Raw genomic sequence first — 230,686 nt, forward strand, 5'->3', positions numbered from 1 at the left:
CTCAGTACATTAGCGCTCAGTCAGAGCAACCATTCTATTCGTCATTTAAATGTCAGTTATAACCGCATCCCACAAGCGGAATTGGATTTGAATGAGCATAATATACCAAAAGTGATTGCTGATTACTTTAAATCAGCAGAGAGCGGCGATATCAGCGGAAATGAAGCGGCTCCTTCAACAGCTGAGGAAGGGGAACAGGCGGCAGCTTCTCAAAAGACAGCAAATGAGCCTGAAATCCCAGAAAGTACTGAAGCCGCAGAAACAATTCAGGCAGAATCAACTGAGACCGTCTCTCAGGCTGAAGCAGCTAATCAGGCGCCTTATGAAGAAAAAAACAGGGAAGAAACTGCGGTAGCAGATGCCAATGCAGAAAAAAATCCGGAAGCATCCCAGTCAAAACAAGAAACAGATCCGGTCTCTTCTGATGAAGAGCAGGACAAAGACAGCAAGAAGCTTTCAGAAAAAACAGCCAATAATGAAGCTGATGAAAACGAACAGGCTTCTTAATAAAATTTCAAACACTGACAACCTTTGTTTGAGAATTGAACACGGCCCTGAGCTCTTTGCAAAAAAGATATGTTAAGTTTAGACTTGATTTCAAATTGGCCAGCCGTAAACGACAAAAGGACGATTTTAAAAATAGGCCTTAATGTTTGTTATAGTCTTATGTGCAAGACGCAGTAGCCTACTGGCACTTTATTCGCTTTTTCAAAGCTTTAAATTGCCTACTAGGCCTTGCGGGGGTGGGACAACGAACTTTGTGCTTTGGGGTTCTGTCCCACTCCCTAGTCGTTCTGGCAGGGGTGCGCCTACGAAATCAAAGATTTCTGGCTTACCGCCATTTTCCTTTTGCATTTTTAACGGGCTTTGTATCTTAATGCAAACAGCCACCTGTGTCGCACAGGTGGCTGTTTACTATTTTCGCTATACCATATTTAACCTGCTGCATCCATCATGCCGGCCTGCAGCCGATACATCTTCTGATAGGTTCCTCCTTGAGCTAACAGCTCTTCGTGAGTTCCTGATTCGATAATCTGTCCTTTATCAAGGACATAAATACAGTCCGCATCCTGAATAGTGGATAAACGATGGGCAATAGCAATGGTCGTTCGTCCTCGGCGCAGCTTTTCGAGTGAATGCTGAACGATCTGCTCAGTTTCCGAATCAATATTAGCTGTTGCTTCATCCATGATTAAAACTTTAGGCTGACTGGCTACTGTTCTGGCAAAAGCCAAAAGCTGACGCTGTCCGGTTGAAAAACTGGATCCGCGTTCACTGACCGGTGTGTCGTACTGCTGCGGAAGTTTTTGGATAAACGGCGCTGCATCTACAAATTCCGCTGCAGCTTCTACATCGGCATCGGAAATGTCCTGATACATTTTGATGTTAGATTTAATGGTGCCATGATAAAGAAAGGGATCTTGCAGTACCAGACCAATTTTGCTGCGCAGTTCTTTTTGACTATATGCCCGGATGTCTCTGCCATCCAGCAGAACCTGTCCGGACTGAAACTCATAAAAGCGCATGAAGACATTGATAATAGAGGACTTCCCTGAACCTGTCGGTCCGACAAAGGCAATGGTCTGACCCTTTTGAACCTTGAAGGAAATATGATTTAAGGTCCGGTTATTTCCGTCATAAGAAAAACTGACATCTTTAAATTCAATATTGCCTTCTTCAATTTCTGCCTGACTGTCTGCCTGAAGCGGCTCATATCCGGCTTCATCAATAAGGTCAAAAACACGGCCAGCAGAAACCATGGAAGTCTGCAAAGTCGAAAAGTTCTGCGTCACTTCAATCAGAGGATCAAACAAGCGGTTGATATACTGAATAAAAGCATACATCAGTCCAGCTGTGATGCCTGCCCCAATCCCTTGAAAGCCAAAATAAGCCATTAAAACTGCATAGGCCAAAAGTTTTAAAAGCGACATAGCCGGACGTAAAAAGAGACTGTCTAAAGCCATAGAGCGATTGGCATAGAGAACATGCTCTTCATTTATGGCTTCAAATTCATCTTTAAGTCGGTCTTCTTGGCTAAAAGCTTGAATAATCTGAATTCCTTCAATACTTTCAGATAGTTTTGTATTAATATCACTTAGCAGGCTCCGTGTCTTTTCAATCACCTTAACAGATTTTTTACGGTAGAGGTTAACCAAAATAAAAATCAAAGGCAGAAAAACAGCAACTAGACCTGTCAGTCTGGCATCCAGCATCAGCATTGTATAAAGAGTAACTGTAAAAATAAAAATAGCAGATATAAAACTGGATAAAATACCGGAAAACATTTCACTGATACTTTCGGTATCATTGGTCAGACGTGACACGATCGACCCGGCCGGTGTCCGGTCAAAATAAGACATCCCTAATTTTTCCATATTAGCAAAAGCGTCATAACGAATATCACGAACGATACTGTAAGACACACGCGCAAAAAAGAAATTACCCAAATACTGGATGATAGTCTGCAGGATATACATGAGATAATAACCGATTAAAATCATAACTGCTGTCTGGTTAAAATCAGTCAAAAAGTGGTCAATAAAATAGGAGGCTAGCAGAGGAATCAAACTGCGAACCACCGTTGTCAGCAAAAGCAAAGTCAGTGCAGCTGCTGTCAGCAGTTTATAAGGCTTGAGATAAGCCATCAAGCGTTTAAAAACACGCCATTGATTACTGTTATTCATAGCTATCAGACCTCCTCTCCTTCCAATTGCTGAGCTGCATAAGTAGCTGCATACCAGCCGCCGGCCTGAATCAGCTCATCATGGCTGCCGCGCTCAATAATGCGCCCGTCCTGCATCACTAGAATCAAATCAGCATGAACAACCGCTGACAAGCGATGCGCTGTGATAATCGTTGATTTGTTCTGGCGTGTTTGTTTAAGATTTTCAATAATAGCATGCTCAGTCTTGGCATCAACAGCTGAAAGAGAATCGTCTAAAATCAGAATCTCCGGATTTAAAATCATCGCCCGGCTCATAGCAATCCGCTGCTTCTGCCCGCCTGACAGTGAAACACCTTTCTCACCGATAACTGTCTCAAAGCCTTCAGGCATAGCCATTATATCATCGTAGACCTGAGAAAGCTGTGTCGCCTCTTCGACTTCCTGAAAACTTAAGTCTGCATTGCCGAAACGGACGTTTTCCAGTATGGAGTCAGCAAATAAAAACTGGTCTTGGGGAACATAGCCAATCAGGCTGCGTAAATCAGCCAGACGGTACTGGCGAATGTCGTGTCCGTTGAGACTGATACTGCCCTGAGTGACATCATACTCTCGCAGGAGCAGTTTAATCAGGGTTGTCTTTCCGGATCCTGTTTGCCCAACCAAGCCCAAGGTCTGCCCTTTTTCTAAAATGAAATGAATATCAGATAAGGTTGGCTCATTTTCATATTGGAAATGGTCAATGTGGTAAGTTAAAGAACCGTTTTCAATCCCAGACAAAGGCTCAATTGGATCTTTAATATCAGACTCCTGTTCCAGCAAAGCATTGATCCGCTCATAAGAAACAGAACCGCGCTGAACCATGTTAAAGAGAAAGCCGATAGCCATTAAAGGCCAGACCAGCATATCCAGATAGGTTATAAAAGTGACCAGATTACCAACAGTAATTTGATTGTCCGATACCAAGACAGAACCCATAAGTAAAGTTAAAACGTAAGAACTGCCGATAAACAGTAAGACCAAGGGATCAAACATGACATCATATTTCATGGTGACCATATTTTTCTTAAAGGTCATTTCATTGGTCTGCTGAAAAGCTGCCAATTCTTGCTCTTGATAGCCAAAAGATTTGGTGACCTTTATTCCAGAGACACTTTCCTGTACTTGATTATTGAGTTCAGAAAAGGCAGCCTGCGACTGTTTAAAACTTTCGTGTGTCTTACGTCCCAAACGGCTGGTAGCCAGAGCCATTAAAGGCAGCGGAAGCACAGCAATCAAAGTCATCTGCCAAGAGATGGTAAAAAACATAGTAATCAAGGTAACTAAGGCAGTGATAGAAGCATCTACAGCTGACATAACGCCGCCTCCGGCCAGCCGTGTCAGCGAATTAATATCGTTGGTAGCATGAGCCATAAGGTCTCCGGTGCGATATTTTTGATAAAAGGACGGAGACATTTTGGTAAAATGCTCAAACAGCTGATAACGAATAATCTGGCCGAGACGGTAAGAGGTCCCTATAATGTACATGCGCCAAATATAACGCAGCCAATACATAGCCAGAGCTACCAAAATCAGCCACAAGAGGTTCCAAATGAGTTCTGCCCGTGTTAAGTCTCTTTGCGTAATAGCGTCAATAACATCCCCCAATATTCGCGGAGGAATAAGATTAAGCACCGCAACTAAACTCAGGGCAGAAATCCCCAGTAAATAGCGTCGCTTTTCTAATTTAAAAAACCACCATAAATTTTTAATAATGGACATATAATACCCTTCCAACAAAACACACAGCTCTTAGACCGTGTTCAGTTCATCAAGATACAAAGGCCGTGAAAAGAGCAAAGCAAAAATAGGAGACTGGACGAAGAGCTACAAGGCTCTAGGACAGGCTATACTCACAGAGCAGCCACATTCCTACGTCAGCTTGCGCTTCCTACGACTGCGTCTCTTTTTTGCACAGCTCTTAGGCCGTGTTCAGTTACATCAAGATACAAAGGCCGTTTGAAAATCCGTATGAAATCACGTGAAAATCTCTTTCAGGGCAAAAACTGTCATGAAAGAGATTTTTTATTTTTATTTAAAGAATACTTTATTATAAATCGATAAGCCAACCAAGCCAGCAGACCGCCCAATGTATTTGTCCATAAATCATCCAATTCAAAAACACGATTGGCATCATAGAGCAAATCTGCAAGGAGCTGCAGGCATTCAATTGCTAGACTGACTGCAAAACTCAGCAGTAAGATAAGCTTGCGTCTTCTCAAACGAGGAAACAGAAATAAACCGGCAAGCATTAAGGGAAAAAGCAAAAAGATATTGACAATGTTCTGCCCCAGAACCCAAATAACAGCCTGCCAATCAGCCAGCTGATGAAAATGAATTAAAGAATTAAAAGGATGCAGTAAAAAGACTAAGCGGCCAAAATGCTGAATCCCCGGCGTCTCTACCCTTGTTATACCATGCTGCGGAGCAAAGCAGATAGCCATCAGAAAAATCAGGTATAACAGAGAAAAACACCAGCACACCTTCTTGCCCAAGGAAGTAAGTTCTGCTTTTTGGGTAAAAAAGATTTCATAACTCATGCTTTTCTTGTCAGCTGTGCTTGATCACGCTTCATGGTATTGGAGCGCAGCTGACCGCAGGCCGCATCGATATCTGCACCATGCTCCTGCCGTACAACACAGTTAACCCCGTTTTTCTTGAGCACATCGTAAAAAGCATCTACACGTTCCTTGGGACTTCTGCTGTACTGATCGTGTTCAGATACAGCATTATAAGGAATCAGATTGACATAAGACAGTTTTCGAATTTTCTTCGTCAGATCCGCCAATTCCTGAGCATTTTCCGGCCAATCATTAACACGGTTGAGCATAATGTATTCAAAAGTCACTCGCCGGTTAGTGGTATCGATATAGTAGGCAATAGCTTCGAATAATTTTTCCAGAGGAAAGGAACGGTTAATTCGCATAATGCTGGAGCGCAGTTCATTATTAGGAGCGTGAAGAGAAACAGCTAAATTAACCTGAACACCTTCATTGGCAAAATCACGAATCTTATGAGCCAGACCTGAAGTGGATACAGTAATATGGCGGGCTCCTATTGCCAAACCGCGGTCATCATTGATAATCCGCAAAAAATTAAGAACATTATCATAATTGTCAAAAGGCTCACCTATCCCCATTACAACAACATGACTGACTCTTTCATTCTGACCTTTCTCATCAAAATATTTTTGAACCAGCATGACTTGCGCTGCAATCTCTCCGCTGGTAAGATCACGCTGTTTTTTAATAAGACCGCTGGCGCAAAACGTACAGCCAATATTGCAGCCAACCTGTGTCGTGACACAGACAGATAAACCATAATGCTGGCGCATCATAACCGTTTCAATCAGCATACCGTCAGGCAGTTCAAAAAGATATTTGACCGTGCCGTCAGCAGACTCTTGGACTATTCGCTGCTGCAAAGGATTAATACAAAACTGTTCTGCCAGAAGATCGGTAAAATGCTGCGGCAGATTGGTCATAGCATCAAAAGATTGGACACGTTTTCGATAAAGCCAGTCCCAAATTTGTTCGGCACGGAAGGGTTTCTCCCCTTGCTTACTAACCCATTCTGACAGTTGAGCTCGTGTTAAGCCGTAAATTGATGGTTTCATAGTCTAACCTTCCTTTTTCCTGATAACAAAATGCTGGTTAACCGTCTCTTTCCGCATTTTCCGATCCTTTTTTAACTGTTTGGACGTTCTGCGGCCGCGTCTGTGCTTTTGATCAAAGGTCCCCTTTGCAGCCGACTTTCTTTTAGACTTAGGGGAAGGCGCATATGTTTCAGAATCTGCACTATAACCATAGCCTACGGCTGCTCTTTGCTCCCGCTTCTCTGACCGCTCTCCTGCTATTGTTTTTGGCTCGGGATTTTCAAGAATAAAGTAAGCACAGCCAAAATTACAGTACTCTTTAATATATTCAGGCAAGCGGGAAATGGCACTGCTTTTTTTCAGCTGTCTGCTGTCATTATAAAATCCTTTCAAACGCAGCTGTTCATTGCCCCAGTCTCCAACAATATAGTCATACTTAAGCAGAATTTCTGAAAATCGCTGGCTGAATACTTTAGGGTCAAAAGCTTCTTTTTCATTTTCCAAGAGCAGAAATTCGATAGAGCCGCTTTTAACACGATCAGCAGCCACTACAAACTGCGGTCCCGGAAACTTATTATAATTGTACATTTCAGGAGAAAATTCTCTTCTCATACACTACCTTCCAAAAGATACAAAGCCCCTATAAAACGCAAAGTAAAAATGGCGGTAAGCCAGAAATCTTTGATTTCGTCTGCGCACCCCTGCCAGGACGGCTAGAAGGGTGCGGGCGGCTGCTAAGACGACAAAGCCTTCAGACGGCTACGGCTGGCGGTAAGCCAGAAATCTTTGATTTCGTCTGCGCACCCCTGCCAGGACGGCTAGAAGGGTGCGGTCGACTGTTAAGATGACAAAGCCTTCAGACGTTTACGGCTGGCGGTAAGCCAGAAATCTTTGATTTCGTCTGCGCACCCCTGCCAAGACGGCTAGAAGGGTGCGGTCGGCTGCTAAGACGACAAAGCCTTCAGACGGCTACGGCTGGCTAGAATGAGGACAGCTCTTGACAGCTTTTTCTGTGGAGCCTCTTAGGGCATTTACGCTATCAGGATCAACGCAAAGATTGTCAAAACAGTTTTTTCGTTTACAGTCCAGCTTCTTTTTTAGTCCTGCTGCTGTTATTACTGACGAGGTAACGTGCAAGCACTTCACGCAATAAATCAGGAAAAAGAAATTCTGCACTTTGTTCTTTTAATTTTTCAAAATAAGTGGCGAAATAATACTGGTCTACTAAAACTAATGTCAGCCGGCCATCTTTTTTTTCAGCCTCTTTATTATACACTATTTTTCCATTTTTGTAAGCAAAGCCTTTTGTCATAAAATGGCCGAACCTCTTGCCGCGAAAACCCATCCCGCGAATTTCCTGACCGGCCAGCAGGTCCTCTTTGGCAAACATTTCTCGGCAAATAACGGTCAGCTCCTGTACAGTCAGATAAAATTTAAGCAGGCGCATCTGATGGGGAAGCGAGTGGTGCAGAGAATCCTTAGTAAAATTACGGGGAAAAGGGTCAACTATTAAACCTGTATTGACAATGGCTAGATCACTTTTGGCATAAGCTCTCATTGCCTCCATCAACAAATCAGCAGATTCAGACAGACTCAAATCATGCTCAAAAACAGCCAGTTTCTGCTGTCGCAGATAAGCCCGCCCTGTTTCAGTATAGTCCTCCAGCCATTTTTTATCTGCCACTAAACTTGGCAGGTGGCGGGTTTCATGCGCTAGAATATTGACATCAGAAAGCCTGTGATTGGCAAAAGTCAGATCAATTTCCCCGACATATTCGCCATATCTGCCGGCAGCAGCCAGATAAGTCCCATTTAAACTGACACCTTCTTCAAAAACATGGTGTGTATGTGCCCCGATAATCAAATCAATCTTCGCTGACGATCGGGCAATCTTTTCATCCAAACGAATCCCTAAATGACTCAGTAAAATGCGAAAATCAGCAGATTCCACTTCAGGCTGTGCTAAGTCCCTCTGAAGACAGGCGAGCGGATCGGCCACCTCCCAGCCATTAGGCGCATAAGTCCAATAATAAGGAAAAGTATAGGCTAAAAAAGCAATCTTAGTCCCTGCTTCAGTTTTGACAATCTCATAAGGACCGGCCCAAGCAGGCCGTCTGCCTTCTGCATCTGTCAAGTTGCCCAAAACAACTTTAAAAGCCGCCTTGTCATACAATTCGTCCAGCTCAGCCTTAGCCAGACCGATGCCTTCATTGTTGCCGATTGTTGCAAAATCAATGCCCAGTTCATTCATCAAGTCAACATTGCTTTGGCCGGAACTGACCTCTGTCATTGGATGGCTCCTGTCAACATTATCACCAATATCAAGCTTAATCACTTGGCTGTCAGTGTCAGATTTCTCGGCAAAAAAGCGCTTAATCTTGGGAAAGGCTTCAAAATGCGAATGCAAATCATTGATATGCAAAATTTTAAGCTTTTCTATCATAATTTTATTATAACACTTCCGCTGACAGAAGCGAATGTTAAGAAATCAGTTTTACAGACAGAAAAAGGTGCTGTTTAGCAGGCCAGCAGTCTGCCCCTAGGGTCAGTTGATTTCTTTGCCATTTTTTAACTTCTTAAAATATAGAAATCCCAGATAAATCAGCCCCTGACAGATCCAAATAAAAGCATAGCACAAAAGCCACATGAAGAAAGTCAGCCATTTTCGTTCACTGGTCTGAAAGACCCCCTGACTGTCCACTGTTCTTAGAAAAATCAGCATGCTGATATCTAAAAAAACAGCCAGCAGAGCAAAGTTAAATCCTATAATAAACCGTTTTTGCAATTTTGACATCTTGCCTCCTAAAGAGCAATTTGGATTTTACTCTTTATTTATTTTTAACATTAATCTAACCAGTGAGGCTTAATAAAAACTTAAGAATCAGATAAAAAAGGCTGTCAGATAGGTCTTTGACAGCCTTTTTAGTTTAATCCTGCTTTCTTAAATAATCGATAGCTTCCTGAACATTGGTCACAGGAACAATCTTCATCTTGCTGCCCAGCTCTTTAGCTGCTGCTGCAGCTTCTTCATAATTCGTTTTAGCAGCTGGGTCAGCTTTTAAAACAGCTTCATCTACAGGGTTATTAGGAACAAAGAAGATCTCTGCTCCAGCCTTATCCGCTGCAACAACCTTCAAAGCAGCGCCGCCGATATCACCGACTGAGCCATCCTTTTCAATTGTTCCAGTTCCGGCAATCACACGTCCCTGCCGCAGATCCTCCTCAGTCAGCTGGTCATAAATATCTAAGGTAAACATTAAGCCAGCACTGGGACCTCCGACACCATCCGTTGAAAAAACAATATCCTTATCCGAATTAACTTCTGTATGATCGACCAGACCAATGCCAATACCATTTTTCCCATTTTCCAGCCTGATGATTTTTCCTTCTGCCTCTTTAGCCTTGCCATCAGATGTATACTGAACGGTTACCGGTTCCCCCAATTCCAGGCCGCTAACATAGTCAATAAGGTCGGCAGAGCTGCTAAAAGTCCGGCTGTTAACGCCTGTGACTGTATCAGCCAGCTGAAGGATTCCTTTAAAACTGGAGTTTTCATTGACATTAAGGACATAGACCCCCATATAGTCAAGACTGACTTCTTCACCGGCCAAACTGAGAGCCTGATAAACAGCATTATTCTGTGAGGTTTCCATGTAAAACTGATTCATTCTGATATAATCATCATTACTGTAGCCCCCGGTTGTCTCCTGCATACTGGTAATTTCAGTGAAGGGGGTCAGCCAGCCGTAAATCAGCTGGGCCAGAGTGGCCTGACTCATACTGACAGCCACAAAATTATAGGAACCCTCCTGATCATCTTTCCGGTCATCAACTGTCAAAACCGAACGAATGTCATAAGCACCGCCCGGCATCTCTAAATAATAGGGAAGCGGTACAAAAAGGCTAAAAAGCAGCAAAAACGCTGCCAGAGCACCGATTAGCCACCACTTAAACTGCTTGATCCACTGTCTCAGTGCTTTTAGATTTGAACTAAAGACTTGTAAAATCTTCACCTAGTTTCTCCACTTCTTTTACAACACTTTCCGGAACAAAATCCGATACATCCGAATGAAAATGAATCAATTCACGAATACGGCTGGAACTGATATGGGACAGGTCAGCAGGCGGCAGAAAAAAAACAGTGTCGATAGTCTCTGCCAAGTGGCTGTTAAAAAAGGCCAGTTCGCTTTCATATTCCAAATCTCTGCCGTTTCTTAAGCCCCGCACCAAATGCGTAACGCCAATCTGTCCGGCAATATCAACTGCCAGAGAATCATGAGCTGCAAGCACTTTGACATTGCTGAGACCGGCTACAGCCTCTTCTAACATGGCTCTGCGCTTAGCTGCTGTAAAAAAACCTTCCTTATTTTTATTGTAGAACAGACCGACATAAAGCTGATCGAAAAGCCGACCCGCGCTTTTAATAATCGCCATATGCCCGTTTGTTACAGGGTCAAAGGAGCCGGTAAAAAGTCCTATTTTATTTGACATATACTGTTACCTTACTGATTCCGTATTTTTTTTGTTTCCACATTCTAATTGTTCCGATAGTTTCAGGCAATACCACTGTCTTTTCAGTCTCACAGACAAGCACAGCACCCTCTGCCAAAAGTCCCTCTGCCTCCATAACAGTGATATTTTGCACAATCTCTTCTTTGGCATAAGGCGGATCAAGAAAAACCAGATCAAAACAGCCAGTCAGTTCTTTAACAGCCTGTGCGGCTGTCTTTTTTATTAACCGAAACTGTTTGGCTTTCTGAGTCATCTTAATATTGGCATTTATAACTGCCTGCGCCTTGCGGTCTTTCTCTACCAAAACAGCTTCTGCTATCCCGCGGGACACTGCTTCAATAGCGAGGCCGCCGGATCCGGCGAAAAGATCCAAAGCACGGCCGCCTGTAAAATAAGGGCCAATCATATTAAAAATGGCCCCACGTACCTTATCAGAAGTGGGACGTGTTGTTTTCCCTTCAAGCGTTTTTAAGGGACGCCCGCCAAACTCACCAGCAACAATTCTCATAACGCTATTATTATACCAAAAAACAATTGTTTTTGGTAAATATAAGAAAAAGAGAGTGGGATAGTTGATTAGGGAGGTCTTATCCTTTGCTTAACAAAAGATAAAAACTTCCAGCCAAAACTCATATGTCTTATAAAATTAATCTGAGGCAGGGACAAAAGTCCTGCCTCAGATTAATTTTATAAGACTGCCAAATTCAGCTAAAACAACTATAAAATATTGTCATAGGTATCCTGGACTTCCTGCGGCCAAACAGAAGTCTGCACTTCGCCAATATGCTTTTTGCGCAGTAAAAACATAGCCATCCGTGATTGTCCGATACCACCGCCTATCGTCAAAGGGAAGAAACCGCGTAAAAGTGTTTTATGCCAATCCAGTTCAAGACGATCTTCATCACCTGTAATAACAACCTGACGTTTAAGGGCGTCTTCGTCAACACGAATTCCCATTGACGAGAGCTCAAAAGCCGATCCCAGCGCTTCATTCCAAACTAAAATATCACCATTTAGCCCCTTATACCCATGTTCCGTCTCACTGGTCCAGTCATCGTAATCCGGTGCACGGCCGTCATGGGGCTGTCCATCGGCCAAGATTCCGCCGATACCGATCAAAAAGACAGCGCCATATTCTTTGGTAATTTCATTTTCACGCTCTTTGGGTGTCAAATCAGGATAGCGCTCAACCAATTCTTCAGAGTGAATAAAAGTTATTTTTTTAGGCAGCACGGAATCAATGTCATAACGCGCCTCAACAGCTAATTCCGTCAGGCGAATGACCTTATAAATCGTTTCAACTGTTTCTTTCAAATAAGTTAAGTTTCTGCGGCCGTCAGGAATCACTTTTTCCCAATCCCACTGATCCACATAAACAGAGTGAATAGGGTCCAGCGATTCCTCATCAGGGCGGAGTGCCTTCATATTAACAACAAGTCCTTCCCCCTCATTAAAACCAAAACGCGCCAAAGTATGGCGCTTCCATTTAGCCAGTGAATGAACCACCTCAAAAGTCGCATCGGGAATCTTCAAAACATGGACAGATACAGGATTTTCAACACCAGACAAATTGTCCTGCATCCCATCGCCGACCCGGCTCAAAATAGGGCCCTGTACTTCAACAACTTCAAGCTTATCAATCAAATACTGCGTAAATGTATTTTTTACAAAAGAAATTTCTTCCTGCTGATGAATAAAACTCTTCTTCATACACTCCTCCACTAAGATACAAAGGCCGTGAAGAAATCCGTATGAAAATAGGGGATGGCAAGTGATGCTGGCATCACGCTGACAGCCATCTTTTTCACTAGGATTTTAGCCCGTATTCAGTTTCACCAAGATACAAAAGGCGTTTAAAGCTCACAGCAAAAATAGGAAAACTGACGAAGAAACCTCAGTTTCTAGGAAGTTTTGTCTTTTTTGCAAAGAGCTTAGCCCGTGTTCAATTTCACCAAGATACAAAGGGCGTTTAAAGCTCACAGCAAAAATGACGGTAAGCCAGAAATCTTCGATTTCGTCTGCGTACCTCTGCCAAGGCGACTAGAAAGCTGCGGTCGGCCGCTAGGACGACAAAGCTTTCAGACGGCTACGGCTAGCTGACTTGAAATCAATTCTAAACTTTCTTTGTCTTTTTTGCAAAGAGCTTAGCCCGTGCTCTCTCTTTACTGTAACTAATTGGTATCAGTCAAATTAATAAAAACGACGGTCTGATCGTCTTTTTTTAGAAAAAATAAAGATAGGCTTATTATACACTTCTGACGGGCAAAAGAAAAGTCTTTTTGCCTATTTAGCTGTTTTTTCAAAAAAATATCAGTCTTAACAGACGATTAAGACAGGCTCACACCCTATCTTCTCATTTTAAGCCAGCCTGCAATCCGAATGATAGACCTGCAGTATACTTCTAGTCCTTAAGAGCCTTTTTCACCTCAGCAACTAGTTCTTTGGTCATCCGCCGTGCCCCTCGGATATTAGTAACACCGTATTCTTTTAAAACAGAGCTGGAGAATTGGCTGTCCGGAAACTGGGTCAGCAGCTCAATTCGCATGAGTCTCTTTGTTTTAGAACGGTCAGGATAGGCTTCATTAGGGATATCAGCCTCTAACACTCGGCAGAGATAACGCAGGGAACGCACAGGCGCTGTGATGTAAATACCCACATAGTCATCTGTTTTTATCGACGCTTTTTGTGTCCAATGAATCATTTTTTGAGCTGCAAGCTCAGCATCAACGTCATAATATTTGGGATTAGCCGGAATCAGCCAAAAATCAGGGCCATCGGCACTGCCTAAACTGCCTTTCTCCGTTAGTCTTCTGCTTTTATCAACTAAAGAAAAAAGCAGCTCATCGGAAACATCTTCATCTAAAATGACTGAAACCCAGAACTTTTTATTCATATGGTAAGAAGGATAAATCCCAGGACAGGTAAGCAAATGGGCTAAATCATCGTTTTTTACTTTTAGATTGATCATTTCAACCTCATCATCCGTCTCTTTCTGCTTCCTCTTTTCTTTGCCCGAATCCAGTTTACTGCGGTTGACAGTCATAATCAGACCGTACCATTTTCGGTTTATGGGATTGCGGTAGGCTGCAAAATCAGGGTATTTGGCAAAGGGATGATCGTATTGATCACCGTAGGTCTTTTCAATATAGTGAAGCAAACGGTCAGCTTGTTCAGTTACAAAAGGCCGGTCTTCAAAACAGCAGTCGGCTATTTTTTCTAAAATGGCAGCATAGGCTGCCCGGACCTGCCCAGCAAAAGAGCCTGCCTGCCGCTGAGTACGCAGGGCCAAATAATCATCATTTATCTCAGTATCAACCACACGGCCGCTGACTCGGCCGTCAGCCTCAATAGACAGCTGAGCTTCAAAATTCCCATCCATAAATAATTCTCGGTAATTATAAAGGTCACCTTCTTTTTTAAAGCCAAAAGGCAGAAGTTCATTTATAAGGACCCGTTTTTTCTTGAAAAATTCAGACTCCAAAGACATAACCTATATTTCCTTTTTGACTCTATTATAGCAAAAATAAAATGAGCTTTACGAGCAGGCAGCCTCTGAAAATTAAAGAAACAATAAAAAACGATATTTACTTAATCGTTTTAATTGACTATAATAGGGCTATGACTAATTCACTTATACTTCATATGATTCAGCTGATGCTGGTCAGCTTAATTGTCTGGGTCATTTTTTTAATAGTGAGAAATGCCCGCAGACGGCAGATTGATTTAAGAGATCGATTTTTTACGGGTTTTGGAATCGGTTTAGTGACTGATTTATTAGATACACTGGGAATCGGAACGTTTGCGACAACAACGACACTTTTTAAGGCCACCCAGCTAGTTAAGGATGACCGTCAAATTCCTGCGACTATGACAACGGCCCATGTTATTCCGGTTTTAGTGGAGGCCCTGTGTTTTATTACTATTGTGGAGGTGGATCTGACTACCCTAGTCTGCATGGCGGCAGCAGCCTTCTCTGGCGCTTTTCTTGGAGCACGGCTGACCAAAAATTGGAACACTCAGAAAGTCCAGATGGTTTTAGGGGTTCTGCTGATTATTGCGGCTTTTTTTATGGTCTACCGTATGCTGACAAATCCTGGTGCAGATATTGCTAACGATATTCGCGGTCTGTCGGGAATCAGACTGCTTATCGGTATCGTTTTTGACTTCATCATCGGAATGCTGATGACTATGGGACTGGGCAATTATGCGCCGGAACTTATTTTTTTCTCGCTGATGGGAATCAGCCCGGCTATTGCACTTCCGGTTATGATGTTAAATGCAGCCATGATTATGGTTGCCGGCTCCAAACAGTTTATCGAATCAGACCGAGTACACTGGCCCGGGGTATTAGGTATCATTATCGGCGGAGTCTTCGGTGTTTTAATCGCAGCATTTTTCCTGACCAGCCTGGATATCGATAAGCTTAAAATTCTAGTCGTTTTTATCGCCCTCTATACAGGTTTGATGCTGCTGCGCTCAGCTCTTATCCGATCAAAATAAAGCTTGCTGACAGTGTTTACACATATTTGGAAAAAACATTTTTTCGCTTACAGACCTCTTCTATCCAGCAAAGCCTCAGAATGATTTTACTTCCTTAAAATTTCTTAAGATAAAAAGCTCTGTAAATTCCTCAGCAGAATGGACAGAGCTTTTTGCATAAAGAAAAGAAAGCTAATGTTGTTTTGACAGTATCTCATCAAAACAGCAGGCAGAACTCGTTTTTGCAGCAAAGTACAAATAGCCTGCATGACTAACCATGCAAAAGCTGTTCAACCTTTGCGGACTGACTGTGAAGAAAGTTTAGATTAAGCAGTAAAGCAGCAAAAATCAGCGGTACTAAAATAAACAAAAGAAGCCAGTTAAGAGACTGAGAAAGAATAAAGACAGCAATACTCAGTAAAAGCACAGGCATGGTTAAAACAGACGTGATGCTGCCAGGCACCCAAATACGAAAAGAAAGGGCCTGACCGATATGAACAAACAAATGCAGCGTATGTCCTAATGTAATCGCTAAGACTAATTCCGGCAGACGAAAAATAATGCCTGCAAAAAGAACTAAACCAGCCAGAATAAACTCTTCCATGATTAAAGCAGCCACCGTCTCTGCTGACGGATAGGAGGCTCTTCCTGAAATAAACATTTCTGACGCCAATCTAGGATCACTCCCTTTCTTGTCAATCCAAGGGCGAACTCTCACAATCTCTTCAAATTCGTGAATCATAAAAAGTACAATCGCAAGAAAGGCCAACAAAGCTGAAGTCATAACATCATCTCCCATCAAAATACAAAGGGCGTTTTAAGGCAAAGTCAAAACATTGAAGCCGGCCGCCGAGCCATTAGCAGCTTTAGGGCTGTCCCCATAGTGCAGCCGCACTCGTATCCTAGGATTGCAGATTATTTTTTATAGAACATTAGGCCCCAGGGGAATTGGACAAAAGAGGCTAACAAATAGCACGGCATCACAGCTGCGGTTTTACAAGTTGGATAAATCGCAAATCATAATACAGTCTTCCTTATTTTGCCGAAAAATCTGAAAACCAAGCTGCTGGTAGAGGTAAAAAGCAGGATTGGCCTTTTGCACAGACAAAGAGACCCTTTGACAGCCCTCCATTTTAAGCCAGACAAGAAAAGCAGCCAGTAAAGCTCTGCCAATACCCTGTCCGCGGTAAGAAGGAAGCAGTGAAACAGAAAGCGACGGTATCTCATCATCGATGTGCCCATAATCAGGCATAATCCGCACCCAAACTGCTCCCGCAATCTGACCGTTTACTTCTGCCACCATGGCCTTGTCGTGCAAATCTCGGCCAAAATCTTTGATATATAGCTGCAGTTCCGGCAGCTGAACAATCTGTCTGTCAGGAACTGGGTAACCCTCAGGTACAAAAATTGCCTGATAGAGGAATTCTTCCAAAAGCGGATATTCTTCCGGAGCCATAGGACGTAAAATAAGTGACATGGCAATCACCTCCTTAAGGACAAAGCCACAAAAAAACAAAGGAAATCGGACCTCAGCTTTTAGGATACCTGTCTGTCCCTGTAAACTCACTTTTTCCTAACTTCGTGTATTTCTTAATAAAGTCTGTTTTGGCTTCTGTATAGCCATCACGATTATGCTCAAACTTTTTCCAAAGCGACAGTTTCAAACGCTCATAATCCCTAGCAATCTCTGGGTGTCTGCGCAAATAATCGCAAAAATATAACTCATCACAGTCACCATATAAGCGTAAATGCAAATGAAAAACACGATCAGCAAAACCGGCATCTGTATAGCCCTTGTTAAAAGAAGCCCTCTTTTTGGTTTCATTCATGCAGCGCCAGCCATGATCCAGCAGCAGTCCTTTAACCCGCTCCATAGCACAATAATCTTTCACTTCCAGCAGTATATCCACAATATTTTTAGCCCAAATATTTGGGACAGATGTACTGCCAATATGGTTTATTCTAACAAAAAAATCAGTCGGCATCAAAGATAAAACAGCCTCTTTCTCCTCCTCATACCACCTTTATTATATCAAAAAATACAGCCCTTCAGCCATATTTTCATATATGAAAATTAGACTGCAATATTTTGCCTCTTTATACAAAAACCAAGCCCAGCTGTGAGCTGGGCTTGGTTTAGGAGATTTATGAAAAAGAAAAGTTTTAGGATTCCTATTTCTAGGATGTTTATAGTATACAGAGCTTTCCTTAAGTGAAGCTGAAAGTTTTCTTTCAGAAAGCTTAATCTCATTGCCCTAGTCTAGACTGAAATTCGTAATCGTGATTTTAAGCATAAAGCATTTCAAACCTTAGGGGGTGTGATTAATAAGTTACAAGAAGTGGTTCAAGGATTAGAGAAAGTAACACTCAAATCAATCGTTTGTAGAGAATAAACCAGTAAATACAGATATTGATGTTTGTTGAATATTAGATAGATTTTCTATTTTTGTAAGTTATATTCTTTCTTAGTTTTATCAATACTATTTACTAAAGATGGTTGTCGGAACTCAACCTCTTTAATATTACTCTCATTCAATTTATTGGTTGTCATATAATAATAAATATCATCTTTATAAGGAGATGAAAGTTTGTATTGGGGAAACCTTATTTGAATAGGCTCTTTTTGTCTAGCACTTACTATAGTCTCTCCTTTATCATTACGCAGGGTAATATTGTAAGTTATTAAACTAGCTTTATCAACTAAAATATTAAATTTAAAATAATTTTTTCCTTCCATTAAATTTTGATCAATAGTAAAACTATAATCTTGTTTATATGGTTTTATTAATTCAAGTACAGGTATAATAGGTTCATCGAGTGGCCCCCCAATTCCTCCAAGGTTTCTATTGAATTTTCCTATTGAACTTAAATATGGTATGACTATATTACTTTCTTCATGATTAGAGTGTATACTAATTTCAATGTCTTGTTTATAATCGGGAATTGTATCATCAAAATATTTTTTAATTTTAGAATTTGACAAGTCAATTTTAAACATTGATTCAATATCACCACTCATTAATGATTTACCATCTATTAATCTATTCTCAATGATACTAGTATTATTGTTTATTGAATTATGATATTTAATGTTAACTTCATATTTTTGTGTGTCACTCTTCTGAGTTCCGTTATTAAACCTGTAAAAATTTACAATCTGAGTATCATTATCAAAACCATTCTGAATAACTAAATCAACATACTGGTATGGTTCAACGGTCACATCTCTCAAAATCAACTTATGAATTGTACTTTCAAAGTTATTATTTTCAATAATTAGTTTAGCTTGAACATAATTTTCTAAAACATTTGTATCATCACTTCCCAATTTTTCACCATTAACAGTTTTGGGAACATTTATAAAGCTCTTATTTGTTATTTTAACCTTTCCAAAATACTTTCCTACATTACTAAAAATAATAGGAAGAACAATTAAAATTAATCCAACTATTATAGGAGCGATTATCCAATTAATTAGTTTCTCATGTTGATTAATATATGCCTTCAATCTAGCAATCATATTAGAAATTTCATTCATATTTTCTTCATCTCTTCAATCCGCGCCATTGTCGCATCGTATTTAGCTTGGTAGTCGGCTTGTTTTTGCCGTTCTTTTTCGACGATTTCCGGTTTGGCCTTGGCAACAAATTTTTCATTGCCCAACTTTTTGCCGACCATATCCAATTCTTTCTGCCACTTACTGAGTTCTTTACTGAGGCGGGTCAGCTCCTCATCAACATTAAGGAGATCAGCCAGCGGCAGGAAGATCTCCGCTCCTGTGATCACACTGGACATTGTCAGTTCCGGAGCTTCAATATGCTCAGAAATTTCCAAATGCTCCGGATTGGTAAAACGTGTGATGTAACTGATATTTTCCTTAAAGAAACGCTCCAGTTTGCTGTCGCTGGTCTTGATAAGGATGGTAATGGGTTTGCTTGGGGCAACATTGACTTCTGCTCTGCTGTTGCGTACCGCACGAATCAAGTCCTTGAGGCTTTCCACTCCCTTGTGAGCTTCTGCATTATCAAAGGCAGGGTTCACTAGCGGATAGGCTGCTGTTACGATTGAACCATCAGCATATTGGCCAAAAATTTCCTCAGTTACAAAAGGCATGATAGGGTGAAGCAGGCGCAGGATGTTATCCAAGGTATAAAGCAGAACAGAGCAGGTGATGATTTTTTCATCTTCATTGTTGCTGTAAAGCACTTCTTTAGTCAGCTCCACATACCAATCGGCAAACTCGTCCCAGATAAAGTTATAAAGACTGTGGCCTGCCACTCCGAATTCAAATTTATCAAAGTTTTCAGTTACTTTTTCAATTGTCTTATTTAGGTTGTGGAGAATCCAGCGGTCTGTCACATTGCCGGCCTGGCCAGCTGCTACCTTAGCCACATTCTCACTGGCTGCAGAAAGCTCTAAGCCCTCATTGTTCATGAGAATGTAGCGGGATATATTCCAAATCTTGTTAATAAAATTCCAAGCAGCGTCCATTTTATCGTAAGAAAAGCGGACATCCTGCCCTGGGGCAGAACCGTTGGAGAGGAACCAGCGCAGGGCATCGGCTCCATACTGGTCAATGACATCCATAGGATCGATGCCATTTCCAAGAGACTTGGACATCTTGCGGCCCTGTTCATCGCGGATAAGGCCGTGAAGCAGGACATTTTGGAAGGGTCTGCGGCCGGTGAACTCTAAAGATTGGAAAATCATGCGCGACACCCAGAAAAAGATAATATCATAACCTGTAACTAGGGTTGAAGTTGGGAAATAACGTTTGAAGTCCTCACTTTCAGTGTCTGGCCAGCCCATAGTGGAAAACGGCCAGAGAGCAGAAGAAAACCAGGTGTCAAGGACGTCTTCGTCTTGTGTCCAGCCGTCACCTTGCGGAGCTTCTTCTCCAACATAGATGTCCCCGTCAGCATTGTACCAAGCAGGGATCTGGTGTCCCCACCAGAGCTGGCGGGAAATCACCCAGTCGTGAACATTTTCCATCCATTGCAGGAAGGTGTCGTTGAAGCGTGTCGGATAGAAGTCTACCTTATCATCTGTCGCCTGATTGGCAATAGCATGTTTAGCCAGCTTATCCATTTTGACAAACCATTGGGTGGACAGGCGCGGTTCAACTGGGACACCGGTGCGCTCTGAATGACCGACAGAATGGACATGTTTTTCAATCTTGACAAGGGCACCGATTTCTTCCAGTTTGGCAACTGTTGCCTTGCGGGCTTCGAAACGCTCCATCCCGGAAAACTCACCGGCCAGGTCATTCATTGTTCCGTCATCATTCATGACATTAACCTGAGGCAGGTTATGGCGCTGACCGACCTCAAAGTCATTCGGATCATGAGCAGGGGTGATTTTCACAACCCCCGTTCCAAACTCAGGATCAGCGTGTTCATCAGCCACGATTGGAATAGCTTTATTGACGATTGGTAGAATAACATTTTGGCCAATCAGGTCTCTATAACGCGGATCCTCCGGATTAACAGCGACAGCCACATCTCCAAACATGGTTTCAGGCCGTGTTGTTGCGACCTCTAAAGCGCGCGAACCATCTTCAAGCATGTAGTTCATATGGTAGAAGGCTCCCTCGACATCTTTATGAATAACCTCAATGTCTGACAGAGCTGTTCTGGCAGCCGGATCCCAGTTGATGATGAACTCACCGCGGTAAATCCAGCCTTTTTTATAAAGGTCAACAAAAACCCTGCGGACAGCTTTCGACAAACCGTCATCCAGCGTAAATCGCTCACGCGCATAATCAAGAGAAAGCCCCAGCTTCCCCCACTGCTCCTTGATGGTGGCCGCATACTCGTCCTTCCATTCCCAGACTTTATCCAAGAATTTCTCACGGCCCAGATCGTAGCGGGAAATCCCTTGCTCGCGCAGACGCTCCTCGACTTTTGCCTGAGTGGCAATCCCTGCATGGTCCATCCCCGGCAGCCAGAGGGTATCAAAGCCCCGCATGCGCTTCTGGCGGATAATGATATCCTGCAAGGCCGTGTCCCAAGCATGCCCCAGGTGCAGTTTCCCAGTAACATTGGGCGGCGGAATCACGATGGAATAGGGCTTAGCCTTCTTATCCCCCGACGGCTTAAAAACATCTTGGTCCAACCAAGTTTGATAACGCCCAGCCTCAACCTCGGCCGGATTGTATTTTGGTGAAAGTTGTTTCATTTTTGTATCTCCTTCTGTTTTTCATTAAGATGAACTTTCAATTTATCTCTTTTATTTTTGAGTTTGCTTAATTCATTTTTTGTTACTTGATAATCAAATCTATATAACTGATTTTGCAAGTGATTAATTTCATTGTATAATTCATTCACTTGTTCTGTCATCTTAGGATTTTCAAAATCAATATTTTTTAATTTTGCTACATATTCCTGTTTTTTCCCAAAATGTTTTGAGAAAAAATATATCGCACTTAAAATACTTACTATAAATAATATAAAAACAAAATTTTCATAAAAAGAAAATTTATTTGTATAAAAATGTATAAGTTTTATTATTACATACATATAAGGAATTATATAAAAGAAAACTAACAACATCAACTGTTTTTTTGAAGAGATGAATGAATCTATTTCCCATGATCCCTCCACTAAATCTTGTGCAAATAAACAAATAATTGAATACCAATCAAAAAACATACATATATAAAAGTAATAATGATTCGAATTAATATTTGAAGTATATATAAAAAAGGTAGCGAGCAAAAATAGTAATGCTAGACAACGAATAACATTATATGAATATCTCAGAAATTGAAATTGAGTTTCCTTTTTAGAACGCTCCCAATCATATTTTAAGAGTAATTCTAAGTATTTAACTAGTTTATCTACTTGGTCATTCGAATAATCAAAACTATCCAACAAATCCCATATATGCCCATCTTTCATGTAATATTCTTGAGAGTATTTGAAATTCATTCTAAAACCATATGAATTTATCAGTGTTTTAAGCCTGTTTATTGCCGATAGACGATTCCTCCTATTCGATAAATTAACTGCTATTAATTTTATTTCTCTGCGCCATTTAGAGCGCTCTTTTGTAATATAATCTAGTCGATTTCTCTTGCTGGATTGGATAAAAGTAAAAATAGCACTGACTATCGTCCCAATCCCAAAAGCTGCTAATAACTCAGCCATAGTTGCAATACTCATTAACTCACTCCTTATAATTTATTCAAAGTTTCGTAATACTCAAACCAAGTTCCCCAGATGTTTAAAGTCTTATTTAGATATTTCACTATATAAGATTTGTCAAAACTAAGAAATTTCCTTAGGTAGTAGGGCCGCTTTAATATGCCTTCCCCTCCCACTCACTTTTGAGCAGCCCGTAGCGCAGGCTGGCGCAGCGTCTGTCTTGGGCATCTTTGCGGTCACGGATTCTGGCCTCTAAGGTAAAGCCCAGTTTTTCGGCAATACGGCGGCTCGGTTTGTTATAGTCATAACAGGTCAATTCGATTTTGTGAAGATTAAGCAAAGTGAAGCCTATTTCCAGCAGTGCACGTGCAGCTTCCGGCATATAGCCCTGTCCCCAGTAAGCGGGGTGCAGAGTATAGCCCATCTCCAGCACATCATCTGCATGGCGGTGGCTGAAATCCAGTGAACCTACTACTTTATTTTGGCCTTTGATAGTAATGCCGTAACCTGAAGGGAGGTCTTCTTTTTGCAGATTTTGCGGATAAATTTGCTCAAGGTAGTAAATTTCTTCTTCTACTGTTTGTACTGGCGGAAAGCCCGCCGGCCAGCTAACTTCCGGCAGACTGGCATAGGCAAAAATATCAGCTGCATCTGCGACTGTCCGCTGACGCAAGTAGAGACGGTCGGTTTCTATCGCAGGTAAAATCTTATCTTTGACCTGCCCTAAAATTTTTATCATATTTTTTCCTTGCTTTCTTGATGAAACTGCCTGACTGATCTGAATCTTCTTCGTCCAGATAGCGGTAAGTCCTCTTCTTACTGTCCCCATATAGATAAGGGGGTGAAAATCTGTGCTTCTGAAATAGCCTTTCTCATCAAACAATCTGTCGTCCGCCCATCGTTTAGTGATACGAGCTGTGAAATTGACATAATGTTCCCATTGCTGTACAGTTTCCACCTGACATTCCAAATTAAACGGGCAGGCTGTCAGCAGCGGAGCATCTATCGTTTCAGCCTGACTGTACGATACAGATAATTCTGAGAGCTTATCCTGACCTGTCATAAAGCCAGCGCTTTCCATAATTCAAGCTTCTTTTCTTTCAGGAATATTAAGTGTAAAAGAACCATATTTTTGAATCTGCCGGACAGCGTTGTTCCCTTCAAACAAACCAATGACAACCATATCGCCTAAACTATAGGATGAACTGGCTGTTGTGATATTATAGCTGAATACCTCATCTCTATATCCTAGGATAAAGATGGGAAAGCCATAATACATTTTCAAGTGCTTGTTTCACTTAATTCTCTTTTTTCTGCTTAATGGCCAATAAATTAACATCAGCTCACCAAATTTTTCTGCTGCAATAGAAAAACGTCCCTGTCAATTCTGACAGGGACGAATCTCATTGTGATTTCCGCGGTACCACCCAGATTCGGGCTTCAAGCCCGCTGCTCTATTTATCTTTCTTCTAATCTTCAGCAACTCTTCTGACATCTGTACGGATTTCTCAGCCCCACCGCTTTCTGTAAACAGACAAACTCAAAATACCTCTGAATGCTTTTTATTTTAACAGAATTTCCAGCAAAAAGCAATCTAGCTCGGTCCTGTCCATGTTTCTTCGACATAAGCCAGTTCTTCTGCAAAGGTATCCTGATCCTCTTCTAAGGAAACATCGTAAACTTTATCATTTTTTTCGGTTGTAAAGAACCAGACACAAAAGAGTTTCCCCTTATTTTTTGCAGTGCCGTAAATCTGATAAGCATCATTGCCTGAAATAGCTGCCCTTGAGCCTGTCAGTCCATCAAAAAGGCCTGCTTCTTTTAGATTGGCAAAGCAGGCAGCTGCAGTTCGCTCCAGAACATCGCCCTTGATTGTTTCGGCACCCAAGTCTTCCTTGGTGTAAGCATAAAGAGTTACAGCATTATAGGCTGACAAATCAGAATACTGATAGCTCTTTCCGCCATCTAAATCTGTGAAACTGACCCAGTCGTTAGGAACATAAACATAACCGTAGTCAACGTTACCAATCCGCTGTATACCAGACAGGGGAGATTCTTCTCTGGAAGAAGAATTTCTTGTCGCTATGCAAGACTGAGAGGACGTCTGATCAGTCGATTCAGAAGAAGCCCCTCCCCTAATTACTAGGCTGCAAGCTGGTAAAAACTGGCTGCTATCAATAGATTAAGTAAAAACAATAGTTTCTTTTTCATATATCTGCGCTTTCATAAAATGTCAGTAAGTGCTCTTTTTAAATAAACCATCCGGCGCATCATGAAAACCCTTGCCGGCACGGTAATTATCAAATTTCCCCTGAATAAACTGATAAGCATCTCGCTTGCTCTCATAGCGAATATAGGCATCAGCTGCTTGCTCATCCTTGTCCTCCTCAGCAAGCTTTCGACTGGCTGCCATAGCCATCTCGTTCACCGCAATCTGTGAATCAATCCAAGCCTCAAAATCCCGTAAAAATTCCTGTTCGTAAGTCATTTATAAATAACCCCTTTATTGTTGATGCCTTATTATACCATTTTTCAAAAACAAAATAAGTTTTTATTCTCAGCTGTCAGGGTCAATCTGCTTAATCACTTTGGCGGGAACGCCGCCGACAACTATAAGCTGGGACATCTTTACTGACCACAGCACCAGCAGCCACAACGACCCAGTCGCCTATGGTCACACCGCTGAGAACAGTTGCATTAAAGCCAATCCATACATTCTGACCCAGTTTAATCGGCGCATAATGGTTTTTGCGCTTCATTGAAGGCCTGAGGTCATGGTTAACCGTCGCCAGAACGACATTGTGACCGATAAAGCAGCCATCACCGATTTCAAGGCCGCCTTGATCCTGAAAATGACAGCCCGAGTTAATAAAAATATCTTTACCCAAACTGATATTTTTGCCATAATCCGTATAAAAAGGCGGAAAAAGACGAAAGCTCTCATCACTCTCTTTTTCCGCAGCATTTAGCCCGTGTTCAATTTAATAAGATACAAAGGGCGTAAAGAAATCCGTATGAAAATGGCGGTAAGTCCGAAATCTCTGATTTCGCAGACGCTCCCCTGCCAGAACGACTAGAAAGGTGCGGTCGACTGTTAAGGCGACAAAACCTTCAGACGGCAACGGCTGATGGTAACTAAGTAAGGATACAAATTTCCAGCCCCTTCACTCTCCCTTTTCTGGGTTCGGGCTGAAATCATCCACTGGATGATTTCACTGCACAGCTCTTAGGCCGTGTTCAATTAACAAGATACAAAGGGCGTTCAAGCTCACAGCAAAAATAGGAGCCTGACCGCCGAGTCACTAAAGACTCAAGGGAGGGCTGTCTTTTTTGCACAGAGCTTAGCCCGTGTTCAATTTAATAAGATACAAAGGGCGTTTAAAGAGCAAAATAAGTTCTGCAGATATTTAATTTATGAAAACCTTTTCAGTTATTATATCATCTTCTTCTAAGATTCTCTAGCTAAGCCAGCTAAAAAAATAAACAGTTGCTCCTAAGAGGCTGCAAGCAGGAAATTTCCCATTTTTTTCTGAAAATGTCTTCAAAGAATAACTGAAAAGGTAACATTTTTCTTGCCATAAAAAAAGTTTCATGATACTATAGAGAAGTAGCCGCTATAGTTAAATGGTATAATAGAGCAATGGTAATGCTCCGTTCCGAGTTCGATTCTCGGTGGTGGCATCATTTATCACTTTGAAAGCCTGATTTTTCAGGCTTTTTAGAATGAAGTATCGCTTTATTTATAAAGGCCAAGAGTTGCAACTCTTGGCCTTTATAGGTTAGCAGACACTAATTTACTGAATCAGAGGCTGCTTATTTAACTCAAAAATAACTGTTCTATAGCTGCCTTTTTAAAAGACAGTACCATTACCAGTTGCTGCTAATGCTTAGGAGGCTCTTTTAGAACAGATAAAGAGCAATCCTGTTGCGGAAAGTACAGTAACACCTGTTAAAATAACAACTATATTCTCCTGCTCACCTGTACTGGGCAGTTTTTTCTTACGCTTGCCGCCCTTATCTGCATTTGTACTTGTAACTGGGACAGGCGCTGTGCTAGTGCTCGATTCTTGGCTGCCAGCAGGCGAAGCTGTGGTGGTTGTCGTAGGAGTAGTTGTTGGCCTACTGCTTGATGTTCCCCTAGTAGAACTTGTTGGATTTTCCTCAGCGGTAGTGGTTGGTGAAGTTACCGCTGTTGTTGCTGGACTTTCTGTCGTTGTGGCCTTGCTAGTTGGAGTTATAGTAGTTGTCGCACTTTCTGTTATCGTTGACGCTGCAGTAGTAGGGCTTTCTGTCGTTGTGGCTGTGGGTACTTCTGTTATTGTTATTTCTGTTGATATAACAGTTGTAAGTTTATCACCATCAGCTCCCCCATCAGCTGCTACATTGGCAACTGTATAGTTAAATGATTCACCTCTAACGGCGTCTTTCCCATTTTCCTTATACCAAGCTTTACTGTGATTTTCGAAAACCCTCTGTTCAGGATTATCCACTTTAGTCAAATACATAATACTGATACTGTTCAAAGAAACCCAGCCGCTTGGAACAGCAAGAGTTATTGTACCAGCTGCTGCATCAGCGGAAATAGCGGCACCAGCAAAATCATTAGAAAAATCGTTCAGAGCATCTGGGCCAGAATACACTGCATTCCGCAAGCCAGTTACTGTAATATAAAAACTGTCCATATCAAGGGTCTGACCTGATTGAATCTGATCTTCAATCCGAACATCATCATCAGCATAGACATTGCCGTTATTTATATTAAGAAACCAGCGGACGTGTTCTGTGTCATTTGGCTGCATATCTCCAGTTTTATAATAGAAAACACTGCCGATCCCCGTAGCCCCTTTTTTAACGGTTACACTGGCTGTTTCCCCACCGCTCGAGAGAGTAAAAGAAGCAGAATGTTCATCGCTGGTTTGTGTTAAGTTGCGGCCTTGGATTTCAAATTCACCCCAGCCAGTAATATTTTGCAAAGCACTGACACCCTCATTAAAAGTAACAGTTGCCTGACCATCGCTGATTACCAAATCGCCAACATATGTTTCTTGGATGGTCAGTCTGACTGTCTTGTTGAAGCCAGAGCCATAAACCGTTCCGGAATTTTGCCATGCTACCTCGATAGTATCGCCTGACTTTATTTTTTGAGAATGCTCATCAAAAGTAAATCTGACCTTTGTTTTTCCGCCATCATTGATTTCGGCTGGCGATACTGTTAAAGAAGTGACATTGGAGCTGACATCAGAAGCATGGACTGTCCCTCCTAAAGAAAAGAGCGCTGTGATAAATACAAACGTCATAAAGAAATATATAGAGAATGCTGTCATTTTTTTCATTTTTTCAATAAACCTCCTAGATTAGCAGACTCACTTAGCAAGCTGCTGCTGAAAATTATAAGGGCGATATTGTTAAAAATTCAAATATCATAACCTTATTATAATCTTCTATATACAGTATAGCATATTACTGCATTGATGTAATCTGTTTTTTATACCATTTAAAAATGACAGCCTATTTATAAACTGAAATTAGTTGCTCTTGTCGGTGTGGTATCCTGACAGGGACAGATAGCACAGTGCCGTACAAAAAAGCTTAAAACCAATTGTTTATAAAATTTGGTTTTAAGCTTTTTCTATTTTTCTTAATCTTATGTCAAACTTCTGCTTCTTAATTGATACAGCAGATACCAAGCTCTAGCATGTCTGTTTAGCTGATTTTTTCTTTGAAGATAGGGTATTTCTTTCGCCATGCTGTCAACTAAGCCTGATAAACTTTTTTGCCATCCAGATAAGTCGCTGCTAAGTTCAGCTCCGGATCTAAAACAATAAAGTCGGCTGCAAGGCCTTCCTTAATTTGGCCGCAAACATCATCAATCCCTACTGATACAGCAGGAACAAAGCTGGCCATCTTAACAGCTTCTTCTGCTGTCGCAAGCCCCCAGTTGACGACATTTTTCAAACCATCTTTCAGTTTTAAAATCGAACCGGCCAGACTGCCGCTGTCCTTCAGGCGCGCTGTCCCGTCAGATACGGTTACCGCATATTCACCGAGCCTGTAATCACCGTCTGCACAGCCGCCAGCACTCATGCAGTCTGTAATCAAGGCGATGCGGCTGTGTGTTTTTTGCTGCATTAAAATATCACAGGCTACTGGTGACACATGCTGCCCATCACAAATCAACTCCGCATAAGTATTTGGAATGTTGTAAACTGCACCTACCATACCAGGTTCACGGTGATTAAGTCCGCGCATTCCGTTATAGGCATGCACCCAGACTGAAGCACCGGCCTCCACGGCTGTTTGGGCTTCTTTATAAGTTGCATTGGAATGCCCGAGAGCTACTGTCACACCCTGAGCAGTCAAAGCAGAGACAAACTTCGCAGCACCTTTGCGTTCCGGGGCTATGGCAATTTTCTTAATAAGCCCGCCTGCTGCCTCCTGCCATGCCGTAAATTCTTCAAGGCTGGGATCTTTCATATAAGATGGGTTTTGAGCCCCCTTGTATTTTTCTGTAAAGTATGGGCCCTCAAAATAAATACCGCGGATTTTTGCACCTGTCACTTCCGGAGCTGCCGATGCCACTGTCTTAGACACATCCCTCAGTCGTTCGAAGGAGGAGGTCAAAGTCGTTGGAAGAAAAGAAGTGACACCTGTTGACAGAAGCTCCTGGCTCATGATTTTGATGCCTTCAGCCGAGTTATCCATAACATCGTGTCCGCCATAGCCATGAATGTGGGTGTCCACAAGCCCGGGAGCAATGCGATAACCTGAACAGTCAATCACATCCGCACCCTCAGGGAGAACAGGCTGCCACTGACCAAAAACACCGTCATTGATTTCTAAATAACCGCCGGTTTTTGTTTCTTCTGGGTAATAAAATAAATCTGCTTTGAGAAAAGTTGTCATTATAAAATCCTCCGATTCGTCATTTCTAGTATACACCCCTTAAATTCTATCATAAATGGTACATACCAAAAAAGCAACCATTTTGGTTACTTTTGGAATAAAATTTGAAAAAGATCAATCCTCTTCTTCCTTATCAAGTGAAAGAAGCAAATCATTAACACAGAGGGTATTCTCTCTCGCAAACTCCACAAGATTCACATCTTCACCGACCAGTTGGCCGTTCATAAAACCAATAACCATTGGCATATTCATGCCGGCATAGAGTTCAAATTGACGACCTTCCATCAAGAGACGGGACAGCACATTGCAGGGAGTTCCGCCCATCAAATCAGCAAGAACAATATAATTGTCCAAACTTTCAGCTATTTCTAAAAATTTATCCTTAAATTCTTCTGTCCCCTCCCATTCATATAGTCCGACAGCATGAATTTTTTCCTGCGGTCCCATAATCATTTCAACGCTTTTCTTTAGTTCTTCACAAAAAGCGCCGTGACTGACTAAAATTAAATCTTTTGCCATAAACATTTACCTGCTAAACACCAAGAATACCAAAGTATGCCATCACAAGCGCAAAGGAAATAATGATTAAGATAGCTTTTGTTGATGTCATACCTTTACGTCCAAGCAGCCAGAAGACTGCACCAGTAAAGAGCGCAGGGACAAGACGCGGGAAGATTTGATCAAAAAGGCCCTGAATATCAATCACCTTGTCCCCGATTGAAGGAGCCGCAGTAAATTGGAAATTAATCATTGTGGCAATCAGAGCGCCGACCATAAAAACACCCATAACCGAAGCTGCCTCAACCAGTGATGTTAATTTATCACGCATGGTTGTTACCAGTTTTGTTCCTTCACGGTAAGCAATCTCAAGTTGTTTCCAGCGGAAGATATTGATTAAAAAAGTGACCCCTACCCATAAGAAAATACCTAAAGGATTGCCGTTCATTGCCAGAGAAGCAGCAATAGAACCCATAATCGCCGGAACAAGTGAAGCAAATACAGAATCCCCAATTGGTGCAAAAGGTCCCATCAAACCGGCTTTAACACCATTAACAGCATCTTTGGCCGCTATTCCTTCGTTCTCTTCAAGTGCCAAATCGATCCCTGTGATAATCGTATGAAAAAAGTTTTCTGGCTGCTGCTTAATTTCTCTGGCTGTTGTCTCTGCACCAAGTTTTTCAAGTTTTTCTACTGAAAGATTAAACATTTTTTCTTCCTCCGCTATGTTATTTTTAGTTAGAAAACGCACAACAAGAGAGGTCAAAAATGTTTTGGCTATAAAACTCCACCAAAGACAGTCTGTCCTTGATTTTAAGGGGAAGGATAGTGGGTAATATGGTAATGAAACTGATCTGCACGAGCTATACTGAAGGTGAATTCAATAATCCTATTTTTATCATTGAATGTTTTACGAATCATATGCAAAACGGGATCGCCCTTTTTGATGCCCAAAAGCTTTGCCTCATAATCCAAGGCAACACTGGCATAGAATTCTTCCTCAGCCTGCCGAACAGACTGACCGTAATCTTCTGAAAAAATATCATAAAGGGGCTTCTTCAGCAATGATTTTTTTGTCAACGTTGCAAAGTCGCTGCAGGGAACATAAGTTCGCTCAAACATCAGAGGGCTGCCATCAGCTTTTCTCAGCCGTTCAAATTCAAAAACGTCTGTACCTTCTTCTAAATTTAAATAATTAGACAGGTACGGCGTTACCTGCATTTTTTCAAAAGATAAGATATCTGTCTGAGGTTTTTTCCCCAGCTGTTTCATATGTTCGGTAAAACTGTAGGCTGCCGCCAAATCTGTAGGCGGTGTTTTTATACCCGAAACATAGGTTCCCTTACCTTGCTTCTTATAAATAAGCCCCCTTGTCTCCAATTCCTTAAGGGCCTGCCGCACGGTTATACGGCTAACGCCGTGCGCTACGCTAAGCTCCCGTTCAGAAAGAAGTTTGTCGTTAGGTGACATTGTCCCTCTTATTTCAAGTTCCAAGGCGTCAACCAACTGCAGATAAAGAGGCTGCTCACTTTTCGACGATTTCATCCCATCCCCCTGTTCTGGTTATAACCATTTATAGTTTATTATATTATTTCTGACTTGTCAAATTCATTTCCCAACAAAACAAAAAGTCTTCAAAAAAGGGGCAGTTATGAATGGAACACGGCCTAAAATCTTTGTAAAAAAGAGGGGCCTCTTTAAGTGCTGACTTCACGGTTAGCCAGCCGTAGACGTCTGAAAGCTTTGCAGTCTTATCAGCCTGCCGCACCTTTCTAGTCGTCTTGACAGGGGGCCGCCTACGAAATCATAGATTTCTGGCTTACCGCCAGCCGTAGACGTCTGAAAGCTTTGCAGTCTTATCAGTCTGCCGCACCTTTCTAGTCGTCTTGACAGGGGGGCCGCCTACGAAATCATAGATTTCTGGCTTACCGCCAGCCGTAGACGTCTGAAAGCTTTGCAGTCTTATCAGCCTGCCGCACCTTTCTAGTCGTCTTGACAGGGGGGCGCCTACGAAATCATAGATTTCTGGCTTACCGCCAGCCGTAGACGTCTGAAAGCTTTGCAGTCTTATCAGCCTGCCGCACCTTTCTAGTCGTCTTGACAGGGGGGCCGCCTACGAAATCATAGATTTCTGGCTTACCGCCATTTTCACGCGGATTTTTATACGGCCTTTGTATCTTAATCCTCAGAGTTGTGGAAAAAATAAAGCTGGACAGACCCGCCGCCTGTTCAGCTTTATTTAATATATAAGTGATAACTGCTGTTTTTATTTCTCACAGTTTGTATCAGCAGTGCTCCGCTATTGCAGTTTGACCGGCAATACGGCCAAATGTGAAGATATCGGCCAATGAATTGCCGCCCAGCCTATTGCCAGCATGCAGACCGCCTGCAACTTCCCCAGCAGCATACAAACCGGAAATCACTCCCCCGTCTTCATTGATAACATGCGTTTGAGTATCAATTTTGAGACCGCCCATTGTATGGTGAACAGCCGGTTTACGCGGTGTTGCATAAAACGGCGCTCTTTCAACTTTAAAGTCAAAACCGCCTTTATTAAATTCCGGATCATAACCAGCATCAACATACGAATTATAATTAGTGATAGTCTCAACAAAGACTGCAGGATCAACCCCAATCTGCTCAGCCAACTCTTCTAAGCTATCAGCCCGGTAAAGTGTTCCAGCCGCAACCTGTGCTTCAATCTTTTCATCACTGGTATTATAGGCCGTGCCTTTAATATTTTCGTCAGCAATCAGATAGAAAAGTCCGCCGTTATCAATAGCAGCCTGCGACAGTTTATCCCTGCTGCCGTATTCGTCCACAAAACGTTTGCCTTGGCTGTTAACCATCACGAAATTGGCCGGCGGAACCTGAAGGCCTGAGAAGAGCGCTCCTGTTTCCGGATCAGATACAGGCATCATCTGGGTAAAGCCCATACCGACAAGGTCTGCTCCGACACTTTGCCCCAAAACAATACCATCACCAGTAATAGCAGGTGAATTTGAAGTCTTGATATCATCATCAATCTTAGTCCAGTAGGTATTGTACTTTTGCAGCATTTTAGTATTAGCACCGAAACCGCCGGAGGCAAGGACAACAGCCTTGGCATGAATCGTGATTGTCTGACCGTTGCGTCCGGTCGCAATCACGCCTTTGACCTGGCCGTCTTCAACAATCAATTCCTTAACCGGACTGTCAGTCAAGACAGTTGCTCCTTTTTCCTTGACATACTCTCCTAAAACCGAAATAAAGGCATAACCCATTGGAACCTTTGGTTTATGTCCCCGGCGCCATAGGGCACCGACAGGCATGGTCACTTCATCACGGTCAAATTCGACACCGACTTCTTCCAGCCACTGTACAGACTCTAAAGCCCGTTCGGTTAAAATTTTAATTAAATCATAATTCCCGTGAATTTCTTTCCCATTAAGGTCCTTGCGTTTTCCGCCGATATAGGTTTGAATACGGTAGAGGAGCTTAGAATCAAAGAGGTAAGCAGGATCTTTGAGATAAGCTTCCAATTCTGCTTTCAGCATCCGAAAATCATCTAAAAATTCGGGATCAATCGTTGCTTCATCTAGATCATGCAGTTCCTGCAGATTATGAGCCTCACCGGGATTAGCTGGGAAGGTGTTCTGCCATTCAGGCCAAGGAGCATTGATCGGTCCCCCCGCACGTACGGTGTTACCGCCTAGGGCAGGAAATTTCTCGACCAAAATAACGTCATGTCCCTGCTGTAAAACAGTAGCGGTTGCTGCAAGGCCGGCGCCGCCTCCCCCAACGACAACGATGTCAGTTTGGTACTCTTTATCCTGTGTATCAAGGGCGGACGGTGCTTTAGAGCGTTTACGCAGAACATCTGGATTAGCGCCTGCCAGTTTAATGGCACGCGCAACCCCATCTAAGACACCATTAGAAGTGACCGACGCACCAGATACAGCATCAACATTTAGGGTTTGTCCTTCAAGAATTTCATTAGGAATACGTGTGAAAACGATATCGGCGATTCCCGAAGATTCTCCTGATGAATCAATGTCAATCGCCTCAATCTTTTCTTCAGACAGAGTAACAGACATGGGCAGTTTTCCGTTGTGGCCTTCAGTTGTTACCTGATATGTTCCTGGCTCAAAGCGGACTTCTTCTGGCAGATTAAGCTGATTAGCTACATCAACAAAACGCAGGAAACGGAAAAAACACGAATCAAGAAAGTCAACCGTTCCTTCATCTTTAAGGCTGCCATCTTCCGTAAAGGCATGATGAGCCCGTCCCAGTAAAAATTCACTGCCCGGCATGACTGTTGCATTAACCCCCGGAGCATCAAGGACTTGCCGTAAATGAAGCTGAGCACGTGATGAACCTTGAATATCGTAAGAAGCTCCGACGATCATAACGGGTTTACCGTCAAAAGGATGGATATTAAAAGACAGCCATTCCAATAAACTATTTAAACTGGAAGGAATCGTGTGATTATGCTCAGGTGTAGCAATAATGACCCCGTCAGCCTCACTGATTTTGCTGTTAAACATCTGAATCAGTGGGGAATCGGTCTGATCATCCGTTTCATTAAACAAGGGGACATCTGCAATTTCCAGCACCTCAATCTCTGCCTTATTAGCAAAATGCTTAGCCATAAACTGCAGTAAAAGACGATTATAAGACTGCTCTGCATTTGTCCCAACAATTCCGATTAATTTCATGTCTCTGCTTCCTTTCTACTCTACAGCTTCCCAGGCAAAACGTCTTTTGCGTTCTGTATCCGCTGGTTTCACCAATTGTTTGGTTAAAGCTACAAATTCCTGAAATTCAGAAAAATGTTCTTCTAATTCTGCTACTTTTTCTGAATCGGTCAGATTGCAGTCATCATCCAGCACTTGTTCGGAATGCCCCAGAAGAAATTCCAAACCTGGCATAATACGCGCTTTCAGCTCCGGTGCATCTAAAATTTGACGCAAATGCCCTTGAGCCCGAGACGATCCCAAAGCTCCTAAAGATGCTCCGACAATCATAACAGGCTTGTTAATCAATACTCGGCTGGTATAAGCAATCCATTCTAGAGCACTGGCTAAAGGCGCAGGAATGGTGTGATCGTACTCAGGAGTTGCAATAATGACCCCATCAGCAGCTGCGATTTTTTGACTGAAGGCAGCTACAGCCTCAGGAGCTTTCTTGTCTTTGGGTTCATTAAAGGCCGGAAGCTGCTTAATCTCAAGCACTTCTATCTCTGCCTGGTTGGCAAAATGTTTGGCCATAAAGTGCAGCAGTTTTCGATTGGTTGACCGGGCCGAATTTGTCCCAACAATAGCAACTAATTTCATAAAAGACCTCTTTTCTAAACGCAATAATAGCACTTCCTCGCCCTCACTATAACACAATTCCGCTTTTTTTGTAAGCGAAAACATAAGGAAAAGAAAGATTTTTGTAAGCGTTGACATCATTTCGAAATCTTGTTAAAATAACAGCTGAAAATACGGAATCTTAACGCTTTAAAGAAAGGACGGATTTAGGATTATGGAACAATCGCTTAACCGATGGCAGGTTATTGCGGCTTCCACCGCAATTCTGCTTTGTACAGGAGCTGTATATGCTTTTAGTGTTTTTGCCGGCCCTTTAAGCGCCCAGACAGGCTGGTCCATGTCGCAGATTATGCTGGCTTTCACGATTAATTCTGCTATCGGACCTATTCCCATGATTTTGGGAGGCTATCTGACAGACAAAGGCTATGTCAAATGGACAATTGCACTGGGCGCCTGCTGTTTTGCCTTAGGTTTCTTCCTCACAGGTTTTGTTACAAGTCCGGCTATGCTTTATCTGACTTACGGTCTTCTGGCCGGACTCGGACAGGGATTTGCTTATTCAGGATGCCTCAGCAATACCTTGCGTCTCTTTCCAGACCGACGAGGACTGGCTTCAGGAATTATTACTGGAGGCATGGGTTTTGCTGCTGTTATTGTCTCACCTATTGCCAATAGTCTGATTCAAAGCCATGATGCTAAATTCGCTTTTAGAATCATCGGTTTGGTTTACATTATTGTAGTTGTCTTAGCCAGTTTCTTCATTAAACCGGCACCGGCAGGCTATAAACCAGCTGGCTGGAATCCGCCTGCTCAGTCGCGCACTGCTGCTGTCAATAAAACTTGGCAGCAAATGCTGGCAACACCGCTCTTTTATATCATTATCTCCATGTTCTTTGTCGGCGCATTTTCTGGTTTGATGATTGCTTCTCAAGCATCAAGTATCGGCCAGTCGATGTTTGGTCTGTCTGCAGCAACCGCTGCTCTTTATGTCAGTCTTTATTCAATCTGCAACTCCAGCGGCCGCTTTATTTGGGGAACCGTTTCAGATAAAATCGGCCGTGCAAAAACGCTCCTGATTATCTTTACGGTTGTCGCCCTCTCCCTGCTTGCCTTGACAGTCCTTTCCGGACAAGGAGGATTTGCTGTCGGAATTATTGGATTAGGTATCTGTTTTGGCGGCGTTATGGGTGTTTTTCCGTCTATCGTCATGGAAAATTACGGGCCGGCTAATCAAGGAGTCAACTATGGTATTGTCTTCACTGGCTATTCCTTAGCCGCTTTCTTTGCTCCGCGTGTTGCTGTTCAGATGGCAGCTTCTAATCAAGGAGATTACAGCAATGCCTTCTACGTTGCTATTGCTCTTGCAGTCATAGGTTTAATGCTCAATTTAGTCTACATGTCATTCACTAAAAAATCAAGCAGATAGTAGCAGGTAAAAATAGGAGTTTGGGCTAGTCCAAACTCCTATTTTTTTATAATTAAATTTGCAGTACACCAAAAATCCATGCAGTCGCTATAACCACTATATTTGTCACAAACATAATGGGAGCAGCGTACTTCGTATAGTCATTCGTTTCAAGTTCGCACAATGTTGTCCCGACATAAGTTGACGAATTCATGGGCGTAACACTGGTTGCCAAAGCTAAATTACAGACAAAAGGGGCAATGACCATGATTGGTGTCAGACCAAAAGAAGCCCCCACTGAAATTAACAGTGGATAAAGAGCATTATAAAGCTGATAAGGAATAAAATAAATCAGCGGCACAGCTAAAATTAAAAGAATAAGGTGCATATAACGCATCAAAAATACTGGAAAAATGCTTTCCAGAAGCTCTGCTAAGGAAGCTACCATTGACAGTCTGCTGCCGTCTTCGGGTGCTGCGTTAAAGACAGCTAAATAAAAACAGATGGCCAGCAGCATAATAAATACATTAAAAAAAGTACCGCCAGCCTTGTTCCAAATATCATTGAAATCTTTGGGATAATTGACTAGCGATGTGATAATTGCTGCTGCAATAAAAACCAGATAAGACGGGAATTTAAAATAAGCCAGGCCGACAATGACAGCTATAAAAACTAAAAAATTGAACCAAAACAAATGCGGACGTGCATAAGGCTTATCCTTTAAATCAGAAACTGCTGTTCCAAGTTCATCTTGACTGCCTTCAGGAAGACCTAATGTTTGATGCTCTTTTTGATGCTGATAAGCAAAATAGACCCATTGCAAGATAATAGCAGGAATAAAGCACAGGCCCCAAGGGATGGAGGCTGCTGCTAAACTTTCAGCATTGGTGTTAGCCATTGTCGCTGACATAATCAGCCCGATGCCCCATGGCAGCCAGCACATAGCAGCAACTGCCGTTTGACATAGTATAAAGGCGTAATCCCGTCTCAAGTTAAACTTCTTGTACAGCGGAATAACAATAGGAAAGCAAATGAGATAGGTCGTTGACATGTTAGCCGTTAGGTAAGCAATCCCACCAATAACGCTGGTTAGAATCATAATGCCGACAACATTAAGACGGCCTCCGATACGCCTAATCAGTGCATTAACCATCATATCAAACATGCCAGTCTCGGTCAGCATAACAAAGTAAATCAGGCCAAACAAGAGCATATAACCGGTTTGAGACATCACCGTATTGATTTGGTTTAAGATAAGGTTGCTGGTTTCTGTAAGATTATAACCCAGCAAAAAACAAAAAATAACCGGAACGACAAACATGACAAAATTCAGGGGAACCTTATTGGTAATGATACATACAATAATAATAGCAAGCATCATCAAGGCTAAAATTGCTGGACTCATTCTCAATCCTCCGCTTTTATTTTTTAATCAAATCATCCAAGAGGCCAAATTCACGCTTAAAAGACCAGGCCATCATGTCATGGACAAAATCGGTATAAGGGTGCGGCGCTGCGGTAAAGGTATGCCCAACTCTTGGAGCTACAAACAATTCACACGGAACCCCGGCCCGCAGCAGCCGCTGACCGTATTCCAGAGCAGAATCACGCAGTGTATCATATTCCGCCATAATTATCATAGTCGGGCCTAGTCCGCCCACATCATGGCAAAATTTCGGAAAAGCATAATAAGACGGAACCGTCCCATCGTACCCCCCAAGATAGCTGGCTTCTGCTCCCAGAGCCTTTTGATTCGGGCCCATTTTTAACTGAATAAGCTGCTGAAAGGACATGGATTCTTCGATAGCCGTATCAACAGTCGGACAGTTCATTACTGTAAGAGCCGGCTGCGGTTCATTGCGGTCGCGCAAATACAGGGCCAAGCCTTCAGCCAAGTTGCCCCCCGCACTGGAACCGTGGAGGCCGATTTTTTCAGCATCTCCGCCAAATTCATCAGCATGCTCATATAAATACATATAGGCTGCATAGCAATCATAAAGAGGATCAGGAAAGCTGACCTCATTTTCTCCGCCAGACAAACGGTAATCAACTGATACAAGGATTGCAGGCACACGCACAGCCAGGGCAATACAGCGTGCATTATCAAGGGAAATGCTGCCTGCAACAAAGCCCCCGCCGTGTATATCTAAAATCATAGGAGCCGCTTTCGGTAAATCTGCCGGTTTGAATACCCGAATTTTCAGCTTCTGATTTGCCTGAGGGCCCGGAATGAAACGGTCTTCCACTGTCATTCCTTCAGGCTGCTCATAGGCCAGCATAGCCTGCACTTGAGCTTCTTTATGTCTTTTTACATCATCTGACATTACAGCCATATTGCTGTAGAGATGATTTTCATAACCTGGGAAAGGCCTCAATTCCATACCCTTTCTCCCTTCTTCCAACAAGATACAAAGGCCGTATAAAGCTCACAGCAAAAATAGGAGACTGGACGAAGAGCCTCAAGGCTCTAGAACAGGCTGTCTTTTTTGCATAGCTCTTAGGCCGTGTTCAATTAACAAGATACAAAGGCCGTGAAAAACGCAAAAGGAAAATGACGGTAAGTCCGAAATCTCTGATTTCGCAGACGCACCCCTGCCAGAACGACTAGAAGGGTGCGGGCGGCCGTTAGGACGACAAAGCCTTCAGACGTTTACGGCTGCCTAACTGTGAAATCAATTGTGCACTTGACCATCTTTTTCCCGCAGCGTTTAGCCCGTGTTCAATTAACAAGATACAAAGGCCGTGAAAAACGCAAAAGGAAAATAGGGGACTGACTGACGAATCGCCAGATTCTAAGTCAGGACATCTTTTTCCCGCAGCGTTTAGGCCGTGTTCAATTAACAAGATACAAAGGCTATACCAGCCCTCTATAGGATAACTGTTACCGTTTTCAAAACGATTACTATTATTATACCATTCTTTTGCAAAAAAATTCTTTTTTCATAAAAGGAAGAATTAGTAAAAAGTCAGAAAACCAACCAGCCTTTAAAATCTTACTGAGCTGTTGTATCCTCCAACTTTTTTGCATTATTATTCTGCTAATTTCAAAGTATCCAGAATCTCCCTCAAGCGTCCTACCGGTACCTGACCAGGAGCTGAAGCCTGCTTGGCAGCTCCAAACGTTGCAGCAGAACCAAAGACCTCACCAGAAACACGGCTGACCATTCCAAGAGCCCCCATAGACATGGTAATAAGCGGCTTAGCAATCGTTTTCTTAGCTTCTGCTGTTGCGGCTAACAGTGTTAAAACATCCGCATCGGTTTGCGGCATTACAGCAATTTTACAGATATCTCCTCCCTTACGATCCATGGCCTTTAAACGAGAAACAATTTCTGTCTGACTTGGTGTCGCAAAAAAATCATGGTTGCACATAACGATTTTAACGCCCTTCTCGTGAGCAAATGCTATTGTTTCAGCAACCTTGTCCTCATCAGTAAACAGTTCAAGATCCAGTAAGTCTGCAGCACCATTTTCTAAAAGATCATGGTAAATAGTAAAATAATCAGCTTCCGGCAGTTCTAATTCGCCGCCTTCTTTTTTTGTCCGAAAAGTTACAAGAAGCGGCTTAGCTAATGCCTCTTTCACTTTTTTTGAAAGGGCTGATACAGCTCCGGGCTGAGTAACCTTATCATACCAATCAATCCGCCATTCGACCAGATCACAGTCAAGGTCATGAGCTTCCTTAGCAGCTGTTAAAATAGCTGCCTCTGAAACCTCTACAATAGGTACAATAATCTTTGGTCTTCCTTGGCCAAAAACAACATTTTCAACAGTAACAGTAGACATAATTTGCCTCTCTTTCAGTACAATCCATATGAAAAAAGAATGGGAAAGTTCCCACTCCCTTTCCCTTATTTCGAAGCTTTCGTATCAATGGTTTGATAGTAGCGAATAAAGACGATAAGGGCAATAACAAAACCGATTACAGCAAAAATAGTATCCATCCACATAACATTTTGAATAGAAATCCGTCCGCCGATAAATGGTACGGCAAAGGATGCAATCGATCCAAAGGTATAGAAAATAGAAGTAATCGTTCCTTTACCTGCTGGGAACATTTCACCCATAACAGTTAAGCCCAGCTGCATAACACCGCCAGCTGCAAAGAAACCGACCAACACAGAACCAACTACAAGAACTGTAGTTGATGGGAACATCGTCATTGCACCAATCGCAATCATAGACATAAAGGTATAAGGCAGAACCAAGTTAACAGGGCGAATCTTTAAACCAACCAAAGCGGTAAAGGCCACACAGATAAGAGTACCTGTTGAATAGTAAGAAAGCAAAAGTGACGCTGCATTGTTAGACATACCGGCAACTTCTTTAGCATAAGCAGAGATGAATTGAGAAATCGTGTAGAAGGTAGCCTGTGAAATGAAACCATAAACGACAAAGGCTGCACCTTCGATAAACATGTTCGGTTTAGCTTTAAAGACTGTTGCCGTTTCTTCCGGAACCGCTTCGTCCGTTGCCTTAGCTGCTTTAGCATCTTCATCCGGGAAAGGAACTTTCCAAATCCAGAAAGCATTTAAAATCAAGACAACGGCAGCAATATAGAATGACAGTTGATACATTCTCAATGACGATGCCAAGATGATAATCCAAGGCAAAATCCACTGACCGATTTGTACTGCTGCTTTGATTAAAACAGTCGCTGTACCAGCGTGCTTAGGGAAAGATTCCATAAGTGCAGGATAGGTTCCTGAATCCAAGAAGGAGTTAGCAATACCTGCAATAACCGTCAGTATCATAGCTACAGTAATATTCGGTGCATAAATCAAGCCAAGGAAGTACAGAACATAGCTGGCTATTCCCAAGAAAACAAAAGGTTTACGTCCAAACAAGTCAGACAAATAGCCAGAGAAAACAATCGCAATTAACCGGCCGATTCCCAGCATCGAGACAACTGTCATAACACCGGCAGTATCCGTATGCCACTGCAAAGCTAAAGCATCCGTGTTTTGTGAGATAATGATAACACCAATCCCATGGATAATATAATTAATATATAGAGCCAAAGCGGTTGGAAAATATTTTTTCTCCATATTGTAAAGTTCCTACTTTCTTTTTTATAAAAATGCTAATTCAGTCCTAAAGCCTGTTTAACATGAGCAATCGGCATGTCCTCGCCGGTAATTAAACGAAAGGCTTCTGCTCCCTGATAGAGCATCATACCGAGACCGTTATAAGCCTGCTTCGCCCCATGTTCGCGGGCAAAACGAAGGAGTTTTGTCTCAGCCGGACTGTAAACAACATCAAAGATAACAAGGTCTGGACGGATCAAGTCCGAATCATTAATCAGGCTTTCATCTTGGAGTGGTTTCATACCGACGCTTGTCGCATCAATATAAACTGAGCTTTCAGCCAGAGACTGCTTAAAGGCCGCCTGATCAGTAAGCGGGGTCACCGAAGCTAGCGTGTTCGTTTTTTCGTTGATTTTACGCACATTTTCACGAGCTGTTTCATAGTGCTCATCGTCAATATTGAAAATACGAATTTCTTTAGCACCGTCAAGAGCTGCCTGAATAGCAATCGCTGTCCCCGCGCCGCCGGCACCTGTGAGTGTTACAATCCGGTCCTTAATTTCAACCCCTTCTTCCCGAAGAGCCCGCATACAGCCCGTTCCGTCAGTTACATGACCGACTAAGTGGCCTTTTTGATTCACCACGGTATTGACAGCACCGGCCATTTCTGCAGCCGGCGATAATTCATCCAGCAAAGGAATTATTTTTTGCTTATTAGGCATGGAAACATTTGACCCTTGAATATCAAGAGCACGGATCCCTTTGACAGCATCTTCTAACTGCTCATTGCCGACCTCAAAAGCAAGGTAAGCATAGTCCATTCCTTTTTTTGCAAAAGCTTCATTCCACATTGTAGGAGACAGGCTGTGACGAATCGGAGTCGCAATAAGACTGACAAGGAGCGTATGACCATTTAAGCGTTCTGCCATAATTTTTACCTCTTTATTTTTTATAGTCACCATTCTTTAGGCTGAATGATGAAAGGCCCTTATTCTTTAAAATCTTAGTATAACGGACTTTAACTACCAAAATAGCCAAGAAACCGATAAAAGCTAAGACAATATTATAAGCAAAAGTAAGATAAGTTGATTTTTCTGCCATCAGCCCTGTAACATAAGGCGTCAGCATAACCGAAACTGCTGTCGCAAAAGAATAGAAACTTGTCACTATCCCTTTACTGCCAGGGAAAAACTCCAGCAATACAGACAGTCCCAGCTGCCAAATACCGCCAGCTGCAAAAATGCCAACTGCCAAACTCGTCACAATTAGTGACAGATAGGATGGGAAAAGCAGCATATACAGCATCGCACCGCCTGACAGGAACAGACACAATAGGATTAAATCAGGAATACTGACCTTCTGTTTGACAATAAAAGACGTAACAAAAACAGAAATCAGGGAAGAAATACTGTAGACACTGACAAACAGCAGACTGTTCTCTTCGGAAACACCAAGCGTTTCCTGAGCAAAAGTCGGTATCCATAGAACAAAAATATTAAAGAGCGATACAGAGACAAAAGAAAAAATCAACAAAGCCAAACCTTCCAGCTGAATTTTAGCTTTAGGCACTTCATGAGCCACAATAATTTTGTTTAAAATAGCCTGACTGTCCGGATAAGAAAAGCGAAGCAAGAAACAAAAATTAAGGAGAAGCCCCACAGCACAAAACCAAAAAGGCCAGCCGAAATAAATGTCATTATGAAGACTCCAGCGAACAACAAAGGGAAGAATAAACTGCCCCAGTGAAATGAAGGCTTTGTTCATAACACTGAGTGCACTATTATCCTGTTCCTTCGGGAAAGCTTCATTAACGACTGGATAAGTTGAAGTGTCCAAAAAGGCATTTCCGACTCCGGCAAATAAGGCTGCAAAAAATGCCTGCAGATAATGCTTGGTGCAGACTAAACCGACAAAAAAGAAAACATTGGCCAGCACACCGAGCAGTACCGTATATTTTCTGCCGAAACGATCAGAAAACCAGCCCGAAAAATTTAAAGAAAGAAGCCGCCCCAAACCGATAGCACTGACAACCAAACTGACTTGGCTGATACTGGCAGACCACCTCATCTGGAAAGCATGCAGATTCTGTGAAATAATGATAGAAGCAATTCCCTGAAAAAAATAATTGACATACAAACTGGCAATTAAGGGAATATAACTTTTCGTTTTGAAAACACTTTCCTCCTTACAACCACAGCCTCGTGATTTATTTCACTAATAATTATAGCAGAATCACATTTATAAATCCAATGAATTTTTCAAATGAATATGATAAAATATATTTATTGATTTATATAAACCCTTTTGTCTATAAATTTTAAGAAAGCTGCTGCTATGAACATTCAACAACTCGAATATTTTGCTAATCTGGCTCAAACAGAACATATGACAAAATCTGCCGCCCTCTTAAATACCTCTCAGCCCAGTCTCAGTTACACTATCCACGAGCTGGAAAAAGAGCTGGAAGTCCCGCTGTTTGAAAAGAAAGGCCGCAATATCCAACTGACAAAATATGGCAGGCTTTATTATTCTTACGTTCAGGCTGCACTTAATCAGCTGCATTTAGGAAATGAGTTTCTGAAAAACACCGTTGCCCCCTTTAAGGGGCAAATCGATTTCGGCTTCATTTATACGATGGGATCGCTGATTGCTCCAAAATTAACCAAAGCCTTTTCACAGCACTATCCTCAAATTACATTTCATTTCAGTCAAAACAACAGTCGGGAACTTCTGGAAGAATTGGACAAAGGCAATATTGATATCGCTCTTGTGTCATCTATTGAAGGCTATCCGAACTTAAATTTTGAAGCTTTTACAGAGGAAGAGCTAGTGGTTATTGTTCCTAAAAAACACCCTTTGGTTCAAAGAGAGGCGATTGCGCTTGAAGAACTGGCTCAGGAAAAACTGGTCTACTACAACCAAAATAGTGGGCTCCGCCACTATTTAGATCAGTTATTTGCTCATTTTAAATTAACACTTAATCCGGTTGTTGAAGTTGAAGAAGATCACACGATTTTGGGCTTTGTCGCTCAAAATTACGGTATTGCCGTCATTCCAAATATTCCATCCATCTCCGCCTATCCTGTTAAAAAATTGCCAATCGCTACTCAGTTCCAGCCAAGGCGCATTTTTCTGGCAACACGCAAAAAAGGCTTTATTTCCCCAACTGTCGCAGCTTTTAGAGAATTTTGCCTTAAGGAAGCTAAAGACATGACATCTTAAACTCGAACCCAAAGAAGATCACAGCGGCACAAGCACCAGTTCTCATAAAAACTATCCAGCATCAAAGGATAAAAGAAGAGAGTAATTGATTCTCCCATTCTCCAATTTCCGAGCTGGCAATAAAACCCTACCGAATCATTTCAAGGCCAATCCCGCACAGGCTGCCACATTTGGCAGCCTGTTTTTAATTAGTAATAAGCCATATTTAAAGAGTTTGGGCATGTCCGCCCAAACTCTTTAAATGACTTTCAGTTTTAATCGTTAGTGATTTTATAGACACTTTCAGCTGCTAGTTTACCTGAAGTCAAAGCCCAAGCATTGTTAGCGCCAGATGGTGAATCCGTCCCCATCACGCCTCCGACAACTTCGCCAGCCGCATAAAGACCGTCAATCAGGCTGCCTTTGCTGTTAACAACCTGTAAATTAGTGTTGACAACCAAACCGCCCATAGTCGTTGCAAAACGCGGTTTTTGTTCCACCAAATAGTAAGGCCCCTGCCCAACTGGTTTTTGTAAAAATTGGTGCTGCCGATCAAAGTCTTGATCTTTGCCATCAGCTACAAACTGATTATAACGGTTAACCGTATTGACCAGACTATTCTTATCCATACCAGCCAGCTTAGCCAATTCTTCCAGTGAATCAGCATGGAAGAAATATGGTGTTTGACTGCCGTTGTTTGCCAGCCACTGTTCAATGTCAATCTGTGAAATACCGCCTTCTGCTACTTCTTCTTTAAAGACATCAAAATGTTCCTGATCCATTAAAATATAAAGCATCTTAGGATCCTGTTCCATTAAGACATCCAGAATATCATGGTTGCTGGCACGTTCATTGACGACACGCTGGCCGTTAGTATTAACAAGCAAAGCATTTTCACGTAAGACAGCAATATTACCGCCAATTGTTGATTTAGCAACACCGGCTGATACTTCAATCCCGTTTGGATAAATTTTTCCGTATTCCATCATGCGGGTTGCCGCTTCAATACCATGCGCCTGCGCCATCAGCAAACCTTCTCCCATCGAACTGTTGGTCCCGTAAAAGAGAACATCCTGCAGATCTTCGCTCAAAAGGTTTTTATTATGACCATAGCCGCCTGTTGTTAGGATAACAGCTTTTGCAGTAATATTATGCGTTTTTCCGTTTTCTTCAATTGCAGTCAGACCGCTGACGCCGCCTTTGCCATCTGAAAGCAGTTTAGTCGCTTTAGTATTAAGATAAAGTTTCACCGAACTTTCAGCTATTTTTTGACGGACAGCCGCTGCAAAACCATGCCCGCCATCTTCATAGGCTAATTCGCGGTCACGGCTGTACTCTGCCAGAATATGAAGACCCTCAGCCATATCATAGCGGACCCCTACATAATCATGCACCCAGTCAGTTGTCTGACCAACGTTATCAGCTAGGAGCGCCAGCAATTCAACAACATTTTTGTTATTGCCATTCTTAAGAAAATCAGCTACCATAAGCAAAGCAGAGTCATCATCAACGCCTGCTTGTTTTTGCAGCTTAGATCCCATAACAACCTGATTGCCGCCTGAAACAGAAATAGCACCGCCAATAAAACTGAGCTTTTCAAGCATAACAACCGACAGCCCTTCCTGTTCTGCCCGAAGAGCAGCCGCAATACCTGCAGCCCCGCCTCCGACGACGATGACATCAAAGGTTTCATCAACAACTTCTGTTGAACGTTCTCTCACGGGTTTTGGCCGTGCTTTCAATACATCAACACTCTCTTGGCCTCCAGCAAGTTCTGCAGCTTCAGCGACACCGTCAATAACACCTTGAGAAGTAGCCGAAGCCCCGCTGACAGCGTCAACATTCAAAGTTTGGGCAGCAATTATTTGTTCAGGCAGCGTTTCAATAACAGTATCTGAAAGCCCTTCTGATTCACCTGAGTTGTCAATAGCAATTGCGGTTATTCGCTCATCAGAAAAGGTCACAACCATTGGCAGATCATTATTGTGGCCTCGTGCAATCACTTCATAATCGCCAGCCTTGAAGTGTAGTTTTTTCTTCAGCAGCTCTTGCAGCCTTGCAGCCTTGCGTTTTTCTTCCTCAGCATCTTTAACTAAAGAGAAGGATTTGTCCATAAACTGCCAGAGCGGAATCGGAATGACTAACTCTTGACGCTGGTGGATATCGGCAAAGTCCTGAACCTGTTCATTGCGAGCTACTTTTTCAACCCAGTTAGGTTCCACCAAAAAGGCTTTTCCTACTGCAACTAAATCATAGCCAAGTTCAAGAGCCTGACTGGCATCATCAGGCTGAACGATAGAACCCACTCCCATAACAGGAATAGCAGCTAAGGCTTCTGAACGCTCTTCCAAATACTTTTCAATCAGCAGAGATGGATCTGATGTGTCAACAATTGAGCCGCGGGTATAAGAGGCCATGGAAAAGTGAACATAGTCCAAACCATATGCAGCAATCTTATTCAAAAAATACATGGTATCATCAAATCGAATACCAGGTTCTTCTAATTCTTCCGGAGAGAAGCGGTAGCCCAGAATAAAATCAGAAGCTCCTTCTTCTTTAATGACCGCCTTTACAGCCTTAATGACTTCAACAGCAAAATGAGTCCGTTTACTGCGCGATCCCCCCCAAGCATCTGTCCGCCGGTTCGAATGAGGTGAGAAAAACTGCTGCAAAAGGTAAGTATTTGCCCCATGAAGCTCAATACCGTCAAAACCTGCTTTAATGGCACGCCGGGCGGCATTGGCAAACAATTGGATCATATCCAAAACCTGCTGGTGAGTCATTTCGGTCGGAACCGGTGCATTGGGGCGCAAAGCTGCTATAGGACTGGGCGCTATCGGATTAGCTCCGCCGTTCATATCCGGAAAAGCCATACGGCCGGCATGATAGATTTGGACAACAGCCAGAGAGCCCTTGGCCTTAATTGTTTTAGCCAGATGCGAAAGCCCTTCAATTTTATCATCAGTATCAATCCCTAGCGCACCGGAAAAGCCGCGCCCCTTATCTTCAATAAAACAGCTTTCAACAACAATCATCGCCGCATCTCCGGAACGATGTTCATAATAATCTATCAATTCCTGCGGGACACTGCCGTCAAAATAGGCTGACTCTGTTGTCATAGGTGACATGGCAATACGATTTTTCAGAGTCACTCCTGACACAGGCAGGGTAAGTTCTTTGAATAATTGTGACATAAGTGATCCTTTCCTAAAGATAAGACGAGCTTGATTAAAAATGTAAGCCCTTTTTTGACTTTATTATATATTTTTTTAGAAAGTTTGTGAAGTAGAAAACAAAAAATATTTAATTTTTTTAAAAAAAATCATTTATTTATAAAATAAATAAATGATTTTTATCAATCATTTAAAAGAATAGCATCAAAAATAGCATTTCTTCTTAAAGCCTACAGTAATTCTTTTGGCTGAAAAACCATCTGAGCCTTTATACTGTCTCGGTTGCTCCTAACAGCTTAAAAACTTAGCTCTTAAAATTTTTAGATTTTCTTACTAATTTCACCACAGCCTCAGTCCTCGCTGTATGCGGAAACATATCGACTGACTGAATGTACTTCACTTGATAAACAGCAGCCAGCTTCACTAAATCACGAGCCAAGGTTGAAGCATTGCAGGAAACATAAACCATTTTAGAAGGCGGAAAACGTAAAATAGCCGCCAGTAACTTGGAATCCAAACCTGTTCTGGGAGGATCAACAACTAAAGCTGTCGCTCGGTACCCTTTTTTATACCAGCGAGGAATAAGTTCTTCAGCCTTACCTACTTCATAATGTGCGTTTGTTAAGCCCAGACTTGCAGCGTTGGCCTTCGCATCGGCAATCGCTTCAGGGATAATATCCATTCCCCGTACAGACTTCACTTTACCAGCAAAAGCCAGACCAATAGTCCCCACACCGCAGTAAGCATCCAGTAAATCCTCTTCACCAGTGACTGCCATTGCTTTTACCACTTCACTGTATAAAACCTGTGTTTGCTGCGGATTTAATTGATAAAAAGCGCGCGGTGATAGAGAAAAACCATAATCCAAGACTTCCTCTTCGATAGTGTCCTCCCCCCAGAGAATAACGGTTTTTTCCCCGTAAATTTGGCTTGTTTTATCAGCATTGATATTCAGTGCAACTGTCCTTATTTCCGGATATGTTTCAAGCAAATCATGGATTAAGTCAGTAAAATCCAACGACTTGCTGGTGATAAAAATAAGCTGCAGCTGTTTTGTAGCCTGCGACTTGCGTATCATCACTGTACGGATACCATGAGCGCGGCCTTCTTTGTAAATAGGCAGGCGGTATTTTGCCAACAAATCAGTTATGGTATTCATCACCTGCTGTGTCGTTTTATCCTGAACCAAACAGTCTTCAATAGCAATGAGACGGTGGCTGTTAGCAGCATACAAGCCTGCTTTGATACTGCCGGAAAAAGAACCTACCTGAAACTGAAGTTTTGCCCGGTAATGTGTTGGTTCAGTCATACCAATTGTTGGTCGAATCTTATAATTCTCATAACCTTCCGGCTTAAATTTTTTTAAGGACTGCCTGATAATATCTTCTTTATAGCTTAACTGCTTATCGTAACGAAGATGCATCAGCTGGCAACCTCCGCAAGCCTCATATACAGAACAAGCTGGCTGAACTCTAAATTTTGATTTTTTATTGATTTTCAGAAGCTTAGCTTCAGCAAAATTTCTTTTAACATTAGTGATCTGACAAAAGATGTTCTCTCCCTGCAGTGCTCCCGGTACGAAAACTAACGTTTTTTTATAAAATCCAATCCCCTCACCGTTGATTCCCAAGCGTTTAATCTTTAACGGAATTTTCTGCTTTACTGATAAATTCATAACATAACCTTTTCATCTTCATCCTAGAGAAAACTATACTCATTCTCCTCACTATTTTACCATTTTTGCTATAATAAAAAATATGAAAATAACAAAAATTGAAAAGAAAAAGCATCTCTACTTAGTTGAAATTGACGGTAAAAACCAGTTCTATGTGACTCAGGACACCATTGCCCGTTACCTGCTCAGCAAAGATAAACAGTTAAGCCAGGAGCTCCTAGCAGAAATTAAAGACTTTGCCCGCCTCTCCTCAGCTAAAAATTTAGCGCTTTACTACCTCTCTTTTAAGCAAAGAAGTGAAACAGAAGTCAGAAACTATCTAAAAAAACACGAATACCAAGATAAAGTGATCGCACAAGTCATTGCTGAACTCAAAGAGGCACAGTGGCTTGATGATAGGAAATATGCCGAGGCGCTAATCCGTCAAAATATAAATACAGGCGACAAAGGAGCTTATCTGCTTAAGCAAAAATTACTGCAGAAAGGCATAGAAAGTTCTGTTATTGACCAGGAATTATCTCAGGTTGATTTCGGCCCTCTTGTTGATAAAGTCAGTCAGAAACTCTTAAAAAAATATCAAAACAAACTGCCCCAAGGAGCTTTGCAGAACAAGATAATACATTCCTTAACAGCAAAAGGTTTTGACTATCAAGAAGCTAAAAATGCTTTTGATGCATTAGACATAGATCATGATAATGATGTGCAAGAAACCCTTATTAATAAAGAAATGGATAAAGCCTATCGAAGATACAGTAAAAAATATGAGGGATACGCTTTGAAACAGCATGTCACACAAAACTTGGCGCGCAAGGGATTCTCCTTGGATACTATAAATAAAGCTCTTCGTAACCTTGATTAAATGCTGTTTTTTTAAAATGATTTTTTTATAAAATTATGATATCCTATATAAGATAAGTTTAATTGTAGAAAGTTGGTAGGGCATGAAGTTACCTAAGGAGGGCGACTTTATTACAATTCAAAGTTATAAGCACGATGGCAGTTTGCACCGGAGCTGGCGTGACACAATGGTACTGAAAACAACTGAGCATGCCATTATAGGAGTCAATGACCATACACTTGTGACCGAAAGTGATGGCAGACGATGGGTTACCCGAGAACCCGCAATCGTTTATTTTCACAGAAAATTTTGGTTTAACATCATTGCCATGATAAGAGACAGCGGAGTTTCATATTACTGCAACTTAGCAAGCCCTTATGTTTTAGATGAAGAAGCACTTAAATATATTGATTATGATTTAGATGTCAAAGTTTTTGCTAATGGTGAAAAAAAACTTTTGGATGTTGATGAATACGAATTACATAAACAAAAAATGCATTACCCAGCAGATGTTGACTACATCTTAAAAGAAAATGTGAAAATACTCGTCGCTTGGATCAATAACAGCAAAGGACCTTTCTCACAGTCTTATATTAATATCTGGTACAAACGTTATCTAGAACTGAAGAATCGTTAAATAAGTTGTCTAAACACTCCTTGTACAGGGGTGTTTTATAACATTTTTGAAAGGAAGAAAGATGGCCTTTAATAATACAAAAGAAAGATACGCAAGTTTTGGAGTGGCAACAAGTCTGCCCCACGAAATTATTGATATTTTCTGGGAACTTTTGGATTACTATCTAAAAGATGTCTTTCCGCTGGATAATACTTTAACCTTCCAGTTGGTTAAACATAGTGGAAAACTTTCCTTTGTTTATCAGGATAAAAAAAGACAGCTAGCCATTGTTTTTGACTATGACACCCCTTATGATCCATTTTATCCCGAAACAGTCAATATTGTAGACAACCACGGAATCGAAACTCTTATCCTCCCGCATGAACTCATTTAAATGCTAGAAAGACAGCTCCTGCTTACTCTTTGTTTATTATCACTGCCACTGCTTTTTATAAATCAAAGAAATCTGGAACATGTGCACCAGATTTCTTTTTTATTTAATCTAACACCATGCAGTCATCAATCTTACTGCAAACTTTTAATAAATACTATTTTATCACATCTTTTAAGAAGAAAAAAAGACTGACTTTCCTCAATCTTCCTTAGTTACTATTCGAATTGACAAAAGAAAGCGAACGACGGGATTCGAACCCGCGACCCCCACCTTGGCAAGGTGATGTTCTACCTCTGAACTACGTTCGCTATGCCGGCTACATGACTTGAACACGCGACCCTCTGATTACAAATCAGATGCTCTACCAACTGAGCTAAGCCGGCCTTTCATGCGGGTGAAGGGACTTGAACCCCCACGCTTCCTAAGCGCCAGATCCTAAATCTGGTGCGTCTGCCAATTCCGCCACACCCGCTGTCTCTATGACCCGTACTGGGCTCGAACCAGTGACCCTCTGATTAAAAGTCAGATGCTCTACCAACTGAGCTAACGAGTCCTTCTCTCTCTTTGGACTTTTCCTATTCCAACGGTCCCGACGGGAATTGAACCCGCGATCTTCGCCGTGACAGGGCGACGTGATAACCGCTACACCACGGGACCTCCTATGGGAGTTAACGGGATCGAACCGCTGACCCTCTGCTTGTAAGGCAGATGCTCTCCCAGCTGAGCTAAACTCCCTTGAATGAGAGTTTAGCTCAACCTGGGCCCCTGTCGTGCGCTAATCGCTGCGACAAAGCCGAACACTGTTCGACTTAGCTGAGCTAAACTCCCCCCTAGCTAAGCAACTCCCTTATCTCGCAGGGGGAAACCCCCAACTACTTCCGGCGTACTAGGGCTTAACGACTGTGGTCGGCATGGGTACAGGTGTATCCCCTAGGCTAGCGTCACTTAACTCGGTCTGAACTAAAAAACTAGTCCATTCAAAATTGAATACCTCCTAAAACCGTCCGCTCCTAACCTCTCGGTTAAGTCCTCGAGCTATTAGTACTGGTCCGCTCAATAGCTCACACTAATTACACTCCCAGCCTATCTACCTGTTCGTCTCTCAGGGCTCTTATTAACTAACGTTATGGGAAATCTCATCTTGAGGCAGGCTTCACACTTAGATGCTTTCAGCGTTTATCCTTCCCCTACTTAGCTACCCAGCTGTGCCCTTGGCAGAACAACTGGTACACCAGCGGTAAGTCCACTCCGGTCCTCTCGTACTAGGAGCAGCCCCTCGCAAATTTCCTACGCCCGCGACGGATAGGGACCGAACTGTCTCACGACGTTCTGAACCCAGCTCGCGTGCCGCTTTAATGGGCGAACAGCCCAACCCTTGGGACCGACTTCAGCCCCAGGATGCGACGAGCCGACATCGAGGTGCCAAACCTCCCCGTCGATGTGAACTCTTGGGGGAGATAAGCCTGTTATCCCCAGGGTAGCTTTTATCCGTTGAGCGATGGCCCTTCCATGCGGTGCCACCGGATCACTAAGCCCGACTTTCGTCCCTGCTCGAGTTGTAGCTCTCGCAGTCAAGCTCCCTTCTGCCTTTACACTCTGCGATTGATTTCCATCCAATCTGAGGGAACCTTTGGGCGCCTCCGTTACCTTTTAGGAGGCGACCGCCCCAGTCAAACTGCCCGTCAGACACTGTCTCCGTAGATGATTAACCTACCGGGTTAGAGTAGCCATAACACAAGGGTAGTATCCCAACAACGCCTCCAGAGAAACTAGCGTCCCTCCTTCTTTGGCTCCTACCTATCCTGTACATGTCTTACAGATACGCAATATCAAACTGCAGTAAAGCTCCATGGGGTCTTTCCGTCCTGTCGCGGGTAACCTGCATCTTCACAGGTACTAAAATTTCACCGAGTCTCTCGTTGAGACAGCGCCCAAATCATTACGCCTTTCGTGCGGGTCGGAACTTACCCGACAAGGAATTTCGCTACCTTAGGACCGTTATAGTTACGGCCGCCGTTTACTGGGGCTTCAATTCACACCTTCGGACTACTCCTAAGCGCTCCTCTTAACCTTCCAGCACCGGGCAGGCGTCACCCCCTATACTTCATCTTGCGATTTCGCAGAGAGCTGTGTTTTTGATAAACAGTTGCTTGGGCCTCTTCACTGCGGCTGACCTCTCAGTCAGCACCCCTTCTCCCGAAGTTACGGGGTCATTTTGCCGAGTTCCTTAACGAGAGTTCGCTCGCTCACCTGAGGCTACTCGCCTCGACTACCTGTGTCGGTTTGCGGTACGGGTGGTATCATTCGCCGCTAGAAGCTTTTCTTGGCAGTGGGACATCACTCACTTCGCTACTAATCTTCGCTCCCCTTAACAGCTCAATGTTCCCGATAGAAGCATTTGACTCCTATCTCATCTTACTGCTTGGCCGGACTCTTCCAGTCGTCCGGTTGAGCTAGCCTCCTGCGTCCCTCCTTCACTCCTGATACCAGTACAGGAATATCAACCTGTTGCCCATCGGATACACCTGTCGGTCTCTCCTTAGGTCCCGACTAACCCAGGGCGGACGAACCTTCCCCTGGAAGCCTTAGTCTTACGGTGGACAGGATTCTCACCTGTCTTGCGCTACTCATACCGGCATTCTCACTTCTATACGCTCCAGTGCTCCTCACGGTACACCTTCGCCGCCTATAGAACGCTCTCCTACCATACCTTCTAAAAGGTATCCACAGCTTCGGTAAACTATTTCAGCCCCGGTACATTTTCGGCGCAGGGGCACTCGACTAGTGAGCTATTACGCACTCTTTGAATGAATAGCTGCTTCTAAGCTAACATCCTAGTTGTCTCTGCACCCCCACATCCTTTTCCACTTAATAGTTATTTGGGGACCTTAGCTGGTGGTCTGGGCTGTTTCCCTTTCGACTACGGATCTTAGCACTCGCAGTCTGACTGCCGGGCATAAATCTATGGCATTCGGAGTTTATCTGAGTTTGGTAATCCGAGAAGGACCCCTTACCCAAACAGTGCTCTACCTCCATCATTCTTCGCCCGACGCTAGCCCTAAAGCTATTTCGGAGAGAACCAGCTATCTCCAAGTTCGTTTGGAATTTCTCCGCTACCCACAAGTCATCCAAGCACTTTTCAACGTGCCCTGGTGCGGGCCTCCAGTGCGCTTTACCGCACCTTCACCCTGCTCATGGGTAGGTCACTTGGTTTCGGGTCGACATCCAGATACTTCTCGCCCTTTTCAGACTCGGTTTCCCTACGGCTCCGTCTCTTCAACTTAACCTCGCATCTAAACGTCACTCGCCGGTTCATTCTACAAAAGGCACGCTCTCACCCATTAACGGGCTCGAACTTCTTGTAAGCACACGGTTTCAGGGGCTCTTTCACTCCCCTTCCGGGGTTCTTTTCACCTTTCCCTCACGGTACTGGTTCACTATCGGTCACTAGGGAGTATTTAGGGTTGGGAGATGGGCCTCCCAGATTCCGACGAGATTCCTCGTGTCTCGCCGTACTCAGGATTCTGCTTGGTCTTAATCATCATTTCAAATACGAGGCTCTTACTCTCTCTGGCTGACCTTCCCAGATCATTCTTCTATCATCATTAAAACCACTCTGCAGTCCTTCAACCCCGAAGTGTAAACACTCCGGTTTGCCCTCCTGCCCTTTCGCTCGCCGCTACTCAGGCAATCGCTTTTGCTTTCTCTTCCTGCAGCTACTGAGATGTTTCAGTTCACCGCGTCTTCCTTCCTCTGCCCTTAACAGGCAGGGATGTCAGGCTGTACCTGACGGGTTCCCCCATTCGGACATCTCTGGATCTTCGCTTACTTACAGCTCCCCAAAGCATTTCGTCGTTCGTCACGTCCTTCTTCGGCTCCTAGTGCCTAGGCATCCACCGTGCGCCCTTACTAACTTAACCTTATTCTCGTTTCTCGGTTTTTTTCAGCGTTTCGGTTTCTTTTCTTGCCATCTATCATGGTCTAAACCATCATAAATGGGTTGAGGTATTCAATTTTCAATGGACTAGTCGATAAACCGCACAGCGATTTATCTAGGTGATTCATCTAGGCGCATCTCATGACTAACGGCTTACTCGCGCTAACCCTCATCACTCAATCCCCTAGATTATGGAGCCTAGCGGGATCGAACCGCTGACCTCCTGCGTGCAAAGCAGGCGCTCTCCCAGCTGAGCTAAGGCCCCCTTGACCTCTCAAAACTAAATAAGACCGCAACGTGCATCCATTTCCTTAGAAAGGAGGTGATCCAGCCGCACCTTCCGATACGGCTACCTTGTTACGACTTCACCCCAATCATCTATCCCACCTTCGGCGGCTGGCTCCATTAGGTTACCTCACCGACTTCGGGTGTTACAAACTCTCGTGGTGTGACGGGCGGTGTGTACAAGGCCCGGGAACGTATTCACCGCGGCGTGCTGATCCGCGATTACTAGCGATTCCGACTTCATGGAGGCGAGTTGCAGCCTCCAATCCGAACTGAGATTGGCTTTCAGAGATTAGCTGGCCGTCACCGACTCGCAACTCGTTGTACCAACCATTGTAGCACGTGTGTAGCCCAGGTCATAAGGGGCATGATGATTTGACGTCATCCCCACCTTCCTCCGGTTTATTACCGGCAGTCTGGCTAGAGTCCCCAACTTAATGATGGTAACTAACCATAAGGGTTGCGCTCGTTGCGGGACTTAACCCAACATCTCACGACACGAGCTGACGACAACCATGCACCACCTGTCTCCTCTGTCCCGAAAGAAAAAACTATCTCTAGTCCTGTCAGAGGGATGTCAAGACCTGGTAAGGTTCTTCGCGTTGCTTCGAATTAAACCACATGCTCCACCGCTTGTGCGGGCCCCCGTCAATTCCTTTGAGTTTCAACCTTGCGGTCGTACTCCCCAGGCGGAGTGCTTATTGCGTTAGCTCCGGCACTAAGCCCCGGATAGGGCCTAACACCTAGCACTCAGCGTTTACGGCGTGGACTACCAGGGTATCTAATCCTGTTTGCTCCCCACGCTTTCGAGCCTCAGCGTCAGTAACAGACCAGAGAGCCGCTTTCGCCGCCGGTGTTCCTCCATATATCTACGCATTTCACCGCTACACATGGAATTCCACTCTCCCCTTCTGTACTCAAGTCCCGCAGTTTCAAAAGCATACATTGGTTAAGCCAATGCCTTTGACTTCTGACTTACGAAACCGCCTGCGCTCCCTTTACGCCCAATAAATCCGGACAACGCTCGGGACCTACGTATTACCGCGGCTGCTGGCACGTAGTTAGCCGTCCCTTCCTCGTATGATACCGTCACAGTGTGAACTTTCCACTCTCACACCCGTTCTTCTCATACAACAGAGCTTTACGAAACGAATTCCTTCTTCACTCACGCGGCGTTGCTCGGTCAGGGTTCCCCCCATTGCCGAAGATTCCCTACTGCTGCCTCCCGTAGGAGTCTGGGCCGTGTCTCAGTCCCAGTGTGGCCGTTCACCCTCTCAGGCCGGCTATGTATCATCGCCTTGGTAGGCCTCTACCCTACCAACTAGCTAATACAACGCAGGTCCACCTCTCAGTGATGCTAGTGCTCCTTTTAATCTTCTAACAGGCGTTAAAAAATCTTATGCGGTATTAGCTATCGTTTCCAATAGTTATCCCCCGCTGAGAGAAAGGTTACCTACGCGTTACTCACCCGTTCGCGACTCACTAATCTGTCCATTAACACGTTAATCGACAAACTGTGCGTTCCACTTGCATGTATTAGGCACGCCGCCAGCGTTCGTCCTGAGCCAGGATCAAACTCTCATTCGAATTTGAACGTTACTCGTTCTTTGTCTGTCGCTGACAGTTTTTTATTTTGACAGGTTAATTCCTTAACCCGCACGTCTTGGTCTTATTCAGTTCTCAAAGGTCAACGCTGCCACTTTTCAGACAACTCCTTTATTCTAGCAAATCAGAACAAAGCTGTCAAGGACTTTTTTCCCTTTTTCCTCAACCTTAAACTCTGCCCTGAGCTCTCTCTGACAGCTCAATTAGTATAGCATCTCTTACAAGCTGTTGTCAAGGGGGGAGCTCACTTTTTTCTGTCAATGAACCAAGAGGGGGGAAGAAAGTGGGAAAAGACTATTTACAAAAAATAGCGATGTGCCCTTTAAAAAGCGGGCTAAGGTAACCTCAGATCCCGCTTTTTCTGTCTTCCTTTTCTCTTCTTTATTTTGCTTCAATAAGGCCTAGCCCGCCGTCTTCTCTGCGATAAAGTACATTTGTTTGTCCATCATCGGCATCAGTGTAGATAAAGAAATCATGCCCCAACAAATCCATTTGCAGTAAAGCTTCTTCAATATCCATAGGTTTAAGGCTGACATTCTTAGTCCGCACTATTTTAGCTGCAGCACCGTTTTCTTCAGCCGGTTCTGCTTCAAATTCACTTGTAAATACCTGGCCTGCGGGAACTTTTTCCCGATGTTTTTTAGCAATTTTAGTTTTATTTTTGCGGATTTGTCGCTCAATTTTATCAACTACCAAATCAATCGATCCATACATGTCCTGTGACACGTCTTCTGCTCTGAGAGTGATGGAGCCGATTGGGATAGTTACTTCAACTTTTGACATTTTGCCTCGATAAACTTTAAGATTCACACGCGCGTCTAGTTCTTGATTAACATGGAAGTATTTTTCAATTTTTCCAAGTTTAGATTCCACATAGCTACGGATAGCATCTGTTACTTCGATGTTCTCACCACGAATACTATATTTAATCATAAGATACCTCTTTCTCGCGCTTAAGCGCTTTCTTTAATTTAATTATACCGCTTTCATGAAAATTTGCAAGTTTTTATCGAGCCAGAGAAAAGGTTTTTACATTTTTAATTCCATTTTCATAAAGAAGTTTTTTTAAGCTCTGCAGAGTTGCGCCCGTTGTATAAATGTCATCCACAATCAGGATATTATCGGGATATTTCCTGTATTTTTTTAGTTTAAAACCTAAATTTTTATGAAGCCTTTCTTTTTTTGATCTGCTAGACTGTTGTACTGAATCGGAACGGCTGAGAAGGTTGATGTAATCGATATTAGCTGCTTCCAAAAGCCCCTCAACCTGGTTAAATTTTCGTTTCTCATATCTCTCTTGACCCAAAGGAACCGGCACAATACTGTAATATTTGTACCGACTCAGACATGCCTTTAATTCTGAAGCAAAAACTTTTCTTAAAAGGTAGTCGCCTTGAAATTTATAGCGGCTGAAATATTCCTTCATAGCTTGATTATAAATGAAAAGGGCTTTATGGCAAACTGCGATCCCCTTTTTTTCCCAATACAGACAGTCGCTGCACTTCCCTTTACATTGATTTTTAAAACAGGACGGACAGTGGTCAGGACCGATTCTTTCAAAAGACTGCCAGCAGGAGGGACAAATAAGATGGCCGCTGTTTTTTAAAAAAATGATATCCAAAAATATCTCTTTTGGTTTAATAGAACCTTGACATAACAGACAGTGCATCAGAATCCTCCTTTTTGATTCATTTCCTTAATCTCTGAAATCGCTTTTTGGATAGCTTTAGTTACACCACTATGAAAAAAGATTAGTTCTCCGGAAGATCTGACTTTCGAACGGCCAACACGTCCGGCTAGCTGAACTAAACTGCTTTTAGTGTATAGATGGTGATGAGCCAGCAATACATAAACGTCAATCTTTGGGAACGTAACACCGCGTTCCAGAATAGTTGTTGAGACAAGAATGTGAATCTTTCCGCTGCGAAAATCCTCCACACATTTCAAGCGATCCCCTGATTGGCTGGAAACATGAGCTATCGCTTCATTAGGAAAGTACTGCCGCAAAATAGCTGTTAATTCTTCTCCCTGTTCTATAATTGGAAAAAACAGTAGCAAAGGAAAACCGCTTTGTCTTTGTCGCTTTATTGTTGCGATTAATTTTCGGGGGAGTCTGCCTCTAGACATCTTTTTCAACAGATTCCCCAGCCACTGTGTTTTGGGAACAACCAGCGGACTGCCATGAAAACGACGAGCAAGATACAGCTTTTTTATCTCTCCTTCTCTTACCTTTCTTTCCAGTGCTGCGGTTGGAGTTGCCGTTAGAAAAATTTTCAATCCCTTTTCGCGTATGCATCTGTTCACTGCATAGTAAAGCATAGAATTCCCTATAAAAGGAAAAGCATCGACTTCATCAATAATTAATAAGTCAAATGCCTGATAAAATTTTAGCAGCTGGTGGGTTGTCGCAATGAGCAAGGGAGAACGTCTGTAAGGCTCAGAACTACCATGTAAGAGTGTCACTAAACATGAAAATGCAGAAGTGAGGCGCTTATATAATTCAATGCAGACATCGATCCTAGGACTGGCAACACAGACAGCTCCTCCTTGATCAATTACATAGGCGACTGCTTTATATATCATTTCCGTTTTACCTGCTCCTGTCACCGCGTGGATTAAAACACTTTCTCTTTTTTTCAGACTGGCTAGTAAGGCATCAGATACTTGCTTTTGATAGGAAGTCAGCCTGCCCGACCAAATCAGAGAATGAACAGGAGGGAAGCTTTTCTGGGGGAAAAAATATAGCTGCATGTCGGTCGAAATTCTACCAAAAACCAGACAGTCCCTGCAGTAGTATGAACCGTCTGGCAAAATCGCTTCAAAAGGAATTCGAGCAGAACAGCGCACACAAAACCAATGATTTCCTTTTTTAACGGCTGCAGGATAAGTCTGAGCCTGCTTTTGAATTTCTGCAGGCAGCTGGTCCTCGGTAAATTGACGGCCATAGAAATTATCTAAATCATCCATATACTTTCTTATTCGTAAAATTTTGCTAAATGACAATTTTTTTTGTAAAATTTTCTTATGACTTATAAGACAATCAGAGCAGATGGAAAAAGTGAAGAAGAGATTAAGAAATCGCGTTTTATCTGCCATCTTAAACGGATTACAGATGAACAAGAAGCCAGAGATTTTATCGCACAAATAAAAAAGGAGCATTATAAAGCCAACCATTCTTGTTCAGCAATGATTATTGGCGATCAATCACAAATTAAACGTTCCAGTGATGATGGCGAACCGAGCGGAACAGCAGGACTTCCTATGTTATCAGTTCTGGAAAAACAGGAACTGACTAACCTTGTTGCTGTTGTGACCCGCTATTTTGGCGGCACCAAGTTAGGAACCGGCGGATTGATCCGAGCTTATTCCGGTGCTGTTGCTAAAGCACTTTCGGCTGTTGGTTTAGTAGAAGTAAAGGAGCTGGAAGGACTTGAAATCTCGCTGACCTATTCCCAGTATCAAATCTGGGCTAATTTTTTACAGCAAGAAGGTTTGCAGGAGGCCGAAACAGAATTTCTTGACAGGGTCAAGACACATATTTATCTTGAGTCAGAAAATCTTAACAGGGTTTTATCCCGTCTAACAGATTTTTACAATGGGCAGTTTTCTTATCAAAAAATCGGCAGAAGATTGTTAGAGCTTCCGCTTAATTCCGGCTCAAACGAATGATGCCTTACAGTCCTAGTGAGAAAAGAGATTTTTGTATCAGAGCTTTGTCCGACGTATTGACAGAAGAACAGGCTAAAAGTTATCTATGCCTCTAAACTACCCTGCTGTACTGTTTAGCGATATGGTTTCCCTATCGCAGTGATAAGAAAAATGTATTTTACAAAGTCCTCAAATCCTATTATACTGTTAGCACCATACAATGATTTTGAGGTAAAATAATGACTGAAATTTATAATTCTATTACTGACTTAGTCGGAAAAACGCCTATTGTTAAATTGAACAGGTCTGTTCCTGAGGAAGCAGCAACTGTCTATGTAAAATTAGAAGCTTTTAACCCCGGTTCTTCATTGAAAGACCGTATCGCTCTTGCAATGATTGAAGATGCGGAAGAACGCGGTCTTATTAAGCCGGGAGATACTATTATTGAACCAACAAGCGGCAATACAGGAATCGGTTTGGCTTGGGTGGGCAGCGCTAAAGGATACAAGGTTGTCATTGTCATGCCTGAAACAATGAGTCTTGAGCGCCGAAAACTCATTCAGGCTTACGGTGCTGAATTAGTGCTCACACCAGGCAGTGAAGGGATGAAAGGGGCTATTCAAAAAGCCAAAGAGCTTGTTGAGGAAAGAAATGGCTGGCTGCCGATGCAGTTTAGCAATCCGGCTAATCCCAAAATTCATGAAAAAACAACAGGGCAGGAAATTCTCGAGGCTTTTGGTGATACCGGTCTAGATGCCTTTATCGCCGGAGTTGGAACAGGCGGTACCATAACAGGGGTTTCTCATGTCTTAAAAAAGGCCAACCCAAAGATACAAATTTTTGCTGTTGAAGCAGATGAATCCGCAATTCTTTCGGGTGAGAAACCTGGACCGCATAAAATTCAAGGAATTTCTGCTGGCTTTATTCCTGATACTTTGGATACTGCAGCATATGATGGTATTATTCGTGTCACATCTGACGATGCCATTGCAACAGGGCGGGCTATTGGCGGACAGGAAGGATTCCTGGCAGGAATTTCATCTGGAGCTGCTCTTTATGCGGCAATTGAAAAAGCCAAAGAGCTGGGCAAAGGAAAAAACGTATTGGTACTGCTGCCAGATAACGGTGAACGCTACCTTTCAACTGCTTTGTATGATTTTGATGCTTAAACTGAAATTATTTAAGTAGATTAACTTAAAACAAAAGGCTTCAGTCCTGTATGGGAACTGAAGCCTTTTTGTTTGAATCCCGATAATCAATTCGTCAAAATGGGACTCTGTATCTTTGTGCTTTACTTAATATGCTCATCAAAAACGCCGCTTAGTAACTGTCTTGTTTTAGATAATGAACCGCTTCTTCAATCCAGACCGGCAGAGCTTCTGCTAAAGGTTTAAAACCAATCTTATACCGGCTGTTAGAAAAGCGATGGCGGTGGGAGAACCGATGCCTGTCTTCCTCTAAGGTCCGAAGAGACAGACTGACTTTGTGACTGTATTCATCGTAGTCAACAACTTGAGTCAGCACTTCTTGTCCGACGGTCAGTGTATGGTAAATATTATCAATATAGCCTGTTTTGATTTCAGATATGTGAATGAGTCCGACTGTGCCATTATCAAGTTCCACAAAAGCACCGTAGGGCTTAATGTTTGTAATCTTTCCTCTATGCTTTTCACCAATTTTCATCAGTCTTTGACCTCAATCGTTTTAATGATAACATCTGCAAACGGTTTATCCATGGCATCTGTCTCAACAGCTGCGATAGCATCTAGGACTTGATAGGATTCGTAATCCGCCAGCTGACCAAAAACCGTATGACGTCGGTCAAGATGAGGCGCTCCCCCCTTGTCAGCATAGGTCTTTGCAATAGTCTGCGGCCAGCCTCCCTGTGAAAGTTCCTGTGCACTGTAAGGAAGTTCGCTGTTTTGAACAATGAAGAACTGACTGCCGTTTGTATTCGGACCGGCATTTGCCATGGACAGAGCCCCGCGCAGATTATAGAGTTTTTCTGAAAATTCATCCGCAAAACTTTCTCCGTAGATGGACTGTCCGCCTCTGCCGGTACCGGTCGGATCGCCTCCCTGAATCATAAAATCCGGGATAATGCGGTGAAAAATGACATCATCATAATAACCTTCTTTAGCTAAGGCCAAAAAATTAGCAACAGCCTTTGGGGCCTCATCAGGGAAAAGTTTAACTGTCATATTTCCCATATTCGTTTTAATTGTTGCTTCAGAGCCAGAAAAGGCTGTCAGATCCAACTGAGGAAAGAGAGGTGTTTTATCAACCAAATTTAATTCCTGCAAGGCATGTAAAATCCCATCTTCCTCCACTGTTGCGGTGACGAAGTCTGCTTTTTCTTTGAGTTCCGGGACACTGTTGCCCATAGCCACTTTAAGGCCAGCGTAATCGAACATTTCCATATCGTTTGGACCGTCTCCAAAGTAAAGCAGATTTTCCGGCAGTAAATTTTCTTTTTCAAGGACATGGGCAACTCCGGAAGCTTTAGATACACCATTTTTGATGACATCTGATGAATTAGGATGCCAGCGAACAAAGCGCACATCCTTAGCCAATTCTTTAGGAGGCTGAAGACTGTCCCCTACTTCTTCGAAAGTCCACATATGATAAACATCATGCTTTAAGTGAAAATCCGGTTCGACATCACATTCCCCATAAACTGGCACTAGCGCATCATCCACCAGCTTAGCTCGCTCTGATACAGCCGGCTTATCTTTACCAGCAAAACCATAGGCTATTCCAATCTTTTTAGCCCAGTCTACATATTTTTTAGCAACATCAGGAGCAATAGGGTCATTTACAATTTCCTGTCCGTTCTTGTCACTGACGTAAGTCCCATTGATAGTGACAAAATAATCAGGATTGAGATCGCGAATTTCGGGAACAACCCCATAACTGGCTCTGCCTGAAGCAATCCCAGTCAAAATCCCCTGCTGCTTCAAACTTTTAAAAACAGTTTTGATAGACTCGGGCATATATCCCGTATCTTTGACACGCAGTGTATCATCGATATCAAAAAAGACAATCTTAATTTTTTTAGCCTTATCTTTAGTTCTTATATCCATAATCTACCCCTTCTAAGCAAAATCTTACTCTATTATATCACTTATTCCTCATCTTGGGGAACCAGGTGATGCTTGAAAGCGTAAACAACTGCTTGGGTGCGATCGTCAACCTCTAACTTGGCTAGGATATTAGAAACATGAGTTTTAACTGTCTTCAAAGAAATAAAAAGCTCATTGGCAATCGTTTGATTATCATAGCCTTTAGCAAGTAATTTTAAAATGTCATATTCTCTAGCAGTCAAATCTTCATGCAAATCAGGATTTTGATTATGCGCCTTGATTTTTTTATCAACTTCTGTTTCAATGGCCAGCTGCCCCTGAGCAACTTTTTTAATAGCATTTAAAATTTCAGCTGCACTGGACGTCTTTAGCATATAACCTTTTGCCCCGGCTTCGATGACCGGGTAAATTTTCTCATTATCCAAATAAGAAGTTAGAACCAAAATTTTAGCTTCTTCCCATTCTTTTAGCAAGGCTAAAGTTGCTGTTACACCGTCCATTTCCGGCATAACCAAATCCATAACCACAACATCAGGCTTAAGTTCTAAAGCCATATCAATCCCATCACGGCCATTAGAAGCCTCACCGACGACTTCTACGTCCGCCTGCAAATTTAAAAAACTCTTTAAACCTAAACGCACCATCTCATGATCATCTACCAAAATGACCCGGATTGTTTTCATACACAACTCCTTTAAACAAGCTACAAAGGGCGTTAAGAACGCAAAAGGAAAATAGGGGACTGACTGACGAATTGCCAGATGCTAAGTCAGAACATCTTTTTCCCGCAGCGTTTAGCCCGTGTTCAATTCAATAAGATACAAAGCCCGTTAAAAGAGCAAAGCAAAAATAGAAGACTGGACGAAGAGCCTCAAGGCTCTAGGACAGGCTGTCTTTTTTGCACAGCTCTTAGGGCGCGTTCAATTAACAAGATACAAAGCCCGTTAAGAACGCAAAAGGAAAATAGAGGACTGACTGACAAATCGCCAGATTTTAAGTCAGGACATCTTTTTCCCGCAGCGTTTAGCCCGTGTTCAATTCAATAAGATACAAAGCCCGTTAAAAGAGCAAAGCAAAAATAGAAGACTGGACGAAGAGCCTCAAGGCTCTAGGACAGGCTGTCTTTTTTGCACAGCTCTTAGGGCGTGTTCAATTAATAAGATACAAAGCCCGTTAAAAACGCAAAAGGAAAATAGGGGATGGCAAGTGATGCTTGCATCACGATGACAGCCATCTTTTTCCCGCAGCGTTTAGGGCGTGTTCAATTAACAAGATACAAAGAGCCCGTTAAAAACGCAAAAGGAAAATAGGGGATGGCAAGTGATGCTTGCATCACGATGACAGCCATCTTTTTCCCGCAGCGTTTAGGGCGTGTTCAATTAACAAGATACAAAGAGCCCGTTAAAAGAGCAAAGCAAAAATAGAAGACTGGACGAAGAGCCTCAAAGCTCTAGGACAGGCTGTCTTTTTTGCACAGCTCTTAGGGCGTGTTCAATTCATAAGATACAAAGCCCGTTAAAAGAGCAAAGCAAAAAGGCGGTAAGCCAGAAATCTTCGATTTCGTCTGCGCACCCCTGCCAAGACGACTAGAAGGGTGCGGGCGGCTCCTAAGACGACAAAGCCTTCAGACGGCTACGGCTGGCGGTAAGCCAGAAATCTTCGATTTCGTCTGCGCACCCCTGCCAAGACGACTAGAAAGATGCGGGCGGCTCCTAAGACGACAAAGCCTTCAGACGGCTACGGCTGGCGGTAAGCCAGAAATCTTCGATTTCGTCTGCGCACCCCTGCCAAGACAACTAGAAGGGTGCGGGCGGCTCCTAAGACGACAAAGCCTTCAGACGGCTACAGCCGGGATAGTACCGATAGCAGCCAGCTTGACTGGTTCACTTCCTGCGGTGTTTAGTCATTAACTGCTGCCTAGATCGATGTTAAGGGAGAAACTTCTGATCACCATCTAGCACTGCCCCTTATTTTATTAGGGGTAAGCGGATATCCATTGAGACTCCCTTATTTTTTTCACTAAGCGTTTTAATGGTTCCTGCCAAATCATCAACCCGGTCTTCAATATTCTTTAATCCATAGCTCAAATCTCTAGCTTCATCTGTATCAAACCCAATACCGTCATCAACCATTTTCAGCTGCAGCTCAGCGTCTGTCTGAAAGAGGTAAATTTCCAGACGGTTGGCCTGAGCATGCTTTAGAGTGTTGCTGATAAATTCCTGAACAATTCTAAAAATATGCTCTTCCATTGTCTTAGGAAGCTTTCCAATGTTTTTTTGATAAAACACTTCAATATCACTCTTATCTGTCAGCTCTTTGAGAATCATATCCAATCCTTCAGACAAAGACTTATTTTCTAACTCCGTCGGCCGCAGATGCAGTAATAAAATCCGCAAATCATTTTGAGCATTCTGCAGCATTTCTTCGACAGCTTCCAGCTGGAGGTGCAGCTGATCGGGAGTCAGCTGCTCTGTATTTTGAGATAGGCCGGATAAAATCATAGACGATGCAAACAGTTCCTGACTGACCGTATCATGTAAATCACGGGCAATCCGCTTTCTTTCTTGTTTGATAATTTCCTGACTATTTAAAATACGGGCATTTTCCGTATTTTGCAGACTTGTCGTTAGGTGTTCCATCTTTTTGGACAGGCGCAGCAAGTTGCTGTTGATTTCTGTGTTGCCATCTACCTTGACTGCCTTGTTATTTAATATATGACGTAAATTTTGGTTAATACTTCTTTTGCTGTTTTCATCTAGAACAAGCCAGAGGAATAAAAGGAGAATGGTGACAGATAAAATGAGGAAAACTACTGAGAAGAGAAATTGCTCAATAACCCAGATATCTGTCAGCAGAGAACTTAACTGCAAATTTAAGCTGCGAAGCAGAACAAAAATAATAGAAATAATGATAACACTGGAATACAGCAAAACAAGAAAATAATAATATTTCTTCATTGTCTCACCACCTCAACATCGCCTGCTAAGCTGGAGACAATAATTTTGACTGTTTTTAAGCTTCTCTGCTCCTCAGGCTGCCAGAGTTTAATCGTTTCATTGCGCAGATCATATTCTGCGAAATCAAAGAAACGCACACTGCCATAAATAGAACTGACATCCAGCTTAACTGAAACATCAATCGGAACCAGAATTTTAGTCGGTCCAAATACTTTACGGATAACAATAACATTATCTTTCCCTGTCACAATGACATCTGTCAAATCGATTAAATCACTCCCGCTGACACGGATAATATTCAAATCATCAAAAGCATAAGTATCCGAACTGGTATGTTCGGCCGCCCCTATCCATTGATTTCTGCTGGGCTTTGCGGTCAGCGTTTCTTTTTGAAACTGTATCAAAGCGTAACGATTTTTCTTTTTTACTTGTGAAAAATGGTTAATAATCACATAAACAACCCCAAATACAATAGCTAAAATAATATAGGGGTTCAGCATGAAAATTAAAAACAAGAGCAAAAGGCTGACCGTCAGTAAAAAATTATTGCGGCTGTCCTGATTATAGAAGCGCAGTGCCATTAAAACAATAGCTAAAATTAAAATAAAACTAGACCAATTATCTGCCAGAATAGTCACTAAGCCCATGGCCAGCAAGACCGCTTCGACAAGCAGAAAAAACTGAAACTTTCTCATCCTCTCTCCTTACTTCTGCCATTTTACCAAATTATAGCTAAATTTTCATCTGTTATTATCAAGAAAAAGCTCCGTTTACTTAGAATAAACGGAACTTTTTTTATCTTTTACTAATTTGATGATTCAGATGAAGAATCATCCGGACTTGAAGACGAACCATCTGAACTTTCTTCTGGTTCTTCTTCAGTCGAATCACTGCTTGAAGACGAACCATCTGAAGATGAAGAGGATCTTTCTGAATAATCCCCGCTTTGAGAAGAATATAGATAGAGGATAATGTCATCATTTCCGGAGAGGACAATTTCATAACCGGCCTCCGGACTCTGGCTGCTGATGACAGCTGTAAGTGATGGAGAGGTAATTTCGGTATAATCATTAGTATATGTCTTAATGCGTGAAGTCGAAATACCCAAACCTGTCAGCATATCAAGAGCATCGCCATAGGTATAGTCAGTTAAATCAGGCATCGTTACAGTATTGCTGCTGGCCACTTCAAACCTAATCTTATCATCACCGGCAGTATTGAAGGTCTCACCGGCTGCTGGAGTTTGGCTGACTATCGTATCTTCATCATAATAGTCTCCTGCTGCAACCTCCTTGATTTCAATCTGCGATGACGATACGCCATAGTTCTCTGTCAGACTGGCCATAGCCTCCTTATAATTCTGACCGGTATAATCTTCCATTGTAAAGGCCGAATTGCCGGTCGACACATAAATATCAACACGCGTTCCTTCCTTCTTTGATGAACCGGCGGCCGGATCAGTCCGAACAACCTTGCCTCTGTCCACAGTTGTACTTTCTATCTTATGAACATCGCCTACCTCCAGGCCTGAATTTTCAATTGTCTTCTTGGCAGCAGCTAGTGTCGAACCGGTCACATCAGGAACACTTACTGTAGATGGATTGCGCAGAATGACAAAGGCCAGCCAGGCCAAAGCAACAGCAAAAACAGCAAAGGCAATCTTGGCCACTGTACCAAGAAGTCGTTTCTGCTTTTTCGCTTTCTTCTTTTTATTAGGACTGCTCCCTTTAGTATCTGCTGCTGTACTCGCATTTTGAACAGCACTGCTTTCTTTTTCATCTGCTTCTGCAGTGACAGCAGAAGGTTCCGGAACCACTTTAGGTAAGGTCTTCGTATTTTCGTGGTCGTTAAAAACTAACTTGGGTTCGCGGCTGCGATTATAACTGAGAGCTGTCATTAGGTCCCGGCTCATCTCAAAAGTTGAAGAATAACGATCACTCAGCCGTTTCGCAGTAGCCTTAATAACGACATTTTCAAGAGCCTGGGGGACATTTTTATTCAGTCCAATAATTGACGGAAGCGGTTTTTGGAAATGCTGCAGTGCAATGGTAACAGCGCTGTCCCCATCATAGGGAATATGGCCTGTTAACATTTCAAAGAGCATGATGCCCATAGCATAGATGTCACTTTGAACCGTGGCTTTAGAACCGCGGGCTTGTTCAGGCGACAAATAATGCACACTCCCTAGCATTGAATTGGTCTGTGTCAAACTTGTTTCAGCAAAGGCAACGGCAATTCCAAAATCAGTAACTTTTACAGTTCCGTTTTTGGTCAGTAAAATATTTTGAGGTTTAAGATCCCGGTGAACAATCCCCTGCTGATGGGCCAGTGTCATGGCAGAAAGCACTTCTTCCATAATCCTGACAACTTCATTATTTGATAAAGGAGCGTGCTCTTGGATATATTTTTTTAGGTCGGACCCTTCAACATATTCCATTACTAAAAATTGCTGGCCGTCTTCTTCTCCAATATCGCGAATTGCAACAATATTAGGATGATTCAATTCAGCCATAGCTCGCGCTTCTCTCTGGAAACGCGTTACAGCAACCTGATCCGTCTGATAATTTGTCCTCAGTACTTTTATAGCAACTTCTTCATTATCTAAAATCAAGTCATTGGCTAAATAAACATCTGCCATCCCGCCCCGTCCAATGGATTTCAAAATACGATAACGACCAGCGAACAATTTGCCAATCTGAATCATTATTCTCCCTCACTTTCGACGTGAACTAAAGCAATGGTAATATTATCCAAACCTCCTCTATTATTAGCAAGCTCTACCAACTCCTTATTTTGATCATCAAGGGGAATATCTTTATTTAAAGTCGCAACAATTTCTTCGTTTGTCACCATATTTGTCAGCCCATCACTGTTGATAACCAAATAATCGCCAGTTTCCAGCCATATCTCTCCCAGTTCAGGTTCAACTGGGTTTGCCTGACCAATTGACTGAGTAATAATGTTTTTTTGCGGATGAGAGGCTGCTTCTTCTTCGGTCAGCTGACCAGCTTTAACCAATTCATTAACCAATGAATGGTCACTGGTCAGTAGCTGATAGCTTCCTTGTCGAACGTGTCCGATTCGCGAGTCACCAACATGGGCGTAGATAACATGATTGCCTACTAAAACCAAAGCTTCTACCGTTGTCCCCATTCCTTTATAATCCTCTGTCTGACCAAGGCTGAATATTTTCTGATTTTCAGCCTCAAGTGTAGCAGACAGCCATTGACGTATCTGTTCAGGGTCTGTTAATTCTGTCCCAACCCACTCACGACCAAGGTCTGTAACAGTCATCTCACTGGCAATATTACCTGCACGATGTCCTCCCATGCCATCAGCCAAAACGATAAGAGAAATACCTTTTTTGTTATCAAACTTATTGATAAAATCTTGATTATTTGAGCGTCTCTGCCCAATATCTGTTAAAAGTGAAATTTTCATAATCCTTTTCTGACCTTGTCAGTTTCCTCCTAGATATTACAAGATACGTTTGACTTGGCTGATAAAAAAGCCGTCTGTATGATACTGCTCAGGTGTAATGATAATACAGCCATCTTTAACAATATCTTTTTGTTTATGATTTAATGGTACTTGTTCAAAATCAGAATGCTTTTCCAAAAAGGTTTTAATAACTTGGAAATTTTCTTCTGCAAAAATCGTACAAGTGCTATAGGTTATTATACCACCTTTTCGTATTGTTTGACAAACGCTTTCCAATATTTGCAGCTGAATTTTTTGCAGGGCTGCAAGGTTCTGCAATTCTTTATTGTACTTAATGTCAGGCTTACGACGAATCAAGCCGATTCCTGAACAGGGGGCATCGACTAAAATTTTATCAAAGCTGTCTTTGCCAAAATAGTCGTGAACTTTTCTAGCATCCAATTTTCGTACAGAAATGCGGTCAGACACATGTAAACGCTTGGCGTTGTCAATAATCAGTTTTAACTTATGATCATATAAATCCAGTGCTTCTATATGCCCACTTGTCAAATAGGAAGCCATATGGGCAGCTTTACCACCCGGAGCACTGCAAGCATCCAAAATCGTTTCATCACCTTGAATGTTCATAATAGGTGCGACTAACTGGCTTGATTCATCCTGGATGGTAATATCGCCGTGAGAAAAATAAGCCGTCTCAGCAAAATGACCCGACGACTTGACCAGACCGACTGGAGAGATCTGCGAGCTAAGGGCACCTGTCGCAGCCATAATTTCCGATTTTTTTTGCGGATTGACAAGGCGGATACTGGCTTTGCTGCGAACAAGAAGGCTCGCCATTATATCCAGCCCCCGTTTTTCACCGTATTGTTCTATTAATTTTCTGACCAGCCAGACCGGCAGGGAATATTTCACAGAATAATATTTATTTTTTCGTTTTATACTGCTTATATCAGGCAGATTCCCTTCAGTCACACGGCGTAAAACAGCATTGACCAATTTCTCTGCTCCCCTTTGTCGGCTGCGTTTTTTAGCCAGTGCAACAGCTTCATTGACTACTGCATGATTAGGAATATTATCCAAATACAAAAGCTGATACAGACTCAGCAGTAAAAGATAATAAAGCCATTCTTCCAGTTTTGTCCGGTCTTGAATAAAATGCGATAGATACCATTCTAAAGTAATCTTGCGCGCCACTGTACCGTATACAAGTTCGGTAACCAGACTTTTGTCCTGACTTGTTAAGGAGGATTGTTTAAGATAGCGGTTAAGAACAATATTGGAATAAGCTTGTTCTTTAAAGATTTTTTCCAAAATCAGCAGAGCTGCACCGCGTGCTGATTTTTGCCAGCTGTTTTTAATCAAAAAAGTCACCTGCTTCAACTGTTCGGCCGACACCATTTAAAAAATCGGCGATGGGCATTTTCGGCTTGCCTGCCGGCTGAACAGTTTCAAGCGAAACAGCTCCCTGTCCGGCTGCGACAATCAATTTTTTCTTGCTCTTTTCAATAACTTGTCCCGGTTGTCCTTGACCAGATGCTAGAGAAACTTGGTGCAGCTTAATACGCTGTCCCGCCAGAAAAGTATGTGCTATCGGCCAAGGATACATGCCGCGAACCTGATTAAATACCGATCTGGCCGGCTGCTGCCAATCAATCCGCTCCTCTTCCGGACTGAGATTAGGTGAGAAACTGACCTTATCATTATCTTGAGGCTGAGCTTTAAGTTCTCCGGAAAGATAAGCCGGCAAAGTCTTTAGAAGCAGATCACGTCCCAAAACAGCCAGCTTATCAAAAAGTGTGCCAACATTATCATCATCCGAAATGGGGAGCGAAGCGTTGGCAATGATATCCCCCGCATCCATCTCCTTTACCATTTCCATAATCGTTACTCCTGTCTTCTTCTCGCCATTAATCAAAGCGTAATGAATCGGAGCGCCGCCGCGGTATTTAGGAAGCAGAGAAGCATGAACATTAACAGCAAAATCAACTGCTTCAAGCAGTTTGCTGGGCAGAAACTGACCGAAAGCTGCAGTTACGATTCCATCGGCACCTAATTCCAGCAGTTCAGCTAATTCCTTTGACCCTGAGAGTTTTTCTGGCTGAAAAACCGGTAAATCGTGCTCTAAAGCTAAATGCTTGACCGCAGAGGCCTCGATTTTTTTTCGCCGCCCCACAGCTCGATCAGGCTGAGTGACAACCGCTAAAATATCATAGGATTCAGAGTTTAAAAGTCCCTGCAGAATAGTTGCGGAAAAAGCGGGAGTCCCCATAAAAATAATCTTTGTCATGTTAATGCTTACCTCATCATACTCTTTTTTTCATTATATCACAGCAGCTTGCAATTCTCATCAAATGCAGGTCTCACATAAAATTCTGCGGTTCATGATCAATAGTTATTCGCAGATCTTTATTCTGACGGTCTTGAGTGAGGTCAAGAATCTGATTCAAAACAGCCTCCAGCTGTTCCTCAAACCGGTATTTAACCAAAATTTGGTAGTGATATAGGCGATGGGTTCTGGCAATCGGTTTTGGAGTTGGCCCCAGAATCTTCACCTGCTGACTTAATTGGTTCTTTAACAGCTGTAAAACATTATAAGCTTTTTCAATAACGACTTCTTCCATTTTATGCGAAAGTGTTAAACCCACTGTGTAATAGTAAGGAGGATAACCCAGTTGGCGGCGAATAGCCATTTCATAGCGGTAAAAAGCTTCGTAGTCTTGCTTTTGCGCCATCTCAATAGCATAATGTTTAGGATTATAGGTCTGAATCAAAACTTCTCCTTTTTTTTCTGCCCGGCCGGCCCGGCCAGCTACTTGAGTTAAAAGCTGAAAAGTCCGTTCGGAAGCTCTGAAATCAGGTAAATTAAGCGACGTGTCAGCATTTAGAACACCAACCAAGGTAACATTAGGAAAATCAAGCCCTTTTGCAATCATTTGAGTGCCCAGCAAAATATCAGCTTTATGCTGTCCGAATGCCTGAAGAATTTTTTCATGGGCTCCTTTTTTGCGCGTTGTATCAACATCCATACGCAAAATACGCGCTTCAGGCAAAACCTCTGTCAGTTCATTATAGGCTTTTTGGGTTCCTGTGCCGTAGTAACGAATACTCTGGCTGCCGCAGTTAGGACAGCGATGCGGAATTGCCTTTGTAAAACCGCAGTAATGGCAGTTCATTGTCTTTGTATCCATATGCAGGGTCAAAGAGATGTCACAGTTGGGACATTCGTCAACAAAACCACAGTCACGGCACATAATAAAACTAGAATAACCGCGGCGGTTGAGCATCAAAACAGTTTGCTCTTTTCGGTTTAAACGCTCTTTTATTTTATCCAAAAGAAGAGGAGTAAAATTGCTGACCTCCTGCCGACCGACATAGTCACGGAAATCTATAACCTGTACATTAGGAATTTCAGCCTTAGGATTGGCCCGTTTAGTTAACTGTAAAAAGCGGTAAACCTTCTTGCCGGCTCTAGCTCTGCTTTCAATACTTGGTGTTGCTGATCCCAAAAGAAGAACAGCCTGATGGTTTTGCGCACGCAGCAGGGCCACATCACGGGCGTGATAACGCGGATTGCTTTCTTGTTTATAGCTCGCTTCATGCTCCTCGTCAATAATAATCGCTCCGATATTTTCAAGCGGGGCAAAGACAGCCGAACGCGCTCCAACTACAACTTTGGCTTCACCTGATTTAATCTTGCGCCATTCGTCAAACCTCTCACCATCTGACAGTCCTGAATGCATTATGGCAACCTGTTCCCCGAAACGGGCAATAAAGCGGTTAGTCATCTGAGGTGTCAAAGAAATTTCCGGAACTAAGACAATAGCTGTCTTTCCCAATTTTAAAACATAATCAATAATATGCAGATAAACTTCTGTCTTCCCGGAACCAGTAATTCCTTCAAGCAAAAAAGGCTGGGAATTCTGCCCGATTTGTTCACATACTTTAGTTACCACACGATTTTGTTCGGAATTTAAAGTGAGAAAATCTTGCTGCTGCACATCAGCAAAATAAGCAGCAGATCGGCTCAGTTCACGCTCAAAAATCGTTATTAATTCCTCATTTATAAAAAATTTGCAGACCTCTCTGGAAAAATACTGATATAAGTCAGTCAGCCGGCCGTCCTCGGAATTAGCCAACAAATAGTCTTTTAGCGCCTGCCTCTTCTTAGCCCGGTTTGAAACAGTATAAGAGGCTAATTTAGACCGGTTAACATGGTAATATTTCTCTGTTTTAACGCTTTTCCTGTCTTTAGCCAGATAATCGACTGTAATTTTCCCTGCTTTAACGAGACGGCCAACTTGTTGCTGCCCTTTTTGATCAAGCTGAGAAAACAGCAGCGTATCTTTATCAGCAAAAATCTCCTTCTTTTCCTGAGCAGTCAGAGAAGCAGTCGGATGCAGACGCTTATCATACTGTGAATTCAAGAGTCCAGGCAGCATTGCTTTTAAGATTGAAATCTTATAGGAAAAAACACTTTTACGCATTTGATCAGCAAGCAAGAGCTGCTCACCATTTAAAACCGGCTCAAAATCTAAGATTTCAGCAATGTTTTTTACCTTTAAATCTTCGGCTGTTTCCTCTATCCCCACAACAAAACCTTGTAAAAGCCTGTCGCTGCGCCCAAATGGCACATGGACACGCGTCCCTACAGTAAGATCCTCTTCCAGTTCTTCAGGAATGGCATAGGAAAAGGGCTTATCGGTCTGCATTAAAGGGACATCAACTATAACCTGTGCTATACGAAAAACCATCTTACCTCCATAAACAAGATACAAAGGCCGTTTAAAAATCCGTATGAAAATAGGGGATGGCAAGTGATGCTGACATCACGATGACAGCCATCTTTTTCACTAGGATTTTAGGGCGTGTTCAATTCCAACAAGATACAAAGCCCGTTAAAAGAGCAAAACAAAAAGACGGTAAGTCCGAAATCTCTGATCGGGCAGGCATCCCTTAGGCAATTAAAAGCGTGTTTTTCATACCGTTCACGGCTCAAAGATGGATTAAGAACCTCAGCTCTGATTTGTGAAGAGCTGTAGCTGTCATTCTTAGTCTTAAATAAAAATCTAAGATTGTAACAACCTTAGATCTTTTCTCCTTCTTCTTCCTTTTCTTTAGCGATTTGTTCTTTAATCTTACGTTCTTCTTCTTCCTGAGCAAGCCTATCCGCTTCAGCCTTAGCTAAAACAGCCGCTCGCTTGGCTTCCGGATCCGGGTGGATAGCAACATTACCGGAATTGATCTCCTCTAAGGCCCGAAGAGTGGACTTTACTGCCTTAAACTCTTGTGTTGGTTTAGCACCGAATTCAAGTTCATGTGCGCGTTTAGCCTGCAGAACGCATAAAGAATATTTTGAAGGAATTCTATCCAACAAGGTATCAATGGAAGGTCTTAACATCATAGCTTTATTCTCTTTTCTAAATTATCTGCTTAATCGAGTTTCCTCAATCATCTTCATATAATGTCCGATAACACGTTCAACACGAAAGTGTTCTGTTTCAATAATATGCTTGACACGCTCTGCAGCCAGACTCACTTCGTCATTAACCACAGCATAGTCATATTCCCGCATAAGGGCAATTTCCTCTTTTGCACGTTCGATACGCTTTGCAATATTTTCTTTACTGTCAGTCCCGCGGTTGATGAGGCGTTCTTGAAGCTTGCCTAAATCGGGCGGGGTCAGAAAGATAAATACGCCATCAGGAACTTTTTTCTTAACTTGAAGGGCGCCTTGAACCTCAATTTCCAAAAAAACATCAATCCCCTTGTCTAAAGTTTCATTCACATAAGTTAAGGGAGTACCATAATAGTTACCGACATATTCAGCATATTCCAGCATCTGGCCGTTTTTGATTAATTCTTCAAACTCTTCACGTGTACGGAAAAAATAATCAACACCTTCGACTTCTCCGGAGCGCTGCGGGCGTGTTGTCATAGAAACGGAATACTCAAACTTATGATCCGGTGTTGAAAAAATCTCTTGTCTTACCGTCCCTTTGCCGACACCGGAAGGTCCGGAAAAAACAATTAATAAGCCACGTTCAGCCATCTCATGCTCCTTAGAATTACTTTCATTTAGTGTATCAAAATTAAAAGTTTTTTTCAAGAAAATTTACTGAACAGTTTATCTGTCAAGCATCCGCTGATTTTTCAGACTTTGCTGCTATGTGCTTGACTTTTCCCACCAATTACTGTGCTTATAAAAGATAAGCCCATTCTCTAAAAAAGAATACAGACAGTCTGCTAGCTGCAGACCTAAGTGGCTTTTTCTCTTTTGTCGGAGAGGAGAAGGCAAAAAAAGAGAGCACAGCGGCTCAGTGCTGGAAAATCGGATTTCAAAATCCAACTTACCAAAAACAGCTATCACTCTCTTTTATTTAGCATAGTCAATTGCCCGCATTTCTCGGATAACAGTCACCTTGATATTCCCCGGATAATCTAAATCATTTTCGATTTTTTTGCGAACCTTATGGGATAACAGAACCACTTGATCATCTGATATTTTTTCAGGCTGCACCATAATCCGAATTTCGCGGCCTGCCTGCAGGGCATAACTGTTTTGTACACCTTCAAAGCTTGTCGCAATTTCTTCCAAATCCCGTAAACGTTTAATGTAGTTCTCCATTGACTCATTACGAGCACCGGGCCGGGCAGAACTAAGCGCATCAGCTGCTGCAACTAAAACAGCTATCACACTTTTTGCTTCGACATCCCCATGGTGACTGGCAATAGTATTGATAACAACAGGATGTTCTTTATACTTACGAGCAAACTCTGTCCCAATTTCTACATGGCTTCCTTCGACTTCACGGTCAAGGGCTTTCCCCATATCATGTAAAAAACCAGCTCTGCGGGCAAGATCAATATTCTCCCCTAGTTCGCCAGCTAAAATACCGGCTAATTTCCCAACTTCAATGGAGTGCCGGAGAACATTTTGCCCGTATGAAGTACGGAATTGCAGGCGTCCCATAATCTTAATCAAATCGGGGTGAAGATTGGGAGCTCCGATTTCGTATGCAGCTGCTTCACCGTATTCGCGTATACGATTATCCATCTCCAAACGGTTTTTCTCAACCAATTCTTCAATACGAGCCGGATGAATCCGGCCGTCCTGAATAAGAGCTTCAAGGGTCATGCGTGCAATTTCACGACGAATAGGATCAAATCCTGAAAGAACGACCACTTCAGGGGTATCATCAATAATGACATCAATTCCCGTTAAGCTCTCAAGTGTGCGGATGTTTCGGCCTTCGCGGCCAATAATACGGCCCTTCATATTATCATCAGGCAGATGCACACTGGTGATTGTCTGCTCTGTCACATAGTCGCCTGCCATACGCTGCATAGCCTGAGCTAATATATTCTTGGCAGTTTTATTAGCGCGGTCCTTCACTTCGCGTTCTGCTTCTCTAATACGGCTGGCGATATCATGGGATAAATTCTTTTCCGTTTCAGCCAAAATAATCGCACGCGCTTCTTCTTGATTAAGTTCAGCAACTTTTTCAAGTTCTTCGCTTTTTTTGGCTTCTAGGGTAGCAACTTGTTCTTCGCGCTCATCAATATTTCTAGATTTATCGGTTAGACTTTGTTCTCTGCTATCCAGGAGTCTTTCTTTACTGGACAAATTTTCATCTTTACGGTCAAGAGAAGAGGCACGTTCTGTCAGCCGTGTCTCCATTTGCTTGAGCTCTTGTCTTTCAGACTTAAATTCTTTTTCAATTTCTTCTCGATATTTTCTAGCCTCTTCTTTTGCTTCTAAAAGTAATTCTTTTTTATGAGCTTTACTTTCACGATCCGCTGTTTGACGAATGCGGTCAGCCTCTAATTCAGCCTGTCCCCGCATGTTGACAGCATCCTGTTCGGCATTCAAAAGAGTCAGTTCAGCAGCTTCTTTCGCAGACTTCAGTCTAATCGAAATAAGCGCATAACCAATGATTAAACCAATGAGGGCACAAACAAGTGCTAAAATAAGATTTAACATGTTTATACCTCTATCTATTTTTTAGTTTTCTTAACAGAAAGCTATCTTTTAGTTTATCATAAAATAAGATTTTCGACAATTAAAATTGAAAACCTTCTCTATTTTATGATATGATTTAAAAGAGAGATAGGGAAGGCGGAATTAAAAATCTAACCCTTAAATTACTGCTAGTAATATATACAATATGCAAGCCATCCTGTGGCCTTTAGTCGCTTTTCCAAAATTTTAAATTGTTACTGGACAGCTCCATCCTACAGAATAGATTAGCAGTGATTTAAAGGTTAAAGTTTTTATTGGAGCCTCCTCTTCTAATCGTTCTGGCAGAGGGGCGTCTACGAAATCAAAGATTTCGGACTTACCGTCATTTTCATATGGATTTTATATCTTGGTTTACATGGAGGAGAAAAATGAAAAAAGATGTTATTGTTGAAAGTTTTGAGCTTGATCATACAGCAGTAAAGGCGCCTTATGTCCGTCATATTTCCGAGGAGTCTGGACCTAAAGGTGATATCATCAGTAATTTCGATATCCGTCTGGTTCAGCCTAATGAAAATGCTATTCCTACAGCAGGACTGCACACAATTGAACACCTCTTGGCTAAGCTGATCCGCCAGAGAATTGAGGGAATGATCGACTGTTCACCTTTTGGCTGCAGGACGGGATTTCACCTTATTATGTGGGGAGAGCACTCCAGTACTGATATTGCAAAAGTTATTAAAGCAAGCTTGGAAGAGATAGCTCAAACAACAAGCTGGGAAGATGTGCCGGGAACCACAGCCGAATCCTGCGGTAATTACAAGGATCACAGCCTGTTCTCTGCCAAAGAATGGGCTAAATCGGTCTTAGATGCAGGTATTTCAGACAATCCTTTTGAACGGCATCTCGTTTAACAGCCCTTTTACCGAAAATACAGCAAAAAAAGCTTGGTTGTAAAAATTTACGACCAAGCTTTTTATATATCAAAACAGCAGAAAGAGAGAATTCTCGTAATCTAACAGCTGTTTTTAATAATCCAGTCCATCTGAGTAGCCTGAAGCATTGCCGACAAAATAGCCTGTTTTACAGTTGATGGAAAAAAGATAGGTGCCATCAGGCTTGTACATATTGTAATAACCGTTGCCGTTAATAATATTAATAGGTTCAAGGATGTAGTCATTTCCTGAGATATAGCCGCGCTCCTGAGAAGTCGCCACAATTTTTTCAAGCACTCCGGGATTAAAAGCCCATGCTGAATTAGCACTGTCCGCCACGGCCTCTGCACTATATGGGACACGTGAACGGCTGCGATCCAGCGTTGAACTGTCATAGCCCGAAATACCAGAACCATTTACTGCTGAATTCGACTCAGCAGCTGAACTTTCTCCCGAAGCAGCCTGTTGCGATGAGCTGCTCCCTTTAGCAGCCAGCTGCTCACGGCCGGCAGCAATAACTTTTTGCAGCAAGGTATCCAAGCTGGCATTGCCGGTATTTAAAGTTTCACTGGACAAATCGTCAAAATTAGCATCTGATTTGACAGCGGCAGACTCTACCTGCTTTCCATCAGCAATGGCATCAGAAGTAAACTTGCCATTTACTGCTTGAACCGCTTTTATTTGACGGCTCAGCTTATCGTATTTACTTTTAGCATCCTTATAATAATCTGTATCAGCTAACTGTTTAAGAGCCGTTTCTAATTTAGAAAGATTAGTGAACTCACTGTTTTTAGGCAAAGTTTGCTGGTCATCCGCAAAAAAGGACTGATACAGACTGTCAAATTCATCTGCAGCTTCCTTCGTACTATCTTTCGAACTTGAAGCAGTTGAAGATGTGCTGGCTTTATCGGCAGACGAACCCGATGTTTGCTGCTGTGACCGCTGACGATTCAGATAATTCATTCCAAAACCAGCAGCAAAAACGGCAAGAATCAGAGCAAATAAGGCCCCCAGCAATAGCTTGCGTTTTTTATAGAAAGGAGCGTTCTTGTCCTTTGCGCTTGCAAGAGGCTCCTCAGCCGGTTCTGGATCAGAAGCCATTTCAGTTCCCGACTGACGCACTGTTTCTTCAGCGATAAAAGTGTCCTCTGTCACTGTACCAAACTGTACCGGCTCCTCACTTGAATCAGAGAATTTTTTTTCTGCCTCATCTTGAAGAAGACTGGACTGTTCTAACTCTTCACGCTGCTGTTTGATAAAATCATCAAGCGTAGCTGTATCCAATTTTTCATACCTGGCAGTAATGGTGTCAAATTTTTGCGAAGCAACTTCTTCAGGATGCTGTTTGATATATTTGTCTAAAACACCATCTTCTTCAGTGACTCCAGCTTTGATTTCTGAATCTTTGCGAACGGCTTCGCCGACAGTCATCTCCCGAGCTTTTTCAAAATCCAGTTTTGACTCTTCATTTTCCTGTTCCTGTGGCTTCTTCTTTTCCTCTGTCACCCTTTCCCTGCCTTTCTAAACCTGAGCACGTTTGACACGTTCACCAAAAAACTGGTATAAATCAACTTTCAGTGTTCCATTGTACAGTTTTCGTTTTTTATCGGCTGGCATGCCGTATTTCTTTTCAAATTGTTCATCACTAGTCAAAATAAACTTACTCCAAGTCTTCAGCGGAGCGAAGGCTTGACCCATCTCATTATACAAAATATTAACTGCTTTGTCATCCAGCAGTCGCTCGCCATAGGGAGGATTGGCTATAATAACACCATTGATTTTCTCCGTTTTAAGGTCTTGAAGGCGCATTTGTTTCAGTTTGATGACATCTTCAAGTCCGGCTGCTGCTACATTTTTCTTGGCAGTTTCAATCATTCGGCCGTCAATATCAAAACCGGAAATATCCAGCTCAACTGTTCGGTCAATTTGCCCCTCTGCCTCTGCACGAAGCTTTGCCGTCAGTTCCTGATCAAACCAAGACCAAGATTCAAAGGCAAAGCTGCGCCTGAGGCCCGGGGCCATATTCATGCCAATCATAGCCGCTTCAATACAAAAAGTTGCTGATCCGCAAGTTGGATCGATAAAAGGTTTATCAGGGTACCAATTGCTTAGCTCAATAATAGCCGCAGCCATATTTTCTTTAAGCGGAGCGCCTCCCTTATCCACACGGTAACCGCGTTTAAATAAACTGGATCCGCTTGTATCAATCAGCACGCTGACCTGATTTTTGACAATAGCAAGCTCAATCCGGAACTCTGCACCATGTTCCGGTAGGGGAATGCTCTCCGGCCGATGATAATACTGCTGCAGTTTTTTAACAACAGCTTTTTTTGCAACAGCCTGTACACTGGGTTCATTATGAAGCTGGGATTTGACACATTTGGCCTTGGCAATCGGAAATTGTGCACCGAGAGGCAGGTAGTTTTCCCAATCAAGAGACTTTATCCCTTGAAAAAGTTCTTCAAAAGTAAGAGCTGTAAATTCTCCAACTACAATTTTGACACGATCCGCTGACCGCAGCCACAAATTACTTCTGATAATAGCCGTCTGGTCTCCCTGAAAACGAACTTTGCCGTTTTCAACCTGGCAGTCTATTTTTAAATTTCTGATTTCACGGCCGACAACAGCTTCAAGACCTGCTCCGGCTGTCGCCACTAAATTAAAGCTTTCTTTCATTACAGTCCTTTTATTTTTATTCATCAAAGTTAAATAAAAGCTAGCAGATGCTAGCTCAACCTATTATGCAATTTTCTATAAGCCATGTTTTGTTCCGGAAACAGCTAGGCTCCTGCTTCCTTCGATAATCATCTGTCTACTGTTTCCAGTCAGGACAGTGCGTTCGCTTTCCGCCTGCCCCGTGCCCCTACCAAAGTTTGGGTTGCTAGCTTGAGGGGTTTACCGCGTTCCACCTCCTATGTTTCCATAAAAGCTTCGTCACTGTGGCACTTTCAGGATTAATCCCGCCTATCCTTCAATAAAAGGACTTAGCCGTTTCATCCGCCGTAACGTGTTTTAACACGTCCCTGGGCTTATTTTTTCACCCAGCACAAACACTACCGACATCACAGCCGGTGCTAGCATGGACTTTCCTCATGAAAGACTGACTCTCTCATGCGATTATCCAAAAATTGCATTTAAATTCCTGACTCATTATTCAATAATCTGTTTGCCAAACACTTCTTTTTCCAATCGGCTGATACGTTTTAGAATGTCAAAATTAGTAGCAGACTGTGCAACACGAGTTTGTTCAGGAACAGCAGCTACTTTTGCAGGGGCCGGAGAAGGGGCTTTTTTTTCTGTTTTAGCCCGCGCAGCGGCCTGTTTAAGTTTTTCATTTTCCTCACGCAGTTCTTGAATCTGTTCGATATAGGTTTCATAATCTTTGATGACATCATCTAAAAACTCATCGACTTCTTTTCTGTCATACCCGCGCATACTGGTTCTAAATTCTTGTTCAAAAATATCTTTGGGACTAAAAATAATACTTGCCATTCTATCCTCTCCAAACATAACAATTCTTAAATAGTGAAAATTTAATTTTAACTATCTATCACTTCCATCATAGCTAAAAAAAATTCAAAAATCAAGTATTAAGATCTGTTTCATAATTAAAAAAAGATGACATTCCAATGTCTAAAACTTATCATTTGCAGCTCAGCAAACTAGACTTGCAATGCTCTAAAAAGCTGTTTGGCAGAAAAACTACCAATCATTCAGCAGGTCATTGAGCCTGTCAAAGGTTAAAAACAAGATAGGATAATCCATACGTTTTTGTCCTTCATCTACCAGATAATGGAGATTGGTTTTCTGCTCACTGTCGTAAAAGATATAAGCGCCGTCTGAGTTATCAAGCAGAAACTGATTATACTGCCGAAACTGCCAAGGACCTTGATAAGCGTCATAACAGTATTTAAAAAAATCAACTGTCTTGAACTTTGTCCATTTTTCCTGATTGGCTGTATTCCAATTTTCTCCATGATTGCGGAAAAGGACAATGGTAGCAATGCCAAAATCATATGTTTGCTGCAGTTCCTGAGCGACCTCTAAAGCCCAAAATTCAAAACCAAGACTCCCGGTAAAAATAAGCCACTCAGCTCCCTCCTCCAGATAAGACAGCAAATCCTTTTTAATTGCTTTTTTTATCATTTCGATGCGCTTATCACTGTCTTGAAAGATTCCCAGATCAAAGCTTCTGTAGCCGGTTATAAGAATCGTATGCATAAAATATCATCCTTTTTAAAATTATGGTATAATAGTTTTGCTTTATATTATCCTATTTTGTATGTGAAGTTAGGAGGATTATGGTTAATTATCCGCACCCCCATCATCTCATCCGAAAAAAAACAGCAGGACAGTCAGACAAAAAGGTTAATTTTGCTAACCGAGGCATGTCTTTTGAAGCAGCAATTAATGCAACCAACAATTATTACTTGGCGCATTCTATTGCTGTCATTCATAAAAAGCCGACGCCCATCCAAATAGTGAAAGTGGATTATCCTATGCGCAGCCGCGCCAAGATTGTTGAAGCTTATTTCAGACAGCCGTCAACAACTGACTATTCCGGTGTTTACCGAGGGCACTATATTGATTTTGAAGCAAAGGAAACTCGGCTGAAAACAGCTATGCCTATGAAAAATTTTCATATGCATCAAATTGAGCACATGGCTAAAGTTTTAGAACAGCAGGGAATCTGCTTTGTTTTGCTTCATTTTTCATCATTAAAAGAAACCTATTTTCTGCCGGCTAAAGCTCTGATTGATTTTTATCAGATTGACCGCGGCACAAAATCAATGCCTCTTGATTATATCAAAAAGAAGGGCTATTGGGTAGAGATGAAGGCTCTGCCGCAGGTTCCTTATTTAGACATTATTGAAAATTATTTTTTAGGCGGTGATTACTATCAAAACGATTCAGTTCAGAAGAAGAAATAATCAAAAACGAGCCGGCAGAGAGCTTACAACTAGGGACAAGGTACTTAAAACAATTAAATACGCTGTCTTTGCTGCTCTCAGTCTGGCTCTCATCGGTATTGTTGTCGGCGGTCTCCTTTTTGCATACTATATCAGCAGTACACCAGAGCTTTCTGAAAGCAAACTCGAGTCTACTAACTCAAGTCTGGTTTACGATGTCAACAATAATCTCATTGCTGATTTGGGATCTGAAAAGCGGGAGAGCGTCACAGCTGACAGTATTCCGCTTAACCTTGTTAATGCTGTCACTTCCATAGAAGACAAACGTTTTTTTAAGCACCGCGGGATTGACCTTTACCGGATTATCGGCGCCGCTTGGAATAACCTAATCAGAAGCAGCACTCAGGGCGGCTCAACACTCGATCAGCAAGTCATCAAACTAGGCTACTTTTCGACCAGCGAATCCGATCAAACCTTAAAACGAAAGGCTCAGGAAGCTTGGCTGGCCCTGCAGATGGAGCGAAAATATACAAAAGAAGAAATCCTCACCTTCTATGTCAATAAAGTCTATATGGGCAACGGCAACTATGGAATGCTGACCGCTGCTAAGTCTTATTACAATAAAGACTTAAAAGATCTTTCTATTGCACAAATTGCTCTTTTGGCCGGTATTCCTCAGGCACCTAGTCAGTACGATCCTTACAGTGAACCCGAAGCAGCTCAAAAGCGGCGGGATTTAGTTCTGAAAGAGATGTATGAAGACGGCAATATCACACAGGCAGAATACGACGAAGCTGTAGCAACACCTGTTACAGATGGTCTGCAGGAACTTAAAGAAAATACCAATTATCCGAAATATATGGATAATTACCTCAAGCAGGTGATTGACGAAGTCAAAGAAACGACAGGACAGGATATCTTTTCGGCCGGTATGAAAGTTTATACTAATGTCGATCCTGAAGCACAGCAGTATCTTTATGACATTTATAACACTGATACTTATGTCAACTATCCTGATGCAGATTTTCAGGTGGCTTCAACAGTTATTGATGTGACTAACGGTAGGGTTATCGCTCAATTAGGCGGACGAAATCAAGACAGCAATGTATCTTTTGGAACTAATCAGGCTGTTTTGACCGATCGGGACTGGGGTTCAACAATGAAACCAATCTCTGCCTATGGTCCTGCTATCGAAAGTAAAGCCTACACTTCAACCGGTCAGTCGACAAATGATGCTGTTTACTACTGGCCAGGCACAACAACCCAGCTCTACAACTGGGACCGCCAATACTATGGCTCTATGTCTATTCAAACAGCGATCCAGCAGTCACGTAATGTGCCGGCTGTTAAAGCTCTGGAAGCTGCAGGCTTGGAGACCGCCCAGGAATTCCTGAGCGGCTTAGGCATTAACTATCCGGAAATGGTTTATTCAAATGCTATTTCCAGCAACACCAGCAGCTCTGATCAAAAATACGGAGCCAGCAGTGAAAAAATGGCAGCTGCCTACGCTGCTTTTGCCAACGGCGGAACTTATTACAAACCGCAGTATGTCAATAAAATTGAGTTTAATGACGGAACTTCCCAGAGCTACTCTGCTTCAGCAACACGGGCCATGGAAGAAACGACTGCTTATATGATGACGGACATGCTTAAAACAGTTTTAACCTACGGAACAGGGACTGAAGCCTCCATTTCCGGAATTTATCAGGCTGGTAAAACGGGAACATCTAATTACACTGATGAAGAACTGACTGAGATTGCTCAAGATAAGGGTATCAGCACTTACAGTGTAGGAACTATGGCTCCTGATGAAAATTTCGTCGGTTACACAACGCAGTATGCCATGGCTGTCTGGACCGGCTACAAGGATCGAATGACGCCTGTCTATGGTGATGGGATCAAAATTGCTGCTCAAGTCTACCGGGCAATGATGCTTTATTTAGCACAGTCTGGCAGCGGCAGTACTGATTGGACCATGCCAAGCGGTTTGTATCGAAGCGGATCCTATCTTTATCTGAGCGGCTACACGTCAAAAACTTACGAATCTTCTTCCAGCTCAGTCTACAACAACATCTATGGTTCATCAACCACTGAATCAGAGGCACCATCCAGTGAAGAAGACACTGATGCAAATGCTGATAACAGCAGTGATGATTCAGAACAATCCTCCTCTCAAAGCGAAAGTGAAGACGAAAACGAAGGGGACTAGTCAGCTTTAGATTAAAAATCTTATTTAAACAAAAAGACCAAGCTTTGTGCTAAGTGAACACTAAGCTTGGTCTTTTATTCATTTTTATCACTTTTCCAGCCTAACAAAGAGAGGCCGCCAGCTGACAGTACAATAATTCTCAAAAACTGAGCCAACTAAAAAGTACTTATTGAACTAGGAAGAAAATCTACTGCTGTCATTTAGCAAGAGCCCCCATCGGATCCCACGGATCCAGTACAGTTGGTTCTGCCTCATAGGCAGCACGCTCTTGATCTGTTAAAAAGTCTTTACGGACTACGATTTGATAGGCATACTCTTCTATCCAGTCGTCAGAAGCCACAAAATAGCCTTTGTCTCCGACCTTTTCACCCCAAGAATTCTCAACTTTCCATTTAAGCGGGCGACCGCTGTCATCTAAGTCAACCCCGGTTAACACCATGGCATGCGTCATTAGGCTCTCACCGTAATCCAGACGGCCGGCTTTATCCTGTTCGAAGTCAAGGTCTAAAGCAGCTGAAAAATCATAAGCTGTCGTCGCCAGAATCCCTTTTTTCCGTTCAGAAAACTGTCCGACATCTGAACCAAACCAGACTGTTTCTCCGGCTTTCAATTGTTTAAGAGCCAGCTCCTTGAAGCGATCTATATCTAGATTGAGGTAGCGGACGGCAGGGCCGCCGACAACATTTCCCAGCATCTCAACTGTATAAGACCGGCCATAGGGCTTGTCTGCAGTCGGAGCGTTAATAACAGACACATAGTTATTTAAGTCCATATGGATATATTTTTCATAGAAACGCTGCGGAGTGATCTGCTTATCAGCATGATAATGGCCGTCTTCATCGCGGTAGGAGAAATCAAAATGTCTTGGCGGCAAACCTAAATTGATGGCTAAAAAGTTAAAAATTCCCTGTAACAGTTCTTCTTTTTTAGCTTGAAGAGCCGAATGATCAGCACCTTGATTGAACAGTTCCCGCAGTATTTGTGCATCCTGCCGCAGCAATTTATTGAGATACTGATTCATTTCTCTGCTGGCGCTGGATGAGACGGATTCAGGATAAACTGACTTAGGTACAAGACCGTACTTTTCAAAAAGCGCAAGAGCCATATCCCACTGACCTCCGTCCTGCTGCGGAGTATCCAGTAAAAATTTAACCTTTCGACTGGAGAGTTCCAGATGCGCAGTAGCCAGAATCTGCTCAAGAAACCAGTTGGACTTTTCATACTTATCCCAGAAAAAGGTATGCGCTTGTGAAAATTCAAAATTTTCTACGTTAAAATCCTTAATCACTTGATGCCGAAAAGTATTGAGGGCAGCAAACATCCAACAGCGGCCTGAAGCTTTTTGGTCGGCAGCTTTGTCTTGAGTTAAATCAATAGAAAAAGTGTAATCGTTCTCCACTTCACTTTGCCGTGTTGCCAGCGACTTTAGCAGGCCGTTATGGGTTACAGCATGCTCCACAGCACGATATTTGAGATTGGCCTCATATTGTTCGAAAAGTTTATCTGTAAAACTTGTTTTTAATTCCGACATGTAAAAAGTCTCCTTTATTTGATTAAGCAACTTATGGCCTGATTAGGCAATTTTTGTCAGTTCTATTCTGGACAATCAGCCGGCTTTTTGGTCCTGCTGATTCTACTTCCAAAAATCATCAAAGATGGTGATAGGAAGGTGGCGCTTATGCATCGTTTTTTTCCACCAATCTTCAATCACTTTCTGGGCTTCCGGAGCAATTGTCTTTCCTTCCAAATAGTCATCAATGTCATTGTAGCTCACACCTAAGGCCAGTTCATCAGCAAGTCCCGGCCTGTCCTCTTCCAAATCAGCGGTCGGTACTTTTTCATAAAGGGCTTTATCTGCCCCCAGTTCTGCCAAAAGCCGCCGCCCTTGACGCTTATTTAAGCGGTAGAGCGGCAGAATATCCGCTCCGCCGTCTCCGAATTTGGTAAAAAAGCCCGTTAAATTCTCTGCTGCATGGTCCGTACCAATCACCGCCCCGGCATACTGACCGGCAATCGCATACTGAGTAATCATTCGCTGCCGAGCTTTGATATTACCCTTATTAAAATCCGATACTGTAACACCGGCTGCTTGTAAAGCCTCAACTTGCTGGCTTACAGCCCCTTTAATGTTAACAGTCACAAGCCGGTCAGGCTGAATAAACTGCAGAGCCATCTGAGCATCGTTTTCATCTTGCTGAATCCCATAAGGCAGGCGGACAGCAATAAACTGATAAGCCTTGTCCCTAGTTTCAGCACGCAGCTCTTCAACAGCAATCTGAGCTAAACGTCCGGCCAAAGTTGAATCCTGACCACCAGAAATTCCCAAAACATAAGTTTTTAAAAAGGAATGCTTATACAGGTAGGCCTTCAAGAAATCAACAGATTTACGGATTTCCTTCTGACTGTCAATAGCGGCCTGCACTCCTAATGTTTTGATAATGCTTTCCTGCAAAGTCATAAGCTCTTCCTTTCTTCTTCTGCAGAATCATAGGCTGATTGGCGTACGCGGTCAATCAAGTTCATCTTATTGTCCCAAACATCCTGAGCTAAATCTACAGGATAATCCTGAGGATTCAGCACGCGCTTGTATTCATTCCACAAACCATCCAGTTCTTTTTTAGCGTATTCTTTTATCTCTGCAAGCGTCGGCAAATCATAAACCAGCCGGCCTTGCTGATAAATATCAACTAAAAGCGGAACAGCCTTAAAATTCTTTATGGTCTTACTGATATAAGTGTAAGTAGGATGAAACATCACAATTTCATCCAAGTGATTGACATCTGTCTCAGCAAAAGTGATGTAATCCCCTTCAGATTTTCCTTTTTCACGGCTGGTAATGCGCCAAACCTGTTTTTTACCAGGCGTTGATACTTTTTCAGCATTATTGGACAATTTGATAGTATCCTGCATCACACCGTTTTCGTCCTCAATGGAAACAATTTTGTAGACTGCACCAAGAGCAGGCTGGTCGTAGGCAGTAATCAGTTTTGTTCCGACTCCCCAAACATCGATTTTAGCCTTTTGCATTTTGAGGTTGAGAATAGTATTTTCATCTAAGTCATTAGAAGCATAAATTTTAGCATCCGTAAAACCAGCTGCATCCAGCTGTTTGCGGACTTCTTTTGAAAGGTAGGCCAAGTCGCCGGAATCCAGACGGACACCTTTAAAGGAAATCTTATCCCCCATTTCCTGAGCCACACGGATAGCAGACGGCACACCAATCTTTAAGGTATCATAGGTATCAACTAAAAAAACACAATCCTTATGAGTTTTAGCATAAGCCTTAAATGCTTCATAATCATTGCCGTAAGCCTGAACCAGGGCATGAGCATGTGTGCCGGAAACCGGGATATCAAACAGTTTTCCGGCCCGGACATTACTGGTGGCATCTGCCCCACCAATCACTGCCGCTCTCGTCCCCCAAATGGCGGCATCCAGTTCCTGAGCACGCCGAGTTCCGAACTCCAGCAGAGGTTCATCCTCAATAACAGAACGGATACGAGCCGCCTTTGTCGCAATCAGAGTTTGAAAATTAATAATATTTAAAAGGGCTGTTTCAACCAGCTGACATTGAGCCAATGAGCCTTCAACCTGTACTATCGGTTCATTGGCAAAAACCAAATCCCCTTCCTTTGCTGACCGGATTGATAAATCTAATTTTAAATTTTTCAAGTACGATAGGAAATCCTGAGGGTAGCCCAAACGTTCTAAATAAGCAATATCCGACGCAGTAAAACTCAGGCCTTCCAAATATTGAATCAAACGCTCCAGACCTGCAAAAACGGCATAACCGTTAGCAAAGGGCTCTTTACGGAAATAAGCTTCAAAAACTGCTTTTTTATTATGGATACCTTGTTCAAAATAGACCTGCATCATATTAATCTGATAAAGATCAGTATGCAAAGTTAAACTATCGTCTGTGTACATAACACTCCTCCGTATATAAAGATACAAAGCCCGTTTAAAACGCAAAGAGAAAATAGGGGACTGACTGACGAATCGCCAGATTCTAAGTCAGGACATCTTTTTCCCGCAGCGTTTAGGGCGTATTCAGTTCATTAAGATACAAAGCCCGTTAAAAGAGCAAAGCAAAAATAGGAGGCTGGACGAAGAGCCACAAAGCTCTAGGACAGGCTGTCTTTTTTGCACAGCTCTTAGGGCGTGTTCAGTTCATTAAGATACAAAGCCCGTTAAAAGAGCAAAGCAAAAATAGGAGGCTGGACGAAGAGCCACAAAGCTCTAGGACAGGCTGTCTTTTTTGCACAGCTCTTAGGGCGTGTTCAGTTCATTAAGATACAAAGCCCGTTAAAAGAGCAAAGCAAAAATAGGAGGCTGGACGAAGAGCCACAAAGCTCTAGGACAGGCTGTCTTTTTTGCACAGCTCTTAGGGCGTGTTCAGTTCATTAAGATACAAAGCCCGTTAAGAACGCAAAAGGAAAATGGCGGTAAGCCAGAAATCTTCGATTTCGTCTGCGCACCCCTGCCAAGACGACTAGAAAGATACGGTCGGCTGTTAAGGTGACAAAGCTTTCAGACGTTTACGGCTGGCGGTAAGCCAGAAATCTTCGATTTCGTCTGCGCACCCCTGCCAGAAAGACTAGAAAGGTGCGGTCGGCTGTTAAGGTGACAAAACTTTCAGACGTTTACGGCTGGCGGTAAGCCAGAAATCTTCGATTTCGTCTGCGCACCCCTGCCAGAAAGACTAGAGAGGTGCGGTCGGCTGTTAAGACGACAAAGCTTTCAGTCGTTTACGGCTGGCGGTAAGCCAGAAAGACTAGAAAGCTGCGAGCGGCCACTAAGATAACAAAATTTTCAGATAGCTGCAGCAGGCAGTTTGGAACGCAGAGCCTCAGTTTATAAGATTCTCTCATTCTTCAAGCTCCAAGTTAGCCCTGACATTATCCAACCGAGGATGACACACCTCAGCTCTTAAACATCTCAGTCTCTTAAGATGCAAATAGCTCTCAGGCAAAATCTTCTGATTTGCTTCTTTTTAATCAGCTGTCGGCAATCGAAGCATATACTCTCATATTGTGACTATTATAACATATTTCTACTATTTTGCACTTTACTTTTATACCCTTTATCTCTGTCTGCAAAATTTAGCTGTGATAACAAAAAAAGGGCTTTATTCAGCCCCTTCAATTGCTTTATTTTACATCAACAAATAGAGGATTCACATCGCTATCCAGAATGAGAAGCAATGTATTGATAAGCTTGAATCCCTGCCGTAGCACCATCTCCGACAGCAGTCGTAATCTGGCGCAAATCTTTTTGACGGACATCACCGACTGCGAAAATGCCCGGACGGGCTGTCTGCATTTGCTCATCAGTAATAATCCAGCCCGCTTCATCAGTAATGCCGAGATCGCTAACATAATCAGATACCGGATCAAGCCCAACGTATACAAAAACGCCTCCGAAGTCATGGCTGCTGATCTGACCAGTTTTTACATTTTTAACATCAACAGAAGTTACCTTATTAGTATCACCTTTAATTTCTGTAACAACAGAATCCCAAATAAAGTTAATTTTGTCATCAGCAAAAGCCCGTTCCTGCAAAACTTTTTGGGCACGCAGTTCATCTCTCCGATGAATAATTGTAACGCTCTCTGCAAATCGAGTTAAAAACAGCCCTTCTTCAACCGCTGAATCACCGCCGCCAATAACTAAAAGTTTTTGACCGCGGAAAAAAGCCCCGTCACAAACAGCACAGTAAGAGACGCCTCGGCTGCTGTACTCCTCTTCACCTGCAACACCGACATGGCGGTGTTTAGCGCCGGTTGCAAGGACGACTGTCTTAGTTTGATAGCTCTCATCAGCCGTTTTTACAGTTTTATATTCCCCTTGGTCCTCAATTGCAGTAACGATTCCATAAAGATTATCAACCCCTAATTTCTCAAGGGGTTCAAACATCTTCATGGATAATTCTGGTCCCGAAATCAGATCAAAACCAGGATAGTTTTCAATATCAGATGTATTGTTCATTTGCCCGCCGGGAGCCCCTTGTTCAAGAATCCCAACTTTTAAATTGCTTCGGGCGGCATAAAGTGCGGCAGCCATACCCGCAGGCCCCGAACCAATAATTAACGTATCGTACATAAGTTCTCCTTTACCAAGATACACAAGCCGTTCAAGACCCAACAAAAGACGGCTAAAAGGGGAGGTCGACTGCCAAGACCAAAGCCTTCAGACAACTACGTCTGGCGCTAAAAACCAAGAAAAGCGAGACAGAAAGGTCAAGGTAAACGTATTCTGTTCCACTTTTAGGCTCCGCAATTTCCAGTCTTTAGCCCATTAATTTGATCGTTTCATCTTTTTCATTGTCCTCTTATATGGCTTATTTACGTTTTTCCTTCATTGTCCATTTCTTTATTGTACCAGCTGACAGCAGCTTTTGCAATTATTATGATTTTAAGATCAAAAGCACCGCCATGAAGGCAAAAGAAAGAATTGGAGCTGTCATTACTGACATCATCAGCACTTCATACAAAAAGGCCTGTCTTTCTTTAGCAGTTTGATCTAATTTCCGCCAGGCACGCCAGCTAATCCAACAACAGCTGGCAAGCACGACCAAAATCACGGCCATAAATAGCCCTTGTATATAAAGACTGAAAATTTCTAATAACATATCTTAATTTTAACCTACCTTCTTACCAGACTATATGTAACGATTATTTTACCATATAAAAAAAGGAATAGGCAAATACAGCTCCTCTTATTATAGCAAATCCTGAAATTAAATACAGCCGCAGCGATAGCTGAAAAGGCAAAAGCAAAAGAATCTCAGATTTGGTCTAGGATTCGGTACCGCTGAAAGTTCTAATTAACAGGCTTTAATAAAAAACTGAACAAAGAGCCAAAATTTTCTACTCTTTGTTCAGCAGGGATCAGATATATGTTTTGGTATAGCTGGCAAAAAATTCCTTGGTCCGTTCTTCTTTTGGATGGTTAAATAGCTCATCAGGCGTTCCTTGTTCAAGGATATGCCCCTGTTCAAGAAACAGAACCTTATCAGCTACTTGATAGACAAAATTCATATCATGGCTGACCAAAACCATTGTTTGCCCAGTCTTGGCAGCATCGGCAATTGACTTTTCAACTTCACCTACCAGTTCTGGATCAAGTGCTGAAGTCGGTTCATCAAGCAAGAGAACATCCGGCTTCATCGCCAGAGCTCTGGCAAGTGCAACCCTCTGTTTTTGTCCGCCTGATAAATGTCTGGGATAATGCTGCTGCCGATCTGACAGCCCCACTTTAGCCAACTCTTCCTTAGCCAGCTTAGTGGCTTCTTCGTCAGACATCTTTTTTACAATTTTCAAGCCCTCTTTGACATTGTCAAGAGCCGTCCGCCGCTCAAACAAATTAAACTGTTGAAAAACCATAGCCAGTTTACGACGCAGTATTAAGATTTCTTCCTTGCTGATTGTTGTAAAATCAACCTTAAAATCGTCAATGACAATACTGCCTGAATCAGGCTGCTCCAGATAATTCATGCTGCGCAAAAAGGTTGATTTCCCCGCTCCGGAAGCCCCCACAATTGCAATTACTTCACCTCTTTGGATATCAAGACTGAGGTTGTCCAACACTTTCTGTCCAGAAAATGTTTTTGTCATATTAGTGATTTTTATCATTAACGCACACCCCCTGCCACTTCATTCGTGATATTGTCCGGTGAATGAATTTCCATCCGCTTTTCCAGTAAACGTCCGACTTGTTCAATCAAGATACTGATTGTCCAATAAATCATAGCAACCGAAATATAGCGTTCAAAATAGCGATAGTCTGAACCACCTAAAATCTGGGCCTGCGCAAACATTTCCACAATCCCTGCGTTAAATGCCAGCGAAGTTCCTTTTGTCAAGCCAATCAGCGTATTGATTAGAGTGGGTGTTGCGACCACCGCGGCATTGGGAATGATAACACGGCGATAAACCTGAGATGCTGTCATCCCTAAACTTCTGGCAGCTTCAATCTCGCCTGTATTGACAGACTGAATTGCCGCACGAATTGTCTCACTTGTGTAAGCTGCCTCATTAAAAGCAAAGGCTGTAATAGCGAAAACAGCGGCCGGAATATCATTGATGTTCCAATTGAAACCATATTTTTGATTGAGAAATTTCAAAAAAAGCGGAATACCGTAGTAACTCAGCATGAGCTGTACCAAAATCGGTGTCCCCCGTAAAAAGCTGACAAAAAGTGCTTGAATAGGATACAAGATTTTAATACGATTCAATTTAACTATAGCAAAAATCAAAGCCAAAATTAAGCCAAAAACGGCTCCCGCCACTGTCAAGCCCAATGTCACAGGCAAACGTTCTAAAATATTTGGGATAGCGTCAAAAACAGCCCGCCAACTAAAAAGCCGACCTTGGGGAATATGCTCAACAAGACTGTCATACCAAGCCCAGCCGGATGCTGAAATCAAGTAATTCATCTAAAAATTCCTTTTTATATCTAGTTTATCCCTATTATTTTAGCACGCTCAGCAGCACATGTAAAATAATTAAATTTTATCAAATTGATAAGAAAAATCTATCAACTGCATATGAAAATTTAGAAAACTTGGAGATGATATTTATTTACATCAGTAAACGATTCAAAACAAAATTAAGCAAGGGATTGAGTTTTGTCTTGTATAAAACCCAATCCTTTGCTTGAAATACTGGCAGACTTTTGAAGTGCCTCAAATGCTATTTTCTCTTTTTAGCGGGCAATTAAAAGAAATACTATCTTAGAGGTCTGAGACATAATCTCCGCCAAAGTACTTTTTGCTGAGTTTGGCAAGCGTTCCGTCTTTTTTGAGCTCAGCCAGACGTTTATTGACATACTGCTGCAACTTTTCGCCTTCCTCATCTTTAGGGAAAAGCAGGTACTCTAAGCCGTCCGTTTCACCGCCTATTTCTTCCTCGATTTGACTGACTTTTAAATCCAGCCCCTGATCGTCTACAATATAGGCCGATGAAATCGCATCATAAAGTATGAAATCAATCTTCCCATTTTCGATATGCTGCAGACGGGTGGTAATACCTGTTGTCCCAGATACATAATTGATGTCAATTGCTTTCTTGTCCGGATTAGCACTATTCCAGTTTTCAAGAACTTGAGCATAATTGGAGCCGGATAAAACTTCAGTTGACTTGCCGGACAAGTCTTCCAAACGTTTAAAGCTCTGCCCCTTAGCACTGGTTACAGCATAATTTGACTTAGAAATAGGATTTGAAAACAAATATTTCTCCGCCCGTTCCTCATTGTAATTAAAATCATTGGCTGCCATTTGGTATTTGCCAGCATCAAGCCCAGTCAGGATACTGTCAAAGGGAATTGTCTGAAATTTTAGCTTGTACTGTTTAGAATCTTTAAAAATAGCTTTGACGACATCAATATCATAGCCCTTAAATTTATTATTGCTTTTATACGTAAAAGGAGCCGTATCCGAATCAGTCGCCACCGTAATCGTTGTCTTACCGGCTGCATCAGCCTTATGCGGCAGTAAAACCAAACTAGCTAAAATCACTCCCAGCAGAAGTCGTTCTATCCATTTTTTCATATCAATCTCCTTTTATTAAGATACAAAGCCCGTGAAAAACGCAAAGTAAAAATAAGAGACTGACCGCTGAGTCACTGAAGACTCAAAAGAAGTCCATACTCGCAGAGCAGCTAGATTTGTATGTCAGCTTGCGCCGCCTACGACTGCCTCTTTTTTTACACAACGTTTAAAGAATAATCTTCTATCATTCTCAGTCTACCGCGCTTTTTAACCTTTGTCTAATAGCAATTTTCTATCAAATCATAAAGAAAACTTATCATACCTCCAAGAAAAGGCAGACAAGGACTTTTATAATGGCAATAATTCGGATAATTTTAGCGAATCCAGCCTTTGGAAGACCGGCAAATGCCTCCAGCTCCATATCAGCCCTAGGCAAACTGCTGCTGCAAGCACTCAGCCTGACTGCCGGAAAAAAATTTTAATTTCCGCCCCAAATTTTCAGTGAATAAAAAAAAGCTGTTTGATTTGACCAAACAGCTTACTCACTAGATTTTTGTGCCATTAAAAAAAGCAGATTGACTTGAGTTTTGACTGTGAAAAATCCTGAAATCAAAGCCCAAACACTGCCTCTATCTTTGATACGTTTAAAAATCTCCTTGCCGACAGAAAACACTTTTTCTAACGGCCTATCAATATCAATTTGTTACAATTCTGCAACTTGATAAAGTTCCAGCTCAGCAGCCGTTTCAGAACCAAACATGTTAATCATGATTTTGACCTTGTTGTTTTCAATTTCAACTACACGGCCTTCCTGCCCCATGAAGGCACCGTCGATAATTTGCACGACATCACCCGGCTTAATATTGGTATCAATCACATCTACCGTCTGTCCCATAGAAATCAGGATAGAGCGAATTTCTTCTTCCAAAAGCGGAGTAGGTTTGGAACGGTTCCCATGTGAGCCGACAAAACCGGTCACATTAGGAGTATTCCGAACGACAAACCAAGCTTCATCTGTCATGACCATCTCCACCAGAACATAACCCGGAAAGCGGTTTTCTTCCACTTCCTTTGTTTTGCCGTTTTTCTCAATGTTAACGGTTTGGGTCGGAATCTCTACACGCAGGATATTCTCTAACATATTGTAGGTCTTAGCCCGCTGCAGCAGGTTTTCCTTAACCTTGTTTTCATAGCCTGAATAAGTCTGTAAGACAAACCAGCCTTTATCAAATGAATCTAACATTATTCTTTCCTTTCTGCTATTCTGAAAAAAGCAGCCAAACAGCTGTACTGCCCCTTCCGGAAGCGAACAAGCTTGTATTTAGGCCAGTACTTTTTCATCATAAAAAGCCCTTAAGGGCTTTTTGGGGGAATTATTCGTTTCACCTTATTATAATAAAAGCCAGAACCGATGTCAAATTGTTTTTTCCTAAGCGCCGTTAGCTAATAATAAACGTTTCAGATACTAAATCGTATCACCTATTAAAAGTACTGTCATGTCAATTTCTTGTACTGAATCAATGCCTAATTTTTCAATGTGGCTGTAACATTGATATAAGCAAGCGTTATAATGAACATTGTGTTTTCGCTATTGGAAATAGTATTAATAGCCCCATTTTTAGTAATCGATCCTTCTGTTTCATTTCCCAGTGAAATAGACTGTTCGGTTTGAAAGCGCAATTTCGATGCGTCTTCTGCTGCTCTCTTATCATATTCCCAGAGAAACAAGAAAACCACTAGCTCAGCTGGGGTTGGCGCTGATACCAGCCAAACTTGCAATGTCTGATTTTATTTTTTTAAAGAGTAAGAGTGCTCTAATGATTTTTGAAAAACATGTTAACCTAAAATCCTAGTACGAAAATCGTAAGTTTTAGGCAAGAGGCAATTACGTCAGTACAGTTGGATTGAACGAACAGACGATAGCAGAGTTTATTCGTGGGCAAGAGAAAAATAACTTTGCTTCTGATAAATTGAATGTAAAAGAGTATAAGGACCCTTTTTCGGACAAGAAATTTAGAATACGTTAAAAGCCCCTTGTTACGGTCAATAGTCAAGTATAAATAGTGGCCTAAACCAAACAGCGGCTTTGGTCGATAATAAAGGTGAACGATTTATAGCCAGTGTACAAAGACTTGCAATTAAAATTTTTCTTGGTCCCAAGGGCCATTCTGTTTATTTTGAGTGCAAAAAAGCACTTAAATCTCTCTAAGTGCTTGGGCTATCAGATTATTTCGAGCTTTAGTTTCTTGACATATTCAGACCATTCACGATCTAAGTCATCAACCGATTTATCTTTATTTGCTTCATGGGCAGCATTGAAATCAATGTTGTCATCTTCAGCTTCCGGCCAAGCATTGAGGTCTTGTATTGTCATATCAATCAATCCTTCCAAATTTAAAATCAACGACTTCAAGTTTTATGCTCACCAGCTCGAAAAACTGAAAGAAAAAAATGACCGTGTTGTTAAAGATATTTTTTCAAAAATCTAAAATTGACGGGTGAAAAGCGGGTGAACAGCCTCAAACCGTTGATATATCAATAGGCTAAAAGGAGAGGAGGGGATTCGAACCCCCGAGCCCCGTGAAGGACTACACGCTTTCCAAGCGTGCGCACTCAGCCGCTATGCGACCTCTCCATCAAGAAGTTGGAAGACCAACTTTTTCTATTATAACATATTTCCCAAAAATGGGAAGTCCTAATTTATCTAAACAGCCTGCAGTGCTGTTTGACTAAAGACCAAAAGATGGTTGGCCGATATACCTACTGAAGCAGTGCTGTCAACCACAGACAAAGATCCTTATCTAAACTGAGCCTCGACACGATAAATAACTTGCCCTTTTTCAGCAAATTTTTCTTCATACTCTGTCATAACATTGCCAGTGAAATCACTGGCATGCAAATCCAGCCAAACCTTATTTAAAAGCATGCCATACTGCGAAAAACTGACTAAACTGTATTCGAACAAAGACCGATTGTCAGTCTTAAAATGAATTTCTCCTTTTTCAGGCAGAATATGCTGATATGTTCCCAAGAAAGTTTTGTAGGTCAGCCGACGCTTCTCGTGTTTTGTTTTTGGCCAAGGATCTGAAAAATTAAGATAGAGTAAATCAACTTCTTCTGCTGCAAAAAAATGTCTTAGATCAGACCCGTCAGCCAAAAGCAATCTGACATTCTCAGCCTGACTGGCCAACACTTTATCTAAAGCGTAGCTGAGAACAGATACCTGCATGTCAATACCAATATAATTAATCTCTGGATTTTTAAGAGCCATGCCAGAAATAAAGGCTCCCTTTCCGGTTCCAATTTCAATGTGAATGGGACGATCATTGCCAAAAAGCTCCCGCCAGCGGCCCTTAAACTTTTCAGGCTGAAAAACCACCAACTGAGGATGGTTTTTTAAATGCTCTTCTGCTCCTTTACGTTTTCTTACTCGCATCAGTTTTTCCTAAATAATTCTCTAAATTGACGCAGGCCGTAAATTTCCTGATTCACCTGCTCCATATTCCTCTTATCAAAGGACCGTAAAATCTGAGTCAGATAAGAAAGCTGCCCATACCAAAAGACTTTTTGCATCACTTTTTCATTGTCCTTATAGCCGTAATAAGACAGCCACTCATGCCAGTGTGTCTGAGGAATATAATGGCTCAATAGATAGGCTACATCATACATACGGTCTGTCAAACGCACCGAGTCCCAATCCACCAAATAAATCATACCGCTGGTAGTGATAATCCAATTGCTGCGTTTAATGTCCCCGTGGACAATTGTTGCAACCTCCGAACGAAATTCAGGCAAATTGCGTTTCAGCTCCTTGATAATGGACTGCAGATAAGTATTCTCCTGAATTTGAAGAGGAGCATTATTTTCCCAATCAATGAGCAGGTCATAGGGATTTTCGATCCTATAGCTTAATTGCAAAAGCTGATTAACCAAGGCTCGTGAACGGTGGAGGCGATTCAAGACATGTATAATCTGCTTACTGCCCATATCTTCACGCGTCAGAATACGGCCGTCAAGCCACTCCTGTGCACTCATTGTGTCGCCATTGCCCATTCGCTTAGCCCACAGCAGCTGCGGTGCAATCTGTTCCTTGGAGAGAGCAGGGAGAATTGGGGTTGTATTGATTTTGACAAAAACCCGCTCGCCATCCGGATAGGTCCCAACGTAAGCTTTCCCGCTTTCTCCTCTCAAGGGTGTTAAAGTTAAATCTTTATCTGATGAAGTCACTTCGTCCCCTCCTTTTCATTTTCTACATATAGATAGTCAGTGTTTATTTTACTTGTTTTACAGCACTTAGTCAATCATCTGCCTTATTTTATACGGCAGGTAAATTTCTACAGTGACAACAGTCACTACAGCCAGTAAACCTGCCCCCTGCCAGGACAAGGTGAAAGGCATTTCGATAACCAGCAGCAAATAAGCGATGCAGCTTAAAAAGCGCTTTAAATTTTGACCTTTTAGCTGTCTGTCTATTGGGAAAAGACCAGTAAAATAGTGATAGTCAAAATGGTAATATAAAGCCAGCAGCTGAAAAAGCAGCAAATAGTTAAAAAGCAGAGCCAAGCTTGCGGCTACAAGCGGATGATCAACAAAAATCAAGCCTAAAATGCTCAAAAGCAGCAGACGAAGCGATAAACTGGCATAATCGGAACTGCGCAGAAAAGCACGCCAATAAAGATTTTCCCATAAAAATGCCGGTTCTTTTTTTAGAAATTTCAATAAGCCGTCTAAATAGCGGCGGCGCTTAACACTCCCTGAAAGACCCTTAACTCTTGTAAAGAGCGCAAAAAACTTTAAAAGCGATTGCTGACGTTTCTTCTCATAATCAATTGCTGCGTCCCAGTTTAAACGGCCGGCAGAATTCCAAAACAGATGGGCTTTACGGCCAATTAAAAACCACTTCAAAACAGCCAGCAGCACTGCCAGCAAGGCGACATGCCAAAGAAAGAAGCCCTGTCTTAAAAAAACGGGTGTTACAAGCAGTAAAAAAAGAGTCTGCAGCAAAGTCCCAAAAAGAAAAGAGCGCTTCTGGGCCTGAAGAATCCACATCTTCAGCTCACTTTCCTTAGGCAGCCAAAATTGTCTGTCGGCAGGCTCTAAATAAGTAGCGATTGACCCAGAATTTAAGAGAGCAAACAAAGCAGCTCCCAAAGCAGCAAACAGAAAGACTGGCTGTTGGGGAAAATTTTCCAGCAGGTTTCTGTACTGAACTAAGAGAAAACCGAGCAAAACCAATAAAACTAAGACAAAATGATCGTTAAAAACGTACCTTGAATAGCGCAGGAGCTGTAAAAGAAAACGCCTGCGACGGTCTTTAAAAACCCGAAACATCTCACACCTCTTTTGTCAAAGCCATATAAATAGCATTTAAGCTTGCTGTTTCATCCCCAAACTGTCTGCGGAGCTCAGATAGGCTCCCAGAAGCGCGTACCTCTCCCTTATGTAAAATGACAAAGCGGTCGCACATTTTTTCAGCAGAATCCAGGACATGTGTACTCATTAAAATCGATTTTCCTTTTGCTTTTTCGTCGGCCAGCAGATCACTTAGGTCAGCTATTGCTAAAGGATCCAGCCCCAAAAAAGGTTCATCGAAAATAAATAATTCAGGATCAACCAAAAAAGCACAAATAATCATGACTTTCTGCTTCATTCCCTTGGAAAAATAGGCAGGAAACCAATCCAGCTTATCATCTAACCGAAAAAGTTCCAAATAAGGCTGAACCCGCTTTAAGGCTGCACTCGTTTCAATATCATAAGCCATAGCCATTGTTTCAAAATGCTCTTTCAAAGTTAACTCATCATAGAGAACCGGCGTTTCGGGAATAAAACCAATTTTTTTACGGTAGGCAGACTGGTTTTGCTCCAAAGTCATCCCGTCAATGCTTATTGTTCCTTGAAAAGGGGTCAAAAGCCCGATAATCTCATTAATTGTTGTGGATTTTCCTGCGCCGTTTAAACCGATTAACCCCAGCACTTCACCGGATTTCACCGAAAAAGAAACATCTTTTAAAACAGGAAGACGGCTGTAACCGCCTGTAAGGTTCTCAATTTTTAACATGCTATTTCCCACTAACTTTGATATACTTATACTAAACATTATATCAAATTCATATAGAGAAGGGAAAATAAAATGGAAAACTGTCTTTTTTGTAAAATTGCAGAGGGTCAAATTCCCTCTGCCAAAGTTTATGAAGATGAGCATACATTGGCCTTTTTGGATATTTCCCAAACGACCAAAGGGCACATGCTTTTAATCCCTAAAAAACATGTGCGCAATACTCTTGAAATGGATGAAGGGCTGGCACAGACTGTTTTTGCCAGACTCCCTAAACTGGCACGTGCACTGCAAAAAGCGACCAAAGCCGGCGGAATGAACATCATCAACAATAATGAGGAGATAGCCGGGCAGACCGTCTTTCATGCCCATATCCACCTCATTCCCCGTTACAGCACAGATGATGGTCTGGAAATCCATTTCACTGCTCATGATTCGGACAGCTCAGCACTCAATTCTTTGGCTGATGACATCCGCAGTGAGGTGGGCCAATGAAAATGAAAGGTTATATCACCGTAGGCCTTTTGGCCTACACAAGCTACCGAGTCTACAAAAACCGTAAGGCTATCCGATCTCAGCTCCAGTCCGCCAAAGAATCTTTCCTAGTTGCTCAGGAAAATCTTCTTGATATAGGTGAGAGTTTAGAGAAAATTGCCCAGCAAAAAGACAATCTGCAGGCTGTCAAGCAAGATTTAAGCTATAAAGGACGTGTTTTCAATCAAGAAGTTCAGGCCTATCTGAAACAAATATCTGCTATCCTTGAAAAATACCAAGATAAACGGCCTTAAGCAAAAAATGTAAGCTCTGTAGCAAGATCAGCAGCGGCTTACCCTATATAATAAGAAAGAGAAGGCAAACGCTGTCTTCTCTTTCTTATTATTTAAAATCAGGAAAAGGTGATGCGATAAGATTATTTATGACCTCACGTTTGGTATTGAAAAAAGAAACACAAGATGCGTGAAAATTCCCTGTTCTTTTGAAAATTTTGAATTTGCTTTCTAAAACCCATTATGACTAGTTTTATAGCTTCTGCAGTTAAAAACGAGGCTGGGACAAAGTCCGCCTCGTTTCACTTTTTTAGACCTATGCACAGTGGTGGATTGGAAATTCTTGTCCCTTGTCAAGCAAGGTATAAGGTCCTCTCTAATCAACTGTGCAGAGGTGAGACAACAAAATCAAAATCGTCATTTTATGACAATTTCGATTTTTGTCATACTCTCTCTTCTAAAACTGTCTGCTGATTTAATAACCATAGCCATAATAGCTGGAATCAACAGCACCATTGCTTTGCTCCTGACCATAGCTATAGTCACTCTCAGCTGAATAGCTATCGCTGTAAGCCGTATCATCTGATGAGCTGTAATCTAAGCCGCTGTCATAATCAGAAGCAGAGCCGTAAAGATTTTCGTAAACAGTTGCTGTTGTTTTTACTTCCTTATTTTCGGACAGGCCTAATTCTGATTTGATGCGGTTTTGAATTTCCAGCAGGTGCTCACTTGTAACCACCTGATATGAAGCTCCCTCCAGCATAACATCTTCTCCTTTTAGCTGCTGAGAAGATATATTGCTTAACGCATCTGAATAATTCATCAACTGGGGCAGCGTACTGGTTGAAAGCTCAATGTTAGTCTGCATATTGCTGCTGACAGCTGAAAGAATTTTCTTATAGGAACCGACACTGTTAAGAGCCAGCAGTTTATCCATCACTTTTTGAATGACTTCACGCTGCCGTTTTTGACGGCCGTAATCGCCATCAGGATCATCATAGCGCATCCGAGCGTAGACCAAAGCCTGCTCACCGTTAATCTTATGTGTCCCGGGTTCAACAGTCGCAGTGTAGGCTGGTTCATTTTCTGAAATAGAAATAGGGAAATCAAATTCATTGGTCACCGTAATACCGCCGACAGCATCAACTAAGTCTACAAGGCCCTGCATGTTGATTTGCATATAGTAATCAATATCAATATCTAGCAAATCCTGAACAGTCATAATGGCCATCTGAGCACCGCCTGAAGCGTAAGCTGCGTTTAATTTGGCTTCCGCTCCGGTCATATCATTATCGTCAGGACCGGACAGGGTAATGAGAATATCCCGTTCCAAACTGGTCATTGTTGTTGATTTTGTCTGTGGATTGACAGTAACTAAAATCATCGAGTCACTGTTGCCTTCCCATTGGGAGTCTCTGTCAGCACTGCCGGTATCTACTCCCATCAGCAAAATCGAAAAAGGTTTGGTTTGCTGAATCGCTTCGCTTCCTGACCCAGTATTATAATTTTTAAAAGTTTTTGCCAGCTCACTGTTAGAGAAACTCAGGGCATCGGTGACATAAATCCCCGCAGCAACGAGCGTTGTCAAAATAATAGCTGTCAGCATGAGCAGAATTTTTTTTCCAAGTTTCATAGTTGTCTTTTTAATCTATGAGTCTACCCATCAGGTAAACATCAAGAAATTCTCCGTTTTCTGTTTTTATACCGCGTTTCTTAATACCTTCTACCATAAAGCCAAACTTTTTATAAATATGGACAGCGGCTTTATTTCGCCTCTGTACTGTCAGTTCCAGCCGCCGGATGAAGGGACTGTGTTCAGCCCAGTCAAGAGCCGCCTCCATCAGCAGCTGACCGATACCGTAGCCCCAATAATTTTTTAAAACAGCAACAAACAAATAGCCAATATGAGCTGTCAGAGGATGAGAATCACCGGAGACAATCAGGATTCCGGCTAAGTCATTGCCCAGCCTGGCTGTCAGGCAAATTTCATTTAAGCTCTCTGCCTTTTGAGAAAGAAAGGCCGCTACTTCAGTTTCTGTCAGCACATTCTCTTCAGAAAATTTCGTCAAAAAATCTGTTTCCGACAAAACTTGTTCTATGAGGGCAATAACAGCACCTGCATCATCAGGGCGGGCTTCTTCAACCAGTAATTCTTTTTGAGTCATTTTCAATCTCCTTAAGCAGGCGTTCAGAGGCCTCTCCATGACTGATAAAATTAAGCTGCCGGCCCCTTTCATTTTGGCTGATCAGTATTTCCAAGTAATCCTCCAGTAGCGTATCAGCTAAAAGCTCTCCCCATTCAATAACAGTCACACCGTCACCATAAAGAAAATCATCCAAATCAATTGAATCAGGATCGTCACCGATTCGATAAACATCCAGATGATAAAGAGGAAGGCGCCCCTCATACTCACGAACAATGGTGTAGGTCGGACTTTTAATCATCTGGCCAATACCCAGACCAAGGGCCAGCCCCTTCGTCAAAGTCGTCTTACCCGATCCAAGGTCGCCTGTCAAAACCAGCACTTGCCCTTTTTGCAATTTTCGGCCAATCTGCTCACCGATGGCAATCATTTGTTCTTCACTATGGCTGTAAAACATAGCCTTATTATACCAAAAAAAAGACCTTCTTCCAACTCGAAACAGCAAATCTTTCTTTGCTGGATAGCGGCGCAATAAATGGGATTGCTTCCTATAAGAATCTAAGCAATAAAAAACTCTCCCTGGTGAACTGCATCCATGTTAAAGTCGGAGTGATGTCCAACTCTTGGTCAGTCCACAAAAAAGAGTTTTCTTAATAGCTGGTAAAATTAATCGAACAGTAAAAACAAGTAAATGTCAGCTTTAGAGCAGCTGCTTTTTATCAACATAGAATCCTTGTTTAGGGATCTTACAAAATAGCCAAACTGATAAAATTAAGAATAAAGAGAGCATCTAAAACCCAGATTACAGCAGAAACGCTGCCGGCTTGGCCTTTAAAAATTTTAACAAGTGTATAGAAAATAAAACCAGTGGCAATACCGTGTGTAATGCTGTAAGCAAAGCCCATAAAAATAGAAGTGAAGAAAGCCGGAATGGCTTCACTGATATCGTGCCAGTCAATATTTTTAAGATTTGAGAGCATCATTATCCCCACGATAATGAGAATAGGGGCTGTCGCTGCATTAGGAACAATGGCCAGCAAAGGACTAAAGAGGCTGGAAATAGCGAAAAGAACAGCAACAACCAATGCCGTTAAGCCCGTCCGTCCGCCGGCACCGATACCGGCTGCCGATTCAACATAAGTAGTGACATTTGACGTTCCGGCAACGGCACCGACTGTTGTCCCCACTAAATCTGAAAAGAGGGCCCGATCCAGACCATTAGTGCCTTTTCCGCCTTCTTCTGCCCTGATAATCCCTACCTTTTCACCAGTCCCAATAAGAGTCCCTATAGTATCAAATATATCCGTCAGAGAAAAAGCAAGAATAGCCATTAAAACTTCCGGAATACGGGCAGTATCACCAAATAAAGAGCCTAAACCTTGGCTGCCTAAAGCTACCCCAAAAATAGAACGTAATTCTTTAAATGCAGTCCCGACATTATTGGAAGCCAAATCCACAGTTGAGAGATCAACGACACCAATTAAGATAGCAATGACTGTCGTTAAGGCAATGGAGATAATCACACCTCCTTTGATATTTTTAACCACAAAGAAGGCGGTGATGATTAAACCGATAATGGCAAGTATAACAGCCGGATTAGTAAACTCGACAAGCCCCGGAGTTGCTGATGAATTGGCAGTAATAGAGGCTAATCCTTCTTCTGCACCTTCACCGCTGACACTGTATGTCCCGGGATCAATGGAGAATTTCAGAAGCCCGGCATTTTTGATCCCAACATAGGCCAGAAAAATACCAATCCCAGCTGAAATGGCTGACTTCAGAGCTGCCGGAATGGATTCAATAATCATTTTTCGAACTTTAGTAACAGTAATGACAATAGAAATGAGACCGCATAAGAAAACCATTGCCAAGGCTTCCTGCCAGCTATAGCCCAGCGAAAATACGACGGTGTAAGTAAAGAATGCATTGAGTCCCATACCGGGTGCCTGTGCATAGGGCATATTGGCATAAAAAGCCATCATCAAAGTGCCGGCAACAGCACCAATGATTGTTGCCAGAAAAACACCCTGAGCAGGCATACCAGTCTGTGACAGCATTGACGGATTAACAAAAAGGATATAGGACATGGCAAAAAAGGTTGTTAACCCTGCCGTAATTTCAGTCCGAACATCTGTTCCGTGCTCTTTTAGCTTAAAAACTTTGTCCATTTTTTAGTTATTTCTCCTTTATTTACGAACGATAATAATATTTTACTATACAATCGTTCATTTTTCAACTGAGCAAACGAAAATTCTGTCTGAAGACCTACAGCACACTTTCCAGTATAGGGTTTGTTAATCGTCACCTAACAGGATGAGCAGCATCAGCTGAATAAATGTTAAGCCTAAAAACAAAGGCAGGTTAAGAGCAGCAAACTGACCGAGAAGCTGGTTGAAAGCCTCGGCAGGACTGTTGAAAAAGGTTGACCAGGCAAAGGGATTGTGTCTGCTCGATACGATAAAAAAGCTGGTTATTAAAGTAAAACAGGGCAGCAGAAAATAGTATAAATAGCGGTTAAGCTTTACACTTTTTAAAAACAGGCGGAAACTCAGAACCGCAGCAAGTAAAGTAAAAACAAGAGCCGCTAAATAGGCAGCAAAGGGACCTGATCCTTCTGCAGTCCAGAGCACACTGCTATCCCAGGATAAATCCGCAATCCCCAGTAAGACATTAAAAATATGGGGATAGGCGAAACACCAAATCAGAAAAGCAGGCACACGAAAAAGGGCTTTCTTAGTATGCTGAGCCACAAACCCCATTTCCAAGCTGACCGCAGCAAAGATAAGACTGGCCATCAGCCCTTCTGCTGCAGGCTGGTAAACTGCAAGAGCAATAAAGACAAAAGCGGCAAAGGCATGGGTTAAAATCATTTTAGACATACAAATACTCCAATCTCTACCGTTTATTATACCATAGAAAACAGGCTGTTTTTTCATTATCCTTCTTCTTGATGATATGGTATAATCATCAGTATGGCTAGAAAAATGATTGCAATTGATTTAGATGGGACGCTCCTGCACAGCGACAACACTATATCGGTTTACACTGCGGAAACAATCAGAAAGGTCACAGCCAGAGGACATCTGGTTATCATTGCTACAGGCCGGCCCTTTTCAATGGCCGCAGCCCACTATGACCACCTAGGGCTGACTACTCCTTTGATCAGTTTTAACGGCGCTCTGACACATATTCCCAATCAGAGATGGTCTCAAGAGCTCAGTGTTACTATTGATAAGCGCTATTTATTTGACGTATTAGAGCAAAAACAAGCCTTTGCGGCTGATTTTATCGCCAGTGAGTACCGAAAAAAATTTTATATCACAATGGATAATCCTGGAGCTATCAGACCGGAATTGTTCGGTGTGGAAAAAATTACCGATCAGATGCGGCTGGATCCTCTGAAGATTACACAAAATCCAAAAGGACTGCTCATGCAGACCAGGCATGAAGACAAGTATGCGCTGGCAAATGATATGCGGCGGTATTTTAATAATGAATTGGAAATCGATTCTTGGGGCGGACCGCTGAATATCTTAGAATTTTCTGCTAGAGGTGTCAACAAGGCTTTTGCTCTAAAACACCTTCTTTCCATCTATAAGCTGACTAGAGAAGAATTAATTGCTTTTGGAGACGAACACAATGATACAGAAATGCTGGCCCTTGCCCGAACTGGCTATGCTATGAAAAATGCTAATCCTATTCTTCTGCCCTATGCTGATGAACAGCTAACTCTAACCAATGAAGAAGATGGTGTGGCAAAAGAATTGGAAAAATTATTCCTATAAATAAAGTATTAAAAAGTATCGCAGCAGAATTTCAAGAAGCGGTACTTTTTAATTTTTGAGAACTTTCAAAAACGTTCATATAAAATCAGCTAAAATGCTTGAAAATGAAGGCTTTTTTTGCTTTTTGAAAATTTTTATCAAAATTCTATTGCTTTTTCATTGAAAACGTTTTACAATTAATATGTTCTTAAATTTCCCTAAACTAAAAAAGAATGGCCAGAATAAACTGCTCCCCTTTAAGAACTGGATTATATCCAAGGGAGTTCCTTTATTTTGGAAGGAGATTATTCTTTTTCATTTTAAGGAAAAAAACTATTTAAGGAGGAAGAACAAGAATGGGTATCGGTATTATCATTGCCAGCCACGGTAAATTTGCCGAAGGCATCCATCAGTCCGGTTCAATGATCTTTGGTGATCAGGACAAGGTCCAGACAGTCACTTTCATGCCAAGTGAAGGGCCGGATGACTTGTATGCACATTTCAAGGATGCTGTGGCACAATTTGACGCTGATGATGAAATCCTCGTACTGGCTGATCTTTGGAGCGGTTCACCGTTTAATCAAGCCAGCCGCGTGATGGAGGAAAATCCAGAACGCAAAATGGCTATCATCACCGGCCTCAGTTTGCCAATGCTTATTCAAGCCTACACAGAGCGGATGATGGACGCAAATGCTGGGGTTGAACAAGTTGCTGCCAATATCATAAAAGAGGCTAAGGATGGGGTCAAGGCTCTCCCAGAAGCACTTAATCCGGCAGAGGCCCCTGAAGCAGCTCCTGCTGCGCAGGAAACTGTTCAAGGCGCTATTCCTGAAGGAACCGTTATCGGTGACGGCAAGCTTAAAATCAATCTTGCCCGTGTCGATACACGTCTTCTGCACGGACAAGTTGCGACCAACTGGACACCGGCTTCAAAGGCAAACAGAATCATCGTGGCTTCGGATACTGTAGCACAGGATGAACTGCGCAAAGGCTTGATTAAGCAAGCAGCTCCCGGCGGCGTAAAAGCCAATGTTGTCCCAATTAAGAAATTAATTGAAGCGGCTAAGGATCCGCGCTTTGGCAATACGCATGCGCTTATCTTATTTGAAACACCGCAGGAAGCCCTAGAAGCGATTGAAGGCGGAGTGCCAATAACGGAACTGAATATCGGTTCAATGGCTCATTCAACCGGAAAAACTATGGTGAACAATGTCTTATCCATGGATAAAGATGATGTCGCCACATTTGAAAAATTGCGCGACCTAGGGGTCAGCTTTGATGTTCGTAAAGTGCCAAACGACTCACCAAAAGATTTGTTTGACCTAATCAGCAAAGCAAATGTCCAATAAGAGACTGGTCTTAATAAAAAAAGCTGGTCTTGTCCATTGAAAACTTTTCTATCAAACGAAAGGAACTAGAATAATGTCAGTTATTTCTATGATTTTAGTCGTTGTTGTTGCCTTCTTAGCAGGTCTTGAAGGTATCCTCGACCAATTCCAATTCCATCAACCGCTTGTTGCATGTACCCTCATCGGTCTTGTAACAGGGCACCTTGAAGCAGGTGTTATCCTTGGTGGTACTCTGCAAATGATCGCCCTTGGCTGGGCTAATATCGGGGCTGCTGTTGCTCCCGATGCTGCACTTGCTTCTGTCGCCTCTGCTATTATCATGGTTCAAGGTGGCGACTTCACCAGCAAAGGTATCAGTTTTGCTTATACAACAGCTATTCCTCTTGCCGTTGCAGGTCTTTTCCTTACCATGATTGTTCGTACAATCTCAGTTGGTTTGGTTCACGGTGCTGATGCGGCCGCTAAAGATGGAAACTTTGCTATTGTAGAACGCACTCACTTGATTGCTCTCCTCCTTCAAGGTCTTCGTATCGCTGTTCCTGCTGCACTCCTTCTTGCTGTACCAACATCAGTTGTACAAGGTATCTTGGAAGCTATGCCGGAATGGTTATCAGGCGGTATGGCTGTCGGTGGCGGTATGGTTGTTGCCGTAGGTTACGCTATGGTTATCAACATGATGGCTACTCGCGAAGTATGGCCATTCTTCGCCATTGGTTTTGCCCTTGCTGCACTGACCGATTTGACTCTGATCGCCATGGGTACAATCGGTGTCGCTCTTGCCTTTATCTATATCAACCTTTCTAAACAAGGTGGTAATAGCGGCGGAAATACTGGTGGGTCTGGCGACCCAATCGGTGACATCCTAGAGGATTACTAAGAGAAGGGAGAAAATCATCATGGCAGAAAAATTACAACTTTCAAAATCTGATCGCCAAAAAGTTTGGTGGCGTTCTACCTTCCTTCAAGGTTCTTGGAACTATGAACGGATGCAAAACCTGGGTTGGGCTTACTCACTTATCCCGGCTATCAAGAGACTTTACACTAAAAAAGAAGAACAGGCTGCTGCACTTGAACGTCACTTAGAGTTCTTTAATACTCATCCATACGTTGCAGCGCCGATTCTCGGGGTAACTTTGGCACTGGAAGAAGAACGTGCCAACGGTGCTGAGATTGACGATGCTGCTATCCAAGGGGTTAAAATCGGTATGATGGGACCTTTAGCTGGTATCGGTGATCCGGTTTTCTGGTTTACTGTTCGTCCGATTCTTGGAGCCCTTGGAGCATCACTGGCTATAGCTGGTAACGTTTTCGGACCAATCTTATTCTTTGTTCTTTGGAATCTAATCCGTATGGCCTTCTTGTGGTATGCTCAAGAGTTTGGTTATAAAGCCGGTTCTGAAATTACAAAAGACATGTCAGGCGGTATCCTGCAAGACATCACTAAAGGAGCTTCAATCCTCGGTATGTTCATTATCGCTGTGCTTGTTGAACGATGGGTAAACATCGCCTTTACTATTAATCTTCCTTCAAGAACACTGTCTGAAGGTGCCTATATTGTATTCCCTAAAGGAAATGTCACTGGTCAGCAATTACACGATATCCTTGAACAAGTGAACGAAGGTCTTGGTCTTAATCAAATGCAGGCCCAGTCACTTCAAGGACAATTAGATGCCTTAATCCCAGGATTGATGGGACTTCTCCTTACATTCCTTTGCATGTGGTTACTCAAGAAAAAAGTTTCGCCAATCACTATTATCCTCGCCTTATTCGTTGTTGGTATTGCAGCTCGTTTCTTCGGAATCATGTAATCTTAAAGTTAAAGAGGCTGGGACAAAAGTTCCTGCCTCTTTAATTTTTTTAGATGAATGCGTTTGACGCAGTGGTTGATTGGAAGTTCTTATCCCTTGTCGAGCAAGGGATAAGAACTTCCAATCAACTTGTGCGGAGGTGGGACAAGAAAATCGAAATCGGCATTTTATGACGATTTACCAATTTTTGTCCCACTCTCCTTTTTTTGATATAATAAATAAAACGGTTAAGGAGACAGCATGGCACAATCAATAAATACAAAAGTCGAACTAACTACTACTGGTGTGTCTTATCTCAGTATAGGAGGTAAAGTTGGCAAGTTCTTATTAGGAGACAAGGGGATTGAATTTTACAGTGATAAGAATGTTGAGGATTATATTCAGATTCCTTGGGCCAATATTTTATCCATAGGTGCTAATGTTACAGGCCGAAAAAATACCATTAGCCGCCACTTTGAAATCTTTACCGATAGGGGAAAATTCCTTTTTGCTTCTAAAGATTCAGGGAAAATTCTTAAAATCGCCAGAGAACATATTGGCAATGACAAGGTTGTTAAGCTGCCGACTTTGCTGCAAACTATTGGACAGTCTCTGAAAAACATATTTAAATCAAAAAAAACTGAGTGAAGCCAACCTAAATTTTAGTATAAAAATGAACCTTCAGACATACTGAGGTTCTTTATTTTTTCACAGAGCGGCTGACTTATACAACCTGCCTTCACTGTCCAAAAGGAAAAACCCGGTCTAGGCGATCCGTCAGCTTTTGTATTCTCAGAAATCGAAAGAGTTTTAAGCGAAAAAGTTCTACTAAAGCGGATATGGCAAAAATAAGAACTGCTGTTCCTAAAATCAGCAAGGGAAAGAGCACAATAGGGGCATCAACAAAAGAGATAAACACATCACGCATCCAAAAACGAACCATTAAGGGATTCAAATGAAAAAGGTAAACACCTAAGGTCGTTGGAGCAAATCGTCTGATAAAAGAAAAGAAGCGACTGTTGTCTTTGATCTCCAGATTGGCACAGAGAATAAACAGAGCGACCGAACCAGCCAGTAAGCTCGGAGAAGTGTACCAGTACCAAATATCACCAATTAAAAATTTCATTGTAAAAGTAACTAAAATGGAGAGGGTATAAGCCAATATTAAACGGCGTGTTTTAAACAGTTTTTTGAGATCAAGACGGCTGAGATATGCGCCGATTATATAGAGAACAATCAGCCAATTCATGCTAAAGCCTTTAGCAAAGGAAAATTCATCAACTTTAGTATTAAACAGAGCCGGCATAACTGAAAAGAAAAAAACAGCTACAAAAACAAGATGGCGTAAATCTTTATCGCTCAATTTTAAAAGAGACATATTCAGCAAGGGCATAAAAACAAGGAGCCCAAAATAGGCAGTGATATACCAATACTGACCGGTAATTACCGGAAAAAAAGCGCCTAGCCAGTCAGCAGCACTCAGCTTCTGTCCGGCTGCAGCAAAAATTAAAGTCAGACCAAGGGTATAAAAAAATACCTGAACCCACAAGGACAAACCTTTTGAGTAGCGGTAGGGAGACCTTAAGCCGACATAGCCGCTGATTAAAGCATAGCAGTTTACTGCCCCGTAGGCAGTGACTTGAATCAGCCAGGTCACCCAATAATAAATATCGATATCTCCCTGTACTTCATCTCGTATCCCGCCTTTCCCTAAAATATGGGTGATAATAATCATTAACATGGCAAAAATACGCAAAAAATCAATTCCTGCATTATAAGAGGAAGAGCTCAATTTTTTTAGCTTCATAATACCTCATTTTATCATAATCTGTTCTCTCTCGGTGTATCAATCTGCTTACAAATTTTAAGTTTACTTTTCAGCATTTTTTTTATATAATAGCAGCAACGGATAAGTAAGATTTTTTTCTTTTTCAGAAAGTCTGCGTTTGCTGTGAGCAGGCAGGAAAAAAATATGAAATTCTACCGTGTTAACAATTTAAAAAGAGTAAGTAAGTGCACAAAAGTTGTGAAGCTGGATGGAACCGCGCAGAAGCGCTCCAGCGATTCTCCTTTCTGTGTGCTTTTTTATCATTTTTTTAAAAAACTGGGCTCTGCCAAAGTTTAGGAAAGCAGAACAGACATTTTTCGGATTCTTATGTTATCCTTTTTACAATAAAGTACAGCGTTCGACCGGCTGTTTACTGTCTTTTGTCATTCAAAAAAGCGCAGACAAGTCAACTGTCTGGGGCTGTATTATCTGAATAATGTCAGCCTCAATAGTTTATTTCAGGAGGAAATCTATGTTAGATCTTAAACGTATTCGTACACATTTTGACGTTCTTGCTGCTGATTTAGCCAATCGCGGTGTTGAGGCAGAAATTCTGCAGGACCTCAAAGCCCTTGATGAAGAGCGGCGCAGCCTGCTTGTTCAAACAGAAACGGCCAAAGCTAAGCGTAATACAGCTTCTGCTGCTATTGCTCAAGCTAAGCGCCAAAAAGAAGACCCTGCACAGGCTATTGCAGATATGCAGAAATTAGCAGGAGATATAAAAAAACTGGATCATCAGTTAGCTGAAATTGAAGAAAAACTGCAATCTATCCTTTCAGGACTGCCTAATATCCCTGCCAAAGATGTTCCTGTCGGAACTGACGAAAGCGAAAATGTCGAAATTCGCCGCTGGGGACAGCCAAAAGATTTCACATTTGATATTAAAGCCCACTGGGATATTGGCGAGAAACTGGATATTCTTGACTGGGAAAGAGGCAGTAAAGTTACAGGTTCACGCTTTCTTTTTTACAAAGGGCTGGGTGCTCAGCTGGAGAGAGCAGTTTACAATTTCATGCTTGATGAACACGCCAAGGAAGGCTATACAGAAGTGATTCCGCCTTATATGGTTAACCATGAATCTATGTTTGGCACCGGACAATATCCGAAATTTAAGGAAGATACTTTCGAGCTGGCTGATACTGATTATGTCCTGATTCCTACTGCTGAAGTCCCCCTGACCAATTACTACCGAAACGAGATTCTCGATGGCAAAGAACTGCCCATTTATTTTACAGCCATGAGTCCTTCTTTTCGTTCGGAAGCTGGTTCGGCCGGCCGTGATACCCGCGGACTGATTCGGCTGCATCAATTTCATAAAGTTGAAATGGTCAAATTTTCTAAACCGGAGAATTCCTATGATGAACTGGAAAAAATGACTTCAAATGCAGAAAACATTCTCAAAAAACTAGAACTCCCTTACAGAGTTATCGTACTATGCACTGGAGATATGGGATTTTCGGCTGCCAAAACTTACGATTTGGAAGTTTGGCTGCCAGCACAGAACACTTACCGGGAAATTTCCAGCTGTTCCAATACGGAAGATTTCCAAGCCCGCAGAGCTCAGATTCGTTACCGTGATGAAGCTGACGGTAAAGTGAAACTGCTGCACACCCTCAATGGATCAGGACTTGCCGTTGGCCGGACTGTTGCAGCCATTTTGGAAAATTACCAAAATGAAGATGGTTCGGTAACCATCCCAGAAGTCCTCAGACCCTATATGGGAGGAAGGGAAAAGATTTGTGAAAAGCCCTAATCTGATGGCCGCTTTATCAATAAAAAGGATCTGAGACAGTAAGTCTCAGATTCCTTCAGGCCTGAAAAGGGCTTTTTGTTTTATCTGTAATGAAGATCTACTTTCAGCAAAACAGAGAAAGGGAGAAAAATATGAAAAAGCAGGCATTTAGCAAAACAGAAGACTATTTCCTATTCTCAGGAGCCTTTCTTGCCGGTATTCTGATATATATGATGGTTCGGATTGGCTATTTGTATTTCAGTCTCCAACTGGATTTGACAGATTCCTTGCACCGAACGGTTGAACAACATAGCAGTTTACTGATGGTCATAGACGAATCACTCATGCTATCGACTATTCTTTTGGGAAGCTCTTTTTACAGTGCCCGCAGACTATATTTTCAAAATAAAAAAAATCTGACTGGACTTCTGGTGACAAGCTTTGCACTGATGTTAACAGCATGGCTCCTAATCGTATTAAAAACCGGCAGGATTATTTATCCTGTTAATGGCTTAGCTGTTGCCACAGGCGACAGCCTCCAAATGGTTTTGTCTGAAATTTATGCAAGCTGGCATTTATGCGACATTTTACTAGGGCTCTTTATGATTTCCTGGTCCGGATTATTATCCCGCTCCTTTTGGAAATACAGCGGGCTGGCTATTGGATTGATGCAAATATTCTGTACTTATTTCGACCAAAGCTCAAAACCCCTTCCCTTATTGACGGCGATCATCTTATCAACAATTTGGCTGCTAAAACAATGGCGACATTTAAGCCACAAAATAACATTGAACAGCGTGAAAAAATAATAATCTTAAAAAATCAGGCTAAGCAAAGATTCAGGCATCTAATAAGAGACAAAGAAAAACCATTTTAGCAGAAAACAGATCTATTCTTCAAAAGCAGTCCTAGACACTCTTACTTCTCTCATAATAAGGCAGTAAAACTTTGAATGCCTGATTTAGTTGCTCAGTCAGATCGGCTAAAGTCGTCTCTTTGGTAATCGGAAAATCATATTTAACTAAAGCTTTGCGAATGTTCCCTTCTTTAATTTGTTTTTTCAAATATCTGCGGTTTTCTTCAGTTCCAGCCAAGCGGTAAGTTTTATTTTTCTCTTGGACCAAATAATAAAGCGGGGGTGTGATGGGAAGTTCTAAGACGCGATGCTGTTTAGACAGTGTTTGTTCAGATTTTAGCCGCTCGATAAAACTCACTTCAGCTGACAGCCCAAAGTCATCTTTTTGCCCATACAGACGAATGGCAAAGCCAACATCATCCGGCTTATCCTCCGGAGCTTTGTAATAGCACCAAAAATGAGGACGGGCGATTTGTGCCTGACTGGCCCAATTGCTGACCCGGCCCATTTCCCAAGGAATCAATTTAAGACTCAATGCTTCAGCAATTTCAGAAAAACTTTTTCTGGCAGACTGCCCAGCTTCTTTTAAGGCCAGCATCTCTTCAGCCAATGACCCGGCCTTTTCGGGTTTGATATATTTTGCTCCTTGAAAAGCAAGGTAGCGGTTGATTTCCTGATACATTGTCTTCTCCCTTTCTTAAAAGTTCCTCATAATAAAACCAAGCAGGCAGCAAAAGCAGATATCGTTTTTAGAGCACTATTGACTAAAAAATTAGTATTTAAAAAATAGGGCAGACATGCCCTATTTTCCTATTGTAAAGCAAACTAATACTTTCTGAAACGCTGATAGCGTTTTTCAAGTAAGTCTGCGGTCGGCAGCTGACACAGTTTTTCCAATTCTGTGATAAGGTCGGTTTTAATGCGCTCAATAATTTCGCTGGAAAAATACCCATGTTCGGGGATAATTTGGTCAACCACCCCCATCTTCAGCAACTCCCCTGCTGTAATTTTCATCAATTCAGCTGCCTCAGTAGCTCGGCTTCCGTCTTTCCAAAGGATCGACGCAAAACCTTCCGGACTCAGTACTGCATAAATTGTATGCTCCAGCATCCAGACTTGATCAGCCACCGCAAGGGCCAGAGCTCCACCGGAACCGCCTTCCCCAATAATGATAGCAATAATCGGGACCTGCAAATCACTCATTTCCAGAAGGTTTTTAGCAATCGCTTCACCCTGGCCTCGCTCTTCAGCACCTACACCGGGATAAGCACCGGCTGTATTGATAAAGGTAATGATCGGCCGGCCGAACTTTTCTGCCTGCTTCATCAGCCGCAAAGCCTTTCGGTAGCCTTCTGGATTAGGCTGGCCAAAATTCCGCTTCAAATTATCCTGCAGATTTTTTCCTTTCTGAATGCCTATAACCGTTACTGGACGGCCATCCAAGCGAGCAAGCCCGCCAACAACAGCACCATCATCCGCAAAATGCCGATCCCCATGCAATTCCATGAAATCATCAAAAATGCTTTCCGCATAATCAAGGGCTGTCAGCCGCCCTTGATTGCGCGCCTCTTTTAAAATTCTAGCGACATCGCTCATCTGCTACCTCCATGGAATTCCAGTAATTTTGCAATGGTTTCTGGCAGCTCTGTTCGTTTCACAATAGCATCAACAAAACCATGTTCCAATAAAAACTCTGCTTTTTGAAAATCATCGGGCAGACTTTCCCTGACAGTGGTCTCGATTACGCGCCGTCCGGCAAATCCTACTAACGCTTGAGGCTCAGCCAGAATAATATCACCTTCCATGGCAAAGCTTGCGGTCACACCTCCGGTAGTAGGATCTGTCAGAACAGTCAAATAAAACAAACCAGCATTGGCATGACGCTGAACGGCTGCAGACACTTTAGCCATCTGCATAAGACTCATAATACCTTCCTGCATGCGGGCACCGCCAGAAGCTGTAAAAATCACAACCGGCAGTTTCTCATCGAGCGCCCATTCAAAAAGCCGGGTTATTTTTTCACCTACTACCGTCCCCATGCTAGCCATGATAAAATTTGAATCCATAACAGCAAGTGCGGCTGGCTGGCCTTTAATCACAGCCCGGCCTGTCAAAACGGCTTCATCTAGGCCGGTTTTTTCTCTGGCTTGTGCCAATTTCTCCTCATAATCAGGAAATTTTAAGGGATTTTTTGTCTGGATTCCTGTAAACATTTCCTCAAAAGATCCATCATCTACTGTGATAGCCAGCCGTTCCTGAGCTGAAATCCGAAAATTGTAGGAACAAGACGGACAAATTTTAGCAGGCCCCAAATCTTTTTGGTAGATCATATGCTTACAGGCCGGGCATTTGGCAAAGAGCTCATCAGGAACTTCCGGAGCGTCCCTTGGCGTCTCTCCCTTTACAGAATGATTAGGATTTATCCTAATATATTTATCTTTTTTACTAAATAAAGCCATGAAACCGCCCTCCTATTAATCCTTTTTATGATAATTTGGCAGGAATGTTTCCATCAGGAAAGACGTATCATAATCTCCTGCAATAACATGGCTGTCAGAAATCAAATCCAATTGAAAGTCCGTATTGGTCACAACACCTTCAATCTCTAATTCATACAGGGCACGCTGCATCTTCATAAGCGCATCAAAGCGGTTTTCCCCGTGAACAATGACTTTAGCAATCATACTGTCATAGTAGGGAGGAATAGTGTAGCCGGGGTAAACAGCAGAATCAACGCGCAGGCCGACACCGCCGCCAGGCAGGTAAAGGTCTGTAATTTTGCCGGGACTGGGAGCAAAATTAAAATCAGGATTTTCAGCATTGATTCGGCACTCGATAGCATGCCCCTCAATTGTAATCTCCTCCTGTTTATAGGACAGAGCTTCCCCGGAAGCAATTTTAATTTGCTCTTTAATAATATCAATTCCTGTTACAAACTCAGTCACAGGGTGTTCAACCTGGACACGGGTATTCATCTCCATAAAAAAGAATTGACCGGATTTTTCATCTAAAAGAAATTCGATTGTCCCGGCACTTTCATAGGCAACAGCCTGCGCTGCACGGACGGCAGCCTCTCCCATTTTCTGCCGAAGCGTAGGTCCGATAGCGACTGAGGGACTTTCTTCCAGCACTTTTTGGTTATTCCTCTGCAAAGAGCAGTCTCTCTCCCCCAAATGCACAATATGTCCGAAACTGTCCCCTAAAATCTGTACTTCAATATGACGGGCCGGATAAATTACTTTTTCGATATACATCGCACCGTTTCCGAAAGCAGCCAAAGCTTCCTGAGAGGCTGCTTCAAAGGCAGGAACAAGGTCTTCTTTTTTGTTCACTTTGCGAATACCCTTGCCGCCTCCGCCTGCCGAAGCTTTCAGCATTACCGGATAGCCAACACTGTCAGCAATCTCAAGAGCTTCCTCTGCGGTGACTACTTCACCGGAAGAACCAGGGATAACAGGAACATCAGCCTTAATCATCTCGGCACGCGCATTAATCTTATCTCCCATTTTCTCCATTATGGAGCCTGCAGGACCGATAAATTTAATGTTCATTTCTTCGCACATGGTTGCAAATTTGGCATTCTCACTTAAAAAACCAAATCCCGGATGGATAGCCTCTGCCCCAGAAACAATAGCTGCTGATAAAACAGAGTTCATATTGAGATAAGAGTCTGTTGATTTAGCCGGACCGATGCAAATCGCTTCGTCAGCCAAGTTAGTGTGGAGAGCCTCCCTGTCTGCCTCTGAATAGACGGCAACTGTTGTAATCCCAAGCTCACGCGCCGCACGAATAATACGTACTGCAATTTCGCCACGATTGGCAATTAACATTTTCTTAAACATAGTGGCTGCATTTCTCCTTTTATCCGCAGTTTTGATCAGCTGCCGATTGCAAAAGTCAAAGTCCCGCTGGCGGCTAAGCGACCATCCACTTCTGCCTTTGCTTCAACAACAGCAATCCGTCCGCGGCGTTTGATAAACTTCGCTGTCATAACCAGCTGATCGCCCGGAACGACCTGCTTTTTAAATTTTACCTTATCCATTCCGGCATAAAAAACCAGTTTCCCCTTGTTTTCCTCTTTAGACAGCTCCAAAACACCAGCAGTCTGGGCCAATGCTTCCATAATCAAGACCCCCGGCATAACCGGATATTGAGGAAAATGTCCATCAAAGAACGGTTCATTGATTGTCACATTTTTCAAAGCAACAATCTCATCGTCTTCCGCTTTGATGACTCGGTCAACCAACAGCATAGGATAGCGGTGAGGCAGCGCTTCACGAATAGCATTGATATCAATCATTTTATACGTACCAACCCTTCACCAAACTCAATAACCTTTTCATTCACAGCCAGAATTTCTGTAACCACTCCGTCACGCGGTGCTGGAATTTCATTCATGACTTTCATCGCTTCAATAATCAGCAAGGTCTGTCCCTTTTTAACTCTGTCCCCGACAGATATAAAAGGCGGTTTATCCGGCGCAGGAGCCATATAGGCCACACCGACAAGCGGGCTTTCAATCAGTTCACCTTCAGCATCTGCTGCAGCCTGTGGCTTCAAGTCCGAGTCAGTCTCGCTTGTTTCAGAAGCTGCAGGCAAAACAGCCGCTTCTTCAGCAGTTCCTTCTGCAAGAGGAGCTGCCGAAACCGGGATATTCCCCAAAGGAGCTGCCGCTACAGGCGTGTTTTTACTAAACGTCAATTCATCACCTGCGTTGCGATAAGAAAATTCTTTAAGGCTTGAATGATCAAACTGCGCCATCAAATCTTTAATTTCTTCAATATTCAAAATTAATCCTCCCAGCGCTTGAAGGCTGTTACCGCATTGTGTCCGCCAAAACCAAAAGTATTGGACAGAGCATACTTAATATCAGCAGGCTGACCTTGACCGTAAACAACATTCGCTTCAATGTCGTCTGATAATTCTTTGGTTCCGGCAGTCATAGGTACAAAATGATGGCGAATAGCCTCAATTGTCGCAATTGCTTCTACACCGCCGGCTGCCCCCAAGAGATGGCCGGTAAATGATTTAGTAGAAGAAACAGGGACTTCCTTACCGAGGACAGCAACAATCGCTTGGCTTTCCCCTTTTTCATTAGCCTGAGTTGAAGTTCCGTGAGCATTGACATAATCAATATCTGCCGCTGCAATACCAGCTTCTTTAATAGCCAGTTTCATAGCTTTTGCAGCGCCGGAACCATCAGGAGCCGGACTGGTTTGGTGGTAAGCATCGCAGGTATTGCCATATCCGACAATTTCTGCCAGAATAGTTGCTCCCCGTTTTTGAGCATGTTCAAGACTTTCAAGAACCAAGACACCGGCCCCTTCTCCCATAACAAAACCATTGCGGTCCTTATCAAAAGGAATAGCCGAACGACTGGGATCTTCAGTTGTTGACAAGGCTGTTAAAGCATTGAAACCGCCGATGCCGATTTCATTGATTGTGCATTCTGCACCGCCTGCCAAAACAACATCTTGAAAACCAAATTTAATTTCGCGGAAAGCTTCGCCAATCGCATCATTAGCTGAAGCGCAGGCTGTAGTAATAGACTTGCAGACCCCCTTAGCACCGATACGCAAGGCAATATTGCCGGCTGCCATATTTGAAAGAGCTTTTGGAACAAACATGGGCTGGATCCGTTTAATCCCTTTTTCATGCATACGGATAATTTGCTCCTGCATTTCCTGCAAGCCACCGATACCGCTGGAAACAATGACACCGGTACGATCTCTATCTACAGCCTCCATATCCAAATTAGCATGGGATAATGCTTCCAATGTGGCATAGATGGCGTAAATTGAGTACATATCCATCCGATTCTTATCTTTTCGCACAAAATATTTATCAAAAGGGAAATCCTTGATTTCACCGGCATTATGGACAGGAATGTCTGATGTATCAAATTTTGTGATTGGACCAATCCCAATTTGACCGTTTTCCAAACTATTCCAAAACTCTTCTGGCGTATTGCCGATTGGCGATGTTACACCATAACCTGTAACAACAACTCTGTTAAATGTCATATTTCTAAACCCTTCTTTGTTTATCATAATCGGAGATCATTCTCCCAAAAGCAGATGCGGCCGACAGGTGAAGACCTTCAGTGGCAATGCCCTCTACATCGTCATACCGCCGTCAATAGCAATAACCTGACCTGTAAGATAATCCTGCTGAGCCAAGAAAGCCGCCACTTCAGCTACTTCTTCAGCCTTTCCGATACGCTTCATCGGTATCTGGGTCAGCATACTTTCTTTCATCTTATCAGGAATAGCATCGGTCATATCCGACTCAATGAAGCCTGGCGCAATAGCATTTACACGCACTCCGCGCGCAGCGACTTCACGAGCGACTGATTTAGTAAAACCGAGAAGTCCTGCCTTTGAAGCAGCATAATTTGCCTGCCCGACGTTCCCAGTCAGGCCGACAACACTGGACATATTAATAATAGCACCCTGACGGGCTTTTGTCATCGGCTTTAAGACTGACTGTGTCATATTAAAAGCTCCGGTAAGATTAACTTTTAAAACGGCCTCAAAATCAGCTTCAGTCATTTTTAACATTAATTTATCATTAGTGATACCGGCATTATTAACCAAGATATCAATATTACCCAGCTTTTCCTGAGCTTCCTGAGCCATACGTTTGGCATCAGCATAATCCGAAACATCTCCTGAGACGGCAATGACTTTGACATCATAAGATGCAAATTCAGCCAATAATTCCTCTTTAATAGCAGATCGACCGTTCAAAACAATATTAGCACCCAAGGCAGCAAATTTATGAGCAGTAGCTAGACCAATACCTCGTGTTGAACCAGTGATAAAAGCATTTTTATTTTGAATTTCCATAAGCATCCTCTCTATTTATTTTTACTGACCAATGACTGAAAACTTTCAAGATCCTCAACATGTGCGACCGATAAACTCTTATCAATTTTCCTGACAAAGCCGCTTAAGACTTTACCCGGACCGATTTCAATAAAGTTTTCGACCCCTGAAGCTCTCATAACAGCAATTGATTCATAAAAACGTACCGGTTCCATAACTTGTCGGGCTAAAAGCTTTTTGATGTCCGATGCTTCCATAACAGCAGCTTCAGTATTCCCAACCAAAGGAATCTGGAAAGGTTTAAAGGAAACATGTTCTAATTCTGCCGCCAACTGCTCGCTGGCTGGTTTTAAAAGCGCTGTATGAAAGGGACCAGAAACCTTAAGCGGTATCAGCCGCTTGACACCAGCCTCTTTGAGCAATTCTACAGCATAATCTACAGCTTCAGCCTCTCCGCCGATGACAATCTGACTGGGAGTATTGTAATTAGCTGGACTGACAATACCTTTGACAGCAGCTTTTCGGCATATTGCTTCAATGACTGAAGATTCTGTATTCATAACAGCTACCATCTTGCCCGTTCCTAGCGGTGCAGCAGTTTCCATAAATTGGCCGCGTTTTGCGACTAAGACTAATGCCTCCTCAAAACTTAAACTGCCAGCAGCCACTAAAGCAGAGTATTCTCCTAAGGATAAACCAGCAACCATATCTGCAGAAAAGCCGTTTTCCTGCAGCAGTCTGTAGATAGCAACAGAAGTCGTCAAGATAGCAGGCTGCGTATATCTGGTTTGATTCAGCTTAGTTTCATCATGATCAATTAAGTCCCGGAGATCATAGCCCAAGATGCGGGCAGCCTTTGTAAAAGTTTCCTGAACAAGAGGATAAGCTTCACACAAATCAGCTGCCATACCGCGTTTCTGTGCTCCTTGTCCGGCAAATAAAAATGCTGTTTTCGTCATTTAATTCTCCATATCAGTCCAGCGTGCTGCTTCTGCCTTTATAATCTCCGCAGCACCATAATACAAGTCCTCTAAAATTTCCTTGCAGCTTTCTTCCTTGTTAACAAAACCTGCAATTTGACCGGCCATTACTGAACCATTTTCAACATCACCGTCAACAACAGCATTGCGCAAAGCACCAGCACCGAGCTCTTCGATTTCCTGTTCATCTTTGACGCCGCGCAGATAATCCTTTTCTGCATTAGCATAGGCTGTTGACAGTTTGTTTTTTATAGCTCTTACCGGATGTCCAACTACTTGTGCGGAAATAACAGTATCGATGTCTTTTGCTTTCAGAATTTTATTTTTAAAGTTTTGATGCGCATTGGATTCCTTAGCGACCACAAAACGCGTACCGACTTGAACAGCTTCAGCTCCAAGCATAAATGCTGCAGCCATACCCCGGCCGTCAGCAACTCCGCCGGCACCGATTACTGGAATATCAACGGCTGCAGCAACCTGCCGCACCAAAGTCATTGTGGTCAGTTTTCCGATATGGCCGCCGGCTTCCATACCCTCAGCAACAATAGCATCTGCCCCTAATTTTTCCATCCGTTTTGCCAAGGCTACACTGGGAACAACAGGAATGACTGTGATTCCTGCCTCATGAAAACGTTCGATATATTTCCCTGGATTGCCGGCTCCTGTTGTGACAACTTTAACACCTTCTTCAATAACTAGGTCAACAATATCTTCAGCAAATGGGGATAGCAGCATTATATTTACACCAAAAGGCTTATCAGTAATTGATTTTACTTTATCAATATTAGCTTTTACAACTTCTTTGGGTGCATTCCCGCCGCCAATGATACCGAGACCGCCGGCATTCGACACCGCACCGGCCAAGTCACCATCTGCAACCCAGGCCATACCTCCTTGAAAGATAGGATATTTAATATTTAATAATTCTGTAATTCTTGTTTTCATTTACTCAACCTTCTAAGTGTAGCTTTTAATAATTTGACAATCAAACTATCAAAATAAGAAGAGAGAATATTCGGCCACGAATACTCTCAAATCTTCTTATTATTTTGTTTTTTCTTCAACGTAAGCGACTAAATCACCTACTGTATTGAGACCATCTTCAGTTTCGATTTGGATATCGAATTCATCTTCAATTTCTGAAATAACTTGAAAAACATCAAGTGAGTCAGCATCAAGCTCATCAAAAGTTGTTTCTGCTTTCACTTCTTCGGTTTCTTTACCGAGTTCCTCTACGATAATTTCTTGTACTTTTTCAAATACTGCCATGATTATTTCTCCTTAAAATAAATATTTTTATAATGTGCGGTTGCACAAGATATAACTAGATTTTAACAATTAGTGAGCCCCATGTCAAACCCCCGCCAAAACCAGCGAGTAAAATCGTCTGAGAACCGTCTAATTTAATAATATTGTCCTGAATGCATTCGGACAGTAAGATAGGGATACTGGCCGCGCTGGTGTTACCGTATTCCATCATATTGGCCGGAAATTTCTCCCGCTCAATCCCCATTTTCTTAGCCATCTTATCTAGAATACGGTTATTAGCCTGATGCAAAAGAAAATAATCGATCGATTCAGCCGGTATATCCGACTCTGCAAGCAGACTGACAATACTTTGCGCCACATCTCTGATGGCAAAATCGAAAATGGCCCGTCCGTCCATCTTTAAAAATTTATCATCTTCACCTTTTTCAGAAAAAGGTGACTCGAGCGCCGCAACTCCAGAAGAAAGACTTTTACCGCGTTTCCCGTCAGAATGAAGCGACTCAGCAAGAAAAGACTTTTCTGCACTCCTCTCCAAAAGAACACCGCCTGCGCCGTCGCCAAACAAAACAGCTGTCCTTCTGTCAGACCAATCCAAGGTTTTTGAGAGCGTCTCAGCACCGATAACCAGCCCTTTTTGATAAGAACCGCCCTCCAATAATTTTTGAGCGGCTGAGAGAGCAAATACAAAGCCGCTGCAGGCAGCTGCTACATCAAAAGCAAAGGCATTTTCAGCCCCGATATTAGCCTGAACCCGAGCAGCAGTAGATGGCATCAGAGAATCCGGCGTAATTGTAGCTATAACAATAAAATCAAGCTCTGCAGCCTTTATATCAGCCTGCTGCAGCAATTTTTCAGCAACACGGGTTGCCAATTCACTTGTTGTTTCAGACTTACTGATATGACGCCTGCGAATACCGGTCCGGGAAGCAATCCACTCATCACTTGTATCCATAATCTTTGCTAGATCATCGTTACTGACTACCTGTTCTGGGACAAAATGGGCTGCCTGTGTGATTTTTGCAAATGTCATTACACTAATTCCTCCAGAAATTTATGGAGATTGCTCAAACCTCGGATCAAAGTATCTATTTCATCGCTGTCCAGTCCTTCCACGATATGAGTGACCATCGATCTATGAAATTTACTATGCAGCCGATTCAGGAGCCGTCCCTTTTTAGTCAGGCGTAAATGAACAACACGCCGGTCTGTTGTCGAACGTATTCTTTCAATATAGCCCTTTGTCTCCAATTTATTTAAGCTGGTGGTAACAGTCCCGAGAGTTAACATCAATTCACGAGCAATGTCACTTGGTGTCACATTGTTTTGTTTTCCAATAATTTCAATAGTATGCATCTCTTTTAAAGAAACGTCGTTAAACCGGCTGGTTTTCAAACTGATTTCTTCAATGACCTGAACTCTATTGAAAATATCAACAAGATACTCGTTTATTTTGTCATATTCCAAGACCTTACCCCCTTGCAAATAAAATTTGACATTCAAAGTATAGCAAAACTCAAAACATTTTACAATATTTTTTTCTGAAAATAAAGGACTATTTACTTACTTACCTGTAAATTTAGGCCGTCTTCTTTCACTGTAGGCCCTTACCCCTTCTTTAAAATCCTCTTTAAAGGCCAGTTCTTCCTGCAAGCTTAATTCTGTTTGCGCATAGTCTTCCCAGCCGGAAAATGAAGAGGCCCAGACCATTTCTTTAATCGCGCGGTAGGAGTTAATAGAACCGCGCAGGAGCCGTTTAACTAGCTGCTTCGTTGTGCGCTCCAGTTTTTCACTTTCACATAAGCGGTAAACAATACCATAATCCAGCGCTTTTTCTGCTGACAGGCCCTCTCCAGTCATAGCCAGCTGCGTAGCGCGTGTTATACCGATAGCACGGCTCATCAAAAACAAACCGCCGGCATCAGGGGCTAAACCAACATTGACAAAAGCCTGAATAAATTTTGTTTGAATGGTGGCAACAACAAAATCAGCTGCTACTGCCATATTAGCAGCTGCTCCGGCCACTGCACCGTCAATACTCATGACAACCGGTTTAGGCAAACGTTTTATGGCATAGGAAATCTTATTGACCAGCTCAGCAATCAGCACTAAAGACTGAACATCATCGGCATCCACTGCACGCTGCATTTCAACCAAGTCTCCTCCGACAGAAAAGACCTTGCCAATAGCATTAATAATCAGCAATTTGACCTGCTTATCTTTTTCTGCTTTAGCCAGAGCATCTAAAATTTCCTGACAGACCGGAATATTAAAACCATTTGACACATCCGGCCGATTAAAAGTCAATGTAGCCACTTCATCATCAACATTATAAAGAATTCCATTATAAGGCATGTTTTTCCTCCAAAATATGCTAAAAAGTTTGACAGTCAAATTATTTTTATTTTACACAAAAAAAAAGCTAAACGCAAGGTAAAAAGTTCCGGCTATTTTTAGTCAAGTTAGACGCAACTAAGCGATTAGGTAAATTGTAAAAGACAGATCAGACAGCCAATTCTCATTGACATGCTTTTTTGCTGTTTCCTTATTTGAATGTTCAGATCAAATGAAAACAGCGCATCTTTTCTGACAAAGTACTGACACCTGCCTTAAATTCTGCTATAATTTATTTAAAAAACAGTTAATGGAGATCATATGAAAGTCGTTAAATTCGGTGGCAGCTCTCTGGCTTCTGCAGAACAGCTGAAAAAAGTACTTGATATTATAAAATCAGATGAAGAGCGTCGTTTTGTTATAGTTTCCGCTCCGGGGAAACGGCATTCTGACGACATCAAAGTTACTGATGCCTTAATTAGATATTATCGTGCCTATACATCTGATCAAGATGTCACTGAGCGGCAAAATTGGATTATCCAACGCTATAAAACAATTGTTGATGAGTTGAATTTAGATTATTCAATCTTGGAAAAAATTTCAGAATCCATCACAAAATTGGCAACACTTCCCATAGAAGGCAACCCTTTTCTTTACGACACTTTCCTGGCTGCCGGTGAAGATAATAATGCTAAGCTCATCGCAGCTTTCTTTCGGAAAAACGGTCTGTCAGCGCGTTATCTCCACCCCAGAGAAGCAGGCATCATCGTCTCCAGTGAGCCAGGCAACGCTCGCATTTTACCATCCAGCTATGATAAATTAGAAGAATTGAGAAATGAGGATGATATCCTTGTTATCCCTGGCTTTTTTGGCGTAACAGCCAATAATCAAATCTGTACTTTTTCGCGTGGTGGCTCTGACATCACAGGATCCATTCTAGCTGCCGGTGTTAAAGCAGATCTTTATGAAAATTTCACTGATGTAGACGGCATCTTTGCTGCCCATCCAGGAGTTGTCAGAAAACCGGATTCAATCACAGAACTTACCTACAGAGAAATGCGGGAACTTGCCTATGCCGGGTTTACCGTTCTTCATGATGAAGCTCTAATCCCAGCTTATAGAGGAAAGATTCCCCTCGTTATCAAAAACACAAATAACCCACAGCACCCCGGAACTAAAATTGTCCTAAAACGCCGCAGCAATGGCCTGCCGGTTGTCGGCATTGCCGGCGACGATGACTTCGTCAGCATCAACCTTTCAAAATATTTGATGAACCGAGAAGTAGGTTTTGGTCGCAAGGTTATGCAGATTTTGGAAGAACTCAATATTCGGTGGGAGCACATACCGACCGGAATTGACGACATGTCCATTGTTCTGCGCGAACGTGAACTGACACCGATCAAAGAAGAAGAAATTGTTTCTCAGCTTACACGCAAACTTGAGGTGGATCATGTTGACATTGAACGCGACCTTTCTATCATTATGCTTGTCGGCGAGAATATGAAGAGTCATATCGGTGTCACTGCAACAGCAACCAAAGCCTTATCAGACAGCAATATCAATTTGGAAATGATATCTCAAGGCTCCAGTGAAGTCTCCGTTATGTTTGTTATCAAAACCGAAAACGAGAAAAAGGCTGTCCGCGCACTCTATCGTGCATTTTTCCCTCGGGAAGACAGCTAATCCAGTCTTTTTAGCTCAATCAAAAACAGCCCACTGTTGCTTATTCGAGCAGACAGTGGGCTGTTTTTTTTGCTAAGATAAAAAGAACTCTTTCAGGAGTTCAAGAAAAAAACATCAATCCTTAAAAAGGCATCGGGAAGACAGGATTCGAACCTGCGGCCCCTTGGTCCCAAACCAAGTGCTCTACCAAGCTGAGCTACTTCCCGTATGCACCCTGCAGGATTCGAACCTGCAACCGCCTGATTCGTAGTCAGGTACTCTATCCAGTTGAGCCAAGGGTGCCTTCTCTTTAATATGCCGAGGACCGGAATCGAACCGGTACGATGTCACTACATCCCAGGATTTTAAGTCCTGTGCGTCTGCCAGTTCCGCCACCCCGGCCATCTTAAAGAAAGCGAACGACGGGATTCGAACCCGCGACCCCCACCTTGGCAAGGTGATGTTCTACCTCTGAACTACGTTCGCTATGCCGGCTACATGACTTGAACACGCGACCCTCTGATTACAAATCAGATGCTCTACCAACTGAGCTAAGCCGGCCTTTCATGCGGGTGAAGGGACTTGAACCCCCACGCTTCCTAAGCGCCAGATCCTAAATCTGGTGCGTCTGCCAATTCCGCCACACCCGCTGTCTCTATGACCCGTACTGGGCTCGAACCAGTGACCCTCTGATTAAAAGTCAGATGCTCTACCAACTGAGCTAACGAGTCCTTCTCTCTCTTTGGACTTTTCCTATTCCAACGGTCCCGACGGGAATTGAACCCGCGATCTTCGCCGTGACAGGGCGACGTGATAACCGCTACACCACGGGACCTCCTATGGGAGTTAACGGGATCGAACCGCTGACCCTCTGCTTGTAAGGCAGATGCTCTCCCAGCTGAGCTAAACTCCCTTGAATGAGAGTTTAGCTCAACCTGGGCCCCTGTCGTGCGCTAATCGCTGCGACAAAGCCGAACACTGTTCGACTTAGCTGAGCTAAACTCCCCCCTAGCTAAGCAACTCCCTTATCTCGCAGGGGGAAACCCCCAACTACTTCCGGCGTACTAGGGCTTAACGACTGTGGTCGGCATGGGTACAGGTGTATCCCCTAGGCTAGCGTCACTTAACTCGGTCTGAACTAAAAAACTAGTCCATTCAAAATTGAATACCTCCTAAAACCGTCCGCTCCTAACCTCTCGGTTAAGTCCTCGAGCTATTAGTACTGGTCCGCTCAATAGCTCACACTAATTACACTCCCAGCCTATCTACCTGTTCGTCTCTCAGGGCTCTTATTAACTAACGTTATGGGAAATCTCATCTTGAGGCAGGCTTCACACTTAGATGCTTTCAGCGTTTATCCTTCCCCTACTTAGCTACCCAGCTGTGCCCTTGGCAGAACAACTGGTACACCAGCGGTAAGTCCACTCCGGTCCTCTCGTACTAGGAGCAGCCCCTCGCAAATTTCCTACGCCCGCGACGGATAGGGACCGAACTGTCTCACGACGTTCTGAACCCAGCTCGCGTGCCGCTTTAATGGGCGAACAGCCCAACCCTTGGGACCGACTTCAGCCCCAGGATGCGACGAGCCGACATCGAGGTGCCAAACCTCCCCGTCGATGTGAACTCTTGGGGGAGATAAGCCTGTTATCCCCAGGGTAGCTTTTATCCGTTGAGCGATGGCCCTTCCATGCGGTGCCACCGGATCACTAAGCCCGACTTTCGTCCCTGCTCGAGTTGTAGCTCTCGCAGTCAAGCTCCCTTCTGCCTTTACACTCTGCGATTGATTTCCATCCAATCTGAGGGAACCTTTGGGCGCCTCCGTTACCTTTTAGGAGGCGACCGCCCCAGTCAAACTGCCCGTCAGACACTGTCTCCGTAGATGATTAACCTACCGGGTTAGAGTAGCCATAACACAAGGGTAGTATCCCAACAACGCCTCCAGAGAAACTAGCGTCCCTCCTTCTTTGGCTCCTACCTATCCTGTACATGTCTTACAGATACGCAATATCAAACTGCAGTAAAGCTCCATGGGGTCTTTCCGTCCTGTCGCGGGTAACCTGCATCTTCACAGGTACTAAAATTTCACCGAGTCTCTCGTTGAGACAGCGCCCAAATCATTACGCCTTTCGTGCGGGTCGGAACTTACCCGACAAGGAATTTCGCTACCTTAGGACCGTTATAGTTACGGCCGCCGTTTACTGGGGCTTCAATTCACACCTTCGGACTACTCCTAAGCGCTCCTCTTAACCTTCCAGCACCGGGCAGGCGTCACCCCCTATACTTCATCTTGCGATTTCGCAGAGAGCTGTGTTTTTGATAAACAGTTGCTTGGGCCTCTTCACTGCGGCTGACCTCTCAGTCAGCACCCCTTCTCCCGAAGTTACGGGGTCATTTTGCCGAGTTCCTTAACGAGAGTTCGCTCGCTCACCTGAGGCTACTCGCCTCGACTACCTGTGTCGGTTTGCGGTACGGGTGGTATCATTCGCCGCTAGAAGCTTTTCTTGGCAGTGGGACATCACTCACTTCGCTACTAATCTTCGCTCCCCTTAACAGCTCAATGTTCCCGATAGAAGCATTTGACTCCTATCTCATCTTACTGCTTGGCCGGACTCTTCCAGTCGTCCGGTTGAGCTAGCCTCCTGCGTCCCTCCTTCACTCCTGATACCAGTACAGGAATATCAACCTGTTGCCCATCGGATACACCTGTCGGTCTCTCCTTAGGTCCCGACTAACCCAGGGCGGACGAACCTTCCCCTGGAAGCCTTAGTCTTACGGTGGACAGGATTCTCACCTGTCTTGCGCTACTCATACCGGCATTCTCACTTCTATACGCTCCAGTGCTCCTCACGGTACACCTTCGCCGCCTATAGAACGCTCTCCTACCATACCTTCTAAAAGGTATCCACAGCTTCGGTAAACTATTTCAGCCCCGGTACATTTTCGGCGCAGGGGCACTCGACTAGTGAGCTATTACGCACTCTTTGAATGAATAGCTGCTTCTAAGCTAACATCCTAGTTGTCTCTGCACCCCCACATCCTTTTCCACTTAATAGTTATTTGGGGACCTTAGCTGGTGGTCTGGGCTGTTTCCCTTTCGACTACGGATCTTAGCACTCGCAGTCTGACTGCCGGGCATAAATCTATGGCATTCGGAGTTTATCTGAGTTTGGTAATCCGAGAAGGACCCCTTACCCAAACAGTGCTCTACCTCCATCATTCTTCGCCCGACGCTAGCCCTAAAGCTATTTCGGAGAGAACCAGCTATCTCCAAGTTCGTTTGGAATTTCTCCGCTACCCACAAGTCATCCAAGCACTTTTCAACGTGCCCTGGTGCGGGCCTCCAGTGCGCTTTACCGCACCTTCACCCTGCTCATGGGTAGGTCACTTGGTTTCGGGTCGACATCCAGATACTTCTCGCCCTTTTCAGACTCGGTTTCCCTACGGCTCCGTCTCTTCAACTTAACCTCGCATCTAAACGTCACTCGCCGGTTCATTCTACAAAAGGCACGCTCTCACCCATTAACGGGCTCGAACTTCTTGTAAGCACACGGTTTCAGGGGCTCTTTCACTCCCCTTCCGGGGTTCTTTTCACCTTTCCCTCACGGTACTGGTTCACTATCGGTCACTAGGGAGTATTTAGGGTTGGGAGATGGGCCTCCCAGATTCCGACGAGATTCCTCGTGTCTCGCCGTACTCAGGATTCTGCTTGGTCTTAATCATCATTTCAAATACGAGGCTCTTACTCTCTCTGGCTGACCTTCCCAGATCATTCTTCTATCATCATTAAAACCACTCTGCAGTCCTTCAACCCCGAAGTGTAAACACTCCGGTTTGCCCTCCTGCCCTTTCGCTCGCCGCTACTCAGGCAATCGCTTTTGCTTTCTCTTCCTGCAGCTACTGAGATGTTTCAGTTCACCGCGTCTTCCTTCCTCTGCCCTTAACAGGCAGGGATGTCAGGCTGTACCTGACGGGTTCCCCCATTCGGACATCTCTGGATCTTCGCTTACTTACAGCTCCCCAAAGCATTTCGTCGTTCGTCACGTCCTTCTTCGGCTCCTAGTGCCTAGGCATCCACCGTGCGCCCTTACTAACTTAACCTTATTCTCGTTTCTCGGTTTTTTTCAGCGTTTCGGTTTCTTTTCTTGCCATCTATCATGGTCTAAACCATCATAAATGGGTTGAGGTATTCAATTTTCAATGGACTAGTCGATAAACCGCACAGCGATTTATCTAGGTGATTCATCTAGGCGCATCTCATGACTAACGGCTTACTCGCGCTAACCCTCATCACTCAATCCCCTAGATTATGGAGCCTAGCGGGATCGAACCGCTGACCTCCTGCGTGCAAAGCAGGCGCTCTCCCAGCTGAGCTAAGGCCCCCTTGACCTCTCAAAACTAAATAAGACCGCAACGTGCATCCATTTCCTTAGAAAGGAGGTGATCCAGCCGCACCTTCCGATACGGCTACCTTGTTACGACTTCACCCCAATCATCTATCCCACCTTCGGCGGCTGGCTCCATTAGGTTACCTCACCGACTTCGGGTGTTACAAACTCTCGTGGTGTGACGGGCGGTGTGTACAAGGCCCGGGAACGTATTCACCGCGGCGTGCTGATCCGCGATTACTAGCGATTCCGACTTCATGGAGGCGAGTTGCAGCCTCCAATCCGAACTGAGATTGGCTTTCAGAGATTAGCTGGCCGTCACCGACTCGCAACTCGTTGTACCAACCATTGTAGCACGTGTGTAGCCCAGGTCATAAGGGGCATGATGATTTGACGTCATCCCCACCTTCCTCCGGTTTATTACCGGCAGTCTGGCTAGAGTCCCCAACTTAATGATGGTAACTAACCATAAGGGTTGCGCTCGTTGCGGGACTTAACCCAACATCTCACGACACGAGCTGACGACAACCATGCACCACCTGTCTCCTCTGTCCCGAAAGAAAAAACTATCTCTAGTCCTGTCAGAGGGATGTCAAGACCTGGTAAGGTTCTTCGCGTTGCTTCGAATTAAACCACATGCTCCACCGCTTGTGCGGGCCCCCGTCAATTCCTTTGAGTTTCAACCTTGCGGTCGTACTCCCCAGGCGGAGTGCTTATTGCGTTAGCTCCGGCACTAAGCCCCGGATAGGGCCTAACACCTAGCACTCAGCGTTTACGGCGTGGACTACCAGGGTATCTAATCCTGTTTGCTCCCCACGCTTTCGAGCCTCAGCGTCAGTAACAGACCAGAGAGCCGCTTTCGCCGCCGGTGTTCCTCCATATATCTACGCATTTCACCGCTACACATGGAATTCCACTCTCCCCTTCTGTACTCAAGTCCCGCAGTTTCAAAAGCATACATTGGTTAAGCCAATGCCTTTGACTTCTGACTTACGAAACCGCCTGCGCTCCCTTTACGCCCAATAAATCCGGACAACGCTCGGGACCTACGTATTACCGCGGCTGCTGGCACGTAGTTAGCCGTCCCTTCCTCGTATGATACCGTCACAGTGTGAACTTTCCACTCTCACACCCGTTCTTCTCATACAACAGAGCTTTACGAAACGAATTCCTTCTTCACTCACGCGGCGTTGCTCGGTCAGGGTTCCCCCCATTGCCGAAGATTCCCTACTGCTGCCTCCCGTAGGAGTCTGGGCCGTGTCTCAGTCCCAGTGTGGCCGTTCACCCTCTCAGGCCGGCTATGTATCATCGCCTTGGTAGGCCTCTACCCTACCAACTAGCTAATACAACGCAGGTCCATCTCTCAGTGATGCTAGTGCTCCTTTTAATCCTCTAACAGGCGTTAAAAAATCTTATGCGGTATTAGCTATCGTTTCCAATAGTTATCCCCCGCTGAGAGAAAGGTTACCTACGCGTTACTCACCCGTTCGCGACTCACTAATCTGTCCATTAACACGTTAATCAACAAACTGTGCGTTCCACTTGCATGTATTAGGCACGCCGCCAGCGTTCGTCCTGAGCCAGGATCAAACTCTCATTCGAATTTGAACGTTACTCGTTCTTTGTCTGTCGCTGACAGTTTTTTATTTTGACAGGTTAATTCCTTAACCCGCACGTCTTGGTCTTATTCAGTTCTCAAAGGTCAACGCTGCCACTTTTCAGACAACTCCTTTATTCTAGCAAATCAGAACAAAGCTGTCAAGGACTTTTTTCCCTTTTTCCTCAACCTTAACTCTGCCCTGAGCTCTCTCTGACAGCTCAATTAGTATAGCATCTCTTACAAGTTGTTGTCAAGGGGTTTTTGTATTTTGACAGCTACAATCAAAAAAATCTTCTGCCTCAATACAAGAGACAGAAAGATAGTTTTTTTATCAGCAGCAAGAACTGCAAGCTGGTATTTAATCAATTGCTGTTAAACATCGCTATTTTTTGATCACAGTAATCAATCAGCTGTTTGGCTTTCTCAAATGAAAATTCTTTTTCAGAGACAGGCGCCAATTTCATGTCATCAAAGTAAGCTCCGCTTAGGTCAGATACTTCAGGGGAAAGCGCCAGAAAATAACCTGTCTTAATTCCTTCATCCAATCCTTTTGCCTTAGACAAAAGTTTGCTGGTTTCGGAGTCTTTTGTCGCTTTTGAACCTTTAACTAAATTCGTGGCTATTAAACCTGGATGGTAGGCGTTAACAGTGATTTTTGAACCTTGTAAATGAAACTGATGTGCCTGATACCGTGTCAGCCAAATTGTATACAGTTTAGAGGTATCGTAGGCCAGTTTAGGACTGTATTTCTTTTCAAATCCAAAATCAAGTCCTTGGGGTTCTGCAAAATGATGCATGTAAGAGGAGGTGTTGATAACACGGCCTCCGTTCGAATGTTCAAGAAGCGGCTGGAGTTCTTTTGTCAAGATATAAGGCACCATGACAGATAGCATAAAAGTGATTTCAATGTTTTCTGATGTAGCTAGGCGTTCTGCTCCTGAATATAGCCCTGCATTGTTAATTAGGACATCAATCTGTGTAAAATGGTTTTTAATTTCTCTGACAAAGCGGTAAACATCCGTCATGCTGGAAAAGTCAGCCAAGTAAGCCGAAACACGGCTGTTCGAAGATGAGGCTTTAACATCTCGGAGTGCGGCTGCCAGCTTTTCACTGTTTCGCCCATGAAGGATGATTTCATGTCCTTCACTAGCTAATTTTAAAGCTAGATGTTTGCCGATACCGTCTGTAGAGCCTGTAATTAAAATTGTTTTTGTCATGCTACTCCTCCAAAAAGTCTGACAATGCCTTTGAAAACTCGTCTGCGTATTGAAAAATAGAACCGTGCCCTGCCTTAGGATAAATAATCAATTGGCTATTTGCAATCTTTTGATGCATATCATAAGAATTTTCTGTCGGCACTTGCATATCCTTATCGCCATTAACAATCAGAGTTGGCTGGCCGATGTAGCTCAGATCATCCTGTGCTGCTTTGCCCCAGCGTTTAATTGCTCTCAACTGTGTCAGAAAACCTGTAACGGCCATTTTTTTATCTTGAGCTTCTGTTTTTCTTGTAACCATACGACTTAAGACTCGCTCTGCTTCGACTCCGCCTTCTTCATCATGATTATAGAAAATATAGCGCTTGGGATCGACACCTTGCAGACCTGCTTTTAGCATATAACGAAAAGTCTTTCCTGTCACCTTATCCATTTCCTTCCCCCCACGGGGTCCTGTCCCTGCTAATATCAGACGATTAACCAAACTGTTATTAGTACGGACTATTTCCTGAGCAATCATTCCACCCATAGATAATCCAAGCAGATTAATCCTTTTGTATCCCAGTTCCTGCACGATAGCGATAGTCTGTTCTGCCATTTCAGGAATGCTCGGAGCCACCTTACCTTGACTGGCTCCCACTCCAGGCAAATCTAGAACAATGACGTGCTGCTTCTCAGCTAATAAGTCTAATAATTTAGGATCCCAATTATCCAAGGTTGCTGCAAGATGGACCAGCATAACCAAAGGAAATTCTGACTTTCCTTTCCCTAATTCCCTATAGGCAATCTGATTGCCCGCAACCATTAGATACTGATTTTTACTTGTAATATAAGACATTCTTTCTCCTTAATAAACTTAGAAACTGAGAACCGTTTTCCCACGAGAACGGCCATTAGCTACTTTATCCAGCGCAGCATTGACTTCTTCAAATGGATAGATAGTATCGATAGATGGCTTGATCTGGAGTTCACTGAAAATGTCTGCAACTTCTTGGAGCTGCTGACCATTGCTCTCCACAAAAATGAAATAGTAGTGAACACCGTATTTGGCAGCCATTTGATCAAATTTACGCCCAGCTGAAGCAAATAGGAGCTGTTTATATTTTGGCAGATGCATCCGCTTAGCAAAGGCTCCATTTGGCATAGCACGAAGCGATACTAACCGGCCGCCTTTTTTCATGATGGACATTTGCTTTTCAGTCTCAGCTCCGCCGAGAGTATCTAAAACATAGTCAATTTCTGAAAGAATTTTGGTATAGTCTTCTTTTTTGTAATCAATAAACTGGTTTGCTCCAAGTGCCATGACCCTCTCCGCATTGGACCCATCACCATTGGTAATAACAGTCAGGCCCCTGGCCTTGGCAATCGGAATGGCCATCCCACCTACACCCCCTGTGCCGCCTGAGATGAAGATAGTCTTGCCTGCTTGTGCTTCCATTAAATCAAGAGCCTGCATAATGGTCAGAGCTGTGAGAGGAACAGCTGCAGCCTCTGCATCTGTTAAATAGTCTGGCACCTTAGCAAGCGCTTGGCTATCTACCGCTACAAACTCGGCAAAGGCTCCTATATTATCTAAGGGTAAACGGCCAAAGACACGGTCGCCGACTGCAAATTTCGTCACATTTGAACCAACTTCCTCTATTAGGCCAACGACTTCATTACCGGCAGTCTGCGGCAGTTTATAAGGAACAATCATCTTGACTTCTCCGCGAGAAATCATATTATCTAAAGGGTTGACACCAGCTGCCCTTACCTTAATCAAGACTTGGCTGTTTGAAATTTTTGGTTTGGCAATTTCTGTTATCTTCAGTGCGATTTTGTTTTTATCGTAAGTTGTGTGCTGTGCTGCTTTCATTTTTTTCTTTCCTTTTTTTATTTGTATTTGTATCGATTACAAGTCTATGTTACATTTGAGAAAATCTGACTGTAGCATCTATAGTCAGATTCAACTTTTCTGGGCTGTTAGATAAAGGTTGTTAATCACATGACTCAGTGTTTGCTTCACTAAGACTCCTTCCAGCTGTTTTTCCACACTTGAAAAAATGGGAACCATAGCGCCTTCCATATGCTTGCCAATGGGGCATTCTTTGTTAGTGTTTTGATGAACTTGAAAGAGGCTGATATGATCAATTTCCTGAGTCGCATAATAAATCTCTAGTAAAGAAATTTCCTTAGGCGGTTTGCTCAGCTGGTAACCGGTTCGTCCCTGATGAGAAGTCATCAGGCCAGCATTTTTCAAAAGAGCAATAACTTTCCGAATATAGCTAGCATTGGTCCCGACGCTTTCTGCTAAAGCCTGAGAGCTTAGTGTCTCTTTACTTTCACTAACCATGGTTAAGATGTGCAGAGCGACAGAAAACTTTGTGTCCATAATCTCCCCCTTATTTAGTGTTCTTGTATCTGATACAAAAAACAAGTTTACCACAAGATTTTCCTTCTGGCAAGACTTTTGCTTGATTTTTTCAGGTTAATAACGCTCTTCTAAATCACAATAAAAAGAGATGGATAGATGGCATCCCGCTTTTTCCGTCCGTAGCGAGGATTATACCAAAGTTTATGGCTAATGGCTTTCGGCCTTAACTCATGACTTTCTAGTCAACAGATCGTTATTTTTAACCACACAAGACCGTAAGTCATATAAAATAGGGCAGGTATCCCAAAATGGATAACCTGCCCAGTCTCACTAAAAGGGAACTGTATAGACATAAAGTTTCCTTCACTCAGCTGTATGCGTTTGTTCTCGTCCCGACTGTTCCTAACTTGATACAGTCACAGATAGGACATAGGGCATTTTTTGCATCAGGAGTTTGTCCTCTTGATTCTGCATAGGACGTTTTAATTTTTTGCAGTTTTCCGATAAGCTTTTGCTTCATCAGCTGTTGACAGCACAAAATGTCCGGGGGTGATTTCATGCATTGTCCGCTCCTGACCGTCTAATTCCTGCTTAGGATCGTAAACGTAAGGTACACGTCGGCGTTCGAATTCCGGATCAGGTTCAGGAATAGCCGTCAAAAGACTTTTCGTATAAGGGTGAATAGGGTTGTTATAAACTGCATCAGCAGTCCCTATTTCTAAGATTTTTCCCCAATGCATAACACCGATACGGTCAGAAATATATTTCACCATTGACAAATCATGGGCGATAAAAAGATAGGTCAGGCCTTGTTCATGCTGCAATTGCTGCAGTAAGTTGACAACTTGTGCCTGAATCGAAACATCAAGTGCTGAAATCGGCTCATCGGCGATGATGAATTTTGGCTCAACAGCCAGAGCCCGTGCAATCCCGATCCGCTGACGCTGACCGCCTGAAAACTCATGCGGATAGCGGGTCAGATGATCTTTATTAAGTCCTACAAGCGCCAGTAGTTCCTGAACTCTCTGCTGGCGTTCTTCTTTACTTTTAGACAGTTTATGAATATCCAGCCCTTCAGCCACAATATCACGAATCTTCATTCGGCCGTTAAGACTGGCCTGAGGATCCTGAAAAATCATTTGGGCATCCTTACGAAAATCATGGAGCTGTTTTCCCTTTAAATGCGATATGGTTTGCTGATTAAAGACAATTTCACCTTTGTCGATGTCATAAAGCTTGAGAATAGCCCGTCCGACGGTTGTTTTTCCGGATCCGGATTCTCCGACCAGCCCTAAAACTTCCCCCTCATAAATATCAAAGCTGACATTGTCAATAGCCTTCACTTCGTTTTTTTTGCCTTTATTGAAGGTTAAAGATATATTTTTGACTTCAACAAGCTTTTTACGATTCTCAGTCATTACTCTTTTCTCCCTTCAATTCTTCCCACCTTTGCCACCGTTTTGCAATAGCTGCCGGTACTTTTACTCTGGGAGCCCGTTCATCCAGCAACCAAGTAGCTGCATAATGCGACTCAGAGACCTTAAACATCGGCGGTTCTTCTTCACGGTCGATATCTAGGGCAAATTCATTTCGCGGAGCAAATGCATCTCCCTTAGGAGGATTGAGCAAATCAGGCGGTGTTCCGGGTATAGACCGGAGACTTCCGGCTTCTGTATCGGTTGTCGGCATCGAATTAAGCAAGCCCCAAGTGTAGGGATGCTGCGGATTGTAGAAAACTTCATCGACTGTCCCGTATTCAACGATTTTACCAGCGTACATTACAGCTACACGGTCAGCCATTCCGGCAACTACACCGAGGTCATGGGTAATGAAAATAATTGAAGCTTTGCGTTCTTTCTGAATGTCCTTCATTAAATTAAGAATTTGGGCCTGAATCGTTACGTCTAATGCTGTAGTCGGTTCATCAGCGATAAGGATTTCGGGATTGGCAGCCAGTGCAATAGCAATAACCGCCCGCTGACGCATTCCCCCTGACCATTGGTGCGGATAGTCATTGATATGCTCCTCTGCATTAGGAATGCCGACGCTTTTCATCAGTTCAAGGGCTCTTTGCAGCGCCTCTTGTTTAGAAATATCTTCATGGAGCAGCATAGGTTCAGCAATCTGCTTACCGATTTTCATTGTCGGATCAAGGCTGGTCATCGGGTCTTGGAAAATCATGGCTATCTCATTGCCCCGAATCTTTACCCACTCTTCTTCCTTTAATTCATGCAGCTTAGTTCCTTTATAATCAATCTCACCGCTAATTTCAGCATTAGCAGCTGACAAACCGATAAGTGTGCGGGTTGTTACTGACTTCCCACTCCCTGATTCTCCTACTATGGCAAGCGTTTCGCCTTTTTTCAATTCAAAATTGACATTTCGGATTGCTTGGACCTCTCCGGCATAAGTCTGAAAGTTCACATGGAGGTCTTTAACTTGTAAAATTGTTTCTTGACTCATTTCTTTCCTCCTAACGGTCCCCTGACTTAGGATCAAACGCATCACGAAGCCCGTCACCTAAGAGAATAAAGGCCAGCGAAATAAATACCAAGGCTAAGGCCGGCAGCATCACCTGATAGGGATAGTACTGCAGGTTTTCCTGTGCATCTGTAATCAGCGACCCTAAGGAAGCTGTCGGCGGCTTAACGCCTAAATTAATGGCTGACAGCACAGCCTCATACATGATGGCACTGGGGACAGTCATCATGATCTGAACGATGATAATTCCAGAAATATTTGGAAGAATATGCTTGAAAGAAATTTTAGGTTTGCTTTCCCCTAAAGACTGTGCAGCCAAGACAAATTCACGTTCACGATAGGACAGCGTTAAATTTCTGACTTGGCGGGCCATTGCTGTCCACCCCACAATAGCAATTGAGATGATAATAGAGGTCACACCGCTCCCAAGGAGCAGCCCCAGCATGGTAACAATAACTAAATTAGGAATAGAGGAAATAATTTCAATAATCCGCTGCATCACGGTATCCACTCGGCCGCCGATATAGCCGGAAATCAGGCCGTAAGTGACCCCGATAATAAGGTCAATCAAGGTGGCAGCAATAGCAATAAGCAAGGAAATCCTAATACCAACAATAATACGCTTGGCAACACTTCGTCCAAGATTGTCTGTTCCTAAAATGAACTTAGTGTCCGCAGGGACCCCCTGATCAGCATAAACATCTGTTGCCTCTGTATTGCCGGCATACCTGATTGTCCCATTCCAAAAAGGAAGATGGTCGCTGATTTTAGGAGGGAGATTTCGATAAACAGTCACTTCTTTTGTATTAAATTTATTAGCGTCATTTTGTGGAACAAAAAAAGTCGATGCTAATGAAAAAATAATCAAAAAAAGCAGGAACCACATCGAGATGACTCCCAAGCGGTTTTTCTTTAAACGCCGCCAAGCATCCTGTATAAAGGAGAGAGCTGGTTTTTCAATTTTTTCTTGGGAGCTGGCTGAACCAACTCCGACAAGAGTAAACATTTCATTTTTATTTGCCATCACGTTCTCCTTACTGCAAGCGTACACGGGGATCAACAATGCTTGTGACAATATCAGTAACTAAAATAGCAGCCATCAGCATCACAGCATAAACGATTGTTGTCCCCATAATAACCGGATAGTCCTTTGTTGGAATTGAGGAGACAAACTGCTGACCGATTCCTGGTATAGAAAAAATCTGCTCAATCAAGGCTGACCCTGTCAGTAAGTTAGCAGCTAAAGGGCCAACCAAGGTCAGAACAGGAATCATTGAATTTCGATAAGCATGCTTTCTGGACACTTGGCGTTTAGCCAGGCCTTTAGCTCTGGCCAGCTGAATATAATCAGAATTCAGCGTTTCGATCATCTGACTTCTAAAAAAGCGAGTCACTTGAGCCAAAACCGGAATCGCTAAAGCCACTGAAGGCAGAATTGTCTGCGCAAAAGTTCCCCAGCCAGCCAGAGGCAGGAGGCCCCATTTAAAACCAAAATAATCCAGCAGAATCAAACCAATAATAAAGGAAGGTACCGAAATGCCTAAGGTTGAAATGATACTTAAGCTATTATCCAGCCAATTATTCTTATTCCGCGCTGAAACTGCTCCGACAAAGAGACCAGCCAGCAAGCCGATAATCAGCGCCTGAATACCGAGATGGACAGAAACCCCTAAGCGCTGGGCAATTAAGCGGGAAACCGGCTGATTGATGGATTGATAGCTGGTGCCAAAATCACCATGCAAAACATCATAAAGGTATTTTAGATACTGCTGCCAAACTGGTTTGTCTAAACCATACTGTTTATTCATCAGAGCAACCATTTCATCAGTCAGTTTAGGATTATTGTAAGGTGTCCCCGGCAGTATCTGCATAAGAAAAAATGAGAGGGTTACAACAACCCAAAGTGTCACAAGAAGAATCGCAACACGCTTAAGAATATATTTAGCCATAATCTTTCCTTCTGTTAATTTGCTTTTGTTGGGAGAAAAAAATTTTTCTCCCAACAAAAGCAAGAATTGGAGCCAGCCAATTCTTGCCAATTATTTGCTGTTTTTTTACCAAAATTTATTTGGTATCTTTGTAGGCATAAGTGAAATCAACACTTAAACCAGTCGAATTGCGCACAAGCCCTTTAATATCAGGGTTTTGCAGAGCTTCTGTTCGGCGGAAGTAAATAGGATTGTAGAGCGCATTGTCATAAAGAGCCTTTTCAGCAGCCTTATAATCCGCAGCTGCTGCATCAGGATCCAATGCATCTGTCGTGATAGCCTTATTATAGGCTTCATCATATTCAGCGTTTGAGAATTTACCGTAGTTATAAGGGGCATCTGTCGTAAACAAACCATAGAATGTAGAGCCTTCTGGATAATCTCCGCCCCAGAGGACTAAAGCCACCTCAAAGTTTTGTTTTTTAGTATCTTCCAGGCGCTGTTTGAAGGTGACAAATTTTTCTTCGACAGTCAGTCCCGGAAGGGCTTCTTCCCAAGTCTGTTTGATATAGTCAGCCGCTGCCTTAGCTACAGGATTGTCTGAATCAGCGGTAAGTGTCAGCGTCAAGGAATCTTGGCCGACTTCTGCCATGCCTTCCTCAAAAAGCTTAGCCGCTTCGTCAGCGTCATACTTATAACCAGGTGCTACATATTTTGCTAAATCAGTGCCGTCAGTTAATTTAGCAAGACCAGTCGGCACAAAGGCTGTAGCTGCTGAAGAACCGGTATCAGTTGCGGCTTCAACGATCCCTTCACGGTCGGTCGCCAAATTAAGCGCTTGGCGCACCTTAGTATTAGTCAGCGCCGGAATTGAACCGGTCTGATTATAAACCATATAAGAAGTCACAGCTTCCGGAACATCTACAACATCTTTATTGTTTTTATTAGCATTGTAAATAGCTGATGTGTTCGAAATGTTGGCTAAATCGAGTTCCCCATTCTTATACATTTGGACAGCTGTATCTGGTTTTTTGATGGTCTGAACATTGATTTTTTCTGTTTTAACATTATCTGCATCCCAGTATTCTTCGTTTTTAACAAGAGTGAAGCTGCCGCTTGTACCATTCCAGTCTTCAACTGTATACGGGCCTGAGTAGAGCGAGTCTTTTGATGTTGTCGCGTAATCATCGCCGGCTTTCTCAACAAAATCTTTATTTTGCGGCATAAAGTTAACAAAAGACAGGTAGTAAATAAATTGCGGTGCAGGCTCTGTCAGAGTGAAAATAACTTTATTGCCGTCTGCTTTGACTCCCAGATCGTCAAAATTTGTATTTTTCCCTGAATTAATATCACCGGCATTAAGAAGGTGGGCTTCTACTGCTAAATAAGCATATTCTGAAGCTGTCGCCGGAGCAACGATCCGCTGCCATGAATAAACGAAATCTTCAGCTGTCAAGTCGCTCCCGTCAGACCATTTCAGGTCATCGCGCAATGTCGCTGTATAAGTCAGGCCGTCTTCAGAAACATCAACTTTTTTCGCTAAATCAGGAACTGCTTCTCCGTCTTCATTGATACGCAGCAAGTTTCCCCCAGAATTACCGATAGCAATTGAAGAGTAAGTGTCTGTTACTTTTGAAATGTCCAAAGTGGAGATTTCAGTCGGCGTGTACCAATTAATTTCAGTACTCGACTGGGTGCTGTTGCCGCAGGCTGTTAAGACAGCTGCAGAGACAAGAGTAGCCGCACCAAGACTGATGCGCTTCCATAAGCGATTGTTTAAGGCCATAGCAAGCCCTCCTATAATTTTCTTTTCATTTTTGTAGTACTATTATATCATAAAATTTCCTTAATCAAAGTATTTTATGATGGAAAATATGACCATGATTTTATGGTATAATAAATCAAGAAAACTTCTGAAAGGGCATGAGATGAAAAAAATACTCGGTATTATTTTTATTCTGTTAATTTTTTGGGGAGGGACTGCAAAGGCCGATGATTTCGAAGCTGCGGCTGAGCATGCCTTGGCTGTCGAAGTTTCGACAGGAAAAATCCTTTACGAAAAGGATGCGACTACGCCTGATGGTATCGCCTCAATAACTAAGATTTTAACCGTTTATTTAGTTTATAAAGAAATTGATCAGGGACACCTCAGCTGGGACAGCAAAGTGGCTATTTCCGATTATGCCTATCATTTAACAGCCAACTCCGATGTCAGCAATGTTCCTATGGAAGACAGAGAGTACACAGTCGATCAGTTGGTTAATGCTACTTTAATCGCCAGTGCTAATAGTGCGGCTATAGCTTTGGCTGAGCATATTGCCGGTTCAGAGGCTGCTTTTGTTGATATGATGCAGGCTCAGCTCCAAGACTGGGGAATCAGTGACGCCAGTTTGGTCAATGCCTCCGGACTCAATAATACCTACCTAGGAGAGAATATTTACCCCGAATCAGAGCCAGATGCTGAAAACCAAATGAGTGCTTTGGATGTGGCCATTATTGCCCGTCATCTAATCACAGAATATCCCGATGTCCTCAAAATCACCCAGCAAACAAGTGCAGCATTTGCAGGGACAACCATAAACACTTACAACTACATGCTGGCGGACATGCCTTATGCGCGCGAAGGGGTCGACGGTCTGAAAACAGGGACAACTGAATTAGCCGGAGCCTGTTTTGTGGCAACATCTAACGAAAATGGGATGCGCGTTATTGCTGTTGTTATGAATGCTGAAGGCGGGGAAGAAAACGACTATGCCCGTTTCGAAGTGACAAACTCTATTTTGGATTATGTACAAAACCAATTTGAACTGGTTACTCTTCTTTCTGCGGGAGACAGTTATAACAGCAGTACAGGCTCTGTACTCGATGGTAAGAAAAAGATAGTAGAAGCTGTTGCCAAGTCAGATTTAAAGGTTGTCCAAAAGAAGTCTGATAATCAGTCTGATAAAATTATTGCTAATACCCAAACCGTTACAGCTCCAGTCACTAAAGGCCAGACTGTCGGAACCGCTGTTTATGCCGATAATGATTTAATAGGCAGCGGCTATCTTGAGGCCGTCCCCCGTGTTGAACTGGTTGCTCAGAGTGAAGTTGAGCGCAGTTTCTTCTTAAAAGTCTGGTGGAACCACTTTGTAAACTATGTTAATGACTATTTATAATCCATCACTAAAAAGAGCGGGAGAATTCGTGTGTTAAAAAACACGAATTCTCCCGCTCTTTTTTTCTCAAAGTCTGACCTTACCTGTCCGCTGCTAGTAGATATATGATTAAGCGACAGCAGTGACTGAGGCCAAGAATTTTTGCTTTTCCACGAGACAGGACAAAAGTTCTGCTTCCTTTGTCCGTTCAAATCTGCAGAAACTGCTATGAACAGTGCCTATCATCAAATATTGTCAGTTGACGGTGCATCAAAAACAGAGTCTTTGACCTTATTCCAATCTGAATAAGTTCCGCCAATATCCATGCTCAGACTGCCTTTAGCACCCTTATAATTCAAATCCATGTCAAATTCTTCCAGGTAAAATGTTTTTTTGTCAAATCGGATTTCGAAATCTTTTTCCACTTCCGTTTGCTCTACACCTGTCAAACTCAGATTTAATTCATCACTGAAAAGAGAAATCAAGTCAATATTCTGACTGCGCAGACTCAGAACATAGGCATCATCCTCTTCTTCAATCGTCAAATCGTCTGACATTTTATAGACAATATCTAAGAATGAAAAATAGTCAGGATCCAAATCAATCGTTTCCCATTCGCCATTTCGCCACTGACCGTTCTTATCCGTCCGCTGATAATAGGTAAAGCGGTTATTATCGGTTTGAATGGCAATTACTTCATCATATGAAGTCTGACTGCCAGACGTTTCTTCAATCTGTGAACTTACCTTGGTTAATTCACCATTATCATACTGCGCCTGTGCCAGAAAATCCTGATGGGTGTTCCCGGAGCTCGATTTGATATCCAGCTGCATATCAACTGCTACCGAAGTCACCTTATTACTTGCTCTCTTGGCTTTTTTCAATAGCTGATCGACTGTCAGCTCCTGCTGGGAACTGGATTCTTTAGTTTGTTTTGTCTGTCTATTGCTTGTCCCGCAGGCTGTTAAGCAAATCAGCGCAAGCAAACAGATAAAACCATAGTAAAGTTTTCTTTTCATAAATTGACCTCCTAACAGGCCTTATTATATCATTTTTTTGAAAGCTTTTTCACAAATCCTTAAAACTGTTAAAAAACTGTAATAATCAAAACAAGGTCAGGAAATCCCCATAGTGAGTATTTCCTGACCCTTTTTGCTATTTTAAACAGTCAGCCGACAGAGCCTTCCATCTCATAGCTGATTAAACGGTTCAGTTCCACGGCATATTCCATAGGCAGCTCTTTGGTAAAGGGCTCAACAAAGCCCATAACAATCATTTCGGTCGCTTCACTTTCAGTCAGTCCGCGGCTCATCAGATAGTAAAGCTGCTCTTCAGAAATTTTTGAGACCTTAGCTTCATGCTCAAGAGCAACCTGCGAATTATGGATTTCATTAAAGGGAATCGTATCAGATGCTGAAATATCATCCATAATAATAGTATCGCATTCAATATGGCTGACAGACTTTTTCGAGTTTCGGCCAAAAGTAACCTGCCCGCGGTAATCTACTTTCCCGCCGCCTTTTGCGATAGATTTGGACACAATCGATGAGGAGGTGTGCGGAGCATTGTGAATCATCTTAGCTCCGGTATCCTGATGCTGTCCGCTGTTAGCAAAAGCGATGGAAAGCATGGTTCCGCGCGCGCCTTCCCCGTCTAAAATAACCGCCGGATACTTCATTGTGGTTTTAGCGCCCAAGTTGCCGTCAATCCATTCCACAGTAGCATCTCTAGCTGCCTTTGCCCGTTTTGTTACCAGATTATAGACATTATCAGACCAGTTTTGAATGGTCGTATAGCGCATATAACTGCCTTCAAGGGCAAAAATTTCAACAACAGCTGCATGGAGACTGTTGGTAGAGTAAGTCGGAGCTGTACAGCCTTCCACATAATGGACACTGGCTCCTTCATCAACAATAATTAAGGTGCGCTCAAACTGGCCTGTATTTTGATTATTGATTCGAAAATAGGTCTGCAAAGGAATCTCCAGCTCAACGCCTTTGGGAACATAAATAAAAGTTCCTCCCGACCAAACGGCTGAATTCAGCGCAGCTAATTTATTATCTGTAGGAGGTACTAACTTTGCGAAATACTGTTTAAAAAGGTCAGGATACTCTTTTAGGGCAGAATCGGTATCTGTAAATACAATCCCAAGTTTATCATATTCATCTTTCATATTATGGTAAACCACTTCTGATTCATATTGAGCCGAAGCTCCAGCAAGATAAGCACGTTCTGCTTGAGGGATACCGATCCGCTCAAAGGTTTCTTTGATTTTATCAGGTACCTCTTCCCATGTTCTGGCCGGTTTATCAGAAGGTTTTTGATAATAAATCAAATCATCAAAATCGATAGCCGACAAATCCGGTCCCCAGTCCTGCATCGGCATCTTATTGAAAATTTCTAAGGCCTTGAGGCGAAAATCCAGCATCCATTCCGGCTCTTCTTTTGCAGCAGACAGCTCACGTATAACCTGCTCATTCAGTCCTTTCCCAGTTGAATAGATCGGATCAACATCATCATGAAAACCAAATTTATATTCTCCCAAATCAATTGGCTTAGGCTCAACTTTTTCGTTTATTTCTGCCATTATATCCCTTCCACATTTTATATTTTACGTTTGATTGACAGGATAATCATTTTTACCCATTTGTTTCGTTTGCTTCTATCGCTTTTTTGACAGCATTCCAAGCCAGAGTAGCACATTTGATACGCTGAGGAAATTTAGAGACCCCAGCCAAAAATTCAGCATCGCCCAGTCTTTTCTGAGCACTGTCTTTTTCTCCCTGCATCATTTTTGAAAAAATATCAGCCAGCTCCAAGGCTTCTGAGCTGGTTTTTCCTATCACAGCATCAGTCATCATACTGGCTGACGCTGTTGAAATGGTACAGCCGTCTCCGGCAAATGCAATATCAGAAATACGATCCCCATCAAATTGAACCGATAGTGAAATCACATCACCGCAGGTCGGGTTATTAAGCTGAATATGCTTTGCATCCTCTAAAACACCGCGATGATGAGGAGCTTTAGAGTGATCAGCCACCACGGCCATATAAAGACTGTCTAATCTAGAAAGTGCCATGAAAGAACTCCTTTGTTTTAAGAATAGCAGCAATCAGCCTGTCACAGTCTGCTTTTGTATTATATAAATAAAGGCTGGCACGTACAGCAGAATGAATCCCTAAATATTGGAGAAGAGGCTGTGCACAGTGATGGCCGGCACGAACTGCAACCCCCTCGTAATCCAGCGCTGTCGCAACATCATGCGGATGCAGCCCAGAAAGATTAAATGACAGAACCCCTGTATGTCTTGCAGCATCCTGAGGCCCGTACAGCTCCAGACCCTCAATAGTCTGCAGTTGCGGCAGCAAATAAGCCACTAAAGTTTCCTCATAGGCCTGTACCTTGTCCATACCCAGCCCTTCTAAATAATCTACAGCAGCAGCAAGAGCAATAGCACCGGCAATATTTGGTGTCCCTGCTTCAAATTTCCAAGGCAACTCCTTCCAACTGGCCGTCTGTTCATAAACAAAATCAATCATCTCACCGCCAAATTCCATGGGCGGCATTTCTTTCAGAACAGCCTCTTTCCCATACAGAACACCTATGCCTGTCGGACCAAGCATTTTATGTCCAGAAAAAGCAAAAAAGTCACAGTCCAATTCCTGAACATCAATAGGGATATGCGGAGCAGACTGGGCACCATCAACAGCCAAATAAGCTCCATGCCGGTGAGCCAAACGCGCAATATCTTTAATAGGATTGATACAGCCCAAAACATTTGAAGCGTGAGCAATACTGATAAACTTCGTTCTGGCATTAATCAGCTGACTCAGTTGCTCTAAATCAAGTTCATTATCTTTTAAATAGACATACTTAAGAGCCGCTCCGCTTTTGCGGCAGGCTTCCTGCCAAGGAATAAGATTAGAATGATGTTCCATGACAGAGATAAGAACCTCATCTTCGGGCTGCAAAATTTCCTGTGCGAACCGAGCCACCCAGTTTAAACCAGTTGTTGTCCCTCGGGTAAAAAGAATTTCTTTGACAGATGAGGCATTAATAAAGGTCCGCAGCTTTTCCCGGCTGGCCTCATAACGGGCTGTCGCCCTTTCTGCCAAAGTATGAACTCCGCGGTGAACATTAGCATTATCGCGCTGGTAATATTGCTCTAAAGCTGTTAAAACTGACTGCGGTTTTTGGGTTGTCGCAGCATTGTCAAGATAAACCAAGGGTTCATCATTGACTGTCTGATTCAAAATAGCAAAATCTTCTCGAATAGTCTTAGCATCAAACATCAAACCCCTCCTTATCCAAACAGGGACCTTAATCTGTCATATTTAAAGCGGACAAGCTTTCCTGCTGCCCTTGAGTTTTTTTTATCCTTACCGCTTATCCAATTTAGTATCTAGAACAGCAATCATTTCATCACGGACTTCCTTGACAGGAATTTCTGTAATAACTGCCCCCAAAAAACCGCGAATAACCAGACGTTCAGCTGTCTCTTGGTCGAGCCCGCGGCTCATTAAATAGTACATATCTTCCGGATCAACTTGCCCGATTGAAGCAGCATGGCCGGCTGTTACCTCATTTTCATCAATCAAAAGAATGGGGTTGGCGTCCGAACGCGCTTGGTCAGAAAGCATCAAAACTCGGCTTTCCTGCTGTGCATCAGCTCCCTTTGCCCCTTTTATAATATGGCCGATTCCATTGAAGGTCAAGGTCCCGCGCTCCAGAATAACCCCGTGCTGCAAAATATGGCCGACAGAATTTCGGCCGTAATTGGTCACACGGGTATCGATCCCTTGAACCTGCCGGCCGCTTGAAGCAGCAACAACCTTAAGGTGAGCCTGACTCCCCTCTCCGACAAGGTCTGAGTCGAAATCAGCGACAACATTCCCCTCATTCATGACACCAAGTGCCCAATCAATAACAGCATCGCTGTCATGTCGGCCTCGGCGGCTGATATAGGCTGTCACATGCTCACCCAGGCGGTCAATAGCTGAAAACTTCACCTGACTGCCAGCTAGTGCAATCACTTCAACGCTGATATTAGCTGATATTTCTTCTTTGCCGTCTCCAATTGATTCAAAACGTTCAAGATAATTCAGTTTGCTGTTGCGGCCGGCAATAATCAGAATATGTTTATTAAAAGCCACCGGACTGTTACTGTCCTGATAAAAAACACCTTCAACAGCCTGCTCTATTTCAACATTGTCCGGTACATATAAAAGAGCCGCACTATTAAAATAAGCCGTGTGATAAGCAGCCAGCTTATCTTCATCATATTTCAGAGCTGTTCCGAAATACTTTTCAATCACTTGCGGAATCTCAGCAAGAGCCGAATGAAAATCAGTAAAAACAACTCCTTGTTCAAGCAGATCAGCCGGCAGCTGTTCCAAGACAGTCTGTGTCCCAACCTGAACCAGTTTAGGGTTCTGACCAAGTGCTGTGAAATCCGGAACTGCTCCCGAGTATTCGCTTTCAGCAATTGTGCCGTCTCCTAAATGCCAACGGTGAAATTTAACACGTTCAATCTTTGGCAGTTCCAGTTGATCAATCTTTGCTAAGGCAGCTAAGCGGCGTTCCTGCAGCCAGACTGGCTCAGCCTTAGCTTGTGAGAAGTTTAAAATGGATTCTTTTGTCACTTTTCCCTCCTTATGCTGGCAGCAGAAAAGTCAATGACTTTATGCTTCTTCTTCATACTTAAGTCCCAGCTCTTCAGCAATGTTGGCATAGCCTTCTTTTTCCAGACGAACAGCCAGTTGGGCATCTCCAGAGAGCACAACCCGGCCATCCATCATCACATGAACAACATCCGGCGTAATGTAATTTAGGAGCCGCTGATAGTGCGTGATAATCATAGCCCCAAAATCATCTCCGCGCATGGCATTGACACCCTTAGAAACGACCTTCAGCGCATCGATATCTAAACCTGAATCGATTTCATCCAGAAGAGCAAATTTCGGTTCCAGCATGAGAAGCTGCAAAATCTCATTGCGTTTTTTCTCCCCTCCTGAAAAACCTTCATTGAGATAGCGCTCCGCCATCTCTTCCTTCATTCCTAAAAGCTCCATTTTTTCATCAAGTTTAGCAATGAAATCGCGGACACTGATTTTTTCCTCGTCTGCTTTACCTGCATTCATGCCGGCACGGATAAATTCAGCATTAGTAATCCCAGGAATTTCTGATGGATACTGCATAGCTAAAAAAATACCTCTGCGGGCGCGTTCGTCCACTTCCAGTTCTAAAAGATTTTCGCCATCAAGAAGAATCTCACCTTCGGTTACTTCATAGCTGGGATTGCCCATAATTGCAGCAGAAAGCGTTGATTTCCCAGTTCCGTTAGGCCCCATAATCGCAGCAATTTCTCCTGTTTTAAGCGTCAGGTTAACCCCTTTTAAAATTTTTTTATCCTCAATAGAAACATGAAGATTTTTTATCTCAAGCACAGACATGAGTCGACTCCTTTTAATTATTTAATGTCAAAGTGAGCCCTCTAAACGCCCGATTAAAGCAGGTTTTATCGTTTTGCAACTCACCTTCAGCATAGTTCAGAATCATTATAGCAAAATTTTAAAGAAGCTGCTATCAGTAAGACTTATCCTTCTTTCCTGAGGTCCTACAAAGTCTTAAAGCACCCTTTAGACTAAAGCCCGGCAGGCTGAACAGTCCAAGAGTGCTTTATCATATATCAGTGCTGATTGAGAGTTTTCTCTATTTCCTTCTTTTTTTCACCTTCTGCCATTTTTCCTGCCAGCCTTTGATGGAAGCCTGCCGATAGTCACTGTTGCCGATAAAGGCCAGAATATTGAACAAGGGCGTCCGTCCCGGACCCCAAATTTCCAAGCCTTCAATAAAGATTTCCAAAGCAAAGGCAGCACCGATTAAAAGCAATACCCCGCCCCAGCGGCTGGATACATTTAAAAGCAAGGAAATCAAGGAGAAGAGCAGGGCGATGCCATAAACAACCAAAACTGCCCCTCGGTGGGTAAAACCCATAGCCAGCAGGCGATGATGCAGATGCATCTTATCTGCTTCGGAAATCGGACGGCCGGATAGTTTACGGCGGATAATGGCAACAGCAGTATCCATGATTGGTACTCCTAAAATAATTACTGGTGTTACCACAGCAACAGCTGTAGAATTTTTCAAGCCCTGAAGCGACAAAACACCAATCATAAAACCAATAAAGAGAGCCCCTGTATCCCCTAAATAAATAATAGCCGGGTGGTAATTATAGGGAAAGAAACCGGCGATGGCCATAATAAGCACTAAAATCGTCAGTGTTAAGAAAAAATCTGTCTCAGGCAGAAAAAAATAAGAAACAACAGACATAGTCAGCAGGCTGATAATGGCAACACCGCTGACCAAACCATCTAAACCGTCAATAAGATTTATGGCATTCGTTATAGAAACAATCCACAAAACAGTCAGTATAAATGTCAAAACAGGGCCAAATTCTAACAAAGGCCCGCCAAAGGGGATTTTAAAGCTATTAAATCTAAAATCGGTAAAAGCCCAAATCATAATGGCTGCCAGCACTATGCCTGTCATTTTCGTTTTAGGATTTAATTCATAAATATCATCAAAAAGACCGGTAACAATAATTAAAGAAGCCCCAGCAACCACGGGCAGAATATAATCAAAATAAGAAACACCCCAGATTTCGGTTTTGATGACCAAGGGCATGAGCAGCAGGCTTGCTATCAGGAAAGAAAGAAAGATAGCAAGACCGCCGCTGCTTGGCATTGGAACTTTATTAATACGTCTGGCATTAGGATTATCGACAGCCCCGACCCTAAAAGCCAGAAAGCGGACAAACGGAGTCGCAATCAAGGATATCAAAAAAGCAGCAATTAAAACCAAAACAAATTCAATCGTAAATGGAAACATACTATACCAACTCAATCATTTGCAGCTGCTGAACCGCATCAGCCATTAACAGTTCCACTCCATGCTCCTGCAGATAAGCCCGTGTTTTAGTCCCCTGCCAGGCATGCTCCAGCAGGCGGGCATGCACCAAATTAGCGTAATAGCTGGGTTTATGGACCAGATTAAGAAGAACAGCTAAGTGATAGGTCTCCCCTTCTTTATAAAATTCAGACGCTTCAATATCAAAGTCAACTGTTTTTGAAAAGGCAACAGCAGCTTCCAAACTCGGAAAGTCGAGCACATAGTGAATATAGTCCCCCGGTTCCTGTTCTCCGGCATCCCTTTCGCCTGCTTTGCTTTCGTTTAGAACTGAATCCGCAGTCTGCTCCATCATCTCTTCAATCTTTTCCAACTTTTCATGGGCTTCAGTGTCCCCTTTTTCCCGCATTGACTTCTCTAAAGTTTTGAAAAAATCTTCCGGCGTCATCTGCGATACATCCCCGAATTCTGCCAAATCTTCGAAATTAATATCTTTGTTTAAATCTGATTTAGTAACAAAAACATCAATCTGATCTTTTCGCGGAGTCACGCGAAAGCTCAGCATACCCGTATCCTTAAAGTTATCCGGTAAATCCAGTTCATCCATAATCGTATAGAAAAACTCTTCTGTCTTTTCCTGAGGAATCAAAAAATCTTTTAATTCCATTCCGTGTTCTTCTAAATCGTCCATACTGATGGTGATTTTTAAGGTTGTCTCACTTATCTGTTTCATTTCCATACTTATCTTTGCCTCTATGTCAAGTAGTCCCTTTATTATACAGGAAATCTATCCTTTTTTCAATTTTAAGATAAAAAACATTACAAGACTGTCAGAAATGAAACAGCTCTCAAAGCTTAAAAGCTTACACATATCATAAATCTTACTGCACAGTGAGTGTGAGTAAGGGCGGGATAAACCAGTTCCTCTGTAAAATATGAAACTGGTTTCACAAGAAAAAGTGCTTCCCTAGACAGTATCATTGACTTGACTTTTTATTTAAAACAATCTTATTTATTGACAGAAGCCATTCTAAAATAAGTATAGGGGCGGCCTTTTATAGAAACGCTCAGCTGGTAAATATTTTCAGGCGAAGAGCAGCCGGAAAAACCGCCATCGCCAATGGCATGAATATCTGCACCCGTTTCTTTCATTTTTAATGCAATTAGTCTGACAGTATCTGAATCAGATCCTTCAACAGAACTATTTAAAAAGACCATCGCTAAGGTTCCCGATTTATAAGTATGTATAAACTGTACCAATTCTTGAATATGGTCAACACTTATACCCTGGCGTGAACCCGGAGCAGGCAAATCAATGCAATCTGCACCGGCGTCAATCAGTTTTTTAATAATTTCTTTGTCATCACGTCCTTGAAAATTCGCAAGACTGTCTCCTAAAACCGGTTCAGTGGTACCATCCTCCCATTTACCTGCAAAAACAAATAGCTGATTACCATATTTTTCTTTAATCCACCTTGTACAGTCAACAACATCCTTAATAGACGTTCCAGAGCCGGGGTTGCCTCCTAATACGATAAAATCAACACCCATTTGAACACATTTTTCAACATGATTAGGCGTGCATAACATACCTTCAACACGATATAGCTTATTCTTGTCAGCTGTCGAAAAGCCTTTTTTAGGACACCCCATATATATCCCAATCGGTCTTTTGCAGCGTTGTTTAAGCTCCTGGTAGCTTAAACCTTGCAAACCCAAATTATGACTTTCAACGTCTAAGTCCATCGTGTTAAGCATAACCATATCTGCACCAAATGCAAACATGACTTCTGAATTTGTCACCCCTCTTACCAAACCTTTACTATCAAACAAAAGGTGTTGCCCCATAATAACACGTCCCTCAGATTTTCGAATGGATTCCTTTAAGTCCATCGGGGAGAATTTTTTAAAATCTGACCCTGTTGCGCTAATTAATCTTGTAACACTGTTCATTACACTGCTCCTTTAGTCATTCTGGTTATCATATCCCAAAAAATATGTCAACACTGCTGAACCAACAAAGGCAAAAACCATAGCAAAGCAGAATCCGATAAAACCTTCACCAATAAATAATGGGAAAGAAAGTATTCCTACAGGGCCTCCAGCCAAGGCTGCAGCATTAACATAGCCAGCAATCCCACCTGAGATAGCACTGACTGCCACTGCAATATAGAATGGTCTTTTATATTTTAAGTTAACGCCGTAAATTGATGGTTCTGTAATAGAGAAAAAACCGGTAATAGCAGCTGACAAAGCTGTTTCCCTTATCTTTTTATTCCGAGTTCTCAAAGCTACACCTAAGGCTGAACCAGCTTGTGACCAGTTACTCGGACCTGTTACTGCATTAATGGTATTTCTGCCATACATAGCTAGATTAATTTGTCCAAGCGGAACAATACCCCAGTGCAGCCCAAATACAACAAGAATCTGCCATGCTCCGCCTAAGACGACACCACACAAAGCAGGGTTCAAATTATAAATCCAAGTATAGGCAGTTCCTAATAAATCTTGAAGATAACTTGCAATCGGACCAATAATTAAAAACATCAATGGAATAGTTATAACCAAAGTAATCAGTGGTGTCAGAATATTCTTAACTGTCGCATGGATATATTTCGTACATAAAGCTTCCAATTTTGCCATAAAGTAGATTGTTATAATAATCGGGATGACCGATGAGCCGTAGCCTTGTGTTGGAAACTGCATTTTTATCCCAAACAGTGTAAGTCCTATGTCACTCTGCACACTGGTTTGAATAGTGCTGCTGACCATCGCTAAAGAAACTGCTGCGGCAACATAAGGATTAGCTCTAAATTTTTGAGCAGCAGCAAACCCAAGATAAATTGGTAAAAATGAATATACAGCTATATAAATTTCATTCAGGACAATATAACTGCCGCTCTCTTCTGATAAACCAAAGTAAGTGGTAGCGATCATTAGAAGTGCTCTAACCATACCACCACCGATAAGGACAGGCAAAATCGGAGTAAAAATCCCAGTAACCAGCTCAATGAGCTTATCGGTTATTTTTGTTTTCACCTTTAAGTCCTCTTTTTCTACAACATCTATTTTCTCACCTAACATTCCTGTAACTTTCTGGACAGCGTCAAAAACTTGAGCTACCTCATTTCCGATAATAACTTGAAACTGTCCGCCGCTCTCAATAACGTCAATAACACCATCTAAATCTGAAATAATCGTTTTCGAAGCTTTTGCACGGTCTTTTAAATTAAAGCGCAGTCTTGTTGCACAGTGAGTAAGGGCGGCAATGTTAGCCCTGCCTCCGATGCCTGAAATGATTTGTTCAGCCAGCTCAGTGTATTTGTCCATGACTAGCCCTCCTCATTGGTCTTTTCTTCAATTGCCTTTATCATCTCAACACGTTTGGCGTGCCGGCCACCTTCGAATTCTGCGGCCAGCCATTCCTTAACAATCATTTTGGCCAGCTCCGAACCAACAACCCGGGACCCAAATGCTAAAATATTTGTATTATTATGTTCCCGCGACAGTTTGGCAGAATAGGGTTCACTGCAGACTACCGCACGAATCCCCTTTACTTTATTAGCTGAAATGGAGATTCCGACTCCCGTTCCGCAAATCAGAATTCCTAAATCAAAATCACCTGCTGCAACCGCCTGAGCGACTTTTTGTCCGTAAAGGGGATAATCAGTGCGTTTGTCAGAATCAGGGCCGAAATCAGCAACATCATACCCGAGTTCTGCTAAATACTCGATAATAACTTTTTTTAGTTCAAAACCGACATGGTCACTTCCAATAGCTAACTTCATTTTGATAACCTCCTCAACTCTTTTTCAATTTCCAGGTAAGATTTGTCCTGTCCAAAGAGAGCAGACGTCCCAAGAACGAAACCTGTCACTCCCTTACTGCTTAGTACTCTTATCCTTTCAGGAGAAATAGCCCCGTCAACCATCACTTTATAATGATAGTTATCGGCCAATCTCAGCAAATGATCGATTTTTTCATCCACAAAGTCTAAATACTTTTGTCCGGCAAAACCAGGGTTGACTGTCATGACCATAATATAATCAACTAAGGGCAGCAACACCTTTATCGTCTCAACCGAAGTTCCAGGGTTGACAGCAATTCCTGCCTTTTTCCCTTTCCTGCAAATCTCCTCCAAGGTTCTTGTGATTTGCTGATCGGCCTCAACGTGGACATAAATAATATCCGCCCCCAAGTCCGCAAATTTGTCAACATACTTTCCTGGATTTTGAATCATTAAATGGACATCGACTAATCGATTTGTTGTTTTTCTAATGAGTTCAAAATCCTGAAGTCCCATACCAAAATTTGGGACAAAGTCTCCATCCATAATATCCATATGAAAAATGTCAAAGCCCGCTTCTTCCAATTCGCGTGTTTCCTGCTCCAGATTGGCAAAATCTGCACACATCATTGAGGGGCAAAGCAGCATCGTCATAAAGACCTCCTTTCTATGAGTAAACGTTTACTCATTCTGCAAAAAGAAATAATCCAAGCTTCAGGTAAACGTTTACTCAAGCTTGAAAAAAATAAAATTTAACGCTATAATAGGATTTAAGCGAAGGGTAATCGATTACCTTTCTGGCTACTATGTTAGCACTTCCAAAAAAGGCTGTCAAGGCCTTTTAAAAAATAAAGTATTACATGAGGTATTATGGCTAAGTACTCTATTAAAGATATTGCTGAACTGAGCGGCGTTTCTGTCGCAACGGTTTCACGTGTGATTAATAACAACGGCCGTTTTTCTGACGAAACGCGTCAAAAAGTTTTAAAGGTCATTGAAGAAACCGGTTACCGTATGAACTACAGTGCTAAAAGTTTGCGAATGAACCGTTCTTATACTATCGGCATCATTATCCCTGATATTACCAACTATTTCTTTTCAAAAATAACTGAGTTAATTGAACAGGAACTGTTTGCCTTAGGCTATTCTACCATTATCTGCAATACCGCCCGAAGTGCCGAAAAAGAAGCCTCTTATTTAAAAATGCTGGACAGTAAGGGCGTGGACGGCCTCATTATTATTTCCGGTTCTGAAAAATTTTCCTTTCATTCATCATCAGGCAAACACATTCCTTATGTCTGCATTGACCGCCAGCCAGATAAACTCTCAGAAACTATTTTTATCGCCTCTGATCACTTTGACGGTGCTTATCAAGCGACTGGCTATCTACTGGCACATGGCTGCCAGCACCCTTTACTGCTGACCCATCAAAGAAAATCCTCTTCCAAAACCAACCGCCTGAAAGGGTTTAAAGAGGCTCTGGCAGAGCACCATATAGCCTTTCGAGCCGATCAGCATCAGCTGTTTTTTGATCCCCACAGGAGCGATTCGCAAGAGGCTGTTCTTCGTTTTTTGGATGCACATCCGGATATTGACGGCATTTTTGCCCTCAATGATTTTCTGGCCTTAGAATTTCTCTCACTTCTGTCCAGGCACAAACGCTCTCTTAAAAACATTCAACTAATTGGTTTTGATGACATTCCAGCTGCTGCATATGCTTCCCCCAGTCTCTCTTCGATTCGGCAGAATATTGAACAATTGGCCCATCTCAGCGTTGAAAAACTTCTTTACCTTTTCGACCACTCCAATACCTTGGGCAAAACCTATACCCTGCCAGTTGAGTTGGTTGTCCGTGACTCTGTTGAACTGAACACGCCCTAAGAGTTGTGCAGTGAAATCATCCAGTGGATGATTTCAGCCCGAACCCAGAAAAGGGAGAGTGAGGGGGCTGGAAATCTGTACCGTTACCTAGTTACAGCCGTAGACGTCTGAAGGCTTTGTCGTCTTAACAGCCGACCGTACCCTTCTAGTCGTCTTGGCAGGGGTGCGCCTTCGAAATCAAAGATTTCTGGCTTACCGCCATTTTTGCTTTGCTCTTTTAACGGGCTTTGTATCTTGATAAAAAAAGCCCGGAACAAAAGTTCCGGATTTTTTGGTTACAACTTATTTTATACTGCTAAAGTCAGCAGCCAATAAACCAGCAGGATGAAGCCCAGAACAATCCGGTATTGGCCAAAAATAGTGAAATCATGTTTCTTGACATAATCAGTCAGAAAACGAATAGCGTACAGACTGACAATAAAAGCTGTTACACTGGCTGCCAGCAGGATAATCAGCTGGCTGAAGGCTAATGTATTGCCGTCAATAAAGAATTTAACAGCTTTCAGACCGCTGTAGCCAAACATCGTGGGAATAGCTAAAAAGAAGGTGAAATCAGCTGCAACAGAGCGGCTGGTCCCCAGCAAAATTGCCCCTAAAATCGTTGCTCCGGAACGGCTGGTCCCAGGAACGATACTAAGAACCTGAAAACAGCCGATATAAAAGGCTGTCCGGTAGGGCATACGCGCCAAACTGGTCACCTCTGGCTCTACATTTTGGCGACGTTTCTCAATCCATATAAAAGCGACACCGTAGAGAATAAGCATAAAGGCTACAACAACGAAATTATAGAAGTGAGCTTCCATCCAATCATCCAGCAGCAAGCCAAAAATGGCCGAAGGAATGCAGGCCAAAACAACTTTAGCCCAAAGCTGCCAAGTAATTTGGACTTGGCGCGCTGTTTTTCCGGGCTGGAAAGGGTTGAGACGCTGAAAATAGATGACAATTACCGCCAAAATAGCTCCCAGCTGAATAACAATATTGAACATATCCACAAAGTCTTTGCTTTGGTTGAACCTAACAAATTCCTGTACTAAAATCAGATGTCCAGTGCTTGAAATCGGCAGCCACTCGGTAATCCCTTCGATAATGCCGTAAAAGATAGCCTTCAATAACTCAATAATAAACATAATACTCCTTTATAACTTTTTGATGGCAAAAAAGACGTTTCACGAATAATCGGTTCTTCTGCTGCTTTTGTCCCAAGAAGGCGGCCTAAAAAGCACCTCCACCTCCTCCTCCGCCGCCGCCGGAAAAGCCACCGCCGCTAAAGCTTCCGGAACTGCCGGAAGAAACTGAAAAATTCGATGAACTGACAGCATTGGAGGACGTTTGAACAAGGTGGGCTGTCGAGAGTCCAAGCAAATAGTGAAAATCGGTAGACGGTACTTGCGAAAGTGCACCGAGCGAATGAATCTGGTGAATCTTTAGATAATGTTCTACTCTTTTAGCATAACCAAAAAGGGTCGCATAAACTAAAAGACGATTCCAAACAACGACACTCTCTATGTCTGCCCGATCAAAAGATTCAATATTAGCAATCATATTTCTAAAGCTATGCCAGTAGTAAACTCTTTCTCCGCCTTTCTCTGTCAGGACCCCTAGTCTGTAATACTTTCTTGAGCTGCTGTAAAAATAAAGATACAGGCAGACTGCAATGAGCAGCAAAACAGCATAAATGGCAGAAAAAAGATTTAACTTAAATATCAAATAAACCGCTATCCCTAACGAAAGCACAGCTAACAGCAGGACAGAGCCTAACATTCTGTCGAGCTGCTTTTCTTCTCCTCTCTCTAAAGATCGGTAAGGAGAAACAAGCTGGTCTTCTTTGATATGCTCTAAAACACTATCTGAGATTTCCCTGCTTTTAGTGTTAATCGCACTTAATACTTCCCTAGAAGCTTTACGGACTGCCTTTTCCAGTTTTTCTCCTTTATACTTCTTTTTCAGCTGCTTAAGGGTAGCTTTATGGTCATACTGATAAGCTGAAAACAGTTCATTCAAGGCCAGTTTAGTCTCATTGCCAAAGGCCATATCAAGAAAAACGACCTCTTCATCGCTTAATGTGTTTAAGTCACTGACTGTTAAGTACAATGTCCCATCTTCTTTCGTCAGCACTATATTTTTTCTATCAATCAAGTCCAGCAAGACAGCCTGCACCAGATTTTCAAAACGAATATCTGATTTTTTCTTAATCCGTGTGGGGCTCAGCCGGTAAAAACTGCTTCCAAAAATATTTTGCGTCAGAACCAGTGGTGATAAATCTTCAGGCACCTCGTACAGTCTGACTTTGCGGTCGGAACGCTGGTAGCGGTTCAACTTCTTTCTCAGGCCTCTAAAGTTCCAAAAAACATAGCCTAAATAAAGAAGAAAAACACTTGGCAGCAAATAAGCAAAGAAGATGTTTAAAAAGCGACTCATCCGAGAAATACTTTTTTCTTGAGCGATAATCTGTTCCCTGCCGGCTTCATTTTTTTCTATCGCTGTGCTGATGACTTCCTTATCCCAATAGGCGTGCAGCTCAAGCTTAGAAGTAACACTGCCGGCAGACACAGTATAGCTGCCGTCCTTTGCATTAACCTCAGGCACCGGTTTAAAGTAACCCTGGTGCGCCCACAGCTGACTGTCAGCGGTCTTTTTTGCTGTTTTGATCCTGAACTGGACATTGTGAAGCGTCACATCCCAGTCACTGATTGGGACCCAATTGAGCTCAGCAACATCTTGGTATTTGTATAAGATATTATAGAGCTGCCAATGGATTACCAGTCTAACTTCACTGCCGCTAAAACCGGAATTATAGATTTTCACCTCATAGCCATCACCTAAGTTGCTGACTGATATATTGTCAATATCGGTATAAACTCCGTCATTATAGACCTCTATATCGGGACTGTCCCCAACGGAAAAACCTTCCGGCATGTTGCCGGCCTCACCTAAAGTAACAACTTGACCATTGTAATAGGAATCAAAGTGGTAAACAATAGTTTGAGTAAAATCAGCACTGTTATCTTCATTAACTACTAAGTCGCCGGTATAGCTGGTAATACTGTAATCCACATCTGCGGCTGCAGCAGCCTGTGTAAAGCCAAAACTAAGCAGCAGGAGCACAAACATTAGCCAAAACTTTTTCATCATCTCCCCCTTTCTTATCCTATTATTTTATCATAAAAATGTATCATTATACTATTTATAGGTAAAGAACATTGAAATGCAGGTCTATTTTTTGTAAAATGGTAGTTGTATAAATAAAAATAGGAGCCCTCGATGAAGAAGATATTTTTAAGCCTGTTTGCTGTCCTTCTCATATCCTTTGGAGGTCTGACGAGGATCAAGGCAGATGACTATTTGCGTGTCGGTATGGAAGCCGCTTATGCGCCTTTTAACTGGACACAGGACGATGACAGCGGAGGTGCTGTTCCAATTGAAGGAACCAACCAATATGCCAATGGTTACGATGTGCAGATTGCTAAAAAAATCGCCCAATCTTTAAACAAAGAGCTGCTCGTCGTTAAAACTTCCTGGACAGGCCTTATTCCGGCGCTGACATCTGGAAAAATCGACATGATTGCTGCAGGTATGAGCCCGACAGAAGAGCGTAAAAAAGAGATTACCTTCTCAGACAGCTATTATACCAGTGAACCGGTTATTGTGGTTGCTGCTGACGGAGAGTATGCTGAAGCTAAAAGCTTAGATGACTTCGCAAATGCTAAAATCACTGCCCAGCAGGGGAATTATCTGGTTAACTTAATCAGTCAGATTCCAAATGTTTCCGAGCAAACTGCTATGGGAGACTTCTCCCAAATGCGGCAGGCTCTTTCAGCCGACGTCATAGATGGCTATATCTCAGAACGTCCGGAAGCCCGTACTGCAGAAGCGGCCAGCAGTAAATACAAAATGATTGCCTTCCCCGAAGGACAGGGGTTTGAAACTTCCGAATCTGATACTGCTATCGCTGTTGGTCTGCGTAAGGACGACAGTCAAACACTGGCACAGGTCAATGATATTTTGGCGGGGATATCTGAAGAAGAACGGCTGGATCTGATGGATCAGATGATCGAGCAGCAGCCTGCCGAAACAGCAGAAGAAGGCGAAACACCTTCCTTCTTCCAGCAAGTCTGGACCATTGTCCAAAATAACTGGCAGCAGTTCCTGCGCGGAGCGGGAATTACTCTGTTAATTTCGATTATCGGGACTGTCGCCGGCCTCATTATCGGCCTTTTAATCGGTGTTTACCGTACGGCTCCGCTGGCTGCCAACCGTTTTCTGGCCTTCCTGCAGCAAGCTTTTGGCTGGCTGCTAACCGTCTACATTGAAATTTTCCGCGGAACCCCGATGATTGTTCAGGCTATGGTTATCTATTACGGAACAGCTCAGGCTTTTGGTCTTTCTATCGACCGTACATTGGCAGCCATTTTTATCGTTTCAATCAATACGGGTGCCTACATGAGTGAAATTGTCCGGGGCGGTATTTTTGCCGTTGACCAAGGACAGTTCGAGGCAGCTACCGCTCTTGGTTTTTCTCACGGCCAGACCATGCGGAAAATCGTCCTGCCTCAAGTTATCCGCAACATCCTGCCGGCAACCGGCAATGAGTTTGTCATCAATATTAAAGACACCTCAGTATTAAATGTTATCTCTGTCGTTGAGCTGTATTTCTCCGGAAATACTGTGGCAACTCAGACTTACCAATACTTCCAAACCTTTACCATTATCGCTGCCATTTACTTCGTCCTGACCTTTACTGTGACACGTATTCTGCGCTATATTGAAAACCGTTTGGATCAAGACAATTACACCACTATCGAAGGAGAAAGCCACTAATGACGGATACGATTTTAGAAATCAAACATTTGAAAAAATCCTTCGGGAAAAACGAGGTACTCAAAGACATCTCCTTGGCGGTCAACAAAGGGGAAGTCATCTCCATTATCGGTTCTTCAGGTTCTGGAAAATCAACGCTCCTGCGTTCTATCAACCTTTTGGAAGAACCGACAGCCGGACAAATTCTTTTTCACAATCAAAATGTCTTAGAAAAAGGCTATAACCTAAACCTCTTTCGGGAAAAACTGGGAATGGTTTTTCAGTCCTTTAATCTCTTTGAAAATCTGAATGTCCTTGAAAATGCCACTGTCGCTCAGACCACTGTCTTAAAACGCGACCGCAGTGTGGCCGAAAAGATTGCTAAGAAGAACTTAAATCAAGTGGGAATGACTGAGCAATACTGGAAAGCCAAACCTAAGCAGCTCTCAGGAGGTCAAAAGCAGAGAGTAGCTATCGCCCGTGCTCTTTCAGTTGATCCAGAAGCAATGCTCTTTGATGAACCCACATCGGCACTGGATCCGGAAATGGTCGGTGAAGTCCTAAAAACCATGCAGGATCTTGCTAAATCAGGCCTGACAATGATTATTGTGACTCATGAGATGGAATTTGCCAAGGATGTCTCTGACCGGGTTATTTTCATGGACCAAGGTGTCATTGCCGAAGAGGGTACACCTCAGCAAATCTTTGAAAATCCTAAGGAAGAACGGACCAAAGCTTTTCTTAAACGCTTTTTAAAATAAAAATAGGCTCTCATATATGAGAAAACCAGAAAGCAACAGGCTTTCTGGTTTTTTACTGCAATCACAGCAGGCTTATAAGTCTTTTAATTCAGAACGCTGCAATTCTGACAGCTTTTTCTGACGCAGGTAGCGCTTAAGCCAGTCTTCCAGTTCACAGCCGGCTAAAGCTAGGAACATCATCAGGAGAGGCAGATAAACTAAATGCACACCTAAAAACAGTGATAAAGGTAAAGCAAACAGACAGCTTCCTAATAAAGGCAGCCACTTATTTATCCCTGTATAACGAATAACGAACCATTCTGCAAAAAATAAAACAGCAGCCAGCAGTACAATCAACATTCTCATGGTTCTACCTCCTTCCTTTCTTTACGGTAGGCAGCAATCAATTTCTTGGCGGCCTCAAAGCTTATCTCATCCTCCAAAGCCAAATCCTTGATTAGGCTGATATAGCCCTCCTTCTTAGATTTGACGGAGACTCTCTGAATCAATCGGTCAAGGCGCAGGCGAATAGTCGGATAAGAAACCCCGTACTCCTTTGCCATTTTTTTCAAAGAACCTGAAGTGAGAATAAAGCGATGCATAAACTCATAATCTTCCGGCTCCAACTCAAGCAGCCAAGATGGGATATTTTCGTCTCTCATACCGTCACCTTCTCTCTCATTCCAGTATAACCTTAAATATTATGAAAATCAACTTTAAAATTATTAAAAATAAAAGTTATTTTTTTAAAATTATCGTTAATCATCAGCAGACATACTTTTTTAGTCATATTAGCTCAAGTTCTAAAAGCAACAACAACCTGTTTTCTTTCTAAAAAGCTGGTATCAGCTGCTGTTTTTGCTGAAAGACTGCTACTGCTGGGCAGCAGCAGTGGTCCAAACAAACACATTCTGACCAAGATTGGGATATCTTTTTAAAATCCGTTTTTACATAAATCACTCTTATAACCAGCCATAAAAAATTTAGATTATGCAAAAATCCATTGAGATGTTAAGATAATGGCAATCAATTTTTTTGGAGGTCCCTAAAAGATAAGCAAAAGGGATGGTTCATCTGCACTGATTTCATTGCTAGTCAGCCGTAAACGTCTGAAGGTTTTGTCGCCTTAACAGTCGACCGCACCTTTCTAGTCGTTCTGGCAGAGGGGCGCCTACGAAATCAAAGATTTCTGGCTTACCGCCAGCCGTAAACGTCTGAAGGCTTTGTCGCCTTAACAGTCGACCGCACCCTTCTAGTCGTTCTGGCAGGGGGGCGCCTACGAAATCAAAGATTTCTGGCTTACCGCCATTTTTGCTTTGCTCTTTTAACGGGCTTTGTATCTTGTTGAATTGAACACGCCCTAAACGCTGCGGGAAAAAGATGTCCTGACTTAGAATCTGGTGATTCGTCAGTCAGTCCCCTATTTTCCTTTTGCGTTTTTAACGGGCTTTGTATCTTTATTTAAAAGGAGAGAACTTATGTCTGCTAAATTCCCTATTCATACAATTGAAAGTGCCCCAGAAAATCTCAAAGAAAATCTGACGGCTGTCAAAAAAAATAATGGTGGTTATATTCCGAATCTTATCGGTCTTTTAGCTAATTCACCGACTGCCTTGGAAACCTACCAGACAGTTGGGGCTATTAACCGCCGAACCAGCCTGACTGCAACTGAACGCGAAGCTGTTCAGATTACAGCAGCTGTAGCCAATGGCTGTGCCTTTTGTGTTGCCGGACATACTGCAGTTTCCATTAAGCAGGTCAAAATTCCCCAAGATGTTCTGGAGGCACTCCGTAAAGGAACACCAATTGACAGCGATCCTAAGCTCAATACGCTGGTTAAATTTACCTTGGCTGTTATCCATAACAAAGGTAAGGTCGGCGACCAAGCCTTAGATGATTTCTTTGCGGCAGGCTACAGTCGGGAAAACGCTCTGGATGTCGTGCTCGGCGTCAGCCTCGCTACTTTGTGCAATTATGCCAACAATCTGATCAATACCCCAATCAATCCTGAATTACAGCCTTATGCTTTATAAAGAAATGGTTAAAAAGAGAGAACGAGTATGACAGCATTTTCAAAAGAATTTACGACCTGGCTGGAAAATCATGCAGAAGAACTGGACCAAAACTCTGGAACATTGGCTGACAGCCTGCTGGAGCGCATTGCTAAGGAAGGGGTCTTTAAAATCGGTGTCCCAAAAGAACTGGGAGGTAGCGGAGGAAACCAATCAGCTGTCATTGAAGCCTTAACAGAATTAGGTAAACAGTCACTGACTGCCACCTTTATTTCTTGGGGACACAGAACCTTTATCGAAAATATTTTAGCAAGCAGCAATCCCTACCCACGTACTGTCTGGCTATCTGAACTCATAACAGGACAGCGCGCTGCCGGAACAGGACTGTCCAATGCGGTTAAATTCTTATCCGCCATCGAAGAACTCAATGTCACTGTTATCGAAAAAGGAGATAATTACTATTTGCAAGGTCGGCTGCCCTGGGTGACGAATCTGCGTTCTGATCGTTTTGTGGCAGTCTTTGCGGCTGGTTTTGAAAATAGCAGCCAAAAGCCAATCATTGTGGCAGTTCCTTCAGAGACTGATGGTTTAAAACGTTCAGAAGATTTGGAATTTGTAGCGCTTCAAGGATCTAATACAGCAGCATTGACTTTTGACAGGGTGCTGCTGGATAAACGTTGGATTCTATCTTATGATGCCCAAGACTTTTTGGCTCAGACACGGCCAGCTTTTCTGGGGTTTCAATTCGGTATGGGGTTCGGCTTAACAGAGCGGGCATTGGCTGAAGTGGAACAAAGTCTAGATAAAGGCCGTTCAGTTTTAACTAAAGACTATACCGATGCGCTGGATCGGCTGAGGCGGCTGAAAAGCACCCTCTATTTCGGCTTAAACAAAGAACATTATTTTGTTGAGCACCCTAAAGAGCTTTTTCAGCTGCGGATTGATATCGTAGATTTAGTGTCTACAAGTCTTTTACTAGAATTGCAGTCTGGCGGCGGGCAAAGCTACTTCCGCCATTCTTCTTCCAGCTTTATCCGGCGCTGGAATGAAGGAGCTTTCCTGCCTATTGTCTCCCCGAGCGCTGTGCAGCTGCGGCACATTTTAGCTCATTAATTTTTATAAGCCGGCAGGGACAGTGTTAGTTAAATGCTGCCCCTCTTTTTATCTGAGTTAAAGGAGGGTCTATGGTTCATTTCATCAAAAAAATCCCCTTAGCATTGGCAGGACTGATTTTAGGCATAACAGCTCTGGGCAACCTGCTCGCTGTGATTTATCCGCCTGTCAGATCCTGGATTTTTGGATTTACCTTACCGCTGTTAGTCCTTCTCTTCTTACGCCTAGTGATGACCAGAGAGAATCTGAGAAAAGAATTTTCCTCTCCGGTCACTGCTTCTGTCTTTGCAGCCCTGTTGATGGCTTTATCATTTCTGGTGAACGCCAGTCCCTTTAATATCGCAATTCGCTGGATTTTATGGCTGTTAGTTCTAATGCTTTATCTCCTTTATATTGCCGCTTTTAGCTTTAAATTTGTTCTCTCCCGAAACTTAGCTTTGGTTTATCCCAGTTGGGTAATTGTCTATGTAGGGATTGCAGCAGCTAGTACCGTTCCGCCCCTTTTTCCGGCAATAACGGCAGGCTGGTGGATTTGGGTCGGCGCTGTCATTGGATATCTCCTGCTGATGCCGGTGATTTTTTACCGTCTCTTACGGTTTGGTATCGAAAAGGCATACTATCCGACTTTGATTATTTTAGCAGCCCCCACTTCTCTCTTGCTGACATCTTACTTAAATCTAAGCCTGCATCCTAATCGTTTCTTCGTTATCGGTCTCACCCTCTTAGCACAGTTTCTCTATGCTTTGGTTTTAGTTAGGCTCCCTAAAATTCTAACCCAAAACTTTACCCCGCTATATGCTTCAGTGACATTTCCCCTCGTCAACACGGCTCTGGCCCTGCGGCTGAGTCTGGCTGAACTCGCTGTCAATCACCTTTTTTTCAGAATTTTAGCTGATGGCCAGGCAATTATCGCAGTTCTAAGTGTTGTATATGTAAGCTATGGCTACTTTAGATTTTTTCTAAAAATGACTGAGGCTAAAACAAGCTGACTAGGTAGAAACTCATGCTCACTATAGGGATTAAATTTTCTCTTTCTAAAAACGATTTCTGTCTCGGTGGGGCTTCCCACATTGCCAGTTCGAAACAGAGCCGCAAAATACAAAAAGCCTGACTTCTATTAAAGAAGCAGGCTTTTTATCTTAAGTTTTTGAACTAATATTTCCAGACAAAAAAGTACCGGTTTTAATGGGGCATTCCTTGTCTGGAAAAGACAGTTTTTGCATTTATTTGGCTTTCAAAGCTGATAGAACTTGAGTGCGAATATCCTCTACTCCATCAGGTTTGCTAGGAAGAAAGAGGGTTTGATTGCCGGCTGCCGCAAACTGATTTAGAGTATCAAGATATTGGTTAGTCAACAGAATAGACATAATCTGCTCTTCTGTCATCCCGACATTAGCCAGCTTTAGTTCCTGAATTGATTCTGCCAAACCATCGACAATTGCCTTACGCTGTTGAGCAATACCAACACCATGCAGGCGATCTTTTTCTGCCTCAGCTTCTGCAGCTGTAACAATCTTAATTTTATCGGCATTGGCCAGTTCCTGAGCAGCAACACGTTTCCGCTGTGCAGCATTAATCTCATTCATGGACTGTTTAACTTCTGCGTCAGGTTCAACCTTGGTAATCAGAGTTTTAACAATAAGATAGCCGTATGTTGACATTTCCTCTGCCACTTGATGCTGAACCTCTAAGGCTATTTCATCCTTTTTCTCAAACAGTTCATCCAGTGTCAGCTTTGGCACTGAAGAACGCAGAGCATCTTCAATGTAGGACTTAATCTGAGCTTCCGGCCTCATCAATTTGTAATAAGCATCTGTCACATTCAGCTCATTGACCCGATACTGTGTAGCAATGTTTAAAGTAACAAAAACATTATCCTTTGTTTTGGTCTCAACTACAATTTCAGACTGCAGCAAGCGCAGCTGAATTCGTGCGGCAATCTTATCAATACCAAAGGGCATACGGACATGGATCCCGCTGCTGGCTACCCCCTGATATCTCCCAAAACGCTCAATAATAGCAACAGACTGCTGCCGAACAACATAAAGCGTACTGCCAATCACTATGAGAATAATAAAAAGCAAAAAGAAAATAAAAAATAAAGCAAACACCCTAAAACCTCCTCAAATTAAGATACAAAGGCCGTTAAGAAATCCGTATGAAAATAGGGAAGAACGAGCGATGATCCACATCGCGACGGACTTCATCTTTTTCACTAGGATTTTAGGCCGTGTTCAGTTCAAATAAGATACAAAGGCCGTTAAGAACGCAAAAGGAAAATAGGCGGTAAGTCCGAAATCTCTGATTTCGCAGACGCACCCCTGCCAGAACGACTAGAAGGGTGCGGTCGGCCGTAGGACGACAAAGCCTTCAGACGTTTACGGCTGCCTAACTGTGAAATCAATTCTATATTTGATCATGCTTTTTCCCGCAGCGTTTAGGCCGTGTTCAGTTCCAACAAGATACAAAGGCCGTGAAAAGAGCAAAGCCTTCAGACGGCTGCTATGTATTTTGTTGTCCCATTCAGATAATACAATTATAGTTTTTTTCATGTTTTTGTCAAGGAAAAACATGAAAATACAAGGAAAAGCTTTCGAAAATGTCTGCTTTCTGAAAGGAAAACACAATGAACACTGGATTGAATGCTGCTGCGAAAATGAGTCTACACAAGCATATTATAAAGGCTTTCGTTGCCATGTAAATTAATATAAGAAGGGTCAAAGACTGACAGCCGTTCGATAAGTGCAGCGTAATCAGCCTTATCCCCCAAAGTGATTCCAATCAGCACCGGCCCCGTTCCTTTGTTTGCCCGTTTGATATATTCAAAACGTGTGATATCATCGTTTGGCCCCAGAATATTATTGACAAATTCCCGAAGGGCACCCGGTCTTTGCGGAAAATTGACTACAAAATAATGCTTAACGCCGTCATAAATCAGGGCACGCTCCTCCATCTCCTGCATGCGGTTAATATCATTATTTCCTCCCGAAATAATGCAGGCAACAGTCTTCCCCTTGATATCATCTTTCATAACTTCAAGTGCTGCTATGGCAGCAGCTCCTGCTGGTTCCGCAATAATCCCCTGTTTAGAATACATGTCTATCAAGGTTTCTGAAATCAAGCCCTCATCCACCCCAATCAGTTGATCAACATATCGTCTGGCCGCTTCATAGGTACTTCTGCCGACTTTTTGCACAGCAATACCATCCGCAAATTTGTCAATGTGCTCCAATTTTACCGGGTGCCCCTTTTCAAAAGCTGCCCTCATACTTCTGGCACCGCTTGCTTCCACACCGATAACAGTCATATCAGGAGCCACATCTTTAAAATAAGTCGCTACCCCTGAAATCAAACCGCCGCCGCCAACAGGAACAAATACACTGTCAAAGCTGACACCATCGTCTTGAGCCTGCTCGTAAATTTCATAAGCTACTGTCCCTTGCCCAGCCTGAACATTGGGGTCATCAAAAGGATCAATAAAAGTCATACCTTCAGCTTTGGTATAATCCAATGCAGCCTGAGCAGAAGCATCAAAAGTATCTCCCACTAGCTTTGTCGTCACATAGGGACCGCCAAAAAACTGAACCTGTCCAATTTTTTGCTGCGGTGTTGTGACCGGCATAAAAATCGTAGCCGGAATTTTCATTTCATGACAGGTAAAGGCAACCCCCTGAGCATGGTTGCCGGCACTGGCGCAAACTACTCCTCTGCTTTTTTCTTCTTCTGAAAGCTGAGAGATAGCATAATAGGCCCCGCGAATTTTAAAAGAACGGACTTTCTGCATGTTTTCTCGTTTTAGGTAAACTGTTGCCCCATACTTTTCTGATAAATAACGGTCAAAATCTAATGGTGTTTTTTCGACAACATTTTTCAAAATATCATGGGCTTTTCGAACATCTCGGGCAGTTATCATCTTCTATCCCCTTTTTTCACAATTTTCAGTTAATTTATTATAGCAAAAAAGCACTAAAATGCCTAGTGCTTTTAAAAAGGACAAATAGATTCCTACGGGTAAGGTCGCCTAGCTTTTTGTGATTTCTTTGCCAAAAAGAAGGCGGTCAGAGAATTTTTTTCTTTTTAGCCATTTTGCTGATTTTAATTTCAAAAATACCTTTATAAGACCGCAAATTATCCATAAGTATTTTATCGGTCGTCTGGGGTTTAAAATAAAGCAAATATTCTAATTCGACAGTATTTTTTTGAGGAAGGGATTTTAGGGAAAGACACTCTGTCTCGCGGCAAAATTGGTTTAAAAAATGTTCTAACTTTGTCTCATAATCCTCTTCATCTGCTACCAACAGAGAAAGCTGGCGTCTTGCATGACTGACAGAGCCAAAGCCAAACTTTTCAAAAAGGAATAAAACAGCTGACAGAAAGCCTGTAAAAGCAACTGCTAAAGAGAGGTAGCCCATACCAACAGCAATTCCGCTGGCTGTTGCCATAAAAATAGCCAGCAGTTCTTTAGCTCCTCCGGCAGCAGAGCGAAAACGAATCAGGCTGAATGTTCCCGCAACTGCCACACTGGTCCCTAGATTACCGTTAACCATCAATATAATCATAGCAATAAGACTTGGGAGAAGAGTCAACGTGACAACAAATTCTTTGGTATAAAGAGTCTTGTGTCTGTAAACGGCAGCTAAGAGCAGGCCTAAAAGCAAACTGGTTAATAAGGCCAGCAGTAAAACTGAAGGCGAAAAATGAGCCTGTGTCTGCGAAAATACATTATTAAATAAATCACTGAACAAGAGTACTCACCTCTTTTTGGTCATCAATTTGTCTGCGGTAAGCAGTAGCATATTTTGAAAACGACTGCGGTTCAATTTGGTATTTTTTTAAAATATCAGCCAGCCATTGCGGCATAGCATCTGATACTTTGATTTCCATAATCAGCTTACCTTCTTCAAGCAGCGGCTGACCGTAGTTCCCCGCTGTTAAGGACACATTTTCTGTACGGTAAAGCAAATCCTGATCAATAGTCAGACGTATTTTCCTGCTTTTAATTCCTCTAAGGGAATGGCGCTTGTAAGAAATATACATCATCGGCTGCAGCTGACCATAGCGAAGGCGTAAAAGATGCAGTTTTTTAGTCATTTCAATATCTGCTGTTGTTTTGTCTACCAGACCGTTTGTAACATAATCCATAATGGATAGAGGATTTGAAACCAAACGAAATTTGTAACCGACATCCAGCTTCTTTTCCTTAATTTCTAAAAAGGCCTGACTCTCTTCATTAGGCTGCTCTTCATAGGTGCGCATCCTAACTTTTTCCCGATTATGTAAGTGCGAGATAGAATCTTGGATCATCTGAAAGTCCTTATTGTCAAAATAAACATTGCTGATGGTTGAAGCCGGATAGTCATCGGCGATTAAATAATCCTTCCATTCTTCCTGCAAAAGGGCTAAAACTTCTTTTGTTAGAATATACTTTGTTTCGATACGCTTAAACTGAGTCTGAGTTTGCTTAGTTTTCATATTGAACCTCCTTGTTCTACTTTTGTAGAATATCAATCAAAAAAGAAAAGATGCCGTCATTAATTCTACATCTGTCGTTTATAATTATATTCTACAACTGTCTTACTTAAAAGTCAAGTAAAAAATACAGACTTCACAGATAAAATAAGGAAGACCAACCATTTGAGTTTTCACTCCCAGTCAAAATATAAGTCTGGAAGAGGCACAAAAGCAGGGGCAAGCTAGAAATCAAAGATTTCAGGCTTGCCCCTGCTTGCACTGATGCTGCTTAGACTGTATATCAGCAAGCCAGCTTCTGACTAAAGAAAATTGTCAGTCATCGTCATAATCATCATCATAATCTTCCAAATCATCATCATCGTCATCGTCGTCGCTATCCCCTGCCTCTGCCTGAACAGTCTCAGCAGGCATCTGGAGAGCTGCTTCTTGAGCTGGTGAGTTCGGAAGGGCAGATGCTGCGTCCTGACTGCTTCCCGGAGAGGAAGCAAAAGAATCCGTTTCCGCCTCCGAACTACTATCTGACTGCTTTTCTTCTGTTTTTAAAGATGATGCTGTATCAGAAAAGACCGTTTTTAATGTTTGGCTGCCTGTAGCTGACAGTTGCTGACCGGTCAGCGCAAAAATTGAGCCGGAGCCAAGCAATGCCAGAAACAGGAAAAATGTCAGAACGGGCGATAAAATTTTCAAGGAACGGCCGCTTTCCATAATCGTCAAAATACGCCGGCGTAAGTTAAATTTATTAGAGTAAAAGCAGGTCGTCAAAGGACCTAATTCCCTCTTGCTGCGATCAACCATGGTCAAAATTGTCTCGCTGTAAAAGAAGCGAAAATCATTCTGATGACGATGCAGAACTGCATCGTCACAATAAGCTTCTGCAGCTTCCTGCATTTCTTTACATGCAAAACGCACAATAGGATTGAACCAATGAAGCGTCAAAATCACTGCTGTTAAAAGATTAGTATATAAATCATGATGCTTAAAGTGGGTAAGTTCGTGCTCAAAGATTAAATCCAATTCTTCATCTGTATAGGCTGTTTCAGGCAAGATAATTGTCGGCCTACGAAAGCCAGTTAACATAGGGCTCTTAAGAGTCGGACAGACAAGCAGATCAATGGCAGCTCTAATGCCTAATGATCTCCTGCTGCTTTCCAGACGTTTGTTTATAGGGCCGTCAGTAACCGGCTGCCCCCAATGTTTCAGCATTTGTCTAAAACGATAATAAGCCAGAATCTGCCGGCTGACTGTCCAAAGGCAGCCAACAAGCCAAATAAACAATAGGAGAAAAATCCAAAAAGAAGGCGACAGACGGCTCCAAAAATCCGGCCTAGAGACTGAATCCGAAACAGTTGTGTAGGCAGCTGAACGGCTCCCCGGCAGAGATTGGAAAGGAACTTTCAGCAACCCTTGCCCAAAATGAGGGCGCAATGGAATAATCAAGCCCAGCAGAATAAACAGCCAGAGAAAATATTTTGCCGCCGCCGATACCTTTGTTTTTAAAACAAACAGTATACCGCTTAAAAGCACAATGAGAATAGACGTCAGAAGATTTACCATTATTAGTGAGAATATTCGTTCTTGCATCTTAATCACCTGCTTTTCTTTCCTGTATCAGATGATTGATATCATCAAGGTCCGCATCAGATAACTGATGGGTTGAAAAGAAAGACTTCATTAAATTCCCGAACGACTGCCCTTTATAGCGCTCGAAGAAATGGCTGGCCTCTACCTCCATATACTCATTTTCTGAAACAAGGGCAGTATAGAGACGTTCCCGGCCCTGCCGTTCACTGCTTAGAAAGCCCTTCTCTATCAACCGAGCTAAAATAGTCAGAAGTGTCTGACGCTTCCAATGATTATCATCTCCCAAAGCAGTCATAATCTGTGAAGAGGTCACCGGATTGGGTAAATGCCAGATAGCTTTCAAAACCGTAAATTCCGCATCCGGCAAACGCTTCATTGATTTCATAAATACCCTCCCACACCAAGATACAAAGCCCGTTTAAAGCTCACAGCAAAAATAGGAAAACTGACGAAGAAACTCCGGTTTCTAGGAAGTTTTATCTTTTTTGCAAAGAGCTTAGGCCGTGTTCAATTCATCAAGATACAAAGGCCGTTTAAAAATCCGTATGAAAATAGGGGATGGCAAGTGATGCCTAAGCATCACGATGACAGCCATCTTTTTCACTAGGATTTTAGGCCGTGTTCAATTACCAAGATACAAAGCCCGTTTAAAAATCCGTATGAAAATAGGGGATGGCAAGTGATGCTGGCATCACGATGACAGCCATCTTTTTCACTAGGATTTTAGGGCGTGTTCAGTTTCACCAAGATACAAAGCCCGTTAAAAAATCCGTATGAAAATAGGGGATGGCAAGTGATGCTGGCATCACGCTGGCAGTCATCTTTTTCACCAGGATTTTAGGCCGTGTTCAGTTTCAACAAGATACAAAGCTCATGTTTTACTTTCACCTTTATTCTACAATTGTCATACAAAAAAGTCAAACTATAAAAGCAGATAAGTAGACAAAGTTTTTTTATAAAAACAGCCGCAAAATCTGTATGATTTGCGACTGTTTTTATAAAAGATTGGTTAATAGCTGTTTGAACCTCGTTCGTTTCAGACCGTTTATTTAAAAATCAGTTATAGATAGCAAATGCATCATCATCGTCTTGACCGACAAAAGGCATAGCTTGACGCAGCTCTGCTCCGACTTTTTCAATCTCTAAATCAGCAGCTGCTTTGCGGTAAGCTTCCAGACGAGGACGGCCAGCCTTATAGTCCTCAACAAATTCTTGAGCAAATTTGCCAGACTGAATATCAGCAAGAACAGCCTTCATGTTTTCCTTAACTTGCTCGGTAATGACACGCGGTCCTGACACATAATCACCGAACTCAGCTGTATTGGAAATAGACTGACGCATTTTTTTAAACCCGCCTTCATAAATTAAATCAACAATCAGCTTCATTTCATGCAGAACTTCAAAATAAGCCAATTCCGGAGCATAGCCTGCTTCTGTAAGAACTTCGAAGCCTGTTTCAATAAGAGCAGTTAAACCGCCACAGAGAACAGCCTGTTCGCCAAACAGGTCTTCTTCAGTCTCTTCTTTGAAGGTCGTCTCAAGCAGACCGACACGCGCCGCTCCGACGCCTTTAGCCCAATCCATTGCAATAGCTTTAGCATTGCCGGTAGCATCCTGATATACCGCATAGAGGGCAGGAACCCCGAATCCTTCTGTATAAGTCCGGCGGACCAAATGTCCGGGACCCTTGGGTGCACACATGAACACATCTACATCAGCAGGAGCTTTGATATATTCAAACAAGATATTAAATCCATGGGCAAAGCCGAGTGCATTGCCAGCCTGCAGGTTTGGAGCAATTTCGAAAGCATAAAGGTCAGCTTGAATTTCATCTGGTGCCAAAATCATAATCACATCAGCCAACTCGGTTGCCTGAGCCACCTCATAAACAGCAAAACCATCTTCTTTGGCTTTATCAAATGACTTACCGGACCGAACACCAATAATAACATCATGACCGGAATCGCGTAAATTCTGCGCATGGGCATGACCTTGCGAACCATAACCGATTACTGCGATTTTCTTTCCTGTAAGAGCTGCTGTTTTAACATCTTTTTCATATTCCATTGTTACTGCCATAATATCTCTTCTCTTTCTAAAATTATTTTTTATCTAAAAACTGACTCAAGAAAAATCTCTTGAAAAGCCGGTTGCTCCTGTGCGAGCAAGATTCCGAATACCATAAGGCTTGACAACACGGAGAAGGGCTTCAATCTTTTCAGCATCTCCAGTCATCTGAATCGTAATCGACTTAGGGGCAACATCAACAACACTGGCACGGAAGGGCTGAATGATAGCTAAAATTTCTGCCCGCTTGGCGGCTGGAGCGGAAATTTTAATCAGAACCACTTCTCTTTCCAGATGCGGAATATCTGTGATATCACGAACACGTACAACATCGATTAAGCGATTCAACTGCTTGATGATTTGCTCGACTTCTTCCAAAGTCTCCACATCAATAATAATGGTAATCCTAGAAATATCAGGCTCATCTGTATGGCCAACCGAAATAGACTCAATATTGACCTGACGGCGTGAAAGAACACCTGTAAAGCGATTCAGGACACCTGTTGAATTTTTCAACCTGGCTGTTAACATTCTACGCATTGAACCTCACCCCCAGCATTTCATTATTGGCCTTACCGCTCGGAACCATCGGATAAACATGCTCGCGGTTTGAAATAGTGACCTCAATCAGCATCGGCTTGTTTTCCAGAATGACCTGCAAATCCTCTTCCAGGCTTTGAGGATCAGAAAACTTATAATGAGCTAGCCCATAAGCCTCTGCCAGAAGCTGAAAATTCGGTTCATCATCGAAAGTAGACTCACTGCGGTGCTCATTATAAAAAGACTCCTGCCATTGCCGAACCATACCAAGAGAATGGTTATTAACCAGAACCACTTTAATAGGAACACCGTAACCGTTGAGAATCGCTAACTCCTGATTGGTCATCTGAAAACCGCCGTCTCCGACAAAAAGAATAACCTCCTTATCCGGATTGGCTAATTTTGCACCGATGGCTGCCGGAATCCCAAATCCCATTGTTCCTAGACCGCCAGAAGTGATAATCTGGCGCTCTTTCTTAAAAGGATAATACTGAGCGACCCACATTTGATGCTGACCAACATCAGTTACGACAATAGCCTCCCCTTTTGTCAGCCTGCCGATTGTCTCAATAGCATGCTGCGGCTTAATCACTTTGTCATCAAAATCATAGCCGAAAGGCGCTTTCTTTTTATTGGCCAAAACCTGCTCGGTCCAGTCCTCATGTCTGGTACTGACTGTCTCGAAACTCAAAAGCAGCTCTAATGCTTTTTTGGCATCTCCAACAACCGGGATTTGCGTTTTAACAACTTTGCCAATCTCAGCCGGATCGATGTCAATATGGGCAACAACTGCATTTTTAGCAAAAGTAGCTGGATTCCCTGTCAAACGGTCAGCAAAACGCGAACCGAAATTAATCATGAAATCGCACTGTGTCAAAGCCATGTTTGACGCATATGAACCGTGCATCCCGCCCATACCGAGCGATAGAGGGTGATCAGCAGGCATAACTCCTAAACTCAGAAGAGTTGAAACAACCGGGATATTATAGCGTTCAGCAAAAGCTTGCAGCTCTTTGGCGGCCCCAGCATAATTGGCACCGCCACCGGCAATAATTAAAGGCTTTTTCGCTTTTCTCAGCTGCTGCAGAATTTTTTTTACCTGCAGGCCATTAGGTTCAACAGTCGGCTGATAGCTGGGCAGATTGAGGCTGGGATCGTAGTAAAAATCCGTTTGCTTTGCTGCAATATCTCTGGGCAAATCAATCACAACAGGTCCCGGACGTCCGGTCGTTGCGATATGAACAGCTTCAGTCACAATACGCGGAATATCTGCAACATCGCGTATTTGGTAGTTATACTTAGTGATAGGCATGGTTACACCGATAATGTCAGCTTCTTGGAAAGCATCCTTACCTATACCGGGAGTTGCGACCTGGCCAGTAAAAACAAGCATCGGAACGCTGTCTCCCATACCGTCAGCAATCCCTGTAATAGCATTTGTTGCTCCCGGACCGCTTGTCACCAAGGCTACACCTAACTTCCCTGTCGATTTCGCAAAGCCTTCAGCTTCATGGAGCGCACCCTGTTCATGACGGGCTAAAATATGGCGAATGCCTTTAAAACTGTAAATGGCATCATAAAGCGGCAAAACAGCTCCTCCGGGATAACCGAAAATTGTTTCGATTCCTAAACTGGCTAGGGTTTCCAAAACTAATTCAGAGCCATTTTTTTTCTTTTCCAATTTAATTTCTTTCACACGCTCCTCCTTTGCAGGTACTCCCTGAAATTATCGAAAAATTCAAACACCTTGTGTCTATCATACCACTTTTAGAAAATAAAACAAGCTGGGACTGAAAAATAGCCAGCCTTTACTGCATTTTGCCCATCTCCCCTTATTTCTGCGGTGTTTCCGCCTGAACAAGCAGACTGTCTTTTCAACAAAATCTTATACCCATGTTACCATATTGAAAAATATTGTCAATAGAATTTTCTGAAAATTTTGATTTTCTACTTTCGCTACACGATGCTGCGCTTACAGCCAGTTAAAAACCTTGGTCAGGCTGTTTTTTCACAGCAAAAAAGCATCACAAACAATGCCTGTCCATACAGTTCTTACTTGAAAATCCTACTGCCAGCAGGCGTTATAGTAGCTGAACTCTGCTGACAGCAAAAGCTGCCAGAATTTCTTCCGACAGCTTATTCTATGATAAAGTCAACATTATTCTGCACTCATCAAGTAAGGATAGACAGGCTGGCCTCCTTGATGAATTTCAACTTCAAGATCTGTATAACGGTCTTCAAGATAAGCCGCTATTTCTTCCGCTGTCGCTTCTTTGCCATCTTCACCGACATAAATAGAAACGATTTCGCTATCCTCATCAATCATATGAGCAAAAGTTTTTTGCAGAAGCACAGTCATATCTGCCTCAGCTGCCACAATACGGCCATCCACCATTCCTAAATTGTCGTCTTTATGGATTTCAAGACCGTCAATGCTGGTATCTCGAACTGCAACAGTCACACTGCCGCTGACAACATCGTCTAAGGCAGCCGACATAGCTTGTGTATTCTCATCAAGCGTCTTTTCCGGATTAAAGGCTAAAAGACTGGTGAAGCCTTGAGGAATAGTCTTGCTGGCAATAACAGCAGCAGGGATCCCAGCAACTTCAGCCGCTGACTGAGCAGCCAGAACAATATTTTTGTTGTTTGGCAAAATCAATACCTGCTTAGCCTTCACCGCTTCAATCGCCTTAACAATATCTTCTGTTGACGGGTTCATGGTCTGACCGCCGGAGATAATGTAATCAACCCCTTGAGACTTAAAGATCTCTGCAATTCCGTCACCGGCAGCAACAGCTAAGAGGCCGTATTCCTTAGGTCCTTCTGATACTGAGTCGGATGACAGTATTTCTTCTTTCTCGACCTGAGCCTCGTGCTGACTGCGCATATTATCTACTTTTACTTTGACTAGAGCACCGTATTTCAGTCCTTCCTGCATAACAAGACCGGGATCTTCGGTGTGGACATGCACCTTAACGATATCATCATCATTAACAACCAGCAGAGAATCGCCTAAACCGCTCAGATAACCTTGGAACTCATCGTAATTAAACTCTTTAACATAAGTCGGACCCTGTTTTAGAGCCACCATAATTTCTGTACAGTAGCCAAAAGTGATATCATCTGTGGCCACATGGCCGGCAACAGATTGGTGATGAGCAGCATTAATCATCTCTGACATATTGGCAGGGGTAGCCTGAAAGTCTTCTGAAGCAATATACTCACCGGTAAGCGCAGCCAGAAAGCCTTCATATATAAAGACCAAACCTTGACCGCCCGAATCAACAACACCGACCTCTTTTAAGACCGGCAGCATTTCCGGTGTTTTTGCCAGAGCCCGCTTAGCACCGTCAAGAGCCGCCTGCATCACTGCGATAGCATCATCAGTCTCCTCGGCTTTTTTCAACGCTCCGGCTGCTGCGCCTCGGGAAACCGTCAAAATAGTCCCTTCGACAGGCTTCATCACAGCTTTATAAGCCACTTCTACCCCTGCCTGAAAGGCCAAGGCCAAATCTTTTCCTGTCAGCTCTTCCTTATCACGAATGGATTGACTGAATCCGCGAAAGAGCTGTGATGTAATAACTCCGGAGTTGCCGCGCGCTCCCATCAAAAGGCCTTTGGCCAAAATCTGACCCACTTCACCAACCGTTCCGGCCGGCTTATCAGCAACCTCTTTTGCACCGTTGTCCATAGTCATTCCCATATTCGTCCCGGTATCACCGTCCGGAACAGGAAAAACATTGAGAGAATTAACGTACTCCGCTTGTTTTCCTAGACGAGTGCTTGCAGCCTGAATCATCTCTTGAAATAAACTTGTTGTAATATTTGACACTAATCTTCTCCTACAACTTTGATATTTTGGATATAAACATTTACTGTATCAACTGAGAGCCCTAGCTGCTTCTCAAGGTTAAATTTCACACGTTCCTGAATATTTTTGGAAACTTCACTGATTTTTACACCATAGCTCATCACAGTATAAACATCAACTGTGATACCTGTTTCCGTAGATTTAACAACGACACCTTTTGCATAATTTTCTTTACGCAGGAGTGCTTGAAAGTTATCCTTTATCGCACTCTTGCTAGCCATTCCGACAACACCGAAAATTTCTGTTGCTGAACCTCCGACAACAGTTGCAATAACGTCATCAGATAGTTCAATTTGACCATCTTTTGTATTAATTTTTACAGTCATCCGTGACTACCTCTCAAGTTTTTATCAGTTTATTTTATCATATTATAGTCCGCTTGTAAAAAAATTTCCTGCCTCAGCCGGTAAAATACTCCTGTCCCCAAAAAACAATCAAGCTGCTGCTGGGCTTCAGCGCTGCTTTTTTCAAAAAAATGAAACCATAAGAAAAAGCCGAGTCCCCCCGGCTTTCAATGGTTCAATTTCTAAACCCGTTCTACTTTCCCAGACTTAAGAGCCCGTGCTGATGCCCAAACTTTTTTGGGTTTTCCGTCAATAAGAACAGTCACTTTTTGTAAATTTGGTTTAACCCTACGTTTAGTTTGATTCATAGCGTGTGAACGGTTGTTGCCTGATACCGTTTTGCGCCCTGTAAAATAACATACTTTTGCCATTTTTATCTCTTTCCTCCTCTTTAGATTCAGGTGTCTGACACCACATACTAAAACATTATATCAGAATCTGTTTTCTTTGGCAACTCCCTTTTATGATTCAGTATCATTCGAAAGTGAAAATAGACATGTCTAATAAGAAGCAATTAGTCCATAACCGATGACTTTTGAATATGGGCACTGTCACTTTTTAAGACAGCCTTATGCTGGAATTGGACACGGCCTAAAATCCCAGCGAAAAAACTGTGTTTTCGCTATTTCTATATATGGAAAGCTGTGGACATCTGCGAAATCAAAGATTTCGGACTTACCGCCTATTTTCCTCTTGCATTTTTAACGGCCTTTTTATCTTAAAAAAACCGCCTCTAAACTAAATTTAGAGGCGATAGCTGATGCCGACTGCAGGGGTCGAACCTGCGACCTACGCGTTACGAGTGCGTTGCTCTGCCAGCTGAGCTAAGTCGGCCCGAGCTGTTCAACAGATACTATTTTATCATTTTTTTGAAGATTGTCAAATTTTTTCAGTCGCTGACTTTATTTTTCTGAAAGTGTCTTTTCAAAAATTGCAAATATCAAATGCTGGTGCCACCTTAGAAAGTCTTTATTTTGGCGGTCAGACAAGTGTAGCCGTACACTAAACGAAATGTTTCTGATGAGAAAATAGCGCAATTGACTGCAGAAATTGCCAACAATCTTTCCCTTCTTTTCAGTAAAATTCAGCAGTCCTTTGATTTGCAGCCATAGCCTCCTGACTTTAGTCGTCACAGAATAAAAAATGCAAAAAATCCTGAAATCAATAATTTCAGGATTTTTTGCATTTTACAGTACTTGCCAAAGCCGATTATGCTTTGTTTTCTGAGCCAAAGACATCAATACGTTCTTCAACAGCACCTTGAACAGCTTTGATACCTGGCGCTAAGAATTTACGCGGATCAAAGAGTTTCTTCTTGTCGTATTCAGCTTCATTTGCATCATAATTGCGTGCAAATTCACGTGTTGCGTTTGAGAAGGCGATTTGACTTTCAGTGTTAACGTTAACTTTAGCTACACCAAGTTTGATAGCAGCTTGAATTTGGTCATCAGGGATTCCTGAACCGCCGTGCAGAACGATTGGGAAACCTGGAACTGCGGCTGCCAATTTTTCAAGGTGGTCAAGTGCAAGACCTTCCCAGTTATCAGGATATGGACCGTGGATATTTCCGATACCGGCTGCTAAGAAGTCGATACCTGTTTCAACCATCGCTTTAGCATCTTCAATTGGTGCTAATTCGCCTTTACCGATGATGCCATCTTCTTCACCGCCGATTGTTCCGACTTCAGCTTCCACTGAAACGCCTTTCGCATGCGCCAGTTCAACTACCTCTTTTGTTTTTGCAAGGTTTTCCTCTACTGGCAGGTGCGAACCATCAAACATGATTGACGTATAGCCAACTTCAATACATTCAAGCGCATCTTCATAATGACCATGATCAAGATGAATAGCAACTGGCACAGTAATTCCCATAGATTCAACAAGGTTTTCAATAAGCTGTTTACAAAGTTTGTAACCGCCCATATATTTGGCTGCACCCATGGAAGTTTGGATAAGAACCGGCGCTTGTTTGCTTTCTGCTGCACGCAAGATAGCCTGTGTCCATTCCAAGTTGTTTGTGTTAAATCCGCCAACTGCATAACCGTTGTCACGCGCTGCTTGGACAAATTTCTCTGCTGAAACGATTGCCATTGTAAGGCCTCCTATTTATTTTTTGGGTTAAACCCATTACGTGTTCATTTTATCACTTTTTTAGTAAAATAGCCAGCTAAATTTAAAAGACCCCTATATTTTCTAATCGCAGGCAGCCTAGTCCACACGGATTCTCATTCCCCAGCCTGAGTTACCACAGACAGTTAAACACAGCTTTCTCTGGCGATAAAAGCCAGACGGCCATTTTCCCAAGGTCCTTTGCCAAATGCCATACAGCTAATTTTCGGTAAAGAAAGCGAACCCGTTTTTCCTTATCAGCTGTACCAGCAAAATCAAATGAAAGCCTAAAAAAAACTGTTTGTATCGGGAAATTCAGCGCTTTAGATCTTCTGACTGTCTTTCTTGAAGTTTTCGGTTAATATGGCGGACCCTGTTATAAAAAACAAAATAAACCACAGCCCAGATGATTAAGTAGCTAGCAGCGTATTTTCCCAAAAAACTTAAATCAAAAACGTCCAAGGTGAAATTATTCAGGTAATTAAGAAGACCTACCAGACCGCACACGCCTAAGAAGTGCAGAAACAGCTGCCAAGCAAAGTTAGGACGTTCTAGCTCAAAAATCATACTTATCAAGCCGATCAAACCGCTGATCCAGACGACATTGACAATCTGTGCAACCGTTTGATTCTCTGCCCCATTAAGTACTAAAGCTGCGGAATAGCTCAGACCGCCAAAACCGACTCCGATTAAAAAATACAGGACAGCAGTTTTCCAAGTGTTTTTCATATCTCTCCCTCACAATCCTAAAGCATTTTCCAAATGACGCAGATAGCGCCGGCTGACATCGGCCTTACGCTTACCTGTTAAAATCGCCAGCATATTGCCGGAAAAGCTGGCCTCCAGGGCCTGCAGGTGATTGATGTTTATCAGACCATGTTTAGACACTTGAATAAAATCAGGATTATTAAGCCGCTCCTTAAATTTATAAAGTCTTTCTGTAATAATATAACGGCCCTTTAAAGTCTCCAAAATCAAGCTGTCAGCATCGACATCAACAAACACCAGCTCATCAACTTTCAGCATTTCCAGACGGTCATTCGTTTTCAAGGGCAGAATAACCGGCGGTTTTGAATCGTATCGGCTCAAATAGGCTAATATCCCTTGGACATCTGCTGTCAGCTCTTGGCTGCGAACCAGAACCTCAACTGCACCCGGGCGCAAGCTGTCATCTTTTTCAAAACGATAATCCACAAAGCTCTCCTTTTTAATATGACACCGCTCCTAAGAATTCAAAAACAGTCTGACCAGTCTTGTCCATTCATTTTCAGATTTCAGACAAGGAAAACCGTCCAGCCATCAGCACAGAACCCTTGCAGGTCAGATAAGTTACCCTGCATATCAGGATTTTATTGAACTGTCTGCTTGAAAAACAAGAGGCAGCCTCCTCTTCTTAGGTCTTTAGAATCTGACTTTTTTCTTTTCAGAGGGGTGATTTCTTTTTATCAGTTTATCGTAAAAGCGGTTTTTTCACAAGCTGAAACAGGCTAAACAGAAGAAGGCTTAAAAAAGCGACACTGATAACAACTAAAGTGTTTTGAGAGAGGGTTGTCAGATCAGACCATTTCAGACCAATGCCCAAGTACTCCTTGACTGCAAGAGCTGACTGGCCTTTTCCGGCCAGTGTATCTGCTGTTAAAATCTGGCGGTAAGCAGCTGCTGCATAAGTTCCCGGCGTTAACTTTACCAGATACTGTGCAAAATTTGGCAGATTGCCGATTGGCAGATAAACCCCGACCAAGAAACCTGAGGCTGTCCCGATAATAACGGAAAAGCGCTCTGCTGCTTCAACGGTTTTAAAGAACTGTCCTATAAGAATCCCTGTTCCCGCTCCTAAAAAGGAAGTGACCAGCATAATCCCTACCAGCTGCAGAACCTGTGTCAGGCTGAGGGTCAGACCATCCTGCCAGTAAAAGAAACCAGTCATAATCAGCAGCATAATAATCTGCATGACTGTTCCGATTGCACTGGCACTGATGAAATAGCCGAAATGCAGTTTGAGGCTGGAGGTATCAGTCAGCAGAAAATCAGCGAATTTCTGGCTTTCTTTGTCTTGAATCATACGGACAATCCCTGTCCAAGTTGTCGTAATGCTGGTAACAGCTAATATCCCGCCTATAACCCATTTATCTAGAAGAATAGCCCCATTAGTCAGATTTCCCCAATCGTCCAGCATATTTTTTTGCAGAAAAACAATATACAAAGCAAAGGCAATCCAGGCCCCCATCAGTGAAAAAAATACACTGGCCTTATTGCTGAAGTAAAGTGTTAAACTGCGTTTTACTGTTGCTCCCATCAGTCAATCTCCTTTCCTGTGATCGCGATAAAAGCATCATTAACGGTGCCCGGCTTAAATTCAAACGTAGTTAAAGCCTCTCGGTAACGACTGAGAACAGCAATCGCTTCCTGAGCGGTCAAACCTTCCGCTAAAAAACCAAGTTCTGTCTCGATTAAGGGATAAGAAAAATTCTCTAACAGCTGATTTGCTCTAGGTACTAAGTACAGTTTATTCTTGGCATATTTCTTTTTCAAATCCATGGCTGTCCCCTGAGCAAGAACCTGTCCTTGCTCAATAATGTAGGTTAATTCTGCATTTTCAGCTTCTTCCAAATAATGGGTGGTTAAGAAAATCGTCAGCCCCTGTTCTTTTTTCAAACGATAAAGCAAGTTCCAAATCATCTGCCGCGTCTGAATATCCAGCCCTGTTGTCGGCTCGTCAAGAAAGAGTAGATCCGGTTTATTGAGCAGTGCACGGGCAATGTCAGCCCGTCTGCGCTGCCCTCCGGAAAGCGTCCCGTACTTCTGGCCGAGAAAACCATTCAGTCCTGTCAAATCCAGCAAATCGGTCAGCCATCTCTTATCCATTTGCTTATAAAGCCCGGCCCGATTATAAAGATTGGCTTTGACAGTCAGCTCATCATCCAGAACACTGTCTTGAAAAACCATCCCCATTTTGATTCCGGGTGCCAGCCGCACTTCTCCAGAGCTTGGTTTTAATAGACCTGTCAGCATCTTAATCGTAGTGGATTTTCCGGCACCGTTAGTACCCAGATAGGCAACCAAACTTCCTTTAGGAACAGTTAGATTTAATCGCTTAACAACCGTTTTGTCCCCGTATGTTTTTGTTAAGTTCTTCGTCTCAATAAGCATATCTTTGTCCTCCACAGCTTTATCCTAGCAAAAAAACAGCCCTGATGGCTGCTTTTTTCGCTAAGCGGTTAAAAAACACCGGTAAGCGGCAGAAAGATAAAAAAACCTGTCTGTACCCTAAGCAGCACCTGCTGTTAATAATGCAGCCTTGGGCAGCACAGCTTGAATGTTTTCATAAATTCTGTTTAACTGCGGAAACACAAAAAAGCCAGGCTATAGCCTGGCTGCTTTTGCGGAAAGAGGGACTTGAACCCTCACGACCTAAAGCGGTCACAGGATCCTTAGTCCTGCGCGTCTGCCAATTCCGCCATTCCCGCGTGACAACAAAGATAATTATATCAATTACTATCAGGGTTGTCAACATCTTTTTTCAAAATATCATTCTATCGTGTGAAAGTGACAGTCTCAGTGAGATTGACGGGGAAAGCACAGCTCCTCAGCCAGCCGTTCTTATCACCCTCTACCGGGCTTGTTTATTCTCTACAGCCGCAGTCACAAAGGCAGTGTAAAGTTCCTCAGCGCGGTTAGGCCGGCTTTGCAGCTCAGGATGGTACTGAGCCGCCACAAAGAATTTCTTCTCCGGCAGTTCAACAACTTCCATTAGACGGTTGTCCGGCGATACCCCTGAAAAGACAAAGCCTGCTGCTTCAAACTGTTCACGGAATTTAGTGTTAAATTCATAACGGTGGCGGTGACGCCGCTGTACAACTTCTTGACTATGATATGCAGCTGCTGCTTTGCTGCCGGGCTTGAGCTTACATGGATAAAGGCCCAGACGCAGCGTCCCCCCCATATCTTCAATATCAATCTGGTCACGCATGATATCAATAACAGGGTATTTAGTATCAGGGTCAAGCTCAGTTGAATTGGCTCCTTCAAGATTAAGAACATGCCGGGCATATTCAACACAAGTCAGCTGCATTCCCAAACAAATCCCCAGCATAGGGAGGTCGTTTTCACGGGCATACTGGATGGCAGCAATCTTTCCTTCTGTTCCGCGATGGCCAAAGCCGCCGGGAACAATGACACCGTCAGCATCGCCAAGGGCATCAGCTACATTTTCGGACGTTAGATCATTAGCATTAATCCATTTCAAATCAATTGCCGAATCGTTAACATAACCTGAATGTTTCAAGGCTTCAACAACGGAAAGGTAAGCATCCGGCAGCTCAACATATTTGCCGACCAGAGCAATCTTAGTTGTCTCTTTAAGTGTCAAAACCTTATCAACCATTGCCGACCAAGCAGTCATATCTGCAGGCGGAACATTCAGTTTTAAATGGTCACAGACAATCTGATCCATATTCTGCGCCTGCATATTGAGCGGTATCTGATAGATATGTTCTACGTCAAGTGATTCGATAACAGCTTCAGGCGCTACATCGCAAAACTGTGCCAGCTTATTTTTAATGGACTGTTCAGCCGGTTTTTCTGTCCGAATCACCAGCATGTTCGGCTGGATGCCTAAACCGCGCAGCTCTTTGACTGAGTGCTGAGTCGGTTTGGTTTTCATTTCCCCGGCTGCTTTCAAATAAGGCAGCAAGGTGGTGTGAATATACATGACATTATCTGAGCCGACATCAGCTTTCATTTGGCGCAGGGCTTCCAGAAAAGGCAGGCTTTCAATGTCCCCTACCGTACCGCCAACCTCAGTAATAATCACATCGGAGTCAGTAGTCGCAGCAGCACGTTTTATCTTCTCTTTTAAGGCATTGGTAATATGGGGAATGACCTGAACAGTCGCTCCAAGATATTCTCCGCGCCGTTCTTTTCGTAAGACCTCATCGTAAATTTTCCCTGTTGTGACATTGGAGTACTTATTTAAATTAATATCGATAAAACGCTCATAATGCCCCAAGTCAAGGTCAGTTTCAGCACCGTCATCTGTCACATAAACTTCCCCGTGCTGGTAAGGGCTCATTGTCCCAGGATCTATATTAATATAAGGGTCAAATTTTTGAATTGTGACTTTCAGACCGCGATTCTTTAGTAAACGTCCCAGACTGGCCGCAACAATGCCTTTACCGATTGAAGAAACCACACCGCCGGTTACAAAAATATACTTTGTCATCCAAAAACTCCTTTAAAAGCATACAGTAAAATTCAAATAGCAACAAATCATAATATTAGGGAACAGACAGATGCCTGTTAAGCTTAAAAAACAAAATAGCTCCCTATTGCTAGGGAGCATTTTCCGACCTCATCAAGAGGTGCCCAATAATAAATATAAACTATCTTACAGTATTTGTCAAATCCCTTTTATATCATTTGATTAAACAGCACTGACCAAGGAAAAGAGAACAATTAGTACAGTAAACTAAAGCAACTAAAAAATCACAATATTGATAAACACTAAATAGTTTTCAGTGCAAGCAGCTAACAGTAATTGTCTAAAAAAGGAGAAGACTTGCAGCTCTTCTCCAGATTCTAAAACTTAATTAGGTCACTATAATAAACAAACTTTTATTAACTGTTCTCAGTTTCCTCCCGCTCAAACTCCTCATCCTCTTCGTCATCGTCCTCTTCATTGAGCTCAACATCCTCATCTAAGTCGTCATCAGGAATAATTTCATTGATTTCCGAATCATAAGAGTCCACTTCATCCTTCTCATCATCCGGATTTTCTTCTTCATATTCCACTTCCTGGTCAGCCGGTGTAAAATCTTCATCTTCCGGGTCATCATCTCTGTAGTCAATAGCATCTTCATCACCATCCATGAAGGCATTGACCCGTTTTTTCTTACGCTTAGGCGCACCTTCTTCGTGATCCTCAAGTGTAATGATTTCTTCATCAATCTCGTCAACAGCATACCATGAGCGCAGACCCCACTTATTTTCACCAAGCGGGATGAAACTGCCGTCAGTATTCAAATCAGCATAGAAAAAAGGGAGTGATTCACGAATATCCTGATCTGTTTTTCCCAGATAACTTTGGATGTCATTAACAAGGTCGCTAAAATGCATTTCACTATCACGGCCGCGCTCCTCCAAAATAGCCCGAGCAACCTCAATCATTGAAAGCTCATCTTTTTCCTGTCCAGCTAATACTTCTAATTCCAAAATCCTTCTCCTTTTAACAAGATACAAAGGCCGTTTAAAGCTCACAGCAAAAATAGGAAAACTGACGAAGAGTCGCTAAGACTCTAGGAAGTTTTATCTTTTTTGCAAAGAGCTTAGGCCGTGTTCAATTACACAAGATACAAAGGCCGTTTAAAGCTCACAGCAAAAATAGGAAAATTGACGAAGAGTCGCTAAGACTCTAGGAAATTTTATCTTTTTTGCACAGCTCTTAGGCCGTGTTCAATTACACAAGATACAAGGCCGTTTAAAGAGCAAAGCAAAAGGCGGTAAGCCAGAAATCTGTGATTTCGTCTGCCACCCCTACCAAGACGGCTAAACATAAGCGGAAAAATTTAGCCCTCTAAATCATTTCAAGCGCTTCCCGCAGACATACAGCTATGCACTTTTTAATCTATACAGCCTTAGCTCTGTACTCAGTGTTACAGTGCCTTCTGTCTTCATATATTTTGCATTCTCTATTTTACGCTAAAAATCACTTTTCGTCAAAACATTTACCATTTTTACTCCTGGGAATTTCTCTGCTTAATCAGGTCTAGAACTTCTTTCATATCTCTGGCCTTTGTATCGGCTTGAGACTGGTCAACAGCCATTCTTTTTTCTTCATAAGCAATTGTATAAATCCCAGCGCTTTTAGCCGCTTTAATTCCGGAAGGCGAGTCCTCCACTACCAGCGCTTGAGAAGGAAATAAATCAAAATAGTTTAAGACAAACTGATAAATAGCTGGATCGGGCTTGCTTTTGGGAAAATCTTCACCGCTGACAACTAAATCAAAGGCCTCTTTAATCCCGCAGTTTTTCAAAATATCTAAAAGATATGATTTCTGCGTTGATGAAGCAACCGCAAGCGATATATGCTGTGCTTTGGCGTACTGTAAAATTGCTGTGATGTCTGTTCTAAACAAAGGCAGGTAGGCAGCGGGATGATATTTTTTCTGCTCAATCCTTCTGAGCCCCTGTTCAATATCATCAAAAGTCAGATGCGTCTTGGTAAGTGCCTTGATCCGAGCCAGTAAATCCTGCCCAGAACGTCCGACTAAATGAGAAAAATCGTCATGAGTCAATTGCTCAGGAAATGAGGAAAGAGATTTAATATAAGCGCTCTGAAGCTGAAAATCCAAATATTCCGTATCAACAATGACCCCATCCATGTCAAAAATAATAGCTTTTATCATAGCAACTCCCGGCTTTAGCAATAAATTCAGCCGTCCTGGCTGCAGCAGCTGCAGAGCCAATCAGGCAGAAGCTCTTTTATACCTCCAGTATAGCAAAATAATCAAAGAAGAACCATTTATAATTAAGACTTTAACAGTCACTATAAAAAGGCAGACATAAAAAACCAGATGCAGCCATCTGGTTTTTAGCTTTATTTTACTTTTGCTGTGCTTGTCACTGCTTCGACCGCTTTTTTCATTGCAATATCATGTTTAAGCATATCTGCTGAAAGAAGATTGCGAACCTGTTCGTTAGGCATATTGTATTCAGCAGCAAGTTCTGTAACTTCTTTTTCAATTTCTTCTTCTGTTGCTTCAAAATCTTCAGCCTTAGCAATCGCTTCAATGACGAGATTAGTCTTGGTCCGTTTTTCAGCATCGACTTCATATTGTTTATGAAGGTCTTCCTCAGTCGTTCCTGTCAACTGATAATACATTTCTGGTGAAATACCTTGACGCTGCATATTATTCATAAATTCATTCATTGCACGATGAACTTCTGCGTCAACCATTTCTTCAGGCAGTTCAACAATCTCAGCATTTTCAACAGCCAATTCAAGCGCAGCACCTTCAACAGCATCATCATAAGCTTTTTTCTTATCAGCTGCTAATTCGTCCCGATATTTAGCTTTCAGCTCTTCAAGGGTTTCCACCTCTTCATCGATATCTTTTGCCAGTTCATCATCAAGCTCCGGTACTTCTTTTGCCTTTACTTCATGAACAGTTGTGACAAATTTTGCCGCCTTGCCGGCCAAATCTTCAGATTGGTAATCTTCTGGGAATGTCACATTGACATCAAGGGTTTCCCCTGCCTTGCTGCCGACCAGCTGTTCTTCAAAACCAGGTATGAACTGTCCTGAACCAAGTTCAAGAGAGAAATTATCCCCTTTGCCGCCATCAAATTCAACACCATCAACTGAACCGACAAAGTCAATAACAACAGTATCCCCTTCTTCAGCAGCATCATCTTTAAGAACGAGTTCAGCTAGATTATTGCGCTCAGCTTCAACCTTTTGATCAATTTCAGCATCAGTCACTTCCTGATCGACATCAACTGATACCTCAAGATTTTTATAATCACCAAGCTTAACTTCCGGCTTAGTTACCACTTCGGCTGTCAAAGTCCAGTCTGCCCCTTTTTCCATTGACTTAACATCAATCTTCGGCTGTGCCACAACATCAAGTCCTAATTCAGCAACTGCTGCATCATAGGCTGCAGGCAAAATAGCATTGAGAGTATCCTCATACAGGGCTTCTTCCCCAAACCTCTGATTAAAAATTGCACGCGGTATACGCCCTTTACGGAATCCTGGGACGTTCAAGTCTTTTTTTACTTTATTGAATGTCTGATCCAGCGCCGGCTGAATCTTATCCTGACCGATTGTGAATGTAATGAGACCACGATTTGTAGCTGTATTTTCAAATGATGTTGACATTGCAGTCGTTTCTCCTTAAAATTATTTAGATACAGTTTAGTTTACCATATTTCATGAGCTTTTAAAAGTTTTTTTATACAAATTTCTTTCATCTGAAAAAATTTGAGGAGGGATTAGTCAAAATGACAATGACTTTCTGCTGCTTTTTTGACAGACCGTTATAGCCTGAACGCCGCTCAAAAAACTGTCTTCTCTTTTCGTTTTGCTGTTTTTTTGATAAACTAAGCTTATGGCTATTATAACAAGATATATCGAGCAGCTTCATCTGGACGATTTGGCTGTTGAGGCCCTTTCAAAGCTGGTCTCCTTGCTGCTCTTGCTGCTTTTATTTTTTATTAGCAAACGAATCCTGTCCCATATCCTAAACCAGACGATTGGCAAATCGCTGTCTTTTATACGTCAGAATAAAGCCCGACAGCAGACCATTGTTAAGCTGTCAAACAATATCATGAATTATGGGCTTTATTTTCTTCTCCTTTACTGGACATTAACAATTTTGGGAGTCCCGGTTTCCAGCCTCTTGGCTGGAGCAGGGCTCGCCGGCCTGGCAGTCGGTCTTGGAGCTCAGGGCTTTCTCTCAGATGTGGTTAACGGTTTTTTTATTCTTCTGGAAAACCAGTATGATGTCGGCGATTCTGTTGAAATCGGCTCAATCGCGGGCAATGTTACCAATCTTGGTATCCGTACAACTCAGGTTCGCGGGTTTGACGGGACGCTCCACTTTATCCCCAATCGGGAAATTTTGCTTGTCAGCAATAAATCGCGCGGCAATATGCGGGCACAGATCGATATTCCGATTTATGCTCATGCCAATCTGGAAAAAATCACTGATATCATAGAAACAGTCAACAAAAAACAGCTGCCAAACTACCCAGAAATTGTTGACAATCCAGTAATTCTGGGGCTGCAAACCAATCAAGCTGGACAGTTGGTTTTTCGCATTCATATTTTTGTTCAAAACGGTCAGCAAAATCGAATTTACTCAGTCTTTTATGGCTTTTATCAAGAAGCCTTGACTGCAGACGGTATTCAGCTGCCAACAATCAACACTTTTAAAGATCAGTCTCTTCCAGCCGCTAAAGGCTGACAGGCTTATCAAAAAAAGGACAGGCCCCATGATTGTGAGGTCTGTCCTTTTTTTATCTCAAAATTTCCGAATCGGATCTTGACTGTGCTGAGCTCGCGCTCCGCCTACCAATTTAGGACGGCTGGCAAGCGCCGTCACATGGGCTCCCCCCAACTCACGTTCCAGAGGGATGAGCGGGACTTGTACACGCTTAACATGCATCCCGATTGATGTATCACCGATATCAAGTCCGGCATCGGCAGTCACTTCCTCCACTTCAACAGGATCAGTCATAAATTTAAAAGCTGCAAGCTGTCCGCTTCCGCCAGCATGAACTGTCGGCAGAACATTGACAACCTCCAGGCCCTTGCTTTCTGCTGCTGCACGTTCAACGACCAGAGCGCGGTTAATATGCTCACACCCCTGAACCGCCAAATACACACCGGATTTGGCAACTTCTTCCATAATAGTTTTAACGATGACTTCACCAATTTCAAGATTGGAATTCTTTCCGATTAAGCCGCCGGCAACCTCACTGGAAGACAGGCCTAAAACAAAAATCTGGTCTTTTTTAATCGCACTGCGCTCAATAATATCAGCTGCAATGCGTCTGGTTTCCTTTTCCAGTATTTTCAAATCCATAGATAAACTTCCTCTCTTAATAACTGGCAGCAGCCAAATCTATCGCTTTCCAGAGCGTCTATAGGCCAAGTAAGTAAAACCACCTGCTGCCAGCCCCAGAATATTCTGAGCAATATTGCCCCAGATTCCTGCCCAGGCAGCACCCCAGCCATAGCCAAGCAGCAATGCTGCTGCAAAATAAGATCCTACCATAGCAACACCAGCCAACAAGATTCCCAGCAACCGTTTCTTGCCTTTCCAGCCAGCAAAGAAGCCCTGAAGGCCATGAGCTATTAAACTATAAATCATATAGTGAGGATAACCAAGCAAAAGGTCAATTAAAAAACCTGACAGCCCGCCCACAACTGCTCCTGACTGCGATCCAAGATAGAAGGCTGTGAAGTATATCCCCGTATCCAATAAAGTTAAATAGCCCGTCGGCGTCGGCAGGTGAATATAGGCTAAAACAACACTTAAAGCTGTTAACACAGCCAAAACCGCTAATTCTTTTGTCTTATTTTTCCCCATAATACGGCACCACCCCATATTCATTTGCGTGTGTAATAGCATGATAAACAAAAGCTTTGGCCTTTTTTACAGCTTCAGGCAGATTGCTTCCAAAAGCCAGCTGAGCCGCAATACTGGCCGCGAAAGTACAGCCAGCACCGTTATTATTATGATTAAGCAAAGGTGTGCTGAACTCCTGCATATTTTCACCATCATAAACTATATCTGTAGCTAAGGGAGAGGCTAGCCTTGTCCCTCCCTTTATTACTACACTTTCAATCCCCATCTGGTATAAGAAGTAAGCAGCATTCTGCATGTCAGCTAAATTCCTGATAGACTGACCAGATAAGATTTCAGCTTCATGAAGATTAGGAGTCACTGCAGTAACATAAGGAAAAAAATCACGCAAGATAGCCCGCATATCAGCTACTTCTTTATCACTGTTTTCTTTAAACACAAGGACTGGATCCAAAACTATTTTGGCAGCAGCTTGCTGTTTAATAAAATCCAAAACAGCAGCCGCAATCTCTTCAGTTGGGAGCAGGCCGATCTTAATAACCGAAAAAGGGATACCTGCAAGGCTTTTCAGCTGCTTCTTAAAAACTGTCAAATCTGTCGGAATAACCTCTAGCTGCCCCTCCTCCACACTAGTCATACAGGTCTGAGCGACAAAGGCAAAAAGGCGGTATTGCGAAAAAGTGGCTAAATCGGCCTGCAGGCCTCCGCCACTGAGGATATCACTGCCTGCTATCGTTAAAATATAATCATTCTTCATAAATAATCTCCTTCAGATAAAGACCATTACCCGCAGCAGTCGGTCCAGCCAAGGTGCGATCCTTTGTTTCCAATACAGTCTTAATCTGACTGACAGGCATCCTGCCCGTTCCGATTTTAAGTAAGGTCCCCACCATATTGCGGACCTGTTTATAAAGAAAACCGTCACCGGAAAAGGTAAAAACCAAAAGATTTTTATCTTTGTCAAAGCGAAGCTCAGCCGCTTTTATGGTACGGACCTTATTGATCACACTGCTGCCAGCAGCGGTAAAGCCGGTAAAGTCATGCGTCCCAAGCAAATCTGGGAGAGCCTCTTCCATAAGCGCAAGAGTCAGCGGATAGGGGAAGTGGGTAGCATAGTGACGCAGCAAAGGGTTTTTAGGCCGGCCGATATCTACAAGAAATTCATAGGTTTTATAATGCTTATTATAACGAGCATGAAAAGCCTCTGAAACCTCTTGAACACTAATCACATCAATATCATCCGGTGTCTGTGTATCCAGTCCGAAACGCAGTTTTTCAAGATCACGCGCCTGCGGTAAATCAAAATGAACGACCTGACCGTAAGCATGAACACCAGCATCCGTACGCCCGGCACCATGGACAACAACAGCCTGTCCGCTGTTTAAGCGCTGCAGTGTCTTCTCAAGCTCCTCTTGAACTGTCCGCTGCCGCGGCTGGCGCTGAAAACCAGAAAAATCTGTCCCGTCATATGAAATAATCGCCTTATATCGTATCATGCCATTATTTTATCATTTCTCGGCACAGGACTCTAGGATAGATTACAGAAACTGTCCCCAGACAGATCGATCATCAGCCAGTAAAACCGGACGCTCTCGCAGCAATTTCACTAAAATAAAGATGCCCCAGATATTGGCCTACAGCCTAAGACCTAGTCGTAAAACCTGAGATAAAATACCGCTCTTATGCCGCCTTGTTTAAAATAGCACCATCTGATCATCAATCAAAAAAGAAGAGGTGACCCCGGCTTTAATCCGAGAGTGTTCAGTCCTCTTCTTTTTGAATTTAAATCTCTTCAAAAGCATCTTTCATTTTATCAAAGAAGCCTTTTTTCTTGGGGTGGACCTTATCTCCTCCAGCTGCTGCAAAAGCTCTCAAAGCTTCTTTTTGAGCATCATTTAATTTATTTGGGGTTACAATATTGACCGTCACATGCTGGTCACCTTGTCCGTTCCCTCTGAGTTTAGGAGCACCTTTGCCTTTCAGACGGAAGGTTTTTCCGGTCTGTGTACCTGCCGGAATAGACATCTCAACATTCCCGTGAACGGTAGGCACTTCAACTGTATCGCCAAGAGCTGCCTGAACAAAACTAATGTCCATCTGATAATAAATCGTTGAACCATTTCGCTCAAATTGACTGCTTGGCAGGACATTAATAATGACAAACAAATCTCCGTAAGGACCGCCGTTAAATCCAGCCTCACCTTGACCCTGCAGACGAATTTGCTGTCCGGTTTCGACACCGGCAGGAATTTTCACAGATACTTTATGCGTCTGTGTCTGATGGCCTGTTCCATGACATGTTGCACAAGGCTCTTTAATTTCTTTACCGGTTCCATGGCAGACATCACAAGTCACCTGCCGGCGCATCATTCCAAGAGGAGTTTGCGTATCTACATTGATCACACCTGAACCGTGACACTTCGAACAGGTCACCGGACTTGTCCCCGGCTTGGCCCCTGTACCTGCACATGTCGCACAGGAGGACTCTCTATTGTAGCTGACTTCCTTCTCAATTCCAAAAACAGCTTCCTCAAACTGAAGATTAAGACGGTACTGCAAATCATCTCCCTGACGGGGAGCAGAAGGATTGCGGCTGGTCCCGCCGCCAAAGAAACTTGAAAAGATATCTTCAAAACCGCCAAAGCCGCTGCTGTCAAAGCCGCCAAAGCCACCGGCATCTCCGCCAAAGCCGCCTTGGGCACCAGCAGAACCGTATTGGTCGTAATTAGCACGTTTTTGCGGATCTCCCAGAGTTTCATACGCCTCTTGAATATCTTTGTATTTTTGCTCAGCACCAGCTTCTTTATTTATATCCGGATGATATTTCTTGGACATCTTGCGATAAGCTTTTTTTATCTCATCCTGAGAAGCATCCTTTGATACCCCTAAGCGTTCATAAAATTCAGTATTATTCATCTTTATATCCTTTATTCAAAAACAGAGGTTGCTGCTTTTTCTCAACCTCTGATTTATATGATTGATTTTATGGCGTAAAAAGCAATTCACTGATAGTTTAACATTTTTCAGACTTCTCTCAGTCAAAGCAGACTGTCTTTTCGGCAGCAATACCGATCCAAGGACTGCTGTATTTTGTTAAATCCTCAAACAGGCCGTGAGATCTTTTCACAGCCTGGCAAGGAAAACCACTGAGTAAAAACCTTAAACTAGCTGAGTAAAACCTTATTTTTCAGTGAACTCGCCATCAACAACATCATCGTCGCCGCCCTTGTTATCTGAAGCTCCTTCTGCTTGGTTGCCGTCTGCTTCTGCTTGAGCTTGCTGAGCCGCTGCTGCTTGTTCATAAAGTTTCACTGCTAAAGCTTGTGATTTTTCATTAAGCGCTTCTAGCTTAGTTTTCATGTCATCCAGATTTCCGGATTCTTGAGCCGCTTTTAATTCATCAAGGGCAGACTGGGCAGCATCGCGTTCAGTATCAAAACCTTTGCCTTCAGTTTCCTTAATCGTCTTTTCAGTCGCAAAGATAGCCTGATCCACTTCATTTTTAAGATCGACTTCTTCTTTGCGCTTAGCATCTGCTTCAGCATTTGCTTCAGCATCCTTCATCATGCGGTCAATCTCTTCTTCGCTTAAGCCATCATTAGATTTAATGACAATGTGCTGTTCTTTTTGTGTTCCAAGATCTTTAGCTTTTACCGAAACAATCCCGTTTTTATCAATATCAAACGTCACTTCAATTTGCGGTACACCGCGAGGAGCAGCCGGAATATCAGTCAGCTGGAAGCGGCCAAGTGTTTTATTATCTGCGGCCATAGGGCGTTCCCCTTGAAGCACGTGAATATCCACTGCAGGCTGATTGTCTGCTGCTGTAGAGAAGACTTGTGATTTAGACGTTGGAATAGTTGTGTTGCGGTCAATCAGTTTTGTAAACACACCGCCCATTGTTTCAATACCCAGTGACAGCGGAGTAACATCAAGCAGGACGACATCTTTCACATCACCTGTAATCACACCGCCTTGAATAGCAGCCCCCATAGCAACAACTTCATCAGGGTTAACAGACTTATTAGGCTCTTTGCCTGTTTCTGCCTTAACAGCTTCAACAACAGCAGGAATACGTGTTGATCCGCCGACAAGGATAACTTCATCAATTTCAGACAATGACAGTCCAGCATCAGAGAGTGCTTGACGAACCGGTGTTTTAGTCCGTTCAACCAAGTCACTTGTTAAATCGTCAAATTTAGCGCGCGAAAGATTTGTTTCCAAATGCAGCGGGCCAGCTTCACCAGCCGTGATAAACGGCAGGCTGATTTGCGTTTGTGTTACTCCTGATAAATCCTTTTTAGCTTTTTCTGCAGCATCTTTCAAACGTTGAAGAGCCATTTTGTCTGCTGCCAAATCAATACCGTTTTCTTTCTTGAATTCTTCAACCAAGAAATCAATAACTTTTTGGTCGAAGTCATCTCCGCCCAGTTTATTATCTCCAGCAGTGGCCAATACATCAAAAACACCGTCCCCTAATTCAAGAATTGAGACATCGAAGGTTCCTCCGCCTAGGTCAAAGACCAAAACTTTTTCATCTTTATCTGTCTTATCAAGACCATAGGCAAGGGCAGCTGCAGTAGGTTCATTGATAATGCGTTCTACCTCAAGTCCGGCAATTTTACCGGCATCTTTTGTGGCTTGACGCTGTGCATCGTTAAAGTAAGCAGGAACCGTAATAACAGCTTTGTCTACCTTTTCTCCAAGATAATCTTCAGCATAACCTTTAAGATACTGTAAAATCATAGCTGAAATTTCTTGCGGTGTGTATTCTTTTCCATTAGCCGCAACTTTTTCCGAGGTTCCCATTTTAGATTTAATAGAAAGAACCGTTTCCGGATTTGTAACCGCCTGCCGTTTAGCAGCATCTCCTACAATGATTTCACCGTTTTTAAAAGATACTACTGAAGGGGTCGTACGATTGCCTTCCGGATTTGCAATAATTTTACTTTCAGTTCCTTCCAGAACTGCTACCGCTGAGTTAGTTGTTCCTAAGTCAATACCAATAATTTTAGACATAAATACATTACCAAGAACCAGCCAAATACAGATTTTCACAATCCGGCTTATCAAGAAAACGGCAAAAACCGACTCTCTAGGTTCTCTTTCCTTTCAATTTTCTATTTCTTTTTTCTTATAGTTTTATGACATTGCGGTCGAATAGTCAAAGCCTCAAATCAAAAACAATGGCTCAGCACAGCAAGTTGCTGCCTCTTGCTTTTATAGGAGGCTTCTTATAAACCTCTAGTTATAAACAATAACCATAGCTGGTCTGAGCAAACGTTCATGCAGTTTGTAACCCTTTTGTAAAACCTCTGCGACAGTATCGGCCGGATGCTCATCATCTGCCGGCAAAGTTTGAACGGCCATATGGAAATTGTGGTCAAATTGCTGGACCTCAACTTCCTCTACACCTTCTTCTTTTAAGGCCTGCAGCAGGCTTTCCTGAACCATTTCAAGCCCCTTTTTAACATCATCTGTCAGCCCTTCTACAGCTAAAGCACGCTCAAGATTATCTAAGCTTGGCAGGATAGCCTTTGCTAAATCTTGAGAGCGGTAGCGCTGCAAATTTTGCCGCTCCTCATTTGCCCGACGCTGAACATTTTGCATTTCTGCATGAGCACGCAGGTATTTATTCTCAAAATCCTCTGCCCGTTCATTGGCCAGCTGCAGTTCCGATTTTTCAGGAGTTTCCTCCGCAGTTTCCTGCACTGAATCATCGGTCACTGTATCTGCTGCTTCAGTCTCTTTTTCAACTTCTTCATTTTTTACATCTTCTGCCAAGATTTCAACCTCTCTCTTTCTACTTAATTAACCTCGTAATGATTGCTGTTAAGGTAGCGGTAATAATCGCCCAGTTTCATAACCAGGACACGGCCAATCACATTAACCAAACTGACACTTCTTCGATAATCCATGTCAATCGGACCGATTAAAGCCAACAGACCGAAACCTCTATAAGGAATCAGATATTTGTGTGTTAAAACCGTAACATCAGCCAAAGCAGCTTCTTTACTGTCACCAACCTGAACACTGCCCATCTCATCTTCCTGTATACTGCTGCGCAAAGCAAGCGCAACACGCTGCGGATCATCCAGAAACTGATAGGTTTTTAGCTCTGCATATTCCAGTGAGTTAACTTTTCCGCTCACAAAGACAGACTCTTTGAATAACTCAGCAAAAATATAATCAAACAAATCTAAAACATTATCAGTCACAGTAAAGTACTTTTGCACAATCTGCGGAATCTCTGTTCTTAATTTATAGTGGATATCCATAACCGACTGGTCAAGCAGCCGCTCGTCCACAATTTCCTTTAAGATTAACAGATCGCGTTTAAGAAAATTTTTGGGAATAGCAAACTGTACTGTGGCAGGTTTTGATTCATCGAGCGTTAAAATTGCCAGAGCATCATGGTTGCTTAGCTGGACAATCTCAAAGCCCGTCAGCTTTTGTCTGGCCGGCTCCACATCAAGCACGACAGCAGTATAGCCTGTCATTTCTGACAAAACATGACTGGCACGCTGTAAGAGATCTTCCAGTTTGAAAGCCTCAAAATCAAATGCTTTAACAACCCGGTAAATATCTTGTTCATTAACACTGTCAAAACTGAGTGAGTGTTCGACAAAATACTTAAAACCAGCTGGGCTGGGCATACGACCGCTTGAAGTATGAGCTTTCTCAAGCAAACCTAATTTTTCAAGTTTGGCCATATCATTTCTGATTGTCGCGCTGCTTGAATCAATAAGTGTCTGCAGTTTTTTGGAGCCAATAGGTTCATGCGTTTGAGTAAACATTTCAATAATAAGATTTAAAATATCATTTTGCCGCGGAGTAATCACAAACCAATCCCCCCTTCCAAAGCATTTGGAAATTAGCACTCTTTAAGTAAGACTGCTAACTTATGTCTTTATTATACTCTTTTTAACAGGCCTGTCAAGAAAAAAATGCAAAATTTTAGCACTCTTTTTGAAAGAGTGCTAAAATTTTCAATCGTATTGTGTTAAATCATTTTTTTCAATAACCTGAGTGAGTTTTGAAGCATAATCAGGATCTGTACTAAAGCCAGCCCCTTGCAAAGACTGAGCCGGGCCCTTATACCCCTTTAAAGTAGCCATTTGTGTGTAGAGCCTATCTCCCCAAAGATCGCCGGATTTCAGTAAATCCAGGTAATCATAAACAGCTTCATCCCAGGAATGATAAATTTTAAAACGCACATTTTTTTCTTGCCAAACATTATCTATATATAATTCATCCTTTAACAGCACTGAATTATCACCGGCCTGTGCTCGGATACCAAATAAATTATGATATTTGACTGCCAGCAAATCCCTGCCATAATCCGAAGCTAAAACAGCCTGACCAAGAATAAGCGAAGGACGTAAACCATAAGAGGCAGCTGCCGTCTGAACAGTAGGAGCTATTTCTTTAATAAATTCTTCTTTTGTATAAGCAACAGCCTGTTTTTGCCTGCTGTCAGGAACATTGTCCCGCAGTGACAAAGATAGTGGAACAATCAAGATAAAAAGTAAAACAAAAGCAAGAAAGTATCTGAGAGAAAGCCGTCTTCTCAATTAATCACGCTCCTTTAACAAAGCAATATATTCTTCTAAACAAAGATTATTTTTTGTCATATACCGAGCGGATTCGGTCCCGACATACCGAAAGTGCCAGTCCTCATAGCCCACTCCTGTCAAGCTTGTTTTTTCTTCAGGAAAGCGCAAAACAAAACCGTAATCAGGCGCAAGTTCAGCTATTTGGGCTACTACGTCAGGGTCACTGGCATTTAAATAATCTACCGTACTCATATCAATCGCCAGACCTGTTTGATGCTCACTGGCTCCAGCAGGCTGAGAGTAAGTTTTAACTAGTTCTTCAGCCTGACTTTGAGTTAAACTAGGGTCGTCAGCCCGCTCTTGGCTGACATAGTTATCAAACAGCTCTTCCTGATAGGCTACACTGCGGTAACCCGATATAAGATGTTCACTGCTGTCAATCGCCTGAGCGGCCGCTAAAAATTCCCGAACATTGTCTGCAATACGGGAGTCAACCGCTACACCATCAACTTCAGTCAAACTCGGATTCATTTCAGCAGTAACGTTGTCACGGTTAACAAGAACCAATTCCCAGTCATCTGCCGATACATCAGGTAAAGCCGCAACTGTCTGTTCTTTGCTGGCTGCCACTGATGACGAAGAACTTGAAGCCAGCGGGCCGTCTTTACTCTCCTGCTGATAATTGAAGAGATAAACAGTCATAGCCGCAACTGCCAACATTATCAGAAATAATGTAAAAGTCAGTAAATTTCTTTGTTTCATGCGTTTTCTACGTCTTCTAAAATCTTTCTTCCTATTTGCCGGTAAGACATATCACCAACAGTCTCAAGTATAAACCGGCCGTCCTCATAATTAGCAACAGTAACCGAGCCATTATCCAGAGAAAGCCGCGGCTGATTAGGTTCCACCAGCCAGGCAAAGGTATTGATGGTCATACCATGACTTACAACAATAGCATTGCCGCCGCCTTGCTCCTCCATTTGTACAGCAATCGCTTCAAATCCATCATAAATCCTTTTTCGCAGAACAGGCCAAGGCTCTGCCCAGTTAGCAGTATCTACTTCAACAAGACTTTCAGCCAGCTCAGGATAAGGAACATCCTTCATATCACGGCCATTTTCAAAAGCCTTAGTCCTAGGCAGTACGCCATAGAAAAGCTCCCCGTCATAACCGCCATCCAAACTGCCGAAGCACCATTCCCGAATACGCTTATCACGGGTGTAGGGAATCTTCTCCTGCTGGCATTCTTTTAAAATAATTTCCATGGTTTGCATGGTCCGTCCCGAATCACTTGAAAAGGCCGCATCAAATACTATTCCAGCTTCCTTCAAACCGATACCAAGCTCCCGAATGCCAAGCTCCCCCTGTGCAGTCAGGGGCGTATCACTCCAACCTTGGGCTCGCCCGATAGTGTTAAACATCGTTTTCCCATGACGGGCAATGTAGAGTTTTACTTTCTTCATATCCCTTCCTCCGATAACTCTGCTTTTCATTATAACATGAAATGAAAACACTTGCAAAATCTGCAAGTGAATCTTTTAATTTTTAAAACTATGAATCGGAGCCGGAATCTGACCGCCGCGGGCAATAAAGTCAGAAGCAGAAGCCTTATTGACTCTCATAACAGGAGCAGCTCCCAAAAGACCGCCGAATTCCAGTATATCTCCCTCTTTTCCTTTAGGAATAAGGCGCACAGCTGTCGTTTTTTGATTAATGACTCCGATTGCAGCTTCATCTGCAATCATTGCAGCGATAGTCTCATGAGGCGTATCTGCCGGAACCGCAATCATATCTAAGCCGACCGAACAAATAGCTGTCATCGCCTCCAGCTTCTCCAAATTCAGAGACCCCTTTTCTACTGCAGCAATCATCCCTTCATCTTCAGAAATCGGGATAAATGCTCCTGAAAGACCGCCGACCTGATTGCAGGCCATAACGCCGCCCTTTTTTACCTGATCATTTAACAGGGCAAGTGCCGCTGTTGTGCCATGGGCACCAACAGTTTCAAGTCCCATCTCCTCCAGTACACGTGCAACCGAATCGCCAATCGCAGGGGTAGGAGCCAGCGATAAATCAACAATACCAAACTTCACACCTAAGCGCTCTGCAGCCATTTGACCGACCAGCTGTCCAATACGCGTAATTTTGAAAGCTGTTTTTTTCACTGTCTCAGCTAATACGTCAAAACTTTCCCCCCTCACTTTTTCTAAGGCACGTTTGACCACACCGGGGCCTGATACTCCGACATTAATAACAACATCCGCTTCACCGACACCATGAAAAGCACCAGCCATAAAGGGATTATCTTCAACAGCATTAGCAAAAACAACCAATCTGGCAGCCCCTGAATCAGATAAGCGAGCTGTTTCTTTAATGACACGGCCCATATCGCCGACAGCCGTCATATTGATGCCGGATTTACTCGAAGCAATATTGACAGAAGCACAGACTTTGCTGGTCTCAGCCAAAGCAGGAGCAATGGACTGAATTAAAATCTCATCGCCTTTTTGGTAACCTTTCTGTACCAGAGCAGAAAATCCGCCGATAAAATCAACACCAATCTCATGAGCTGCTTTGTCAAGTGCTTTGGCGATAGGGACATAATCTTTGGCAGATGTTGCTGCCCCAATCAAAGCAATAGGGGTCACAGATACACGCTTGTTAACGATAGGAATTCCTAGTTCAGCAGCAATTTCATCACCGACCGTTACAAGCCTCGCTGCTTTTGCAACAACCTTTTGATAAATCTTTTCAGCCGCACGTTCTATATCTGGATCAATGCAGTCCAGCAGGGAAATCCCCATAGTGATGGTCCGAATATCAAAATTCTGCTCCTCAATCATTTCAATTGTTTCAGTAACCTGTTTAATATTCATTCTTACTTACCTACTCACTTACAAATTATGCATGGCGTCAAAAATCGCTGTGCTTTGAATATTAATTTTGACATTTAAGCCTTCCCCCAGTGTTTCTAATTCCGAACGCAGCACAGTAAAATCTTTTTTCTCTTCTGATGAGACAAGCATCATCATTGTAAAAAATTCATCTAAGACTGTTTGTGTAATATCATCAATATTCAGGTCTAATTCTGCAATTTTGGCTGAAACCCCGGCGACAATTCCAGCTTTATCTTTCCCAACAACTGTAATGATTGCTTTCATGTCTGAACCTCCGTCTATAATGTTTTAATTTTAACATATTTTTATGACTTATTCTATATTTTCTGTATTTTCAGAAAAATAACTGGATTTTAGCCTTACTACTGTTCTGATAAAAAAACTCTCTCTTAAGGCTGACAGTCTAATCTTTATTAAAAAAATCTGCCAGACAGCTATTCGCCTCAGCAGATGGGGATAAGACAAAAACATATTATTTATCACCAGTAAACAGAGAGACAACGGCGATAACAATAACAGCTCCTAAAATAGAAGGAATAAGATGCATACCTGCCAAGGCCGGACCCCAAGCACCAAATAAACTTTGCCCAACAAACGAGCCTAACAGTCCAGCAGCTATATTAGCCAAGCAGCCCATTGAACTGCCTTTATTTGTAATCCCCCGGCAACCATTCCGATAAAAGCTCCGATAAGTAAAGACCAAATCATACCATCCTCCTTTTCTATTTATTATAGCATAAGTCATACTACAATAAAAAACTAAGAATTCATTGTATTTTTTCAAAAAAAATGGTAAACTGATATTAGTCTATAAACTAACGAGGAGGGCTTGCTATGTTCTCAGCCAAAAAATTAAAAGAAAGACGGCAGCAGTTCCAGCTGACTCAAGCCTACTTGGCAAAAGAGCTAAGCATCTCCAGACCGTCTTATTGCAATTGGGAGAAGGGTAAAACTAAGCCTAATCAAAAAAATCTTAAAAAATTATCAGAGCTTCTAGACGTTGCTCCCAGCTATTTTTTATCTGAACATGATATTGTAGCAGTTTATACACAGCTAAATCAAAACAATAAGGATAAAGTAATGGATTATTCACAAAATTTACTTGCAAAACAGAATAAAGTAGCAGACTTGGCACAGCCTAAACGCTACCCTTACAAAGTATTTGAAAAACTATCAGCCGGTTCAGGCTTTGCTTATTTTGGAGATGGCAATTTTGATACTGTTTTTTATGATGAAGAAATTGATCATGATTTTGCTTCTTGGGTTTTTGGAGATTCCATGGAACCTACCTTTTTAAATGGTGAGGTTGCTCTTATAAAGCAAACCGGCTTTGATTATGATGGTGCTATTTATGCGGTAGAATGGGATGGCCAAACCTACATCAAAAAAGTGTACCGCGAAGAAGACGGGCTGCGTTTGGTGTCTATTAATAAACGCTATGCAGACAAATTCGCCCCTTACGATGAAAATCCGCGGATTATCGGCCTAATAGTGGGCAACTTTATGCCCTTGGAGAATTAACAATCTGTCATCTTGCTTGATTAATCTTCTGAGACTGTAAAACGCATTGGAATTAAGCTAACGCTCTCTGATATCTCCTTGAACAGACTTCTGTATCAAGCAAACATTTTTTAAAAGATATATAGCTTGTTCTCCCCACTTACTCAAGTGCCTATACCGAGTAGACAGGCTTTCCAATAGTCATGCAGCTCGCAGCGGGCCGCATGACTATTTTTTATTTTGGATTATTTGCGGGGTGAAATGACCACTTGCATATTAGAGATTTCACTGCTACTAAAAGTAAGGGGCTCACTTAAAATCTTTAAACAAAGGCTGAAGTTTTTTTATCATTTTTCGACGTCCTGCAAAACGCTCCCCTTGCAAAAGTTTTTGAAACATCTCGCGCTCCTGCCCCTCTAAATTCTTTTCGATATCTTGAACAAGCTCTCTATAAGCAACATAGTCATCTAAAGATAAGGCATTATCACTGATACAGTGACTGAGCTGGCTAATGTCTTCATAAGCCATTTTATTAAATTTTCGCTTGTAGCTTTCTTGCTGACGAATAACATCTTTTAAATAATTAGAAAATTTAGTCTTAAAGTAGACGTACAAGCGCAATTCATCCTGACACAAGTCAGGATGCGCATCCAAAAGCCTGAACAAGACAATGCTGCCTTCCTGCAGCCAGTCATTATAGTCCCACAGGTGAATATGATAACTGCGTTTTAACTTTAAAATAATCGGCCTAACTTTTTTATATAGCTCATCAAACTCTTCTTCTCGCATTCCTGACAACTCCTTTAACTAAGATTAATAGCTAGTCTTAGTATAAACAGTCAGAAAGAAAAAGAACATGACAAAAATGTCATGTTCTTTTTCTAAAGCCACTCCGCCAGTAGGACTCGAACCTACGACATCATGATTAACAGTCATGCGCTACTACCAACTGAGCTATGGCGGAATTTAGCTAAGCAACTCCCTTATCTCGCAGGGGGAAACCCCCAACTACTTCCGGCGTACTAGGGCTTAACGACTGTGGTCGGCATGGGTACAGGTGTATCCCCTAGGCTAGCGTCACTTAACTCGGTCTGAACTAAAAAACTAGTCCATTCAAAATTGAATACCTCCTAAAACCGTCCGCTCCTAACCTCTCGGTTAAGTCCTCGAGCTATTAGTACTGGTCCGCTCAATAGCTCACACTAATTACACTCCCAGCCTATCTACCTGTTCGTCTCTCAGGGCTCTTATTAACTAACGTTATGGGAAATCTCATCTTGAGGCAGGCTTCACACTTAGATGCTTTCAGCGTTTATCCTTCCCCTACTTAGCTACCCAGCTGTGCCCTTGGCAGAACAACTGGTACACCAGCGGTAAGTCCACTCCGGTCCTCTCGTACTAGGAGCAGCCCCTCGCAAATTTCCTACGCCCGCGACGGATAGGGACCGAACTGTCTCACGACGTTCTGAACCCAGCTCGCGTGCCGCTTTAATGGGCGAACAGCCCAACCCTTGGGACCGACTTCAGCCCCAGGATGCGACGAGCCGACATCGAGGTGCCAAACCTCCCCGTCGATGTGAACTCTTGGGGGAGATAAGCCTGTTATCCCCAGGGTAGCTTTTATCCGTTGAGCGATGGCCCTTCCATGCGGTGCCACCGGATCACTAAGCCCGACTTTCGTCCCTGCTCGAGTTGTAGCTCTCGCAGTCAAGCTCCCTTCTGCCTTTACACTCTGCGATTGATTTCCATCCAATCTGAGGGAACCTTTGGGCGCCTCCGTTACCTTTTAGGAGGCGACCGCCCCAGTCAAACTGCCCGTCAGACACTGTCTCCGTAGATGATTAACCTACCGGGTTAGAGTAGCCATAACACAAGGGTAGTATCCCAACAACGCCTCCAGAGAAACTAGCGTCCCTCCTTCTTTGGCTCCTACCTATCCTGTACATGTCTTACAGATACGCAATATCAAACTGCAGTAAAGCTCCATGGGGTCTTTCCGTCCTGTCGCGGGTAACCTGCATCTTCACAGGTACTAAAATTTCACCGAGTCTCTCGTTGAGACAGCGCCCAAATCATTACGCCTTTCGTGCGGGTCGGAACTTACCCGACAAGGAATTTCGCTACCTTAGGACCGTTATAGTTACGGCCGCCGTTTACTGGGGCTTCAATTCACACCTTCGGACTACTCCTAAGCGCTCCTCTTAACCTTCCAGCACCGGGCAGGCGTCACCCCCTATACTTCATCTTGCGATTTCGCAGAGAGCTGTGTTTTTGATAAACAGTTGCTTGGGCCTCTTCACTGCGGCTGACCTCTCAGTCAGCACCCCTTCTCCCGAAGTTACGGGGTCATTTTGCCGAGTTCCTTAACGAGAGTTCGCTCGCTCACCTGAGGCTACTCGCCTCGACTACCTGTGTCGGTTTGCGGTACGGGTGGTATCATTCGCCGCTAGAAGCTTTTCTTGGCAGTGGGACATCACTCACTTCGCTACTAATCTTCGCTCCCCTTAACAGCTCAATGTTCCCGATAGAAGCATTTGACTCCTATCTCATCTTACTGCTTGGCCGGACTCTTCCAGTCGTCCGGTTGAGCTAGCCTCCTGCGTCCCTCCTTCACTCCTGATACCAGTACAGGAATATCAACCTGTTGCCCATCGGATACACCTGTCGGTCTCTCCTTAGGTCCCGACTAACCCAGGGCGGACGAACCTTCCCCTGGAAGCCTTAGTCTTACGGTGGACAGGATTCTCACCTGTCTTGCGCTACTCATACCGGCATTCTCACTTCTATACGCTCCAGTGCTCCTCACGGTACACCTTCGCCGCCTATAGAACGCTCTCCTACCATACCTTCTAAAAGGTATCCACAGCTTCGGTAAACTATTTCAGCCCCGGTACATTTTCGGCGCAGGGGCACTCGACTAGTGAGCTATTACGCACTCTTTGAATGAATAGCTGCTTCTAAGCTAACATCCTAGTTGTCTCTGCACCCCCACATCCTTTTCCACTTAATAGTTATTTGGGGACCTTAGCTGGTGGTCTGGGCTGTTTCCCTTTCGACTACGGATCTTAGCACTCGCAGTCTGACTGCCGGGCATAAATCTATGGCATTCGGAGTTTATCTGAGTTTGGTAATCCGAGAAGGACCCCTTACCCAAACAGTGCTCTACCTCCATCATTCTTCGCCCGACGCTAGCCCTAAAGCTATTTCGGAGAGAACCAGCTATCTCCAAGTTCGTTTGGAATTTCTCCGCTACCCACAAGTCATCCAAGCACTTTTCAACGTGCCCTGGTGCGGGCCTCCAGTGCGCTTTACCGCACCTTCACCCTGCTCATGGGTAGGTCACTTGGTTTCGGGTCGACATCCAGATACTTCTCGCCCTTTTCAGACTCGGTTTCCCTACGGCTCCGTCTCTTCAACTTAACCTCGCATCTAAACGTCACTCGCCGGTTCATTCTACAAAAGGCACGCTCTCACCCATTAACGGGCTCGAACTTCTTGTAAGCACACGGTTTCAGGGGCTCTTTCACTCCCCTTCCGGGGTTCTTTTCACCTTTCCCTCACGGTACTGGTTCACTATCGGTCACTAGGGAGTATTTAGGGTTGGGAGATGGGCCTCCCAGATTCCGACGAGATTCCTCGTGTCTCGCCGTACTCAGGATTCTGCTTGGTCTTAATCATCATTTCAAATACGAGGCTCTTACTCTCTCTGGCTGACCTTCCCAGATCATTCTTCTATCATCATTAAAACCACTCTGCAGTCCTTCAACCCCGAAGTGTAAACACTCCGGTTTGCCCTCCTGCCCTTTCGCTCGCCGCTACTCAGGCAATCGCTTTTGCTTTCTCTTCCTGCAGCTACTGAGATGTTTCAGTTCACCGCGTCTTCCTTCCTCTGCCCTTAACAGGCAGGGATGTCAGGCTGTACCTGACGGGTTCCCCCATTCGGACATCTCTGGATCTTCGCTTACTTACAGCTCCCCAAAGCATTTCGTCGTTCGTCACGTCCTTCTTCGGCTCCTAGTGCCTAGGCATCCACCGTGCGCCCTTACTAACTTAACCTTATTCTCGTTTCTCGGTTTTTTTCAGCGTTTCGGTTTCTTTTCTTGCCATCTATCATGGTCTAAACCATCATAAATGGGTTGAGGTATTCAATTTTCAATGGACTAGTCGATAAACCGCACAGCGATTTATCTAGGTGATTCATCTAGGCGCATCTCATGACTAACGGCTTACTCGCGCTAACCCTCATCACTCAATCCCCTAGATTATGGAGCCTAGCGGGATCGAACCGCTGACCTCCTGCGTGCAAAGCAGGCGCTCTCCCAGCTGAGCTAAGGCCCCCTTGACCTCTCAAAACTAAATAAGACCGCAACGTGCATCCATTTCCTTAGAAAGGAGGTGATCCAGCCGCACCTTCCGATACGGCTACCTTGTTACGACTTCACCCCAATCATCTATCCCACCTTCGGCGGCTGGCTCCATTAGGTTACCTCACCGACTTCGGGTGTTACAAACTCTCGTGGTGTGACGGGCGGTGTGTACAAGGCCCGGGAACGTATTCACCGCGGCGTGCTGATCCGCGATTACTAGCGATTCCGACTTCATGGAGGCGAGTTGCAGCCTCCAATCCGAACTGAGATTGGCTTTCAGAGATTAGCTGGCCGTCACCGACTCGCAACTCGTTGTACCAACCATTGTAGCACGTGTGTAGCCCAGGTCATAAGGGGCATGATGATTTGACGTCATCCCCACCTTCCTCCGGTTTATTACCGGCAGTCTGGCTAGAGTCCCCAACTTAATGATGGTAACTAACCATAAGGGTTGCGCTCGTTGCGGGACTTAACCCAACATCTCACGACACGAGCTGACGACAACCATGCACCACCTGTCTCCTCTGTCCCGAAAGAAAAAACTATCTCTAGTCCTGTCAGAGGGATGTCAAGACCTGGTAAGGTTCTTCGCGTTGCTTCGAATTAAACCACATGCTCCACCGCTTGTGCGGGCCCCCGTCAATTCCTTTGAGTTTCAACCTTGCGGTCGTACTCCCCAGGCGGAGTGCTTATTGCGTTAGCTCCGGCACTAAGCCCCGGATAGGGCCTAACACCTAGCACTCAGCGTTTACGGCGTGGACTACCAGGGTATCTAATCCTGTTTGCTCCCCACGCTTTCGAGCCTCAGCGTCAGTAACAGACCAGAGAGCCGCTTTCGCCGCCGGTGTTCCTCCATATATCTACGCATTTCACCGCTACACATGGAATTCCACTCTCCCCTTCTGTACTCAAGTCCCGCAGTTTCAAAAGCATACATTGGTTAAGCCAATGCCTTTGACTTCTGACTTACGAAACCGCCTGCGCTCCCTTTACGCCCAATAAATCCGGACAACGCTCGGGACCTACGTATTACCGCGGCTGCTGGCACGTAGTTAGCCGTCCCTTCCTCGTATGATACCGTCACAGTGTGAACTTTCCACTCTCACACCCGTTCTTCTCATACAACAGAGCTTTACGAAACGAATTCCTTCTTCACTCACGCGGCGTTGCTCGGTCAGGGTTCCCCCCATTGCCGAAGATTCCCTACTGCTGCCTCCCGTAGGAGTCTGGGCCGTGTCTCAGTCCCAGTGTGGCCGTTCACCCTCTCAGGCCGGCTATGTATCATCGCCTTGGTAGGCCTCTACCCTACCAACTAGCTAATACAACGCAGGTCCATCTCTCAGTGATGCTAGTGCTCCTTTTAATCCTCTAACAGGCGTTAAAAAATCTTATGCGGTATTAGCTATCGTTTCCAATAGTTATCCCCCGCTGAGAGAAAGGTTACCTACGCGTTACTCACCCGTTCGCGACTCACTAATCTGTCCATTAACACGTTAATCAACAAACTGTGCGTTCCACTTGCATGTATTAGGCACGCCGCCAGCGTTCGTCCTGAGCCAGGATCAAACTCTCATTCGAATTTGAACGTTACTCGTTCTTTGTCTGTCGCTGACAGTTTTTTATTTTGACAGGTTAATTCCTTAACCCGCACGTCTTGGTCTTATTCAGTTCTCAAAGGTCAACGCTGCCACTTTTCAGACAACTCCTTTATTCTAGCAAATCAGAACAAAGCTGTCAAGGACTTTTTTCCCCTTTTTCCTCAACCTTAAACTCTGCCCTGAGCTCTCTCTGACAGCTCAATTAGTATAGCATCTCTTACAAGCTGTTGTCAAGGGGGGAAGCCACTTTTTTTCGATTGCTGTCACGTTTTTTTCTATACAACACAGGGTATTGGACGCACAGGGCCGTTGAAATCTCCATTTTCGAAAATATGTGTCCCATTTTTCCGGGCGACCATCGACAGTAAACCCTGCTGGTCATAAAAGTGTAAAGCAGATGAGTGGCTCATTTAATTTCAGCAACTTCTTTTATTGTATAAGACATAAACAATTCACAATATTAGCATTTAAAATATAGTTTAAGTCATACTGACTCCTATTTCAACCCGAAACACCTTAGCCTGATGAGGACATGGCCGACAAGAATATTAGATTGTCAATTAACAATCAAAAAACACTCTCTGGTGTGAACCATGGAGTGTTTTGAAATGTCGATATATCGCTGATAATTAACGTTTTGAGAATTGTGATGCTTTACGCGCTTTCTTAAGACCTGGTTTTTTCCGTTCAACCATACGGGCGTCACGGGTAAGGAGGCCTGCGCGTTTAAGTGAATCACGGAAGTCAGGGTCAACTTGAAGAAGCGCACGGGCAATACCGTGGCGAATGGCTCCAGATTGTCCTGCATAACCACCGCCTACAACGTTGACAAAAACGTCATAAGAACCTGCTGTTGACGTTACAGCAAACGGCTGATTAATAATGAGGCGCAAATCAGAACGAGGGATATAATCTTCAACATCCTTTTTATTTACTGTAATTTTACCAGTTCCTGGGACTAAACGAACGCGAGCCACTGCATTTTTACGGCGTCCAGTACCTGTATATTGTGCTTGTGCCATTTATTGATGCTCCTTTCTCTCTTAGATAAGTCCTGTAATATCGAGCACTTCTGGCTGTTGAGCAGCATGGGTGTGCTCTGGGCCGACAAATACTTTCAGCTTCATGCCTTGTGCACGGCCAAGAGTATTGTGCGGAAGCATACCCTTAACTGATTTTTCAATCAAGCGCACAGCATTTTTGGAGCGCAATTCTCCTGCAGATATTTGTTTTAGACCGCCAGGATACATTGAGTGCGTATAATAAATTTTGTCGCTTGCTTTTTTGCCAGTCAATTTTACTTTTTCAGCATTGATAACAATAACAAAATCACCGGTATCAGTGTGAGGGGTATAAGTAGGCTTATTTTTTCCTCGAAGAACACTGGCAACAACAGCTGACAGACGTCCAAGCGGCACATCGGTCGCATCAACAAGGTACCATTTGCGTTCAACTTCACCTGGCTTAGCCATGTATGTTGTTTTATTCATGATTTCTCCTATACAAATCTTTATGTTTACTAGCAGTGGATGTTCCGGTCCACAAGGTATTTGAAGGGTTCCGGGGCCTTTCAAATGGGGTAAACAATACCATTCATAATCATACCAAAAAACTAAGACCAAAGTCAAGACTTTTTTCCTATATTTTCAAAGTGTCTCTACTATAATTAGTGGCGTTTGCTAATTAACAAAATCGTGTCTGCTTCCGAATTTGCAATGGTTCTTAATCATTCAGCTATCTCAAGGACGTTTTTCCTTTCAGACTAAAATATAATGTTTTCTTGGGATGCTGTTCTTTTTTATACTATAAATAACATTGGCGGCGCTCTTAATAATAAAAAAAGATAGCTGTCAAGTGCGACAGCGACAAAAGTGAGTAAGCTAACTCCGGTAAAAGTACTTTTTGACATCACCGCTTAGTACTATGCCAATATGCCAAACAGACACGTTTAAGCTGATTAGCCGCTTTTTAAGCTTTTCAGAACTATACTTGCCCATTCAGCTTTTTTCTTCTCAACTATTTGCCTATAACAAGTTAAGAGCCCGAGACTGTCGTCCCAGACTCTATGTTTTTTCAGCAAGTCTTAATCGATTGAAATACGATTAGGATTATCGAGCTTTTCAGTAGGTTCTTTCTTAGGAATCGTGAGGGTAAGTACCCCATCCTCAAACTTCCCGTGGACATCATCTGCTGTCACATTATCACCTACATAAAAGCTCCTTGACATTGTGCCGTAATAGCGTTCTTGACGGATAATGTTATCTTCCTTATCCTTTTCTTCCCGATCATGACTTTTTGAGGCTGTGATGTTTAGATAGCCATTCTGGAGTTCAATGGTTATATTTTCCTTTTTAACCCCCGGTAAGTCAATTTCCACATCATAATGGTCTTTTTTATCTTTGACATCCATCAACATTTCACGACCGGCATTTTTGCTGATATTACGCCGGATATTCGTAAATTCCTTTGATACATCGTCAAACCAGTTATCTAATAGGCCATCTGAAAATAATTTAGGTGTCAGCATTTTACTTACCTCCTTCACCTATTATTCCTCTCTTTTTTAAGAGATGGTTACCCCTACAAGCTAATTATACTGCTCAGACTTCCTATTTTCAAGCATTTAGCAGGCCTTACTGCTATTTTAATTTACAATCTGCAGGAGCCGATAAGATTATACCGAAAGACCTAACCAACTATGTTTATTATTGTTATAACAGTTTAAGATAAGAAGTGTAAATGCTGGCAATAAAAGCAGCAAAACTCATTTGCTGCTTTTTTGCGTATTTCATTTAGAAAGGGGCATCAGCGATTTCTGCTACAACGTCCTTTCTTTGTCCAACAAAGGGGTTAAACCGCCAGCATTGCTGTTAGAGTGAAAGAAATAGTTGACTCCAGTCTCTTTACTTCCGTCTATCTTTGATAGATAATCAGAAGCTTCAGTCAGCCGGGCTTTTATTCATCTTGCATTTTTAGCAATTGTAAATACGGCTAAGGTATTCGGGCCAACATGTGTTGAAATCACCGGACCCAAGGGCAGAATGATGACTTGCTTGATATCTTCATATTCCAGAAGCTGTTCTTTTAAGCTTTGAGCGGCTTTATCATCATTTGCATAGGCCACTACTGCTGTATCATGACCGAGATCCGCCGTTGCCTGTTTGATCATTTCTCTCATACCTTTTTTGCGGCCGCGCAGTTTTGCCAAAGGCACGAGACGGCCGCTGGCATCCAGCCACAGCAAAGGTTTAATGTTAGCTAAACTTCCGACAAGTGCGGAGGTTTTAGACAGACGGCCTCCGCGCATCAGGTGATAGAGATTGTCCACCAAGAAGAAGGTCCGCAGCCGAGGAGCCACATCAGCAATTAAGGCTTTGATGTCTTGAAGAGACTGCCCCTCTGCTCTGGCTTTGGCCGCCAGCATGACCAAGTAGCCTTCTCCGCCGGCTGCTGCTAAAGTATCAACAATGTCAATAACAGCCTCCGGATATTCTTCCCGAACAATGTCACGCGCTATCAGAGATGATTGATACGTACCAGACAGAACGGATGAAAAAGCGATATAAAGAACATCTTCTCCGTTTTCAGCTGCCTGCCGAAAAACCGTCTCAAACTGTCCGGCATTGACTTGGCTTGTCGTCGGCTTTCCGCCGGCTGCCATTTTTTCTAATAAAAACTCACTTGTCAGCCGATCAGGTCCGACCGTCTCATAAGTAACATTATCCAGCTGGACAGTCAACCCCATTATCTGAACATCATTTTTCAAAGCCCAGCTTTCCAGCAAATCAGCAGTGGAATCCGTTATGATTTTTAATCCCATATTAGTCTCTTTCAACTTACCTTTCTTATCAAATCATTTTTGGCTGTCTATTTATTTAGCAGATATTATGACCATAAAGCATTCTTGTTATTTCAGCTATGTCAAGCGCTGTCTCACAACCTCATACATTAAAATTGCTGCCGCGACACTGGCATTGAGGCTCTGCACATGACCATTCATTGGAATAGTCACCATTTCATCCACCTGTTTTTTAACATTGGGAGAGATGCCTTTTCCTTCACTGCCAATAACCAATGCCAGTTTCCCCGATGTGTTCCACTTATAAAACGGGGTTCCTGTCATATCCGTCCCAAAAATCCAAAACCCCTGTTCTTTGAGCGTAGCAAGAGTTTGGCTGATGTTCGTCACACGGGCAATGGGGACATATTCTGCTGCACCTGTTGCTGTCTTTGCTACTGTTGAGGTGACCCCGACTGCACGGTGTTTAGGGATAATAATCCCAGATACACCAGCTGCATCAGCTGTTCGCAAAATGGAACCAAGATTATGAGGGTCTGTTAAACCGTCTAAAACAAGTATAAGAGGGTTATCATCCCGCATCGCATTCTTAAGTAAGCTCTTTAGTTCTGTGTAAGCAAATTCAGTTACCTGCAGGACAAACCCCTGATGGACAGACTGACCGCTCATTTCAGATAAGGCTGTCTTAGGCAGAAAAGAAACAGGAACATTTTTTTTATCTGCTAAATTTTGGATTTTATCTCGGTTTCTTCCCCGTAAATCATTCTGAATATAGAGCTTTCGGCCACTGTCAGCCTGCAGGCTTTCGATGACCGTATGAACCCCGTAAACAATAGAGGAAGGGCTTTTAGATTGTTTGTTTTTCATATAAGAAATTATAGCAAGTCCCTCTGGTATTTTCAACTGCCGCCTGAGGGATTGCACCGCATCTTTGAAGCTAGTCTGAGTGAATTGTCTTCTGCTGTGAAACTAACGGTTTAGATACTGTTTTTTTCTGTCCTTACAGATAGATGGCATGGCAGCTGCCAAAATCAGGGCTTACTTTCTACAGCAGCTATGCACCAAGCAATCAGCTCTTCCAAACGGCTGTGCTGTTCAGTCATGTGCAGATAGCCCATAACAGCCTCAAATCCTGTAGACATATGATAAGTAATAATGTCTGTATTTTTAGCTTTTGTGTAACTTTTAGCGTTGCGGCCGCGCCGGTAAATAGCCTCTTCTTTATCTGTCAGCCGGCCTTCTTCCAAGAGTTTGCTGACCAGCATCGCCTGTGCTTTGGCTGATACATAGTGAGTGGCCAGACGGTGGAGCTGGCTGGCTTTGGTCAGTCCCTGAAAAATCAAATGACGGCGGATGTACATCGAATAAACCGCATCACCTTCAAAAGCCAGAGCAATCCCATTGATAAGCTCAGCATCAAAATGCTCAGTCACGGCTCCACCTCACTCCATCTTTCGTATCAAGGAGCTTAATGCCTTGTGCTGCCAAGCGGTCACGAATAGCATCTGCTGTCGCAAAATCACGGTTAGCACGGGCCTGCTGGCGTTTTTCAATTAACTGTTCAATCTCACTGTCAAGTACTTCTTCCTCAAAAACAATACCAAAGACAGCCAGCATTTTCGCAAAAGTCTCTTTGACAGTTTGGTCATAATGGCCTGAATTAATCCACTTAGCCAAATCAAAAAGGACAGTTATCCCGTTTGCTGCATTGAAATCATCATCCATAGCAGCTTTAAAATCAGCAGTAAAACGTTCAATTTCTTCCGTATCAACTTCTTTTGTCAAGGGCTGCTGATAGGTGTTTTTAAGATATTTCAGATTGACAGCCGCATCGTGGACCGCTTTTTCTGTAAAGTTAACCGGTCTGCGATAGTGCTGTGTAGCCAAGAAGAAGCGCAAAACCTGACCATCAACAGTCTTTAGCATCTCATGGACGGTTACGAAATTGCCGAGAGACTTAGACATTTTTTCATTGTCAACATTGACAAATCCGTTATGCATCCAGTAATTAGCAAAAGTCTGGCCCGTTTTGGCTTCTGACTGGGCGATTTCATTGGTGTGATGAGGAAACTCTAAGTCAGTACCGCCACCATGGATATCGATGGTGTCCCCTAAAATAGTTGTAGCCATAACGGAGCATTCAATGTGCCAGCCGGGACGTCCTGCTCCCCAAGGACTCTGCCAAAAGACTTCTCCCGGTTTAGCCGCCTTCCAAAGCGCAAAATCAAGCGGATTTTCCTTGTCATCGCCTTCACCTTCTACTCGGCCGCTGGCTCCGACCTCAAGGTCTGCCAGTGTTTTATTGGCTAATTTAGCATAATTTTCAGACCTTGCCACACGAAAGTAAACATCGCCATTTGTCTCATAGGCATAGCCTTTAGCCACTAAAACCTCTACAAAATCAATAATTTGATCCATGTAGTCAATAACACGCGGATGCTTTGTCGCAGGCTTGACCCCGAGACGCTTAACATCATCCATAAAAGCAGCAATAAATTTGTCGGAAAATGCTTTGGTATCCATACCGGCCTCAGCTGCCCCTTTGATAATTTTATCATCCACATCAGTAAAATTAGAGATATAATTAACCGTATAGCCGCGGTATTCAAAATAACGGCGAATGGTGTCAAAGGCAACAACACTGCGGGCATTACCGATATGGATATAATTGTATACAGTCGGTCCGCAGACATACATATTGACGGTTTTATCAGTAATTGGTATAAAATCACGCAGACTGCGGGTCATTGTGTCATAAATCTTAATCATAGGCACCTACCTTCCCTCAAATTTCTTGCAGGCTTTTTAATATATATGTCAGTTTACAAGATCCGGTCACTGTTAAGACAGGACTTTATTTCTTTGTTCGCTGCCATCACTTCCTGTTTCTGTCTGCCCAGTAAAGGTATAAAATCAAAACAGGAATAAAAATCAGAATCGGATACACAGAGCTGTAATGCCCTGATTGGATTTGCCCTATAACATAGCCAAAACTGCCGATTAGATAAATTGATAACCATTTATTATTCTTCCAAAATCGCTTCATTTTCAGCCTCTTTCGCAATAGCTAAAGCCAGATCAAATAAAGGCAGCCAATCAGGCAAGCTTTTGCGCCTTGCCTCCCAAGCACCATCAAGTCGGTTGACGTAATCAGCCGGATAGAAAAACTGACATACTTCCGCCTGACGAAATCTGGCCCAAGCCATGATAGCCGCCGCTTCCATATCTACGACTGCGGCACCAGAGGACATGCGGCGCTTAACCTTTTCCGGCGTTTCACGGTAAAAAGCATCTGTCGTCCAAGTCTTTGTTTTTATATAGCTGATACTATGTCTGTCAAAAACCTTTTCCATAATAGCCAACGACGCCTCATCATATCTGATTTCCTCGCTGGCAGGAGCATAGTGGTAACTTGTCCCTTCATCACGCAGAGCAGAAACCGGCAAAATAATGGTTTGACTTGTTATAGTTTTATCCAGAATACCGCAGGACCCCATAATGATAAACCTGCGGAAGCCCTTAGCTTTTAGTTCTTCTAAAACGCCAACTATCGCCGGTGCACCAACAGGAGCCAGGCAGACCGCGACCTTTTGTCTGCTTCTTTGGTAGATAAACCAGGACTGCTTGCCATTAAGGTTTTGCAAATAACCGCCAAGATGAACTTGTGGAAGCCCAGCCAGTTCTTCCACCATGTCACCGGCAAAAGAAAGAATAATGGTTTCACAGACCTCTCCGCCGCCTCGAACAGCTTTGTCTGTTGGTTCGATAATAGCAGGACTGTCATCAAATTCATTCAACAGCATACTGCCTCCTATAACTTGCTGCCTCCACTATCAAAGCTTAGAAGAGTGTAAGCTTGCATAACGCGCTTCTTCCAGTTTCGATGTGTAGTATTTTGATTCCCGTTCTTCTTCCAACTGACTGATAGCTGCTTCATCTTTCTTACCATGGACACGGACGACCTTAGCCGGAACACCTACTACGGTGACATCAGGCGGAACATCCGCAACAACAACCGCTGCAGCACCAACCTTGGCATTCTCTCCAATTTCAATAGGTCCGATGACCTGAGAATGAGCCGAAACAAGAGCCCCCTTACGGACAGTGGGGTGACGCTTGCCCACATCCTTCCCGGTTCCCCCTAAGGTTACGCCGTGATAGAGCATAGCCCCTTTTTCTACAACAGCCGTCTCTCCAATCACCAAACCAGAACCGTGGTCAATAAAGACTCCTTCAGCAATTTCAGCGCCCGGATGAATTTCAATCTGCGTCCAAAATCGCCAAAACTGGCTATGCATCCTCGCTAGCAAGCGAAAACCACGCACCCATAAAAAATGAGACAGCCGATGCGCAGCCAAAGCCTTTATCCCCGGATAAGTCAACAATACTTCAAGTGACGTGCGGGCAGCCGGATCATTTTCTTTTACAATAGCAATACTTTCTTTCCACCAGCCCATAACAACTCCTCTCAACAAGATACAAAGGGCGTTCAAGCTCACAGCAAAAATAGGAGACTGACCGCCGAGTCACTAAAGACTCTAGGGAAGGCTATCTTTTTTGCAAAGAGCTTAGCCCGTGTTCAGTTCAAACAAGATACAAAGGCCGTTAAAAGAGCAAAGCAAAAATGACGGTAAGCCAGAAATCTTCGATTTCGTCGGCGCACCTCTGCCAGGACGACTAGAAGGCTGCGGGCGGCCGCTAGGACGATAAAGCCTTCAGACGGCTACGGCTGGTTAACTTGAAATCAATTCTAAACTTAGGTATGTCTTTTTTGCACAGCTCTTAGGCCGTGTTCAATTACACAAGATACAAAGGCCGTTAAAAGAGCAAAGCAAAAATAGGAGACTGGACGAAGAGCCATAGGTCTCTAGGACAGGCTGTCTTTTTTGCACAGCTCTTAGGCCGTGTTCAATTACACAAGATACAAAGGGCGTTTAAAGCTCACAGCAAAAACAGGGGACTGACTGACGAATCGCCAGATTCTAAGTCAGAACATCTTTTCTTCGCAGCGTTTAACCTTATTTTAAACATCAATATCCGACCAATTGATTAAAATTTGCTCTTCATCAAATGGGTTAACAGCCAGACCAAAGGTCTCTTCTGTTTCTGCCTGACCCTCCCTTGGTTTATAAATATCTTCAATTTTCCAAGTCAGGATAAGGCCCTGCGCTTGTCGGAAAGCACCGCCAAATTCTTCCTTATTGTACCATTTGGCAAAGCTGGCCAGGTTAGAGAAAATGGGGACATAGCGTTCCCCTTCCGGGGTAGCCATAATTGGAAAAAGACGTTCAAAATGATTATCTTCCTGCGGATGAATATAGACAGGCACCAGATAATATTTATCCATAGTATCGGCCTGTACATTTTTTTCATTCAGTAAGTGATCCAAAATAGAACTATAAGTCGCCAAAAACTGGATCATATCCTTGCTTGAAAAGATAGTTGAATTCTCAAAATCTCCTGTTTTTTTCAAGTTGAAAGCCAAACCGGCAGAGCCTTTGGCAATCCCTTCTTCTAGGACGGTCAAAGCAGATCGCTTGGTCCAGTGCTGATTTCTGGCACTGATTTCCTCTTTTTTAAAATTATCTAAATCAGTAAAATCGGTAAAGACAGGAGTTACTTGCTGGCCGCTGATTTCAAGAATATAGGGCTGATCACTGGCCAAAACAGGATAGCTGTGCAGGGCATTGACCAAGGCAATGCTGTCTAAAAAATGGTCAGGGTCTGCAATAAACTTTCGCAGACTGACATCAAGTTCTTCTATTTTGCTCATGTCCTCTATTTTTCTTTCCTATTATGATGATGTTTATGGTGCGAATGCTCTTTGTGATCTTTTTCTGACCGCTGCGGACGCGGAAGCAGGGCCTTCATTGAAGCATCTACCCGGCCTTTATCGTCAATCTTGATAACTTTAACATCAACTTCATCGCCTAGACTCAGCACATCTTCCACCTTGTTCACCCGTCTCCAGGCCAGCTCGGAAATATGCACTAAAGCATCTGTTTTTTCAAAAAGATTGACAAAAGCACCAAATTTTTCAATGCGCACAACCTTGCCGTGATAAACTTCATCCACCTTAGCTTCGCGGACCAAACCGGCAATAATCTCTTTAGCCCGTTCAATAGCTGACTGATCGCTGGAATAAATAGCAACATGGCCTTCTTCATCAATATCAATCTTAACGCCGGTTTCTTCAATAATTTTATCAATAGTCTCCCCGCCTCTGCCGATGACAATTTTGATTTTATCAACATCGATTGTCATCGTATCGATCTTAGGCGCTGTCGGTGCCAGTTCAGACCGCGGCTGAGGAATTGTAGCTTCGATTAAATCTAAAATTTCAAAGCGAGCTTTCTTGGCCTGAGCCAGAGCCTCTTCTAAAATTTGCGGTGTAATACCGGCAATTTTGATATCCATCTGCAAGGCAGTAATCCCTCGGCGCGTACCCGCTACTTTGAAATCCATGTCGCCAAAGTGGTCTTCCAAACCTTGGATATCTGTCAAAATGGTATACCGTGTCCCATCTGAAATCAGCCCCATTGCAATACCGGCAACAGGCGCTTTGATAGGGACGCCCCCAGCCATTAAAGCTAGAGTTCCGGCACAGATAGAAGCCTGTGAAGAGGATCCATTAGACTCCAGTACCTCTGCCACCAGACGGATAGCATAGGGGAAATCCTCAAAACTAGGCAGCACCTGAGCCAAGGCCCGCTCACCGAGTGCACCGTGTCCGATTTCCCGCCGGCCGGGTGCCCCGTAACGTCCGGTTTCGCCGACAGAATACTGGGGAAAATTATAGTGATGGATAAACCGTTTCTTATATTCTGGGTCTAAACCGTCAACAATTTGAGTTTCTCCCATAGGGGCCAGAGTTAATACGGATAAAGCCTGTGTCTGCCCGCGTGTAAAGAGGCCGGAGCCATGAACCTGCGGCAGAAAATCAATCTCAGCATCCAGCGGACGAATTTCATCAATCCTGCGGCCGTCAGGACGAACCTTATCTTCAGTAATCAGGCGGCGAACCTCTGCATGCTCCATCTGCTCAAGAATTTCAGCCACATCCCGCATGATGGTATCCAAATCTTCGGCATCTGCAAACCGCTCTTCATAGACAGCTGTCACTTCTTCCTTAAGTTTTTCGGTAGCCGCTTCACGAGCCTGTTTTTCCTCTATCTGAACCGCTTTTTGCAGCTCGAGAGAATAGGCTGCAGTAATTTCTTCCTGAAGACTGCTGTCGACTTGCAAGAGTTCAACCTCGGCTTTAGGCTTGCCGACCTGAGCAATGATATTTTCTTGAAAAGCGATCAGCTCCTTTATCGCCTCATGTCCCTTGAGCAAAGCTTCAAGCATAATCTCCTCAGATAGTTCCTTAGCCCCGGATTCTACCATATTAATGGCATCTTTCGTCCCTGCTACAGTTAAATCTAAAAGCGATTGCTCTTTTTGCTGGGCTGTCGGGTTAATGATAAAGTCCTCGTCAATGTAAGCCACCTGAACACCAGCAATTGGACCCTCAAAAGGAATATCCGAAACAGATAAGGCCAGGGATGAACCTAACATTGCGGTCATAGGGGCGCTGGCATCTGCATCGTAAGACAGAACCGTATTTATGACCTGTACCTCATTACGAAACCCTTCTGCAAACAGCGGCCGAATCGGGCGGTCAATCAAACGAGCCGTCAGAGTCGCATCTGTTGAAGGGCGGCCTTCCCGTTTATTAAATCCTCCCGGAAATTTCCCGGCTGCGTACATCTTTTCTTCGTAATTCACTTGTAAAGGGAAAAAATCTCCGGCGGACATTTTCTTTGACATGGTAGCAGCTGTCAGTACAGTGCTTTCCCCATAGCGAATCAAGGCGGCACCGTTGGCCTGCTTAGCCAGCTGGCCGATTTCAATGATGAGGGGCCGGCCGGCAAAAGTTGTCTGAAAAACCTGTTTTGTCATTGTCATCTCCTTAAGTCATCAAAAATATTTAAAATACTATCTATCCGGATGAAACTGCTAAAACCCAGCGGTTATATCAAGGTCAGCAGGCTGATACCCTTAAAAATAGTGACGTTTTTGCTTCTTATAATAATGATAGCATACGTGTTTTCTACAAAAACTAATCTGTAAGGCCTTTACAAACTTGTTTTTGTATAAAACCACGTATTGTTATTATCATACCATAATTTAAGCAAAATAAAAAATCCGGAAAACTGTCTCTTTTTCAAAAAAACTGCTGTCTTTAAAATGAGCAGCAGATGATTTTCTCTTCCCTAATGAAGAAAAGAGGCTGGGACAAAAGTCCTGCCTCGTTTCATTTTTTTAGATATATGCGTTTGACGCAGTGGTTTATTGGAAGTTCTTGTCCCACTTTCCATTTTTATCAGCTCTTAGAACTGGTCAATTAACAATTGTTTCAGCTCTGCAATGTAAGGCTGACGCGGGTTGGCAGGAGTACATTGATCATCGTAAGCCAGACTTGCCAGACGGTCAACAGCTGCATCAAAGGCCTCTTTGGTAACGCCATTAGCAGACAGTTTAGGCTCAACACCGACAGCATGCATAAGTTTATCGATGCGTTGGCAAAGTGCTTCGACTAATTCCGCATCATCTTTGCCCTGCAGACCCAGATAGCGAGCAATATCAGCGTAATCGCGCTGTGCACGGTATTCTTCATAGCGTGGGTAGACAGAGCGTTTCACATTGCCGGCTACTCCATTGTAGCGGATAACATGCTGCATGGCAATGGCAATAGCAAGACCATGCGGCAGACCGAATTCCCCACCGGTTTTGTGAGCAAGAGAGTGGTTAATTCCTAAGAAGGCATTCCCGAAGGCCATACCGGCAATTGTAGAAGCATAATGCATATTTTCTTTAGCCTGTTCGCCGCGCAGAGTCGGATTTTGAGGATCATAGTTATAAGCATCTTCTAAGTTCTCAATAATCAGTTTGATAGCTTCAAGCGACCAAGGTCTTGTGAAGTCAGAAGCCATAACTGAAACATAAGATTCCAGCGCATGTGACAAGGCGTCAAGACCTGACCAGGCAGCAGTCCGTTTTGGCACAGTCATAACAAATTCCGGATCAACAATTGCCACTTGCGGAACCAGCTCATAGTCGGCCAGCGGGTATTTGACATGAGTGAAATCGTCAGTAATAACAGCAAACGGTGTCACTTCAGCCCCTGTCCCTGAAGTTGTCGGGATACAGAAGAGGCGTGTTTCTGTTTGGTGTTTGAATTTGACAATCCGTTTACGGATATCAATGAATTTTTGCTGCAATTCAAGGAAGAACTCGCTTACATTGTCATAACTGTCGAGCCAGCCAGCTTCCTTATCAAGCGATACCTCATAAATCAAGCGGGCAATCTTAGACGCATCAATTGCGGAACCCCCGCCGATAGCAATAACGGTGTCCGGTTTGAAATCACGCATTTGTTTGGCAATTTCGATAGTTTGGCCTAAAGTCGGATCCGGTTTGATGGTGCCGTAAAGAGAGGTCACAACCTTTTCATCGCGTAAAGCGAGCTGCGCATAAACTGTGTCAACAAAACCGAACTGAACCATACCGGGGTCAGCTACGATAAGCGCGCGCTTCATTGGTTCATAGGCATCCTGCAAGTAAGAAATGGCATTCTTTTCGTAGTAAGTTTTTTCCGGCAGACGGACCCATTGCGGACGATTGCGGCGCTTAGCAACAGTTTTCACATTCAAAAGGTCGCCGGTTGATAAATTGTGAGACAATGAATTTTTCCCCCATGATCCTGTTCCAAGAGTTAAGCTGGCTTGCAGCGCATCTGTGTAAACATCTCCGATACCGCCGACTGAGTCTGGCTGGTTAACCAAGATACGAGACGAATTCAGAGCATCACCGAATTCAGTGACAAACGGATCAGACTGTGAGCCGATTTGAATAGCACAGTTGTGGCCTGCCCCTTGATAATCCAGCAGAGCAGCTACGATTTCGATACCGTCCTGACGGTCTTTAGCTTTATAGACAGAAAGGAGAGGAGAAAGTTTTTCTGATGACAGTTTTTCGCCGATATTTTTCTTATCCAGCTCAAACAAGAGAACATCTTTGCCTTCCGGAAGATTGACACCGGCCTGTTCGCAGATCCATTGCGCCGACATACCGGCAACCGGTCCGTTTACCCCGTGGCCATCATTGAAAACAAAATCTTCAAGTTTTTTGTAATCTTTCTTAGGAACCAGATAAGCGCCTTTTTCCTGCATTTTTTCCAGCCACTCTTTGTAAACCGGTGCTTCAACAACTGCTGAATTTTCAGTAGCACAGATCATGCCGTTATCGAAACGTTTTGACAGGAGAAGGTCTTCAACGGCCCGATCGAGATGGGCTGTCGCATCAACAAAGACCGCACCGTTACCGGCACCAACACCCATAGATGGATTCCCTGATTTAAGAGCCGCATTCACCATGCCCGGACCGCCTGTTGCCAAAATGGAAGCAATATTTTTGTTGGAAATCAAAGCGCTGGTATTAGCGATTGATGGAGTGTCAATCCATTGAATAATATTCTCAGGTGCACCGGCTTTAACAGCTGCATCGTATAAGATTTGGGCTGCATGCGCTGAACAGTTTTGAGCTGCCGGGTGGAAAGCAAAGACAATAGCATTTCTGGTTTTCAGAGCGACTAAAATCTTAAACATGGTTGTTGAAGTCGGATTGGTAGTCGGCACGATTCCGGCCAGCACACCCAGAGGAGCTGCGATTTTAACACCGCCTGCAACTTTATCTTCACCGATAATGCCTACAGTTTTTTCATTTTTAATTCTTTCGTAAACATACTCTGTAGCAAAGTGATTTTTCGTATCCTTATCTTCAACAATACCGCGGCCGGTTTCTTCATGAGCTTCTTTTGCCAGCTGAAGAGATGCTTCAGAACCCGCCAAGGCCATGGCTGCAACGATTTTATCCACCTGTTCCTGTGTATAAGTGGCATAAACCGCCTCAGCAGCCAAAGCCTTTTCAACTAAGCCGTTCGTATACTGAGCCGCAGCCTCTTCTTGTGAAAGTTCTGCTTTTTTAACGTCTGTTTTTGCTTCTTTAACCATTAAAAAACTCCTTTGTAAATAGCGATGGCTGAATTTTCAAGCTAAGAAAATTCATTTGTGATTTTTTTCACTTGTTATTATATAATTTTCTTTCCCCGAAATCAAGTCTTTTTTGTGATTTTTTTCATTTATTTTGTCAGTGATAGGTGCAAAGCCTTGCAGGACAGGGATAAGAAGGATTTGATTTCTAAAAAATAAGTCTGATTGAATGAGGCATAATATAAAAGCTGTCAAATAAAATCACAGAAAGAGGAGATTCCAATAGTCTGAAGTGCTTCTCTACTATTTGCCTGCCGCTGCTTTCTAGTCATCCGGCCTTCATTGTCTAAAAAAAGAACCTAAAGCCAAAATCGTTTGTTCGGGCTTTGGGTTCTTTAAATAATTGTTTTTGCTTAGCGGCGCAGTCCTAAGGACTGAATCAGCTCACGGTAGCGGTTGACATCTGTACGGCGCAAGTAAGCCAGCAAGTTCCGGCGGTGGCCGATTTTCTTCATCAGTCCACGGTATGTTGCATGGTCTTTTTTATGCTGCTTGATATGCTCGTTCAAATGGTTGATTTCCCAAGTCAAAACAGCTACCTGTACTTCAACACTGCCCGTATCGCCTTCATGGCGCGCATATTGTGCAATAATTTCATTTTTTTTCTCTTTTGAGATTGCCATAGTTCTTCTCCTTTTATTGCTTCATCCGAGTTCTGGGTTTTGGCAGGTCCCGGAACCAAGAAAAAGTTAGTTTGTCTTTGCGACTGTTCTTATTGTAACAAATTCAAAAAAGCCCGTCAAACATTAATTAAACAGCTGTCGGATCTTTCCTTATATTTCAGCTAAAAAATTCAAAGATAAAAACACTCTGCAAGCAGGACAAGAACAGCTTGTCATTAAAACTCTCTTCTTTATTTACAGGCCATTTTGTGATATAGTAGATTTGTTTGAATTCAAAAATAATTTAATATCGCATTAATAAAGGAGAACAGCATGTCAGTACAGGACAAATTAATACGGCCGAGCCGTGTCATTACAATGGATGATATTATTCGTGAAGGGCAGCCTACTCTGCGGGAACGGGCTAAAGATGTCAGCCTGCCCATACAGGACGAGGACATTATTCTGGGGGAAAAAATGCTGCAGTTTCTTAAGAACTCTCAGGATCCTGCGACAGCTGAAAAAATGGGCCTGCGGGGCGGTGTTGGACTGGCTGCTCCGCAGCTCAATATTTCTAAACGGATTATTGCAGTGCTGATTCCTAACCCAGAGGATGAGGACGGCAACCCACCGGCAGAAAGCTATAGTTTGCAGGAAGTCATGTATAATCCTAAGATTGTTGCTCATTCCGTACAAGAGGCTACACTGGCTGACGGCGAAGGCTGCCTGTCCGTTGACCGGGAAGTTCCCGGGTATGTTATCCGCCATGCTCGTGTAACCGTTGATTACTACAATAAAAATGGGGAAAAACAAAGGATTAAGTTAAAGGGCTATCGGGCTATTGTCGTTCAGCATGAAATTGACCATACAAACGGTATTATGTTCTATGACCGCATCAATGAAGCTGAGCCTTTTGCTGTTAAAGAAGGCTTGCTGATTATTGAATAAATCATCAAGGAGTGCATTGTGAAAAGAATTGTCAACTGGATTGAAAAGCGACAGAAATTCCTCATCAGCCTTGTCTGTGCTCTAGCCTTTTTTTCCTATGTCTTTTTGCTACGCAATGAATTAAAAGTAGCCGATAACAGCGGCAACATCAAGATTGTCGCAGCCAAGCAAAAAGACCCTTTAGCAGCCGGCTATCGCGGAAACACACGGCAAATTGCCTTAGAGGGGCAGCCGCTAAGTGATGAAGAAATTGTCCGCAATGACTGGGGTGTATACAGCGCTGCCGTACCTATTCCTATTAACATAACAGAAGCCACAGATGATCTGGAAAATCCGACTATGGAAATCCAGCATGATGGACCGGTCAGAAATATTTCCTTTGAATACAGCCGTTATTATCTAGGCGGTTACCTGCAAATTTATCTTGATGATGTCCTTTACATGCAGATAAATACCTATCAGGAAGAGGAAAGCTATGAACTGCTGACCATTGATTTCCCTCAGCATTACGGCTTAAGTGCTGCAAATGCCGGCTGGTGGCTGCAAATCATCGTTTTAGCAGCAGTGCTGCCTGTCTTTGTCCGGCTGGAACTCTATAAAAGACTGCGAATCCAGCAGTTCCTTCTGGCCTTTGGACTGCTGGCT

General features: G+C 43.0%; 198 protein-coding genes, 23 tRNA genes, 9 rRNA genes, 1 other RNA gene and 6 pseudogenes (2 of these 237 running past the window's edge). 37 read left to right on the plus strand and 200 right to left on the minus strand.

The annotated features are described in order from the left end of the window. Positions 1-507: the final stretch of a pneumococcal-type histidine triad protein gene (locus A0O21_RS06870; RefSeq protein ID WP_067063421.1), read on the plus strand. The gene continues 2,385 nt to the left of window position 1, outside the view; the window shows 507 of its 2,892 coding nt (coding positions 2,386-2,892); the start codon falls outside the window, past its left edge; its stop codon occupies positions 505-507. 428 nt (positions 508-935) lie between these two features. Here the strand turns inward: A0O21_RS06870 and A0O21_RS06875 are convergent, their stop codons facing one another. From A0O21_RS06875 to A0O21_RS06930, 12 genes are all read right to left on the minus strand, one after another. Further along, complete coding sequence (locus A0O21_RS06875) at positions 936-2,684, minus strand: ABC transporter ATP-binding protein (protein WP_067063424.1); 1,749 nt, start codon at positions 2,682-2,684, stop codon at positions 936-938. Between the two features lie 5 nt (positions 2,685-2,689). Beyond that, positions 2,690-4,423: an ABC transporter ATP-binding protein gene (locus A0O21_RS06880; protein WP_067063428.1), complete on the minus strand. Its 1,734-nt coding sequence runs from the start codon at positions 4,421-4,423 to the stop codon at positions 2,690-2,692. Between the two features lie 287 nt (positions 4,424-4,710). Next, on the minus strand, positions 4,711-5,241 hold the full coding sequence (locus tag A0O21_RS06885) for a VanZ family protein (protein ID WP_067063432.1): 531 nt from the start codon (positions 5,239-5,241) through the stop codon (positions 4,711-4,713). Beyond that, complete coding sequence (rlmN, locus tag A0O21_RS06890; protein WP_067063434.1) at positions 5,238-6,317, minus strand: dual-specificity RNA methyltransferase RlmN; 1,080 nt, start codon at positions 6,315-6,317, stop codon at positions 5,238-5,240. The genes A0O21_RS06885 and rlmN overlap by 4 nt, the downstream gene beginning before the upstream one ends. Positions 6,318-6,320: 3 nt before the next feature. Beyond that, positions 6,321-6,908, minus strand: coding sequence for a YutD family protein (locus A0O21_RS06895; protein WP_067063436.1), 588 nt, complete (start codon positions 6,906-6,908; stop codon positions 6,321-6,323). A gap of 466 nt (positions 6,909-7,374) precedes the next feature. Then, entirely contained in the window at positions 7,375-8,739 is a 1,365-nt protein-coding gene (locus tag A0O21_RS06900) for a bifunctional metallophosphatase/5'-nucleotidase (RefSeq protein ID WP_067063439.1), read from the minus strand. Positions 8,740-8,841: 102 nt separating this feature from the next. Then, entirely contained in the window at positions 8,842-9,090 is a 249-nt protein-coding gene (locus A0O21_RS06905) for a DUF3923 family protein (protein ID WP_067063443.1), read from the minus strand. A 133-nt stretch (positions 9,091-9,223) separates the two neighbouring features. Then, entirely contained in the window at positions 9,224-10,309 is a 1,086-nt protein-coding gene (locus A0O21_RS06910) for a SepM family pheromone-processing serine protease (RefSeq protein WP_067063446.1), read from the minus strand. After that, positions 10,287-10,787 carry a pantetheine-phosphate adenylyltransferase gene (gene coaD / locus A0O21_RS06915; RefSeq protein ID WP_067063450.1) on the minus strand — a complete coding sequence of 167 codons (501 nt, stop codon included), beginning with the start codon at positions 10,785-10,787 and terminating at the stop codon, positions 10,287-10,289. Before coaD ends, A0O21_RS06910 begins: the two co-directional genes overlap by 23 nt. Beyond that, positions 10,777-11,316 (minus strand): 16S rRNA (guanine(966)-N(2))-methyltransferase RsmD, encoded by a 540-nt coding sequence (rsmD, locus tag A0O21_RS06920; protein WP_067063453.1) that lies wholly within the window; start codon positions 11,314-11,316, stop codon positions 10,777-10,779. Before rsmD ends, coaD begins: the two co-directional genes overlap by 11 nt. Positions 11,317-11,525: 209 nt before the next feature. Beyond that, complete coding sequence (asnA, locus tag A0O21_RS06925; protein ID WP_067063455.1) at positions 11,526-12,518, minus strand: aspartate--ammonia ligase; 993 nt, start codon at positions 12,516-12,518, stop codon at positions 11,526-11,528. A 691-nt stretch (positions 12,519-13,209) separates the two neighbouring features. Beyond that, the gene (locus A0O21_RS06930; RefSeq protein ID WP_067063458.1) at positions 13,210-14,295 is read right to left on the minus strand and encodes an MmcQ/YjbR family DNA-binding protein; all 1,086 of its coding nucleotides are present in this window, start codon (positions 14,293-14,295) and stop codon (positions 13,210-13,212) included. A gap of 131 nt (positions 14,296-14,426) precedes the next feature. Here A0O21_RS06930 and A0O21_RS06935 point away from each other — a divergent pair, with 131 nt between their 5' ends. Further along, complete coding sequence (locus A0O21_RS06935) at positions 14,427-15,308, plus strand: sulfite exporter TauE/SafE family protein (protein WP_067065212.1); 882 nt, start codon at positions 14,427-14,429, stop codon at positions 15,306-15,308. A gap of 250 nt (positions 15,309-15,558) precedes the next feature. Here the strand turns inward: A0O21_RS06935 and A0O21_RS06940 are convergent, their stop codons facing one another. The 11 genes and pseudogenes from A0O21_RS06940 to A0O21_RS06990 all read right to left on the minus strand — a co-directional run. After that, a complete protein-coding gene (locus tag A0O21_RS06940) occupies positions 15,559-16,071 on the minus strand; it encodes an HXXEE domain-containing protein (RefSeq protein WP_067063461.1) in 513 nt (170 codons plus the stop codon). 210 nt (positions 16,072-16,281) lie between these two features. After that, a complete protein-coding gene (locus A0O21_RS06945) occupies positions 16,282-16,764 on the minus strand; it encodes a GNAT family N-acetyltransferase (protein WP_067063464.1) in 483 nt (160 codons plus the stop codon). Positions 16,765-16,816: 52 nt separating this feature from the next. Continuing rightward, positions 16,817-17,308: pseudogene (locus tag A0O21_RS06950) on the minus strand (GrpB family protein); the annotation flags it as partial. 419 nt (positions 17,309-17,727) lie between these two features. Beyond that, positions 17,728-18,825, minus strand: coding sequence for a hypothetical protein (locus A0O21_RS06955; protein WP_173644633.1), 1,098 nt, complete (start codon positions 18,823-18,825; stop codon positions 17,728-17,730). Then, entirely contained in the window at positions 18,822-21,464 is a 2,643-nt protein-coding gene (locus tag A0O21_RS06960) for a valine--tRNA ligase (protein WP_067063468.1), read from the minus strand. Before A0O21_RS06960 ends, A0O21_RS06955 begins: the two co-directional genes overlap by 4 nt. After that, positions 21,461-22,450, minus strand: a complete 990-nt coding sequence (locus A0O21_RS06965) for a hypothetical protein (RefSeq protein ID WP_067063470.1) — start codon at positions 22,448-22,450, stop codon at positions 21,461-21,463. Before A0O21_RS06965 ends, A0O21_RS06960 begins: the two co-directional genes overlap by 4 nt. Before the next feature lie 136 nt (positions 22,451-22,586). Continuing rightward, positions 22,587-23,171: a GNAT family N-acetyltransferase gene (locus tag A0O21_RS06970; RefSeq protein WP_067063473.1), complete on the minus strand. Its 585-nt coding sequence runs from the start codon at positions 23,169-23,171 to the stop codon at positions 22,587-22,589. 345 nt (positions 23,172-23,516) lie between these two features. Further along, positions 23,517-23,711, minus strand: coding sequence for a hypothetical protein (locus A0O21_RS11120; protein ID WP_335740066.1), 195 nt, complete (start codon positions 23,709-23,711; stop codon positions 23,517-23,519). Positions 23,712-24,026: 315 nt separating this feature from the next. After that, on the minus strand, positions 24,027-24,368 hold the full coding sequence (locus A0O21_RS10655; protein WP_082854430.1) for a hypothetical protein: 342 nt from the start codon (positions 24,366-24,368) through the stop codon (positions 24,027-24,029). A gap of 297 nt (positions 24,369-24,665) precedes the next feature. Further along, positions 24,666-24,920, minus strand: coding sequence for a DUF1912 family protein (locus tag A0O21_RS06985; protein ID WP_067063475.1), 255 nt, complete (start codon positions 24,918-24,920; stop codon positions 24,666-24,668). Between the two features lie 69 nt (positions 24,921-24,989). After that, positions 24,990-25,386: pseudogene (locus A0O21_RS06990) on the minus strand (acyltransferase); the annotation flags it as partial. Between the two features lie 656 nt (positions 25,387-26,042). Here A0O21_RS06990 and A0O21_RS06995 point away from each other — a divergent pair. Continuing rightward, positions 26,043-26,113, plus strand: a tRNA-Thr gene (locus A0O21_RS06995). 206 nt (positions 26,114-26,319) lie between these two features. Here the strand turns inward: A0O21_RS06995 and A0O21_RS07000 are convergent. The 7 genes and pseudogenes from A0O21_RS07000 to A0O21_RS07030 form a co-directional block, all read right to left on the minus strand. After that, positions 26,320-27,765, minus strand: a complete 1,446-nt coding sequence (locus A0O21_RS07000; RefSeq protein ID WP_067063479.1) for a collagen binding domain-containing protein — start codon at positions 27,763-27,765, stop codon at positions 26,320-26,322. A gap of 421 nt (positions 27,766-28,186) precedes the next feature. Next, entirely contained in the window at positions 28,187-29,335 is a 1,149-nt protein-coding gene (nagA, locus tag A0O21_RS07005; protein WP_067063482.1) for an N-acetylglucosamine-6-phosphate deacetylase, read from the minus strand. Positions 29,336-29,449: 114 nt separating this feature from the next. Continuing rightward, positions 29,450-29,854, minus strand: a complete 405-nt coding sequence (locus A0O21_RS07010) for a PTS sugar transporter subunit IIA (protein WP_067065217.1) — start codon at positions 29,852-29,854, stop codon at positions 29,450-29,452. 13 nt (positions 29,855-29,867) lie between these two features. Beyond that, positions 29,868-30,464: pseudogene (locus A0O21_RS07015) on the minus strand (PTS system mannose/fructose/sorbose family transporter subunit IID); the annotation flags it as partial. A 182-nt stretch (positions 30,465-30,646) separates the two neighbouring features. Continuing rightward, complete coding sequence (locus A0O21_RS07020) at positions 30,647-31,378, minus strand: GntR family transcriptional regulator (RefSeq protein WP_067063484.1); 732 nt, start codon at positions 31,376-31,378, stop codon at positions 30,647-30,649. A gap of 740 nt (positions 31,379-32,118) precedes the next feature. Next, positions 32,119-34,530, minus strand: coding sequence for a flavocytochrome c (locus tag A0O21_RS07025; protein WP_067063488.1), 2,412 nt, complete (start codon positions 34,528-34,530; stop codon positions 32,119-32,121). 15 nt (positions 34,531-34,545) lie between these two features. Further along, entirely contained in the window at positions 34,546-35,148 is a 603-nt protein-coding gene (locus A0O21_RS07030) for an NADPH-dependent FMN reductase (RefSeq protein ID WP_067063491.1), read from the minus strand. Positions 35,149-35,341: 193 nt separating this feature from the next. On the opposite strand from A0O21_RS07030, the gene A0O21_RS07035 reads away from it, so the two are divergent. Further along, positions 35,342-36,553 carry an L-lactate MFS transporter gene (locus A0O21_RS07035; protein ID WP_067063495.1) on the plus strand — a complete coding sequence of 404 codons (1,212 nt, stop codon included), beginning with the start codon at positions 35,342-35,344 and terminating at the stop codon, positions 36,551-36,553. Positions 36,554-36,605: 52 nt separating this feature from the next. On the opposite strand, the gene A0O21_RS07040 is transcribed toward A0O21_RS07035, so the two are convergent. The 6 genes from A0O21_RS07040 to A0O21_RS07065 form a co-directional block, all read right to left on the minus strand. Continuing rightward, positions 36,606-37,937, minus strand: a complete 1,332-nt coding sequence (locus A0O21_RS07040) for an SLC13 family permease (protein WP_067063499.1) — start codon at positions 37,935-37,937, stop codon at positions 36,606-36,608. 16 nt (positions 37,938-37,953) lie between these two features. Beyond that, positions 37,954-38,913, minus strand: coding sequence for an alpha/beta hydrolase (locus A0O21_RS07045; RefSeq protein WP_082854432.1), 960 nt, complete (start codon positions 38,911-38,913; stop codon positions 37,954-37,956). A 649-nt stretch (positions 38,914-39,562) separates the two neighbouring features. Next, positions 39,563-40,318, minus strand: a complete 756-nt coding sequence (aroD, locus tag A0O21_RS07050; RefSeq protein WP_067063502.1) for a type I 3-dehydroquinate dehydratase — start codon at positions 40,316-40,318, stop codon at positions 39,563-39,565. Between the two features lie 65 nt (positions 40,319-40,383). Beyond that, positions 40,384-41,580, minus strand: coding sequence for an MFS transporter (locus tag A0O21_RS07055; protein ID WP_067063505.1), 1,197 nt, complete (start codon positions 41,578-41,580; stop codon positions 40,384-40,386). A 35-nt stretch (positions 41,581-41,615) separates the two neighbouring features. Then, the gene (locus tag A0O21_RS07060; protein WP_067065222.1) at positions 41,616-42,488 is read right to left on the minus strand and encodes a shikimate dehydrogenase; all 873 of its coding nucleotides are present in this window, start codon (positions 42,486-42,488) and stop codon (positions 41,616-41,618) included. 13 nt (positions 42,489-42,501) lie between these two features. Beyond that, positions 42,502-43,695, minus strand: coding sequence for an MFS transporter (locus A0O21_RS07065; RefSeq protein ID WP_227806861.1), 1,194 nt, complete (start codon positions 43,693-43,695; stop codon positions 42,502-42,504). 198 nt (positions 43,696-43,893) lie between these two features. On the opposite strand from A0O21_RS07065, the gene A0O21_RS07070 reads away from it, so the two are divergent. Next, positions 43,894-44,781, plus strand: a complete 888-nt coding sequence (locus A0O21_RS07070; RefSeq protein ID WP_067063512.1) for a LysR family transcriptional regulator — start codon at positions 43,894-43,896, stop codon at positions 44,779-44,781. Between the two features lie 254 nt (positions 44,782-45,035). On the opposite strand, the gene A0O21_RS07075 is transcribed toward A0O21_RS07070, so the two are convergent. Together A0O21_RS07075 and rlmD are read right to left on the minus strand one after the other, a co-directional pair. After that, a complete protein-coding gene (locus A0O21_RS07075) occupies positions 45,036-47,954 on the minus strand; it encodes an NADH-dependent flavin oxidoreductase (RefSeq protein WP_067063517.1) in 2,919 nt (972 codons plus the stop codon). Between the two features lie 283 nt (positions 47,955-48,237). Continuing rightward, on the minus strand, positions 48,238-49,608 hold the full coding sequence (rlmD, locus tag A0O21_RS07080) for a 23S rRNA (uracil(1939)-C(5))-methyltransferase RlmD (protein ID WP_067063521.1): 1,371 nt from the start codon (positions 49,606-49,608) through the stop codon (positions 48,238-48,240). An 82-nt stretch (positions 49,609-49,690) separates the two neighbouring features. Between rlmD and recX the strand changes: the two genes are divergently transcribed. The 3 genes from recX (at position 49,691) to A0O21_RS07095 (ending at position 51,456) form a co-directional block, all read left to right on the plus strand. Continuing rightward, the gene (gene recX / locus A0O21_RS07085; protein ID WP_067063525.1) at positions 49,691-50,467 is read left to right on the plus strand and encodes a recombination regulator RecX; all 777 of its coding nucleotides are present in this window, start codon (positions 49,691-49,693) and stop codon (positions 50,465-50,467) included. Between the two features lie 82 nt (positions 50,468-50,549). Beyond that, positions 50,550-51,083 (plus strand): nucleoside tri-diphosphate phosphatase, encoded by a 534-nt coding sequence (gene ntdP / locus A0O21_RS07090; protein ID WP_067063529.1) that lies wholly within the window; start codon positions 50,550-50,552, stop codon positions 51,081-51,083. A gap of 61 nt (positions 51,084-51,144) precedes the next feature. Then, positions 51,145-51,456, plus strand: a complete 312-nt coding sequence (locus tag A0O21_RS07095) for a DUF960 domain-containing protein (protein ID WP_067063532.1) — start codon at positions 51,145-51,147, stop codon at positions 51,454-51,456. Between the two features lie 236 nt (positions 51,457-51,692). Here A0O21_RS07095 and A0O21_RS07100 read toward each other — a convergent pair. From A0O21_RS07100 to A0O21_RS07160, 13 genes are all read right to left on the minus strand, one after another. Further along, positions 51,693-51,764: transfer RNA gene (locus A0O21_RS07100), tRNA-Gly, on the minus strand. Positions 51,765-51,766: 2 nt separating this feature from the next. Continuing rightward, positions 51,767-51,839: transfer RNA gene (locus tag A0O21_RS07105), tRNA-Thr, on the minus strand. A gap of 6 nt (positions 51,840-51,845) precedes the next feature. Then, a tRNA-Leu gene (locus A0O21_RS07110) sits at positions 51,846-51,928 on the minus strand. A gap of 8 nt (positions 51,929-51,936) precedes the next feature. Beyond that, a tRNA-Lys gene (locus A0O21_RS07115) sits at positions 51,937-52,009 on the minus strand. Positions 52,010-52,040: 31 nt separating this feature from the next. Then, positions 52,041-52,113: transfer RNA gene (locus A0O21_RS07120), tRNA-Asp, on the minus strand. A 5-nt stretch (positions 52,114-52,118) separates the two neighbouring features. Continuing rightward, positions 52,119-52,191: transfer RNA gene (locus A0O21_RS07125), tRNA-Val, on the minus strand. A 98-nt stretch (positions 52,192-52,289) separates the two neighbouring features. After that, positions 52,290-52,405: ribosomal RNA gene (gene rrf, locus A0O21_RS07130) — 5S ribosomal RNA — on the minus strand. A gap of 69 nt (positions 52,406-52,474) precedes the next feature. After that, positions 52,475-55,376, minus strand: a 23S ribosomal RNA gene (locus A0O21_RS07135). A gap of 209 nt (positions 55,377-55,585) precedes the next feature. Continuing rightward, positions 55,586-55,658, minus strand: a tRNA-Ala gene (locus A0O21_RS07140). Positions 55,659-55,708: 50 nt separating this feature from the next. Continuing rightward, positions 55,709-57,265, minus strand: a 16S ribosomal RNA gene (locus A0O21_RS07145). The 16S, 23S and 5S rRNA genes sit together here with 7 tRNA genes alongside, the layout of an rRNA operon. Positions 57,266-57,664: 399 nt before the next feature. Then, positions 57,665-58,216 (minus strand): ribosome hibernation-promoting factor, HPF/YfiA family, encoded by a 552-nt coding sequence (gene hpf / locus A0O21_RS07150; RefSeq protein ID WP_067063536.1) that lies wholly within the window; start codon positions 58,214-58,216, stop codon positions 57,665-57,667. 73 nt (positions 58,217-58,289) lie between these two features. Then, entirely contained in the window at positions 58,290-58,952 is a 663-nt protein-coding gene (locus A0O21_RS07155; protein WP_067063540.1) for a ComF family protein, read from the minus strand. Next, positions 58,952-60,250 carry an ATP-dependent helicase ComFA gene (locus tag A0O21_RS07160; RefSeq protein ID WP_067063544.1) on the minus strand — a complete coding sequence of 433 codons (1,299 nt, stop codon included), beginning with the start codon at positions 60,248-60,250 and terminating at the stop codon, positions 58,952-58,954. Before A0O21_RS07160 ends, A0O21_RS07155 begins: the two co-directional genes overlap by 1 nt. 57 nt (positions 60,251-60,307) lie before the next feature. Between A0O21_RS07160 and A0O21_RS07165 the strand changes: the two genes are divergently transcribed. Both A0O21_RS07165 and cysK read left to right on the plus strand, forming a co-directional pair. Beyond that, on the plus strand, positions 60,308-60,952 hold the full coding sequence (locus A0O21_RS07165; protein ID WP_067063548.1) for a YigZ family protein: 645 nt from the start codon (positions 60,308-60,310) through the stop codon (positions 60,950-60,952). Positions 60,953-61,170: 218 nt separating this feature from the next. Beyond that, the gene (gene cysK, locus A0O21_RS07170; RefSeq protein ID WP_067063551.1) at positions 61,171-62,100 is read left to right on the plus strand and encodes a cysteine synthase A; all 930 of its coding nucleotides are present in this window, start codon (positions 61,171-61,173) and stop codon (positions 62,098-62,100) included. A gap of 151 nt (positions 62,101-62,251) precedes the next feature. Here cysK and A0O21_RS07175 read toward each other — a convergent pair whose 3' ends face one another. The 10 genes from A0O21_RS07175 to A0O21_RS07225 all read right to left on the minus strand — a co-directional run bounded on the left by A0O21_RS07175 (position 62,252) and on the right by A0O21_RS07225 (position 75,163). Continuing rightward, the gene (locus A0O21_RS07175; RefSeq protein WP_067063554.1) at positions 62,252-62,614 is read right to left on the minus strand and encodes a S1 RNA-binding domain-containing protein; all 363 of its coding nucleotides are present in this window, start codon (positions 62,612-62,614) and stop codon (positions 62,252-62,254) included. Further along, positions 62,614-64,014, minus strand: coding sequence for a Cof-type HAD-IIB family hydrolase (locus A0O21_RS07180; protein WP_067063558.1), 1,401 nt, complete (start codon positions 64,012-64,014; stop codon positions 62,614-62,616). The genes A0O21_RS07175 and A0O21_RS07180 overlap by 1 nt, the downstream gene beginning before the upstream one ends. Positions 64,015-64,055: 41 nt before the next feature. After that, a complete protein-coding gene (locus tag A0O21_RS07185) occupies positions 64,056-64,697 on the minus strand; it encodes a response regulator transcription factor (protein WP_067063562.1) in 642 nt (213 codons plus the stop codon). Between the two features lie 1,284 nt (positions 64,698-65,981). Continuing rightward, positions 65,982-66,971 carry an envelope stress sensor histidine kinase LiaS gene (locus A0O21_RS07195; protein WP_067063568.1) on the minus strand — a complete coding sequence of 330 codons (990 nt, stop codon included), beginning with the start codon at positions 66,969-66,971 and terminating at the stop codon, positions 65,982-65,984. Beyond that, the gene (liaF, locus tag A0O21_RS07200) at positions 66,968-67,666 is read right to left on the minus strand and encodes a cell wall-active antibiotics response protein LiaF (RefSeq protein ID WP_067063571.1); all 699 of its coding nucleotides are present in this window, start codon (positions 67,664-67,666) and stop codon (positions 66,968-66,970) included. The genes A0O21_RS07195 and liaF overlap by 4 nt, the downstream gene beginning before the upstream one ends. Positions 67,667-67,776: 110 nt before the next feature. Then, positions 67,777-69,675 carry a Stk1 family PASTA domain-containing Ser/Thr kinase gene (pknB, locus tag A0O21_RS07205; RefSeq protein WP_067063575.1) on the minus strand — a complete coding sequence of 633 codons (1,899 nt, stop codon included), beginning with the start codon at positions 69,673-69,675 and terminating at the stop codon, positions 67,777-67,779. Next, positions 69,675-70,412: a Stp1/IreP family PP2C-type Ser/Thr phosphatase gene (locus A0O21_RS07210; RefSeq protein WP_067063578.1), complete on the minus strand. Its 738-nt coding sequence runs from the start codon at positions 70,410-70,412 to the stop codon at positions 69,675-69,677. Before A0O21_RS07210 ends, pknB begins: the two co-directional genes overlap by 1 nt. Positions 70,413-70,448: 36 nt before the next feature. Then, positions 70,449-71,771, minus strand: coding sequence for a 16S rRNA (cytosine(967)-C(5))-methyltransferase RsmB (rsmB, locus tag A0O21_RS07215; protein WP_067065225.1), 1,323 nt, complete (start codon positions 71,769-71,771; stop codon positions 70,449-70,451). After that, a complete protein-coding gene (fmt, locus tag A0O21_RS07220) occupies positions 71,767-72,699 on the minus strand; it encodes a methionyl-tRNA formyltransferase (protein ID WP_067063581.1) in 933 nt (310 codons plus the stop codon). Before fmt ends, rsmB begins: the two co-directional genes overlap by 5 nt. A 73-nt stretch (positions 72,700-72,772) precedes the next feature. Beyond that, complete coding sequence (locus A0O21_RS07225; RefSeq protein WP_067063585.1) at positions 72,773-75,163, minus strand: primosomal protein N'; 2,391 nt, start codon at positions 75,161-75,163, stop codon at positions 72,773-72,775. Between the two features lie 56 nt (positions 75,164-75,219). Here A0O21_RS07225 and A0O21_RS10895 point away from each other — a divergent pair, with 56 nt between their 5' ends. After that, positions 75,220-75,369, plus strand: coding sequence for a hypothetical protein (locus A0O21_RS10895; protein WP_158511700.1), 150 nt, complete (start codon positions 75,220-75,222; stop codon positions 75,367-75,369). Positions 75,370-75,495: 126 nt separating this feature from the next. Here the strand turns inward: A0O21_RS10895 and rpoZ are convergent, their stop codons facing one another. The 3 genes from rpoZ to A0O21_RS07245 form a co-directional block, all read right to left on the minus strand. Next, the gene (rpoZ, locus tag A0O21_RS07230; protein ID WP_067063589.1) at positions 75,496-75,813 is read right to left on the minus strand and encodes a DNA-directed RNA polymerase subunit omega; all 318 of its coding nucleotides are present in this window, start codon (positions 75,811-75,813) and stop codon (positions 75,496-75,498) included. Positions 75,814-75,834: 21 nt separating this feature from the next. Further along, positions 75,835-76,461, minus strand: a complete 627-nt coding sequence (gene gmk, locus A0O21_RS07235; protein ID WP_067063592.1) for a guanylate kinase — start codon at positions 76,459-76,461, stop codon at positions 75,835-75,837. Positions 76,462-76,785: 324 nt separating this feature from the next. Beyond that, positions 76,786-78,393, minus strand: a complete 1,608-nt coding sequence (locus tag A0O21_RS07245) for a ribonuclease Y (RefSeq protein ID WP_067063600.1) — start codon at positions 78,391-78,393, stop codon at positions 76,786-76,788. A 407-nt stretch (positions 78,394-78,800) separates the two neighbouring features. Here A0O21_RS07245 and A0O21_RS07250 point away from each other — a divergent pair, with 407 nt between their 5' ends. Continuing rightward, positions 78,801-79,283: an S-ribosylhomocysteine lyase gene (locus A0O21_RS07250; protein ID WP_067063603.1), complete on the plus strand. Its 483-nt coding sequence runs from the start codon at positions 78,801-78,803 to the stop codon at positions 79,281-79,283. Between the two features lie 114 nt (positions 79,284-79,397). On the opposite strand, the gene A0O21_RS07255 is transcribed toward A0O21_RS07250, so the two are convergent. From A0O21_RS07255 to A0O21_RS07275, 5 genes are all read right to left on the minus strand, one after another. Continuing rightward, a complete protein-coding gene (locus tag A0O21_RS07255) occupies positions 79,398-80,810 on the minus strand; it encodes a cell division site-positioning protein MapZ family protein (RefSeq protein ID WP_067063607.1) in 1,413 nt (470 codons plus the stop codon). Between the two features lie 15 nt (positions 80,811-80,825). Next, positions 80,826-81,980: a THUMP domain-containing class I SAM-dependent RNA methyltransferase gene (locus tag A0O21_RS07260; RefSeq protein ID WP_067063611.1), complete on the minus strand. Its 1,155-nt coding sequence runs from the start codon at positions 81,978-81,980 to the stop codon at positions 80,826-80,828. Positions 81,981-82,053: 73 nt separating this feature from the next. Further along, positions 82,054-82,433, minus strand: an RNA gene (rnpB, locus tag A0O21_RS07265) — RNase P RNA component class B. 21 nt (positions 82,434-82,454) lie between these two features. Beyond that, entirely contained in the window at positions 82,455-82,796 is a 342-nt protein-coding gene (gene gpsB, locus A0O21_RS07270; RefSeq protein ID WP_067063614.1) for a cell division regulator GpsB, read from the minus strand. 210 nt (positions 82,797-83,006) lie between these two features. Beyond that, positions 83,007-83,525, minus strand: coding sequence for an SLOG family protein (locus A0O21_RS07275; protein ID WP_067063618.1), 519 nt, complete (start codon positions 83,523-83,525; stop codon positions 83,007-83,009). An 80-nt stretch (positions 83,526-83,605) separates the two neighbouring features. Between A0O21_RS07275 and recU the strand changes: the two genes are divergently transcribed. Together recU and pbp1a are read left to right on the plus strand one after the other, a co-directional pair. Continuing rightward, a complete protein-coding gene (recU, locus tag A0O21_RS07280; RefSeq protein ID WP_067063621.1) occupies positions 83,606-84,235 on the plus strand; it encodes a Holliday junction resolvase RecU in 630 nt (209 codons plus the stop codon). Beyond that, positions 84,195-86,423, plus strand: coding sequence for a penicillin-binding protein PBP1A (gene pbp1a / locus A0O21_RS07285; protein WP_067063625.1), 2,229 nt, complete (start codon positions 84,195-84,197; stop codon positions 86,421-86,423). The genes recU and pbp1a overlap by 41 nt, the downstream gene beginning before the upstream one ends. 196 nt (positions 86,424-86,619) lie before the next feature. Here the strand turns inward: pbp1a and pepC are convergent, their stop codons facing one another. The 10 genes from pepC to A0O21_RS10815 form a co-directional block, all read right to left on the minus strand. After that, positions 86,620-87,954, minus strand: coding sequence for an aminopeptidase C (pepC, locus tag A0O21_RS07290; protein WP_067063628.1), 1,335 nt, complete (start codon positions 87,952-87,954; stop codon positions 86,620-86,622). Between the two features lie 102 nt (positions 87,955-88,056). After that, a complete protein-coding gene (gene nadE / locus A0O21_RS07295) occupies positions 88,057-88,881 on the minus strand; it encodes an ammonia-dependent NAD(+) synthetase (protein ID WP_067063632.1) in 825 nt (274 codons plus the stop codon). Beyond that, the gene (locus A0O21_RS07300) at positions 88,878-90,350 is read right to left on the minus strand and encodes a nicotinate phosphoribosyltransferase (protein WP_067063635.1); all 1,473 of its coding nucleotides are present in this window, start codon (positions 90,348-90,350) and stop codon (positions 88,878-88,880) included. The genes nadE and A0O21_RS07300 overlap by 4 nt, the downstream gene beginning before the upstream one ends. A 1,257-nt stretch (positions 90,351-91,607) precedes the next feature. After that, on the minus strand, positions 91,608-92,525 hold the full coding sequence (trxB, locus tag A0O21_RS07305) for a thioredoxin-disulfide reductase (RefSeq protein ID WP_067063638.1): 918 nt from the start codon (positions 92,523-92,525) through the stop codon (positions 91,608-91,610). A 304-nt stretch (positions 92,526-92,829) separates the two neighbouring features. Further along, positions 92,830-93,054, minus strand: coding sequence for a DUF4059 family protein (locus A0O21_RS07310; RefSeq protein ID WP_067063641.1), 225 nt, complete (start codon positions 93,052-93,054; stop codon positions 92,830-92,832). A 259-nt stretch (positions 93,055-93,313) separates the two neighbouring features. Further along, complete coding sequence (locus A0O21_RS07315; RefSeq protein WP_067063645.1) at positions 93,314-94,057, minus strand: amino acid ABC transporter ATP-binding protein; 744 nt, start codon at positions 94,055-94,057, stop codon at positions 93,314-93,316. Beyond that, positions 94,057-94,860 (minus strand): amino acid ABC transporter permease, encoded by an 804-nt coding sequence (locus A0O21_RS07320; RefSeq protein WP_067063648.1) that lies wholly within the window; start codon positions 94,858-94,860, stop codon positions 94,057-94,059. The genes A0O21_RS07315 and A0O21_RS07320 overlap by 1 nt, the downstream gene beginning before the upstream one ends. Before the next feature lie 297 nt (positions 94,861-95,157). Further along, positions 95,158-95,973: an amino acid ABC transporter substrate-binding protein gene (locus tag A0O21_RS07325; protein WP_067063651.1), complete on the minus strand. Its 816-nt coding sequence runs from the start codon at positions 95,971-95,973 to the stop codon at positions 95,158-95,160. 643 nt (positions 95,974-96,616) lie between these two features. Next, positions 96,617-97,156: a transcription termination/antitermination protein NusG gene (nusG, locus tag A0O21_RS07330; protein ID WP_067063655.1), complete on the minus strand. Its 540-nt coding sequence runs from the start codon at positions 97,154-97,156 to the stop codon at positions 96,617-96,619. Positions 97,157-97,437: 281 nt separating this feature from the next. Continuing rightward, on the minus strand, positions 97,438-97,692 hold the full coding sequence (locus tag A0O21_RS10815) for a hypothetical protein (RefSeq protein WP_158511701.1): 255 nt from the start codon (positions 97,690-97,692) through the stop codon (positions 97,438-97,440). Here A0O21_RS10815 and A0O21_RS11020 point away from each other — a divergent pair. Beyond that, a pseudogene (locus tag A0O21_RS11020) lies at positions 97,665-97,940 on the plus strand (transposase); the annotation flags it as partial. The gene A0O21_RS10815 and the pseudogene A0O21_RS11020 sit on opposite strands and share 28 nt — an antisense overlap. 194 nt (positions 97,941-98,134) lie before the next feature. Here the strand turns inward: A0O21_RS11020 and A0O21_RS10935 are convergent. The 6 genes from A0O21_RS10935 to A0O21_RS07355 form a co-directional block, all read right to left on the minus strand. Then, positions 98,135-98,287, minus strand: a complete 153-nt coding sequence (locus A0O21_RS10935; protein WP_173644635.1) for a hypothetical protein — start codon at positions 98,285-98,287, stop codon at positions 98,135-98,137. Positions 98,288-98,461: 174 nt separating this feature from the next. Next, positions 98,462-98,548, minus strand: a tRNA-Ser gene (locus A0O21_RS07335). Between the two features lie 162 nt (positions 98,549-98,710). Then, a complete protein-coding gene (trmB, locus tag A0O21_RS07340) occupies positions 98,711-99,349 on the minus strand; it encodes a tRNA (guanosine(46)-N7)-methyltransferase TrmB (RefSeq protein WP_067063658.1) in 639 nt (212 codons plus the stop codon). After that, entirely contained in the window at positions 99,349-100,140 is a 792-nt protein-coding gene (gene ccrZ, locus A0O21_RS07345) for a cell cycle regulator CcrZ (RefSeq protein WP_067063662.1), read from the minus strand. The genes trmB and ccrZ overlap by 1 nt, the downstream gene beginning before the upstream one ends. Before the next feature lie 66 nt (positions 100,141-100,206). After that, a complete protein-coding gene (locus tag A0O21_RS07350) occupies positions 100,207-101,244 on the minus strand; it encodes an ABC transporter permease (RefSeq protein WP_067063666.1) in 1,038 nt (345 codons plus the stop codon). A 1-nt stretch (position 101,245) separates the two neighbouring features. Beyond that, on the minus strand, positions 101,246-101,971 hold the full coding sequence (locus A0O21_RS07355) for an ABC transporter ATP-binding protein (RefSeq protein WP_067063669.1): 726 nt from the start codon (positions 101,969-101,971) through the stop codon (positions 101,246-101,248). 72 nt (positions 101,972-102,043) lie between these two features. On the opposite strand from A0O21_RS07355, the gene A0O21_RS07360 reads away from it, so the two are divergent. Beyond that, a complete protein-coding gene (locus A0O21_RS07360; RefSeq protein WP_067063672.1) occupies positions 102,044-102,463 on the plus strand; it encodes an HIT family protein in 420 nt (139 codons plus the stop codon). Then, complete coding sequence (locus A0O21_RS07365; protein WP_067063676.1) at positions 102,460-102,756, plus strand: hypothetical protein; 297 nt, start codon at positions 102,460-102,462, stop codon at positions 102,754-102,756. The genes A0O21_RS07360 and A0O21_RS07365 overlap by 4 nt, the downstream gene beginning before the upstream one ends. A gap of 454 nt (positions 102,757-103,210) precedes the next feature. On the opposite strand, the gene lytR is transcribed toward A0O21_RS07365, so the two are convergent. From lytR to A0O21_RS07390, 5 genes are all read right to left on the minus strand, one after another. Beyond that, positions 103,211-104,368, minus strand: coding sequence for a glycopolymer--peptidoglycan transferase LytR (gene lytR / locus A0O21_RS07370; RefSeq protein ID WP_067063680.1), 1,158 nt, complete (start codon positions 104,366-104,368; stop codon positions 103,211-103,213). A gap of 10 nt (positions 104,369-104,378) precedes the next feature. Further along, on the minus strand, positions 104,379-104,900 hold the full coding sequence (locus A0O21_RS07375) for a GNAT family N-acetyltransferase (RefSeq protein WP_067063684.1): 522 nt from the start codon (positions 104,898-104,900) through the stop codon (positions 104,379-104,381). After that, positions 104,875-105,336: a tRNA (adenosine(37)-N6)-threonylcarbamoyltransferase complex ATPase subunit type 1 TsaE gene (gene tsaE, locus A0O21_RS07380; protein ID WP_067063688.1), complete on the minus strand. Its 462-nt coding sequence runs from the start codon at positions 105,334-105,336 to the stop codon at positions 104,875-104,877. The genes A0O21_RS07375 and tsaE overlap by 26 nt, the downstream gene beginning before the upstream one ends. 289 nt (positions 105,337-105,625) lie before the next feature. Next, positions 105,626-107,047 (minus strand): NCS2 family permease, encoded by a 1,422-nt coding sequence (locus A0O21_RS07385; RefSeq protein ID WP_067063692.1) that lies wholly within the window; start codon positions 107,045-107,047, stop codon positions 105,626-105,628. Positions 107,048-107,173: 126 nt separating this feature from the next. Then, positions 107,174-107,758, minus strand: a complete 585-nt coding sequence (locus tag A0O21_RS07390; protein ID WP_067063695.1) for a hypothetical protein — start codon at positions 107,756-107,758, stop codon at positions 107,174-107,176. 93 nt (positions 107,759-107,851) lie between these two features. Between A0O21_RS07390 and A0O21_RS07395 the strand changes: the two genes are divergently transcribed. The 5 genes from A0O21_RS07395 (at position 107,852) to A0O21_RS07415 (ending at position 112,427) form a co-directional block, all read left to right on the plus strand. After that, positions 107,852-108,664, plus strand: coding sequence for a Cof-type HAD-IIB family hydrolase (locus A0O21_RS07395; RefSeq protein WP_067063698.1), 813 nt, complete (start codon positions 107,852-107,854; stop codon positions 108,662-108,664). 335 nt (positions 108,665-108,999) lie between these two features. Beyond that, on the plus strand, positions 109,000-109,992 hold the full coding sequence (locus A0O21_RS07400) for a PTS sugar transporter subunit IIB (RefSeq protein ID WP_067063702.1): 993 nt from the start codon (positions 109,000-109,002) through the stop codon (positions 109,990-109,992). 73 nt (positions 109,993-110,065) lie between these two features. Further along, positions 110,066-110,869 carry a PTS mannose/fructose/sorbose transporter subunit IIC gene (locus tag A0O21_RS07405; RefSeq protein ID WP_067063707.1) on the plus strand — a complete coding sequence of 268 codons (804 nt, stop codon included), beginning with the start codon at positions 110,066-110,068 and terminating at the stop codon, positions 110,867-110,869. A gap of 19 nt (positions 110,870-110,888) precedes the next feature. Further along, positions 110,889-111,800, plus strand: a complete 912-nt coding sequence (locus A0O21_RS07410; protein ID WP_067063711.1) for a PTS system mannose/fructose/sorbose family transporter subunit IID — start codon at positions 110,889-110,891, stop codon at positions 111,798-111,800. Between the two features lie 240 nt (positions 111,801-112,040). Continuing rightward, entirely contained in the window at positions 112,041-112,427 is a 387-nt protein-coding gene (locus A0O21_RS07415) for a DUF956 family protein (RefSeq protein ID WP_067063715.1), read from the plus strand. A 91-nt stretch (positions 112,428-112,518) separates the two neighbouring features. Here A0O21_RS07415 and A0O21_RS07420 read toward each other — a convergent pair whose 3' ends face one another. Then, entirely contained in the window at positions 112,519-113,586 is a 1,068-nt protein-coding gene (locus tag A0O21_RS07420; RefSeq protein ID WP_067063718.1) for an acyltransferase, read from the minus strand. Between the two features lie 493 nt (positions 113,587-114,079). Here A0O21_RS07420 and serS point away from each other — a divergent pair, with 493 nt between their 5' ends. Both serS and A0O21_RS07435 read left to right on the plus strand, forming a co-directional pair. Next, complete coding sequence (gene serS / locus A0O21_RS07430; protein WP_067063725.1) at positions 114,080-115,360, plus strand: serine--tRNA ligase; 1,281 nt, start codon at positions 114,080-114,082, stop codon at positions 115,358-115,360. A gap of 131 nt (positions 115,361-115,491) precedes the next feature. Then, positions 115,492-116,148, plus strand: a complete 657-nt coding sequence (locus A0O21_RS07435; protein WP_067063728.1) for a hypothetical protein — start codon at positions 115,492-115,494, stop codon at positions 116,146-116,148. Positions 116,149-116,247: 99 nt separating this feature from the next. Here A0O21_RS07435 and A0O21_RS07440 read toward each other — a convergent pair whose 3' ends face one another. The 14 genes from A0O21_RS07440 to A0O21_RS07505 all read right to left on the minus strand — a co-directional run bounded on the left by A0O21_RS07440 (position 116,248) and on the right by A0O21_RS07505 (position 127,623). After that, entirely contained in the window at positions 116,248-116,877 is a 630-nt protein-coding gene (locus A0O21_RS07440) for a ribonuclease P (RefSeq protein ID WP_067063732.1), read from the minus strand. Between the two features lie 143 nt (positions 116,878-117,020). Continuing rightward, a complete protein-coding gene (locus tag A0O21_RS07445; RefSeq protein ID WP_067063735.1) occupies positions 117,021-117,791 on the minus strand; it encodes an acetyl-CoA carboxylase carboxyl transferase subunit alpha in 771 nt (256 codons plus the stop codon). Continuing rightward, entirely contained in the window at positions 117,788-118,654 is an 867-nt protein-coding gene (accD, locus tag A0O21_RS07450; protein ID WP_067063739.1) for an acetyl-CoA carboxylase, carboxyltransferase subunit beta, read from the minus strand. The genes A0O21_RS07445 and accD overlap by 4 nt, the downstream gene beginning before the upstream one ends. A gap of 15 nt (positions 118,655-118,669) precedes the next feature. Beyond that, positions 118,670-120,037 (minus strand): acetyl-CoA carboxylase biotin carboxylase subunit, encoded by a 1,368-nt coding sequence (locus A0O21_RS07455; protein ID WP_067063743.1) that lies wholly within the window; start codon positions 120,035-120,037, stop codon positions 118,670-118,672. A gap of 35 nt (positions 120,038-120,072) precedes the next feature. Continuing rightward, positions 120,073-120,495 (minus strand): 3-hydroxyacyl-ACP dehydratase FabZ, encoded by a 423-nt coding sequence (gene fabZ / locus A0O21_RS07460; RefSeq protein ID WP_067063747.1) that lies wholly within the window; start codon positions 120,493-120,495, stop codon positions 120,073-120,075. Further along, positions 120,492-120,983: an acetyl-CoA carboxylase biotin carboxyl carrier protein gene (accB, locus tag A0O21_RS07465; RefSeq protein ID WP_067063751.1), complete on the minus strand. Its 492-nt coding sequence runs from the start codon at positions 120,981-120,983 to the stop codon at positions 120,492-120,494. The genes fabZ and accB overlap by 4 nt, the downstream gene beginning before the upstream one ends. A gap of 2 nt (positions 120,984-120,985) precedes the next feature. Further along, positions 120,986-122,218 carry a beta-ketoacyl-ACP synthase II gene (fabF, locus tag A0O21_RS07470; RefSeq protein ID WP_067063754.1) on the minus strand — a complete coding sequence of 411 codons (1,233 nt, stop codon included), beginning with the start codon at positions 122,216-122,218 and terminating at the stop codon, positions 120,986-120,988. A 93-nt stretch (positions 122,219-122,311) separates the two neighbouring features. Continuing rightward, entirely contained in the window at positions 122,312-123,043 is a 732-nt protein-coding gene (gene fabG, locus A0O21_RS07475; RefSeq protein ID WP_067063759.1) for a 3-oxoacyl-[acyl-carrier-protein] reductase, read from the minus strand. Between the two features lie 11 nt (positions 123,044-123,054). After that, positions 123,055-123,981, minus strand: a complete 927-nt coding sequence (fabD, locus tag A0O21_RS07480) for an ACP S-malonyltransferase (protein WP_067063762.1) — start codon at positions 123,979-123,981, stop codon at positions 123,055-123,057. Beyond that, complete coding sequence (fabK, locus tag A0O21_RS07485; protein WP_067063766.1) at positions 123,982-124,947, minus strand: enoyl-[acyl-carrier-protein] reductase FabK; 966 nt, start codon at positions 124,945-124,947, stop codon at positions 123,982-123,984. A gap of 99 nt (positions 124,948-125,046) precedes the next feature. Beyond that, positions 125,047-125,271: an acyl carrier protein gene (locus tag A0O21_RS07490; protein ID WP_067063769.1), complete on the minus strand. Its 225-nt coding sequence runs from the start codon at positions 125,269-125,271 to the stop codon at positions 125,047-125,049. 55 nt (positions 125,272-125,326) lie between these two features. Then, complete coding sequence (locus tag A0O21_RS07495; RefSeq protein ID WP_067063774.1) at positions 125,327-126,301, minus strand: beta-ketoacyl-ACP synthase III; 975 nt, start codon at positions 126,299-126,301, stop codon at positions 125,327-125,329. After that, positions 126,301-126,735, minus strand: a complete 435-nt coding sequence (fabT, locus tag A0O21_RS07500; protein WP_067063778.1) for a fatty acid biosynthesis transcriptional regulator FabT — start codon at positions 126,733-126,735, stop codon at positions 126,301-126,303. The genes A0O21_RS07495 and fabT overlap by 1 nt, the downstream gene beginning before the upstream one ends. 96 nt (positions 126,736-126,831) lie before the next feature. Beyond that, positions 126,832-127,623, minus strand: coding sequence for an enoyl-CoA hydratase (locus tag A0O21_RS07505; protein WP_067063782.1), 792 nt, complete (start codon positions 127,621-127,623; stop codon positions 126,832-126,834). Between the two features lie 300 nt (positions 127,624-127,923). Between A0O21_RS07505 and A0O21_RS07510 the strand changes: the two genes are divergently transcribed. Continuing rightward, positions 127,924-129,285 carry an aspartate kinase gene (locus tag A0O21_RS07510; protein WP_067063786.1) on the plus strand — a complete coding sequence of 454 codons (1,362 nt, stop codon included), beginning with the start codon at positions 127,924-127,926 and terminating at the stop codon, positions 129,283-129,285. A 132-nt stretch (positions 129,286-129,417) separates the two neighbouring features. Here A0O21_RS07510 and A0O21_RS07515 read toward each other — a convergent pair. From A0O21_RS07515 to A0O21_RS07620, 22 genes are all read right to left on the minus strand, one after another. Further along, positions 129,418-129,491: transfer RNA gene (locus A0O21_RS07515), tRNA-Pro, on the minus strand. Between the two features lie 2 nt (positions 129,492-129,493). Further along, a tRNA-Arg gene (locus tag A0O21_RS07520) sits at positions 129,494-129,567 on the minus strand. 13 nt (positions 129,568-129,580) lie between these two features. Continuing rightward, positions 129,581-129,666: transfer RNA gene (locus A0O21_RS07525), tRNA-Leu, on the minus strand. Between the two features lie 12 nt (positions 129,667-129,678). Continuing rightward, positions 129,679-129,750: transfer RNA gene (locus A0O21_RS07530), tRNA-Gly, on the minus strand. Positions 129,751-129,752: 2 nt separating this feature from the next. Continuing rightward, positions 129,753-129,825, minus strand: a tRNA-Thr gene (locus A0O21_RS07535). A 6-nt stretch (positions 129,826-129,831) separates the two neighbouring features. Beyond that, positions 129,832-129,914, minus strand: a tRNA-Leu gene (locus A0O21_RS07540). Positions 129,915-129,922: 8 nt separating this feature from the next. Beyond that, positions 129,923-129,995: transfer RNA gene (locus tag A0O21_RS07545), tRNA-Lys, on the minus strand. A 31-nt stretch (positions 129,996-130,026) separates the two neighbouring features. Further along, a tRNA-Asp gene (locus A0O21_RS07550) sits at positions 130,027-130,099 on the minus strand. 5 nt (positions 130,100-130,104) lie between these two features. Then, positions 130,105-130,177: transfer RNA gene (locus A0O21_RS07555), tRNA-Val, on the minus strand. A 98-nt stretch (positions 130,178-130,275) separates the two neighbouring features. Continuing rightward, a 5S ribosomal RNA gene (gene rrf / locus A0O21_RS07560) occupies positions 130,276-130,391 on the minus strand. Between the two features lie 69 nt (positions 130,392-130,460). After that, positions 130,461-133,362 (minus strand): 23S ribosomal RNA (locus tag A0O21_RS07565). Between the two features lie 209 nt (positions 133,363-133,571). Further along, positions 133,572-133,644, minus strand: a tRNA-Ala gene (locus A0O21_RS07570). A 50-nt stretch (positions 133,645-133,694) separates the two neighbouring features. Further along, positions 133,695-135,251 (minus strand): 16S ribosomal RNA (locus A0O21_RS07575). 360 nt (positions 135,252-135,611) lie between these two features. Then, positions 135,612-136,466 carry an SDR family NAD(P)-dependent oxidoreductase gene (locus A0O21_RS07580; RefSeq protein WP_067063789.1) on the minus strand — a complete coding sequence of 285 codons (855 nt, stop codon included), beginning with the start codon at positions 136,464-136,466 and terminating at the stop codon, positions 135,612-135,614. A gap of 1 nt (position 136,467) precedes the next feature. Next, positions 136,468-137,304, minus strand: a complete 837-nt coding sequence (locus A0O21_RS07585) for an alpha/beta fold hydrolase (RefSeq protein ID WP_067063792.1) — start codon at positions 137,302-137,304, stop codon at positions 136,468-136,470. An 18-nt stretch (positions 137,305-137,322) separates the two neighbouring features. Then, on the minus strand, positions 137,323-138,321 hold the full coding sequence (locus A0O21_RS07590) for an NADP-dependent oxidoreductase (protein WP_067063797.1): 999 nt from the start codon (positions 138,319-138,321) through the stop codon (positions 137,323-137,325). A gap of 90 nt (positions 138,322-138,411) precedes the next feature. Next, entirely contained in the window at positions 138,412-138,837 is a 426-nt protein-coding gene (locus tag A0O21_RS07595; RefSeq protein ID WP_067063800.1) for an Rrf2 family transcriptional regulator, read from the minus strand. Positions 138,838-139,301: 464 nt separating this feature from the next. Beyond that, entirely contained in the window at positions 139,302-140,237 is a 936-nt protein-coding gene (locus tag A0O21_RS07600; protein WP_067063803.1) for an ABC transporter ATP-binding protein, read from the minus strand. Then, positions 140,230-141,282: an ABC transporter ATP-binding protein gene (locus A0O21_RS07605; protein ID WP_067063807.1), complete on the minus strand. Its 1,053-nt coding sequence runs from the start codon at positions 141,280-141,282 to the stop codon at positions 140,230-140,232. The genes A0O21_RS07600 and A0O21_RS07605 overlap by 8 nt, the downstream gene beginning before the upstream one ends. Positions 141,283-141,292: 10 nt before the next feature. Next, positions 141,293-142,324, minus strand: coding sequence for an ABC transporter permease (locus A0O21_RS07610; RefSeq protein ID WP_067063810.1), 1,032 nt, complete (start codon positions 142,322-142,324; stop codon positions 141,293-141,295). A 10-nt stretch (positions 142,325-142,334) separates the two neighbouring features. After that, on the minus strand, positions 142,335-143,249 hold the full coding sequence (locus A0O21_RS07615; protein ID WP_067065228.1) for an ABC transporter permease: 915 nt from the start codon (positions 143,247-143,249) through the stop codon (positions 142,335-142,337). Positions 143,250-143,364: 115 nt separating this feature from the next. Further along, entirely contained in the window at positions 143,365-145,014 is a 1,650-nt protein-coding gene (locus A0O21_RS07620; RefSeq protein WP_067063815.1) for a peptide ABC transporter substrate-binding protein, read from the minus strand. Between the two features lie 142 nt (positions 145,015-145,156). Between A0O21_RS07620 and pbp3 the strand changes: the two genes are divergently transcribed. Further along, positions 145,157-146,386: a D-alanyl-D-alanine carboxypeptidase PBP3 gene (gene pbp3, locus A0O21_RS07625; protein ID WP_067065231.1), complete on the plus strand. Its 1,230-nt coding sequence runs from the start codon at positions 145,157-145,159 to the stop codon at positions 146,384-146,386. A gap of 224 nt (positions 146,387-146,610) precedes the next feature. Here the strand turns inward: pbp3 and A0O21_RS07630 are convergent, their stop codons facing one another. The 12 genes from A0O21_RS07630 to rpe form a co-directional block, all read right to left on the minus strand. Next, complete coding sequence (locus tag A0O21_RS07630; RefSeq protein ID WP_067063819.1) at positions 146,611-147,384, minus strand: DUF6612 family protein; 774 nt, start codon at positions 147,382-147,384, stop codon at positions 146,611-146,613. 149 nt (positions 147,385-147,533) lie between these two features. Beyond that, complete coding sequence (sufB, locus tag A0O21_RS07635) at positions 147,534-148,952, minus strand: Fe-S cluster assembly protein SufB (protein WP_067063822.1); 1,419 nt, start codon at positions 148,950-148,952, stop codon at positions 147,534-147,536. A 52-nt stretch (positions 148,953-149,004) separates the two neighbouring features. Beyond that, complete coding sequence (gene sufU, locus A0O21_RS07640) at positions 149,005-149,445, minus strand: Fe-S cluster assembly sulfur transfer protein SufU (protein WP_067063826.1); 441 nt, start codon at positions 149,443-149,445, stop codon at positions 149,005-149,007. Then, complete coding sequence (locus A0O21_RS07645; protein ID WP_067063829.1) at positions 149,432-150,658, minus strand: cysteine desulfurase; 1,227 nt, start codon at positions 150,656-150,658, stop codon at positions 149,432-149,434. Before A0O21_RS07645 ends, sufU begins: the two co-directional genes overlap by 14 nt. An 87-nt stretch (positions 150,659-150,745) precedes the next feature. Then, a complete protein-coding gene (gene sufD / locus A0O21_RS07650; protein ID WP_067063833.1) occupies positions 150,746-152,008 on the minus strand; it encodes a Fe-S cluster assembly protein SufD in 1,263 nt (420 codons plus the stop codon). 39 nt (positions 152,009-152,047) lie between these two features. Beyond that, a complete protein-coding gene (gene sufC, locus A0O21_RS07655) occupies positions 152,048-152,818 on the minus strand; it encodes a Fe-S cluster assembly ATPase SufC (protein ID WP_067063837.1) in 771 nt (256 codons plus the stop codon). Positions 152,819-153,077: 259 nt separating this feature from the next. Continuing rightward, complete coding sequence (locus tag A0O21_RS07660) at positions 153,078-154,256, minus strand: glycosyltransferase family 4 protein (RefSeq protein WP_067063840.1); 1,179 nt, start codon at positions 154,254-154,256, stop codon at positions 153,078-153,080. Between the two features lies 1 nt (position 154,257). Continuing rightward, the gene (gene mecA, locus A0O21_RS07665; protein WP_067063844.1) at positions 154,258-155,013 is read right to left on the minus strand and encodes an adaptor protein MecA; all 756 of its coding nucleotides are present in this window, start codon (positions 155,011-155,013) and stop codon (positions 154,258-154,260) included. 269 nt (positions 155,014-155,282) lie between these two features. Continuing rightward, the gene (locus tag A0O21_RS07670) at positions 155,283-156,227 is read right to left on the minus strand and encodes a DUF7916 family protein (protein WP_067063847.1); all 945 of its coding nucleotides are present in this window, start codon (positions 156,225-156,227) and stop codon (positions 155,283-155,285) included. 12 nt (positions 156,228-156,239) lie between these two features. Next, positions 156,240-157,604: a PTS transporter subunit EIIC gene (locus tag A0O21_RS07675; protein ID WP_067063851.1), complete on the minus strand. Its 1,365-nt coding sequence runs from the start codon at positions 157,602-157,604 to the stop codon at positions 156,240-156,242. A gap of 2 nt (positions 157,605-157,606) precedes the next feature. Beyond that, positions 157,607-158,062 (minus strand): ribose 5-phosphate isomerase B, encoded by a 456-nt coding sequence (gene rpiB, locus A0O21_RS07680; RefSeq protein ID WP_067063854.1) that lies wholly within the window; start codon positions 158,060-158,062, stop codon positions 157,607-157,609. Then, positions 158,059-158,715, minus strand: coding sequence for a ribulose-phosphate 3-epimerase (gene rpe / locus A0O21_RS07685; protein WP_067063857.1), 657 nt, complete (start codon positions 158,713-158,715; stop codon positions 158,059-158,061). The genes rpiB and rpe overlap by 4 nt, the downstream gene beginning before the upstream one ends. 216 nt (positions 158,716-158,931) lie before the next feature. Here rpe and A0O21_RS07690 point away from each other — a divergent pair, with 216 nt between their 5' ends. Next, a complete protein-coding gene (locus tag A0O21_RS07690; RefSeq protein WP_067063860.1) occupies positions 158,932-159,942 on the plus strand; it encodes a LacI family DNA-binding transcriptional regulator in 1,011 nt (336 codons plus the stop codon). A gap of 287 nt (positions 159,943-160,229) precedes the next feature. Here the strand turns inward: A0O21_RS07690 and A0O21_RS07695 are convergent, their stop codons facing one another. Together A0O21_RS07695 and A0O21_RS10900 are read right to left on the minus strand one after the other, a co-directional pair. Continuing rightward, the gene (locus A0O21_RS07695; protein ID WP_067063864.1) at positions 160,230-161,069 is read right to left on the minus strand and encodes an undecaprenyl-diphosphate phosphatase; all 840 of its coding nucleotides are present in this window, start codon (positions 161,067-161,069) and stop codon (positions 160,230-160,232) included. Between the two features lie 85 nt (positions 161,070-161,154). After that, positions 161,155-163,074, minus strand: a complete 1,920-nt coding sequence (locus tag A0O21_RS10900) for a DUF2207 domain-containing protein (protein WP_082854433.1) — start codon at positions 163,072-163,074, stop codon at positions 161,155-161,157. Between the two features lie 129 nt (positions 163,075-163,203). Here A0O21_RS10900 and A0O21_RS07705 point away from each other — a divergent pair, with 129 nt between their 5' ends. Next, the gene (locus tag A0O21_RS07705) at positions 163,204-164,760 is read left to right on the plus strand and encodes an ABC transporter substrate-binding protein/permease (RefSeq protein ID WP_067063867.1); all 1,557 of its coding nucleotides are present in this window, start codon (positions 163,204-163,206) and stop codon (positions 164,758-164,760) included. Beyond that, positions 164,760-165,500, plus strand: a complete 741-nt coding sequence (locus A0O21_RS07710; RefSeq protein WP_067063871.1) for an amino acid ABC transporter ATP-binding protein — start codon at positions 164,760-164,762, stop codon at positions 165,498-165,500. Before A0O21_RS07705 ends, A0O21_RS07710 begins: the two co-directional genes overlap by 1 nt. Positions 165,501-165,572: 72 nt before the next feature. On the opposite strand, the gene A0O21_RS07715 is transcribed toward A0O21_RS07710, so the two are convergent. Together A0O21_RS07715 and A0O21_RS07720 are read right to left on the minus strand one after the other, a co-directional pair. After that, positions 165,573-165,845 carry a hypothetical protein gene (locus A0O21_RS07715; protein WP_067063875.1) on the minus strand — a complete coding sequence of 91 codons (273 nt, stop codon included), beginning with the start codon at positions 165,843-165,845 and terminating at the stop codon, positions 165,573-165,575. Next, positions 165,842-166,141, minus strand: a complete 300-nt coding sequence (locus A0O21_RS07720; RefSeq protein ID WP_067063878.1) for a DUF2089 family protein — start codon at positions 166,139-166,141, stop codon at positions 165,842-165,844. Before A0O21_RS07720 ends, A0O21_RS07715 begins: the two co-directional genes overlap by 4 nt. A gap of 816 nt (positions 166,142-166,957) precedes the next feature. Between A0O21_RS07720 and A0O21_RS07725 the strand changes: the two genes are divergently transcribed. From A0O21_RS07725 to A0O21_RS07735, 3 genes are all read left to right on the plus strand, one after another. After that, the gene (locus A0O21_RS07725) at positions 166,958-167,512 is read left to right on the plus strand and encodes a carboxymuconolactone decarboxylase family protein (RefSeq protein WP_067063881.1); all 555 of its coding nucleotides are present in this window, start codon (positions 166,958-166,960) and stop codon (positions 167,510-167,512) included. A 27-nt stretch (positions 167,513-167,539) separates the two neighbouring features. After that, on the plus strand, positions 167,540-168,604 hold the full coding sequence (locus A0O21_RS07730) for an acyl-CoA dehydrogenase family protein (RefSeq protein WP_067063885.1): 1,065 nt from the start codon (positions 167,540-167,542) through the stop codon (positions 168,602-168,604). A gap of 71 nt (positions 168,605-168,675) precedes the next feature. Beyond that, entirely contained in the window at positions 168,676-169,593 is a 918-nt protein-coding gene (locus A0O21_RS07735; protein WP_067063889.1) for an SLAC1 family transporter, read from the plus strand. A 234-nt stretch (positions 169,594-169,827) separates the two neighbouring features. Here A0O21_RS07735 and A0O21_RS07740 read toward each other — a convergent pair whose 3' ends face one another. From A0O21_RS07740 to A0O21_RS07770, 6 genes are all read right to left on the minus strand, one after another. Continuing rightward, the gene (locus A0O21_RS07740; protein WP_067063892.1) at positions 169,828-170,715 is read right to left on the minus strand and encodes an SPFH domain-containing protein; all 888 of its coding nucleotides are present in this window, start codon (positions 170,713-170,715) and stop codon (positions 169,828-169,830) included. A 551-nt stretch (positions 170,716-171,266) separates the two neighbouring features. Beyond that, positions 171,267-172,517 carry a threonine ammonia-lyase IlvA gene (gene ilvA / locus A0O21_RS07750; RefSeq protein ID WP_067063899.1) on the minus strand — a complete coding sequence of 417 codons (1,251 nt, stop codon included), beginning with the start codon at positions 172,515-172,517 and terminating at the stop codon, positions 171,267-171,269. A gap of 145 nt (positions 172,518-172,662) precedes the next feature. After that, entirely contained in the window at positions 172,663-173,349 is a 687-nt protein-coding gene (locus tag A0O21_RS07755) for a DUF4956 domain-containing protein (protein ID WP_067063902.1), read from the minus strand. Next, entirely contained in the window at positions 173,339-174,076 is a 738-nt protein-coding gene (locus A0O21_RS07760) for a polyphosphate polymerase domain-containing protein (RefSeq protein WP_067063906.1), read from the minus strand. The genes A0O21_RS07755 and A0O21_RS07760 overlap by 11 nt, the downstream gene beginning before the upstream one ends. Before the next feature lie 312 nt (positions 174,077-174,388). Next, positions 174,389-175,657 (minus strand): M56 family metallopeptidase, encoded by a 1,269-nt coding sequence (locus A0O21_RS07765; protein WP_082854434.1) that lies wholly within the window; start codon positions 175,655-175,657, stop codon positions 174,389-174,391. A 1-nt stretch (position 175,658) separates the two neighbouring features. Next, a complete protein-coding gene (locus tag A0O21_RS07770) occupies positions 175,659-176,042 on the minus strand; it encodes a BlaI/MecI/CopY family transcriptional regulator (RefSeq protein ID WP_067063910.1) in 384 nt (127 codons plus the stop codon). Between the two features lie 401 nt (positions 176,043-176,443). On the opposite strand from A0O21_RS07770, the gene A0O21_RS10905 reads away from it, so the two are divergent. After that, positions 176,444-176,599 carry a hypothetical protein gene (locus tag A0O21_RS10905; RefSeq protein ID WP_158511702.1) on the plus strand — a complete coding sequence of 52 codons (156 nt, stop codon included), beginning with the start codon at positions 176,444-176,446 and terminating at the stop codon, positions 176,597-176,599. A 114-nt stretch (positions 176,600-176,713) separates the two neighbouring features. Here the strand turns inward: A0O21_RS10905 and ilvC are convergent, their stop codons facing one another. The 17 genes from ilvC to tig all read right to left on the minus strand — a co-directional run bounded on the left by ilvC (position 176,714) and on the right by tig (position 193,466). After that, a complete protein-coding gene (gene ilvC, locus A0O21_RS07775; RefSeq protein WP_067063914.1) occupies positions 176,714-177,736 on the minus strand; it encodes a ketol-acid reductoisomerase in 1,023 nt (340 codons plus the stop codon). Positions 177,737-177,781: 45 nt separating this feature from the next. Beyond that, positions 177,782-178,264 carry an acetolactate synthase small subunit gene (gene ilvN / locus A0O21_RS07780; protein ID WP_067063917.1) on the minus strand — a complete coding sequence of 161 codons (483 nt, stop codon included), beginning with the start codon at positions 178,262-178,264 and terminating at the stop codon, positions 177,782-177,784. Next, positions 178,257-179,960: an acetolactate synthase large subunit gene (locus A0O21_RS07785; protein ID WP_067063920.1), complete on the minus strand. Its 1,704-nt coding sequence runs from the start codon at positions 179,958-179,960 to the stop codon at positions 178,257-178,259. The genes ilvN and A0O21_RS07785 overlap by 8 nt, the downstream gene beginning before the upstream one ends. 462 nt (positions 179,961-180,422) lie before the next feature. Beyond that, positions 180,423-182,096 carry a DAK2 domain-containing protein gene (locus A0O21_RS07790; protein ID WP_067063924.1) on the minus strand — a complete coding sequence of 558 codons (1,674 nt, stop codon included), beginning with the start codon at positions 182,094-182,096 and terminating at the stop codon, positions 180,423-180,425. Further along, a complete protein-coding gene (locus A0O21_RS07795; RefSeq protein ID WP_067063927.1) occupies positions 182,096-182,461 on the minus strand; it encodes an Asp23/Gls24 family envelope stress response protein in 366 nt (121 codons plus the stop codon). Before A0O21_RS07795 ends, A0O21_RS07790 begins: the two co-directional genes overlap by 1 nt. Positions 182,462-182,661: 200 nt before the next feature. After that, positions 182,662-182,850: a 50S ribosomal protein L28 gene (gene rpmB, locus A0O21_RS07800; RefSeq protein WP_067063931.1), complete on the minus strand. Its 189-nt coding sequence runs from the start codon at positions 182,848-182,850 to the stop codon at positions 182,662-182,664. A 390-nt stretch (positions 182,851-183,240) separates the two neighbouring features. After that, positions 183,241-183,313: transfer RNA gene (locus tag A0O21_RS07805), tRNA-Thr, on the minus strand. A 375-nt stretch (positions 183,314-183,688) separates the two neighbouring features. Continuing rightward, positions 183,689-184,570 carry a class II fructose-bisphosphate aldolase gene (locus A0O21_RS07810; RefSeq protein ID WP_067063934.1) on the minus strand — a complete coding sequence of 294 codons (882 nt, stop codon included), beginning with the start codon at positions 184,568-184,570 and terminating at the stop codon, positions 183,689-183,691. A 333-nt stretch (positions 184,571-184,903) separates the two neighbouring features. Continuing rightward, positions 184,904-185,317 carry a DUF3021 domain-containing protein gene (locus A0O21_RS07815; protein WP_067063938.1) on the minus strand — a complete coding sequence of 138 codons (414 nt, stop codon included), beginning with the start codon at positions 185,315-185,317 and terminating at the stop codon, positions 184,904-184,906. Positions 185,318-185,326: 9 nt separating this feature from the next. Further along, positions 185,327-185,782, minus strand: coding sequence for a LytTR family DNA-binding domain-containing protein (locus tag A0O21_RS07820; RefSeq protein WP_067063941.1), 456 nt, complete (start codon positions 185,780-185,782; stop codon positions 185,327-185,329). A 256-nt stretch (positions 185,783-186,038) separates the two neighbouring features. Continuing rightward, positions 186,039-186,884, minus strand: a complete 846-nt coding sequence (locus A0O21_RS07825) for an ABC transporter permease (RefSeq protein WP_067063945.1) — start codon at positions 186,882-186,884, stop codon at positions 186,039-186,041. Further along, the gene (locus A0O21_RS07830; protein WP_067063948.1) at positions 186,884-187,738 is read right to left on the minus strand and encodes an ABC transporter ATP-binding protein; all 855 of its coding nucleotides are present in this window, start codon (positions 187,736-187,738) and stop codon (positions 186,884-186,886) included. Before A0O21_RS07830 ends, A0O21_RS07825 begins: the two co-directional genes overlap by 1 nt. 231 nt (positions 187,739-187,969) lie before the next feature. Then, positions 187,970-188,055, minus strand: a tRNA-Leu gene (locus A0O21_RS07835). Positions 188,056-188,198: 143 nt separating this feature from the next. After that, a complete protein-coding gene (locus tag A0O21_RS07840; protein WP_067063952.1) occupies positions 188,199-189,809 on the minus strand; it encodes a CTP synthase in 1,611 nt (536 codons plus the stop codon). A 395-nt stretch (positions 189,810-190,204) separates the two neighbouring features. Then, a complete protein-coding gene (gene rpoE, locus A0O21_RS07845) occupies positions 190,205-190,798 on the minus strand; it encodes a DNA-directed RNA polymerase subunit delta (RefSeq protein WP_067063955.1) in 594 nt (197 codons plus the stop codon). A gap of 521 nt (positions 190,799-191,319) precedes the next feature. Beyond that, positions 191,320-191,991 carry an HAD family hydrolase gene (locus A0O21_RS07850; protein WP_067065236.1) on the minus strand — a complete coding sequence of 224 codons (672 nt, stop codon included), beginning with the start codon at positions 191,989-191,991 and terminating at the stop codon, positions 191,320-191,322. Between the two features lie 191 nt (positions 191,992-192,182). After that, positions 192,183-193,466, minus strand: coding sequence for a trigger factor (tig, locus tag A0O21_RS07855; protein WP_067063959.1), 1,284 nt, complete (start codon positions 193,464-193,466; stop codon positions 192,183-192,185). Positions 193,467-193,695: 229 nt separating this feature from the next. On the opposite strand from tig, the gene A0O21_RS07860 reads away from it, so the two are divergent. Further along, positions 193,696-194,553: a mechanosensitive ion channel family protein gene (locus A0O21_RS07860; protein WP_067063963.1), complete on the plus strand. Its 858-nt coding sequence runs from the start codon at positions 193,696-193,698 to the stop codon at positions 194,551-194,553. A 57-nt stretch (positions 194,554-194,610) separates the two neighbouring features. Here the strand turns inward: A0O21_RS07860 and A0O21_RS07865 are convergent, their stop codons facing one another. From A0O21_RS07865 to A0O21_RS07930, 14 genes and pseudogenes are all read right to left on the minus strand, one after another. Beyond that, positions 194,611-195,174: a TIGR01440 family protein gene (locus A0O21_RS07865; RefSeq protein WP_067063966.1), complete on the minus strand. Its 564-nt coding sequence runs from the start codon at positions 195,172-195,174 to the stop codon at positions 194,611-194,613. Positions 195,175-195,213: 39 nt separating this feature from the next. Then, on the minus strand, positions 195,214-195,681 hold the full coding sequence (locus A0O21_RS07870; RefSeq protein ID WP_067063970.1) for an ECF transporter S component: 468 nt from the start codon (positions 195,679-195,681) through the stop codon (positions 195,214-195,216). Beyond that, the gene (locus tag A0O21_RS07875; RefSeq protein WP_067063974.1) at positions 195,668-196,435 is read right to left on the minus strand and encodes a bifunctional hydroxymethylpyrimidine kinase/phosphomethylpyrimidine kinase; all 768 of its coding nucleotides are present in this window, start codon (positions 196,433-196,435) and stop codon (positions 195,668-195,670) included. The genes A0O21_RS07870 and A0O21_RS07875 overlap by 14 nt, the downstream gene beginning before the upstream one ends. After that, on the minus strand, positions 196,425-197,174 hold the full coding sequence (truA, locus tag A0O21_RS07880) for a tRNA pseudouridine(38-40) synthase TruA (RefSeq protein WP_067063977.1): 750 nt from the start codon (positions 197,172-197,174) through the stop codon (positions 196,425-196,427). Before truA ends, A0O21_RS07875 begins: the two co-directional genes overlap by 11 nt. A gap of 286 nt (positions 197,175-197,460) precedes the next feature. Continuing rightward, positions 197,461-198,594: a molecular chaperone DnaJ gene (gene dnaJ, locus A0O21_RS07885; protein ID WP_067063981.1), complete on the minus strand. Its 1,134-nt coding sequence runs from the start codon at positions 198,592-198,594 to the stop codon at positions 197,461-197,463. 264 nt (positions 198,595-198,858) lie between these two features. Then, a complete protein-coding gene (dnaK, locus tag A0O21_RS07890; RefSeq protein WP_067065238.1) occupies positions 198,859-200,697 on the minus strand; it encodes a molecular chaperone DnaK in 1,839 nt (612 codons plus the stop codon). 225 nt (positions 200,698-200,922) lie between these two features. Next, positions 200,923-201,462 (minus strand): nucleotide exchange factor GrpE, encoded by a 540-nt coding sequence (grpE, locus tag A0O21_RS07895; protein ID WP_067063984.1) that lies wholly within the window; start codon positions 201,460-201,462, stop codon positions 200,923-200,925. A 23-nt stretch (positions 201,463-201,485) separates the two neighbouring features. After that, entirely contained in the window at positions 201,486-202,520 is a 1,035-nt protein-coding gene (gene hrcA, locus A0O21_RS07900; RefSeq protein WP_067063986.1) for a heat-inducible transcriptional repressor HrcA, read from the minus strand. Between the two features lie 147 nt (positions 202,521-202,667). After that, the gene (locus A0O21_RS07905; protein ID WP_067063989.1) at positions 202,668-203,252 is read right to left on the minus strand and encodes a glycoside hydrolase family 73 protein; all 585 of its coding nucleotides are present in this window, start codon (positions 203,250-203,252) and stop codon (positions 202,668-202,670) included. Beyond that, a pseudogene (locus A0O21_RS07910) lies at positions 203,253-203,837 on the minus strand (M15 family metallopeptidase); the annotation flags it as partial. 155 nt (positions 203,838-203,992) lie between these two features. Further along, positions 203,993-204,697, minus strand: a complete 705-nt coding sequence (locus A0O21_RS07915) for a histidine phosphatase family protein (protein WP_067063994.1) — start codon at positions 204,695-204,697, stop codon at positions 203,993-203,995. Positions 204,698-204,772: 75 nt separating this feature from the next. Further along, a complete protein-coding gene (locus A0O21_RS07920) occupies positions 204,773-206,110 on the minus strand; it encodes a PFL family protein (RefSeq protein ID WP_067063996.1) in 1,338 nt (445 codons plus the stop codon). 18 nt (positions 206,111-206,128) lie between these two features. Beyond that, positions 206,129-206,395 carry an ACT domain-containing protein gene (locus A0O21_RS07925; RefSeq protein WP_067063999.1) on the minus strand — a complete coding sequence of 89 codons (267 nt, stop codon included), beginning with the start codon at positions 206,393-206,395 and terminating at the stop codon, positions 206,129-206,131. 208 nt (positions 206,396-206,603) lie between these two features. Next, positions 206,604-206,839 (minus strand): annotated as a pseudogene (locus A0O21_RS07930) (GlsB/YeaQ/YmgE family stress response membrane protein). Positions 206,840-206,965: 126 nt separating this feature from the next. Between A0O21_RS07930 and A0O21_RS07935 the strand changes: the two are divergent. Further along, positions 206,966-207,652 (plus strand): XRE family transcriptional regulator, encoded by a 687-nt coding sequence (locus A0O21_RS07935; protein ID WP_067064002.1) that lies wholly within the window; start codon positions 206,966-206,968, stop codon positions 207,650-207,652. 288 nt (positions 207,653-207,940) lie between these two features. On the opposite strand, the gene A0O21_RS07940 is transcribed toward A0O21_RS07935, so the two are convergent. The 20 genes from A0O21_RS07940 to rpsO all read right to left on the minus strand — a co-directional run bounded on the left by A0O21_RS07940 (position 207,941) and on the right by rpsO (position 229,114). Further along, positions 207,941-208,420 (minus strand): sigma-70 RNA polymerase sigma factor region 4 domain-containing protein, encoded by a 480-nt coding sequence (locus A0O21_RS07940; RefSeq protein WP_067064004.1) that lies wholly within the window; start codon positions 208,418-208,420, stop codon positions 207,941-207,943. Positions 208,421-208,521: 101 nt separating this feature from the next. Continuing rightward, positions 208,522-208,595: transfer RNA gene (locus tag A0O21_RS07945), tRNA-Asn, on the minus strand. A gap of 5 nt (positions 208,596-208,600) precedes the next feature. Beyond that, a 5S ribosomal RNA gene (gene rrf / locus A0O21_RS07950) occupies positions 208,601-208,716 on the minus strand. Between the two features lie 69 nt (positions 208,717-208,785). Next, positions 208,786-211,687, minus strand: a 23S ribosomal RNA gene (locus A0O21_RS07955). A gap of 209 nt (positions 211,688-211,896) precedes the next feature. Beyond that, a tRNA-Ala gene (locus A0O21_RS07960) sits at positions 211,897-211,969 on the minus strand. A 50-nt stretch (positions 211,970-212,019) separates the two neighbouring features. Further along, positions 212,020-213,576, minus strand: a 16S ribosomal RNA gene (locus A0O21_RS07965). A gap of 649 nt (positions 213,577-214,225) precedes the next feature. Next, complete coding sequence (gene rpsI, locus A0O21_RS07970) at positions 214,226-214,618, minus strand: 30S ribosomal protein S9 (protein ID WP_067064006.1); 393 nt, start codon at positions 214,616-214,618, stop codon at positions 214,226-214,228. A gap of 21 nt (positions 214,619-214,639) precedes the next feature. Then, positions 214,640-215,086, minus strand: a complete 447-nt coding sequence (gene rplM / locus A0O21_RS07975; RefSeq protein WP_067064009.1) for a 50S ribosomal protein L13 — start codon at positions 215,084-215,086, stop codon at positions 214,640-214,642. A 593-nt stretch (positions 215,087-215,679) separates the two neighbouring features. Beyond that, positions 215,680-216,123, minus strand: coding sequence for an Hsp20/alpha crystallin family protein (locus A0O21_RS07980; protein ID WP_067064011.1), 444 nt, complete (start codon positions 216,121-216,123; stop codon positions 215,680-215,682). Positions 216,124-216,414: 291 nt separating this feature from the next. Next, positions 216,415-216,555 carry a DUF6440 family protein gene (locus tag A0O21_RS11155; RefSeq protein WP_418346442.1) on the minus strand — a complete coding sequence of 47 codons (141 nt, stop codon included), beginning with the start codon at positions 216,553-216,555 and terminating at the stop codon, positions 216,415-216,417. Continuing rightward, the gene (locus A0O21_RS07985; protein WP_067064014.1) at positions 216,556-217,416 is read right to left on the minus strand and encodes a DegV family protein; all 861 of its coding nucleotides are present in this window, start codon (positions 217,414-217,416) and stop codon (positions 216,556-216,558) included. Between the two features lie 96 nt (positions 217,417-217,512). Beyond that, entirely contained in the window at positions 217,513-218,262 is a 750-nt protein-coding gene (gene rlmB / locus A0O21_RS07990) for a 23S rRNA (guanosine(2251)-2'-O)-methyltransferase RlmB (protein WP_067064016.1), read from the minus strand. 164 nt (positions 218,263-218,426) lie between these two features. Then, complete coding sequence (locus A0O21_RS07995; RefSeq protein ID WP_067064019.1) at positions 218,427-218,828, minus strand: Mini-ribonuclease 3; 402 nt, start codon at positions 218,826-218,828, stop codon at positions 218,427-218,429. Next, positions 218,821-220,164: a cysteine--tRNA ligase gene (gene cysS, locus A0O21_RS08000; protein WP_067064021.1), complete on the minus strand. Its 1,344-nt coding sequence runs from the start codon at positions 220,162-220,164 to the stop codon at positions 218,821-218,823. The genes A0O21_RS07995 and cysS overlap by 8 nt, the downstream gene beginning before the upstream one ends. Before the next feature lie 254 nt (positions 220,165-220,418). Continuing rightward, positions 220,419-221,198: a nucleoside phosphorylase gene (locus A0O21_RS08005; RefSeq protein WP_067064023.1), complete on the minus strand. Its 780-nt coding sequence runs from the start codon at positions 221,196-221,198 to the stop codon at positions 220,419-220,421. 30 nt (positions 221,199-221,228) lie between these two features. Further along, positions 221,229-221,852, minus strand: coding sequence for a serine O-acetyltransferase (gene cysE, locus A0O21_RS08010; RefSeq protein ID WP_067064026.1), 624 nt, complete (start codon positions 221,850-221,852; stop codon positions 221,229-221,231). Between the two features lie 566 nt (positions 221,853-222,418). Continuing rightward, positions 222,419-223,168, minus strand: a complete 750-nt coding sequence (locus tag A0O21_RS08015) for an SseB family protein (RefSeq protein WP_067064028.1) — start codon at positions 223,166-223,168, stop codon at positions 222,419-222,421. Positions 223,169-223,173: 5 nt separating this feature from the next. After that, entirely contained in the window at positions 223,174-225,339 is a 2,166-nt protein-coding gene (gene pnp, locus A0O21_RS08020) for a polyribonucleotide nucleotidyltransferase (RefSeq protein WP_067064030.1), read from the minus strand. Between the two features lie 431 nt (positions 225,340-225,770). After that, positions 225,771-228,452, minus strand: a complete 2,682-nt coding sequence (gene adhE / locus A0O21_RS08025) for a bifunctional acetaldehyde-CoA/alcohol dehydrogenase (protein WP_067064032.1) — start codon at positions 228,450-228,452, stop codon at positions 225,771-225,773. 392 nt (positions 228,453-228,844) lie between these two features. Continuing rightward, positions 228,845-229,114, minus strand: coding sequence for a 30S ribosomal protein S15 (gene rpsO / locus A0O21_RS08030; protein ID WP_067064034.1), 270 nt, complete (start codon positions 229,112-229,114; stop codon positions 228,845-228,847). A 312-nt stretch (positions 229,115-229,426) separates the two neighbouring features. Between rpsO and def the strand changes: the two genes are divergently transcribed. Both def and A0O21_RS08040 read left to right on the plus strand, forming a co-directional pair. After that, positions 229,427-230,041: a peptide deformylase gene (def, locus tag A0O21_RS08035; RefSeq protein ID WP_067064037.1), complete on the plus strand. Its 615-nt coding sequence runs from the start codon at positions 229,427-229,429 to the stop codon at positions 230,039-230,041. 18 nt (positions 230,042-230,059) lie between these two features. Further along, on the plus strand, positions 230,060-230,686 hold the 5' end (the start) of the coding sequence (locus A0O21_RS08040) for an LTA synthase family protein (RefSeq protein ID WP_082854435.1). The gene runs 2,004 nt beyond the window's last position; the window shows 627 of its 2,631 coding nt (coding positions 1-627); its start codon is at positions 230,060-230,062; its stop codon lies beyond the right edge, outside the window.

This window comes from Streptococcus pantholopis, assembly GCF_001642085.1.
In the GTDB taxonomy this organism is placed as follows: Bacteria; Bacillota; Bacilli; order Lactobacillales; family Streptococcaceae; genus Streptococcus; species Streptococcus pantholopis.

Coding starts and splice junctions, on each gene's coding strand:
- A0O21_RS06875 (WP_067063424.1), bottom strand. CDS start 2,684: ATGAATAACAGTAATCAATGGCGTGTTTTTAAACGCTTGATGGCTTAT.
- A0O21_RS06880 (WP_067063428.1), bottom strand. CDS start 4,423: ATGTCCATTATTAAAAATTTATGGTGGTTTTTTAAATTAGAAAAGCGA.
- A0O21_RS06885 (WP_067063432.1), bottom strand. CDS start 5,241: ATGAGTTATGAAATCTTTTTTACCCAAAAAGCAGAACTTACTTCCTTG.
- rlmN (WP_067063434.1), bottom strand. CDS start 6,317: ATGAAACCATCAATTTACGGCTTAACACGAGCTCAACTGTCAGAATGG.
- A0O21_RS06895 (WP_067063436.1), bottom strand. CDS start 6,908: ATGAGAAGAGAATTTTCTCCTGAAATGTACAATTATAATAAGTTTCCG.
- A0O21_RS06900 (WP_067063439.1), bottom strand. CDS start 8,739: ATGATAGAAAAGCTTAAAATTTTGCATATCAATGATTTGCATTCGCAT.
- A0O21_RS06905 (WP_067063443.1), bottom strand. CDS start 9,090: ATGTCAAAATTGCAAAAACGGTTTATTATAGGATTTAACTTTGCTCTG.
- coaD (WP_067063450.1), bottom strand. CDS start 10,787: ATGTCAAATAAAATAGGACTTTTTACCGGCTCCTTTGACCCTGTAACA.
- rsmD (WP_067063453.1), bottom strand. CDS start 11,316: ATGAGAATTGTTGCTGGTGAGTTTGGCGGGCGTCCCTTAAAAACGCTT.
- asnA (WP_067063455.1), bottom strand. CDS start 12,518: ATGAAGAAGAGTTTTATTCATCAGCAGGAAGAAATTTCTTTTGTAAAA.
- A0O21_RS06930 (WP_067063458.1), bottom strand. CDS start 14,295: ATGTCTTTGGAGTCTGAATTTTTCAAGAAAAAACGGGTCCTTATAAAT.
- A0O21_RS06935 (WP_067065212.1), top strand. CDS start 14,427: ATGACTAATTCACTTATACTTCATATGATTCAGCTGATGCTGGTCAGC.
- A0O21_RS06940 (WP_067063461.1), bottom strand. CDS start 16,071: ATGACTTCAGCTTTGTTGGCCTTTCTTGCGATTGTACTTTTTATGATT.
- A0O21_RS06945 (WP_067063464.1), bottom strand. CDS start 16,764: ATGTCACTTATTTTACGTCCTATGGCTCCGGAAGAATATCCGCTTTTG.
- A0O21_RS06955 (WP_173644633.1), bottom strand. CDS start 18,825: ATGAATGAAATTTCTAATATGATTGCTAGATTGAAGGCATATATTAAT.
- A0O21_RS06960 (WP_067063468.1), bottom strand. CDS start 21,464: ATGAAACAACTTTCACCAAAATACAATCCGGCCGAGGTTGAGGCTGGG.
- A0O21_RS06965 (WP_067063470.1), bottom strand. CDS start 22,450: ATGAGTATTGCAACTATGGCTGAGTTATTAGCAGCTTTTGGGATTGGG.
- A0O21_RS06970 (WP_067063473.1), bottom strand. CDS start 23,171: ATGATAAAAATTTTAGGGCAGGTCAAAGATAAGATTTTACCTGCGATA.
- A0O21_RS11120 (WP_335740066.1), bottom strand. CDS start 23,711: ATGTATTATGGCTTTCCCATCTTTATCCTAGGATATAGAGATGAGGTA.
- A0O21_RS06985 (WP_067063475.1), bottom strand. CDS start 24,920: ATGACTTACGAACAGGAATTTTTACGGGATTTTGAGGCTTGGATTGAT.
- A0O21_RS07000 (WP_067063479.1), bottom strand. CDS start 27,765: ATGAAAAAAATGACAGCATTCTCTATATATTTCTTTATGACGTTTGTA.
- nagA (WP_067063482.1), bottom strand. CDS start 29,335: ATGACAACTTTTCTCAAAGCAGATTTATTTTATTACCCAGAAGAAACA.
- A0O21_RS07010 (WP_067065217.1), bottom strand. CDS start 29,854: ATGGCAAAAGATTTAATTTTAGTCAGTCACGGCGCTTTTTGTGAAGAA.
- A0O21_RS07020 (WP_067063484.1), bottom strand. CDS start 31,378: ATGAAATCGTCGAAAAGTGAGCAGCCTCTTTATCTGCAGTTGGTTGAC.
- A0O21_RS07025 (WP_067063488.1), bottom strand. CDS start 34,530: ATGAAATTAATCGGAATTGTTGGGACAAATGCAGAGCAGTCTTATAAT.
- A0O21_RS07030 (WP_067063491.1), bottom strand. CDS start 35,148: ATGAAATTAGTTGCTATTGTTGGGACAAATTCGGCCCGGTCAACCAAT.
- A0O21_RS07035 (WP_067063495.1), top strand. CDS start 35,342: ATGGAACAATCGCTTAACCGATGGCAGGTTATTGCGGCTTCCACCGCA.
- A0O21_RS07040 (WP_067063499.1), bottom strand. CDS start 37,937: ATGAGTCCAGCAATTTTAGCCTTGATGATGCTTGCTATTATTATTGTA.
- A0O21_RS07045 (WP_082854432.1), bottom strand. CDS start 38,913: ATGGAATTGAGGCCTTTCCCAGGTTATGAAAATCATCTCTACAGCAAT.
- aroD (WP_067063502.1), bottom strand. CDS start 40,318: ATGTCTACTGTTACTGTTGAAAATGTTGTTTTTGGCCAAGGAAGACCA.
- A0O21_RS07055 (WP_067063505.1), bottom strand. CDS start 41,580: ATGGAGAAAAAATATTTTCCAACCGCTTTGGCTCTATATATTAATTAT.
- A0O21_RS07060 (WP_067065222.1), bottom strand. CDS start 42,488: ATGGCAGAACGCTTAAATGGTCATACGCTCCTTGTCAGTCTTATTGCG.
- A0O21_RS07070 (WP_067063512.1), top strand. CDS start 43,894: ATGAACATTCAACAACTCGAATATTTTGCTAATCTGGCTCAAACAGAA.
- A0O21_RS07075 (WP_067063517.1), bottom strand. CDS start 47,954: ATGTCACAATTATTCAAAGAACTTACCCTGCCTGTGTCAGGAGTGACT.
- rlmD (WP_067063521.1), bottom strand. CDS start 49,608: ATGAATTTATCAGTAAAGCAGAAAATTCCGTTAAAGATTAAACGCTTG.
- recX (WP_067063525.1), top strand. CDS start 49,691: ATGAAAATAACAAAAATTGAAAAGAAAAAGCATCTCTACTTAGTTGAA.
- ntdP (WP_067063529.1), top strand. CDS start 50,550: ATGAAGTTACCTAAGGAGGGCGACTTTATTACAATTCAAAGTTATAAG.
- A0O21_RS07095 (WP_067063532.1), top strand. CDS start 51,145: ATGGCCTTTAATAATACAAAAGAAAGATACGCAAGTTTTGGAGTGGCA.
- hpf (WP_067063536.1), bottom strand. CDS start 58,216: ATGATTAAATATAGTATTCGTGGTGAGAACATCGAAGTAACAGATGCT.
- A0O21_RS07155 (WP_067063540.1), bottom strand. CDS start 58,952: ATGCACTGTCTGTTATGTCAAGGTTCTATTAAACCAAAAGAGATATTT.
- A0O21_RS07160 (WP_067063544.1), bottom strand. CDS start 60,250: ATGGATGATTTAGATAATTTCTATGGCCGTCAATTTACCGAGGACCAG.
- A0O21_RS07165 (WP_067063548.1), top strand. CDS start 60,308: ATGACTTATAAGACAATCAGAGCAGATGGAAAAAGTGAAGAAGAGATT.
- cysK (WP_067063551.1), top strand. CDS start 61,171: ATGACTGAAATTTATAATTCTATTACTGACTTAGTCGGAAAAACGCCT.
- A0O21_RS07175 (WP_067063554.1), bottom strand. CDS start 62,614: ATGAAAATTGGTGAAAAGCATAGAGGAAAGATTACAAACATTAAGCCC.
- A0O21_RS07180 (WP_067063558.1), bottom strand. CDS start 64,014: ATGGATATAAGAACTAAAGATAAGGCTAAAAAAATTAAGATTGTCTTT.
- A0O21_RS07185 (WP_067063562.1), bottom strand. CDS start 64,697: ATGAAAACAATCCGGGTCATTTTGGTAGATGATCATGAGATGGTGCGT.
- A0O21_RS07195 (WP_067063568.1), bottom strand. CDS start 66,971: ATGAAGAAATATTATTATTTTCTTGTTTTGCTGTATTCCAGTGTTATC.
- liaF (WP_067063571.1), bottom strand. CDS start 67,666: ATGAGAAAGTTTCAGTTTTTTCTGCTTGTCGAAGCGGTCTTGCTGGCC.
- pknB (WP_067063575.1), bottom strand. CDS start 69,675: ATGATTCAGATTGGCAAATTGTTCGCTGGTCGTTATCGTATTTTGAAA.
- A0O21_RS07210 (WP_067063578.1), bottom strand. CDS start 70,412: ATGAAAATTTCACTTTTAACAGATATTGGGCAGAGACGCTCAAATAAT.
- fmt (WP_067063581.1), bottom strand. CDS start 72,699: ATGACAAAGATTATTTTTATGGGGACTCCCGCTTTTTCCGCAACTATT.
- A0O21_RS07225 (WP_067063585.1), bottom strand. CDS start 75,163: ATGGTTTTTCGTATAGCACAGGTTATAGTTGATGTCCCTTTAATGCAG.
- A0O21_RS10895 (WP_158511700.1), top strand. CDS start 75,220: ATGGCAAGTGATGCTGACATCACGATGACAGCCATCTTTTTCACTAGG.
- rpoZ (WP_067063589.1), bottom strand. CDS start 75,813: ATGATGTTAAGACCTTCCATTGATACCTTGTTGGATAGAATTCCTTCA.
- gmk (WP_067063592.1), bottom strand. CDS start 76,461: ATGGCTGAACGTGGCTTATTAATTGTTTTTTCCGGACCTTCCGGTGTC.
- A0O21_RS07245 (WP_067063600.1), bottom strand. CDS start 78,393: ATGTTAAATCTTATTTTAGCACTTGTTTGTGCCCTCATTGGTTTAATC.
- A0O21_RS07250 (WP_067063603.1), top strand. CDS start 78,801: ATGAAAAAAGATGTTATTGTTGAAAGTTTTGAGCTTGATCATACAGCA.
- A0O21_RS07260 (WP_067063611.1), bottom strand. CDS start 81,980: ATGAAAGAAAGCTTTAATTTAGTGGCGACAGCCGGAGCAGGTCTTGAA.
- gpsB (WP_067063614.1), bottom strand. CDS start 82,796: ATGGCAAGTATTATTTTTAGTCCCAAAGATATTTTTGAACAAGAATTT.
- A0O21_RS07275 (WP_067063618.1), bottom strand. CDS start 83,525: ATGCATACGATTCTTATAACCGGCTACAGAAGCTTTGATCTGGGAATC.
- recU (WP_067063621.1), top strand. CDS start 83,606: ATGGTTAATTATCCGCACCCCCATCATCTCATCCGAAAAAAAACAGCA.
- pepC (WP_067063628.1), bottom strand. CDS start 87,954: ATGTCGGAATTAAAAACAAGTTTTACAGATAAACTTTTCGAACAATAT.
- nadE (WP_067063632.1), bottom strand. CDS start 88,881: ATGACTTTGCAGGAAAGCATTATCAAAACATTAGGAGTGCAGGCCGCT.
- A0O21_RS07300 (WP_067063635.1), bottom strand. CDS start 90,350: ATGTACACAGACGATAGTTTAACTTTGCATACTGATCTTTATCAGATT.
- trxB (WP_067063638.1), bottom strand. CDS start 92,525: ATGTACGATACGTTAATTATTGGTTCGGGGCCTGCGGGTATGGCTGCC.
- A0O21_RS07310 (WP_067063641.1), bottom strand. CDS start 93,054: ATGTTATTAGAAATTTTCAGTCTTTATATACAAGGGCTATTTATGGCC.
- A0O21_RS07315 (WP_067063645.1), bottom strand. CDS start 94,057: ATGATAAAAATCACTAATATGACAAAAACATTTTCTGGACAGAAAGTG.
- A0O21_RS07320 (WP_067063648.1), bottom strand. CDS start 94,860: ATGAATTACTTGATTTCAGCATCCGGCTGGGCTTGGTATGACAGTCTT.
- A0O21_RS07325 (WP_067063651.1), bottom strand. CDS start 95,973: ATGAAAAAATGGATAGAACGACTTCTGCTGGGAGTGATTTTAGCTAGT.
- nusG (WP_067063655.1), bottom strand. CDS start 97,156: ATGTTAGATTCATTTGATAAAGGCTGGTTTGTCTTACAGACTTATTCA.
- A0O21_RS10935 (WP_173644635.1), bottom strand. CDS start 98,287: ATGACAATACAAGACCTCAATGCTTGGCCGGAAGCTGAAGATGACAAC.
- trmB (WP_067063658.1), bottom strand. CDS start 99,349: ATGCGAGTAAGAAAACGTAAAGGAGCAGAAGAGCATTTAAAAAACCAT.
- A0O21_RS07350 (WP_067063666.1), bottom strand. CDS start 101,244: ATGTTTCGGGTTTTTAAAGACCGTCGCAGGCGTTTTCTTTTACAGCTC.
- A0O21_RS07355 (WP_067063669.1), bottom strand. CDS start 101,971: ATGTTAAAAATTGAGAACCTTACAGGCGGTTACAGCCGTCTTCCTGTT.
- A0O21_RS07360 (WP_067063672.1), top strand. CDS start 102,044: ATGGAAAACTGTCTTTTTTGTAAAATTGCAGAGGGTCAAATTCCCTCT.
- A0O21_RS07365 (WP_067063676.1), top strand. CDS start 102,460: ATGAAAATGAAAGGTTATATCACCGTAGGCCTTTTGGCCTACACAAGC.
- lytR (WP_067063680.1), bottom strand. CDS start 104,368: ATGAAACTTGGAAAAAAAATTCTGCTCATGCTGACAGCTATTATTTTG.
- A0O21_RS07375 (WP_067063684.1), bottom strand. CDS start 104,900: ATGACTCAAAAAGAATTACTGGTTGAAGAAGCCCGCCCTGATGATGCA.
- tsaE (WP_067063688.1), bottom strand. CDS start 105,336: ATGTTTTACAGCCATAGTGAAGAACAAATGATTGCCATCGGTGAGCAG.
- A0O21_RS07385 (WP_067063692.1), bottom strand. CDS start 107,047: ATGGACAAAGTTTTTAAGCTAAAAGAGCACGGAACAGATGTTCGGACT.
- A0O21_RS07390 (WP_067063695.1), bottom strand. CDS start 107,758: ATGTCTAAAATGATTTTAACCCATGCCTTTGCCGCTTTTGTCTTTATT.
- A0O21_RS07395 (WP_067063698.1), top strand. CDS start 107,852: ATGGCTAGAAAAATGATTGCAATTGATTTAGATGGGACGCTCCTGCAC.
- A0O21_RS07400 (WP_067063702.1), top strand. CDS start 109,000: ATGGGTATCGGTATTATCATTGCCAGCCACGGTAAATTTGCCGAAGGC.
- A0O21_RS07405 (WP_067063707.1), top strand. CDS start 110,066: ATGTCAGTTATTTCTATGATTTTAGTCGTTGTTGTTGCCTTCTTAGCA.
- A0O21_RS07410 (WP_067063711.1), top strand. CDS start 110,889: ATGGCAGAAAAATTACAACTTTCAAAATCTGATCGCCAAAAAGTTTGG.
- A0O21_RS07415 (WP_067063715.1), top strand. CDS start 112,041: ATGGCACAATCAATAAATACAAAAGTCGAACTAACTACTACTGGTGTG.
- A0O21_RS07420 (WP_067063718.1), bottom strand. CDS start 113,586: ATGAAGCTAAAAAAATTGAGCTCTTCCTCTTATAATGCAGGAATTGAT.
- serS (WP_067063725.1), top strand. CDS start 114,080: ATGTTAGATCTTAAACGTATTCGTACACATTTTGACGTTCTTGCTGCT.
- A0O21_RS07435 (WP_067063728.1), top strand. CDS start 115,492: ATGAAAAAGCAGGCATTTAGCAAAACAGAAGACTATTTCCTATTCTCA.
- A0O21_RS07440 (WP_067063732.1), bottom strand. CDS start 116,877: ATGTATCAGGAAATCAACCGCTACCTTGCTTTTCAAGGAGCAAAATAT.
- A0O21_RS07445 (WP_067063735.1), bottom strand. CDS start 117,791: ATGAGCGATGTCGCTAGAATTTTAAAAGAGGCGCGCAATCAAGGGCGG.
- accD (WP_067063739.1), bottom strand. CDS start 118,654: ATGGCTTTATTTAGTAAAAAAGATAAATATATTAGGATAAATCCTAAT.
- A0O21_RS07455 (WP_067063743.1), bottom strand. CDS start 120,037: ATGTTTAAGAAAATGTTAATTGCCAATCGTGGCGAAATTGCAGTACGT.
- fabZ (WP_067063747.1), bottom strand. CDS start 120,495: ATGATTGATATCAATGCTATTCGTGAAGCGCTGCCTCACCGCTATCCT.
- fabF (WP_067063754.1), bottom strand. CDS start 122,218: ATGACATTTAACAGAGTTGTTGTTACAGGTTATGGTGTAACATCGCCA.
- fabG (WP_067063759.1), bottom strand. CDS start 123,043: ATGGAAATTCAAAATAAAAATGCTTTTATCACTGGTTCAACACGAGGT.
- fabD (WP_067063762.1), bottom strand. CDS start 123,981: ATGACGAAAACAGCATTTTTATTTGCCGGACAAGGAGCACAGAAACGC.
- fabK (WP_067063766.1), bottom strand. CDS start 124,947: ATGAAAACAAGAATTACAGAATTATTAAATATTAAATATCCTATCTTT.
- A0O21_RS07490 (WP_067063769.1), bottom strand. CDS start 125,271: ATGGCAGTATTTGAAAAAGTACAAGAAATTATCGTAGAGGAACTCGGT.
- A0O21_RS07495 (WP_067063774.1), bottom strand. CDS start 126,301: ATGACATTTGCAAAAATCACACAGGCAGCCCATTTTGTCCCAGAACAG.
- A0O21_RS07505 (WP_067063782.1), bottom strand. CDS start 127,623: ATGCCTTATAATGGAATTCTTTATAATGTTGATGATGAAGTGGCTACA.
- A0O21_RS07510 (WP_067063786.1), top strand. CDS start 127,924: ATGAAAGTCGTTAAATTCGGTGGCAGCTCTCTGGCTTCTGCAGAACAG.
- A0O21_RS07580 (WP_067063789.1), bottom strand. CDS start 136,466: ATGACAAAAACAATTTTAATTACAGGCTCTACAGACGGTATCGGCAAA.
- A0O21_RS07585 (WP_067063792.1), bottom strand. CDS start 137,304: ATGTCTTATATTACAAGTAAAAATCAGTATCTAATGGTTGCGGGCAAT.
- A0O21_RS07590 (WP_067063797.1), bottom strand. CDS start 138,321: ATGAAAGCAGCACAGCACACAACTTACGATAAAAACAAAATCGCACTG.
- A0O21_RS07595 (WP_067063800.1), bottom strand. CDS start 138,837: ATGGACACAAAGTTTTCTGTCGCTCTGCACATCTTAACCATGGTTAGT.
- A0O21_RS07600 (WP_067063803.1), bottom strand. CDS start 140,237: ATGACTGAGAATCGTAAAAAGCTTGTTGAAGTCAAAAATATATCTTTA.
- A0O21_RS07605 (WP_067063807.1), bottom strand. CDS start 141,282: ATGAGTCAAGAAACAATTTTACAAGTTAAAGACCTCCATGTGAACTTT.
- A0O21_RS07610 (WP_067063810.1), bottom strand. CDS start 142,324: ATGGCAAATAAAAATGAAATGTTTACTCTTGTCGGAGTTGGTTCAGCC.
- A0O21_RS07615 (WP_067065228.1), bottom strand. CDS start 143,249: ATGGCTAAATATATTCTTAAGCGTGTTGCGATTCTTCTTGTGACACTT.
- A0O21_RS07620 (WP_067063815.1), bottom strand. CDS start 145,014: ATGGCCTTAAACAATCGCTTATGGAAGCGCATCAGTCTTGGTGCGGCT.
- pbp3 (WP_067065231.1), top strand. CDS start 145,157: ATGAAAAAAATACTCGGTATTATTTTTATTCTGTTAATTTTTTGGGGA.
- A0O21_RS07630 (WP_067063819.1), bottom strand. CDS start 147,384: ATGAAAAGAAAACTTTACTATGGTTTTATCTGTTTGCTTGCGCTGATT.
- sufB (WP_067063822.1), bottom strand. CDS start 148,952: ATGGCAGAAATAAACGAAAAAGTTGAGCCTAAGCCAATTGATTTGGGA.
- sufU (WP_067063826.1), bottom strand. CDS start 149,445: ATGGCACTTTCTAGATTAGACAGTCTTTATATGGCCGTGGTGGCTGAT.
- A0O21_RS07645 (WP_067063829.1), bottom strand. CDS start 150,658: ATGTTTGATGCTAAGACTATTCGAGAAGATTTTGCTATTTTGAATCAG.
- sufC (WP_067063837.1), bottom strand. CDS start 152,818: ATGTCTGTGCTTGAGATAAAAAATCTTCATGTTTCTATTGAGGATAAA.
- A0O21_RS07660 (WP_067063840.1), bottom strand. CDS start 154,256: ATGTTTCCATTTACGATTGAATTTGTTTTGGTTTTAATTGCTGCTTTT.
- mecA (WP_067063844.1), bottom strand. CDS start 155,013: ATGGAAATGAAACAGATAAGTGAGACAACCTTAAAAATCACCATCAGT.
- A0O21_RS07670 (WP_067063847.1), bottom strand. CDS start 156,227: ATGAACAGTGTTACAAGATTAATTAGCGCAACAGGGTCAGATTTTAAA.
- A0O21_RS07675 (WP_067063851.1), bottom strand. CDS start 157,604: ATGGACAAATACACTGAGCTGGCTGAACAAATCATTTCAGGCATCGGA.
- rpiB (WP_067063854.1), bottom strand. CDS start 158,062: ATGAAGTTAGCTATTGGAAGTGACCATGTCGGTTTTGAACTAAAAAAA.
- rpe (WP_067063857.1), bottom strand. CDS start 158,715: ATGACGATGCTGCTTTGCCCCTCAATGATGTGTGCAGATTTTGCCAAT.
- A0O21_RS07690 (WP_067063860.1), top strand. CDS start 158,932: ATGGCTAAGTACTCTATTAAAGATATTGCTGAACTGAGCGGCGTTTCT.
- A0O21_RS07695 (WP_067063864.1), bottom strand. CDS start 161,069: ATGTTTATTATTGAGTTATTGAAGGCTATCTTTTACGGCATTATCGAA.
- A0O21_RS10900 (WP_082854433.1), bottom strand. CDS start 163,074: ATGATGAAAAAGTTTTGGCTAATGTTTGTGCTCCTGCTGCTTAGTTTT.
- A0O21_RS07705 (WP_067063867.1), top strand. CDS start 163,204: ATGAAGAAGATATTTTTAAGCCTGTTTGCTGTCCTTCTCATATCCTTT.
- A0O21_RS07710 (WP_067063871.1), top strand. CDS start 164,760: ATGACGGATACGATTTTAGAAATCAAACATTTGAAAAAATCCTTCGGG.
- A0O21_RS07715 (WP_067063875.1), bottom strand. CDS start 165,845: ATGAGAATGTTGATTGTACTGCTGGCTGCTGTTTTATTTTTTGCAGAA.
- A0O21_RS07720 (WP_067063878.1), bottom strand. CDS start 166,141: ATGAGAGACGAAAATATCCCATCTTGGCTGCTTGAGTTGGAGCCGGAA.
- A0O21_RS07725 (WP_067063881.1), top strand. CDS start 166,958: ATGTCTGCTAAATTCCCTATTCATACAATTGAAAGTGCCCCAGAAAAT.
- A0O21_RS07730 (WP_067063885.1), top strand. CDS start 167,540: ATGACAGCATTTTCAAAAGAATTTACGACCTGGCTGGAAAATCATGCA.
- A0O21_RS07735 (WP_067063889.1), top strand. CDS start 168,676: ATGGTTCATTTCATCAAAAAAATCCCCTTAGCATTGGCAGGACTGATT.
- ilvA (WP_067063899.1), bottom strand. CDS start 172,517: ATGATAACTGCCCGAGATGTTCGAAAAGCCCATGATATTTTGAAAAAT.
- A0O21_RS07760 (WP_067063906.1), bottom strand. CDS start 174,076: ATGAAAACTAAGCAAACTCAGACTCAGTTTAAGCGTATCGAAACAAAG.
- A0O21_RS07765 (WP_082854434.1), bottom strand. CDS start 175,657: ATGCAAGAACGAATATTCTCACTAATAATGGTAAATCTTCTGACGTCT.
- A0O21_RS07770 (WP_067063910.1), bottom strand. CDS start 176,042: ATGAAATCAATGAAGCGTTTGCCGGATGCGGAATTTACGGTTTTGAAA.
- A0O21_RS10905 (WP_158511702.1), top strand. CDS start 176,444: ATGGCAAGTGATGCTGGCATCACGCTGGCAGTCATCTTTTTCACCAGG.
- ilvC (WP_067063914.1), bottom strand. CDS start 177,736: ATGGCAGTAACAATGGAATATGAAAAAGATGTTAAAACAGCAGCTCTT.
- ilvN (WP_067063917.1), bottom strand. CDS start 178,264: ATGCGTAGAATGTTAACAGCCAGGTTGAAAAATTCAACAGGTGTCCTG.
- A0O21_RS07795 (WP_067063927.1), bottom strand. CDS start 182,461: ATGACTGTAAAAATTAATACAAAAGATGGTCAAATTGAACTATCTGAT.
- rpmB (WP_067063931.1), bottom strand. CDS start 182,850: ATGGCAAAAGTATGTTATTTTACAGGGCGCAAAACGGTATCAGGCAAC.
- A0O21_RS07810 (WP_067063934.1), bottom strand. CDS start 184,570: ATGGCAATCGTTTCAGCAGAGAAATTTGTCCAAGCAGCGCGTGACAAC.
- A0O21_RS07815 (WP_067063938.1), bottom strand. CDS start 185,317: ATGAAAAACACTTGGAAAACTGCTGTCCTGTATTTTTTAATCGGAGTC.
- A0O21_RS07825 (WP_067063945.1), bottom strand. CDS start 186,884: ATGGGAGCAACAGTAAAACGCAGTTTAACACTTTACTTCAGCAATAAG.
- A0O21_RS07830 (WP_067063948.1), bottom strand. CDS start 187,738: ATGCTTATTGAGACGAAGAACTTAACAAAAACATACGGGGACAAAACG.
- A0O21_RS07840 (WP_067063952.1), bottom strand. CDS start 189,809: ATGACAAAGTATATTTTTGTAACCGGCGGTGTGGTTTCTTCAATCGGT.
- A0O21_RS07850 (WP_067065236.1), bottom strand. CDS start 191,991: ATGATAAAAGCTATTATTTTTGACATGGATGGGGTCATTGTTGATACG.
- tig (WP_067063959.1), bottom strand. CDS start 193,466: ATGTCAACATCATTTGAAAATACAGCTACAAATCGTGGTCTCATTACA.
- A0O21_RS07860 (WP_067063963.1), top strand. CDS start 193,696: ATGGCTATTATAACAAGATATATCGAGCAGCTTCATCTGGACGATTTG.
- A0O21_RS07865 (WP_067063966.1), bottom strand. CDS start 195,174: ATGGATTTGAAAATACTGGAAAAGGAAACCAGACGCATTGCAGCTGAT.
- A0O21_RS07870 (WP_067063970.1), bottom strand. CDS start 195,681: ATGGGGAAAAATAAGACAAAAGAATTAGCGGTTTTGGCTGTGTTAACA.
- A0O21_RS07875 (WP_067063974.1), bottom strand. CDS start 196,435: ATGAAGAATGATTATATTTTAACGATAGCAGGCAGTGATATCCTCAGT.
- truA (WP_067063977.1), bottom strand. CDS start 197,174: ATGATACGATATAAGGCGATTATTTCATATGACGGGACAGATTTTTCT.
- dnaJ (WP_067063981.1), bottom strand. CDS start 198,594: ATGAATAATACTGAATTTTATGAACGCTTAGGGGTATCAAAGGATGCT.
- dnaK (WP_067065238.1), bottom strand. CDS start 200,697: ATGTCTAAAATTATTGGTATTGACTTAGGAACAACTAACTCAGCGGTA.
- A0O21_RS07915 (WP_067063994.1), bottom strand. CDS start 204,697: ATGAAGAAAGTAAAACTCTACATTGCCCGTCATGGGAAAACGATGTTT.
- A0O21_RS07920 (WP_067063996.1), bottom strand. CDS start 206,110: ATGAATATTAAACAGGTTACTGAAACAATTGAAATGATTGAGGAGCAG.
- A0O21_RS07925 (WP_067063999.1), bottom strand. CDS start 206,395: ATGAAAGCAATCATTACAGTTGTTGGGAAAGATAAAGCTGGAATTGTC.
- A0O21_RS07935 (WP_067064002.1), top strand. CDS start 206,966: ATGTTCTCAGCCAAAAAATTAAAAGAAAGACGGCAGCAGTTCCAGCTG.
- A0O21_RS07940 (WP_067064004.1), bottom strand. CDS start 208,420: ATGCGAGAAGAAGAGTTTGATGAGCTATATAAAAAAGTTAGGCCGATT.
- rpsI (WP_067064006.1), bottom strand. CDS start 214,618: ATGGCACAAGCACAATATACAGGTACTGGACGCCGTAAAAATGCAGTG.
- rplM (WP_067064009.1), bottom strand. CDS start 215,086: ATGAATAAAACAACATACATGGCTAAGCCAGGTGAAGTTGAACGCAAA.
- A0O21_RS07980 (WP_067064011.1), bottom strand. CDS start 216,123: ATGCTGACACCTAAATTATTTTCAGATGGCCTATTAGATAACTGGTTT.
- A0O21_RS07985 (WP_067064014.1), bottom strand. CDS start 217,416: ATGGGATTAAAAATCATAACGGATTCCACTGCTGATTTGCTGGAAAGC.
- rlmB (WP_067064016.1), bottom strand. CDS start 218,262: ATGAAAAACAAACAATCTAAAAGCCCTTCCTCTATTGTTTACGGGGTT.
- cysS (WP_067064021.1), bottom strand. CDS start 220,164: ATGATTAAGATTTATGACACAATGACCCGCAGTCTGCGTGATTTTATA.
- A0O21_RS08005 (WP_067064023.1), bottom strand. CDS start 221,198: ATGCTGTTGAATGAATTTGATGACAGTCCTGCTATTATCGAACCAACA.
- cysE (WP_067064026.1), bottom strand. CDS start 221,852: ATGGGCTGGTGGAAAGAAAGTATTGCTATTGTAAAAGAAAATGATCCG.
- A0O21_RS08015 (WP_067064028.1), bottom strand. CDS start 223,168: ATGAGCAAAATAGAAGAACTTGATGTCAGTCTGCGAAAGTTTATTGCA.
- pnp (WP_067064030.1), bottom strand. CDS start 225,339: ATGACAAAACAGGTTTTTCAGACAACTTTTGCCGGCCGGCCCCTCATC.
- adhE (WP_067064032.1), bottom strand. CDS start 228,452: ATGGTTAAAGAAGCAAAAACAGACGTTAAAAAAGCAGAACTTTCACAA.
- rpsO (WP_067064034.1), bottom strand. CDS start 229,114: ATGGCAATCTCAAAAGAGAAAAAAAATGAAATTATTGCACAATATGCG.
- def (WP_067064037.1), top strand. CDS start 229,427: ATGTCAGTACAGGACAAATTAATACGGCCGAGCCGTGTCATTACAATG.